The following is a 184,713-nucleotide window of genomic DNA, read 5'->3' as shown; positions in this document are numbered from 1 at the left end:
CTTGGCTATCCGTTAAGTTTTCTAACTCGGTTATCAGCTTTGTAAATTGTGCTGGGATCATGAGTAAACCCTCGTTAACTGTATCTACATACAGTATAGCAACAATTTACGGGAACATAGCCTTTCTTTTTATCATTTTACTGACACGTTAAGTGACTTGATTAGTCTGATTTAACTAACAACAATTGTTGTTGGCGACCATTCAAATACCAGACGCCGGTTTTATCGAAAAACGCATCTTCTTCTAACATAATGCGAATTTCTTTACCCCAAGCCTCAATATATTGGGCATTATTAAGCTCTATCGAATAAGCGGTATTTAAATGCAATGGGTAGTCACCGCTACCTTCAACCCCTTGTTGGGCATCCCACATCCCTAATGTTGTACCAGCGGCATGACCGTGATAGCCAAGCGGATGGGTATAAATCGTTGGCTTTAGCCCTTGTGCTATAGCAATTTCGCGACTGGATTTTAATACCTGATTACCTGTACGCCCTGCGCGAAACTCCCCCGTAAATACATCTTGCAACTGATTGCCTTTCGCTAAAGCTGCCACTAAATAATCAGGTGCGGTAGTTTCACCTTTTTTCAACACATAAGCATGTTGTTGGGTATCAGTGTTAAGCCTTAAGTAAGTCAAGCCAAAATCGACATGGAGTAAGTCGCCCGGCTGAATAACTTGGTTGCCATAGCCATTAGTGAAGCTGTCTTCATGATCAAATTTAACTTTGTCACTACGTTGTATCGACACTGAAGGATGAAACCAAGTTGCTAATTTTTGCTCAAGCACTTGTTCTCGTAACCACCAAATAACATCTTCGGTCGTAGTAACACCTGGGGTGATAACTTCAGATGAAAATGCCCGCGCAATTAACTTATGTGCCTTTGCTACTAATGGTTGATAAATATCAATTTCTTCTGGGATTCGTTGTTCAAGCCAGCTAACTGCTGCTGATTCTGCAGGGACTAATCTATCCTGATATTTCTTAGGTAGATAACTGAGTAATTCGTTTTTATCGGTAACCACTAAACCATCTGCATGTGCCCAATGCTCAGATTGATTGATGCCAATAGTGTTTGGCTGATAGCGCTCAATTAAGTCAACAAGTGCTTGCCATTGATCCGCTTGTTTGGACTTATCCCACGCTTTAGTAAATAAATTCCCCACTTTATACGGGGCAATCGCAAAGGTTTGCAACCCTTCTACGGGGTCATTAACAATCACTAATATCGTGCGGCGTCTGGCAGAGAGCCAAGTACTTGGCAATAAGGTTTTAAGTACCGGATCTTCGTTATACTCACGCGAAATAATCATCCACATATCAAGATTGGCAGTTCGCATAATCTCAGGCATTAAAGTGCTGATGCGCTTTTCAGTAATTCGGTCAATAACTTGTGCTCGTTCTTTTAATGGCAGTGGTTGCCAACTTTCCGCTACCGCCTGTTGAACGCATGCCAATATAATTAATAGGCTAACGAGTTGCTTCATTAGTTATAGCCACCAAATGATCCAGCAGGACCTGGGAAGACCACAGGTGATTCAAAGCCATCTTTCGCGACACTGCTCACACCAAAGAAATAGTTATCAATAACAATATTCTTTAATTCAAATTCACTAACATCACCAACGTACTGGCTGTGTGTCCAAGTTGCGTCCGTCGTTAAACGCCAATGCACGCGGTAGCCAGCAAGATTTTCTGCCATTTTTCCAGTCGGCTTTTGCCACTTTAATTTAGTAGATGGTTGCACAGCCCCTGAGATACTGACATTAGCTGGAGGTGCTGGAGCCCAAGCCATAGATGCCATAGTTACCGCGTTTAGCGAGGTCAATTTAGCATTAAAGTCAAAATCAACACCTGATAACACATCACCATAAGCGCGCCCATTTTCGGTTCTGATATCTTGATGTTGGCGATCATAATGTTCATTGGTTTCCATAATACGAACGGCAGGAAAGCCAACTTCATTAAACGGACGATGATGACCACCACGGCCAAATCGATCTAAACGATAAATCATCATCACATCTAAGTTTGGAATATAATCATCGGCAATTTTATCGATATAACGAGCGAGATTGCGCGATGGCGAGTCTACTTCACCACCGGTAAAACGTCTTAGCTTCGCTTCTTCTGGCGTTTCAACATATCTAACACCTTCTGAAAAAACGCGAGCGGTGGTGTTATTAATTACGCCATTGATGCCGGCAATATTACCAATCATGTCATTATTGATCACCGCTTCAACGCGCCAATTTTCTTTTTTGGCGATTCCCGCCATAATTTTACCGCCAAACAGTCCCTGCTCTTCGCCAGATAACGCGGCGTACACTAAGGTGCCATCGAATTTATATTGAGAAAGTACTCGTGCCGCTTCAATTACGCCAGCAACGCCAGAGGCATTATCATTTGCGCCCGGAGAGTCACTGGTAAAATCAAGTGGATCCGATACACGCGAGTCAATATCGCCACTCATGACAATATAACGGTTAGGATCAGTTTTGCCTCGTTGAATTGCGACGACATTGACAATTTCGGTTGGCTCGGGAATTCGCTTTTCACCGGAAAACGTTTGGCGCTGATAAACCACCTCTAAACAACCACCACAGGCTTGAGAGATTTTTTCAAACTCCGCCTTAATCCATCGACGAGCGGCCCCTATGCCTCGGGTGTCTGACTTAGTATCAGATAAACTATGGCGAGTACCAAAATTAACTAAGCTAGTGACATCCGACTTTAAACGCTTTGCACTCACTTGCTGTTGAATATCTCGTAAAATTGGCTGTTCACTGGGCGGAACTGCAGCAGAATAAGATGGAAAAGAAACGGCAGTTAGTGCGAGTAATGTGGGTAAGGGTAATCTTTTTGCGAGAAGTTTTACCTTAGTTGATTTCATTTGAGCGCCTTAAATTATGATTATTTTTATCTCGTTACTTATTGATATTGCTCTATACTGTTGAGCTCGTCATCTGCGCTTTTAAGTTATCCATGCCTATAATTAGCGTGACAATAATTAACTATTTCTCATTTCGTTCAACAATACTCTAAGCAATACTCTTAACAATATTTGGAGCAATATTCACTAAATAAACGAGTGTAACTTAGCTAAAGCTACCTAGCTCTAGCGCTTAGTAAAATATATTTAAGACCAATTTACGAGATTACAGGATAAAGCACAAAGCATATAACTTAATGCTATATAAAATCGAATTTTAATAGTATTTTTAACGTTTACTAGTGATATGATGCCAACATCTGATACTAATTTTTCACCTTTAATTAAGTGTAATTAAATGCCTAAAAATTTTAACCTTAATAAACAAGCTTTTGTTGCTGGCGAAGTCGCCCTAGTTGGTGCAGGTCCTGGTGATCCAGATTTACTGACTCTGCAAGCATACCGCTTTATTTGTCAGGCAGAAGTGGCTATTTACGATCGCTTAGTCAGTGAAGAAATTATGGCTTTGCTACCAACTACCTGTGAAAAAATTTATGTCGGCAAAAAGCAAGCAGATCATAAGGTGCCGCAAGAAAGGATCAATGAAATCATCGTTGAACAAGCAAAGCTTGGTAAAAAAGTAGTACGATTAAAAGGTGGCGATCCTTTTGTTTTCGGTCGTGGCGGTGAAGAAGCACAATTTGCACTAGCTCATGGGGTTGCTTGTCATATTGTCCCAGGGATGACTGCGGCCTCTTCGTGTGCAGCCTATGTCGGCATTCCCTTAACCCATCGCAATGTTGCTCGTGCCTGCACATTAATCACCGGCCATGTTCAGCAAGATGGTAGCTTAGATTTACCTTGGTCAGCACTGCAAGATCAGCAACAAACCATTGTTTTCTACATGGGGGTAAAAACCTTAGCCATTATTGTCGAGCAACTAAACAATGCGGGACGTGCTATGTCGACGCCGGTAGCGCTTATTCAACGCGGGACAACGCAAAAACAAAAACTGGTCAAAGGTCAGCTAAGCAATATTGTTGAATTAGTGGATCAACATAATATCAAGCCACCGACGCTTATCATTATTGGTGACGTTGTTAACACCTTTGAACAAAGCCAGCTAAAAAACCTCGGCTACCTAACACCTTAAACCAATTCAGAAGTACAAAAATATACTAATAAAAAACCAAGCTAAATTGGCTTGGTTTTTATCGACATCGAAAATGATTATTTACGTCTAGTTAGACTTCACCGCAGGTCGTTTACCACGATTGGCATGTGTTCTGGCGCGGCCTTTACTTGGCACGTTACCACTACGATCAGTATGTTTAGATCGACTTACCTGATGACGAGGATTTTTGCTTTTTGGCTTATGGCCTCGTGCATTATCCGCAGAGCGCTGACCATCGTGATGTTCTTTGTCTTGGCTACTATTCGCATTAGGCTTTTTCGGTTTTTTAGGTTTCTTCGGTTTTAATGCTCTGATCGCACGCGATGGCTCTAACGGCTGATTAGGGGCAAATCCTTCAACTTCTTTACGTGGAATATGTTGCTGAATAATATATTCAATATCTACTAATTGTTTGTACTCATCTGCACATACTAGCGATATTGCTTGGCCGTCAATACCTGCACGGCCAGTTCGGCCAATACGGTGTACATAATCTTCTTGGACATTCGGTAGTTCAAAATTGACCACTTGTGGCAATTGGCTAATATCAATACCACGCGCGGCAATATCGGTTGCCACAAGTACTTGAATAGTTTTATCTTTAAATTGTGCTAAGGCTTTAGTGCGAGCAGATTGGCTCTTATTGCCATGGATCGCAGCCGCTTTATGGCCTTCTGCTTCCAAATAACGAGTTAAACGATTAGCGCCATGCTTAGTTCGGGTAAACACTAAAACTTGTTGCCAATTATTATCGACAATCAATTTATTAAGTAATGCCGATTTTTTCTTTTTATCACACGCCACTAGCCAATGTTCAATAGTCGCCGCTGTGGTATTTTCCGGCGTCACCGACACTTCAATTGGCTTATGAACTAAGTCTTTTGCCAGTTCTCGAATATCTGGAGAAAACGTTGCTGAGAACAATAAGTTCTGACGCTTTTTAGGAAGTAGCGCCAAAATCTTTTTAATATCGCGAATAAAGCCCATATCAAGCATGCGATCAGCTTCATCAAGTACCAACATTTCCAACTCATGAAACTTTATGGCGTTATGCTGATGTAAATCTAATAGCCTGCCAGGTGTCGCTACTAAAACATCAACACCTTGACGTAAACGCATCATTTGTGGGTTTATTTTTACGCCACCAAAAACAACATCACTGGTGATAGATAGATATTGGCTATAGGTTTCAACACTTTTAGCCACCTGAGCGGCAAGTTCGCGAGTTGGGGTCAACACTAAGGTTTTAACGCAATTACTTGAAGCTTTAGCGCCTTTTTCATCCAGCAATTGTAAAATTGGTAAAGTAAAGCCAGCAGTTTTACCTGTACCAGTTTGCGCCGCTGCCATCACATCTTTACCAGAAAGTACAGCTGGTATCGCCTGCTCCTGAATTGGCGATGGCGAACTATATCCTTGTTCTTTAATAGATTTTAACAAAGCATCTGAAAGCCCAAGCTGTGAAAATGACATGAATAGCCTTATAAGTGATTGGCGCAAAAATATACGCAGAAATGAAAAAACGCGCTAGTCTACCATAAAGATAGTCGAGCGCGCTTATGTTAGAGTAATTTAACTGATTATTTTATTAGGCTGTCTGCGTGTTACTAGGGTCTGTTGAACTTTCATTTTAGTCTCTGCTATAGCCCTTCGGGTTGTTCTGAAAAAGTGTCACTCTTTGTTGCTTAATATGCATTTGGAACAACCAAACTTTATATTAAGCGCCGCGATTGACCGCTTTTTCAAAAACAACAGCGTTATAAACTGAAAGATCAACAGCCCCTAATCAACCAAAAAATAATCGCCACAACCAACTTTTATTTAAATCGGCTTCACAGCTTTTTAATTGGCTAGAATATTGACGCGCCCGATTGTCCACTTTTCGCGCCACCTTAACTAACCAAGCTTTTTTCTTATAGGTTTTGCGTTTAAATCCGCCCCAACCTTCGTGGTAATTAAGGTATTGATTATAGGCATCCCACTTAGAGATTTTATTAATTTTTTGGGTTTTAAAGATAAACCACCCCATAAAATCAATCGCATCTTCAAAGTCATCACGATCGGCCCATGAATTTCCTGTTTCTTTAATATAATCGTCCCAAGTCACTGTTTTTGCCTGTGAATAGCCATAAGCACTACTGACTCGTCCCCACGGGATAAAACCGAGTAAATAGTCTTTAGGGGGCAAGGCATCAGCTCTAAAAGAACTTTCTTGATACATCATACTCATTGGTACATGAATAGGCACGCCCCAGCGATCACGCGCATCTTTAGCGGCAAAGTACCAATCGCGATGCTCTCGGAATATTTCACAAAGATTTTCTGGGTTTTTAGGAGGTGGGGTAGCACAGCCAGCTAACAAAAAAACCGAGACTATACTGATAACAAAATACTTGATTGACGACATGAAACACTAGGAAAACAACAATTGTGGAAGCTATGATGCCAGAGCCGTTATTAAAAAAAAATTAAAATGCTAAATATTTCTGAACTTTTCTTTAACTTAGCACTCTTACTGTGCAGAGACTTTTGTTATACCCCCTATTGTTGTAACCCTTAGTTATATGTATGTAGTTGTATATATTTACTGATACTTTTTTTGTTATACCTTCCCTACGCGCTTTTTATAAGCGCGTTTTTTTTGCGCATTATTTAACTTGAATCTGACAACATTGACCAATAAAGCCAGTTAAAAATTGACGCACAACGAATTAGGCGCGTTAGGCAGGTCAAACAGTACTTATAAAGAATTAGCCAGCGATAAATATTCCATTTTTGCCAACAAAATTTTTTAATTAAAAAATAATTTGAACTAATTGCAGAACACTAAGTCCTACTTAGTGAGTGATATACTCCCTTAGTGTTTTATGTTTATTCTTGTATAGCGCGTTTAGCCAATAAACGCGCTTTTTTTTATCTTATTTTTTCTAATCTTTTCTGCTAGTTAACCTGATATTAAAATTTAATTTAAATTTTTTTGATTGTTTAGGAACCTTTCACCAAATACTCGGTCTTATTAATTGAGAGGCTTATTTTCCCTTAGTGTTTCATGAAGACTTTACGCGTTCACAGATGAACGCGTTTTTTTTGGCCAAAATTTTTTAATTAAATTACCAAAAAAATTATCAAGTTAATTTAAATGTGATGCTTTGATGAAATTTATTTGATTATTTTTTGAACTAACAAGATTTAATTGGGTCATATAAATTGAGAGCAAAACCTCCCTGGACTGCTTTCTTGTTTTAGTAGCGCGTTGCCCTAACGCGCTTTTTTTTGTCTTAAATTACCCTTCCTTGAGCTTCTAAAAACAGTTACTTTTTACTAAAGTAATCCGCCAAAAAGCTGTCAAAATCTAGTGTATCGGCTGCTTCTATTGCCGCTTGTTCTTGATGTGACTTAAGTACTGCTTCATCTAATTGCACTTGGCTAAAGGTTAAATAACCGTTGTTTAATTGCTGATGACGATATTGCTCAGCGAGTTCTAACGCTAATTGAGAAAAACGAACTTTTTGATTAACCACTAAATCGACAATTTTAGCTGATGGCGTTAAGCGGCTATCAAGAATTTTTGCCCGTTCATTTTCTGTGGCGATTTGATAACAATTACTGCCATAACTTTTATCAAGTAAATCAGCGACTTGATCAAACTCTGCAAACAGCTCTTGTCCCCATTCAGGAATTGATTTGCATTGGTTGTCATCATTTAATTTAAGTTCAGGATCTCGACCATTAAGTACGACTTTATCCATATTGTGTTCATAGCGTTTTTGTAATTCAGCGGTCATCGCAGGGCTTGGCGCTAAAGCACAATAAGTTAAAAACACATCTAAGAAATGCACTTGTTCAAGACTAATACCGGTTTCAGTAAATGGATTTACATCAAGCGCTCTAACTTCAATATATTCTACCCCTCGGCTATTGAGTGCCTCAGATGGCTTTTCACCTGACTTGGCAACGCGCTTAGGTCGAATCGGTGCATAAAGTTCATTTTCAATCTGCAAGACATTGCTATTAAGCTGCCTATATTTACCATCAACCTTAACACCAATTTTTTCAAACTCTGCAGAAGGCAATGAAATCGCATTCTTTACACCTTTAACATAGCTTTCCAAGTCGTTATAACAAATATTAAGCGTAGATTGAGCGCTATTGGTATAGCCCAAGTCACTCATACGTAAAGAGGTAGCATATTCAAGATACAAATACCCACTTTCAGAACGTTTAAACGGTAATTTTTGCGGCTTATTTTGTAAAAATGAACCACAAATTACCGGAGAACTACCGTATAAATACGGGATCATCCAGCATAGACGCTTGTAGTTTCTAATTAAGGCAAAGTAACGTTCAGAAATAAAGGTTTGTAGTGGCCGTTGATCACCATCAATTTTTTGTATGGTTCGCCAAAAATCTTCAGAAAATGAAAAATTAAAGTGAATACCAGCAATCACTTGCATCATGCTGCCATAACGGTTTTTCAGGCCCTGACGATATGTGGTTTTCATTTGGCCAATATTTGAACTGCCATATTGCGCAAGTGGAATTAAATCATCATTTTCTACAAAACACGGCATACTTAGTGGCCAAAGTAATTCACCGTCAATATGTTCATAGGTATAACGTTGAATATCTTTAAGCTGATCGATAGTTTTTTCTGCGTTGTCACTGACCGGAGTAATAAACTCGAGTAACGTTTCTGAGTAATCGGTAGTGATATATGGATGAGTTAACGCTGAACCTAACGCGTGACGATGTGACTGCTGTGATAATCGCCCCTCTTTCACCACACGCAATGCTTCACGCTCAACACCACGTTTAATACCAGAGACAACAGCAAGATTTTCAGGCGCCGATAGCGCTGTTAAATAATCGGAAAGAGAAGTGGTCAATTTGACTCCGCCGCATAGCGTTTTTTTTATATGAATAGTTACCTATGTAAGGGTAATTGATGATTTTTCAATACGCTAGCCTTTTCTCATGGTAAATTGAGTCAAAATGTTAGTGGAGATTTCAACGCTAGGGTGCCAAAATAGCGCGACTTAACCGCTGACCAAACAACTAATACCAATTGAATTAAATTGGTAAAAATAAAAAAGAATAAGATATGCAAGATAGTCCTTTAAGTTTACTTCCTCCCATTGTTGCCATCATCGTCGCCATTTGGCGAAAAAATGCATTAATCGCCCTTTTATGCGGCATAGTGCTATGCCATTTAATGATTGCACAATGGCAAGTGTTTAGCGGAATTTCCGGTACGGCTATCGAACTGGTTAACGTTTTCTCATCAACAGGCAATCTTTATATTATTTCCTTTAGTTTGCTCATTGGTGCCATGGTCAAACTATTAAGCGACTCTGGTGCGGTAAATGGCTTTATTCTGCACTTGGCCAAGTTAAATTTAGTAAAAAACCAGCGCCAAGCCAGCATGTTACCAACAATAATCGGCACCAGTATTTTTACCGATACTAACCTAAGTATGTTTACTGCCGGCATGGCAAGCCAACAGCTGTTTGATAAACATCAATTAAGCAGAGCAAGACTCGCCTATTTAATTGATTCGACATGTGCACCGGTAAGTATCTTATTTTTGATCAACGGTTGGGGCGCTTATGTTTTAGGGCTATTAGATGGCTTTAACTTTGATGACCCTGTCGGTATTTTAATTGGCACAATCGGCTATAACTTTTATGCCATTATTGCCGTTGCTATGGCTTATTACACCGCATATTCCGGTAAAGTTTATGGGCCTATGGCCCATGCGGGGAGTTACGAACAAGGCGAAGTAAGTTCAGAACCAGTTAAAGCTGCCCCTGCACGTATTATGTGGTTTCCATTAATTGCATTACTGGCTATTACTTTAGGTTTGCTATTTATTACTGGTGACGGTGATATGCGCCGAGGCTCGGGATCATTTTCAGTGTTTTGGGCGATCGTTAGCGCTTGTGTGATCGTTATCGCCATGATCAGTTTCTACCGATTAATGTCTATACAGCAAATCACAAAAACCTTTATCAATGGCTTAATTTATATGGCTCCTGCGGTATTGATACTAGTGTTGTCATTTGCTTTTGGTGGTGCAATAAAAGCCCTAGGTACAGGAGCTTATGTTAGTGAATTAATGAATATTCAAGTGCCGCTTTATTTTATCGCACCTATTATATTTATCGTTGCGGCCGCAATGGCCTTTGCTACCGGCACGTCATGGGGCACATTTGCGATACTTGTGCCAATTGCAGTACCGATTGCTATGGAAACCGGCTTGCCAATGTCATTTTTAGTGGCAGCAGTATTAGGCGGCGGGATATTTGGTGATCATGCTTCACCTATTTCAGATACCACAGTGGTTGCTTCCATCGCCAGTGGTTGTGATCATTATGAACACGTGAAAACCCAGCTACCATATGCCCTATTTGGCGCTGTCGCTACAGTGCTGATTTACTTTGCCATTGGCTTAACCTTTTAAGTTATATGTTTGAGCTAATCGATCAACAAGCCGACTTTATTGTCATAAATAAGTCGGCCAATTCGAGCTTTCATGATGAAGGCGACACCGGCAATGGCCTATTTTCGACCGTTAAAACCCAATTAAATCTTGCCGAACTATTCCCTGTGCATCGCCTTGATAAAATGACCTCAGGCCTATTAATTTTAGCGACAAATAAACCAGCAGCGGCTCACTTTCAAACCCTATTTAGCCAACACCAAGTGGAAAAATATTACTTGGCCATTAGCGATCAAAAGCCTAAGAAAAAACAAGGATTGATTAAAGGAGACATGGCCAAAAGTCGTCGCGGTATGTGGAAGTTATTAAGAACACAAGATAACCCTGCTATTACCCAATTTTTTTCCCATAGTTTAGGTAATGGTTTAAGAGGCTTTATTCTAAAACCCCACAGTGGAAAAACACACCAAATCAGAGTTGCACTTGCCAGTATTGGTGCGCCAATTCTAGGTGATCCTTTATATTCGAAAAGTGCCAGCGATCGCGGTTATTTACACGCCTTTTCGTTACGTTTCACCCTTAATAATACACCTTATCATTACTCGCTTATCCCTGAATACGGTAGCGCATTTCAATTGCCAACTTGCCAGCAATGGTTAGCAACACTAACACAACCTTGGCTCCTACCTTGGCCAAGCATTTAATACGCTAACACCATAGTGACAATCTGTTAACAATTTAGCTTCAAGATATAATGAGCGCTGTTATACTAGCCAACAAAAGTAGTACTTAAAAAGATTATCAACTTTATGCACAATTTTTTTTTGGTCATTACCACTGTGCTGATTATTTCGCTCTCAATCGCACCACAAGCCTTCGCTAGTGACTTAGACGACCTATATCAACAAATTACCAATTATCGTGCTCAAGGAAAAATGGACATTGCTGAAACCCTTGCTAGCAAGCTGTTAACAGAGGCAACGGCAAAAAACCAAGCGAAAAGCATTGCCGACGCTTATTTTCAAATGGCAAGAAACGCCATGGAGCGTAACCAATATGACAATGCCCAAATTCAGCTAAATAAAGCAATTTCTGGCTATCAACAACTAAACTTGCAGCGCTCTTTAGGTCACGCATTGCGCCAACTTGGTCTGACTTACCGTTATCAATCTCAATATGACAAAGCCTTAGAGTTTTTGTATCAGTCCATGCAAATTTTTGAACAAATTGGCGACAAAAAAGGCATTAGCGGTGTGTACAATAGTATTGGTGTTGTACTAGAAAGAATGGGGCAATATACCGAAGCAATTCAAGCTCATCAGCATTCTTTAGATATCAAATATGAACTTGGTGATAACTCTGGCATCGCCAGTGGTTTATATAACCTTGGCGACATCAGGCGCCAAATGGGTGATTACGATACCGCATTAAAGTATTTCTATGATGCCTTAGCCCTAGATGAAACATCCGGTAACCTCAAAGATATTGCCTATAGCAACCACAAAATTGGCTATGTATTAAATACGTTAAAGCGTCATGATGAAGCACGCATTTATTTAAACAAAACACTAAGTTTATTTAAAGAAATTAAAACGCCACGAGATACCGACTGGGCACGAACATCACTGGCGAAATTGGCGTTAGATACAGGTGCATTATCTGAAGCTGAAACCATCATTTTAGGGGTAATCGAGCGAGCAATTGCTAATCAATACCAAAGCCTTTTAGCCGATGCTTACCTTATTGCTAGCAACGTATATATCCAAAAACAAAACTATAATAAAGCACTTACGTATATTTCCGCAGGCTCAGAGCGCACAAAACTCAATAATGAAGTAGCAAAAGAAGCCGACTTTGAAGCATTAAGAGTTAAAGTCTACATGGCGCTAAATTTACCTGAGCAAGCTATTTCAGCGTTGCAAAAACAAAAGTCGATTGAGGACTCGCTATTTAATAAAAAACGCATTGACGCTATTGCCAATGCTCAAGCAAAAACTGAATTTGTTCGCCGCGCCACTAAAATAGAACTCTTAGAAAAAGAAAAGTCTCTACAACAAGCGCTGCTTAAGCAAGAAAAGCTGAATATAACTATCATTTTATTAACTGTCGTCGGCTGTTTAACGGTTGTTTTTTTAATTTATGGCAGACGCCTTCAACGCAAAACTAACAGCATGTTAGGCCAGTTAGTTAAACAACGTACGGCAGAGTTAGAGCAAAAAAATAATGAACTGCAGCAGGCATATGCTGAAATAGAGGCAATAAGCCTAACGGATAGACTGACAGGCTTAAATAATCGACGTTTCTTAGAAAATCATATTTATATTGATTTAGAGCAATGTCGACGCATCTATCAAAACTGGCAGCAAGGTAATACCCCTAAGCCTGAACAATCTGACATCGTAGTATTTATCTTAGATATTGATGATTTCAAGATGATTAATGACACCTTTGGACACAATGCTGGTGACAATATACTTAGCCAGTTTGCTCAACGTATGGCCAAGGTATTCCGTCATTCTGATTATTTGATCCGCTGGGGCGGAGAAGAGTTTGTCGCGATTGCCCGAGGCATTAACCGTGAAGATGGGCCTTTACTGGCCGAGCGCATGGTTGAAGCGATTAATAATCAGGAGTTTCAGCTAAGCCAAGATCTAAACCAAGAACTAAGCCAAGAATTAGGCCAACAGCAAACCCATAAAGTCACATGTTCTATTGGCTTTAGTTGTTACCCTCCGATACCTGCCATCGATATAGAATGCAGTTGTAAAACGCTCATAGCGCTTGCAGATGCCTGTTTGTATCAAGTTAAATCATCAGGTAAAAATAGCTGGTTAGGCATAATTGAAGCGAATGTTGACGCTGTTTTTAATGACAATATTAGCCACGAAGAATTTAAGCAGTTAGTTAAAAATAAGGAAGTGACTTTAACTTCGCCAAATGTTGCCAATTAACTCATTAGTGTTTTTGAGCTGTAGCTACTACTTTTGGAAATAGCCAAGCGAAAGTAGTGTTTAGGTCGCTAACCATTCATATAAAAAAGCCAGTCATCTGACTGGCTTTTTCTATAAATATTGACGCAAATTTATAACAAAGAATGGATAAATACTGCCGCGATGGCGACAGGGCAAACAAACTTAGTATACCAAGGCCATATCTTCCAAAATACGCCTGACTCAACAGCTTCATTACCTTGTTTTATTTCTGCAAGTAGCTCGCTACGGTGCCAAATCCAACCAGCGAAAACACAACAAAGCATAGCAATAATTGGTTGACCATATTCTGTAGCAATAGTTGCCACTAAGTCCAACATAACCCCTAAGTTAGAAATAATACCGAAGCTAATAGCCAGTATCACTAAACCAATAATTGTAGTTGCTTTTTTACGTGGTACCTCATGACGTTCAACTGCATAGGATACTGGCCCTTCCAACATCGAAATTGATGAAGTTAGCGCAGCAATGGACATCAGAATAAAGAAGGCTAAACCAACAAATAAACCTAATGCCCCCATGCCATCGAACAAACTAGGTAACACTTGGAAAACCAGAGTCGGCCCCGCTAATAAACTGCCGTCTTGCGCAAAAATTTGTACGCCTTGCGCTTGAGCTACATACATAGCAGGAATAATTAATAAGCCAGCCAAGAAGGCAATACTTACGTCAATCAATGTTACTTGGGCGCCAATAGTAACCATATTTTCTTTCTTGGCGATATAAGAGCCATAGATCACCATGACCGATGTCCCCAAAGACAATGAGAAAAACGCTTGTCCCAGCGCACTAATGAGTAGGTCGGGCTCTAACACTCGACTAATATCTGGGTTTAAATAAGCCTCTAAGCCTTCTGATGCACCATCTAACGTCATAACGTATATGATTAGCAAAACTAACAAACCAATCATCATTGGCATTAATCGTTTTGACCATTTTTCTATGCCGTCTTCAACACCTCGTCTGATAATAAAGACCGTTAAAAACATAAATAAACTGGTAAAAACAAGGTTGCGAGTTAACGTGCCACCAACGACCCACTCGGCTACTGCGGGTAATTGAGCAATTTGTGCCAATGACTCGATAGCATAAGACATCATCCAGCCAGCTAGTATGCCGTAAAAGCTTAAAATCAATGCGGCACAGATAATACCGCCAAAGCCGACGATGAATGCAAAATGCTTTTGCCAGCGCTGTCTCGACATTTTCTGCAGGCTGGTTACAGCATTAGCTTGCCCGTAACGACCAATTAATATTTCTGCCATAAATGCTGGATATGCTAAACAAAATGCCAACACTAAATACACTAAGACAAAGGCGGCACCGCCATTACTTGCGGTTTGCGTAGGGAAACCCCAGACATTACCTAAACCAACTGCAGACCCTGCAGCGGCCATAATAAACCCTAATCGCGAACTAAATTCGCCCCGAGAAACACCCATGAAAATTCTACTTTATTATTTTATAAGCGCCATAATTTACTTAATGTCGACAGCTAAAGACAAGCGCTTTGTCTACATTATCGATAAAAACAGCGCTAGTTTATGATGTGTGCAGTGTAAACTATTAATTACTCTAACAATTACACTTGTTATAACATTGCAATAAAAAACGAGCCTTAAGCTCGCTTTTGTAGAGCGTTTTAAACTTTGCTGTGTGATTTTGCAGTAGTCAATTGAGTTAGTATACAAGGCTGAGCGTATGTAGTGTGGTTATTCCACTTAAATAAGCGAAAACGTAGTAGATAAACTCAATTGACTCTGTCTATCGATTCGTTTTAATGACTTTTACTCGTTGTTACACCGCATTTATTTGGCATAACCAAACTTCACTTAGTGTGCCTAGATTAAAAGCCACCAAATTCGAACATAATTTATACCACAAAGCTCAACACGTTCTAATCTCTAAAGTTATTAAACTGAAATGGCTGGTCTAGCTCAGCGTCTTTCACTAGCTTCATTACACCTTGTAAATCATCACGCTTTTTACCTGTAACGCGCACTTGCTCACCTTGAATAGCGGCCTGCACTTTCGCTTTGCTGTCTTTAATTAGCTTAACCACTTTTTTGGCAACATCTTTTTCAATGCCTTCTTGAAACGTTACACGTTGCGTACATACTTTTCCTGAAAACTCAGGATTAGAAATTTGCATTGAACGAGGATCGATTTGTCGTTTAACTAGCTGATTACGCAAAATATCAATCATCTGTTTTACTTGAAAGTCACCTTCTGCTTTTACAATCACTGCAGGAGACTTCCACTCGAAACTTGCTTCAACACCGCGAAAATCAAAACGCGTACTTAACTCTCTTGTTGAGTTTTCCGTGGCATTGCGCACTTCTTCTAAATTTATTTCGGAAACAATATCAAACGATGGCATAACATTCTCTTTTCAATAAATATTCATCAAATAATGCTGGCTATATTACCAATAAAAACGTGTTAAATCTAAGACGCTTGTTAGTTTTTTATTTTAAGCTTCATGTTAGTATTTAGTGGTAATTATTAAATTTAGGCAGCAATTTGAAAAACCTTCACCACATACTTTTTTTTCTGATTATTTTATTGGCAACTGTCACCTTTAGTTTTTCATCAGAGCTCAGAGAAACCATTTCAAGTAATACCCATATTGATAGCTTTGGTCATTTTATCGGTTTTTTCTTATTGAGCTGGATCTTAAGCAGTTTACTAAAGCTACCATCTTTTCCATTAGCCTGTGCTTTAATTGCCTATGCAGCCTTAAGTGAAGTAGGTCAACACTACCTTGGCTTTCGTAATGGCGAGCTTAGAGATTTTGTTGCCGATTTAGTCGGCATATTCACCTTTATGTTGTTAAAGTGGTTATGGCTAGTTTACGGAAAACCAGCTAGTAATTAATGATAAGCTGATAATTTATAATGAGTAGTGCAACTGAAAATTTAAAGGTAGTGATTGTTGGCTTAGGTGCTATTGGTAGTTTGTGGTATTACTACCTGCATCGCAGTAACCACATAAGTGTGAGTTACCTGCCACGAGATATTTTGTCAAAAAAATATGATTCAACTCAGCAAACACCTATCCAAAATTTTAGCCAATTTAATGGTTTTAGTGAGCAAATTCACATAAACCAGGCTAGTAAGCAAATGCTGCTTAATGCAGATCTCGTAATAGTTTGTGTAAAATCTCAATACTGTGCTGATAGAGTTAATCAATTGGCGCCGCTTCTGAATGATAAAACAGAAATTATCTTGTGTCACAATGGTATGGGGGTATATCAGGCCATTAATAAGCAGTTAAAAAGTCGACTGCAATTTTATACGTTATTAACCACCCATGGTTGTTTTAAACCAACGCCGTTTCATACCATTCATACGGGATTAGGCCAATGTGATTTAGGTAGAGTAAACCACTTACCAAATAAGGCAGAAAGTCGCTATTCACTTACATGCGCCCCCGCTTGGCTAGCGTCATTAAACCAAGCTTTGCCTCCCATCAATTGGCAACAGAATATTAAAGAAAAGCAGTGGCAAAAACTTGCGGTAAATTGCGTGATTAACCCTTTAACCGCTATTTACGACATTAAAAATGGTGAAATACAATCGCCAGCTTATTCTGAAGTAATTCATCAAATCGCTAGCGAGGTCGCTCAAGCAGCCCATACGGAAGGTGTAGAGATGGCAGCACAAGCCATTATTACTAATGCACTTAACGTTGCCAAAGCAACACAATTGAATACTTCGTCAATGTTAGCCGATGTTTTGGCTAAACGCCCAACAGAAATCTCATCCATTAATGGCTTTATTTGCCAACTTGCACAAAAAAATGGCTTTAACGCGCCAGCCAATGAACAGATGGTTACCTCAATTAACGCTATTGAGCGTAAGAGCCTAGAGAGTAGCATCGCTGAAAGTTAAGGCAGGTAAAAGTTAAGGCCCGCGCGAACTAGCTCTATACAATTCCAAAATTGGTAAGCATAAGCAAAGCCCTTTTATAAAAAACCAGTACCAAAAGAGCCAACAAAAAAGCCAGCAAATTGCTGGCTTTGATTTAAGCGTTATTGACCATAACTAGGTACGATAACTAGGAAAGTTAACTAAGGACGATAAACATGAACATTGTTAAAGCCATTGTCATGTAAATACAAGGCTTGTAACTTACTCATTACCCCTCTATCGCAATACAATAAATACTGCTTTGATTTATCTAAATCGCCAAACTGAGTGCCTAATTTAAAGAATGGAATATGGATCACTTCAACACCGTCTAACTCTAGCGGTTTTTCATCTTCCTCTTCAGGACTACGAATATCGACAATAACGGTGTTTGCATCAATGGCCGATAATTCTTGTACCGCGTGTACTTCTTGTTCTGTCTCTTGACCAATATCACGTATATCAAATACACGGGCATTTTCAACCACACGCTCTAATATCGAAAAGTCAAAATTTTGCTCTTCCGCTTCAATTTTTGAAAGCACTGCTTTTACCGTTGGCTTCTTCGAAATCACACCACAGTACTCAGGAATAGTTTTAGCAAAATCTTCGGTACCAATTTCACGCGCAATATCAATAATATCTTGCTTATCGTAAGCGGCTAACGGGCGTAAAATTAAAGTTTCGGTAACGCGATCAATTACATTCAAATTAGTCAGTGTCTGGCTAGAAACTTGCCCTAACGCCTCACCGGTCACTAGCGCTTGAATACCGAGTTTTTCTGCAACTTTGGCACCTGCACGCATCATCATACGCTTTAAGATCACGCCCATTTGACCATTTTCGATGTTTTCTAGGATTTCAGCGACAACTGGATCAAAATCAATCGCAATAAACTTAACGCGATGAGAGGCACCATACTTATTCCATAAATAATGGCTAACTTGTTTGACGCCCACTTCATGAGCTGTGCCACCTAAATTAAAGAAGCAATAATGCGTACGAGCACCTTTTTTAATCATTTGGTAGCTAGAAACACCAGAGTCAAAGCCACCAGACATTAACGACAGCACATCTTCTTGAGTGGCGATTGGGAAGCCACCTAAGCCTTTGTGCAGTTCTGTAACAATAAACAGCTTTTCTTTGTTAATTTCTAAACGGATGGTGACATCTGGTTTTTTCAGTTTCACTTTAGCAGAGTCAACGGCTTGATTTAGACCGCCACCAACATATTGCTCTACTTGCAGGGAACTAAAGTCGTGTTCGCCCACACGCTTTACCCGCACACAAAACGTTTTATCAACAATAGTGTCGGCATGAACCGCTAGTGTTTTTTCATAAATATTGTGCAGATCAGTAAAATCGGTTTGCTGAACTTCAATAAATGTCGCTATACCTGGAATACATTTTAGGGTGTCGATTAACGCCAGACGGTTTTGTTCGGTATTATTTTTCGTGTTAACCTCAATGCTGTCCCAGTTAACCTGCGTTGTAACCATTTCATCAACACGTCGAAGTACATTCTTAATATTCGACTCTAATATTTTGGTAAAACGCTTTCTTACAGGGCGACTTTTGATCGCAATTTCAGCCTGTAACTTGACGATAAATTTCATTAAAACTGCCTAACTAGCGGTGATGGGTAAATAAATGGCGCGCATTATACCTGAATTAAAGCTGTTCATAAAATATAAAATCCCAATAAAAAAGAGCGACTAAACGCCGCTCTTTTTTAATGGAATAAACCCTAGGGTCTGTTGAACGTTGTTTGTTTTTTCTGCAACAGGCTATTTTGATAATAGCAAAGCAGCATGAGTGAAGTTTGGTTATTCCAAATGAGCGAATGCTAATGCCGCTAGTATTAAAAATAGTCATTGCCCGAAGGGCTGAGGCAAAAATGACGTTACTCTTCGTTAAAAGCTCATCGTTGAGCTCACTAAACTTCAGAGTTTTTGCCTTGATTACCGTCATTTTATCACTCAGCATAAATTTCAAACAAAGATCAACAGACCCTACATTTAATTGCCAGAAGGTTCACTTAACGAAATTGGATCTGTGACCTTAGATTTACCCTGGTTAATCGAAATTTCAACACGTCGATTACGGCGTCGATTAAGTGCATTAGTATTGGGCACCAATGGTCTAGTATCGGCATGCCCGACAACTAACAACCTTGTTGGGTCAAAATTAGGCACTTTTACTAACTCATGGGCAATGGCTACTGCACGTTGACTCGATAAATCCCAGTTTGAACGAAACAGCTCAGAATGTATCGCTTGGTTATCAGTATTTCCTGACACCATAATTTCACCAGGAACCGTGTTAAGTAATTCGCCTATTTCACGAATTATTGGTTTAAATTTAGGTTGTAAAAATGCCGAACCTGATGGGAACGAGCCATTTTCACGAATTCTGATGGTAATTTGCTGACCCAACGCTTCAAGTTCAATGGCACCATCTTGAATTTGTTGCTCCATTTGCTCAGCAATTTTCTTCACTAGTTCATTAACTTGCTCTTGCTGAGCTTGCTCTAGTTGCTCTTGTGCCTGCTCTATTTGCTGCTGCGACATTTGGGTGTCAGTACTTTGTGACTGACCACCGCGCTCGGTACCTCGCTGCTCTTGGCGACCACCAGCCGAGGTTTCATCACCCGCTTGGAATTCCAGCATTTGCTGAGTCATTTCCATGGTTTGCTGCTGAATGACTTCAATCGGCGTTGGCTCAGGTTTACCAGGTCGAAACTCTTGAGCAATAATGCTGGTACCTTTTGGTATATCTTTAACTTCAATTTTATTTTGTACACCAAAAGCAAATTTCATCGAGCCAGCTATTTGTTTGAATTTAAGCACATCCATTTCTGAAAACGATAACAGCAATACAAAGAAACACATTAATAGCGACATCAGATCAGCAAATGTCCCCATCCATGACGGTAAACCTGGTGGTGGACATTTACACTCTGGAGGAGGATTCGCCATTGCTAACTCCTTTTACTCTTCAGTGGTATTAACAGTGCGCTTACCTTCGGCAAGGTAATTCTTCAATAAACCTTCAATCACTCGTGGATTTTGGCCGTCTTGAATACCCAGTACCGCATCGAGAATAAGTTCTTGATTAAGTTTTTCTTCTGCTAAACGTAACTTCAATTTATTGGCAATTGGAATGGCTATTACGTTGGCTAGAAAAGCACCATATAGCGTAGTTAATAGCGCAACCGCCATTGCAGGGCCAATCGCCTTAGGATCGTCCATATTTGATAACATCGCCACTAAACCGATTAAGGTACCGATCATGCCCATCGCTGGAGCGACTTCAGCAAGCGCGCCAAGCATACCAATTCCGGTTTCATGACGCTCAGTCGTTAACGCAATATCTTTTTGCAAAGTGCCACGCACCACATCGGCATCGTGACCGTCAACCAGCATATCAACCCCCTTTTGCATAAAGGCATTTGATATTTCTGCTTCTTCCAGTGCTAAAAAACCACCTTTACGCGCAGCGTCTGCCATTTCAACTGACTTTTCAATTAACTCTTCAGGCTTTTCTATTTTGAACATAAAAGCCTTGCCGATGATTTTTCCAATAGAGAAAAATTGGCCAAGGTTATAGTTTGACAGGACCACGAAAATTGAACCACAAAATACAATCAAAATAGACTGAGTATCGACAAACATTGAGATATCGCCACCTAGCACCATTGCCATTACGACGAAGCCTACAGCTCCCAATATCCCAAGTAGCGTAGCTAAATCCACAAACTGCCTCCTAAATTAGTGTCTTTAACGACTAAAACATCTTTGATAATACATTATCAATTTATTATTCGCGAATAGTAATAAAGATATTATCGCCCGTCACGTCAATAACTTAACTAAATTTCCGCATTTTCTGTTGATTGAGATTAATTGACCTTAGCTGGCTGCTCATGTACCTTTGCGCCTAATTAGCAAAACACCTAAAGATTGTTTATTCCCATGGCCAAAAAGAAAGTTGAAAATTTAAGTTTTGAAGAGGCTATTGCCGAACTAGATACCATCGTCCAACAACTTGAACAAGGTGAACTAAGTTTAGAAAGTTCGATGGAAATTTTTGAGCGTGGGCTTAAGTTAAGCCAGTTAAGCCAGCAAAAGCTGCAAAGTGCTGAGCAAAAAATTAAAATGTTAGTTCAACAAAATGGCCAACAGACCTTAGCTGACTTTGATCTAGAAGAGTAAGACTGCTGTGAGTTCATTAGCAAATTTAGCCGAATTACAAACCCGTGTTAATCAATTATTAAGTGCAAAACTCGATAGTCTAGAAGTTAACGATCAAAAGCTACTTGATGCCATGCGTTATGGCTTATTAATTGGTGGCAAACGTATGCGTCCATATCTCGCTTACCTTACGGGTGAAACCCTTGGTGCTAACATTGCCGACATAGACCCAATTGCCTGTGCACTTGAATGTATTCACGCGTATTCACTATTACACGATGATTTGCCTGCAATGGACGACGACGACTTACGTCGCGGCCAGCCAACTTGTCACAAAGCATTTGATGAAGCGACCGCAATCTTAGCTGGCGATAGCTTACAAACCTTAGCTTTTGATTTTCTGGCAAACAGCCCGCTCAGTGCAGCTATTGATGTTAAGCGCATACAACTGATCCAACAATTAGTCACTGCGTCGGGCTACGCTGGCATGTGTGGTGGACAGGCGCTAGATCTAAGCGCAACCGGAAAAACAGTAGATATTAACCAACTTGAACAATTACACCGACTAAAAACTGGCGCCTTGTTACAAGCATCTGTATTAATGGCGGCTGAATGCGCGGTTAATGTCACTGTCGAAGAAAAACGAGCGCTGGCAGATTATGCCAAATTAATTGGCCTTGCGTATCAAGTACAGGACGACATTATCGACATAACGTCTTCAGAAGAAGAATTAGGTAAACCTAAAGGTTCCGATCTTCAAGCCAACAAAAGTACCTACCCTGCTTTGCTTGGCTTAGATGGTGCAAAACAAAAAGCCGAAGACTTATATCAAGAATCACTTCAAGCTTTAGCCCGTTTGCCCTACAATACGCAGAATTTAGCTGATTTTGCGACTTTTATAGTCCACCGTACGCACTAATAATATTATGACGATAAACCTTGCTGACTACCCGTTACTATCAAAAATTGATACGCCTGATGACTTACGCCTACTTAAAAAAGAGCAATTACCTCAAGTCAGTGATGAATTAAGAGCTTACTTACTCAATTCGGTTAGTAAAAGTAGTGGTCACTTCGCTTCAGGTCTTGGCACTATTGAATTAACGGTTGCTTTGCATTACGTATATAACACCCCTGTTGATCATTTAATTTGGGATGTTGGTCACCAAGCTTATCCACATAAAATACTAACCGGCCGTCGCGATCAACTGCACACCATTAGACAAAAAGACGGGTTACACCCGTTCCCATGGCGTGAAGAAAGTGAATACGACGTGTTAAGCGTTGGCCATTCAAGTACTTCTATTTCTGCTGCGCTAGGGTTAGCCGTTGCCGCTGAAAAAAATGGCACAGGTGAAAAAGTTGTCGCCGTAATTGGCGATGGTGCCATGACTGCTGGCATGGCATTTGAAGCTTTAAACCACGCTGGCGATATTCATAAAGATATGCTCGTTATCTTAAATGATAACGAAATGTCGATATCGGAAAATGTTGGCGCACTAAATAATCACTTAGCAAAACTACTATCAGGTAGTTTCTACACTGGGTTTAGAGAAGGTAGTAAACGCTTACTTAATAATTTACCACCAATCAAAGAACTGGCTAGCCGCGCCGAAGAGCACCTTAAAGGCATGGTAGTACCGAGCACATTTTTTGAAGAGCTCGGCTTTAACTATATTGGACCAATTGACGGTCATGACGTTAACGGCTTGGTGGACACTATTCGCAATATGCGCAACCTTAAAGGCCCACAAATACTGCATATTGCCACCAAAAAAGGCAAAGGTTATGAAGCTGCCGAGCAAGATCCAATTAAATATCATGCCGTGCCAAAATTTAACCCAGCAGACACGTCACTGCCGAAAAGTCAGCCAAGCGCACCTAGCTATTCGCAAATTTTTGGCGACTGGCTATGCAAAATGGCAGAAAAAGACAGCAAACTGATGGCGATAACGCCTGCAATGCGCGAAGGCTCGGGCATGGTAGAGTTTAGCCAACGCTTTCCTGAGCAATACTTTGATGTTGCTATTGCTGAGCAACACGCTGTTACATATGCCGCAGGCTTAGCGATTGGCGGACAAAATGCCGTAGTCGCAATTTATTCAAGTTTCTTACAGCGCGGCTATGATCAACTGATCCACGATGTTGCTATTCAAAACTTACCGGTTTTATTTGCCATCGATCGCGCAGGCATTGTTGGTGCTGATGGACCTACTCACCAAGGCGCGTTTGATTTAAGCTTTATGCGCTGCATTCCAAACATGGTAATTATGACACCATCTGATGAGCGTGAGTGCCAGCTTATGTTAACCACAGGTCACTTGCATCAAGGGCCTGCAGCTGTGCGCTACCCAAGAGGCAATGGCATAGGTGTAGCGTTACCTGAATTGCACGAAACCATAGAAATAGGCAAAGGATTAGTGAAACGCCAAGGTGAAAAAATAGCGATATTAAATTTTGGCACTATGTTGGGTGAGTCAGAAAAAGCTGCAGCAGCGTTAAACGCCAGCCTGGTCGATATGCGTTTTGTTAAACCGCTGGATGAAACCTTAATTCAAGAGATGGCTGAAAGTCACGAATTGATTGTAACGATTGAAGACAACGCCATTGCAGGCGGTGCCGGTTCTGCTGTAAATGAGTTTATTCTTAGTCAAGGGCTAGCAGTAAAAGTACTCAATATTGGTTTACCTGACAGCTTTATTAAACACGGTACTCAACAAGAAATTCATCACGAACTAGGGTTAGATTACGAAGGTATTATTGGCAAAATTAATCAATTTATTGCCTTATAGTTTTTCTTTTTCCTACTAAAACTTGTCATCAGCCACTAAAAATCCTATTTGCCAATAGGGCTTTTAGTGGCTGGTTAATTATTAACGCTAAACCTTTTATTGAACGACTCTCCCCTTTGTTTTTTTGTGTGCTTTACTCCGGCATATTTATTCAGGAATGTAAGAGCGCTGTAATATTTCCTGTAACCGTCCATCTTGTCGAAACCGATTAAGGAGCTCATTAAATTTTTCAATAAATTGAGCATGTTGTTTATAGCAAACAATTGAGTCGCCTACTTTAAGCGGTGTGAACTCTTTAGAAAACGGGTACGGTTGCTCAACACTCAGTTCATCGTAAGCAAATAAAATATCGGGGTAAAAACCGAAAATATGATCAACCCTTTTTGATTGCAGCAACTTAATATTTTCTACTTCACTGCTAACTTCAAGTACCGAGCCAGCTTTATCAAGAATAGCAAGTAGCGGTTCACTAAGTGGAATGCCGCGAACATAACTGACTTTATCGGTATTATCGATATCATCGACAGAATGAGCGACTTGCTCATCAGTTAATGCGACAACTTTAACTAATGCCTGATTAAAATCATTGCTGTCAACAAGGTCTTGTTCGGTAATTGATAACGCAGAAAACTGATTTAATTCACTTGCATTAAATGACTCCATGCCAGGTGAATAACAGGCTACCTTTTTATGCATAAACTTCAATTTAGCGCGCTTCATCGGTAACGTGACAATGCGGTAATCGTTATCGAGCCCTGCCTAAACCAGTACTTGCTCAATTAATTGGTAATAAACACCTTTAGTTTTTCCATCACCTTTGAGAAATAATCCGCTAAGTTCTGCTGCGGCTATAGTGAACTTCTGCGGAGCTTGAGCTTTGGCTTGAGCTTGAGCTTGAGCTTGAGCTTGAGTAGCGCACATTAAAACTAACGCCAATAACACAATAAACGCTAATACATGCCAAAGTGCCGACAACACCGAGCTAACATAAGTTGTGGCAGTTTGACGAAATGATACAGAACCGTTAGCGAGCATAAAAATAAACAAGATATTGAAATTATTGAACTACTGTACAAATACTAACTGATATTTTGGTTCTAGCAATAATTACATGTAAAAACAAACCATGCACACAAATTGACAACAAGGTATGAACAAACATTTAACATGAGCGTTAAATAACAATTAGGTTGTCGTTATTTTAAAATACAACCGACAATGCGAAGGTTATTAATTAACTAGCGAGATATTGCTGGATACATTTGCTAGATACATTGCTAGGTATATAACTAGATAGGCAGTAAGTTCGAAAAATCACCTCAAATATACTTAAAGTTACCTTGGCTAGGCATAAGTAGCTGTATTGCCCATATAGTTAACAGCCGAAATATGCCAAGCTAAGGATAATCAAATTTTAATGTAGCGTATCAACTAAGCCACTTTAAATGCATCAATTGCTCGCTCTAACTGCTTAGCCAATTGCGCAACTTCATTACTATAATTTAACGTAACACTGGATTTTTCGCTGCTGTGCTGACTCATTTCAGACACCAGCGCAATACTTTGGTTTATGTCACCACTAAGCTGATTTTGCTGATTCGCCGCAGAGGATATATCTCCGCTCATTAAGTGCATTTTTTCAATTGCTTGGCTGATGGTTTCCAGCGTTTCTAATAACAACTCAGTATCAGTTTGACATCGTCTAGCGCCACTCTTCCCTTGCTCTATTTCAGTAACAACCGCACCGGTTTGAGACTGTAATGACTGGATCATGGTATTTATTTCTGCCGTTGATTCTTGAGTGCGGCTTGCTAGCATTCTCACTTCATCTGCAACCACAGAAAAACCTCGGCCAGCCTCCCCTGCTCGCGCAGCTTCTATTGCCGCATTAAGCGCTAATAAATTGGTTTGATCAGCAATACTTTGAATGGTTTCCAATATGCTGCTGATATTAGTGGCTTCTTGATTAAGTGTTGTAATACGATCTGCTGTTTCATCTAACAAATGACTTAAATCACTAATTTGACTGGCAGTGCTGTTGGCACGCTGCTCCAACTCGCTACTACGTGCTAATGCCTCAGTCATTTGTTGCTCGGCATCAGTTGATTTAGCCAAGACATCATCAGCATTTTGATTCAGCGCCTGAGTAATGTCGGTAACATTTGCAACGGTTTGTTGCTGAGAATCTAACGAGATTGCGACCGATTGCAGTTCTTCTTCTGAGCGTGACGCCGCGTGATTAAGCGCCGTTGAATTCTGACCAATTTCATTAATTAAGGTTTTTAGGCTAGCGACCACCGCATTGATATTACTGGATAGTTGTCCATATTCATCATTACTGTTATCAACCAAGGTTTTGGTTAAATCCCCTTTAGCAATAGAATCAAGCACTTGGTTTATGCGCGCCAGCGGCCTTAACATAGTTCTAATGGTAATAAACGCGATAAACACGCTGACAATAATTATCACAACTAAAATCACTGACGTGAGTATTTTACCGTTATCGACATTATTAAATACGTCTCGTTGAAGCTCGGTAAGGTTTTTATCAACCTGTTTAGCTAAACTATCAATACTGGCAATAACTTGATTAATTTGCGTTTCTGACTGGTTAAGGGCATTAAGCAATTGCTGTTTATTTTCCAACTGAGTCACTTTTACCGAAAAGACGCTGCCGTCACCATTTATAAGCTGTTTCGCTTGGTTATATTCACTAACAAATTGCTCTATGACGCCATCAGTATCATAATCTTCACCCAAGCGTACAAGGTAGTTTAATAGGTTTTCGACATTTGATGTTCCTTGTTCAATCAATAATTGATTGTCACCAACTTCGGCCAAGTCAGCAATAACCAGAACGCCCTTTATCGCTTCGGTTAAACTAAGTAAGTAGCCTTCTGTTTGCGCAGCAGTACCGGCAATCAGATCAACTTTTTGTTGATTATCAGGATCTTCGATATAACTTAAATCAATCAGCAATGCGCCAGCTTCATCTAAATGATTATTAAGCGCTGTATTAACCTCTTTGAGCTTAATATTGTTTTCAAGCAATTTACGTTTAAACACATACATTTGTTCAACTGTTGCCTTAAACGCGCTATGTTCTTGTTCAAACTGTTTTAATTGTTTGCTAGTAGCAGCATCAAGTTCAAGTTGCATCAAACCTTGCTTATATTGAGTAATGAGCTCCCCTTGCTCAGCAAAAGCTTGTTGTTGTGCTGCTAGCTGCTCTTCACTTGTGGCACCATCAATTTGTGAAGCCTGTTTAGCTTGCTTTAACAACGCAATATGAATAGCATTGCTTTGTTTCTGGATTGGAACTGCTACTTCATCAACCTGTGCTGTGGCTCGCTCTATATCAACTAAAATACCAATAGAGCTTACGCTAGCAAAAATTAGCAATAACAGAATGACAGCAAAACCAAGCACAATTTTATGTGCAATTTTTACATTCATGTGAACACCTACTTCTTTTTTTATCTGGCTTATTTTTATTATGGACGTGAACTAAAGGTTGCACGTTTATATTTTTTACTTATCAGACCAGCTTATTAAATCAGTGTTTCGCCTCAATTCAAACATAAATTTAACAATCAATTAAACTTTGTCTCGTTCAGTAACATTTCAATTGTTGTTAAAAATACAAGGCGAAAAAAAACCACCTAACGGTGGTTTTTTTCGATTGGTTTAGTGAACGCTGCGCTATGCGTTATTCAGCAATATATTCAACAACTTCCAAACCAAAACCAGATAATGAATGGTACTTAGTTTGCGAGCTTAATAAGCGCATTTTTCCCACACCTAAATTCGCTAAAATTTGTGAACCAACGCCAACGTTTCTAGAGCCAATATGACGTTTAACTTCTTTAACCGTTTCACCTGCATCTAGCTTGGCATATTTCTCTACTTGCCCAATCAAGCTATCAGGTGATTCATGCTTGCCAAGCAACACCAGCACACCGCCTTCATCTGCAATGCGCTCTAGCGCTTTACCAATTGGCCATTTGTTAATGCTATCACGTTGGCTAAACAACAAGTCTCTAAAGGTATTTTCTAAGTGAACGCGCACTAAGGTTGGTGTTTCTGGTGAGATATCACCTTTGGTTAAGGCAAAATGCGCTTGGCCGTCAATGGTGTCTTTAAATACGGTTAAGTCAAATTCGCCAAATGCCGTTGGTAATTTACACTGTGAAATGCGCTCAATAGTAGTTTCATTGGCGTTACGGTATTCAATTAAATCGGCAATGGTGCCCATTTTCACGCCATGCTTTTCAGCAATAACTTCTAAATCAGGGCGACGGGCCATAGTGCCGTCTTCATTTAAAATTTCAACAATAACCGCCGCAGGCTCTAAACCTGCTAAACGCGCTAAATCAACGCCAGCTTCCGTATGTCCTGCGCGATTTAATACGCCCCCGTCTTTAGCGATTAATGGAAAAATATGACCAGGCTGGACAATTGAATTAGCATCAGCGGTTTTACTGACAGCCGCTAAAATGGTTGTTGCGCGATCCGCAGCAGAAATACCGGTAGTCACGCCCTCTGCAGCTTCAATAGACACAGTAAAGTTAGTGGTAAATTGCGCATCATTTTTGTCCACCATTAATGGCAACTTTAATAATTCACAACGCTGGCGAGACATAGGTAAACAAATTAATCCACGACCATGCGTTGCCATAAAGTTAATCGCCTCTGGCGTGACTAACTCGGCCGCCATAATGAAGTCGCCTTCATTTTCACGATCTTCATCATCCATCAAGATAACCATCTTACCTTGCTTGATGTCTTCAATTATTTCCTGTGGCGTATTTAATTGCATAACTGCCTCTTTGATTATTTGATAAAGCCGCTGCGCGCCAGCAACGATTGGGTAACTCCTGAATTTGAGTCACTTACTTGATTTTTATTTAAAAGTCGCTCGATGTAACGCGCCATTACATCTACTTCAATATTTACTTTAGTACCAACAACATAGCTGCTGATAATGGTTTGCTCAGTCGTATGAGGCACTATGGTTAAACGAAAACTGGTTTCGTTTAAACTGTTCACCGTTAAGCTCACGCCGTCTATGGTGATTGAGCCTTTCTCGGCGATATATGGCGCGATATCTTTAGCCATCGACAGCCAGTAATCAGTACTATTTCCCGAAGGCACAATGGAAGTTATCTCAGCAACAGCGTCAACATGGCCGGAAACAATATGACCACCAAAACGAGTGGTAGGCAGCATGGCTTTTTCTAAATTAACCCTCTGACCTATTTTATAATTAGCAAAGCCGGTGCGTTTTAAGGTTTCAAGCGAAACATCGGCACTAAAACTCGTGCTGTCAAAACTGATAACCGTTAAACAAATTCCATTGGTGGCAATTGAGTCGCCTAGTTTAACATCTGACATATCCAACTGGCCGACAGCTACCTGAATTCTGGCACCATCGCTACTAAGTTGAATATTTTTAATTACGCCGATGGCTTCGATAATTCCGGTAAACATTATTTAATCTCGTTAAAAGTGGCGACAATTTTTAAATCACTGCCAACCATAGTCACATCTGTGATATTTAATGATTTAGCATCAACTAATTGATGCACTGAAGGTAAACACACTAAGCCTTGGTTACCACTGCCCATTAATTTGGGGGCTTGGAACAAAATCAACTCGTCAACTAAGTTGGCATCAATAAATGCGCCGGCAAGGTTTACCCCTGATTCAATAAACAAATCGTTTAAGCCAAGGCTGCCCAAATATGAAATCACCTGAGCAAGTGCTATTTTACCATCATGCTTCTCAATGGCGACTCGAGAGACAAAATGCGGCCATTGGTGCTCAGTTTCAATAGTATCGCTAATAATTATAACCGGACTTTCATGGCTAAATAACGCCAAATCTGGTGTTAAGCGGTTTTGACCATCAATAATTACTCGCACAGGTTGTCTTACCTGCTGTTGAGGGTAGCGCTGGGCTAACTCGCCCAATTCCTGTTGGCGCACGGTTAATTTAGCATTATCAATAATAACCGTATTCGCCCCTGAAATTACTGCACAGCTTTGCGCCCGCAAACGTTGCACCTCCTGGCGCGCTAATGGTGAAGTGATCCATTTACTTTCGCCACTTGCCATCGCTGTTTGCCCATCTAAGCTTGATGCTAGCTTACAACGAACATACGGGCGCTTGCGCTCCATTAATGAAATAAAACCAAGATTAAGCGCTCTGGCATCATCAGCCAATAAGCCATATGCGGTGATAATACCCGCCTCGTTTAGCATGGCTAAGCCGCTACCTGCTACTTGCGGGTTCGGATCAACCATAGCGGCAATCACTTTAGCCACTTTCGCATCAATTAAGCCTTTTGCGCATGGTGGTGTACGGCCATAGTGACTGCATGGCTCAAGTGTGACGTATGCAGTGGCACCTTCGGCTTTATTACCCGCTTGTTTGAGGGCGTGTACTTCAGCATGCGGCTCACCTGCTTTTTGATGAAAGCCTTCACCAACAACCTCGCCATCTTTAACAATAACGCAGCCAACTCTGGGGTTTGGTGAAGTCGTGTAATGACCAAATTTGGCTAAAGCAATAGCTTTGGTCATAAATTGATGATCAGCCAATGAAAATTTAGCGTTAGCTATCATCGGCTATTTCTCTTCCGCTGTTTTTTCATCACCAAGACGAGCAATTTCTTCACCAAACTCTTTAATATCTTCAAATGAACGATAAACTGATGCAAAGCGAACATAGGCAACTTTATCAAGCTCTTTAAGCTGCTCCATAATAATATTGCCCATAAATTCACTCGACACTTCACGCTCACCGGTCGCTCGAAGTTGAGATTTGATTTTATTAATTGCCAATTCAATCTCTTCAACACTAACTGGGCGCTTTTCTAATGCCCGCTGCAAACCGCTGCGCATTTTATCTTCATTAAATGGTTCGCGTGAGCCGTCGCGCTTGATAATGCGTGGCATCACGAGTTCTGCAGTTTCAAAGGTGGTGAATCGCTCATGACAGTCCGTACATTCACGACGACGTCTAATTTGGTGACCATCAGCCACTAAACGCGAGTCAATGACTTTGGTGTCGGTTGCACTGCAAAAAGGACAATACATTAAACTGCTCGAATTGAAGAAAATTTGCCGAGCATTTTAATCTAAAACAACTATTTATGCTAAAGCCAATTACTATCAACTTAAGACTATTGATAAAAAGTCGTAAAAATTTACCTACAGCACAAATTTTTGATGTGTTTTAAACGAAAAAAGACGCCGAAGCGCCTTTTTGTTTTGCTTTGTTTTAAGTCAAAGCCAATTAGCCATGAACAATACGATTATCAATTAGGTTTTGCACCACAGCAGGATCTGCCAGTGTTGAAGTATCACCAAGGTTTTCCAACTCGTTTTCAGCAATTTTACGCAGTATTCGACGCATAATTTTTCCAGAGCGGGTTTTAGGTAACCCAGGGGCGTATTGAATATAATCAGGCTTAGCAAAGCGCCCTAACTCTTTAGCAACAAATTCTTGTAATTCGCCAATAAGCTCATCAGAGACATGGGCTTTTGACATTAAGGTCACATAACAATAGATACCTTGCCCTTTAATTTCATGAGGGTAACCAACCACAGCCGCTTCAGCAACCGCTGGATGAAGCACTAACGCACTTTCAATTTCTGCTGTACCTAAACGGTGACCAGAAACATTAAGCACATCATCAACACGACCGGTAATTTGATAAAAACCATCAGCATCACGTTTGGCACCATCACCGGTAAAGTAATTGCCCGGATACTGGCTAAAATAGGTATCATAAAAACGTTGATGGTCACCATATACCGTACGCATTTGCCCTGGCCAAGACCCCGTCATGACCAATAAGCCTGAACATTCGCCTTGTAATTCATTGCCGTCTTTATCGAAAATTGCTGGTTGCACACCAAAAAATGGTTTGCCAGCTACCCCAGGTTTCATATCGACTGCACCAGGCAGTGACGTTAATAAAATGCCGCCGGTTTCCGTTTGCCACCAGGTATCAACAATTGAGCAGCGGCTATCGCCAACTACTTCATAATACCAATGCCACGCTTCAGGATTAATCGGCTCTCCTACCGAGCCTAACAAACGAATACTCGAACGATCATGCTTATTAACTAGCTCGTCACCTAAACTCATTAATGCGCGAATTGCCGTTGGCGCTGTATAAAACACATTCACTTGGTGCTTGTCACAGACCTGCCAGCAACGCCCTGCATCAGGATAAGTTGGCACGCCTTCAAATACTAATGTCGTCGCACCATTAGCTAATGGGCCATAGAAGATATAAGAATGACCGGTTATCCAGCCAGCATCAGCGGTACACCAGTACACTTCGCCTTCTTGATAATCGAACACGTATTTGTGGGTCATGGCGGCATATAAAAGATAGCCACCACAGGTATGTAACACACCTTTAGGTTTACCTGTTGAGCCTGAGGTATAAAGTATAAATAATGGATCTTCAGCATCCATCACTTCTGGTTCGTAGCTCGCTGGATACTGGGCAATGACTTGATTGTAATTCACGTCAATCGCTTCATTCCAGCCAACACTTTCGCCGGTACGCTCAACCATAATCACCGAATGAACGTTCGGACAATCCGCAACGGCTGCATCAACATTCGCTTTTAATGGAATTTTTTTGCCGCCTCGTACACCTTCATCGGCAGTGATAATGACTTGGCAGTCCGCATCAAGCACTCGCGCTTTAATTGACTCGGTAGAAAAACCACCAAAGACCACAGAATGAACGGCACCAATACGGGCACACGCAAGCATGGCATAACCAACTTCTGGGATCATTGGCATATAAATACAAACGCGATCACCTTTTTTCACGCCACGAGCTTTAAGTAAATGAGCAAAACGACTGACATGATCATGTAATTCTTGATAGGTAACATTTAAATCGTCAGTTGGTTCATCACCTTCAAAAATAATCGCGGTTTGATTCGCGCGTGTCGCTAAATGACGATCAATACAGTTATAGCTAACATTAAGCTTAGCGCCTTTAAACCAGCTAATTTCCGCCTTGTTAAAGTCGACTTCCGACACCGAATTCCACGGCTGATACCAGTCGATGAATTTTTCCGCCTGTTCAGACCAAAATTGCTCTGGCTGTTCAACGGATTGTTGATACAACTGCTGATAGTTTTCAGCATCAATATGTGTCACTGACTTTGCTTGTGCCGACACCGGATAACGACTTTGTAATTCCTTCATATCCCCACTCTTTCTTTTTAATTAGTTTTTAATTGGTTCTTTTAATTAGGGCGTGTTGATCTTTGCTGTTTAATTTTTATTCGAGACAAAAGCGTTTTAATCGCGGCGTGAGGTGTGACGCCTAGTCATCTACGCAAACCACCTCACAACCTTTCCCTTTAATAAAAAGAGTAAAACGCTTTTAACCGAACCTCTCAGGCAGCGTTTGTTGTCATTTCTACTGTGTTAGCACTTTATCACGGGGAATAATCACACATCAAAAGTGCTGGTTATGTATAAATTTCCAACAAACTGCTGCAAAAACAAACTTAAAAGATCAATACGCCCTAATATTATTTTTAACTGATTCATCAGTTTTTATTGCTAGCTTAATTGCGCTTTTGATTACAACTTTTATTACGGCAGAAAAATAAACAAGATATAGCCCATAGCATTAGGCAAGCAATTTAAAATAACCAGTAGTTCATTATGATACTGATTAGTGTAAACAAATTTTCAATCACTCACTACACACCAAAATGACAGCGCTGTCAACCAATCAAAGAAATGCTAAAAAAAATGATTTTGAGCTAGCTTTTGACGATATAGCGCAATTTACTGATATATAAAGCTCGGCGATTAATTAAGAACTCGTTAATTTAATTAATGATTTTTTGTAAAAATTTAACTTTATGTTCTACCTTTTGTATTAACAGTCACTAGAGTAAAGCATATGAACTTTCTGTATCGTTTATCTATTTCTCAAAAGATTTATCTAATTCCAATCATTGGCACAATAAGTTTCATCATCTACCTTATCCTTTCTATGGTTAGCGCCAACACTAATGTTGAACGGCTATCCAGTGCAAAAGATATTCAGTTTCCTGTGGTGCAACTCTCCAAAACCGCATCGGTCAATATTGTCCGAGTATCGGAACTGCTCAACAGTGCTGTTACTAGAGGTATCGATCTGGTTTTTTAAGGAGAATTTCACATGAATATTATTAAATCAATGCTGTTATTCTCTAGCGTCATTATGTTTAGCGCTCAGGCAGTAACGGTTATGGTCCACCCATCTAATGCTGATGCACTAGATGCTAAAGATATAAAAAAAATATATTTAGGAAAATCAAAAAAATTCCCTGGCGGTGGTGATGCAACCCCGATTGAATTAAAAGAAGGGCAAGCAAAATCGGATTTCTTAGATGCTGTGGTTGGTAAATCGGAAAGTCAGTTTAAGGCCTATTGGTCAAAACTGGTATTTACCGGTAAAGGTCAAGCACCAAAAAGTTTTGATTCTGACGCCGATATTATTAAAGAAGTCAGTGGCGATCCAACACTGATAGGTTAACTAAAGATAGCCTTATAAAAATGACGATTTGGTTAACTGATGCTGCTGATTTTGCCGAATTCAACAAAGCTTATGCGGCATATTTAGGTGACCACCGTCCAGTGCGCTCAACTGTGCGTTGCGACTTAGTTATCCCAGGTGCGAAAATTGAAATTGAAGCGCTAGCAGGCTTCTAAGCAGCCTTGTTAAATTTATTGTGGTAACAACGCTATTTGAAAGCGATTCAAATCGAGTTCACTCAATAATTTAAACCAGACAACAAGCCCGAGCATTGCTCGGGCTTTTTAAAAGCGAACAAAGGGAAAGTTTAGATTGACGAACGCCCCCTCTTACTTAGCTAAGAGCTCCAGTTATCACTTCTAATTTTACTGTAAGTGGCTTACTGCACAGAAGATAACTAGTTATTTGCCACTAGACATTTCATGACCAGATAATTAATTATTGTTTAATTAGCCCTAGCTAATACAATTGATGACTCGTTTAGCTCATTTATGTTTAAATTCTGCTTTTAACTTTTTCTTGGCATTTTACCCCTGCCAATAAACTGCATTTAAATTGAACGGAGCCTTTAGTTAAATTATTACAATAACGAATAACTCAATTTACATACTCAACACACTTGCCCAACCAATTAATCACAAATACAGGTCTTATATATCTTATGATTTTTAAGAAAAGTTTGCGTTGTAAACAATTTCCAAACGTTATTGCTATTGCACCGATATTTACCTTCACGATAGCTATTTTCACCACTCAGGCGCAAGCTCATACGAATGATATAGAAACTATTACTATTTCAAATACCCGCTCGGCACAGCCATTGACAGGCGTTAGCAGATCGATCGCGTTAATGACTACTGACCAGATTGAGGCCACGCAAGTTGACCATATTCAACAGTTGCTTAATCAAGAGGCGGGTGTCTTTATTAATCGCAATTCAGGTCAAGAGATGTTATTGGCTATTCGCTCACCCGTACTTTCTGGCGCTGGTGCTTGTGGCAGCTTTTTGACCATGGAAAACGGCATTCCTTTACGTCCTACTGGTTTTTGTAACGTCAATGAGCTTTTTGAAAGCCATTTTGAATTGGCAGAGCGTATCGAGATAATCAAAGGGCCCTCCTCTATGTTTTACGGAAGTAATGGCATACATGGTGTAGTCAACATTATTCAACCAGCTTCAATATCTAGAGAGCCATTCATTAAGAGCACATTTGGGGAGTGGGATTATCAACAACTGAGTTTTTTAGCAAATAATGAAAATCTAGCCGTTTCCTCCTCACTTACCAATAGCGGTGGCTATAGAAATGACTCGGGTTTTACCCAGCAAAAATTATCGATATTTCATTTGGCAGCTTTTCAAGAGTTTGATGTAGAAACTTCACTGACCGCCACTAACCTCAATCAAGAAACCGCTGGTTATTTAGTCGGGAAAAACAGCTATAAAGATGATGAGGTCAGGCGCACAAACCCAAATCCTGAAGCATATAGAGATGCCAACTCGATTAGGTTGTCTCAACGATATAGCCTGATAAATGGCTGGCACATTTCACCGTTCGCTCGGTATTCAGAGATGGAATTTCTTCAACATTTTGTACCAGGTAAACCGATTGAGAAAAATCGTCACCATAGCTTAGGCATCCAAACTCAAAAACAATATCAGATAACTGAACATGCAAACCTAAATATCGGGCTAGATCTTGAATATTCAGATATGTCGCTTTTAGAAGAGCAATTTTCACCCACTCAAGGTTCAGCATTTTTAAAGGCAACTATTCCACAAGGTAAACATTACGATTATAAAGTTGAAACGATGACGTTGGCTGCATTTGCAGGTATTGAGTATCAGCTATCTACAACCTGGCAGCTGGATACTGGTCTTAGGTTAGAGCAAATTAATTTTGATTATACCAATAAGATGGGCGCAGGACGTTTGGATGAAAAAGGCGAACCATGTGGCTTTGGTGGCTGCCGTTTTAACCGACCAGAAAGCAGCAAAGATAGTTATACAATTGCTTCACCTAAATTAGGCTTTATTTATCAAAAAGATAACTATCAAGGGTTTATTAATCTAAGCCATGGCTTTAGAGCGCCACAATCTACTGAGCTTTATCGCTTGCAACGAGAGCAAAGTATCTCTGATTTAGAGCCGGAAACGATTATTGCATTAGATGGTGGTTGGCGAGTAAGCACAAAAAACACTCAGGTTAATTTGCAAGCTTATTGGTATGAGAAATCAGATGTGATCTTGCGTGACAATAACTTTTTTTATACCAGCGATGGCAAAACCAAACATCAAGGCATTGAATTTGGTGTTGAAACCGAGCTGAAAAATGCTTTCGAAATATCAGCTAACTTCAGTTACAGCAGACATACTTACAGCAATAACCCAAATTTAAGTCAGGAAAATATAACCGGCAATGAAATTGCCAATGCCCCTCGCTGGTTGGTCAATGTTTTTGCACGCTATCAATTATCCAATTGGTATGCTGAATTACATGGGCAATATGTTGATGAGTATTTCTTAAACCCTGAAAACACTGCGAGTTATGCTGGTCACATCCTGTTGCATGCAAGAGCAATGGTTGAAATAACACAAAAATTAAAACTCAATCTTAATGTAGAAAACCTAACCGATAGGTATTACGCGGAGCGTGCAAATTACACTAGCTTTACGCAAGAACGATATTTTCCGGGTTTACCAAGAAATATAAAAGCTTCAATCACATATACGTTTTAAAGCGATACGGCTAAATGAGTAACCTCTGGTTAAGTAAGTACTGGATTAGGTTACGGATAGGTTACGCAATAACAAAAAGCCCGAGCATTGCTCGGGCTTTTTCTGGGGTATAAAAGTAAAACTTTTTACAAGTGTAAAAATTACTTCTTCGCCAATTTCTCTTTGATACGTGCAGAACGGCCAGAGCGCTCGCGTAAGTAGTAAAGTTTAGATTGACGAACATCACCGCGGCGTTTAACTGCAATAGAGTCTACTAATGGGCTGTGTGTCTGGAATACCACACCAATTACAATAATACATATAAAATTCAATACCTTAAATAACAAACCTGAATTTTATCACGTCAGAAAAACAAGAATAACTGGAAATTTAAGAACAATAAAATCAAATAGTTATTTGCTCAATATTAAAGATAATACACTGTATAAGGGTACGCAAAAATGGGGAAGGTAGTTAACTATAAACGGCATTTTAAAACCAAATGATTATTTAATTTTTAAATTTACTCATTTGTTATTTAAATCGGCCTAGACTCAGATGACCGTGATTTTCATGATTAAATTTAATGAAATTCACTCAAGAAAGTTTCCATATTATTTCCATTGAAAGTTTTAAAGGTCATATTGTTCCTGAGTAGATGCTTTATCAAAAGTATCTATACAATATGAACGATCAGTAAGAACCGCCACAGCTCCAAAATTTGTTTTATATGGGGGTTTAACATTTTGTTGGTACCTTGAGACTATACTTGTTACAGCAAAATCTTTCTGATCGCATAACCTTTGCGCCGTTTAACGATTCTACAAGTCTAGCCTAATCTTTTGAGCTGTCATCAATTGCTGTTGGCAAAGTATTTCAGGCATTGTTCTCAGAAAGGCGCGCTTTTACCTCATAAATTATTAGTTCGTCTTTGTTAGATGACTTTTTATTCTTATGCATAAACCTAAAACATCTGTGCCCATGGAAGACCCATTGCCGATAATCTTTCGGTCGTACCAGGTCCTTGGAAAATAGTAATCGTGAAGAAATGTCAAATTATCGGTGACCAATATAATTAAATGAGTGTAGATCCCAGTGCGTCAATAAGCTTCTGATTTTCATGTTTATAAAACTCACTAATATTTGCAGCTATTGACTTTATTAAGCGCTGTTGAGACTCAATTGTTGCCCACGCTATGTGCCCAGTAACTTTTAAGTTTGGAATATTAACTGATAACAATGGGTGATCATGTGCTGGAGGCTCTAGTTCTAATACATCTAACACTGCTAATGCAATTTCATTATTTAGTAATGCCGCTTTTAAATCTTCTGAATTAACAATAGCACCTCGTGCAGTATTAATAAGTATGGCTTCAGGCTTCATTAACTTTAATGCGTAGTTGTTTATCAAATTTTCTGTTTCCTCGACCAAAGGACAATGAATACTTACAATATCAGCTTCTTGTAATAAGTACTCAAATGTCACTCTATTTTCTCGAACCTCTATAACTCCTTTTCTCTCAGCAACTAAAACATTCATGCCAAATGCTATTGCAACACGTTCTACTGCATTTGCTAGCACTCCATAGCCAATCAAACCTAAGGTTTTATTCTTTAACTCTACAATTGGCTCTCCATGTAAACAAAAAACATCCGCTTGTTGCCATAAACCATTTTTGGTAGCTTCATTGTGACTTTCAATTGAGTGAAAATGATTTAGAATTTGTGAAAATACATACTGGGCTATACTATATTCAGCATAGCCAGATACGTTTTTTACAACAATCCCCATCTTTTCCGCAGCGATAATATTAATATTATCCATTCCTGTTGCAGCGACACAAATTAGTTTCAAATTAGGTAGTTTAGATAAAGTACATTCATCGAGAGCCACTTTATTCGTGATAACAATTTGCGCCCCAAGTAACCGTTCTATTACTTGGTCATATGAAGTGGTTGGATAGCATGTAAATTCATCAACTAAATCACTAATAGCGCATAAAGAAATATCTTCGCTGATGGTTTTAGCATCTAAAAAAACAGCTTTCATTGATAGTCTACCTCTAAGTTGCTTTCGACTTAACAAACGCTAATATTTCACTGCTAGAGCAAGTCCATATACCAGCTTTTGAAGAAATATATTCAAGCGCTTGCTCAAGTATACCAATACGATGCGGTTGACCAAGCAACCAGGGGTGAATATTTAATGCTAAAATTCGCCCGCCTTCACGCTCGGCTTCTGCCAGTAGATAATCACAGGCATCACAAATTTGTTCAAGGTAAGAGCTTTCACTGTGCAAGTTAGATTGTAAAATAAATTGATCATCAAGTTCAGTTGATATCGGCATATTCCACAATTGGCCGTGCTGCGTATTAAATTGATATGGCATATCGTCATTGACCCAATCACAACAGTACTCAATGCCGTGTTGTTTTAACAAACTTGGGGTTAATTCACTTTGATTTTTTGCAGGACTTAGCCAGCCAGTTATAGCTTGTCCAGTAAACTCTCGTAAGCTGTTCAGTGATTTGGCAATTAATGCTTGTTCTTGATTAGCGAGCGCCTGCTGCGCGTCACCATAATGCAGTGTGTCCATATCCCAGCCATGGCAGATAATTTCGTTATTTCTTTCCGCTAGAAAACTCACTAGTTGCGGCGCTTGTTCAACAAGGCGGCTGTTAATTGCAAAAGTCGGTGTAATGCCAAAGTTATCAAGGGCAGCTAAAATGCGGAAAATGCCAACGCGATTACCATAATCACGCAAACTAAAATGGCGTAAATCAGGATACGGCATGGTCATGCCCCCCGGTACTTTATAAGGCACACCTTTTTGATCAAGTGGGAAATATTGCACTGAGACATTTAACCACAACGCCAATTTCTTATTATCTGGCCATGTTACCGTTTTACGCTGTTGTAGCATTGACCAATCATACCATTGATGATCCATGCCGTATGAGCGTTCAGCATAAGATAAATAATCTTGAGGTAATTGTTTGTCAGACATTATTTAACTCCGTGTTCGGCAACTTGCTTGATATGTTTAATAGACGCTTGATAGCAATGTTCAAGGTAGTACTCGGCAATCTCGCGGCCTGTGGCAACCCATACATCAGGGTGAGAGGTGATGTAATCGAGCGCGGTTTCAAATGCTTTAATGCGATGCGGACAACTGACTTGATAATTGTGGGTTGGAATACACATTACTGTGCCGGAGTTTGCCCCTTCTTGATAGAGCCTATCAAAGTTACGCTGGATAATTTCACCGTAACGACGTGGTTCAATTTTATTCACCACATAGGCAATGGTATCGTTCATTTCTAACGAGTATGGAATGGACACAAAGCGTTTGCCACTGCGAGTATGAATTGGCGTTGGCTGGTCGTCATGAAATAAATCACAAGTATAAATACCGGCATTTTCTTCACCAAAAAGCTCAGTGCCCACTTCGGCAAATAAATCAATGGTATGATCAGAATGTGACAGCGCCGGCGCTAAATAGCCTGCGCATTTTTGGCCGGTATGCTGATAAATTGTCTCCATTGAGTCTTTAATCATATCGCGCTCTTGTTGTTCACTCATGCCGTAGGTATAACGCGTGTTATAAATGCCATGACTGAAAAACTCCCAATCTCGCTCTTTACACATGGTGATGATTTCTGGGTGGTGCTGACAAAGTGCAGTAGATAAAGACACAGAGCCTCGAATACCATATTTATCAAGCAACTCCATTTGGCGAATATGCCCGACCCTATTACCATAATCACGAATACCATAACCTTGAATTGCTGGGTACGGCTGTGGCCACGCTGCGCGATGTGGGTTTTTCGGAGGGTTAAGCTCATAAAATTCAATATTAGGCGCCAGCCAAAACGCGACTTTTGCACCATTTGGCCAGTTAATTTTGGGTCGGTTTAAATAAGGCCAATAATCGTAATATCCTGGGTTTGCTTTCATCATGATCACCTAATATTAAATGCTATCTAACCAAGCAGTAACCGTCTCAATATCTTCTACGTCCGCGTACTTTAACGATAAGTCAGTTAAATTAGCGTAATGATAGCTTTCATGTTTATCGGCAACACATTGCTCTGGCACTATGGTGCGATAACCTCTTGATAGCGAATCAACGGCGGTTGCTCGAATACAGCCAGAAGTTGACCCCCCAGTTAAAATAACAGTGTCAACTTGGTGCCAAACCAGCAATGACTGCAATTGCGTTTCAAAGAAAGCTGACGGCATTTTTTTAAGATAAATAACGTCTTTTTCGCGATCAATTTCCAATCGATCATCAAACTCACTGCGACGTGAATTAAATTTAATATTTTGCAATGAGTCTTCAGTATCCGTTCTAGTTCCCCAAATACCGGCGTCTTCGCCCGATGCCATATAAGCAACATGAGTCCAAACAACTGGCCAACCTTTAGCGCGAAATCGTTTAGCAAGTTCATTGATATAATGCATTTGGTTTGGGTCGGTTTGATAAGCCGTTTTAAACTCATCAACACAGGTATACGCTTTTTGCGGATCAATATTAACCAGCACCGCTTTGTTACCAAAACCAAACTTTTTCCGTGCCGGGTTATTCTTGACATCAAAGTATATTTCTTTCGCTGTTTTTGTTGTTGTTTCCATATTATTACCTCAGCAGCCGTGACAAATTGAACTTGTCTATCATATTAAAGTATTCACAAATGAGTATTTAACTAAATTATATGAAATGTACCATTGATATAACATTATGTTCAATATAAGATACCACAAACTTTATTATTAATTTAACGCAAGGTTATACCTATGAGTATGTTAAGCAATTGGGATGACATTTTATTATTAAATGATCAATTGTCTGAAGACGAAATAATGATCAGGGATACTGCTCACGCATTCTGTCAAGAAGAACTCCTTCCAGGTATTTTAACAGCAACCAGAGAAGAGCACTTTAATCCTAACATTATGCGCCAATTTGGTGAAATAGGTTTACTAGGTGCGACAATTAAGGGGTATGGCTGTTCTGGGGTTAACTATGTTTCCTATGGCTTAGTGGCTCGCGAAGTGGAACGTGTTGACTCAGGCTATCGCAGCGCTATGAGCGTACAGTCATCCTTGGTCATGCACCCTATTTATACTTGGGGTAGCGAAGCTCAAAAAGAAAAATATTTACCTAAACTCGCAACCGGTGAATGGATTGGCTGTTTTGGTTTAACTGAACCTGATGCAGGCTCTGATCCTGCTGGTATGAAAACCCGCGCCAAAAAAGTTGACGGTGGTTACCGCTTAACTGGCTCAAAAATGTGGATCACCAACTCCCCTATTGCCGATGTATTTGTCGTTTGGGCAAAGAATGAAGCCGAAAATAATCAAATATGTGGCTTTGTTTTAGAAAAAGGCATGCAAGGCTTATCTGCGCCAAAAATTGAAGGCAAGATGTCATTAAAGGCATCGATTACTGGCGAAATAGTGATGGATAATGTCTTTGTGCCAGAAGAAAACATGTTTCCAGAGGTTCGTGGTTTAAAAGGCCCATTTAGCTGTTTAAATATGGCGCGTTATGGTATTTCTTGGGGCGCATTAGGTGCCGCTGAAGACTGCTGGCATCGTGCACGTCAATATGGTTTAGATCGTCATCAGTTTGGCAAACCTCTCGCTCAAACCCAACTTTTCCAAACCAAACTTGCCAATATGCAAACTGAAATTACCTTAGGTTTGCAAGCATCACTACGTGTTGGGCGATTAATCGATACAGGCGATTGGGATCCAACCATGATTTCGCTGGTTAAACGTAATAATTGTGGTAAGTCACTAGAAATTGCCCGTATCGCACGTGATATGCATGGTGGTAATGGTATTGCCGATGAATTCCACGTTATTCGCCACATGATTAATTTAGAAACCGTCAATACCTATGAGGGCACTTACGACATTCACGGTTTAATTTTAGGTCGTGCCCAAACTGGCCTACAGGCATTTTTCTAAACAGGTTTTAAGGAATTATTATGTCAAAGCAACAACCGAGTAAATTTCAACAAGCCATCACTGGTGAGTGGCATGGCTTACCCTCAGTTTTTGATGTCGATGGTGGTCATACCGGCTTTAATAAAGTTAATCGTGCCAGTGTCTTTGAAGGCGATAAAGTCACTTATTGGATGGAAACCAACTTCCAAAATTCAGGTCCACTGCGTAACCGCTTTGATACCGCCGGCGCTCGCTTTGAATTCGGGGTAATCGACTCAGATCAAAACCGTGTGTATTGTGGTCCAGACTTTATGGGGTCGGGTCGTCCTTATGGTTTATTAGTTGATTCTAATTATTACTCTCCCGGCTGGAATACCGATTTACGCACCGTTAACTTAATCATTCCGGAACGAGGTATTCAGGTTTATTCTTCTCAGCTATTTGAAGCTGACACCTTAGTCGCAGTTTTTAATGGTCTTTATGTGGTTACACAAGATCACGAAAACAATAAAGATGAGCAAAAGTTGGTTGCCGACTTCCTTGAGAAAGAACAAGAAGCCGCAAAAAAACCATTTATTTTACCGGTTAAAGAATCTGGACAATGGCGTGGCACCTTCGAAGTACATAATGGCGACCAAGAACGTCTTGGCACAACGGATATTGTTATTGATTATCGACCGCTGACACTGCGTAGTGCCGAAATCACCGTTGCCATGACAGGTGCCATAGAGCGCACGTTTAGCTATCAACGTTCACGTGTTGAAAATGTTCACCAGTATGAGGGCCCAGATGTATTTGGTAATGGTCGCGCTTATGGCCGCTATTTATGGAGCACGCAACACTTTTACGGTGAAGCATTTAAATTAAAAAGCCGCGATACCATCATTGATGACCAACATAGTATTTGCTCCGTTTGGCAGTTTTACCTAGGTAATAAAGAGGTATATACCACCTTTGGCTTACTTGAGTGGACACCACAAGAAACCGTATTGGGTGCTCAATACGTTAAATAACTCCCAGTCCAATTTGGCAAAGGATTGCCTATTGCTTAATCAATGGTATAGAAAAGGTGTTTTATGACTAACCCTGATATTTGCCCAAAAGAATTTAGACATGCCTTGGGAAAATTCCCAACAGGTGTCACCATTATTACCACCAAGAATCAAGATAATGAATATATAGGGATCACAGCCAGTAGCTTTAATAGCGTCTCGCTTAATCCGCCTTTGATTTTATGGAGTATTGATAAGAATGCGCGGTCATTACCGTCATTTCCTGACAATGGTCATTACGCTATTCATGTACTAAAAGACGACCAACAAGCGTTATCGAATAAATTTGCCCGCCAAGGGGAAGACAAATTTGCCGGTATCAATATTACTGAAGGTTTAGGTAATGTACCGTTACTGGATGAATATTGCGTCCGTTTTCAATGTCGATGTGAGCATCAATATGACGGTGGCGATCACATAATTATGGTTGGTCGCGTCCTCGATTTTGATACCAACGATAGCGACAACCCACTGATATTTCATTCAGGAAGTTACGCCAAAATTTTACATAATTAACATGTCGCGGCTATGTATTATTGATGCACTAAGCCTAAGCTTTATTGGACATTTCGAGATACACAATGACTGAATACTTACTGTTAAAACTTATCCATATCGTATTTTTTGTCTATTGGTTAGGCGGAGATTTAGGTACCTTTTACGCATCTCGATTTGTCGCTAAACCAGGCCTTTCAAAAGAGCAACGCTCTACCGCACTCACCATTATGATGGGCGTAGATCAAGGACCACGCATTTGCATGGCATTAATTTTAGCGCCTGGTATTCAAATGGCTTATAACAACGGATTGTTCACCATGCCTGCATGGGCGATGATCGCCATTTGGCTTGTTTGTTTCGCTTGGCTTGCCATGGTGCTTGCCATTCATTTCGGCCACGGTAAAGCATTCGTTAAACCGTTAACGACCTTTGATTTTAATTTTCGTCTTGGTGTTATCGCAATCGCTTCGTATGTCGCCATTGAATCCTTAGTTGGTGATGGTTTGATCAAAGCTGATTATCTGGCATGGAAATTAGCAATATTTGCCGCACTAGTCGCTTGTGGCTTAGGAATTCGCGTCATGTTAAAACCGTTTGTGCCTGCCTTTATGCTAATGATAAAAGACGGTCCAAATGAACAAGTTGATCAAACCTTAAATGCATCACTGCGCCGGGTGCGACCATTTGTCTATTTAATTTGGCTTGGGCTCATCATTAACGCAGCATTAGGTATCCATCTTATTAATCCATAGGAAAAAAAATGAAATTATTAAGCTCAAATTTTTCTCCATTTTCGACCCGAGTTCGTATTCAGATTAACAAGAAAGATTTGCCAATTGATATTTGCCCGCCAACACCAGCGCTTAGAACGCCCGAGTTTATAGCAAAATATCCACTGGGCAAAATTCCGGTATTGGAATTTGCAGATGGCAGCCATATCGCTGAGTCGTGGGCGATTATGGAATATTTAGAAGCGCAATATCCACAAACGCCATTGCGTCCAGATTCTGCGCTTGAAATAGCTCAAATGAATATGTTGTGTCGCTATGCAGATTTACATTTGGGGCCTGCTCTATTCCCATTATTTGTCGCGCTACTCACCGGAAGTACCGCAGAGCATGAAAATGAAATTAATGATATTAAAGCTGTATTAGCAAAAGGCGAGCGAATGATAGCTGAGTGCTCAAATATTAATGAGCGCTCGCTAACTATTGGTGATATTGCGTTGGCTTGTAGTTTATTTTTTGCCATCGAAACCCCCAAATTATTTGGCTGCGATAACATCTTGGCAGACTTTAAGTTGTTAACCGCTTGGTGGCAATGGGTAAATCAAGACCCAGCAGTAGCCAATGGTGTTAAAGAAATGGCACAAGCATTAGCACAATATTTAGCGGCGAATAAATAGCGGAGCAACAATGAAAACGTTTAAAGGGTCAATTATTTACACGTCGAGAAAACCTGAGCGAATGGGCCAAGAGCGTGGTCGTGAATTTTTTTCGTTAACTCAGCAAAACGATGGTATCAGCGTATTGCAAGCACACTGTGAAATTGATGACGCCCCGAATGTTATTCGTGATGTTGTCATAGCAATGGACACTAAAACCTCAAGCCCCCACGATTGTTCATTAAGGTTATCGGTAGGTGATAAGTTTGAAGGTAGTGGTTGGATGCGTTTTACTGACAGTTTTGTCGAATGCGAAAGCTATAACCAAAGAGATGGTCGCATCAGCCAAAAAATTGATGTTGAAGCGCCAGTAAAATGGCTACAATCGCACCCTATTTTTGGCGATGCCTTATTAATGAAGCTTTATGATTTAAGCCAAGGTCCAGGTAAAACCTTTTTCCCTAACCTATTCTTGACATCACCTGATCATCGTGGCGCGACAGGACCACTACTTTTTAAAACTGGTTTTGGTATTCGTTTTGTTGGCGAAGAAGAAATTACTGTTACCGCAGGGACATTTAACGCACGTCATTTCCAAGTGGTCGACACCGCTGGTAATCTCCCTGAAGAGCACCCTCCGTATAATTTATGGTGCACTGCTGATGATGATTATATCTTCTTAAAAGCAGGGGTAGACGGCTATATGCAGACACATTATGAACTCAGTGAATTAACGATAATTGACGGCCAAGTTTCGTCATCTTAATAATTTGGAGCATTTATGACCAAAGCAAACACTCTACCGTCATGGCATGCCCTGACTAAACATGCAGTATTCGCTGATGCCGAACATGATGAAGCAGCGCGGCTAAACTTCTTGACCCATTTGAATGTCCATCTTGCAAGCCAGGTTGCGCCAAGTGTTAAGCAATCTTATGAAAAAAATGTACTGCCTAAGTATCAGCAACAGCATGGTAAAGCGCCTGAAAATCGCCACCAAATTCGCGCCGAAATGGTTAATGATCATTATTTCCAAGTGTGGAGTGCACTAAGACGAAACACCATGGAAATGCGCCATCAAGCAGGTCGAAGTCAAGTATTGCGACAAATAGAAACGATTTGTCAAAAAGTGGAACAGTTAAATGAAGGCGCCGATACACTCGTTTTAAACGACAGTGTTGAACTGCCAAATTATGTTAACTCAGTCGATATTCACTGCCAGCCTGGATGCTATTACACCGAATACTTCAAGAATGATGTCACGGTCGCCGCTAGCTATGATTTAGGTATTTTTGTCACCACCGCGGGTTTGCTTGGCGCGTTAAGCGATGGCGGTGGTCAAGCAGTTGCACAATGGCTAAGTCAAAGCCAGCCTGATTTCAAACCTAAACGTATTTTAGATATCGGCTGTACTATCGGCCATAATGCAGTGCCGTTAGCCCAAGCATTTCCTGAAGCAGAAGTCATTGCTGTCGATGTTGCACGCCCTAGCCTTCGCTACGCACATGCACGTGCAAAAGCGCTTGGCGTTGATAACATCACTTTTATCCAGGCAAATGCTGAAGACCTATCAGAGTTTGACGATGAAAGTTTTGATTTGATCACTACAGCCATGTTCTGGCACGAAACATCAACTAGAGCAATGCCGGTATTAATGAAAAATATTGAGCGATTATTAAAACCCGGAGGTTTAACGTTACATCTTGAGCAACCGCAATACGACTACATGCCAGTTTATGAGCAATTTATCCGAGATTGGGATACCTATTACAACAATGAACCTTTTTGGGGTGCTTCCCATGAAGTTGATCTAAACGCATTGCTCGCCAATGCCGGTTTCAAAAATAAGATGTTTGAAACAGGTGTCCGCGCCAAAGTCGACGAAGCCATTTTTGGTAAGCGTGAAAGTGGTGACGATGGCGAAGATTATGGTCGAGCGCCAGTATGGAACGCCTTTGGGGTATGGAAATAAATAAGGTGTGGAAATAACGATAGGGTGAATAATTATGGAAACCAGTGAAAAAATTAAACTAGCCAATAAAAAAGCCAAAGGCCAACGACCTTACTTTTTAGCTGAAAAGCAAACTGAACAAGTGCTTTCAATTGCAATGTCACTTGCCATGGAATTGAACGTTGCTAACGAGCGCATAGCTACTCTTGAAAAAATTCTTGAAGCTAAAGGCATATTAACGCGAGCTGAGGTTGATGGTTTTATTCCTGATGGGATAGAAACTCAATACCGTAGTGAGAAAACCCAGCATTACCTTGCCAGAGTGTTAAGAATTCTTCAGCAAGATCAAGAAGAAATTAACGCAGATGAACCCAGTATTAGCGAAGTAGAACAATACTTGCGAAGTGGTGCCTAAACTTCCTTTAATAAAGCCATAACCCTAACTAGGTTATGGCGCTTCTAGCTGTTTATTACATATAGCTACTTCAGCGACACCTAAATAAATTCAGGCTATAGAGTAAAAATTGCAAGTCATGTTGATACAACACGTTAACCGTTCATCGCCTGTACTCGCTCAATAACAATAATATTTGTCATATTAGAATTTTCAATAAAAAATATTTTTGTTATTTATTTTCAACAACATAAATACAAGTTGTATTAATATTATAACAATATAATGTTTTAATGTTGCAACATTATAGCAAAGGTTGTAGATTAAATTGTAAGCAAGTAACAAAGCTCATTAATAAAACAACAAAGTTTATAACAATAAAAAGCAACCACTCTGAACGAGAAAACGAGGTAGCCATGCACAAACGAGATAAACTCTCCATCGCCATTACAACAGCACTGTTTACGCAGCTTGGCGCAGCCAACATCGCTTATGCGGAACAAGAAACCGTTGATAATAGTATCGCAGGGATCGAACGAATTGAGGTTCGTACCCGCAAAGTCACTGAAACTATCGAAACCATTCCACTGGCAATTTCAGCTATTTCAAATAAAGAGATTGATGAAAAAGGTATTCAGTCATCAGACGATGTAGCCAAATATATCAACGGTGTTGCTTTTGATATTGGTGCAGCCCCAAACTCAACGCTACCGAGTATCCGTGGTTTAACAACAGACCGTGGTCGCCCAAACGTTGCTATTTTAGTTGACGGTATCGATGTGTCATCAGAAACCATGACCCTACCTGGTGGTGGTATGACAGCTAATATGAAACTACTTGATTTACAACAAGTTGAAGTTGTTAAAGGGCCACAAAGTGTAAACTATGGTCGTAGTGCTTTCTCTGGCGCAATCAACTATGTAACCAAGCGCCCAAGTTTTCATAATACCACTAAGCTCGACGTAAACGTCGCACAAGATGGTATTTATGATCTTGCTGCTAGCTTTGAAGGAGCGATTACAGAAGAGTTCGCAGCCAGAATAAAATTAATTGATTCTGCCAGTGACGGCCATTACACCAATCCAAATACTGGCGGTAACCTTGGCGGTAGCGACACCAAAGGTGTAGCACTTTCTGCCTTGTATTTACCAAATGACAGCCTTACCTTTTATTTCCGTGGTGAATATTCAGATCAGCATTTAGATCCAAGACCTGTGGTTTCAATCAGCACCATGAACCCTGAGTCGTACATGAACCCTAATAACCCATTCGATCCAATGAATAATTTGTTCTTAACTGGTTCATTAAATAAAGAGTACGGTGCAACTATGTTGCCGTATGAATTTGATAGTAATGGCAATGGTGTTGACTGTGCGATGGCCGAAGCATTGCCTTACTGGAATACCCATCCAGGTGCGATGTTTACGCCAGGATTACCGCCTCAGCCGAACTGTCGTCCAATAATTAAAGGCGAAGTCAGTGCTGATAGTGCCATGCTTGATCTATCCCCAGATCCTCGAACTGGCAAAGATTTCTCTGGTACCGACATTGAAAATACTCGTGCAGCGTTAGAAATAGAATGGGAAGGCGAGTATGTTTCGTTTGTCTCTAATACGTCTTTCACCAAAAGTGAGTCTTATGTTCAAGAAGATTTTGACGTGACAAACTTTGGCGTAACGTCAATTCCAGCCATGCCACCGTGGGCACCTGCTATTTCTCAGCAAGGCTTCCATTTAGATGTTGACACCTCTTACGATGTCGAACAAATCAATCAGGAATTCCGTTTCACCGGTTACGGTGATGGCTTTAACTGGGTGCTTTCTGGCCTTTATTGGCAAGAAGAGATGACCACGCTATTTGGCGCACAAACCTGGTTACGTGACGGGGCAAATGCGCAAACCTTAGTTGACTCTGTATACTCATTTGTTCCATGTGGCCCAGGTTGTGCAATTTCAAACCTGAAAACAGCGCCATTTAGCTACGCTGATAATCGTTATACGCCAATTACACGTAAAACTGAGCATTGGTCAGTAGCGGGTCTATTTAACTATGAATTAACTGACCAGTTAAACCTAACATTTGAAGGTCGTTATTTAGATGAAACTATCGACTATACCGGTAATGCTGATGATAGAGCTTTCGACGCTATTTACTATAGTTTTACGTTCCCAGGTATGCCGCCTTTTGAAATGCATCAGCATGACGCTAACGAATTTGCTTTAGGTGACAATTACTTAACCAAAAATAGTGTCAGTGATAGTTCATTCTTACCGCGCTTTAGCTTAGATTATAAAGTTAATGAAACTGTATTTACGTATATGTCGGCCTCGAAAGGCTTTAAACCTGGCGGTATCACAACAACCGATGCTAACGGTGATGTATCATCAGGTGAATACAGACCGGAAACACTGTGGGCTTATGAGATTGGTGCAAAAGCATTTTCATCAGAAAACAATGTATTAGTTAATACTAGCATTTTCTATTGGGATTATACTGACCAACAAGTCCCTTTTACCTTTGTTAATGAATTCGGCATGGCTAACGTCTCTGTAATTAACGCGGGTGAAACCGAGGTTAAAGGTTTTGAACTTGAATCAATTTGGCAAATAACACCGAAATTACGATTATCATTTGCCTATTTATATTCTGACGCCAGTTATACCGACTTCAATGTGGCTAAGGCAATTGAGCAATCAGATATTAATGCCAATATTTCTGATGTAGACCGTGCGATTGCCGGCAATGCAGAAGCTGATTTCTCAGGTAGTCGATTACCGCTATCACCACTGCATTCTGGTACCGTAAATGCGCGTTATACCACTGAATTATATGGCATGAATACGTTCGTAGAATTATTCGGCCAATATAAGTCAGAACGTAATGTTGACCGTGGCGAACATGCTCAGTTACCAGCATACAGCGAATGGGATTTAAGTGCTGGTTTCCAAGGTGACAACTGGAGTGTAACTGCATACGTTAATAACTTATTTGACGATGACACTATTAAGCACGCTGTTGGTAACGTTGACTATGGTTTTATGCCTGATTACCAATCAGTGCCATATGCCGTTCATGCAACTCTACCAACACCAAGAATTGCGGGTGTTCGACTAAGTTACACTTTTAATTAAACTTTAGGGCGTATCCTAATCAAAAAAGGAGTGCAACGCGCTCCTTTTAATTATCGCCAAAAGCAATTTTTTACGTTAATTTAACAGTGACTCTCATGCTGTATATAGGAGATATTTATGAGTGAGCAGGCGTTAAGCCAACCTCAAGCGAATACCAGTATTCGTGCCAATACGGTGTTATTAGCAATTTTAGTCTATGTGTTTATAACCTTGCAAAAACCTATCAGTCATATGGTAGTTGTTAGCTTGATTTATATGTTTCCACCTGAATTTACATGGAAGTATTTAATCAGTTTTATTTACGGCGCTATTGGAGTAGTCATAGTCTACAAAGGCCTGAAGATGGACGAAGTTAAAGGTTCAATTATGGGCTTTCTCGGCGCCATGTTGATTTGGGATGGCTGGTTTGAATTAGGACTAGACTTTTTTGAACATAATAACCATATACCTATGGTTAAAGATGCGGCAGGCACTCCGGTGTTATTAGGCTCCCATAATATTCTAGAAATTTCAGGGTTATTTTTAATACCGATTTTAGTGTTAACCATGTTCCAAAAAGATATGCGCTGTCGCATGTTATTATGGATCAGAAAAACGCTTGGCCTACGTGAAGGTTTAGGCAAGCCTACCGCAGGCATTAAACCACAAACAGCGCGCATTGCCGCAAGTGAGTATATTTTTGTTAACTGGTTTATGTATGTGGTGATGATCACAATTTTAGATCCACGTGTTGCTGGAACTTGGCACCCTGCTACTTATGCATTGTCGGCGGCAATTTTTGTTTGGTCTGTGTACCTTTTTTATAAACATACCAAACAAAACGAAGTCGGTCTGATGATTCGTTACGCTATTGGCGCAGCTGGTGTTGCTTGGTATAACTGGGAAATTACCACCTATTGGGGTTGGTATACTGAATTTTGGATCCGTCCAGATCAAAACCCAATTCGCTGTTTATTAGTGATTATTGCCTTTATTGCACTAGCACGTTTTCTTTGGAAAACACCGGTTAATCCAGATACCGGAAAATCAGCTAAACTATAAGCATTTAAACTAGAATCAACCACTTTCAACCATAAAAAGCCGGATATTACTCTGGCTTTTTTATTTTCTATTGAAAACAAAAGTACAAATGTTATATCATTATAACAATTAAGTTTATTTAGAACATATAACCATGTCATTAACCGCTGAACTTACTCGATTGCTTAGTAATAAGCGCTTTTGTGCTGATGATTATCAGCGCGCTTATTTACATGTCATTGACTGGCTCGGTTGTGCTGCTGCCGGCGCTAATACCGACGCTGGTAAAGCATTTCAAGCAAGCCTAGTGTTAAGTCAGAGTGGTAATTGTAATGCGATATTTTTAGGCCACTTCGACTGGTTAAGCGCAGCCTTATATAACGGTGCTCTCGGCAATATTTTGGAAATGGACGATATTCATCGCAGTTCCATATTACACCCTGGCCCTGTGATTATTCCCTCAGCATTAGCCATTGCACAGCAGCAAGGCGTTAGCTTTCACCGGTTTTTAGAAGCGATTATTCTCGGTTATGAAATAGCCATTAGAGTAGGCCAAGCTATCGGACGTAGCCATTATCGCCATTTTCATAACACTGCAACTTGCGCCGCCTTTGGTGCAACCTATGCCTGCTGTTATTTATTTGATTGTGATGACAAGCAAATTGTATCTGCACTAGGAAACTTAGGCAGCCGCACCAGTGGCTTGTGGCAAATGCGCCATGAAAACGTAATGACCAAACAATGGCATAACGCCAGTGCTAGCCAAATGTCAGCGCAAGTTGCATGGCTTGCTAAATGTGGTGTTAGTGGTGTTAATCAAATATTAGAAGGTGAATCTGGTGTATTTAATGTGCTATCAACCGATGCAGATACAAGCTATTTAGTTGCAACGCAGCCTAACTGGTTAATTTATGATACTAGCTTTAAGCCTTGGCCAGCATGCCGACATGCCCACCCTGCCATTGATGCATTTTTACGTTGCCAGCATAAGTTGCCCAGAGGTGCTGAAATCACTCAAGTTTCGATAGCAACTTATCAAGATGCGTTAACTTTTTGTGATAAAACAACCCCGACAACTACCATAGAAGCCAAATTCAGTATTCAGCATGCTATCGCAGCCATTATCGTTTGGGGAGAACCTGAATTAGCCCATTATCAATCATCGGTACTTGATGCTTCCGAGGTAATTCAAGCGCGGGCTAAAGTTCAGCTTAACGTTTCATCCCAACATGAAGATAATTACCCCGGACATTTTGGCGCTAGTTGCCAAATTAGTTATCAATTGGGGCAGCAAAGCGGACAAGTTAATGAGTCAATCAAAGATACCTTAGGCGATCCTGAGGTGCCTATGTCTGCTGAACATATCAAAGCTAAAGCTAGATATTTATTAACGCAAAGTAATATTCCTGAACATACGGTATCAGCTATTAATCAATTTTCATTTGATGAAAACACCAAGATTAACGCGTTTAGCCAATTAATTTCCCCTGTTGGAGCCAAACGATGAGCAGTTTAATCGCACAAATGATCAACTATATCAGCGAAACTCGCTATCAACACTTACCCGATAGCGCTATTGCAAGTGCGAAAACCTTTATTTATGACACTATAGGTGTTGGTCTAAGTGGCTCTCGAGTCGATAAAGTCTACCTGTTGAAAAAGGCACTAATCGCCAGTGGCGATTTTAATAATTTAGCTAATACGTCAAGTGCTAAAGCAAGCATTTGGCTAACCGGTGAGCAAGTATCGGTGGCAACTGCCGCTATGGTTAACGGCTATCAAATTCATAACCAAGAATGGGATTGTGTCCACGAAGGCGCGGTTGTACACCCTATGGCCACGATTTTATCAGCGCTGACTGCTTATGCAGAAGATAAAAACCTCAGCGGCGAACAATTAATTCTTGGTGTTGTTGTGGCGGTTGATATTGCCACCTTAATTGGTGAGAGTGTGAGTAATCCACTTGCCTTTTTTAGGCCATCAATTTGTGGCTGTATTGGCGCTACCGCCGGAATTTGCGCCATGATGTCGGCCAACCGTTCAGAGATAGCGAATGCTCTAGGCATTGCTTACAGTCAGATCAGTGGCACCATGCAAGCCCATGTTGAAGGCTCACCAATGCTCGCCATGCAAATTGCAGTTAACTCAAGAGCAGCTATTACGGCGGCCAATTTAGCGTTTGCAGGCTTTGATGGTCCTAAAGATATTCTTGAGGGACAGTTCGGCTATTTCAATTTATTTGAAACCGACTACTGTCGTGACGTTATTCCTAGCAAACTTGGTAAGGAATACCAAATCACAAAAGTCAGTCATAAACCCTTCCCTACAGGGCGCGCAGGCCATGGTGTTGTCGATGCTTTGGCTTGTTTGCAAGCAGAATATGGCTTTAGTGTTGATGATATTAAGGCGATCAAGATTTCTGCAACACCGCTGATTAATCGTTTAGTTGCAAGACCAGTCAAAAGTGATATGGATGCCAGTTACGCCAAGCTTTGTAATGGCTATATTGCCGCCACATACCTTTTAACCCATAACGTATTAGTGGAGGATTTCGACGAATCAGCCCTGCGCTGCCCTGAGCGCTTAGCGTTAGCCTCAAAAATCACCACAGAGCTAAATGACTGCCAAGATCCAAATGCCCTTGCGCCGTTAACCGTTTTTATAACTTTAAGTACAGGGCAGCACTTACAGCAACACTTGCCGGCGGTGCTAGGTCATCCAGAAAGGCCAATGACCACAAAGCAGCAAGATGAAAAATTTATCGCCGCCTGTAAAAGCGCCCTACGCCCATTGCCTGAACCTCAAATTCAACAATTACAACGTCAGCTCAAATCACTAGAGCAATTACCAACCATTGCTGAGCTAGTAACACTAATGCTGAATAAAGCCAGTTAATAGGAATTTCCATGAGCAGTTACCCTACTTACTTTGAATGCTTTGATACCAAAGATGTACTGAACGACTATCCACTTGGCGACGCGCTATTTGCCCGTTATCAAAACATGACCAAAGCAGAGCTTAGTGCATTACAAAATCAGCGCTTTATGAAATTGATGGACAGAGCGTGGCAAATCCCGTTTTACCAAAGAATTTGGAGCAACGCAGGGGTTAAACCAACAGATATTCAATCGCTGGAGGATATTGAAAAACTACCGCTAATTTCAAAAGCGGACATTATGGAGAGTGTGGAAAAATACCCACCGCTTGGCGATTTCCACGGTTTAGACAATATTCCAAAAGCGCAGCGACCTCCGATTGTATTTCATACCACCTCTGGCACGACTGGCACACCACAGCCGTTAATTTTTGGCCCTAAAGGTAGAGAAATTCAAGGCTTATTAGTTGCCCGCGGATACCGAATGATGGGGTTAAAACCGGCATCAACGATTCAGTCTTGCTATGGACATGGCATGATCAACGGCGGCCATTACATTAGAGAAGCAGTCACCCACTATACTAACGCCACGTTTTTATCAGCTGGAACAGGTGTTGAAACCCGCTCAGTTGCCCAAGTGAATTTAATGAAAACCTTTGGCGTTAACGTACTTGTAGGTTTTGTAGACTATATAAAACGCTTAGCTGATGTTGCCAAAGATGAAGGCTTAAAGCCTGGCGAAGATATTCAAATCGATATGATCATTGGTCATCTTGGCATGGAGTCGCGAGAAGCGATAGCAGAGGCATGGGGCAATGACCAACACAAACCCGAATTGTTTGACTGGTACGGTGTTGGCGATACCGGCGCGATTGCAGCTGAAGGGCCAGATCATGACGGTATGCACGTTTGGGAAGATGCTCATTATTTAGAAATCCTTGACCCTGACACCAACAGCCCCGTATCAACGGGGGAGAAAGGCAATATGGTGGTTACTTGCCTTTATAAAGATGATGTTTATCCGATTATTCGCTTTAATACCTATGATTTAACTGAAGAAGTCTTAGGTGAGAATAAGCTTGGCCTACCGTTTAAACGCATACGTGGCTTTATGGGCCGTTCTGATAACATGGTCAAATTACGCGGTATAAATATTTATCCGCAAGGTATCGGCCCAATGCTGGACGAATGTGAAGAGTTCTTAGGTGAATTTATCTGTAAAGCGGTACGTGATGATAGCGGACGCGACGATATGGTTGTAATGGTAGAAGTGTCAACACCTGCTGCACAGCGCAATGGTTTGGTGGATAAATATAAAACACTACTCAAGCGTAAGATAGGCATTGAAGTACAGGTTGAATTCGTTGGTGAAGGCGAGCTAACTAAGCTCACCCAAGTCGATATTCGCCAAAAACCGATTCGCTTAATTGACGAGAGATTTTAACTTTATATGCTCACCAGTAACGACTGTTGAGTAAACACGGCTTTGCACTCAATGAATATAGATATTGACCTATTACAGTTAGATTTGACCGCTCAAATAGCGCTCGTGAAAAATCACGAGATAAGCTATATAGAGCTTTGTCAGCAGCAGCAACAATTAATTGCGCTAATGCAACCTAAACTCAACTGTTTTATTCAATCTTACGACCAGTATGCTGAGCCTAACTTAGTGACTTCACCGCTGGCAGGGTTGCCTATTGCCGTAAAAGACAATATCGACGTTGTTGGCTTCAATACCACTGCCGGACTAGGTCATTTAAAACAAAATTCTGCCACATCGGATGCTTTTATAGTTAAGCAACTTAAAGCATCTGGCGCTACCATTAATGGCAAACTCAATATGCACGAAGGCGCACTTGGTGCCACCAATCATAATCCGCATTTTGGTGATTGCCATAACCCGCATCAGCTAGGATTTACCCCTGGTGGCTCTAGCGGTGGCTCTGGCGCGGCTGTAGCCGCTTGCCTTACCCCAGTGGCGTTAGGTACTGATACCATGGGTTCAGTGCGTATCCCTGCGGCATATAACGGCATTTTTGGTTTCAAAGCAAGTCCCGGCGCCATCAGTAATCAAGGCAGTATTACTTGCAGCCGATTGATGGATCATATTGGTCCGCTTGCCCGCTCTGCCCGTGATTTAAAGTTATTATTTCCATTGATCGCTGCATTTAACCGCCTAGATGCAAGTAGCCATCAATATCAATATAGTGTACCTAAGCCAAGTTATCGTCTATTAGTGCCAAGCAACTTGGCCGAGCTTGGCGTTGAGGCGTCAATCATCAAGAGCTTTGAACAAAATATTGCTGCATTTACCGAGTTAGGCCATCAAATAGAATATACCGACGCTTTTGTCGACTACGACTTTGCCGCCTGTCGCCGCGCTGGATTACTGTTATGTGAAGCCGATATGTTAGTTGAACATCAACACGCATGGCTTAATCATCGCGAGCAATTTTCAGACTACTTAACTGCAATGTTTAATTTTATTGAAACCAAAAGTGCCAGCGATATTATGAAAGCTGAGCGCTTACTTGATCAAGCCAAATTAAAAGCAAGGCAAATTTTTGCAAGTACCAATGCTGATATGCTGTTGTTACCGACAACAGCACAACGTGCTTTTTCATTAACAGACAAGGTGCCAGCCAACCAAGCCGATTTAACCAGTTTTGCTAACCAGGCTGGTTTGGCTGCTATCAGCATACCTATGGTCGAAAAAATTGAAGACGCCCCATTGCCCGCGGGCATGCAAATTATGGCTAAAGCAGGTGATGATATCGCACTATTACAGCTTGCTTGTGACTGGCAACAGGCAAGTCAATATCAATTTCAACTGCCCAAGACAGTAAAACAGGTAGTATAATGGAGTCCTTATGGCAGGTCCTTTATCAGGCATTAAAGTATTAGATTTAAGCCGTATTCTTGCTGGCCCTTGGGCATCACAAGTGCTGGCCGATTACGGCGCTGAAGTATGGAAAATTGAACGGCCAGAAGTGGGAGATGACACCCGCCATTGGGGGCCTCCATTTCTCAGTGACCAAAATGGTAATAAGTCAGATATATCGGCTTATTTTCTGTGTGCAAATCGTGGCAAAAAATCACTCGCCATTGATATTACAAGCCTTGAAGGTCAAGCGCAGATCCATGAATTAGTTAAACATGCTGATATTGTTTTAGAAAATTTTAAAGTCGGTGGTTTAGCAAAATATCAGCTGGATTACGCCAGTTTGTCAGCGATTAAACCCGATATCATTTATTGCTCAATTACAGGTTTTGGACAAACCGGCCCCAAAGCAAAACAAGCAGGTTACGATGCAATGATCCAAGCCAGTGGCGGTTTAATGAGCATTACCGGAGAGCCCGGTGGCACACCGCAAAAAGTCGGGGTGGCCGTATGCGATTTAATGACTGGCATGTACGCAGTTTCTGGCATTTTAGCAGCGCTTTTTCACCGTAGCCAATCGGGAGAAGGTCAGCATATTGATTTAGCGCTATTTGATACTCAAGTGGCTTGGCTGGCCAATCAGGCCAGTAATTATTTGGTCAGTGGTCAAGTGCCAACTCGCTTAGGTACTGCCCACCCTAATATAGTGCCCTACCAAGCAATACCAGTAAAAGATGGGTTTATTATGTTAGCGGTGGGTAACGATAGCCAGTTTCAGAAATGTTGTCAGGTGTTAGGTTGTCCAGAGCTCGCCAGCCAAAGCGAATATGCCACCAATGCCAGTCGAGTAAAGCACCGCGAACAATTAATTGAACTACTGATCAGTTATTTTGCTAAACAAGGAATTGATTATTGGCTTGAACATTTAGCTGAGCAACATGTGCCTTGTGGCCCAATAAATACTATGGATCGCGTCTTTAACGATGAACAGTTAACACATCGACAAATGCAATTTGAACTTGAACACCCAACACTTGGCAAAGTTGCTCAAGTCGCTAACCCAGTGAAATTTTCAAAAACTTCGCTTGAGTATAAAGTAGCTCCGCCATCTATCGGTTCAGATACGCAGAGCGTATTGGCTAATTACGGGCTTAACAAGACAAAGTCGTAAGGTTTAATTGACAGTCATCAATAGTTTTTTAATAAATCATTTACTCCACTTTAGAGTAATAACTTTAAATATTAGGTAAAATTGCAATGTTTTTTGTAACCAACTCAATATTTATAGGTTTTGTTAAAAATGAAGATAAATGCTTTTATAGCTGCAGTTTTATTAATCACGCCATTAACCATTGCGCAAGCAAAGACCAACAGCGATTTATATAACGATATATGTCAATGGGTAGAAAATGATGATCATTTAAAAATAAATCGCACTTTAAAATCTCAAGGTAAAACCATCAACAGTGTTTACCCTTATATGAGTTGTGAACAACAAAACATTCTTGAGTTTGCAAAAGAGAAAAATTCAGAAAATACAGTCGATTATATTGAACGTAAACTTTACCCTAAGTATTTAAAATAAAAAAAGAGCCATCGGCTCTTTTTTTATTTGGTTCTTACCAAATAAAGTGATCCAATCCATTTTACGCCCCGTATTACTTTTCAAACCAATTATGAGGCGATCAAGATGAAAACATTCACTCTATCAATTTTAACTTTATTTACATTAACTCTTAGCAATAATGCACTTGCAAGTGCACAGATTGATGACAGAATTTGTAATTATATTAAAGCCGACCAACCGCTTAAAATTAATCGAACCATTAAGAGCAAGCGAATCAGCGCAGAAAGCTTATACAAATTTACCCAATGCGCAGATATGAGCATAGTTGAATATGCTAAACAACAAAATGCGGATAAAACGTTAGCATATTTAAACAAAAAGCTAACCGATAAAACCATTAGCAAATATCTATAATTCCACTAGAACATCATTTTAGTTAGAAAAAGAGAGCAACAAGCTCTCTTTTTTTTATTTAAAAACATATAGATACAATTCAAAAACAAAATCTTTGTACTAATATTATAACATTATGATAAAGTAATCATTACTAGGAGCTAACCTAAGAAAAACGATCAACAACAATCAAGTAAGGCATCACCATGACAACAATAATCGTACTATTTGATCTTAAAGAAAATGTCTCTATTTCTGATTATGAACACTGGGCAAAAACCACGGATTTACCAACCGCTGGTAACTTACCCTCAGTTGATCAATTTGAAATATTAAAAAGCCAAGGCTTGCTAATGAGCGATGATAAGCCGCCATATCAATATATTGAAATATTAAAAATCAATGATATGGAGCAATTTGGTACTGATGTTAGCACCGAAACCATGCAAAAAGTGGCAAGCGAGTTCCAAGTGTTTGCCGACACCCCATTATTTATCCTAACTGAAAATCTATAGGTGTGATCATGGCAAATTACCCCGAATTAGCAGATAAAGTTGCCGTTATTACAGGTGCAGGTCGTCGTCAAGGGCTAGGTGAAGCCATGGCAAAACGATTGGCAAGTGAAGGCGTCAAAGTAGTGATCACCGATGTAGGTAAAGCCAGCGGTGAACATTTGCCTGCTGACGCTGTTGGCCAAGTTGATGAAATGCAACAAATTGTTGATGAAATTAACAGCGCTGGCGGAAATGCTGTAGCCTTTTGCTGTAATGTCCTAAACCCTGACGAAGTCCAAGCGGCCGCAGAATTTGCTGTTAAACATTATGGCAGCCTTGATATCTGGATTAATAATGCCGGTATTGGTTACTTAATGAAGCCCATTTTGGAGATGGACGTTAGCGAGTGGGATACCGTGTTAAATGTTAATCTACGTGGCACATTCTTAGGTACAAAATTCGCGGCTGAGCAAATGGTAAAACAAGGCAAAGGTGGTCGTATTATAAACATCGGCTCACAAGCATCAAAATCTGCTTTTGCTCACGCTAGTGCCTACACGACGTCTAAGCATGGTATGACTGGCTTAACTCGCGTTGCCGCACAAGAATTAGGCGAACACGGCATCAATGTTAATCAAATTTGCCCAAATCATGTCACTACTGGCTTAGGCGCTTGGCAAAATAGCCATTTTTCCGAAGTAACTGGCAAAGGTCATGATAAGTACATGCAAGATATGCGTGCCCGTATTCCTCTTGGTCGTCCAGGGTTACAAGAAGATGTTGCTAAAGCCTGCGCATTTTTATGCTCTGAGCAAGCCGCCTATATCACTGGCGAAGCAATGAATGTTTCCGGCGGTGAAGAATACCACTAATTAATTACTTGTCTGCGATTAACTTTTATTATGTCGAAAAATGTTCCAACAAATTACAAATGGCCAAATAACGCCCGCATCGCATTATCCATTGTCATCAATGTTGAAGAAGGTGCTGAGTATAATATTTTGGCCGGTGACAGAGGCCCAGAGCCTGTTGATGAACTTCAAGTTCATGTTGCCAAACCCATTCGCAATTATGGTAACGAGTCAAATTACCAATACGGTATCAATGAAGGTGCCGACCGTGTGATTAAGTTACTTGACCAATATTGCTCAAAAGCAACTTGGACGGTATGCGCGCAAGCATTAGAAAAAGCACCGTTTATTGCCGATGCGATAAAACGCCGCCTAGACGAAGCCTGCTCTCATGGCTATCGCTGGGTTCATCAATTTAAAATGAACGAAGATGATGAGCGTGCGTTTATTCGCAAAGCCGCTGACAGCATTGAACAAACCACAGGGCAGCGCCCTACCGGTTGGCTTTCTCGTTATTTGCTCACCGACAACACCCGTCGCTTGTTACAAGAAGAAGGCTTTTTCTATCATATGGATGATTACAGTGCTGACGCGCCATTTTGGGGGCAAGTTGAAGGCTCTGAACAGCCAATGGTTATCGTCCCTTATGCTGTTGATACCAACGATATGAAAATGTGGGTAGCGCCCTCTTATACTCCCCAGATGTGGCTAGATTATGCAAAACGCACCTTTGATACCTTATATCAAGAAGGTGGTACTCAGCCTCGTATGATGTCGCTGGGCTTACATCTAAGAATTATTGGCCGTGCTGGTCGTATTTGGGCGCTAGAAGAATTCTTTAACTATGTGAATAGCAAACCCGATGTATGGTATGCCAGCCGCCAAGAAATCGCTGAGCATTTTGCCGCCAACGTAAAAGCTTAGGATAAACCAATGGCAAATTTATTAAGATCCCTGTTATTTGTACCCGGTTCAAAACCTGAACGCTTTGCTAAAGCTGACGCTGCTGGCAGCGATTTGATCTGTATTGATTTAGAAGATGCGGTACTGCCTGCAGATAAAGACATTGCTCGCACGGCCGCTATTGACTATATCGAACAACACAATGCCAGCATTTGTGTCAGATTAAATCCTTTAGATAAGCCACTTGGTCAGCAAGATTTAGCCGCGTTATCGAAAACGCCACCAAAGTATTTAATGCTAGCGAAAGCTGAACAACCAGCGCACATTGCACAGATTCATCAAGCCTGTCCAAAAACAAACATTATTGCGTTAATAGAATCCATTACAGGTTTGGAAAACGCCTACGAAATCGCTTCACAGCCAAACGTTGCTGCGCTGATGTTTGGCGGCGCGGATATGTCAGCGGAATTAGGCTGCGAATTTAGCTACGAGCCCTTGCTGTTTTGTCGCAGTCAATTAGTGATTGCCGCCGCGAAAGCAAAAGTTGCTTTGCTCGATGTACCTTATATCGACATTAACAATCAACAAGGCTTAATTGCAGAAACCGAAAAAATAAAAGCATTAGGCTTTAGTGGTAAAGCGGCAATCCACCCTTGCCAAATTGCCGATATTCATCAGGCCTTTATGCCTGAACAAGCGCAAATTCAATATGCCCAACAAGTGTTAGCAGCTGTTGACAGCCCTGACGCTGGTGTTGTTGTCGTCAATGGTCGTATGGTCGACCGCCCTATTATTCTTGCTTGTCAACGCATTATCGCTTTAGCACAAGCAAATCAGTCATAACGTTAAGTGAGATGTAATTATGGTAAAAAGTGTAAAAAACGTTGGTGAAAACCGTTATAGAGAAACCTTTGGTCGTTATTTCGAAGAATTTGGTGTTGGTGAAATTTATGAGCATCGTCCTGGCAAAACCATCACTGAATACGATAACCACTTATTTACGCTCATGACCATGAATACGCATCCAATGCATTTTGATGATGAATTTGCTAAAAAAAGTGAATTTGGTAAATGCATTGTCTGCTCACCATTAACCGTTGCATTAATGGTTGGCATGAGTGTGACCGATTGCAGCCAAAAAGCGATTGCTAACTTGGGCTGGGATGATATTCGCATGACCAAACCTTTATTTGTTGGCGACACCTTATATGCCGAGTCTGAAGTATTAGATAAGCGTGAGTCAAAATCACGCCCAACCCAAGGCATCGTTACTATCGCAACACGTGGCTTTAACCAAGATGGCGATTTAGTCTGTCAGTTTGTTCGCAAAATGCTGATCCCTAAAATTGGTCACGCGGTAGAAGATTTAGAAGATTAGTAGGAAATTATCATGTCAGACGTTAATTCAGCAGCAATGTATTCAAAAGAAGATGAAATTGCCATCTTAGATATGATCAATAAATGGGTCGAAAACGAAGTTAAGCCAATCGCCAAAGAATACGATCAAGCGGATAAATATCCGCACGATTTAGTCGAGCAAATGAAAGATCTCGGCTTATTTGGCGCTACCATAGGTCAAGACTATGGCGGCATGGGCTTACCCGCATCAATTTACGCTAAAATCGTGATCAAAGTTGCCTCAGCGTGGATGGCTCCGGGTGGTATTTTTAATTCACACTTAATTCAAGCATCAGCAATTGAGCGTTGTGGCACAGAAGCCCAAAAACAACAATTTTTGCCACGAATGGCAACTGGCGAACTGCGTGGCGGTATTGCCTTAACGGAGCCAAATGCCGGTTCAGATTTACAAGCAATCACCACGACCGCCGTGCGTGATGGCGATGATTATATTATCAATGGCGCCAAAACGTGGATCACCAACTCGCTTAACGGCAACTCTCTCGCAGTACTGGTAAAAACCGACACCAATATTGAACCGCGCCACAAAGGCACCAGCATGTTCATTGTTGAAACCAAAGATGCTGATGGTCAGCCGCTACCGGGTATAGAAATTATCAAAATGAAAAAGCTGGGGTATCGCGCCATCGATACCTGTGAAGTTGTTTTTACTAATTTTCGCGTACCCGCCGCTAACTTAATTGGCGGTGAAGAAGGTAAAGGCTTTATACAAGCTGTCGGCGGTTTAGAGCTTGGCCGAATCAACGTAGCCGCCCGTGGTGCCGGTATTGCCCTTGGTGCTATGGAGCTTGCCGTGCGCTACGCACAGGAGCGACAAACCTTTGGTAAAGCAATCTGTAACCATCAAGCAATTCAATTAAAGCTCGGTGAAATGGCAGCAAAAGTCGAAGCCTCTCGCCTGTTAATTGAACAAGCGGCCGAAAAATATGACGCTGGCGAGCGCTGTGATATGGAAGCCGGCATGGCGAAATATTTTGCGTCAGAAACCGGCGTATTTTGTGCCAACGAAGCAATGCGTATTTTTGGTGGTTATAGCTATAGTGTTGAATACGACATTGAGCGTTTCTATCGCGATGCCATGTTAATGTGTATCGGCGAAGGCACCAATGAAATGCAACGCATTATCATTTCTAAGCAACTAGTTGAGAAATATAAAATTTAACTAGGTTATCAATATTAAACTTGCTGGTTAAAAACGTAAATAAAGGCGATAACCTCGCCTTTTTTCACATCTTAATTAAAGAGGTAGTAGCATGTCAGATTTACCGCTAAAAGGGGTACGAATAATTGCCATTGAACAATATGGCGCAGGCCCTTATGGTTCAATGTATTTAGCCAATTTGGGCGCTGAGGTAATTAAAATTGAAAGCCCGGCACTTGGCGGTGATATTGCTCGTCAAACCGGCCCATTCTTTCTCGGTAAAGATGACAGCTACTTTTTTCAAACCTTTAATTTAAATAAAAAAAGTTTAAGTTTAGATATTAAAACTGCCAGCGGTAGAGATATTTTCAATGAGCTTATTAAAACAGCGGATGCCGTCTGTAATAACTTACGCGGCGATCAGCCTGAAAAATTAAACATCACCTACCCGCAATTAAAAGCGATTAACCCTAAAATAGTATGTGCGCATTTATCCGCTTATGGCCGAGACAATGACCGCACTACGTGGCCTGGATATGATTATTTAATGCAAGCAGAAGCGGGGTTTATGTCATTAACCGGTGAGCCAGAGCAAGCGCCTGCCCGCTTTGGTTTATCTATGGTTGATTTTATGACTGGCGCAGTGACTGCGTTAGGGCTAACCGCGGCACTATTTAATGCCTATCGCACAGGCAAAGGCTGCGACGTCGATGTGTCATTATTTGATGTTGCCTTGCATCAGCTTACTTACCCTGCTACTTGGTATCTAAATGAGCAGCATGAAACCAAACGAGTTGCCCGTAGTGCGCACCCTTCAACCGTACCTTGCCAGCTTTATAAAAGCCAAGACGGCTGGATTTTCCTGATGGTGATGACCGAAAAGTTCTGGCAAGTGTTTTTAGATATTCTCGATGACGATATTTTGCGTCAATCACGCTTTGACAACGTCGCTAAACGCCGTGAGTTGCGTGATGAATTAACGGTTGAAATTGATCGGGTGATTAGCAAAAAAACAACGGCAGATTGGCAAGCACTCTTTCAAGGAAAAATTCCATCGGCGCCGGTTTATGATCTGCCACAGGCATTAAACAACCCTTATATTCGTGATATCGGTATGGTGCAAACACTTCAACACCCACAAAATCAAGCGATGGAAATCTTAGCAAGCCCAATAAAAGTAAACGGCGAACGCGGTCAAGCCAATGTTGCTAGCAGTATTGGCGCTGATACTGAGTCACTGTTAACCGACTTAGGTTACAATACTGACCAAATTCAGCAATTTAAACAACATGGTGCAATATAGCGAGGAAAGCAATGAAACTAGCAGGAATTCGTGTACTGGATTTATCAATGTTTTTACCTGGACCGCATTTTTCCATGATGATGGCCGATCATGGCGCAGAAGTTATTGCGCTTGAGCCCCCCGGTGGTGAGCCTGTTCGACAAGTTGGCTTATCACAAGAAGGTTCAGCCCATAGCGTCTGGTTTCGCAATGTGTTTCGCGGTAAAAAAAGCATAAATCTTAATTTAAAATCTGAGGATGGCAAAGCCGCGTTTTTCAAATTAATTAAAACCGTCGATGTAATCATTGAAGCCTTTCGTCCTGGCGTTGTTGACCGATTAGGTATTGGCTATGACGCGGTAAAAGCAGCCAATCCTGCTATTATTTACTGCTCTATCTCAGCTTATGGTCAAACCGGTGATAAACGTTTAGCACCAGCACATGATTTAAGTATTCAAGCAGATTCGGGTACCGTTTCAATTAATGAAGGCCAAGATGGCAAACCAGCGATGCCTGCCATGCCCGTCGCTGATATGGCCGGTTCATTGATGGCATTCTCGGGTATTTTAATGGCGATAATTCGTCGCCAACAAACCGGCCTTGGCGATTATTTAGATATTTCGATGCAAGACTCCCTTGTCGCTTGGCTGCCCAATGTTATGGGGCCGCCACTGGCAGAAAATCGCTCACCTGTAGTAAAAGAAGAGCGCTCTTGGGGCGGCGCCGCCATGTACGGTATCTACCAAACCTTAGATGGAAAATCGCTTACTTTAGGTGGCAGTGAAATTAAATTTGCCATCAATTTAATTACTGCCTTATGTGACGACGAAAATCAGCGTAATGAACTTATTAAACTATGCCAACAGCCGCCAGGAAATAATCAAAACCCGGTTAAGGCATTTTTTACCGATACCTTTGCCAGTAAAACATTAGCTCATTGGACAACTTTTTTAGCCGACGTTGATGTTTGTTGGGCACCGGTTAGGGAACTAAATGAAGCGATCCGCGAACCGCATTTAAAACAACGCGATATGCTGTTAACTGATAACCAAGGTTTTAATCACCTTGGCGTACCAATCAAGTACCAGCAAGAACCAGCACAACCCAATTTCCAGTTGCCTGACTTTAGCGAGCACACCGAAGAAATACTAAGCGAGCTTGGCTACAGTCAACAAGAAATTGCTAAAATGAAAGCTGATAAGGCGTTTTTAACTTAACGCCTAGCTCACGTTGAAAGTTGGGAAAATAATTTGAACACAGGCTTTATATTGCGACCGCTAAAAGTCATCGCACTAGCCATTATGGCAATTATCGTGAGCTATTGCTCATGGGTGTTAATTGTCTATCGCGATATTGACGTTGAAATATTAGCGAAAAAATATGGTGGCGAGAGCCTGCAAACCGTTCAAATAGATGGGGTAAATTTACATTATAAAGTTGAAGGTCAGGGCCCTGCGCTGGTACTAGTCCACTCCCATTTTTACACCATGCGGCAATGGCAAACTTGGGTCGAGCAATTAAAAGATGAATTTACTTTAATACGCTACGACTTAACCAGCCATGGCTTAACTGGCCCAGATCCTAGCAATGATTATTCAAGGGCACGTGGCGCGTTTTTGTTAAATAGCTTACTGGCACACTTAAACATCGACAAAGCACATATCGCAGGCAGCTCAACGGGCGGTGGTATCGCCTATACTTTCGCGGCAACATACCCAGACAAAACCGATAAACTGGTGCTGATTAACACACCAGGTATGCCTAAAGTCACCAACAAATACATGGAAAAAGAGCTACCGACTTGGGGCGGCTATCTACTGTACTTATTACCAGAATCACTTTTCGATGGCTTTTTAAAAGCTGCAGTGGTTGATAACACCTTGATCACAAAAGACTTAGTGACTGAATTTCACGAAATGTATCGCCGCAAAGGCAATCGCATGGCCGAATTTAATCGAATACTTCAATGGGACAAGTCAGATATTTCACCGCTTTTAGCTCGTATAACGGCTCCAACACTGTTGATGTGGGGTGAAAACAATCCCCAATTACCTGTTGAGCATGTTGAACAATTTAAAGAAAAACTCAGCCAAGCCAAAGCCGTTGAAGACATTATCTATCCTAATATCGGCCATGTCATCCCACTCGAAATACCGATGCAATCTGCACTGGATACCGCAACCTTTTTACGCAAGGAGCACTAATGACCAAAAATAACCGATTTATCATGATGATTGTATTACTGCTTTGTGCTTGCAGTGAGCCGATTGAATTACCTACCGCGTCCCCATTGACCATTAGCCAACAAGCTAGAGACAGCATTTCCAACATTCAAACCGGTAAATTAAAAGTAATTATTGATAGAGATATTCACCTAACCAACAATGAATTAGACAGGCCGCTTGAACTGACGATTTTTTATCCAGAACCAGCAGATCAGTATCCCGTTATTTTGTTCTCACACGGTAATTTTTCCAGTAAAGACAAATACGACAATGTAATAACCCATTGGGTGAGCCATGGTTATGTCGTTATCGCGCCAAACCATCAAGATTGCTGCTCTATGGTCTCTGGTATTTTCAATAGTCTTTGGTATGGTAATTACGGGCTGGTGGAACAACGTATTCTCGATATGCAATTTTTGCTCAAAAACCTTGAGCAACTTGAATCAATTACCCCAAAACTTAGCGATAGAATGAACACCAATAACCTTGCCTTAGCTGGACATTCTTTTGGCGGTTTTACCGCCCAACAATTTGGTGGTGCCGGTGTATTTAACCCTGAAGATAACCGCTATCATTATGTTCAGGATGATAGAATATCTGCCATTGTTGCCCTTTCTCCGCCAGGTCCTATGTTTGATGTGATCACAAAAGACAGTTGGCACCAGCTTAATACACCAATGTTGCTAACGACTGGCACATGGGATTTCGACGGTCGCTTTTTTCCAACCTGGCAAGTACATAAAATGTCTTTCGATACCGCAAAACCAGATAATAAATTTGCTCTGGTAGTTCAAGGTGCCGATCACTATTTAGGCAATCTAATTTGCCGACCAGAGCGCGAACAAGCGCCGCAATACGATGCGCTAGCCATTGTTAATGCAACTACAACGAGCTTTTTGAATAAGTTTCTTAAAGGGATGCAAAGTGAAGATATAGCGCAACAATTTAACGATATTGATGATATTACTTTAGGCTTTGCACAAATTTTTAGTCGTTAATCGCTATAGTTAAAAGCCTTGTTCACTATAAAGTAAAAACCATCACCTTTTCTCAAAGTGATGGTTTTTAATTAATATAATGTCGCTTATTAAGCTAAGCGAGCACGGGCGGACATTTTGCTTCAAGTTCTGCTTTTGCACTGACTTGATCGCCAGTTAACGCAAAGCCCAATACTTGTTCACCTTGGCGATAAACCGCTCTAACACCTGTTGGAGCATCAACTTCAACCTGCCACTGTCCGCTAACAAGGCTCCCATCGCTATTTCTAGCTGGCGGATTAACCGTTACAGGGAATAAGGTGGTTTTAACGATAACAGGCATCACTCCGTAACTCACTTCGGTTGGATTGCCAGCTAACGTTTTTGCTAACGCTTTGATTTGCGCCATCATAGGAAGAATATAAAACAACACATGATCGGCTACTTGCGCACAATCACCAATGGCATAAACATCAGCTGCATTCGTTGCTAAGTATCTGTCGGTAACAATACCGCGTCCAGTAGCAATGCCATTTGCCTGTGCCAAACCAATATTAGGCCTAACACCAATAGCGGATAAGACAATATCAGCTTCAATGGTGGTGCCATTATTCAGCGTGGCACTAACACCACCACTGCGATTATTAACTGATTCAACAACCGTACCGAAATGAAATTTAACACCGGCGTTGGCTAGCGCTGCTTCAACAGATTTGCCGGCTGGCTCTGGCATCAAGGTAGATAACACCGTAGGCATAGGGTCAACCACCGATACCTGATGACCTGCTTGTACTAGATCATTGGCATATTCACTGCCTATTAAGCCAGCGCCAATAATAAGAATATGCTTTTTATGTTTAGCAAGGGTGCGGAATTTATTGTAATCTAGTAAATCATTTACTGAATAAACATGGTGTAAACCATCACCGGTCAATGGTGCTTGAATACAGCTTGCCCCTGTTGCAAAAACCAATTTGCTATAAGGCTGGTAGCAACCATCTGCCAAGGTAATGGTTTTAGCTGCTGTATCAACTGATTTTACTGGCGTATAAATGTGAATTTGCACATTAAACTGTTCAGCCATTTGTTCAGCGCTTTGCCCTGCTAAGTCTTGCGCTGATTTTTTCTTTGCAAAACCTGTTGATAATAATGGCTTAGAATAGAAAGTACCGTCGTCATTGGTATAAAGATGAATTGGCGTTGAGTGATCTGTTTTGCGAATTTCTTTAACCAAGTTATAACCAGCTAAACCTGTACCAATAATTACAATAGGAGCAAGAGTTTCATCAATTTCACCTGCGATAGCGATATCTTGCTCTGGCGAAATCGGAGGTTGCTCGGCTGTTTTTTCCGCTTCAGCGTTTACCTTAACGCGCTTAACTTCAAGCATGTCAAAGTCAGCTTTTCCAACACCACATTCAGGACAAAGCCAATCATTAGGTACATCTTGCCATTTTGTGCCAGGGGCAATGCCATCTTCTGGCCAACCTTTAGATTCATCATAAACCCATGCACAAACCTGACATTCCCAAATACTGTACTCAATAAAGCTTTCATCCTCAGCGGCTGCGCTGGAAACTACTTGGTCAACCGATTCAGCTTCTGATTCACTGATCGCCACCATATCAAAGTCTTCTTTACCAACGCCGCATTCTGGGCATAGCCAGTCACTTGGAATATCTTCCCAACGGGTGCCAGGGGCAATTCCTTCCTCTGGGCAACCTTTTACTTCGTCATAAATCCATGCACAGACCTGACATTCCCATACTTTAAACTTTTGCATTTTTCAGCTTCCTCATAATTCTTAATTGAGTGCCACTTAAACTTATTGTAATTTGATAGCAGTGCTCAATATTGCCTTTAACAGGCATTCTACGCAATGGTAAATATTAGCTTAAAATTTATCTATTTGTTATATTGATATGACAATACATCTATTGTAGTATCGAGGTCAATGCTAGTGCAGAGTAAACGACAAAAATTTCTCGTTATATTGAGTTTATATGATGGTGATCTAGATCAATATCGCTTTCGTAACATCATTTAAACTTAATAATATAACAATAAAACAAAGGAAGATATTCCATGTTAATGAATTTATGGTATGTGGCCGAATGGTCCGAGAACGTTAAAGATAAACCAGTAAAAACTAAATTACTAAGTCAAGATTTAGTACTGTTTAGAGACTTGGAAGGCAAAGTCAAATGTTTGGCCAATACCTGTTTACATAGAGGTGGTTCACTAGCAGGTGGTTGGGTTAATGAAAAGCGCGACTGTGTAGTTTGCCCCTACCATGGCTGGGAATATAACGGCAAAGGTAAGTGTAAGAAAATCCCTTCCGAAGGTGATAGCTTTGAAGTGCCGAAACGTTTTAAGGTAGACGCCTACCCAGTGGAAGAAAAGTACGGTATGATTTGGGTGTTTATGGGCGATTTACCTGAAGATCAGCGCTACCCTATTCCGCCATTACCTGAATTCGATAACCCTGATTGGCGTGGCCTAAAAACTGAATTTACATGGAATGCCGAAGCTTCTCGCGTTGTTGAAAATGGCATTGATATCGCCCATGCTTCGTTTGTTCATCCGGTTTTTGGTTACCCTTCAACGGCAGAAGATAACTATATTGATCAAGTTGAAAAGCATGAATGGTGGGCAAAATCAACCAATGTCATGTATCCACCTCAACTAAAAGGCGGCTTTTTAGGTTGGCGACGCTTACTAAGAAAAGACAAACAAGAAACCCGCGTTCACCCAGAATGGCACCTGCCAGGGATGATAGTACGTATTCAAATCGATATTCGCGACGGATGGCACATTGTAATGTTTGATGCCAATACACCCGTTGATGAACATACTACTCGCACCTTTGCATGGCAATTTAGAAGCTTTATGAAGTCATCATTGTTTGATAAAGGCTCGATGCGCCGTTTAAAAACAATTTTGTTAGAAGATGCTGAAATTGTTGAAGACTCACAACCTTATTACTTACCTGAAACGCTTGCCAATGAAGTATCAGTAAAATCAGATAAATTTATGAGTACTTTCCGTATGGCACGCCGAAAACTAATTGAAGAAAAAGGTTGGCAAATTGACACCATTGCCCGCGATCAATACAAAGGTAAAAAAGTGCTTACAATACCTTCGCCAACCCGCAGAGAAGCAGAGCAAGCAGGTGATGGTTGGGTATTTGATGCGATGCCTACAACACCGCCAGTGAAAGAAAAAGCAATCAAGAAAAACGAGTTTGAAAAGCAAGTAGAAGTGTTGACCACTGAATCGGCTAACTCGCAAGAAGTGATTGTTGAATAACAATTTATTCGTTGTTTAGAACAAGAAGCCCGCTAACTAAAGCGGGCTTTTTTGAACATGAACTTATTTTAACCTCAGCTTTATATAAAAAGTACTACTACTCTACTAAACTCAAACATTTACAAATTTTAATTATTTCTAGCATGGTATTTTTTCTTAATACAAGGCACTGTTCCTTGAAATAAAGGTATGCGTCAATAGCTTGCCTATTGCAAATAAATTTAACGCAGTAGTCAGGAAAAGTAACTGCTAGAAATGCATTTTTTATGTGAAGCTGAGGTTATTTCACTAAGTGTTGCCAAATGTTTGCTTGAAAAGGCTGTTCATGCACATCACCTTGTAAGCCTCTAGAATCAAGTTCGTGGCGTTTGTCACAACTTGGCGATAATCGAACACCACGTGCTGTTAGGGTACGGGTTGCTATGCCATCACGATATAATACCGTGTGACGAGTTCTGTGCCCTGGTGCGGTGACAATAATAAAATCTGGCTCCATATACACGCTAGTTGCTTCATTTAGCTCTGCACCTGTAAAGGTTAAAATACCCGGACCACCTGACATACCAACATTTTTATAACTCCCCGGTCCCATTGGATCAAACACTAATACACCATCAATTAACTTACCGGTAAAGGTTTTGGCGCCAGCAGGCCGTCCACGAAAATGCACATTAGTTATGGCAAAATTTTCACCATCGAAATCAATGTAAACAATATTGTCAAATGGCGACATCCCAGGAGTACCGCTGCCGGCTACCGTATCATCAGCAAGTGGGCTGCCGTCAAGTTCAAATAATTCAACACTATCATGCCAAGTACCTCTTAGCTGCATCAAAGTGTGCCCAACGCTGCCAACAGCAAATTGCTTATTCATATATGACTTCTCTTTTGTATTGGATTTAGCTATATTGATATAAAGTTATAACAATAAACAAATTATCGGTATCTCGCAATGAAAACCATTATTATCACAGGAAGTACACGCGGCATAGGCTTTGGATTGGCGGAAAATTTTTTAAAACAAGGTTGTAAAGTGGTGATCTCAAGTAGAAAGCAAATTGATGTTGATGCTTGTGTTACTCGATTAGGCCAGCAATATGGTGAAAATAATGTTACTGGCCAAAGTTGTGATATCACCAATATCAGCCAGTTAGAGCAGCTATGGCAAAAAGGCGTAGATCATTTTGGTCAGGTAGATACCTGGATTAACAACGCCGGCATGAGTATTAAACGTTTGCCGTTAGAGCAACAAAGTGCCGATGACTTAGCCAACATCGTTAATACCAACTTAACCGGAGTATTACTTGCTAATAAAGTTGCACTCAAGCAGATGAAAAAACAAAACTTTGGGCAAATTTGGAACATGGAAGGCTTCGGCAGTAATGGTGCTGTCCAAGCAGGTATGGCAGCGTATGGCGCAACTAAACGCGGGGTTAATTACATCATTAAATCACTGCAAAAAGAAGTTAAAGGCACGCCAGTGCAAGTAAATACCTTAAGCCCTGGTATTGTAGTTACCGACCTTCTCATTGGCGATTACGACACTAGTTCAGCACAATGGCAAAAAGCCAAAAAGATCTTTAACATTCTTGGAGATACCGTAGAAACAGTCACACCTTGGCTGGTTAGCGGCATCCTCAATTCAACCAAATCAGGTGATAAAGTTATTTGGCTCACCGGTAGAAAAGCGTTTTACCGCTTTCTCACGGCTGCCTTTAATAAACGCGATCTATTTAAACAACTCGAGCATTAAAAGCCCGCTAAAAATTCAATGATGATTGACAATAGTTGCGCTTGCTGTTGCTGATAGCCAATACAAGCGCTTTCTTTACTTAATGCTGGATCGTATGCACCAAACTGGTAATGATCGCCACAGTGAATTTCAACAAACTCAGCACGAGGCGGTAGCATAGCTTTAGTATTGGCAATTTTATCTGGCGTTGATTGTTGATCAGCGCTACCTGACACAGAGAGCACTTTAAGTGTTAACGCAGAAATGTCACTGGCAGGATATGACGCTAATAACATTAAACCCGCTAATTTATCGTTATTATCCTTAGCATATTCAACAGCCGCTACTCCGCCTAATGAATGACCAGCTATAACCCAATGTTGAATATCAGGGTATTCCGCCATCACAGCATTTGCTTTGTTGATACCTAAAAAAGCGGTATTTAATGGCATTGGCACTGAGACGGCAATATAGCCCTGACCAGCAATACTTTTTAATAATGGTGCAAATACCTGTGCAGGCGTTTTACCACCAGGATAAAAAATGACCCCAACCTTGGCTTTCCTATTTTTGGGAGCAAAACTTAACCAGTTGTTTTGCTCGACCTTAACCAAGTCATCAGAGTTGAGCGATTGCTCTATTTTCAATTGACTGTATGGAAAAGGAATCGACATCCAAACAGCTACGCCAGCGATTGCAGTAATGCTTAATACCACGATAGCAATTAAGATCTTTTTAATCATTTAGGCACCTTTTAGCCAATAAAAAGGCTGTATCAACGGCCTATCCTTATATTTACTATGCTTATTCATGTGAATAAGCTTTGCCACCGCGCTCTTCACCAGCCAGTATTCTCACTAACCGATCTGCAAACGGCTTGCCGAATAAACGATCGGCAATTGGGTTAGCTGGATCTAAATACACGATATTCTTACGCTGTAAATAATCGCGATGACGTCGCTGTTGGCGCAGCACCGGATCGGTGTCTTTTTTAGCATCTTTAACCAATTGAACCCAATGTTTTACTAGCGCCATAATGCGCTGTTCAGCGTTGTTTTGGAAAAATGATAATGGACCAACGCCAGCAATCGCACATGGGCTTAAGCTGGCACGAATAAACGGCATTGCAGCATGAAATGGTTTCACCCCCTGCTGGAATAAGTCACTTAAATGTCCTACCGCTAGATCATTAACTGGCGCATAGTACTTTTCAACATAATCAGGATGAAGCACTAATTCACAACGCGGCATAATATCGCAGTAATAAAACGCTTCAGGCAAGGTACCAAATGCCATCCCTAAATGTGGTACATCGGTGTTATCTTTCATCCAGAAAGTTAAATGAATATTAGTAAAAGTGTTTTCTGGTTTACCAATATTTGAATGGATCACCCAATCGACTGGGTGATCATCACCTTTACCTGTAAAGTTTCGCATGCGTCCAGTGGGCTCACCAGCTAAGTTATTAAACTCATGAATATCCGCGCAACCTAAGTCTTCTTCAAAATCGAGCTCAGATTGAACATAATCCCAAATTTTGTCACGCAGTCCCATTACGGCATTAAATGTTTCGGTGGTATCTGTACTCAAACCACTGTCAATGTGTCGAGCAAATTCTGATGTTACATTTTCATTAGACATATTAGTTTTCCTCTACTAAGTCTGAATTAAGTGCATTGCTCCCACTAGTTTTGCGTCCTTTCAACAATAAGCTCCATATGCACACGATTAAATTTAAAACTCCAAATAAAACAAATGGCGTTGATGGTGAAATATTGGCAAATAAATAGCCTCCACCTGCTGTTGCCACTAAAATACCAACCGCGCCAGCAACGCCGAAGAAGCCGATAACAGCGCCACGGCGTTGTTTAGGTGCTTGCTCGCCAACTAACGCCTGGCTAGAAACAAAAGCGCTAATTTCAGCAATCCCCATGACACACAACAGCGGTAATAACCAAGCAACAGTTGGATCAGTGACAAAATAAATACTGCAATAAACCATAGCCGCTAAACCCGAGGCCATAGCAACGGCAGTAATGCGAGAAACTTTGTCGCTGATATAGCCCATCAAAGCAGAGCCAATTAGCGCGCCGACAACCACCATTAAAATCGCAGGTACCGCCAACTGAGCCATGGCATCACTTGCAGATAAGCCCAGTTCTCTAGTGCCATGTTGTACTAACCACAACCCCATAAAAGCACCTGTTACCGCTAAGTCACCTCGAGAAATAAAAGCCGCACCATACGACAATGCCACTGCCGGCTTTTTGCCTTCAGCGGCACCTTTTTTTAACATTGCCCCAAATGGCTCTTTAAATTCTTCAGCGACTTTGCCAGTCACTTTAGCTAAGCCGACGAAAGCAACGACAGCGGCAACCACGCCCATAGCGCCAGCCACTGCAAAAGTCGCTTGTTGTGCAGCTTCCGGGCTCATACCTGAGCCGACAAACTGTTTTGGCAAGGTTGCTAGAATAGGCGGAATAAAAGCCCCGAACGTGGCGACAATACCTTGCAAACCGTTAGCTTTGCCACGGGTTTTATCTTGCGTGTAATCGGCAATCACCGTAACCATCATGCCAACCATAGCGGCTGAACCAAACGCGACAATGACCCGGTAAAACACTAACTGTTCAATGGAAGTTGCCGTGCCATACAAAGCAAAACCAATGGCGGTTAACGCTAGGCCAAAGCTATAGACATAACGGCGACCAACCCGATCGGCGAGCACGCCATACATAGCTAAAACAAAAATAAAGATAATTTCCTGTAATGCGCCAAGCATACCAGTCAGGGTTGCTTGTTCAGCGTAGGGAATACCCATCACCTGTAACAACCCCGGTTGCAAAATTGACATGGCACCGGCATAGCCAGATGAAATTAACACCGCAAATAAATAGGCCCCCAAATTGCGACGTTTAACTCCTGAAACTAGCGCAATGCCAAGCATTCGACTTTCCATGGCATCACCTAATATTGCTTATTTGCGTCAATTTGTTGCTTACCCATACGCAGCTCTACCAAGCGTTCAATTTCATCTTCACCAAAAACACTCGCGGCAAGTTTATTCATTGGATCGCGGCGGTAACCCATCTCTCGAATAATATGGTCGGTACGCTGTAATTCGGCTCGCTCTGACTCCGGTACAGGCTGAGCCTGATCTAGCCAACCTAACCAGCGGTCAACCATTTCATGCAGGTATTTTTCATACGTGTCGAGGTTTTCATCGTTTAGCTCTCCCATCAAACTGATGGTGGCTGGGTTGTTCATCGCACGCATATAACTACCGTGGCTTACCGACCAGTGAAATTTATCGTTGCTGCGAAACTTCATATACCAATCGTTAACCTCGTCACCGTAATATTTATCAAGATAATCGACATCGGTTAACAGGTTTTTACGCGGCACGTAATCACAATAACAAAACAAGTTAGGAACAGTGCCAATAACAATAACAAGGTGAGGCACATCGGTTTCTTGCCCTAAAAACGCGGTAGTATTCATATCTAAAATACTGGCTTTGCGATTACCTATCCATGAATTAACCAGCCACTCTACCCCTTCCCCTGTCCATGCTTTATAAGAGCCTTCAAACTCACCATTAGGCGAGGTGTAATATTCACGATCAAAAGTTGATGGATGCTGACTAAGGTGTGGAAAGCGCTGGGTGATTTTATCTTTAAGCGTGGTTAATATTTGCCAACTGCGCTCCCAATAGCGACTAACATCGACATTAGGATTTTCTGCTAAAAATTCATCTAGCGTCTTAGTATCTTTACTTTTAAGCTCTATCATAACTTCCCCAATCATTGATATTTTATTGTTACTATTGCTCAGCTTATAAACCGAATTGACTGAATTTATCTTTTGGCTCAATAATTAACGCTTTAAGCATTCGAGCGGTCATTTTCATTGGTGTAAGCCAGCGAATTTTTTTACCTGTTTGATTAAAAGCTAAAATTTCTTTCACTAAATACGGGCTAACTTCTTCTACCGTATTACACAAGGCATTTGCCATTTTCCGACGTTTTTCAAAATTCGCTTTATCAACTTGAGACTCCCTTACCACGCCTTCGGTAATGATCATTCCAGGGCGAATTTTACCCACCAGAATATGATCCTCTTTTAATTCTTTACTTAAAGCATTTGTAAAGTAATCCAAGCCGCGTTTGGTGGCGCCATATATGCCCATACCAGCAAAATATTCACCATCACTGCCTCCACCAAGCATATTAAAAATTTTTCCACCACCTTGTGCTTTCATGCCTGTTGCCGCAACTTTACAACCATTGATGGTCCCGATCATATTGGTGGTTACCATCTTAATAATTTCTTGATCAGGGGTTTCAAGAATAGGCCAAACAGTGCGAGCTAATCCGGCATTATTTAGCCAAATGTCGACATGACCTAACTCTGAAACTGCATAATCCCATAAAGCTTGTACTTGTGATTTATCGGTGGTGTCACAAGCCTTACCTAGAATGGTACGATGAATATCTGCTGCGAGAATTGGCTCAATATCCTGTTGTTTCCTACCTGAAATAACGACCTTATGGCCTTGCTTAGCAAACTCTAATGCCAAGCCTTTACCAATACCTTTAGTACTGCCAGTAATGACTATGTTTGCCATGCTCCTACTCCTTTAACCATTGTTGGTTTGGATCACTGTGGCTAACGCAATAGCCAGTTTGATAAATTTTATCAGCCGATATTTTGCGATTAGGTGCTTGAATTTGATTTAAAAACGTTAAGTGCGGCCAGCCATTAGCATCACAAATCGCATCAAATACTTGCTGATTTGAAGCAGGTAAATTGTCGTTATCGCAAACGTTGTAAACACCAGTGAGATCTTGCTCAATGCCATGAACAACCGCCTTAATTACATCTTCAAAGTGGATGGCGTAAAGTGGCGCATCTGCGCCAAAAATAGCGTTACCGCCAAAATAATCTATCGCCATTTTTACCCGATCAGGGAATGATAAATCACCTGGCGCGCCATACATATCAGGAAAACGCAGCACTAAGCCTTGGGCATTGTTTAACACCGCTTGTTCTGCTTTTTGATAATATTTCGACGAAGGCTCATCATGATTTGATGTCGGCGTGTCTTCACTGATAGCTGACTCACCTGCACCACCATCACCATAAACGGAAAAAGAAGACAAAAATATTACCCGTGAACACGCTTTGGCTGCACTTTTGCAACTTTCTTCTAACACGTTTTGATAATGGTGTTCACGCTCTTCCTTGGTACGCGTTTTTTTCACATTAGGCGCAACAGTTGCAATAATAATGTCACAATCTCTGCTTGCATCAGCCAGCTTTTCTGTTTCATCACCGGTTAATACAAATACCTGTTCAACACACTCAGCTAAGCTTGCAACTTTTTCAGGAGTAGTCGTTGAACCAACAACACTGTGACCTTGTTTAACAAGTTGCTTTGCTAGTGCTTTACCAACATGGCCTAAACCTAGAATAAATATTTTCATTTGTTGACGATTAATTTATGTGTAAGAATGAGTTTATTGTCCTAATGTATTAACATTATATCATTGAGTCAAACTAAAGATTGATTTATGTCACAAAGTGAACGAGTAAATATTAAAAATACCTTGTCTGAACAAATCATTGGCCTTGCGCATATCGGCCATATTGTCAGTGATCTAAAAACTGCTATCTCAAGGTTTAAGAAGGTATATGGCGTTAGCAATGATGATGTGTTGATTGTGCCGCCGTTTTCTGCACAGGATGAAGAAATTCTAACGCGGTTCGCTTTTGTCACCGTTGGCAATATTGAATTTGAACTAATAGAGCCATTAAAACCACCTTTTATCGAACTATTACAAAACAGTCCCAGTGCTGGCGGGGGGTTAAATCATATTGCTTGGCAGGTGGATGATATACAACATTGTTTAACCTTATTATCAGAACAAGGCATTAAACCGGGCCATGTCACACCTGATGGCATCGTAAATTTAGGCAAGAAACATATTGTTTATTTATGTCCACAAACAACCGGTGGTTTACTTATCGAACTTATTGAAGTGATTGGTGAAGATGATAACCGCTAATACAGCCTTACTAGAGCTTCAGCAACATTTTCAAAAACATAGCCTGTTGCAAAATGATATGACCGTAAGTGATCAAGGTTGTTATTTATATCAATTAAATAATGAATTCACTGATATTATTGAACCTTGGCAAATTGCTAAAAATCCGCAAAACCACTTGCGTATTTGTTCTGCGCGCTTTGTTCCAAGTCAAAATATTAAGCTACTGGTCAACTATCTTAAAACGGCAACTGAAGTCACCGTTATGATCGAATGGCACAACCCTGATAATGCCGAGCAATACTTCGGTTACTATCAACTAACAAATGAGCACTTGCTATGGCAAGTTGATTCAAAACAATTCATCACATGTGTTGATAAGTTACATCAGATCACACTACCGAAAGCGCTATTATTTTTTCCATTAATGCGTATTTTTTCCGGTGAAGTTATTAAGCATTTATCAACGCACGGTTCATATGAAGTGCTTATTCCTGACATTCGCAATCTGACCGATTCTAGTGATTTTCTCGCTCCATATCTGAGTACTCGTGCAGCAAATATAGTTCAACAAAATGTATCAATAACCAATTTTGAACAACAACAAGTTGCCGATGAGTATCAATATACCAGTGATATTTACCATGAAGAAAACAATGCAAGATTTTGGCTGGATAAACAGCACAGATTAATAAAATATTGCTGGCAACAAACACCAGAACACTGCTGGACAGTACTTCTAAAAACACTATAAGAACCATAGCCTTATGTTAAATATATTTTTTATTATTCTTATTGATATGATCGGTTTCGGTATTATGATCCCGATCTTTGCATACTATGTATTACAGTTGGGGGGTGGACCAGAAATAGCCACCTTATTGATGGCAATTTATTTAATCGCCATGTTTTTTTCGGCTCCCATTCTTGGCCGATTAAGTGATAAATACGGCCGCAAGCCAATACTGATGCTTAGTATGCTTGGCGCGACTATTGGCTACATTATTTTAGCCTTTGCAAGCAATTTATGGTTGTTAGCGTTATCGCGGTTATTAAGTGGGGCGATGGCAGGCAATATTGCCGCTGCGCAAGCATATATCAGTGATATAACCAACGAGCAAAATCGCGCTAAAGGTATGGGTATGATAGGTGCTGCTTTTGGTATTGGCTTTTTAGTAGGGCCTGCGATCGGCACGTTAATGGCCGGTGATGACTTTAATACTGCCAATTTCTTTTATCCAGCAATCACCTCTGCCGCACTATCTTTTATTTCATTTTTAGCCATTTTGCTTTGTTTAAAGGAAAGTTTGTCTGAGCAGTTAAAGGCGGAAAAACAGCAACAAGTCCAGCTCAGCCAATTCCAAGCAATTAAGAGTGTATTAACGAGAAAAGTGATTTTATTACTGATTATTTGCGCCATGTTATATAACTTTGCTGCTGGCTTATTTGAGTCAATTTTTCCCCTGTGGACAAAAGATCTCGGCTTAATTTCAGGGCCACAAGGCTTAGTAGTATTTCTCTTAGTGGCCGGGCTTACGTTAGCAGCGGTTCAAGGCGGCTTAGTCGGACCATTAGCCAGAAAATTTGGCGAACAAAAATTACTAGCTTCTAGTGCAATTGGCTATGCCATTTCAATGGCCTTGCTGGTGTTGTTTGCAAACCTGAATTGGTATTGGGGAGTGTTAACGGCAATGTCATTACAAGCTGCGACAACGGGTTTAATGATTACATCAAGCCAAAGCTTAATTTCTATGCGGGCAAAACCACATGAAAAAGGCACAGTAATGGGCACATTTTCATCGCTAGGAACGTTAAGCCGAGGGATTGCCACTTTATTAACCGGTAGTATCTATGTTGGCTTAGGGATTCACAGTTCACTAATCCTAGCGGCACTAGCAACGCTAGCACTTTTTTCACTGACCTTAGTTATCAACAAGTATTGGCAAGCTAAATAACAGAATTAACAACAAAATTAACCATTAAAAGAAAAACATAGAGGTAATTATGATCGAGAGCGTTCAATCTTTTGCAATTCGTTATATAAAATATTCACTGATATTTTTAATGCTCGGTGTTGTTTTAGGTTTATATATGGCCAAAACGCTGGATTACACCCATAGAGTCAGCCATGCTCACTTATTAATGCTAGGTTTTATAATTCAAATGGCTTATGGCATTTTAATTAAATTATGGTTATTAAACGCCGAACCTATAACAATCAAACGACAATTTTGGTGTCATCAAGCAGGTACAGTATTAACGGTTTTAGGCTTTGTATTAATTTTTGGACAATACTTACACCCAGCTATTTCAGGGATCATCACTGGCATTGGCGCATTTCTTGTAATTATTGCCGCTTATTTGATGTTAAGACAAATCAACAAAGCGGCATTATTTATTCGCTAATAACACATGCCTTAACTCAAGGTCTGTCGTGTAAAAGTTATAACCACCAAAATATAGCTACCAAGGATAAGGCGACTTTTCTCGATAAAAGCCGCCACTAGGACCATCTTCCGGCAAGGTAGCTAACCATACAGGCGTTATCGCACCTTGCTCTGGTGTTAATGGTGCATCTTCTCCTCCTAATTCAGTTTTCACCCAACCGGGTGCCGCGGCATTTATCTTAATGTTAGGGTAGTCAGCTAACTCAATAGCCAAAATTCGCGTTATCGCATTTAATGCCGTTTTTGAGGTTCGATACGCTAAGGTCATTCCCATCTGCATTTCAGTTAACGAGCCAAGTTCACTCGACATATTTACTATTCGGCCATAACCTTGTTGTTTCATCAGTGGTAGACAGGCTTGGATTAAACTCAGGCAAGCATAGACATTGGTATTCATTGTTGCTTTAAACACATCTAAGCTTAAGTCTTGTGCACTTACCCATTTATCCAGCGCCACTCCGGCATTATTGACTAATACATCTAAGCGAGCATGTTTTTCTTGGATAGCTGCAACCACTTTAGTGATTTCCTGTTCACTATTAACATCAAGCACCATACATTCAGCACTCAACCCCTGATGATTAAGTTCATCAACAACTTGTTGCCCATCGGCGAGCACTCGAGCCGTTACAATTACATGCATTCCTTGCTGGGCCAATTGAGTAGTTATCGCTTTACCTAACCCTCTATTACCTCCTGTCACTAATGCAATTTTTTTTACCATAATTCTCCCCTGTTATCCCCAACTTGCGATCTAGATCAATTTACTTAATAAATCATTTGTATTAATGTTATATCATTAATATTTAATTTAACAAAATGATGAAAAAAATAATGCGGAGAAGTTATGTCAGTTGATTATTACGGTTATCGAAAAAAGTTTGCAGTATTAGTTCCTTCAACCAACACAGCGGTTGAACTTGAATACAATAAAATGCGTCCAGAAGGGGTTGTGCTTGCAACCCGCGGCTGTGTTATTCCGCCGTTTAAAGTAACAAATGAAGAAGAGTTTGTTGGCATGGTAAAAGCCATTGGAGACGCCACCGAACAAGGTTTACGTGACTGTTTTACCTGCCGCCCCGATCATGTCATTTTTGGCTATTCAGCGGAAACTTTCTGGGATGGTAAAGGCCGCTCTGATAGAGAGTTCGAAAAATACAACAATATTGCTAAAACCGAAGCGGGCTGTGAAGTAACCTTTGGTGCACAAGCCATTATGGATGCACTGAAATGCTATCCAGGCGTTAAACGCATTGGTGTGGTTTCTCCCTACATGCCAGTCGGTGATGATCAAGTGGTAAAATTTATGTCAGATATCGGTTATGAAGTAGTACGTATCAAAGGCCATAGCTCACCAGGGCCGGTTGAAATTGCCCACGAAAGTTTTGGTAAAACGCGACAGCTAGTTAAAGAAGTTGATGGTGATGATGTTGACTTAATTCTACAAGCTGGTACCAACCTTTATTTTGTTGAACTTGCCGCTCAATTAGAAAAAGAGCTTGGTAAACCGGTACTGGCCATTAACGCCATTACTTTCTGGCATGCGCTGCGCACTAATGGCATTAACGATCGAATCCATGGTTTTGGTTCGCTGCTAGAAGAACACATAGCTATTCCAGAGTAAGTCAATATGGAGCATAGAGAGCAACTGCAACAGGCATTAAAGTCCACTGGCGTTATTAAAGCGCCAGGGGTTTTCAGCGGCTTATCACTAAAGCTTGTCGAACAGGCTGGCTTTAGTGTTGGTTTTGTTTCTGGCGCCGGGATTGCGTTTTCAAATTACGGCATTGCTGATTTAGGGTTAGTGGCCATGCAAGAAGTCGCCAATCAAGTCAGCATAATGCGTGAAGTTTCACAACTGCCGTTAATCGTTGATATTGATACAGGCTTTGGCAATGCCATTAATACCCAACGTACCGTTAAGGTGTTTGAACGTGCTGGCGCCAGCGCAATGCAAATGGAAGATCAACTAATGCCTAAGCGCTGCGGCCATATGAAGGGTAAGCAAGTGATCAGTGCCAGTGAAATGGTCGGCAAAATTCACGCCTTTGTTGATGCCCGCCAGTATCAAAACACCTTACTTATTGCGCGTACCGATGCCCTAGGCGTTAATGGCTTTGATGATGCAATGGAACGTGCTCGTTTATATATTGACGCTGGCGCAGATTTGTTATTTATTGAAGCGCCAACCACGCTCGAGCAAATGCAAATTATCGGACGCGAGTTTGGTAATAAAATCCCCTTGGTGCACAATTTGGTTGAAGGTGGTAACAGCCCAATCAATAATGCTGATGAAATGGCTCAATTAAACTATAAATTAGCCCTTTTTCCAGTTGCCCTGCTTCATGGTTTTGTGCCGAAAGCGCAAGATATTCTTAACCATATTCAGCAGCACGGTGACACCAGTAGTTACACTGCCCCATTAATTGATTTAAATGAAATGAATCAACTTCTAGGAGCCGAAGATATGCTTAAGCAAGCGATAAAGTATGGCAACCCATCTTAATGAGAATGTCGATATGATATCGCTTAGCTACTTTTTCCTATTCATTATTATTTGCCACTTAGGCTTAATGGTGAAAACCTTTCAGTTACCCACAACAAGATGGCAAGTTTGGTGGTTAATAGCATTAATATTCGGCGTGCTCTATGATAATACCATGTTGTTGCTTTCATCTATATTTGGCGCCAGTGAAAATTTGGCTTTAGCCAATTCAATGCGCTGGTTATTGCACTCCATCATATTACCTTGGCTGGTGATCTTTGCATTTGCCACCGTACAGCAAGTCAATGATAAATTAAGCAACAAATTTTACTTAACCAGTTGTTTCGTTATCTCGATTTTAGCTGTGGGTTATGGTTTCTACGCTGAATTTATTCTATTGGAACTTGAACCTAAGGTATTTAGCGATGCAAATGGCCTATTTCAATCGTTTGAGCGCTTTGCAAGCGTTAACTCAGCACCACCTTGGGCAACTATATTGATTAATTTTTTGGTGATTTTATTAGCCGTTTATCTTTGGGTTAAAACAAAATGGCCATGGCTTTTCATCGGTTCCATCAGTATTTTTGTGGTCAATGGTGCTTTTGCATCAAGCTCGTACGGTTTTTTACTGGGCAATATTATGGAAGTCATTTTTATTTTAACCTTAATTGCTACCGAAAAGTTTAGTCAGCGGCAGTTTCAGCATTGACATGAACACGGGTTAATTGATGCACAGGCCAACTAATAAACGCTAAACCAATTAAAATACCAAATGCCCACGCAAGTGAAAAACCAACACTGGTAACAAACCAGCCAGCAAGCAGTGGGCCAATTACCCTACCCCAAGCGCCCATTGCACTTGCACTACCCATTAACCGCCCACGATATTCAATCGGCGTGCGCTGTGATAGTTGAGAATTTGTAATAGGTCCACACATACTAGAGCCGGTAATTGTTAAGAAAAAGCTTAACACCATTAGGCTCTCGATCGCTGCAAAAGTTGCTAGAGCAAAACCAATAATGATTAAACTAATGCCAAGCGTAAGTACTTGTAGCTCGCCGATTTTCTTCGCCAGTACGCCGACAAATTTACCTTGTAATGCCGCCATTGCTAACCCTTGAATAGCAAAGACAATGCCGATTTCTTTTGGCCCCCACGCTAATTGACTGCCCATCCACAATGGGAAGAGATAGGTCACTGTTGAAACAACCATAGAATGAAATAAGAACTCAATAATTAGCCAACGATTATTCGTGTTCTTTAACACCGTTAACGTTTTAATTTTACCTACTTCTTTGCGCCAAGCCTTATGTGCATTTCTAGCGTTTCTATCATGGGATTCTGGCAAAAATATCACACCAAATATCATCGCTGCCAAAGACAGACCAGCGGCGACAATAGCAGGTAGAAAAAAGCTATTTTCTCCATCGGCTAATAGCGCACCTAGCGCAGGACCGGCAACCATACCAATACCAAATGAAGCACCAATTAAGCCCATACTCTTAGCGCGCTCATTGGGGTTTGATAAATCAGCTACCATTGCTGACGCTACGCCATAAATTCCGGCGGCTGAGCCGGCTATGATTCTGGCAATATAAACATCAAGCAAAGAATCAGATAATGCCAACAACACATATGAAATCGCGGTGATGATAAGGCAAATTAAAATCACCGGCTTACGCCCAATTTTGTCACTTAATTTACCCCAAGCAGATCCCATCAAACCCGCACAAATCGAATAAACGGCGATAATCATGGCAATATCAAAATAGCTGGCGCCTAGCTTAGGCGCCATAAAAGGTAAGATCGGGATAACAATACCAAAACCGATCAAATCGATTAGTACAGTAAAGAACAGGATTGGCACTAAGTGTCCTTACAATTGATTGAAATAATACGGATGCTGACGCTTAAACTGTTGTTCAAAGTCTTTGATAGCGTCAGATTTTGCCAATGTCATCGCGATAGTATCTAAACCGTTTAACAGTTTATAACGTCTTTTTTCATCAAGACTAAATGACAATACGGCTTGTTCAGGCAGTAACAATTGGCAATGTTCCAAATCCACCATTAGTGAAAGCGGTTGATTAACACTAAGCTGCTGCTCAAGGGCATTAAATAGCTGTTCGATATCCGCAGCTGGTAAGGTTATCGCTAATATGCCGTTATTAAAACAGTTGTTATAAAAGATATCAGCAAAACTGGTGGCAATGATGACCTTAAAGCCCATGTCGCGAATACCCCAAACCGCATGTTCACGGCTCGAGCCACAACCGAAATTCTCTCTACTTAACAAAATGCTCGCGCTGTCAAATAATGGCTGATTCAACTCAAATTCAGGATTTAGCTTGCGTGTTGTTATCGGTGTATTAACATCACCTTTATCTAAATAACGCCAATCATCAAACGCCCAATCACCATAACCGCTTTTAAAAATGCATTTTAAATATTGCTTTGGCATAATTGCATCAGTGTCGACATTGTCTCGATCTAAACTGGCAACAATACCTGTGTGCTTAACAAATGGCTGCATCTTCAACCCCCAAGGTTGTCACATCAACAAAATGACCGGCAATTGCCGCAGCAGCTGCCATTTCTGGTGAGACTAAATGGGTACGACCTCCTTGCCCTTGTCGCCCTTCAAAATTGCGATTTGAAGTCGAGGCACAACGTTCACCACTGGCTAATACGTCAGGATTCATGGCATTACACATAGAACAACCTGCGTAACGCCATTCAAAACCTGCATCGGTAATAATTTTCGCTAAGCCTTCCTGCTCAGCTTGCGCTTTAATTAGACCCGAACCTGGCACTACCATCGCCCGTTTAATATTCGGAGCTAGCTTTTTGCCTTTAACTAGGTTGGCAACTTGTCGAATATCTTCAATCCGGCCATTGGTGCAAGAACCGATAAACACTTGATCGATTATTAATTCTGATAACTTTTGGCCCGACGATAAGCCCATATACGCCAACGCTTTTTGCCAATCTGTCCGCTCAGTTTCACTACGGGCTTGGCTTAATAACGGCACGGTTTGGTCAATCGCAACCACTTGATCAGGTTTAGTACCCCAGGTCACTTGTGGCTTAATGTCACTGGCATCTAACACTAACTCTTTATCAAAATGGGCACATGTATCCGAAGTTAGCGTGCGCCAAAAACTGATTGCCTGTTGCCATTGCTGACCTTTTGGCGCATAGGGTTTGTCTTTTAAGTAATCTTCAGTAATTTGATCATAGGCGATTAAACCACTACGAGCGCCAGCTTCAATGGTCATATTGCACACCGTCATTCGCCCTTCCATGGATAACTGTTCGATGGCTTCACCCGCGTATTCAATGGCATAACCAGTACCGCCGGCACTACCAAGCTGGCCAATAACATATAAGATTAAATCTTTTGCGGTAGTACCAAACGGCAAACGACCATTAATTGTTACTCTTAAATTCTTCGATTTTGCCTGCTCTAAACACTGAGTAGCTAAGACATGTTCAACTTCTGAGGTGCCAATACCTTGTGCCAAACAAGCAAATGCTCCATGGGTTGACGTATGCGAATCGCCGCAAACCACGGTCATGCCAGGTAGAATAGCACCTTGCTCTGGCCCTACAATATGAACAATACCTTGACGCTGATCATTAATATCAAACTGTTTAATATCATGTTGCTGGCAATTATCATTTAATGTTTTTACTTGCAGCAAGGCTATATCATCAGTAAACCCAGCTAAACCCTGCGCTCTATCAGTTGTCGGGACTTGATGATCGGGTGTTGCCAAAATACTTTGCTTTCGCCACAGCTGGCGATTGGCAAGCTTTAAGCCTTCAAAGGCTTGCGCAGAAGTCACTTCATGCACTAAGTGACGATCGATATAAAGCAAGGTCGGACTAATAGGATCCGCATCAGCTTCAACCTGATGCAGCGCCCAGAGTTTGTCGTATAAGGTTTGTGCGTTCATAGAAAGTCGTTTTTAGAAAGCTGTTTTTAAAATGTATCGTCGTTAGAAAAACTAACTTAACGGTTTGCCCTGTGCAATTTGTAAGCTGCGCCAGTTATGAGCACGACCGCCGGTTGGTTGTGAAGTCATTTCGCCAGCTAGCTGGCCTACTTGGATAAGCTTTTCAAGGTCAATACCGGTTTGATAACCCATTTGATGTAACATCATCACCACATCTTCGGTCGCAACATTACCAGTGGCACCCGGGGCAAACGGGCAGCCACCTAAGCCACCAATAGAGGCATCGAACCGCCTTACGCCAACATTTAGGGCACTGGCGATATTAGCTAAACCCATAGCGCGGGTATCATGAAAGTGACAAGCGATTCGTGCACTTGGATAATGATCGATAAGTGGCTTCATCAATTGAGCAACACTCGCTGGGTTAGCTGCGCCAATAGTGTCAGCTATCACTAACTCGTCACTACCTTGAGCATATAATTTATCGGCTAACTCAAACACCACATTCGGATCGGTTGGCCCTTCAAATGGACATTGCCAAGCAACAGCGATACAGGTAAGTACATCGATATTGTCGGCTTTTGCTAAGGTAATAATTTCCTGTGCTTGCGCTAAGCTGTCATTCACCGACATACGGACATTTTTTTGGTTCATGGTTTCAGTAGCGCAAACCACCAACAACACCGATTTTGCCCCTGCCGCTTTAGCTAGCTGATAACCTTTAAGGTTAGGCACTAGCGCTTGACTATAAACTGGCGCATTAACAAGCTCACTAACAATTTGATCAGTACCTGCCATGGCTGGCACCGCTTTGGGTGAGACAAAGCTGCCTACCTCTATCGCTGGTAAGCCTGCATCGATTAAGCCATGGATCAAGGTTAACCTTTGCTCTGGCGTTAAAATGGTTGCCTGATTTTGCAATCCATCTCGCGGGCCTACATCGTTGATCCGCACGTAATTGTCAGTCATCACTTGCTACGCCACCACATTTTCATTTTTCAGTGCAGTAATATCATCACTACTTAGTTTCAACAGCTCACTCAACACTTCATCGGTATGCTGCCCAATGTGAGGCGCAGGCGAAAATGTTTCTTCATTGGTACGCGAAAGTTTAATTGGATTACCCGGCGCTTTGGTTTTCTTGCCGTCAGGGTGTAGTAAGTCAATCACCATATTGCGATGAAGAATTTGCGGATCGTTTAAGGCATCACTGAATTTATTAACTGGCGCACTAGGAATTCTTGCCGCTTCTAATTTTTCCATCCAATAGTCATTGGTATTAGTTAAGAATAATTCAGCAAGTTTACCGTCAATTAGCGCTTTGTCGGCATAACGCCCCGGTTGACCGTCATATTTATCGTTGTCAAATTCTGGAATATTGACCACAGTTTTTAAGTTTTGCCAAAAGTTATCGGTGATCACCGCTAAAATAATATGGCCATCTTGTGTCGGATAGCTGTTATAAGGCACATGGACAAAATGTGAATTACCAATTGGATAAGGGTTTTCACCCGATAGAAAATGCATGGTCGCCATATAGTTCAACATAGAAACCTGACAATCTAGCATTGAAATATCCACATGCTGGCCTTTACCACTTTTGTTACGCTCAACAACAGCAGCAAGAATACCCATCACCGCAAACATGCCGCCACCTAAATCGCCAATAGGAATACCGGCGCGAATAGGATCTTCAATATTGTGACCCGTAATTGACATGCCACCACCAAATGCTTGCGCAACTTGGTCAAACGCAGGGCGTTTAGAACCTGGGCCTTCAGAGCCAAAACCGGTAACTGTACAAGTAATTATTGCCTCGTTGTATTTGGTTAAGGTTTGATAATCAATACCTAAGCGCTCCGGCACACCTGGGCCAAAGTTGGAAATAACGACATCAGCTTCTTTAACTAATTGATAAAAAAGTTGCTTACCTTTTTCCGTTTTTAAATCCATTGCCACCGAACGTTTATTACGGTTTAGGGTAATAAAGTAAGCGCCAAAACCATCAAGAGAATTTTTTGGATCAGTAGCGAGTAATTTACGTGTACCTTCACCAGCAAGAGGTTCTACTTTGATAGTGTCGGCACCAAGGTCAGATAAAATCATGGCGCCATAAGGCCCAGATAGCATATGTGTTAAATCTATGATTTTTAAACCTTGTAATGGCTTACTCATGTTTCACCTTTATCAATACAACAAAATATTGAGATAATGATATAACTATATAACATTTAAGTAAAGCTAAAAATTAACCACTATCTGTGTCGAGAAAAGCGATAAGCTAAGGCCGCAAAAATCAAGGCAACACCATATAAAATCAGTGGAATACGGATAAGTTCAGAAAGCCCTAACCAATTTGGCTGGTAATAAGCAATGGCAATCAGTAAGAACAAGGTAGTTAACACAGTAATCGTGCGCTTTTTCAAACCTAAACCGTAAGCATAAGTAAGAAAAAACATTGCCAGAAAACCAAATGCAAACATGCTCACAGATTCGTTGTGTATTGAATAATAAGCAATGACCACGGCATGGATGACCACAAACATCTCTAAGAAGGCCTTCCAAAAAATGTTTTGGTGAAAACGGGTAAAGAACAAACTGCCCTGAACTAAGAAAAATAGAATATAAACAGTGCCCAGCATATGCCCTAGCGTTGTTTCAATGGGATGAAACCAAAAGGTGTAAATCATCGCCCAAGAAAAATAATAACCGTGATAACGAACAAAGACATCGCGACTATAGCTAAGCCATTCAAATCGCTTACCTAAAATAAAGCCACGTCGATTGTGCTCTAAGACAAGGGTGAAAGCGAGTACCAGCACCACAGAAATCATCGCGGCAAAATTAGAGGTATCTTGGGCCAAGCCATCGTAAAACACTTTAGTTTGCACAATATGAGCAAGTACAAAAAATAAATTAACCGCTAACGCAATAACGTTTTCTTTATGTAGACCCAGCTTACCTGTAGGTTGATAACTGAGCTTTTTCTTTTGGCTTAGATAAATCAAATACCACAGGCTGCACTGGTGACCAATATACAGCGACCAAGCTGAAAAGCGCGTCCAAAAATTTGGCTCAGGTAATTGCCAGTAATACCAAGTGACGCCTTTATCTTCGAGAAAATTAATGTGCTCACTATAAGGGCCAAGCAGCCAAATCAGCACCATTAACAATAAACACACGAGAATTGCATAACTGAGTTTAAACACTTTTGCCTCCCGCTGTTTATCAATCGCTGACGGTTAAAATTCTTCTAATAATCGCCCGTAACCAGTGATCTGGTCATTTATGCCACAGGCTCTCAATGCATGCCATATAGTGGCGACATTAATTGGAATTAACGGTTTTTGCAGAATATGCTCATAAACTGGAAAAATATCTAAGGTCGATAAGTTGGTACCACATTGCACAATAGCATCAACCGACTCATGATCAACTTCTTCAATTGCCGCAATCACCTCTTTTATCTCGGTTTCAGCAATCGCGGTGGCCGACGGACGATTTAAACCTTTAACTTTATGTACTTCAAAGCCAATGTCTTCAAAAAAGCGGATAACATTATCATCACCCACTTGTGGATACGGCGTGATCACCGAAATGCGCTTCGCGCCAAATTTATTTAACGCCAGTTTGGTTGCACCAGCGCCCGTGGTTAAACCAACATTGGGATCAAATTCAGCAATTTGCGCTTTGATGTCGTTTTCAAATTCAATATTGCCTTCAAGACCACCCCAAAAGGTTTCTGCCGACATGCCAAGCATTATGTGCTTAACTTTTGCGCTCATCACATTGCGAATAGAGCTAGGAATTTCACCTCGCATAATCTCTAAAAAGCGTTCAAAAACTTGGTTTTCATTATCACCGGTTTTTTCAACTTCATCAGCCCAATTTCTAAGTTCAATGTAAAAACGAGAAGGATGCCAAGTGACACCATCTAGGCCAAACTTTTGCAAATCATATTCAACACCAGTATTGGTTGAAGGAATAATAACGCCAATTTGTGCGCGGCGGGCAATTTGATAATTATTCATAGAATCGTCCAAAATAAACATATTGTCATAACATTATATCATTATTGATTCAGGGGCAATATTAAAATAGTGCAATAACCATTGGACTTTATTTACCGATCAATTTCCAAACACCTGAGCCTGTCATCAACGCTCGATCACTGTTGTAAAGTTCACCAGTTGCAAAGATCAATGATTTAGTCACTTTTGTGATATTAGCTACGCCAAACACAATATCTCCCGGTTTGGCTGCGGCTAAAAAGTTACTATTTAACTGAACAGTCGCGAAAGGATTTTGATGGGAGATTTCATCGCCAATAGCCCGATAACAAACATAATCAAGAAAAGCCAATAGTACTCCGCCATGCACAACGCCTTCCGGGTTTAAATGCTCTGCTCGTATCGGTAAGGCGCGAATAAACTGACCACGATCCTGATCGAACCGTTGAAAAAATGGCCCTAAATATTGACTAAAACCGGCTTGTTGCTCGGCAATTTCAAAATTTTCTAGCATATTAAAACTTAGGCGGTCGTTTTTCAGTAAATGCCGCTACACCTTCGACAAAGTCAGCTCCCTCAAATGCGTTATCAAATAACGCTTTTAACTCTGCTTCACTCCCTCGTGTTAAGCCACCGAGAAAATTAACACTGCGTTTCAACCCTGACAGCGATATCGGGCTTAATGTTGCTAAGTGTTGCGCAAGTTGCTCCGTTTCAACGGCCAAATTGTTGAATGTGGTTAGTGAATCAACCATGCCCCATTGTAATGCTGTTGCAGCGTCAAGAGTTTTAGCTGTCAGCAACAATTGTTTTGCTTTGGCAAGGCCAACCAAGTTGACCACTCTACGGCAATCTTCCAAGCTATAAAGCAAACCCAGTTTCGCAGGTGTGATGGCAAATTTAGCGTAGTCAGTAGCAATACGAAAATCACATGCTAGCGCAATACCAACGCCGCCGCCCATGCACACCCCATTAATGGCAGCAATGACTGGAATATTAAGCCGCTCAATTTGTTGCTGGGCTGTTAAAATATTGGCATTATTCTGCTGATGAAAGGTCTTATCATTAATATGCTCTTGTAACTCCTGTATATCTGCCCCCGCGCAAAACGCTTTATCACCGTCGCCAGTTATCACTAATACCCTAGCATTACTGGCTTCGATATCGGCTAAACACAGACAAAAGTCACGCCACATTTGGCTAGTAAAAGCATTAAACTTAGCAACCCTTTCAATGGTTAAATAAGCGACGTTTTGTTCAATTTCTACGTTAAAATGTTGCACAATGATTGAAATTCAGTTTCATTTGTTATATTTGTTCTAATAACATAACATTTGAAATCTATAAAATAAAACCAATAAATATCAGCGCTAGATGACAACATGTTAAATGCAGGTTAACATTAGCGAGAAAATTTTGAGCCAAGAGATATATCAATATGACATTTGAAGAGCTATTTGCGGATCCTCGCCTAAAACATGCTTTAAAAAGTGATGTACCTACGCCTTTGTATCATCAGGTGTATCTATTTTTAAAAGAAAAAATTCATTTAGGTGAAATACCATTTGGCGAAAAAATGCCTACTGAACATAATCTATCTGAAGCGTTTGGCGTTTCTCGTATTACCGCCAAACGTGCGATGGATGAATTGGCCGAAGAAGGCTACATTTCACGCCGTCGTGGTAAAGGCTCTCACGTCACCTACAAACATCGTGCAGAACAGGTTGCGGCACCGATTAGTGGTTTATTGGAAAATCTGACCACCTTAGGCCGTAATACTCAGGTAAAGTCGCTACTATTTGGCGCCAGTGTACCGCCATTAGATATTCAGCAACGCTTTGGTATTGATGGCAATACAAAGTTAATTCAATCTCAGCGTATTCGTTTAGCCGATGGTGTTCCGTTTGGTTATTACGGTAGCTGGACCCGAGATATCGGCAATGCATACAGCGAACAGGCAATGCAAGAAATGCCCAGAATTGAAATTTTCAAAAAAGCCGGTATTGAGCTTGATCGTATTGAGCAATCAGTTACCGCAACCTTGTCAAATGTAGAAACCGCTCTACATTTAGATATTCCAACAGGCAAACCGCTACTGGTACTTGATCGCTCTATTTACGATAAAGACGGTAATTTATTCGATCACGTTTATGCGCTATATCGACCGGATCAATACCAGTTTGAAATGGAATTTTCGGTGAAATAACTCAAACTTATTCACGTAAAACAAAAGCGCTGTTACAACCAATTGTAATGGCGTTTTTTTATCACTGAGGAAAATTATGAAAAAATCAATAATGTTTATCTCTCTCCTGCTGACATCACCATGTTTATTGGCGGAGCCAGTTAATTTATCCATTACAAATATCAACTCTAGCAACGGCCAGATAGTTGTTAGAGTGTATGATAATAAAGCAAACTGGATGTCTGATAAGGCTGATGAAATCACCTTAGAGCAAGCTTTTGGTTTAGATGCTGTTGAAAATAATCGCATTGACGTTTCACTTGAACTACCACAAGGCAATTACAGCCTATATCTTTTTCACGATCTTGATAATAACAATGAAATGGCCGCGAATTGGCTTGGCATCCCTAAAGAGCCTGTTGGCACCTCAAATAATGCAAAAGGTTTTATGGGGCCACCTAGTTTTGACGATGCTAACTTCACTGTGACCAGTGAACAAAACAATTTAGCGATAAAACTTGCCGATTTATAAGGTCACACAAACTATTTGTTATATTGATATAGACATATATCATTTATAGCGTTAATCTAAGCGTAATTATTATAATATTATTGCCTTAGGTAATCTTTGAGATGACATTATCACAAACACTTGCTCAAAAAATTATTGCCCGCGCGGCCGGTAAAAGCCATGTTCAGCCCGGTGAAATAGTAACTTGCCAAGTTGACAAAGTGTTAATGCATGACTCTAGCGGACCAAGGCGTGTAAAAGCACGCCTTGAAAAATTAGGTGCCAAAGTTTGGGCACCTGAAAAGGTTGTGTTAGTTAGCGATCATTTTGTGCCAGCGACAGATCCAGAAAGTGCCGAAATTCTTGCCCTAACCCGTCAATGGGCAAGCGATAATCACATTGGCCACTTCTATGATATGCAAGGCATATGTCATGTCATGTTGCCTGAAAAAGGTCACTTAATTCCTGGGATGTTTCTCGTTGGTGGTGATTCCCATTCACCTACAGGCGGCGCTTTTGGCACCTTTATGGTCGGGATAGGTGCAACCGAAATGACCGGCGTGTTAGCCACTGGAGAAATTTGGATAAAAACGCCTGAAACCATTAGAGTAAATTGGGACGGCGAGCTTCCAAAAGGCTGCAGCGCAAAAGATATTATGCTGTTTTTATGCGCAAAACTCGGTATGAACAACAATTACAAAGTGATTGAATTTGGTGGTTCAACCATTAAAAACATGACCATGTATGAACGCATGGTGTTGTGTAATATGTCGGCAGAATTAGGCGGAAAAACAGGGATTATTGAAGCTGACGACACTACAGTCGATTGGATAGAGTCAACTGGGAAAGATGTACCAAAAAACTGCTTAGACTGGAAAAGTGATAGTAATTGCGACTATGCACAGGTCTATCATTTTGACGCGAGCGAGTTAACTCCACAAGTAGCCGCGCCTCATAGCCCTGAAAATACATTCCCAATTGAAAGCTATCTCAGCAACAACCCTATTAAAATACATCAGGCTTATATCGGTGCCTGTACTGGTGCCAAACTGTCAGATCTAAAAATGGCCGCCAAAGTGCTTAAAGGTCATCACGTTGCACAAGGAACGCGCCTGCTTATTGCGCCTGCCTCACAAGAAACCACCACGCAAGCCGCCGCAGATGGCACCTTAGCCACATTAACGGCTGCTGGTGCAATTATACTGCCAACGGGATGTGGCGCATGTGCGGGGATGGGAGCAGGGGCAATTGCCAATGGTGAAAATTGTATTTCTTCTACATCCAGAAACTTTAAAGGCAGAATGGGCTCACCAGAGTCAAATGTCTATCTAGCATCCCCATACACTGTTGCAGCTTCGGCTATCGCTGGCGTTATTGCAGATCCAAGAGATTATTTATAAAGGCACAATATGAGTGAAATTAAAGGTAAAGTGTGGCTCTTTGGCGATAATATTGATACTGACGTCCTTGCCCCTGGTGCCTACATGAAAGCACCACTGGCAGAATTGGCCAGCCATTGTCTAGAAGCAATCGAGCCCAAGTTTGCTCAGCAAGTCAACGCTGGCGATATCATTGTTGCAGGCAATGCTTTTGGCATTGGCTCATCTCGCGAACAGGCGGCTCAAGCATTGGTTGAATTAGGAGTAGCTGCCATCATAGCGAAATCATTTGCACGAATTTTCTATCGCAATGCCCTTAATCTCGGATTACCGGTGCTTGAGTGTGCTGAGCTTGATAACATTGATAAAGATGATGTGGTTAGCATAGATGCAAGTAAAGGCATCATAATTAACCATAGTAAAGATCAGCAATATCACTGTGAGCCAATCCCTGCACAACTAATGACGATAGTAGATGCTGGTGGCTTAATGCCCTACCTAGAGAAAAAATTTAAACAATAAACAAATAGGTGAACTATGTCGCACGCCGCAAAACTCCGTCAACTCATTAATGCACCCGAAATTTTAGTTGCTCCTGGCGGCTATGATGCACTCTCAGCATCACTGATTGAAAAAGCCGGCTTTAATACCATGTATTTATCTGGCGCAAGCATAGCCTATACTCGCTTTGGTCGCCCTGACATCGGCTTAGTCTCAATGAACGAAGTCGCTGAAACAATGGCGGTGATCCGTGAACGCGTTGAACTTCCTGTCATTATTGACGCAGATACCGGCTTTGGTAACGCACTGAATGTTATTCGCACGGTTAAATTATTTGAACGTATGGGCGCTTCAGGCATTCAACTTGAAGATCAACAAATGCCAAAACGTTGTGGTCACCTAAAAGGTAAAAGCTTAGTTAGCCAAGGTGAAATGGTGGGGAAAATACAAGCAGCTGTCGATAGCCGCAATGATGAAAATACCATGATTATTGCTCGCACTGATGCTATTGCTGTCGAAGGGTTCGAATCAGCACTCGAACGTGCCAATGCCTATATGGAGGCAGGTGCCGATATGTTATTTATCGAAGCACCAGAAAATATCAGCCAAATGGAAAAAATTAATCAAACTTTTGCAAATAAAATTCCGTTATTAGCAAATATGGTTGAAGGCGGCTCAACACCTATCAAACAAGCCGATGATCTTGAAAAAATGGGCTACTCGCTGGCGATTTTTCCAGGGGCCTTAGTTAGAGCCTACACCTTTATGGCGCAAGAATTTTTATCATCCCTTAAGAACAACGGTAACACTGAGCAGTATCGTCAACGAATGCTCGATTTAACCAGCTTAAATCAGTTATTAGGCACCGACGATATATTGGCGAATGGGCAAAAATATCAATAAGTTATGACTAAACAATTAGGCCCCATCACTCAAGCCACTTTAGTTAGTAATGATATCGAACAAGCTATTGAGGCATATCAAACGGCATTAAAATTTACCTTAATAAGCCGCACACAATTATCAAGTGAACAAGCGCAAGCTTATCAGGCTAATAACTTGATCAATGCCAATGTTGCACTATTGGCTGCTGCGAACGGTAATGCATGGTTAAGAATAATTGAAGATAAAAGCGCTGCTACGCCAACGCCATTAACACATTTAGGCTGGTTAGCGTTGGAAGTTAATGTTGCCGATGTTGATGCCGTATATCAATGCCTGTGCCAACATAACGCTTTTACCATTATCAGCCCGCCAGCGTATTTGGAGTTAAGCGATAAAATTAAAGCTTGTCAGGTTGCTGGCCCTTGTGGTGAAGTGCTTTATATTACAGAAATTCAAGGGCAAGTACCGCCCTTTGAGTTGCCAGAAACGTCCGCTTTTACTGGTGATTTATTTATTCCAGTGTTAGCGACAACAAGCAGAGAAAAAAGCTTACAGTTCTATGAAAACTTAAATCAGCATAGCGGATTAAGCTTTGATACCAAGATCACTGCGCTGAATAAAACCTGGGGCTTTGATATCAACCATCAATATCCAGTCGCTACCCTACAATTAAATGGTAATGCGCTGTTTGAAATTGATGAAGTTAGCAAAGCGACACCAAAAGTTGTTGGTGATGGTTTCCTTCCTGCTGGTATCGCGATGATCAGTTGCTTTGTTCAATCACTTGAACAACTCGCCGTTGCACCAAATGATATTTTCAGTATCGCGCAAGCCCGTCATTGCGTTTTGTATGGAGAGGCTGGCGAACTAATTGAATTAATCGAGCAACAAAACTCCTAGCGCTAACCCTTTAAAGATAAACCCTTATTATTTGGCTTTTCAGCCTAAAAAAATTTTCAAACTAATGCAAAAAAAGCTAGTGCAGTACTTTCTGCCCTAGCCTTTTAACTGATTTTAAATTTTATTTAAGCTTGTTCTGCATGAGGATGAACTTTATTTTTCACCACCAATGCCCAAATAAAGACAATCAAGCCACAAAAGCCAACAAAGATAAACGGGCCTGCATTCATCCAGTGATCAAATAAATAACCACCGATAATACTCGACACTAAGATGCCAATGGCACCACATAAATTAAAAATACCAATAACAGCTCCGCGATTTTTTTCGGCAGTTTGTTGAGAAATCAGTACACCAGAGGTAATAATCGCGCCAATTTCACTTAAGCCAACCACAATCACCACAGCTATCATCAGGCCGCCGAATGGATCTGTAACAAAATAAGTACCACCATAACCAACAAAGGTTAATAATAGCGCAATCGATAACGCCGTTACCCGATTTACCTTATCAGTGAGTAAACCAAACAATGGCGCGGTCATTAATGCAACACCTTGGGCAATACCAACATAAATACCCGCCTTTTTCAATGCATCGGCTGCTGACATCCCCACAGCTTCTGATGTGCCGTAGTTAGATAACCATAACGTCATAAATGCACCGACAATACTTAAATTTGCTCGAGAAACAAAAGCTGCACCATAGGCTAAGGCAATACCGGGATCTTTCGCCGCTTTAACTCCATCTACCATTAACGCAGCTAAGCTTTGTTGTTGTCCTTCTTTCTTGAGAGCTCTCGATTGCAAACCTTTGAATGAAATAGCAGCGACAAAAAGCGAAAACCCAACAGCAATATAGTAAGTCACAACGCCTGACTCGACCACCGACCAACCATTGGCTTGAAAAATTGCTGGCAATCGCAATAACAAGAACAGCGCCACCATAGCACCAATACCATTACAAACACCTTGTAAACCAGCAGCTTTGCCTCTGCTTCGATTAACCGCATAATCTGCAAGTAACGTCACAATCATACAAGTTGCTGCCGCAATACCAACGCCATAAATCATTCTGTAAATGACGAGTTCATTAACACTGCTGGCACTTGGGTATAAAAACAATGCAATACTGATTAAGATAAAACCAATCACCATGACCGTGCGGCGACCAATGTTGTCAGAAATAGCGCCCCAAACACCAACACTGGCAATAATGGCCATTTCTCCCCAGAAGTTTAATTTACCACTCACTACGCCATGTTCGGATTTCGGAATATTCATCAATTCAGTGAATAAAAATGGCTGAAAGGCATTTATAAATGTGCCAAGTAAAATACAAGCAACACAGGTCAGATAAAAAACTGACATATTCCAACGGGTTACCCCTTGATTAATATCAATAAATAAATATTTATTGGCCGCTACTTCTGTCGTCATTATTGTTTTCCTAACTAGGTGAATTACTGCTGTTGTAATTGTTATACGTTTATATCTTTAGAACAGTTCAACTGTCTATTCGCTTTTTTATAAATTAGCCAAGCCCCTAACAATAAAGCACCTTGGGTAAAGGTATTGGTAATTTCTGCTATCCACTGGCCCGCTTCACTGCTATTACTTAACCTTCCCAGGTAAGACATCATAAATGTCCCTAATAAATTTAAAATAAATAAGCCCATCGCCATGGTGTTGTTATTCAGCCAAGCATATCGAGCGCAATGCCAAATAAACACAATATTAGCTAAGGTGACTTGCAATAAAAGCAAGAAAAACCAATACTTCTTCGTTGGAAATTCCAATGATAAATACGTGGCTGTCAGACTAAATAACGCAATGATGGAGATAGGGAGAAGCCAGATAGATGCAGGTCTTATTGGTTGGCTATTTATAGGACTAGAGAGTTGATGTAAATTTCTGCGGGCTAACCAAAACGCATGAGTCAGTAACGTAAAGCCGGGTGCCATAAAAATAAATAAACTGTTATTTAATAAAATAATATCAATATCGAACGCAGCAACAAGAAATTTCCAAGTCACTTTGGCACTTCCGCCTAATATAATTAGTACAACACCGGCAAGCGCCAGCCTAGATAACGGCTCAGCTAACGTACTAATTAGCTTAAAAATTAAAATTAATGCTAACGATGACAAAATCACAGGGACAAAATCAAATAGCGCTAGTGCTAAAGAATATTGATAACTTGCTTCCATTATCCAACCTTAACTTGACCAACTTTAACAGAGTTTGAATTCAACCATTTAATCATTTGTATTAATGTTATAACATTTTATTGTCGATGTATTGACTAAATGAACTAATGTTATTACTTTATAACAAATGATTTATAGAATAACACGCTTTTGTTATCAATAGTTGGAATATTAAGATTATGATCAGAGTTGCCGCAGCCCAGTTTGCCGTTACCAATAACGTAGAGGCTAATCTAGCCACTTGCTTGAGAATGATCGAAAAAGCAAGCGAGTGCCAACCTGACCTTATCGTATTACCAGAATTTGTAAACCACAACTCTTGGTACGACGATCAAGAACATTGCTATCAAGTGTCTGTTGATTTAAACGGCGCCTTTCTTAGTGCCATTTCAGCCGCAGTGAAAAAAGCAAATGTCTTTTTAAGCATTAACTGTACTGTTCGTCGCGATGGTAATCGAGTAACCGGAACTAGCTTAATGTTTTCGCCAACAGGAGAATTAATTGGCGAAAATAATAAGCAAGTGTTAGTTGGCCATGAAAATGATTTTCTTGATATTGCCACCGAGCAAGGCCCTATTTTAACCACTGAAATTGGTCGCCTTGCCATGTATTCATGTATGGACGGTGTTATCAATGAAACGCCAAGATGTTTATCACTGCGCGGCGCGCAAGTACTTTGTAATAACCTCAACTCTTTCGCCCTTGATGAAGGTGAATTACATATTCCGGTGCGTGCCGCTGAAAATAAAGTATTTATTGTTGCTGCTAACAAAGTAGGGCCATTGATCCCAGAAGAAATTTTAACGCCAATATCTGAAGCCATTAGCATTCCAGAACAATTCTTACATGGTGCTGGTGATAGCCAAATTGTTGCGCCTGATGGCACCGTACTAGCACTTGCCGGTAAAGGTGAAGAAGTGATTTGGGCGGATATAAATGTCAGCAAGGCCGACAATAAAACCCGCCCAGACGGTACTGATATATTTAGAAGCCGTCGCCCAGAGCTATATCAGAGTTTAGGTCAAGACCCACAAACGCAAGTATTGCCAGCTTTTAACGGCAAGCTCGACATTAAAAGCGCGGCAATTAGTGCAACTTCGCTTGAGCAAGCTTTAGCTGAAATAAAAGCCCATAATGACACCCCACTAATTTGTTTGCCTGAACTATTCTGGCTTAATGATACTAGCGAAGCAGAACAAGCAATCAGCTCAAGCGAAACTATTGTTAATGCACTAGCTAACGCTTGTCAAAATGGTCAATTGATTGCCACCAGTATTGTTAAAACGGTTAACGGAAAAACGGCACATGTTGGCGTACTTATTGACAGCAGCGGCATTGTATTTGAACAAGGACAAGTGCATTTTAGTCAGCGCCATCACTGGTCTGCATTGACTGATAGCTTTAGTTGTTATCAAAGTCCTTATGGCGCAATAGCGATAAGCTTAGAAGACGATGCTATTTACCCTGAAAGTTATCGCTTGATTGCCATGCAAGGCGCAGAGGTTGTGTTTGCCCCGCTGCGCCAACAAGAGCAGTGGCAGTCAGTTACCGGCTTATGGGAAAGAGCGTCAGAAAACCGCGTTAATATTATCGCGGCGGACATCAACAGTGCCAATAACATTATCTGCCCACTACAAAAAGAATTTACCATTATGACACCTTGGCAAGAGCGAAAATTTGACGGCTTACTGAGCGCTAGTGAGCGCATACAAGGCCAAACAGTTCAAATGACGACCACGGCTATCGTGCAGCCACAAGCAGCAAATAATAAAGTATGTTCACATCGAACTCACCTTATTAACAACCGCCCTTGGCAATTACTTCAAGCCATGCTGTAAATCAAATTTAAAGAGTAACTTATGACAATTTCACATCCACAAAATTTATCAGACACTAACTTAAATGCCATTGTTAAACATTTTGGCATGAATGAAATACTTGGCGAAGATGGCGGCCCCTTTATCACATTAATTAGCCAACTACCTATGGTGCAAGGCAAAGTTGGCCATGTCCGTGTATTTGAAGGCGGGCCACTAGATAAGCTAGTGACCTGTTCAATAGTTGTCCCGCAAATGATGTTAGATTCCCATATGATTTACGGCTTTATGCCAAAAGACTCAGCTGTCCCACACTTTACCTTAGATTCAGTGAGCGCTGGTGAGCACTTTGCGTTCCACTTAGATTTAACACCACGCACCGATCTTGGTGCAGACATTGAGTATATGAATGAAGTATTTGAACCGCTAACCGAACTTTACAATGCCGCTGAAGCGATTGAAGGCCTAGCTCCAGCACAAATATCGCCGCGCCAGCGCGCAATTATGTCACCGTGGATGCTAGTACACCGCGCCACCGAGGCCGGATTTTTAGCACTATTTGAACACGCAGAAAATTACCGTAATTACTGGTTTGAGCTAATTAATAAAGGCGTTGAAAACGCACCTAGCGCTGAGCAATTAGTTAATCGCGATCAAGCTAATCGCGCCGCAATTTTTAATCCAGAGATAGACCCTGTTTGGGGACGTGTCGACGGCTTAATTGGTGCCGATACCGGTGAAAAAATCAGAGCCCTGCTACGCGGCGAATAACGTAAGCGGCAAATAATTTAAACGGCGTATAACTAAAAACAACACTTGAGCCAAACTCGAAGTAATGGAGTAGAACCTATGAAATTAACTGGCGAACATTTTGTCGAAAACATGACGGCCGCTGAAAAACAACGTGCACAGAAGGTAGAAGATGTACTAGCAACTATCAAAGCAGCAGCTAAGGATGTTGATCGCAATGGTGAATTTCACCTGCCACACGTGAAAACATTAAGCGATGCCGGTTTATTGGGCTTAATTATTCCAGAGCAATATGGTGGTTTAGGCGGCGGTTTACGCGACCTTGCCGCAGCGACCTTTGCTATTGGATCGGTCTGCCCGTCAACCGCATTGTGTTACTTCTTCCATTGCTCGTCAGCATCTCGAGGCTTATTAGCCCTAGAAGCTATTGAAGCAGGGTTATTTGAAGGTGAAGAAGCGCAAAAAGTTAAAACATTTGCTGAAAAAGTGCTCACTACCATGGGGCAAGATGGTAAATGGCTCGCTAACTTTGCATCAGAGGCGGTGAAATCAGAAAAAGCCGCAATCAATATCAGCACCAAAGCCAGCAACGTTGACGGTGGCTATATCATCAACGGCGTTAAAAGCTTTGGCTGCGCCACCGGTGTTGCCGATCAGTACTTAGTCACTGCCAGCATTGAAGGCTATGATGATGCCAGTGGTCTAGCGACGTTTTTTATTGACCGTGATGCTAAAGGCGTTAGTGAGCGACAAAAATGGGATGCTATCGGAATGCGTGGTAGTGCTACTCATGGCTTAATTTTAGAAGATGTTTTTGTCAGCGAAGAAAATGCATTAGCCATTCCGGGCGCATTTGTTCGCTCAATGCAAATGAGTCGCGGTAGCTTTGTTGGCAACCAACTAGCCAGCATTGCAGTATACCTTGGCCAAGCCTGGGCAATTTATAACACCACATTGACCACACTCACCCAAGCAAAATTTGGTGATTCAGACAAATCTATTGCCAGTTCACCTATGCACCAACAGCTAATAGGTGAAATGATGGCTGACTTAGAAACTGCCGTTTTATGGCTACGTCGCCAGGTAGAATTAGAAACTGCCGTGCCAGAGATTTTACCTAAACAAGAAGTGGTTAAACGCTGGCGCTTATGTAAAGGCCAAGTCGCGGAATACGGATTTAAAGTGGCCACTAACGCCTTAAAATGTACCGGTACGACCGGCACAGCTTTTTCCAACCCAAGTGCCCATGGCTTGCGAGAAATGGCGATGGCATTGGTACAGGCATTTCCAGCCGAGCGAGGCCGCTTAATGGCGGCTCAGATGGAAGTTGAAGGTGCTGAGCAAAATCAATTTGGCGTGAATAAATAAGTTAACAATAGGTTGAAAATGCAGTTACCTGAATTTAAAAATTTTATCGATGGTGTGTGGCAAACGCCAGCTGTCGCCTTAAATCAGCCGTTACATAATGCCAACACGGCTGAGGTGATTGGCGAGCAGTTAAGTAGCGACGAAGCTCAAGTTAACAATGCGATAAACTCTGCCTATAAAGCCTTTCATCGAGGAAGTTGGTCAGAATTGCCGTATAACGAACGCGCTGATCACCTTGAAAAAATCGCGGAAAAATTAGTAGAAAAAGCTGAAAACATCGCTCAGGTAGATGCCCTGCAAACAGGCGTGACACTCAGCTTAACTGAAAAGTTCAGCACGGTATGTAGCTTGGCTTTTAAAGCTGCAGCAAGCCACTTACGCTCGCTATGGCCGGAAGAACATTTACACGGAGAGCATGGCAATGAAATTATTGTAGAGCGCTTGCCACTGGGTGTTGCCGCCATTATCGCCCCTTGGAATGCGCCATCAGGCATTGCCTGTCATAAGCTTGCTAGCGCGCTTGCTGCAGGTTGTACTGTGGTATTTAAACCGTCTGAATGGGCAAGTGGTTCCGCGCAATATATTGCACAGGCAATTGTCGAGGCAGGCTTACCAGACGGGGTTTTTCAATTTGTTCATGGCGGTGGCCATGTCGGCAGTTTATTAACCAGTGCCGATCAAGTTGCCGCAGTATCCTTTACCGGTGGAGCAGTTGGCGGTCAAGCGGTTGGCCAAAGTTGTGGCGCCAATATCAAACCTGCACAATTGGAGCTTGGTGGTAATAACGCCCTAGTGGTGTTAGAAAGTGCCAACCTTGATGCTACCGCCGATAGTATAATAACCGGTTTAACGACCATGAACGCTCAGTGGTGTCGCGCTATTGGTCGTTTGGTGGTTGACGAAAAAATTCTGCCCGAGTTACTTGATAAAGTCCGTGAACGTTTTGCAAAAATTACCTTAGGTTCATCATTAACACCAGATAGCCAAATGGGGCCGCTGGTTCATCAAGGCCATCTTGCTCATATTCAAACTAGAGTCGCTGAATATCAAAGTTTAGGCGGAGAACTCATCCAACATACTAAGCTACCTGAACTTGCTGGTTGGTTCTATCCTCCAACATTAATCACCGGCTTATCACCCGAACAAACCTTAGAAGAAGTATTTGGCCCAGTGGCGACCGTACACAGCTTTAACAGTGAGCAACAAGCAGTAGCAATAGCTAATGGCACAGCTTATGGCTTAGCTGCGTATGTTTTTGGTGATGAAGAATCAGCTTGGCCGATAGCACGTAAATTAACCGCGGGGGTCGTTAAAATTAATGATGTTTCACTATTTGCCCTGAGACCAGATTTACCGCGAGCTGCTTGGGGCAAATCTGGTCTTGGCGATGAAGGCTTAAAAGAAACTTTTGAATTTTTCCGTGGTACCCGAGTAGTCGGTGTCGCTTAACCAGTCAAGAGAATGCTAATGAAAACAACCGAGCTTTTTATTAACGGGCAAGATATATCACCATCGACTCAGCAATATTTTGATGTTTTAAGCCCTGCAGATGAACAACTTTATGCCAAAGCTGCCCAAGCCAATGCCGCCGATGTAGGGCTGGCAATTGCCTCAGCAAAAGCAGGCTATCAAACTTGGTCTGCGTTAGCGCCAAATGCCAGAGAAGCGGCGTTACTAAAAGCAGCTGATATCGTTGAACGCGAAGGTGAGCTGCGCCTGTTAGATATTCTTATTGATGAAAGCGGTTCAACCATTACCAAAGCGATCTTTGAAATAAAGTACACGGTAGATTTATTGCGCACTGCTGCCGGTGAATCGCGTCGTTTGTATGGTCAAACCTTTCCCAATGACAGACCTGATCGCTTATCTATGGTTTTTCGTCATCCTCTTGGGGTTGTAGCGGTAGTTTCACCTTACAATGCACCGTTATCATTGCTCACAAAAATGGCGGCATTTCCACTTGCCGCTGGCAATAGCGTGGTGATTAAACCGTCTGAGCAAACACCTGTCATTGCTATCGAGTTTGCCAAAATATTGGTTGAAGCTGGCATCCCTGCTGCTGCGGTCAATGTAGTTACTGGCTTTGGCGTAGAATGTGGCGCACCGCTCGTGGAGCATGAGGATGTTGATTGCATTGCCCTTACTGGCTCAACACAAACCGGCATTCATATTGGCGCGGTTGCCATGAAACGCATGGTTAAAGCACAACTTGAGTTAGGTGGCAAAAGCGCGGCCATTGTTTGCAAAGATGTAGACCCACAAAAAGCCGCCGCAATAGTTGCCCAAGGGATTTTTACCCATGGTGGACAAATTTGTATGGCTAATAGCCGGGTGATTGTTGATGAAGCCATTTATGATGAATTTATCGCGGCGTTAAAAACCATTGCAGAAAACCTAGCGATAGGGCCACTTCGAGATGCTAATACCGTTTATGGGCCACTCATTAACCGACAAGCGGTTGATAAAATTAGCCGGCATATTGACCATGCCATCAGTGAAGGTGCTCAGCTGCTAACGGGTGGTAAACCGATCCCCTACCCTGACGGCACCGCAAGTTTAGTTTTCCAACCAACGGTATTATTAAATACTCCAAGTAGCGCCAGTGCTTGGTGTGATGAGTCATTCGGGCCATTAACCAATGTGGTTAAATCTCAAGATTTATCACAAGCCATCGCTATCGCTAACGATTCACAGTTTGGTTTATCGTCATGTGTGTTAACCAAAAACATAAATTGGGCGATGCAAGCGGCGAAAGAAATTAACGCAGGTTCGGTACACATTGGTATGCACTCATTCCAATCAAACGCCCTCGCCCCTATTGGTGGCAGCAAGTTGTCAGGTATTGGCCGCAGCGGTGGCGCTTACTCAACCGAAGAGTTTACTGACGTAAAATGGGTCAGTATTGAAGTTAACGAAAGCTTGTAACATGAACGCGAAGATCAGCAAACATTATCAACAAACAGCTTATGGCCAAATTCATTATTTAGCCGCTGGTAATGTTGAAAATCCGTCCTTAGTGCTACTGCATCAAACGCCAAGCACGGGCGAAATGTTTCGTTCGATGATGTCGTTACTAGCAGACGACTTTTATTGTATTGCCCCTGATTTTATTGGTTTTGGCCAAAGTGATCTGATTTCAGAAAAAGTAGAGCACAGCATTAACCTGTACGCAGATTCTGTGTTACAGACTTTAACCGCCCTCGGGATTGAACAAGCTAGGGTATTTGGTCATCACAGTGGCGCTGCGGTAGCGGTAGAACTTACGGCGTTAGCGCCACAATTAGTTAATAAGCTAATTTTATCAGGGCCAACGCTGTTACCAGAGCCATTAAAACAGTCATTACCTGCAAGTGTTGTTGATAACAGCCTTGATGAGCAAGGCGAGTTTCTACAGCGTTATTGGCAAAAAATTCGCGCAAAAGACCCAAATATTGAACTGACACTAACACTGCGTGAAACCATAACGGCATTAGCACTCGGCGATAACTACCGTAAAGCATATCAAGCGGTGGCTGAACACGACTTTGCCAAACGCTTAACAACCATTCATTGCCCAACATTGGTCTTTGCCGGCAATCGCGATGTGTTACAGCCTTTTGTTGATGATACCCTTGCTTTATTAGCTGATGGCTATAAAGCAGAAATTGGCGATAGTTCAACCTATGTTTGTGAAACCCACGCTGGTGAAGTAGCACAGTTAATTAAAGAATTTTGAGGTTGATATGGATTTAGCACGCAAATCAATTGGTTTAGGCAAACGACCCGCGTTAATTCTAGTTGATATGATCAACGGCTTTACCAGCAGTGAATGTCCATTAGGTACTGACTGCCCAGAGGTAGTTGCTGCCAATCAATCATTGTTAGCAGTATTTAGAGAGCATAGTCTGCCCGTTTTTTTCACCACTGTCGTTTATACATCGTCATCACAAGCAAAAGTATTTCGCGCCAAAATTGATGCGTTAAATCTGCTGACACCAGATTCTTATTGGGTCAAGGTTGATCAAAGATTAGCCCCTGAAGACGGGGAAGTAATTATAGAAAAACGCTGGGCCAGTGCTTTTTTTGCCACAGATCTCGCTCAGCAGTTGCTAGCGGTTAACGCTGACTCGTTAGTTATCACCGGCCTAACGACTAGCGGTTGCGTTAGGGCGACAGTCGTCGATGGCCTACAGCATGATTACCCTGTTGTGGTTGCCAAAGAAGCCGTTGGTGACCGAAATTTAGCAGCTCACGCCGCAAACTTACATGATATGCACGCCAAATATGCTGATGTTATGGCGTGTAACAATATTATCGAACATATTCAGAATAATCATAAACAATAGGAAAAGCTCTTATGTCGCAGTCTTGTGCTCCCGTTATTATTGCAGGCTCAGGCCCTGCTGGTTCATTACTTGCGCTTTATTTGGCGCAACATGATATTGCCGTTGTCCTGTTAGAAAAAGAAGCAAAACTGCCAATAGATTTACGTGCTTCAACCTTTCACCCACCATCAATAGAAATGCTCGATGAGCTTGGTGTCGCTCAAGCGATGATCGATAAAGGCTTGATTGTTGATAAATACCAGTATCGCGATAGAAAAACCGGTGAAGTGGCAGAATTTGATATGTCGGTGATCGCCGATGAAACCAAGTTCCCATTCCGTCTACAACTTGAGCAATATGAAATGACCTATATTGTTGCTGACAAACTCAAACAATATCCATGTGTTCAACACTTGTTCGAACACGAGTTAGTCGCTTTTTCGCAAACGGATGACGGCGTTACTGCCACTGTTAAGACACCACAAGGTGAGAAAACCATTGCCGGTAGTTTTATTGTTGGCTGCGAAGGCGCGTCAAGTGTGGTTAGAAAAGGCGCAGGCATTGAATTTGGTGGTTTTACATACGATGAAAAGTTTCTTGTTGCCAGTACCGACTTCCCGTTTGAGCAAGTGTTCGACAATTTTTCTTATGTGAACTATGTCTCAGATCCTGATGAATGGTGTGTTATTTTGCGCACAGACAAAAAATGGCGCGTACTGTGGCCAACCGCTGAAAATGCCAGCGAAGCACAATTACAAACCTATTTAAGTGATGAATATATTCAAGAGCGACTTCAGCACTTGCATTCGAAAGACGGCGATTATCAAATTGATCACCGTACTTTATATAACGTTCATCAACGTGTTGCCGAAAGCTATTTTAATGGTCGAGCGGTATTAGCCGGTGATTCATGTCATTTAAATAACCCGCTCGGTGGTATGGGCATGAATGGTGGTTTGCATGATGCTTATAACTTAGCGGAAAAATTAACTGACATTATCAAAAATGGCAAAGATCATATTCCATTGTTTGAGCTGTATAATCGCCAACGCAAAGATCTTGCAGTGAAATTTGTTCAAGAGCACACCATTGCCAATAAAAAGTTAATGGAATCAACCGATACCGATATCCAAGCTCAGCGACAAGCCATGTTTATGGCTACAGCCGCAGATCCAGTAAAGGCAAAAGCGTTTGTTATGGAGCGCGCCATGCTTAATTGTGTAAGAGAATCATACTTGGTTGTGTAGCTCGAACATGTGTATCTGGTTCGATAAACCTGAAATAGATCATGGCTCTGAACTTCGAGTTTATGGAGAAATTTACGTACACCGAGAAAAAGTAAAAAAGCACGAAGCATCAAGAGTTGTAATTCCTATTACCGATGAAATTAAAAAAATCATAGAAGATTCAAAATTAGACAAGATCGATTCACCATACATAGTTCATAGAAAAAAGATTAGGAAAACACAAAAGCTCGCCAAAGGAATCACACACGAAACTCAAGTAAGAAAAGCAGATATTTCTGAAGGCTTCTCAAAATTGAGGGATATGCTTGAGCTTTATAACGAATTAGAAAAAGAACAAAGGCCTACATTCCATGAAATTAGATCTTTATCTATTTTTAATTATTCACAAAATGGTGTAGATCCTCAAAAACGTGCTGCTCACTCTGACCCTAAAACTACAGACAAATACAAAAAAGGCCACATAAAGTGGATAAAAGTTGAGGCTGCACAGCTAAATGAATAGATACTGTATTAGGTTACCGATAGGTTACGGATAGGTTACGCCAAACAAAAAGCCCGAGCATTGCTCGGGCTTTTTCTGGGGTATAAAAGTAAAACTTTTTTACAAGTGTAAAAATTACTTTTTCGCCAACTTCTCTTTGATACGTGCGCTGCGACCTGAACGCTCGCGTAAGTAGTAAAGTTTAGATTGACGAACATCACCGCGGCGTTTAACTGCAATAGAGTCTACTAATGGGCTATGTGTCTGGAATACACGCTCAACACCTACACCGTTTGAAATTTTACGAACAGTGAAAGCTGAGTGTAAACCGCGGTTTTTAATAGCGATAACAACACCTTCAAACGCTTGAAGACGCTCTTTATCACCTTCTTTTACTTTAACTTGTACAACTACTGTGTCACCTTGCGCGAACGCAGGAACGTCAGTCTTCATTTGCTCTTGTTCAAGAGCCTTAATAATATTACTCATAATTACCTCTTCCTAGGATTCACGGTCAGCAGCTTTTTGCTTAATTTTTTCAAGCATCTCAGCTTGCTCTGCCGTCAGAGCTAGGTCAGTTAAAAGTTCTGGTCGCCTGAGCCATGTTCTCTCAAGTGACTGAAATTGACGCCATTGTCTTATATGTTCGTGATTACCACTCAATAACACCCTAGGCACTGCTTTTTCCTCAGCGGAATCAGCATCTAGTACCTCAGGGCGGGTGTAATGAGGACAATCTAGTAAACCCTCTGCAAACGAGTCTTGCTCGGCAGATTGTTCATGTCCAAGTACACCAGGAACAAAGCGTGCTATGGCATCTATCATATTCATTGCTGGCAATTCGCCACCGGTTAATATGTAGTCACCAACCGACCATTCTTCGTCAATATCTGACTCAATGATCCGCTCGTCTATTCCTTCATAACGGCCTGCTACGAATATTAGGCAGTTATCTTGAGCAAGTTCACTCACACCAACTTGGTTCAACTTCCGGCCTTGCGGTGATAAATAAATCACCTTAGCGTTTCTGCCATCTGCCGCTGCTTGCGCTTTTGCTGCATGAATAGCATCTCGTAAGGGTTGCACCATCATTAACATGCCCGGTCCGCCGCCATAAGGTCGGTCGTCAACGGTACGATGTTTATCATGGGTAAAGTCTCTTGGATTCCACTTATGAAATTCAATTAACCCCTGACGAATCGCTCGGCCTGTCACCCCGTATTCTGTAATTGCATCAAACATTTCAGGAAAAAGGCTAATAACACCTATCCACATTTTGCTGCTCATCACAGATTAAAAACCTGGGTCCCAGTCAACACAAATTTGTTTATTTTCATTGCTTACCGAAACAATTACTTGGTCAAAAATATACGGAATTAACCGTTCTTTCTTACCAAAACCATCATTTCGATTCGCTTTTACAACCAACACGTCGTTAGCGCCAGTTTCCATAATATCGGTTACTTCCCCAAGGCTATAGCCTTTGTCAGTAACAACAGTCATTCCAATAAGGTCTCGCCAGTAAAACTCACCTTCCGGCAATTCTGGCAATAACGTTTCATCAACTAATATTTCAGAACTTACCAAGCGCTGTGCTTGGTCACGATCATCAATATGAGCTAACTTGGCAATTAACCCGTTATTATGTTTGCGCCAATCAACAATTTCTGCAGATTGTTCTTTATCACCTAATTTTAACGACCAAGGTGAATAGTCAAAAATCGCTTCAGGCTCTTCAGTAAAAGAATGAATTTTTACCCAACCTTTGATGCCGTAAACAGCGCCTACTTTACCTAGGAGGATTTTTTCGCTCATTGTTTCACCTACGTCCTAAAACTACTAACTTAATTAAGCAGCCGCTTGCGCGTCTTTAACTAACTTAGCCACACGATCAGATAAACCAGCACCTTGTGCAACCCAATGGTTAACACGGTCTAAGTCTAAGCGTAACTTTTCCGCTTGACCTTGTGCTGAAGGGTTGAAGAAACCTAATTTCTCGATGAAACGACCGTCACGAGAATTACGGCTATCTGCAACAACAACCTGATAGAATGGACGCTTTTTCGCGCCGCCACGAGCTAAACGAATGGTAACCATACCGTCCTCTATATATTTAATGTTAAACAAAATTTCCAGACACTTTCCGTACAGTGCTTTTGACACACAGACAGAAAAGCTCGCGTATTCTACGCTTTTTCACTGATATTGCAAGTGATATCTAAGTTTGCGAGACTAACTTTTAAACAAGGCAGTAATTGATATTTTTATATTCGCTTTCTTTTTTTAGTTTGATGATCAGGTCAATATGAGGGATGAATTCTTCAATTTCTCTAATTTGATTACGTAGCGCTTGCCACTGACGTAACTCAAGTTTGCCAGAGTTTAAAATAGCCTGTTTAATTTCACTGATTAATGAGTCTGCTTTAGCTTGCTCAATAAAGTCATTTATATGTAGTAAGCTGTCTAATTCAGCCTGACTTATTATTTGCTTTTCAACCATAGTTCACTCCCAATAAATAAAGAGTATGAAATAGTGGTTGCAACTATAGTGATGTCGCTTTAATTAAGTATTGCGCTAAAACAAAAAAACGTAATTTCGTTGCCAAAATTACGTTTTATTACAGTTTTCATCTAGTTATCTACAAAGTACGCTACATACAAAGTACTAACGGCCAAAGCCGCCCATGCCACCTGGTGGCATCATACCTTTCATACCACGCATCATTTTCTGAAGACCGCCTTTACCTGACATTTTCTTCATCATTTTCTGCATTTGGGTAAATTGCTTTAATAGCTTATTGACGTCTTGAATTTGGGTACCCGAACCAGCGGCAATTCTACGTTTACGTGAACCTTTGATAATTTCTGGGCGCTGACGCTCTGCTGGCGTCATTGAATTAATAATCGCTTCCATTCGAACGGTAATTTTATCGTCCATCTGACCTTTGATTTGCTCAGACATATTGCCCATGCCCGGCAACTTGTCCATTAACCCCATCATGCCGCCCATGCTTTTCATTTGTACTAGTTGCTCACGAAAATCTTCTAAGTCAAAGCCTTTACCCGCTTTTACTTTTTTCGCTAATTTTTCGGCTTTGGCTTTATCTACTTTTTGCTCAACTTCTTCAATTAAGGAAAGCACATCACCCATGCCTAAGATACGCGATGCAATGCGATCAGGGTGGAATGGTTCTAAGGCATCAGTTTTTTCACCGACACCAATAAACTTGATCGGCTTACCGGTAATATGACGAATAGAAAGCGCAGCACCGCCTCGGGCATCACCATCAGTTTTGGTCAATACCACACCTGTTAAAGGCAGAGCATCATTAAATGCTTTGGCTGTGTTTGCAGCATCTTGACCTGTCATCGCATCAACGGTAAATAACGTTTCAACCGGGTTAATTGCCGCATGTAGCGCTTGAATTTCCCCCATCATATCTTCGTCGACATGTAAGCGACCCGCAGTATCAACAATCACCACATCAAAGAAATGCTTCTTAGCGTGATCAATAGCAGCATTGGCAATATCAATTGGCTTTTGCGAAATATCACTTGGGAAAAATTCAACGTTAACTTCCGCCGCTAGCGTTTCAAGTTGTTTAATTGCCGCAGGACGATAAACGTCAGCACTAACAACTAAGACCTTTTTCTTTTCACGATCTTTTAAGAACTTAGAAAGCTTGGCAACAGAGGTAGTTTTACCCGCACCTTGTAAACCGGCCATTAATACTACGGCTGGCGGTGTTGCTTTTAAATCAAGCGCCTCATTAACTTCACCCATTGCCGCTTCAAGTTCGGTGCGCACAATTTTAACGAATACTTGCCCTGGGCTTAAACTTTTCGAGACTTCCTGACCCACTGCACGCTCTTTGACTTTGGCAATAAATTCACGAATAACAGGCAAGGCAACATCAGCTTCAAGTAAAGCCATTCTGACTTCGCGTAAAGTATCTTTGATATTGTCTTCGGTTAAGCGCCCACGGCCACTGATATTTTTAAGCGTTTTAGTTAAACGATCGGAAAGATTCTCAAACATGAAAGTCTCTAACTTGGGTTAAGAAATAATACTGCCCGTCATTATACGCGTTCATCGGTTAAATAAAATGCTCAAATAATAGATCCAAGCAAAAACCAGTTCGATAACGCATTAAATAACAGGTATGATTAGCGTGTTGTTGCTTGCAGATATTGGGGTTGATGTGGAAACCACAAGTTTATTATTCAATAATTTTATTCAACTGACCTTAGAAGCCAGCCCTTGGCTATTACTTGGCCTGTTAATAGCGGGCTTAATGAAAGCTTGGTTGCCCAAGCAGTTATTAGCCAAGCATTTAGGTAGTGGCAATCAGGCCATTGTAAAAGCTGCACTTATCGGCGCACCACTACCTTTGTGTTCATGTGGAGTAATTCCGGTGGCAACCGAATTAAGACGTAGTGGCGCCTCATCTCCTGCCACCGCTTCATTTTTAGTGGCTACACCTGAAACTGGCGTCGACTCTATTAGTGTTTCTTATGCCATGTTGGGCCCTATTATGGCAGTGTACCGCCCTATCGCAGCGATTACCTCGGCAATTGTTACTGGTTTATTAGTTAAAACTATTCCTGCAGAAAAACTTAAATCCATTGACGATACTGCAACAAAAAATACAGAAGCCAAAAACACCGTTTCAGAAAATAAGCAGTCTTCTTGTTGTGCAAGCAAAGCAGCAGATCCAACGATTTCTTCAAAGGCTACTATTGCTTCTGAAACCGCACCAGAACAAGAGCCGGTAAAAACCAGTTGCTGCGCCAGTAAATCAAGTGTTGAAACCAAACAAACGTCGTTTATTGAAAAGTCTCGCCAAGGAATTCAGTACGCATTAACCCAATTAATTGACGATCTCATTAAGTGGTTACTCGTTGGCTTAATTTTCGCGACCTTAGTTAAAACCTTTATTCCAACGGAGTTCTTAACTAGCTATGGCAGTGGTATTGGCGCGATGTTAGTAATGATTTTAATTTCTGTGCCTATGTATATTTGCGCCACCGCATCAACGCCTATTGCCGCAGGTTTTATTTTAGCTGGCCTGTCGCCAGGTACAGCCTTAGTGTTTATGATGTCAGGACCTGCCACCAATATTTCGACCTTAGGCGTGATTAAAAATGAAATGGGAACGGCAGTATTAATCAGATATTTAATCGGCATAAATAGCTGCGCCATTTTCTTTGGCTTGTTGTTGGATGCCTTGCTTACTCATTACGGGATCAGTATTGCCAATCAAATGGCACATAGTCACGAGCTATTACCGGTTTGGCTAAGTGCATTGGCTGCAATTACTTTAACTGTTGCCAGCATCAAACCCATTCGCCAGAAAATATTCAATTAATAGTTTGCAAACATGGCGTTAACAAATATATCTGATAAACTGAGCCTGATTTTCAACACGCATGCGTAAACTCAGCACTATAGGATAAATAGTGGATTTAATTACTATTAGTACGTTAATTGCCGCCATTTTTTATGGTATAGCGACAACAGCGATTTTATCAAAACTGTTTGATGTCAAAGGACCAAACCAAGTTATCGTAATGTTATGTGCCTGTGTTGCCATACTAGCCCATAGCTTGGCAACGGCGTCTCATTTATATACCAATGAATTTATTAATTTTAATTTACCGAATGTCGTTACATTAGTGAGCTTGCTGATCGCCATGATCATCACCACTTTTGCGGTTAAATATAAGCTCAATTTATTACAACCAACCGTCTATGGCTTTGCTGGTATTTGGTTATTGATTACTTTACTTGTACCTGAAGCAGCATTACGACCGCTTGCTATTACCAACCTCGCTATTTTAAGCCACATTACCTTATCGTTATTGGCGTACTGCGTATTGATTATTGGTCTGTTATACAGCTTTCAAGTGTCATATATCAATATGAAATTAAAGTCTAAAAACTTGATAGCAGTTAGCCACTTACCACCATTAATGCTGGTTGAGCGTCAATTATTTACTGTATTAGCTGTCGGTACATTTGCCCTAGCAGCAACAGAGATTACTGGCTTTATCTTTTTAGAGAACTTGTTTACCAAAGCTAATGCCCACAAAACGGTATTATCATTATTCGCCTTATCTATTTATGTCACTATACTTTGGGGACATTACAAGCAAGGTTGGCGCGGACATAAAGTGCAAGTATTAACCATAATTGCCACAATATTGCTGACTTTGTCATATTTTGGCAGTCGATTTGTGAAAGAATTTCTCTTACATTAAGTTTTAAGGTATAACGTAAGTCTAAGATTAGCTTTTAGATTTACATTTAAAGGTTTAGTTAAAAGGACCCCTTTTTGGACAGCATTTCAACCAGTGTGCTATTTATCATATTAGGCATACTTCTACTTATTTCAGCTTATTTTTCCGGCTCAGAAACAGGCATGATGTCAATTAACCGTTACCGGTTAAAACATCTTGAAAAACAAAAGCATCGTGGTGCTAAGCGAGTCAGTAAATTACTCAGCCGCCCTGATCGTTTAATTGGCCTGATTTTAATTGGTAACAACTTAGTTAATATTGCCGCATCAGCCATTGCTACGATTATTGGTATTCGTTTATATGGTGATGTAGGCGTGGTCTACGCAACGTTTGCTCTTACCTTAGTGGTGTTAATTTTTGCCGAAGTAACGCCAAAAACCTTAGCCGCGTTATATCCTGAAAAGGTTGCCTTCCCAAGCTCAATTTTACTAAGCATTCTGCTTTATGCTCTGTACCCACTAGTGGTGATGGTGAACTGGATCACAAATGGCTTTTTAAAAATGTTGCGCATTAGTTCCGAGCAGCGCGAGCAACATAGCCTAAGTACTGAAGAATTGCGTACTGTGGTTAATGAATCCAGTGCTTTACTGGCAGAGCGCGATCAAAACATGTTGGTAGGCATTTTAGATTTAGAAAATGTCACGGTTGAAGACATTATGATCCCGCGCAATGAACTAGTCGGTATTGATATCAATAATGACTGGAAGAAAATTCAACGACAGCTTACACAATCTACTCACACACGAGTATTGTTGTATCGTGACAATATTGATGACGTAGTAGGCTACATTCATGTGCGCGATGCTTTGCGTTTACTGTCTAAAAACCAATTTACCAAAGCCACGCTTTTAAGAGCGGTTCGCGAATTATATTTTATTCCGGAAGGAACACCACTTAACGTGCAATTACTGAAATTCCAGCACGCTAAAGAGCGCTTAGGTTTAGTAGTTGATGAATACGGTGATATTCAAGGTTTAGTCACACTGGAAGACATCTTAGAAGAGATTGTCGGCGACTTTACCACAACAATGGCACCAGCCACTTCTGAAGAGGTTCATCCGCAGCCAGATGGCTCTTATTTAATTGACGGTAGCGCCTCAATTCGAGACATAAATAAAGAGATGTCGTGGGATTTACCCACAGATGGCCCTAAGACCTTGAATGGCTTGATTATCGAATATTTAGAAGATATCCCACAGTCAAGCTTAAGCGTAAGGATCGCCGGTTATCCCGTCGAGATCGTCGACGTTAGCGATAATATGATCAAAACCGTTCGTATTATGCCTGAACACTTTGTATCCCACAGCCCTAATGAATAAAGGGCTGTAGCCTTCTCCTTTAGTAAAAATTACCTTTTACCTGACTAATTGCACCTGCCGCTTTTATTTAACGATCCAAATTTTTCTTTCTTGATTCTTTGTTAAACAAACTACTGATCATAAGTACATAGATTTAAATGTAACAATTGAAGCGCCTTTGCTATGGCAATTTGATCACAAAGTTATCCACAGAAAATCGCACTTGTTAACTTTCCACATTTTCTGTGGATAACATAATCGACCCCATTAAAATATTGACCTCTGTTTTTGCAATGATTTTTTCATAAAAAAATCACATTTTTTTTTGGTTAATTTATCGCTATTTATTGATGAAAACACCGACACTGGTTTACCAGTTTTATCTGTAACAGTAAGATTCTCTTGATTAAATAGCGGTAACTGGTCTTTACCCCTCAGCCACAGCATAAAAATTGGAATATGTCACAAAAGGTATAGGTTAAAAAATATCATTTATAGCAGCTAAATGACTTTAATTTGCAAACAAAAAAAAGCCCCGCCAAAGTGGCGAGGCTAGAAAGCTCTTTAGTTGGGGGGAGAGCTAGAAACTATTACGCTTTGTTCTTACGAACGAAACGAGAGATGATTTCACCATTACAGTAAATATCGTTAATGTTGCCGCGCAGGCCTTTAACAGATGATAAACCGTTAACCACAGCTTCTTTACAAATCTGCGATGCAGGTGCGTTGTCAGCTGCAACAAATTTAACAATTGTCGGCTTCACAGATGCTTCAACAGCGGTCTCAGTTAAGAACTTAGCTGCGAACTGGCTAATAGGCTGGTTATTGCAAACAGTATGGCGCTTAACAGTATTAAAATTTAAACCTAATTCATTTGCCGCAGTTTTAGCAGCATCAATTCCGCCTTGTGCAGCGGCAATACAAATTTGTGTTTCTGCTGACTGGTCAAGTGCACGAAACTTTACGTTGTTAACGTTAGCATTCGCGGTAAAAGACACAGCAATAGTTAGTGCAGCAGCAAATAAAGTTTTCATGGTTCACCTCAGTAAATAAGCAAAAATAAGTAATCTCTAATTGCTGGCTAGTATATAGAGTCTAAACTCTAATGTAAATATATTTAGTAATAAAATTACATTTATGGTCATTTTACGCTACAAAACCCTTATTGTTGCGTAATAAAATTACACAAGATGCACATATTGATAATATTTATAATAGATACAACAACTTAAATTTGTTATTAAATAACACGACGACTAACATTGGTTTAATATACTTATGAAAATCTTGGGTAAAAGTAATAAAGCCGAACTAATGAATACGTTTGCACCCGTCAAATGTCAGCTGAATTTAAGGATGTTTCTGCTTCAAAAACAAAAAAGCCGCGAATAGCGGCTTTTTTGATTATTGCACTTTTAATTAAGACTTAATTCATTGCTAATTGCTGTTGATAGTCTTGCTCTTTCTTCACATAAGCCGCCCATTGTTTAGCTGCTTTTGCTACTTTTGAATAAGCTTGCGCGCTTTCAAAAGCCACTAGTGATTGTTCAAAGTCTTGAAGGTTGAAATACGCCATACCTATTGCTAAGTACATGTTGCCAAAGCTATCAATACCGCCTCTGCTTAACGCTTTCTTCGCTGATGCAATAGACTGTTGCCACTTTTCAGTATTTAAGTAAGCTTGAGCTAATTGCTCATCAAACTTACCGTTTTCAGCGATTTCAGCGATTTCAGCGCCTTTGAACAATACAGGGATCGCTTTAGCATCTTCTTTTGCCATGACATAAGCTTGCGCCATTAACTGAATGCGTTTTTCATCAGCAACAACATTGCCTTTGGCAATGGTATCATCTAATAACTTGGCCGCTTTATAAGGCAACTGATTAAATAAATACAACTGCGCTAGCATCACAATATCACTTTCTTTAGTAACATAGCCCGCTTGCCAAGCAGTTTCCATCGCCCCTAGCTGCTTCTTCTCTTGACCAATTTCGCCGTACATACCAGCAAGTTGGATCCAGTATTCAGGCTTTTGGTAAAGCTTAACTAGCTGCTCCATCACTTTCGTGACGTTTTCAGGTTGCTTTAATTCATAGTACGCGGCGCGTTGCAGTATCAACCAGTTTTCTTTTGGCTGTTGATTTTCAGTTTTAGCTAAATCAATCGCAGCATTAACATGATCAACCGTTAGTTGATATTGCTTATCCTGGTAATAAATTTGGGCAAACAATAAATGCTGGTTGGCCTGCAATGGCTTATCATTGTTTACCTGCCACTGTTTCAAAAAGCCTAAGGCTTTTTGGTAGTCTTGCTGCTGCATGGCCAGCTGAGCCAATGAAAATACAGTTGATAAATATAAGCTATCTGGGATCGCTTCTTGAGCGATAACATTTTCAAAACTAGCAATGGCATTTTCAATATCATCATTACCGTAATGCATAAAGCCATAGAAGTTCCATAACATGGCTTGTTCATAGCTATTTAGCTGATCTATACGCTGTTTAACGTCATTTAATACGTCAAAGCCCGCTTGCTTGTCACCACCATCTGCCAGTTGCTGTGCTCTGGCCAACTGCGTGTAAACACGATTACGCATAGCAGGTACTTGTACAGATGTGCGTTTAGCTGGTTGCTTAGCCAGTTCTTGGGCATACGCTTGATTGCCAAACAGCTCATCGCTTAGCATGGCAGGCGCACCATAAAGTACGCCTGCTGCCAGTATCGACATGATAAATTTTGATTTAGTCATTACTCGCTCCTAGCCATCAATTTGGAAAGTTATTTTGTTTTGAACGCCAGCAACTTCTGTTGCCACACCGTCCACCACTCGCGGCTTATATTTAAATTTCAATGCTGCATCAATTGCAGCACGATCAAAAATATCCGCAGGCTCAGCTTCAACAACCACAGGGTTGATGACCGCGCCATTTTTATTCACGGTAAATTCAACGATCACGTAACCTTCAATACCACGAGATTGTGCGCGGCGCGGATAAATTGGCGCAACTTTAACAATCGGTAAGTAATCGCCATCACCGCTGTCTAAACTTAAGCCACCAGCAAGGCCTGTATCGGCAGCAATATCAGCGCTAAAAGAGGTACTTACGGCATCAGCATTCGGGTTAGCCTGCTGCATTTGCGGTTGCTGCATTTGCGGCGGTGGCGTTTGCGGCTTAGGTGGCTTTTGCGGCTTGCGCTCTTTCTTTTGCACGGTTTCGTCTTTTTTCAATCGAATGAAATCTAAGACATTACCGCGTGGCGGTTCGGTTAACGCATTCTTACCACCAGTGATTAACATTTGCATGCTCCACAGCAATACAAACGTCACACTTACGGCAAGCACTAGCGCTAATGCATAACGTTTGGCTGAATCAGTCATGCTTATGCCTCTTGCGCTGCAATCGAAACATCAAATACGCCAGCAGCACGTGCTGAGTCCATCACTTTGATTAGCACGTCAGTGGTGGCTTTTTTATCAGCCTGAATCACTACAGTCCCCTGCGGATTTTCAGCTTTTAAGCGTTCGATGTTTGCTTGTACAGCACGCACATCGACACGACGTTTGTTGATCCAAATCTCGCCCTTGTCGCTGATCGCTACTAAAATATTAGCGCGCTCTTTTTTCACGGCAGTTGCCGCTTCTGGGCGATTTACTTCAATACCGGCTTCTTTAACAAATGACGCGGTAACGATGAAGAAAATAAGTAAAATAAATACAACATCCAGCATTGGCGTCATGTTTATTTCTTCCGCTTCTTCTTGCTCTTGTAAAACTTTTGCTAATTGAGAACGCATCTTGCTCTCCTTTTAAAAACTTAAATCATGTCTATGGCTTAAACTTGTTGGAATTCAATAACCAACACTTAATCCATTAATAGTGAATCTTCTAGCTGCTCAGTGCGGCGTTTGGTTTTACGCTGTAACCAAGTAACAACAAATACCCCAGATAACGAGCCGACCATACCAGCCATGGTTGGAATAGTGGCGCGCGATACACCCGATGCCATTGAACGAGCATTACCGCTGCCAGAAATTGCCATTACATCGAATACTTCAATCATCCCGGTTACTGTGCCTAACAGTCCAAGTAACGGACAAAGCACTACTAAACTTTGGATAAGGGCAACATTTTGATTGAGCATTTCAGTTAATCGAGACACTTGCGCGATACGAATATGTTCAGCGTTCCACGACTTTTTATCCGTTCTTTGCTGCCATTGGCTGATCACTTGTTGTTTGATCTTGTTGTAGCTTCTTAAGAAAAAGTACACACGTTCAAAAATCAGTAACCACATTAGGCAGATAACACCGGCGATCACAGTCAATACTTGACCACCGGTATCAAGGAATGCGCTGATACTATTCATCATTTCGATGAATACAACCATGATTACGCTCCTTGTTCTGCGCGCTCTGCAACAATGCCCGCGCTTTGTTGTTGCAATACATTGATAATGCCGCGGCTACGCGTTGCTAGCATGGTTGAGATAAACACCATAGGAATGGCCACTACTAAGCCTAAAACTGTTGTTACCAGCGCTTGTGAAATACCACCTGCCATTAATTTAGGGTCACCAGTACCGAATAGCGTAATTGCTTGGAAGGTGTTGATCATACCGGTAACTGTACCTAATAGACCGATAAGCGGCGCTACCACTGAGATAATCTTAATAATGGTTAGGCGTGACGTTAATTGCGGCACTTCTTTTAAAATGCGCTCAGAAAGTTTGAGTTCAAGCGTTTCTAAATCCGCATTTTTTGCTTCGTCTTTCACCATTAACACACGGCCTAATGGGTTATCGTTGGTAGGCGTTGCATTTTTCAATTGGCGATTAACCTTGTTACCCACTAAATAAAGTGCAACAAAACGTTCAATCGCAATTAATAAACCAATTAAACCAATGGCTAAAATTACATAACCAACTGGACCACCTTGGTCAACTCGCTCTTGGGTGCTTGGCGCTTGTACTAATAAGCTTAAAATTGAACCACCGGTTGGATCTAAAGCAAATGCCACTTGACCATTTTGGGTATTGGTCATGGTTTCAGCAGTACCTAAGTAACGACCTGACGGCTGGCGAATTAACTCAGCGACACTACCGGTTTCACTGATAAATTCTAGATATTTGCCGTTAGCCACTAAGTTAAAGTTACCAACACGAGTCACGGTTGCATTTTGCTTAGAGCCGTCTGCTAAAACCACTTCACGATCGAACTTAGCGATTTTCGCGCTTTCGGTCATTTCACGTTGTAATTCAAACCAGATTTTTTCAATTTCTTCAATTGACGCTAATTTAGAGCTGGAACCCATTGATTGAGCAAACTCATCTAAGAACGCTTCACGACCTGGAATTTGTGCTGAAATTACTGAATTTTGAAACTTACTTTTGGTATCGCCAGCCACTTGCTGCAACACACCAAATAACTCTTTTAATTCACCTAAACGCTTATTTAGCGCGTCTTGTTTATTAGCGATGTCTACTTCGTTGTCTTGAAAATTAGCTTCAAGTTTCGTGCTTAAGTTAATTTCATTATCACGGGCATTAATCGCTTGCGCTAATAATGCATCTTGCTCAGATTTACGTGCGATAAAGTCTGCTTCACGCGCTTGGTTTTGCTTAGATTGCGCTACTTTACCTTGAGCTAATTGCTGAAGTAATTGGTCTAAATCAGCGGCTTGCTGAGCAAATACTGCCGTAGAAGTTAAAGTAATGGCAGCGAATAAACTTGATAAATGTTTTTTGATAATAGTCACGTTAAACCGCTCCAAAATTATTCTGATACGTTTACTGGCACAACAACTAAGTCTGGTGCTAGTTGTTTGCGAGCAATGCGAAGGGCTTTGTTGATATCTGTGCGGTAACTTGCATCTAAGTCTTCCCAAGATTTAGTTTCGCTATTCCATGAACCTAAACGCGAACCGTCACGTGTTTGATAGATAAACGCCACACGACCAATACGTAAAAAATCAACGTCCATTTCAACACCATTTAGCGTTAACATATCGCTGTAAGCTTCAATGGTGCGACCGTAGTCAACTTCTACTTGATAGGCTTCCATTACACGACGGAATTTTTCAGAAGTAGCAATATCAGCGCGTTCCATCATGGCTTTTAATTGTGCTACACGTGTAGAACGTTCTTCTGGAAGAAATGGCACATCAAGCGCAACAAACGCCGATAAGGTATCAATCATGCGCGCCATTAATGGTGAAATTTGACGTTCAATAATGCTCACTTGCTCCATTGAGTTACCCAGTTGCACAAGTTCAGCCAACTGGTTATCAATCTGCTTTTGCATTTGGCCGTTATAAACCGTTAAACCGTCAATTTCCTTGTTAACTGCTTTGAACTGTTGAAGCTTTGATTGGATTTGATCAGCAATTTTATCAATTTTTTGTTGTGATTTACTGGCCGATTGGTTGATCTCTTGGCCTGCTTGAACGACTTTATCTAACTGTGCTGCATCTTGAGCGAATGCATTTGCAGCCAGCCCCGTCATGCCTAAACTTACTACACCAACGAACAGGCTAGCCTGCGCGAGTTTTGACAATTTCATAAATTAACCTTTAGTCAATAAATTAACGGTACTGGCTTTGCTATATATAAAATTAAAAGCAAAAGCAGTAGCACCGTAATAAAAAGATGGGGCAAATTTTAGGGCTTTAATGTGACAAATATGTTTCGCTAATATTTCAAGTTTATTAAATTACAAAAAAGTGACGTTTTTCTTACCGTTCTCAAATAAATGTCACAAATAGTTCGCAGATTAATCGCTAACTATTAGCCGTATTTTGCAATAGGTTTATTGGTAATAACTTGCTACAAAATAGTCTTGGTTTTGCTGATAAATTGCATAGCATTGTGGTGATTATTATCTATGATCAACATGACAACTTTATGAACTAATACCTGTGAACCAATACCTGTGAACAAAAAGACAAGGACTCCACTATGATCATCCACAGTTTTCCAACCTTTAATTTAACCAAAGTATTACTCACTGCCGAAGAAGCCGGTCAGCCTTATCAATTAAATTTATTGGATTTAACTCAAGGTGAGCACAAAAGCCCTGAGCATTTATTACGTCACCCGCTAGGTAAGGTGCCAACGGTTGAAATTGACGGACAGCATTTTTTCGAAAGCAATACCATTTGTCGACTAATTGCTGAGCAAAATAACAATGTCTTATATGGCGACAGCCCTACCGAACGTGCGGCGATTAATCAATGGGTTGATTTTGCTGCACTGCATATCGGTCGCTGGTTAACCGTGGTATTTTTTGAAACGCAAATTAAAGCATTATTTTCTGGTGGTGCCCCTGATCAAGCAGCGCTGGATGAAGCCAATAGCTTTTTAGCACAGCAATTACCGGTATTAGAAAATCAGTTGGCTAAAGGTGAGTTTATTGTTGGCGATAAACCCACTATTGCTGACACTATCACCTATGCCTATTTTGAAACAGTGGACTACACTGGAGTTGATTTATCGGCTTACCCTAATATTCAACGCTGGCTTGAACAGATTAAAAGCCGCCCGTCATTTAAAAATGCCATGGCAAAAGTCCCCAGCGGTGAAATGTTTCCTATGTTGAAAAAAGCTAATAGCTAAACTAGACAAGCCTTAACAAATTCAAAAAATAGTACATCAAAAATTAGTAAATCAAGAATTAACTAATCAATAAATAATAAATCAAAACTAAAACGCACAAAAAAGGCGACCTAAGTCGCCTTTTCATTTAGTCTCTAATTAATCAATATTCGCTTTGATTAATCAAAATCCCATTTAAATGAAACTTTAAAGCCAATACCGCGAGTTTCACTGCGCAGTAAAGTATCGTCAAACTCCAGCTCTTTCTTTTCATCTAACATATTTTGCACTTTAAACTTCAGCGTTGTCGCAAACGTTGGGTAGTAAGTGTAAACAAAGTCCAATGAATGGAAAGGCTGCTCGTAGGCATCGTCTTTCTCATCAATACCAGGAATGATGATACGGTCACCAAACACGTTATAAGCTAAGGTCGCACTATGATTACCATTAGGGTGATCATAACCTAAGTTTAAGTTCACTACGTATTTTGAATGTCCCGTCATGCGACGTGTTGCATTAGTGATAGCCGCAGAAACACCAGTTTGTTCCACGACTTTTTGGGTATCAATATTAATTTCTGAGTCAGATAAGGTTACGTTACCTGATAAGAAAAAGTCGTTACCCATGCCACCAAGAAACGCGAAATCTTTTAAGAATTCCACTTCAACACCGCAGACTTCACCGTCTTCCGCGTTAGCGATACGAATAAGCGGTGGACCATCTTGTGCTGGCGATTGTACCGATTCAATCGGATCAATCATATCCTTGTAGAATAAACCTACCGATAAGTTTTCACCTGTGCCTAAATACCATTCCCAACGTAAATCGTAGTTTTTAATTTGGGTACTGCGTACCGACGGCGTACCACCAATCGGGAATTCAGTTAATGGGTCGATATAAGTGGCTGGTGCAACTTCGCGGATATCAGGGCGAATAGCAGTTTCACCATATGACGCACGAAATTGCATAGTTTCATCAACAATATAGGTAAGTGCTAATGCACCATAGTAGTCGTCTTCTTTAAACGCTAATTCCGCTAAATCATCTTCGGTAGGGTTTGCTGGAATATCAAACTGACCTGTTGCTGGGTCTAATGGTGCAACCACTTGTCTGAAATCTTCCCAACGTACACCACCACTGATGCGCCAGGTGTTATTAAAGAAAGCATCTGCTTCAAAATAATAGGCATCAATTTTCTGTGCGGATAAATAATCATCACCTGCCACTGAAGTATCACGAATAACTTGCTCACTACCTGATAATGGATGATTTAACACGACATCATTATTTAAAATATCATTTAATTGATGACCGGTTAAATCTAAGTTATCAAATGCTAATGTATTTACATCAATACGTCGCGCAAACGCATCACGCGTTTTTTCGATGTAATCAGCACCTGCTTTTAACTCAAGTTCAGTGCTGTCAAACGTTAGTGGTAACGAGAGATTAATGCCCGCATTTTCAACATTATCGTGTAACTTTTGGAAAGTGTAACGTGATGCAGTTGTGGCTTTACGCAATGAACTGTCATTTTCAATATCGAAAATACCGTCTTCATTGCTATCAGCTAAGATAAAACGTGTTGAGATATTACCCGGCGCGTAACGCTCAGAACGGGCATCAGAATACTTCCAATCAACCCCTAAGAAATTAAGTTGTGGGAAGGTATGACTACCACGTACTTGGTTAACGATTAATTGACGCTCTTCATAAGTCACATCAACGTCACGTACACGCAAACCATCACTTAATAACACGTTATTGGTGTTACCCAATTTATCTTTTATTTCGTCACGGGTGTCGTGCAATATGGTTGAGCTAAAATCAATTTTATGATCGCGTAAGTATTCTACACCAAAGTTAAACATACCTGACCAACGTACTGAATGCTCAGTTGATTGGACATCATCAAAACCGCGCACTAGTTTGTAGCTGTCATCAGCTTGCAGCGCAAAATCTTGGCCTTCAAACTCGTCCGATACTTGCCATTCGTTGTCATACGACATTGCCGTTAAAAAGCCGTAACGAAAATCGTCAGCTTCAAAGCGGTTACCTAAACTCATGGCAAGACCCACATCTGGATCAACCGATTCAGACTTTGGATCGTAATCTTTGTATAAATCGGCAGCTATCGCGCGATTATTCGCTTGGCTTAAATCGCTAAGCGCATCATAGTTGTTCCATAGTGTACGTAATGCTTTTGGCGCCTCACGGGTACCATCATCAATACCGTACCAATCATCATCGCCACCGTTATAGCTTAAGCCATCACTGGTGTTATCAGAGTTGCCACCAAGCTTGCCAGTCATATTAAAAACAAATTGGCTAGGAATTGATTTTAATCGAATATCGACATTACCACCGCCAAAATGCGCTGGCATTGATGGTGAATACGATTTTTGTACCGACAACGATTCAATAATAGTCGAAGGGAATAAATCCAGTGGAATAACGGTACGCGTTGGATCTGGCGATGGTACCGCCGCACCATTTAATTGCGTACTTGAGTAACGTTCACCTAAACCGCGAACGTAAATAAACTTACCATCTACCAGCGTTAAACCCGTTACACGGCGAAGCGCTGCTGCTGCATTACTATCTCCTGTTCTAGCAATTTGCTCAGCACCTAAAATATCGGCAACAAACGCTTGGTTTTTACGCTCTTCAATCACAGCACTTGCTGTACCTTTTAAGCGACTAACTTTTACCACAACTTCTTCAATGGCGTCGTCGGTTGCTTGTGAAGAGTTAGTTTCTTGGGCAATCGCTTGAACACCAGTTAAGCCCGTTAATACGGCAATTGCTAAACTTGATAATCCAAAACGCTTTTTGTTCGTGTTCATTTCAAACCTCTTTGGAATGGCTAGTTCAAGTAGAACTATTTGTAGAACTAGATTTGCCTGATATGAACACTTGATGTCTATCAGGCTTAGGTATTTCAAATTGAAGCTAGTTAGTTCGTGGGCAATGAAGAAGCACGGAGTTTACAAGTGTAAATGAGTACTTCTGAGTTCGCCCACGGGCTAACTAGCAATAAGTTGTAAGACCTACTCTAAGCCTACTGTCCAACCCTGCGTCCAATCGTTATCTTCGCTTACCGCACCAATATGGTCAGCATTATCGAAGAATGGGTGGTTACCGAAGCTATATGGCGTTGTCGAATCAATGGTGTAAATACCGTTAACAACATCAGCTATACCCGCTGCAGTTGAATTATTCGTGTTAATGTTTAACACCCAATCCATTAGGTCAAATGAACCTGTTGAGCTATCTTGGCTCTTGAAGTTTTCGCCACAAGCAAACACTGAGTTAGTAATGGCTGTATCACCAGCAATTGCTTGGTCAACTGTTACACCCGCTTCAAGTTCTAAACATTCGCCAGCGGCGTTTGTTACGACAAAGTTATGTAACTGAGCACGCGTACCTTCACGTAAGTAAACACCTTCAGAGTCAGCATCAACTGATTTGAAGCTATTACCAATAATGGTCATGTTGGCAATTGTTGGGTTTGATTGTGGGTCTTTTGACGGATTTGAACCATCGTTGTCCGCTTCAATCGCACGGTTAGCTTGACCACCGTTTGGATCTTGCACCACTAACACATATTGCATGTTGCCGCGGAAGCCGTTATCCCAATCTACAGAGTCATCTTGGTTAGACGTTAATACGACATATTTTGCGTTAACTGCACCACCGAAGAACTCAACACCATCATCAGCATTTTCATGCACTTGGATGTATTCAACCGTAGTACCTGAACCAACACCACCGAAAGTGATACCGTTTAATTCATTATCTGGGGCAATTTCGTAACCAGCGTGCTTAACAACAACGTAACGAAGTGTACCTGAGCTATCTTCCCAATCAGTGCCGCCAAATACTGCACCTTCTTCTACACCTTCAACTTGAAGTGCACAGTCACTGCCGTCAGAAGGACATTTGTTTGATGGTGCATTACCTAGTAATACCATACCGCCCCATTGGCCAGCGCCAGTGACTTCACCGTTAATATCTTGGCTAGAAGTGAAGGTAATTGGCTTAGATGCTGAGCCTAATGCTTCAATTTTTGAGTCACGGCTAACCACTAAGTAATCACCACCAGAGCGACCAAAAATTGTGGTACCCGCTTCAATTGTTAATGTTGCAGAGTTTGCTTTGTCGTTACCCACAAATACTGGGCCGTCAAGCGCATATAAGTTACCAGAAGTTAAAGTTAGATCAGCAGTAATCGTACCTGAGATTTCACACGTTGTTTTGCCATTTACCGGAGCGATTGCTGATGTACCTGTCGGGCAACCTTCAGCTTCAGCAGGCGCAGTAATTACACCGCCACCAAAACCAAATGCCCAACCGTCACGCCAGTCAGACTTGCCATCAAATGCACCTTGGTAATCTGTAGTATCAAACCAAGTGTCTACTGCTGCTACGTCTTGACCCGCACCAAGTAATGGTGATTGCGCGCTTGGCACACCCTTTTCGTCAATTAAAATTGATGTGCTGATCATGTTAGTTGGTTCTGCACTAAACCATGCAGCTAAATCAAAATCGCCAGCATTTTTGAAGTTTTCACCGTTAGTACAAGCCATAGTTGTATTTTGGAACACAATCATGCCTGATTCAGCGTTAGTTACTGTTTGACCTGCTTCAAACTCTAAACACTCACCCATTTCTTCTGGGCCAGTCACCACTGTGTTGTAAATGCTTGTTGAGGTACCTTCGCGTAAGTAGATACCTTCAGAGTCTTGATCTGCGGTATCGAAGTTGTTACCAATAATTGTCATGTTGGCAATTGTTGGGTTAGACATTGGATCTTTATCTGGAGTTGAACCGTCGTTATCCGCTTCAATTGCACGGTTTGCTTCACCAGCATTTGCTGCATGTTGTACGAAAACGTGTTGCAGGCGACCGCGGAAACCGTTATCCCAGTCTATGCTGTCGTCTTGGTTACCAGTTAACACTAAGTGCTTGATATCAACAGCACCACCAAAGAACTCAACACCATCATCAGCGTTAGCGTGAACTTGAATATAATCAACAGTAGTGCCCGCACCTACGCCGCCGAAAGTAATACCGTTTAATTCGTTATCTGGTGCAATTTCATAACCTGCATATTTAACAACTACGTACTTAAGTACACCTGAGTTATCGTCCCAATCCGTACCGCCAAATACCGCACCTTCTGCAACACCTTCTACTTGAAGCGCACAGTCTGAGCCGTCTGATGGACATTTGTTTGATGATGCATTACCAAGAATGACAATCCCCCCCCATTGACCAGCAGATGTTTCTTCACCTTTTACATCTTGCAATGAAGTGAAAATAATTGGTGCGTTTTTAGAGCCCTCAGCCATAATTTTGGCATCGCGATGAACAACTAAGTAATCGCTACCAGATTGACCAAATAATACCGCACCTTCGTCAACAGTTAAGGTTGAGCCAGCCGTAACTTCTACGCCGCCACTTAACGCATAAAATACTGGTTTAGTACCATCGCTACTTTCAAGCGTTGTGTCTTCCGTGATCTCACCACTAATAACTTGAACTTGCACATCAAAACCAACCGCTGCACTTACTTCAGCAGATAGTGAAGAAGAAGGAATACCTGGTAGCTCTACACCTGGGGTTGGATCAACCGGTGCTGGGTTATTGATAATGGTATCACCAACTGAATTATCAACATTTGATGACAACTTAATGTCACCGCCACAGCCTGCTAATACCAAGGCAGCTGAAACTGCACTTATTTTAAATAAATTTGTTAATTGCATCTTATTACCTGCTCCGCAGTGTTTCATGTATGAATAAAATTGCGGTCATGCTACGGAGGAAAAATGACAGAAATGTTTTAGAAATATGTACTTTTTATTGAAGAAAGATGACAAGCAGATTACAGACCCTACGCAAAGATAGTGTTGATAAGGGTTAAGGCGAAATCTCCCACCAAGAATGGAAACAGTTTAAGTTGCTAATTTAGGCAGCTATTTAGACAAAACGATGTAAACTTTAAGACAGTTTAATGACAATATAATTTAAACCACACCGCCACCGCACTTTAAAAAATAAGCTGAAATAACCTAAAACTAAGTTTATTTACCGTTTGTATCGATGAATATCCGTTGCGTTAGCTATAAAAGCTCCTTAATATCAACAACTAAATTTTATTAACAAAATCATTACCAAGGATAAAGGCTTAACCATGAAAAAAGTAATCCTCACTGCACTTGTATCTTGCATCGCATTCTCTACTCCAAGCTTTGCTAATCACCCTATGTGTGGCAAAACCGAGTTAGCTGATGTTATGGACAATATGAAAGATCAAATGAAGCTAATTAAAGGCGCGGTTAAATCTGGTGATATCGCAGCAGTAACAGCTGCAGCAACCGATCTTTTAGCTCAGGTTGAAAAATCAGATCAATACATTCCATTATCAATTAGTGATAAAAAAGAACTTAACGCTGAACAACAAGCGCAATTTAACGATTATCAACAAGGTATTAGTTCGTTAAAAGATGCAGTTACTGAGTTGGTTGCAGCACAAGATCTAGCTTCTGCTAAAATGGCACTGGGTAAAATTGGCAAAGCCAGTAAAAAAGGTCACAAAGCATTTAAAATGGATTGTGACGACTAACATAAACTAAGATAATTTAATCATCTATTGCTATGAAAAATCATCGTATCTGGGATTTATTCACGCGCATTTATCATTTTAGCCAGCTAATTTTGCTGGCTATTTTATGGTATAGCGGTGAACAAGGAGACTTCGACTTACACTTTCTGTGTGGCTACCTAATGTTGAGCTTATTTATTGCCAGAATTATTTGGGGCTTAGTTGGCAGCGACACATCAAAGTTTAGCCATTTCCTAAAATCACCAATAACTGCTTGGCAATGGTTAAAAAGGCCACACCAGCCACACACTGGCCATAATCCACTAGCTGGCTATATGGTTTTAGCGCTAATAATAACGCTAGGACTGCAACTATTTTCCGGATTATTTGCCACAGACGATGTGCTAGCAGAAGGCCCGTTAATCTATTGGTTAAGCGAAAACTTTGCCGAAACCATGGATAGCTTACACCATACAAACTTTAATGTTTTATTGGGGTTGATTGCACTGCATATTATTGCGGCAGTAGTACATAGCTTAAAGGCCGATAACGTCATTAAGGCGATATTTATCACGGGTAAATCAACTGAAGCACCTGAGCATAAATTAAAATTTAAATCTAGCCTTCTCCCTTTAGCTATCTGGGGAGCGGTATTTTTAAGTTTAAATTATTTTTGGCTAAGTTAATTGATTCAACAAATGTTGATAGAAGACGTAGAAGTTATTACAAATCAAGTAATTCCTGCTAAGTGGCTTTACCAATAAAAGCACTTGCCTCAAAAAATAAAGCCAGCAATTGCTGCTAAAAGAATTTACCCATAAAAAAAACGCCAGCAATTGCTGGCGTTTTTTTTACTTCTGCTCTCACGTCGCTTAAAGGCATAGCCCTCAATTACTTGCGATTTCTCAAGCTTATTATTCTTGAAAAATAGCCTCTATAGATAAGTTTTGTTGACTCAAAATATCGCGCAGTCGTTTCAACGCTTCAACTTGAATTTGACGTACACGCTCTCGAGTTAAGCCTATTTCCATACCAACATCTTCTAAAGTTGCCGCTTCATAGCCCATAAGCCCAAATCGGCGCGCTAACACTTCGCGCTGCTTGCTATTTAATTCACCAAGCCACTCTACAATATTGTTATTTAAGTCACTGGTTTGCAGGTCGCTCTCTGGTCCTGAGCCTTTTTCATCCGGAATTACGTCTAATAATGCCTTATCTGACTCACCACCAAATGGCGTATCTACAGAAGTAATTCGCTCATTCAGCCTTAGCATTTTGCTAACATCTGCAACCGGTTTATCAAGTGCTGCAGCTATTTCTTCTGCGGTGGGCTCATGATCAAGTTTCTGCACTAAATCTCTTGCTGCACGCAAGTAGATATTTAATTCTTTAACGACATGAATAGGTAAACGAATAGTACGCGTCTGGTTCATAATCGCTCGTTCAATCGTTTGACGAATCCACCAAGTTGCGTAAGTAGAGAATCGGAAGCCACGTTCAGGATCGAACTTTTCTACAGCTCTGATCAATCCTAAATTGCCCTCTTCAATTAAGTCTAATAATGGTAGTCCGCGATTGTTATATCGCCGTGCAATCTTAACCACTAATCTTAAATTACTTTCAATCATGCGTTTTCGTGCTTTTTCATCGCCTTTTAATGACAATCGCGAAAAATACACTTCTTCTTCTGCTGAAAGTAATGGAGAAAAACCAATTTCACTTAAATACAACTGTGTTGCATCTAGGCTTGCGGTAAACTCTTCCTGAGTTTTTACTGACGATTCCATTGCATTATCTTCAACGCCAACTGCGCCGATTTCTTTATCTAAGCCCATAACACTTCTCCCATCAACTAGCGTGTGCTAAGTTTTACAGATTGACTACTTATTCACATTAACTCCATTATTATTCTTATTGTATTTATTGTTTAGGTAAGTACTTCAGAGGATTCACCGACTTTCCACGAAAGCGAACTTCAAAATGAAGCATGACTCTTTTCGCGTCAGTGTCTCCCATCTTAGCTATCACATCACCAGCTTTAACCGACTGCTGCTCTTGAACCAAAATATGGTCATTATGTGCATAAGCGCTAAGGTAATCATCATTGTGTTTTACAATAACTAATTTTCCATAACCTCTTAATGCACTTCCGGCATAAACTACTTTGCCATCTGCAGCCGCTTTAACGCTATCTCCGCGTCGACCAGCGATATCAATCCCTTTGTTTCCTTGGGGTGCCGTAGAAAAAGATGCGATTACTTTTCCCTTGGCTGGCCATAACCACTTCGCTATTTTTTGCGAGAAGCTATCGCCAGTGCCAGTGGGCTTTTTGCTTGTTTTATGCCCACTTACAACTCCACCATACTCCTGCTTTTTACTCGATGCAATAGCTTTTTTATGACGATTTGTAGAGGTTGTACCAGAGTTATTATTCGATTTTTTAGTAGAAGTCTTGCTACTACTCGCTTTGGTCAACTTTTTATTAATGATCAATTTTTGACCAGGAAAAATTCGATAAGGAGGTGTTAAATTATTGTTAGCAGCTAAGGTGCGAATATCACTGCTTGATCGCCAAGCGATCGAATATAAGGTTTCACCTTTTTTCACCACATAAGTATCTGAATGGATGCTCGCTATAGTGCGGCTGTCGACCGAAACCGTGGCATTTGACTCAACAACGGGGGCAGGAGTATGTCTGCCACTACAGCCAATGAGTAATAAACTTGATATGAAAATAACGATTAATTGACGATAAAACATCCTGGTTAAGCTGTATTCTCCAAAAAATTAAACTGCATATTTATTCGTGAATTAGATTTAGGCTTGATAGATGAGATAAGCAAGCACAATCAATATTACCATTGCCCAACCAATAACATCTATCCACTGACGTAATTTATCTTGCATCGACTGACCGCCCCATTGCATTAATCCTGCGACTAAATAAAACCGCAAACCACGACCGACAAATGAAGCAATTAAAAACGGGATAAACAACATCTGTAAGAAACCGGCGCTAATGGTGAACACTTTATAAGGAATTGGTGTAAAGCCTGCTAAAAAGACGACCCAAATGCCCCACTGTTCAAACCAACTAATGGCATGATCAAGTTTATCTTGATAGCCCACTTCCGTAATAATTGGTTGCACCCAAGCATCAAACATAAAATAGCCAAGCAAATAGCCAACGACACCACCAACAACAGAAGCAATTGTTGTTATTGCCGCGTAACGCCATGCTTTATCGGGCTTAGCCAATACCATTGGTGCTAACAAAACATCAGGCGGAATAGGGTAAAACACTGACTCAGCAAAGGTTAAAAAAGCTAATACTCGCGGCGCAAACTTATGCTCTGCCCACTTCAATGTCCAGTCGTAAATTTTGGTAAAAATTTTCACAGTAATTCACCTGGAACCAAAGGCACAAAGCGTACCGCTTCAATTTGACGCTCGTGAAAGTCATCACCTTCTCGAGTTATTAACTTCAAAACTTGCGCTTCTTGGCCAACAGGAATCACCATTCTGCCACCATCAGCTAGTTGTTCCAGCAGGGCTTGCGGCACTGAACTTGGTGCAGCTGTTACTATTATCGCTTCAAAAGGCCCTTTACTTTTCCAGCCTTGCCAGCCGTCACCATGTTTCATTGAAACATTATGTAAGTCCATCGCTCGTAAACGTCTACTCGCTTGAAATTGCAAAGACTTAATGCGCTCGACCGAGAATACCTGAGGGACTAGTTGCGCCAAAATTGAAGTTTGATAGCCAGACCCCGTACCTATTTCTAAAATTGATGCAGGAACACCGCTTGCCAAAATCAATTCTGACATCTTCGCGACAATATAGGGCTGAGAAATTGTCTGCCCTTGACCTATAGGCAGTGCGGTATTGTCATATGCTTTATGCGCTAATATTTCTGGCACAAAAATATGTCTCGGCGATTGGGATATCGCCGTCAATACACGCTTATCAGTGATCCCTTCATTTACCAGCTTTTGAGCGAGAATTTCACCACTACGGCTTGATTTTCCGCCAATACGACTTCCTACTTTGACATTCATATCGTTACATCACTCATCCATTCTGTCATTTGCTGCATACTGTTATAGGCCGTCATATCGACGGTTAACGGCGTTACCGACACATAATTATTGGCTATTGCATTAAAGTCGGTACCCTCACCTGAGTCCAACTCTTTACCCAATGAACCGTACCAAAAAATATCTCGCCCCCAAGGGTCCGTCACTCGCTTCATGGTTTCCGCTTTGTGACGATGACCTAAACGGGTGACTTTAATACCTTGAATTTCATCAAGTGGCACATCAGGAACGTTAACATTTAGAATTTGATCAGCAGGTAACGGATGTTGTTTCAGGCGCTGAATAATCTTAGCCGTGATTACCGCAGCAGTTTGATAATAGTTTTCTTCTTTACCAACCAATGACACCGCAACCGCTGGTAAGCCCATATGACGCCCTTCTGTTGCTGCTGCCACGGTTCCTGAATACAAGGTATCATCACCTAAATTGGCCCCATGATTGATGCCTGCTACCACTAAATCAGGTAATGGGCTCATTAATTGGCTGATGGCTAAATGTACCGAGTCAGTTGGCGTACCATTTACCGAAATAAAACCGTTTTCCAGCACTTGTGCTCGTAAAGGGTTCAATAGTGTCAGAGAATTACTAGCGCCACTGCAGTTTCGATCGGGGGCAACCAAAGTCACATCAGCAAACTTGCTTAACTCTTGATAAAGCACTTTGATACCAGGCGCATGCACACCATCATCGTTACTTAATAAAATTCTCATCATGATGTTTTGTCTACTTCTCTTAGTTTTCTGGTCTAAACTGCTCTGATACATCGGTATAATCAATTAGCTCACGCAAAATTGCCGTAGCGTAACTACCCGCAGATAATATAAACGATAACTTAACACTGCTGTCATCAAGTTTTTCAGCCCTACCATTTACCAAATTTAATCGTATTCGGCGGCGCTCTTGTTTTAAGCCAAAGTTTGCTAAACCATCACATAGTTCAGGGCTTTCCTGCGCTACCGATGTTTCTAATGCATTGGCTTCAAGCTGAGTCATTAACTCCCCTGCCCCCCACATCGGCGCAGTAATATCTATTTGTCTGGCGCTTAATCGCTCGCTAATGTCGGTATTGGGTTCATTTTCCCTAAACACAGAATTTGTTTCAGCCAGCATAAAAACATCACCACAAAGTGCAGTGGCAAAGTATTGTTGCTTTATACGACAAGCAATCATTTGATTGAAAATATAAGAACGAGCGGCCGATAAATATAAGCCGCGTTTCTTCTTGTCTTTAATCTTTTGACCGTTAAACATGGCCAAGGCCCGCACTAAATTGTTGCCATTAAAGCCAAAACGCTGCTCACCAAAATAATTCGGCACGCCAGTTTGTGCTGTTTTTTCAAAGCCTTCAATCAAGGCGTCGACATTACTGACCTTGCGTAAGGTCAACTCAAATCGATTACCTAACAACGCGCCAGTTTTAAGTTTTTTGTTGTGGCGACTAACTTGCAGTACCTTAACACCATCAATGGCTAAATCCGACAGGTCATATTCTTGCTTACCGGGTAAATGTACACCAAACCACTGCTGAGTAACCGCATGACGATCTTTAAGCCCAGCATAACTGACTAGTGAGTCTTTGACTTTAAAGTATTTGGCTAAACTTCTGGCAACCTGAACGGTATTTTGTCCAGTCTTTTCTAGGTGAATCAATAAATGCTCACCTTCACCTGTTGGCGCAAACGGCAAAATTTCAAAGACCTTAAAGTCTTGATGAAAAGTTCTTAAGTCACCGGTAATTTCTGGTTTACCGTTTAAATAAGGTAAAGACTGGTATGGCTTAAATTTACTCACATCACACCTTTAACAACAGCACAACTGCATGAACGGCGATGCCTTGTTTTTCACCAACAAAACCTAATTTTTCAGTAGTCGTTGCTTTGACATTGACTTGGTCAAATTCGGCATTTAAGTCTTGGGCGAGTATTGATCGCATTTCAACAAGGTGAGGTGCCATTTTCGGCGCTTGAGCCACTATGGTTATATCGGCATTGCCAAGTTGATAACCTTTACCCTGCATTAAGCCAACGACATGTCTTAGCAAAATGCGTGAATCGATATTTTCAAAATCGCTATCAGTATCAGGAAAGTGGTTACCAATATCTGCTAAACACAGCGCCCCTAAAATGGCGTCACATAATGCATGAATAGCAACATCACCATCAGAATGTGCGATAAAGCCCTGCTCATAAGGAATTTTAACGCCAGCCAAGACAATTGGGCCTTCACCGCCAAATTTATGAACATCAAAACCGTGGCCTATTCTCATGAGATTTCCTGTTGTTTAGATAAGATAAATTCAGCCAATGCTAAGTCTTCCGGCTGAGTAATTTTAATATTGTCGCTACTGGACTCGACTAACATGCTAGGTAAGCCGATAGCTTCAATTGCTGACGATTCATCGGTGATATTAACCCCATGTTTAAGGCCGGACTCTATCGCCTGAGCTAATTCGCCAGCGCGGTACATTTGTGGTGTTAAGGCATGCCAAAGCTGTTCACGAGCGACCGTCTGCTGAACATGGTTATCTTGTGTCACCTTATTTACAAAGCCACGTTTCATGGTGTCTTTAACTTTTGCCGCTAATAAACCACCAATGTTATTGGTTTGGCATTGGGTTATTAATCGTTCTATATCTGCAACTAATACACAAGGGCGCGCCGCATCATGCACTAACACCCAAGAATTCGGCTGACATAATGCCAAGCCAGCATAAACTGAATCAACACGTTCTTTACCGCCAAAAACGGTTACTACTTGCGGATGATTTGCCAATGATGTTTGAGCGTAATATTCATCTTCATGGCTAATCGCCACAACGACACGTTCAATATAATCACTTGCCAACAGCTTATTGACTGTGTGTTCAAGCACGGTTTGCCCCAGCAATGACAAATATTGCTTTGGACAAGCACTTTGCATACGTTTGCCTACTCCTGCGGCGGGGACTATGGCAGTTACAGCTGTTAATGGTGATTGCATACTAGGAAATGGCACCTTGATGTTCTTGGCTTAAGCGTAAGATATGATGATTTATCAATTTCTATCATCTCGCTTTTTGTCGGCTGGTACGATGCGAAAAAACGTTTCATTTGGTTTGATCATGCCCAACTCATTTCTGGCACGTTCTTCGATGGCCTCAACCCCTGATTTTAAATCATCAGTATCTGCGTAAAGCAATTTATTGCGCTGGCGATTATTATTGTTATCGGCTTGTTGGCGAGCGACTTCTTCTTTTAATTCCAGATAATCAGGAATGCTGTTTTTGCCAAACCACAAGCGGTGCTGCAAAACAACAATAAAGATCAGCAGAATTGCGGTAATAATTCGCATGAATTGCTAATGCCCAGCCAATATAAATGAGAAGATAATTGTTAGCTATTATAAGAGGCGTGAAACAAGTGTAAACACTTTAACTGGCTATAATGGTACTACTCGCCGATAATTCCATCGAAACTTATGAAATATCAAATTATTTACTTAGTTTGATTGAGATTAGCCAGCTTCTGTCATTATCTTCAATGGCTTTTTTAAATTACGCCAATTAATGGAGCAAGACAGTAATAACTCTCGCAGACTTGGAATAACAGGTCGACATGGCGCATTATTTCGCCAACAATGGCCGGCGCAGCCAGCCATCATGACTTTCTTGGTAGGTTTTAATAGCTGAATATCCGCTTGGGCTAAGCTTTCCTGATTAAACCAGCCATAAATATTAGTGCGAAAGCGCTGTTTTGCTTCATCGACTCGATCAATACAGTCTAAAACAATTTGCTCATTCACTTTCACTGGTACGACTAAACCTCGCGCCAAAGCATTCGTTTGGTACCACTGCCCAACTTCTGGTAATGATTGCCCTTGCAAAGGCATAGTGCGACTTTGTTTAGTCGACCAAGAAGCATTTTGGCTGTCTAGCGTCATCGGAGTTTCAGCATTCACCATGGCATGAGCAGTTTTTTGCACGTAATAACTTAGGCTTTGTAACCGACCCTGAATAGAGCGCACATCATTTGTTTTCAGCCCAGCAAGCAAGTGTAATTCTCGCTCGTAAAGCGCATTACATAGTTCAGCAAATTGATTTGATTGCTGAGGATTTTGCCACAGGGAAGCTTGCTCGGTCATTTAATGTGCTTTAGTTAGAATTTTTAACCACTTACTGCCTATACCAATTGAAATAAATTTTTAACCTATTCAGAGTTTCGTCAGAGAAGTTAGAATAAAGCAAATTGATGCCGGTGTAGTCATTCTCCATCAAGGCAATTTGTAAAGTTATCACTTTTCTGACGAGCTCCCGTAGGGCGAGTTTAAACGGCTTATATGCTGCGTTATTGACTTTGATAAGGGAATAACCATTACCGGCAATCAAAGCCTTGCCTATAAGCCGTTTAATTCTCGCTGAATAATCAAATATTTAATTCAATTGGTATTACAGATTAAGCATAATTGATTAGATAAATAATTGCATCCATAACAAACAGTTAAGAAATTTATTTCAGCACCAAGTTATTACCAATAGTTACCGCTAATAATCGAGCAGTAAAAATCCACCTGCATAGCAGGTGGCTTTGACACGGCTCCCTAGAAGGGAGCTTTAATTTCTATCGACTTCAAGCAACAATTGCCGCTCTTCATCTTCTTTCGCCACTTTATCTTGGTATTTTACATACCTTTTAATTATGGCTTCATTAGCTCCTACCGAGTCAACGAAGTAACCCCTTTGCCCAAAGTGACTACCCCACAGCTTCTTCTTTCTCAAATAGGGAAATTTATTAAACAGTCTTATGGCTATTCGATCCTTTATAAAACCCACTAATTCTGAAACACTTAAACTCGGTGGTGTCCTCACAAGTAAGTGAACATGATCTATTTGAACATTCAATTCTACAACATGACACTTTTTCATATTGCAAAAAACGTAAATGCTCCTATAAACCTATTTTCCTACTTTACCTGTTAAGGTTTTGTACCTGTACTTTGGCGTCCAAACGATGTGATACTGACATCGATAGAACACGTGTGAAGCTTGTTCATATCGGCTCATGTTATTTACTCCTTCATTTGCTGGTTACAAACGAAGTCAGTATTTAACATGAGCACTTTACGGACAAAGCCCCGACTTAACGATCACCACCTCCATAGGAGGTGGTTTTAAGTTAACAAAAAAAAGCCGACTCTATGTCGACTTTTAAAAAATATCGTGAATTTTGAAGCTAGTTAGTACTAGAACAAAAAACCGCACCAAGTGTGTAATACAAAGTTGGCAAATGCCAATGAGTACGTCTGATGAAGTTATAGTGCTAACTAGCAATAAAAGTTCCGATTATTGACCTTTAATTTCCGAACGGCCATTAAACACTGCTTTGTCGCCTAAGAACTCTTCAATGCGCAATAACTGGTTATATTTAGCTACGCGATCTGAACGACAAAGTGAACCGGTTTTAATTTGGCCAGCAGCAGTACCAACCGCTAGATCAGCGATTGTAGCGTCTTCAGTTTCACCACTACGGTGTGAGATAACCGCGGTAAAGCCCGCATCTTTAGCCATTTTAATTGCCGCTAACGTTTCAGTTAATGAGCCAATTTGGTTGAACTTGATTAAGATAGAGTTACCAATACCTTGCTCAATACCACGGGTTAATATTTTAGTGTTAGTAACAAATAAGTCATCACCAACTAATTGAACTTTGTCACCAATCATATCGGTTAATACTTTCCAGCCATCCCAATCTGACTCATCTAAACCGTCTTCAATCGAAACAATTGGGTATTTCGCTGATAACTCAGCTAAATATTCAGCAAAGCCTTTTGAGTCGAATTGCTTGCCTTCACCGCTTAAGTCGTAAACACCATCTTTATAAAACTCAGATGATGCACAATCTAATGCTAAGGTTACGTCTTTATTCATTTCGTAACCAGCGTTGGCAACAGCTGTTTCAATCACTTTTAATGCGTCTTCATTTGATGCTAAATTTGGCGCAAAACCACCTTCATCACCAACAGCAGTATTCAAACCTTTGGCAGACAATTCTTTTTTCAATTGATGGAAAATTTCAGCGCCCATACGTAACGCTTCTTTAAAGCTAGGAGCGCCAACGGGTTGCACCATAAACTCTTGAATATCAACATTGTTATCAGCGTGCTCACCACCGTTTAAGATGTTCATCATCGGTAATGGTAATGAATATTGACCCGGTGTGCCGTTTAAGTCAGCAATGTGTTCAAATAATTGTACTTTCTTTTCCATTGCCGCCGCTTTAGCGTTTGCTAAAGACACTGCTAAAATCGCGTTAGCGCCAAATTTTTCTTTGTTTTCAGTACCATCTAAATCGATCATGATTCGATCAATTTCAGCTTGGTTTAACGAATCTTTACCGATAAGTGCATGAGCGATCGCATCGTTTACCGCAGCAACCGCTTTTAATACGCCTTTACCTAAGTAGCGAGACTTGTCACCGTCACGTAATTCTAACGCTTCACGCGAACCAGTTGAGGCACCAGAAGGCGCACAAGCACGGCCCCATGCACCTGAAGCTAAGTAAACATCAGCTTCTACAGTAGGGTTACCACGTGAGTCCATTACTTCACGTGCAATGATTTTAGCAATGTTTGACATTTTTATTCCTCTTAGGCTTGTTCAAAAGCCCGTTCACACATTTAATTTTTATAAACAAAATTTTCAAACAAAAAACCGTAGCTAGGCTACGGTTTTCATTAATTGATTAGTCTTGTTGTTTGTGAAAGTTATACGCGGCCGCGACAAAACTTTCAAACAATGGGTGGCCATCGCGTGGAGTAGAATTAAACTCTGGATGGAACTGACCAGCAACAAACCAAGGGTGATCTTGATTTTCAATCACCTCAACTAACTTTTTATCCGCAGACAAACCTGAGAACACTAAACCTGCTTTGCTTAATTGATCTCGGTAGTTATTATTTACCTCATAACGGTGACGGTGTCTTTCATAAATGGTTTCACTGCCATATACGTCACAGACTTTGGTACCTTTCACAAGGTGACACAATTGTGAGCCTAAACGCATAGTGCCGCCAAGATCAGAATTTTCACAGCGCATTTCAACTTGGCCAGCTTCGTCTAACCATTCATTAATTAGCCCCACCACTGGATATGGTGTCTCTGGGTTAAACTCGGTCGAGTGAGCGCCTTCAAGGCCGGCAACATTGCGCGCAAATTCAATTAACGCCACTTGCATACCTAAACAAATACCTAAATACGGTACTTTGTTTTCTCGAGCATATTGCGCCGCTAAAATTTTACCTTCAACACCGCGTTCACCAAAGCCACCCGGTACTAAGATCGCATCAAGCTCTTCGAGTAATTCAACACCTTTGACTTCAATTGCTTGTGAATCAATATACTTGATGTTAATGGTTACTTGGTTTTTCAAACCAGCATGTTTTAATGCTTCATTAACAGACTTATAAGCGTCAGTTAATTCAATATATTTGCCAACCATACCAATGGTTAGCTCATCTTTTGGATTTGCTTCTTGGTATAGTACTTTTTCCCATTCTGATAAATCTGCTTCAGGTACATCTAAACCAAAACGCTTACAAATGATTTCATCGGTGCCTTGAGATTTAAGTAATGCTGGAATTTTGTAAATGCTATCAACATCGCGCATTGAAACAACGGCTTTTTCTTCAACATTACAGAATAACGCGATTTTCGCGCGCTCATTAGCTGGGATCGCGTTTTCACTACGACATACTAAAATATCTGGGAAAATACCAATAGAGCGTAATTCTTTAACTGAGTGTTGAGTTGGCTTAGTTTTAATTTCGCCCGATGGCGCTAAGTAAGGAACTAACGTTAAATGCATAAACATCGCGCGATCGCGACCAAGTTCAACACCTAACTGACGAATAGCTTCTAAGAATGGTTGTGATTCAATATCACCTACCGTGCCACCAATTTCCACCATGGCAATATCATAACCTTCAGCACCTTCAATTACGCGACGTTTGATGTCATTAGTAATATGAGGAATCACCTGAATGGTTGCGCCTAAGAATTCCCCTTTACGCTCACGCGCAAGAATATCTTGGTAGATTCGACCAGTAGTAAAGTTATTACGCTTAGTCATTTTGGTACGAATAAAGCGCTCATAGTGACCTAAGTCTAGATCGGTTTCGGCACCATCTTCGGTAACGAATACTTCACCATGCTGAATAGGGCTCATCGTGCCTGGGTCAACATTAATATAAGGATCAAGTTTAAGCATAGTGACTTTCAAACCACGTGCTTCTAGAATAGCGGCTAACGACGCAGCTGCAATCCCTTTACCTAACGACGAAACAACGCCGCCCGTCACAAAAATATATCTTGTTGTCATGTTAAACCCAGAAATAAGGAAGTTTGGAAATTGGCCAAACTTGAACAATTTGATCAAAAATTCAAGTATAGCAGGACGGGGCAGCATTATACCCAAGCACTTGAATAACAACAAGCAAACATCGGATAAAAACCAGTAAAACTTTTGATATTTTCTCTTTCGACAAAGCCCTCAATCATCGTATGATAAAACAAAGCAACTAATATATTGGCAAGTGATTGATAATGAAGCTGGAAAACGTACTAGCAAAAATTGATGCTCTAAACAGTAATGATCCCAACAAGGAAAACTTCAATGGAGAACTCGTTGCCAAAGAACTGATTTACGGTCAACGTATGAGCGCCTGTTTAGCTGCACACTGGCCTGAGGCGAATGAATTCCTACAAATAGCGGTAAGAGCTCAACACATACAACGTTGGACTATTGCTAGAAGTGAATATCCAGCAGGCAAAGCAGGCTACCTAAAATGGCGTAAAGCACTTGGACAATTTCACGCTGATACTGCCAAGCATATTATGTTAAGCCACGGGTATAGCGAACAATATGCTGAGCGCACCGCTGCAATTATTCGTAAAGAACAGCTGAAAACCAACGCAAACAGTCAAACGCTTGAAGACGTAGCATGCCTAGTTTTTCTACAACACTACTTCGAACCATTTGCCGCAAAACATAGTGATGAAAAAGTCATCAGCATTTTACAAAAAACTTGGCGAAAAATGTCGGAAAAAGCCCATGATATCGCATTAAATATGACTTTACCTGCGCATTTAGCTAAACTAGTTAATCAGGCACTAAGCTGAGGTTAACTGGGCATTAATCGGGCGTTAACCCAATAAACTCAACCAAAATTAGATTTATCTCAAAAAAATGGCTATTAAGCCATTTTTTTTAAAGCCTTAGCGGGCTTGCTTTGTTATCATTTTGTAACTTTGCTGTGAGTGATAAACGGATGAAAAATAGGTGATAAACTACTTTGAACCTTGGCGTTAAAAGTAACCTTATCAAAAGTAAAAAACAGTTAATTAGCAAACCTTACCGCACCTTTAACATCATTTATTAAAATATTAATTAGAAATATTAGTTACTTAAAAGTAGTTGGAAGCATTAATGAGCATGGAAATAAGTAGCCAAGAAGTAAACAATTTAAAACGTTCAAATTCGGAGTTAAAACGGGCTATAAAGCATTTTATCGAAATATCTCCTAGCAACGGCACTTTGGCAAACCAACTTTTTAATATCAAAAAAGCATTAAAGTCTAATGATGCTATGTTTACGTTTTCATCTTTAGTTGAGCAATACGCTAAGATGAAAAATAGCTATGACAATGCTGATTACCAACAAGAAAAAGCGGCATTAACAAAGTTTAAGTCATCCATTAAAAAGTCAATATCACGCGACTTATCTAGCCATCAATTAGAAAGATTTAATGAGATTACCTCAACGCTAGAACTTGAAGAACCGAGCTATAACGTTTTGGTAGCAGCAGGTAAAGCGCTAGATTTTATCGCCAACGATTTAAGTAATATTCGCGCATCGTCAAATGTTGTGGTTTCAGCCGAAGAAAATGACTCTCAAGAAACTGGCGTAGTTGCAGCTGATATTCAATTAGCCAGCAGAAAGCTAATTAAAGACATCATTATCGTGTCAAAACAACTGATTAAGTCCTACCCGAATGACAAAATCATTGGCACTATTTTGCAAGAAGCAAGCACAGTTACCGAGGGCAAAGGTACTTTCTTTACCTCAATAAACCTACTTGAGCGCACAACCACTTACCTTACGTTGCTTATTCAGCAAGAGCGCTGCGCGGCAGAAGAAATGCTAAATGATATTCATACCAGTTTATTAGGCGCATTTAGTCAAACCACAGTAATTCAACAATTGGCGCAATCGCTTAAAGGTAGCAGTGACGATGCTACCACTAATATGCTTAGCAAATTAAGTGATATGGAAACAAAGGCGCATACCATCAACTCGATTGATGGCATGAAAAAGCACATTAAAGATAGTGTCAGCTTGCTTTCAGATATTGTGAATAATTACGCACAGCAGCAAAATAAAATTCATAGCGCCAATCAAGCCAAAATAAAAGATTTGAATTTACAAATACAAAACACAAGCAGTTTCGTTGATAAGCTTGAAAAGAAACTTAATGTTGCCGAGGAAGTTAGTTTAGTCGATGAATTAACGACAGTAGGCAACCGTAAAGGCTATGTTTTAAGAATAAATAAAGAACGCCAAGACTGGCAAACAACGAAACAGCCGCTAAGTTTAATTGTCGTTGATGTAGATCATTTTAAAGCGATTAACGACACTTACGGCCACAGCATAGGTGATCAAGTACTTAAATGTTTAGGGCAAACCCTTAAAAAGCATATGCGTTCAACCGATTATGTTGCACGCTATGGTGGTGAAGAGTTTGTCATCATTTTACCGGCAACCAATATCAATGAATCGATTAAGATAGCTCAAAAGCTTAGAGAAGTTATTAATAAGCTGAAGTTTGAACTTCGCAGGAAAAACAAAGTATTAAAAGTAACCTGCTCTTTTGGTATCGCAGCTTTTACTGAACAAACCAGCAATAGTACAGAAGTGTTTAATGATGCTGACCGAGCGCTTTATCAAGCAAAAGAAAATGGTCGTGATGCTATTGTTTTCGTTAAAGACGGCGAGTTACTTAGTGTTCAACAGGAAGTTGCCGTACTTGAACATTAAGTGTAAATTTCTCAATTATTAAAAAGGCGGGCTTAAGCTCGCCTTTTTTGTTTGCTAATAGCTATTGATTATTTTCTATTTTGCGCTGGTGATGATCTGATATTGGCAAGCGTAAAATAAAAATAAATGGCACGACCATCAATAAAATTAGCCCCAGCCGCCAAGTATTAGATTCTAATATATAGCATGACCACGCTGCTGCTATGACCATGGTCATTAACGCCAGATATTTGCTCTTTTTAGCAATTGAACGATGTTGTTGCCAATCCTTTATCAGTGGCCCAAATACCGGATTAGCGAGTAACTTGCCATGTAAATACGGTGATGACTTAGCAAAACATCCGGCTGCTACTAACAGAAATGGCGTGGTTGGCAGCACTGGTAATGCGGCACCGACAATGGCTAATCCAACAAAAAACAACCCAATTATTTTATAAAGCATAAAGTTATTGTGTATTAAGTTTGGCGAATGAGTTTATCGCGTCTTTACGGCTTTAGCTTGCTGCCAAAATTGTTCCAGCTCAGTTAAATCATAAGACTCAAAATCTATACCTGAATCGGCCACTTGGCTTTCAACATGTTGAAAACGCCTAGTAAACTTTTCATTGGCCGCTCGCAGAACTGCTTCAGGATCTTGCTTGGCATGGCGACAAACATTAACCACTGCAAACATTAAATCCCCCAACTCTTCGGCCAGTTTTTCAGGATCGCTATAAAGCTCAGCCTTTACTTCGGCAACTTCCTCTTCCACTTTATCAAAACATTGACCAATATTATCCCAATCAAAACCGACATGAGCACAACGTTTTTGAATTTTATTGGCTCTCGATAATGCCGGAAGCGCTTTGGGAATATCCGCTAAAATACTTAAATTGCTATCGGCGCTTTTTTGCTGGCGCTCTTTCGCTTTTTCATTTTCCCAGTTGGCTTTAATTTCAGCATCCGTGGTTAAAGATTTATCAGCAAAGACATGCGGATGACGACGAATTAATTTTTCACAAATTGCCGCTACCACATCATCAAAATTAAAATGTTGTTGCTCTTGCCCTAACTGGCTATAAAACACCACCTGAAACAGCAAATCCCCCAACTCTTTTTCTAGCTCTGGAAAATCTTGTTGATAAATTGCTTCGGCAACTTCATAAGCTTCCTCTATAGTGTGAGGCACTATCGAAGCAAAATCCTGTTTAATATCCCAAGGACAGCCAGTTTTAGGGTCGCGTAGCTGTGCCATAATCCAGCGTAATTTTTCCATCGAAGGTTTAGCGTTTAACATAACAGCTTCCTAATGTGATAAACGTTTAACGTCAATAACATCATCTAGTTGGCGTAATTTAGTCAGGATACGTGTCAACATATCACTGTTGGCAATTTCCAAGGTAAAGCTCATACGCATGGTTTGCTTAAACTTATCGCTGTGGCTAGCCATGCCAACAATAGACACGCGCTCGTTAGAAATGATGGTTGAAATATCGCGTAATAAGCCATTGCGATCACTGGCGGTAACCTGAATAGTTGCTTGATAACTTTTCTTCTGATCTTCGCCCCATTGCACATCTATTTCGCGCTCTGGCTGTTGCTCAAGTGACAAGGCTAATTGTTCACAATCAGCTCTGTGTACCGAAATACCACGACCATGGGTGATAAAACCTAAAATTTCATCGCCAGGTACAGGTTGGCAACATTTCGCCATATGCGTCATTAAGTTACCAACACCAAGTACAGTTACACCATCATTTGCTTGCGTTTTATGTTGGCTCGCTTGTTTGTTAACTATCGACTGCGGATCAATATCTGCCGGCGCTTGCTCTTTTTCCAAGCGTTGCGTAATAAAATTAACCACTTGCTGTAAACGCGCATTACCAGAGCCAATTGCCGCATATAAATCATCAAGGGAAGCAACATTAAATTTTTGTGCTGCTGCATCAACATCTATTGACTCAAGTTGAGCTTTAGTTAACTCGGCATCTAATAAGGCTTTGCCTTGCTCGATATGCTTATCGCGATCGAGTACTTTAAAGAAATGTTGAACTTTTGCGCGGGCTCTAGCCGAATGAATATAGCCAAGTGATGGATTCAACCAATCTCGACTAGGGTTGGGCTTTTTACTGGTTAAAATTTCAACCTGATCGCCCGTTTGTAACTCATAAGTAAATGGCACAATACGGCCAAATACTTTGGCGCCAATACAACAGTGGCCAACATTTGAATGGATGTAATAAGCAAAATCTAACGGAGTTGCGCCAGCCGGTAAATCAATCACATCACCATTAGGGGTAAATGCGTAGATTCGATCTTCAAATACTTGGCTGCGCAGCTCTTCTATGACTTCACCACTTTCAGAAACATCTTCCTGCCAACGCAGAATTTTTCTTAACCATTCGATTTTTTCATCAAAACCAGAGGTTTTACCTGATGCACTGCCCTCCTTATAACGCCAGTGCGCAGCAACCCCTAATTCAGCATCTTGATGCATTTGTTCAGTACGAATCTGAATTTCAACCGATTTACCTTCTGGGCCAAGTACTACCGTATGAATTGATTGATAGCCATTGGCTTTAGGTGTTGCGACATAGTCATCAAATTCATTAGGCAAATGCTTCCAATTAGTATGCACTACACCAAGCGCTGCATAACAATCTTGTAGTTGCTCAGCAATAATACGAACCGCGCGAACATCAAATAACTGATCAAAATCTAACGATTTTTTCTGCATTTTTTTCCAAATGCTATAGATATGTTTGGGCCGACCATAAACCGTGGCTTTAACCTGCATTTGTTCTAATTGTTGCTGCAAAGTCGCTACAAAATTCACCATATATTGCTCGCGGTCAAGGCGCTTTTCGTCGAGCAATTTGGCAATTTTCATGTAGGTATTAGGATGTAGATAACGAAAAGCAATATCTTCCAATTCCCACTTTAATTGACCAATACCTAAGCGGTTAGCAAGCGGCGCGTAAATATTTTCCGTTTCTTTAGCGGCAATCACCCTAACTTCTTCGTCAGCATTTTTCACCTGGCGTAAATAACAGAGGCGCTCAGCAAGCTTAATCACTACCGCACGCACATCTTCAACCATCGCCAATAACATTTTACGAATATTATCCACTTGGTTAGCAGCAACTTTATTGGTTTGTTTTTGCTGTAAGGTTTTGATCGCTTTCATTTGATCAACACCTTTACACAACATATAAATTTTTGCGCCAAATGACTCTTTTATATCAGCCAACGCAAGTGACTTATTTTCAATTAATGGCACTAAAACCGCAGCGCATAATGAGTCTTTATCTAGGTTTAATTCAGCAAGAATTTCCACCATTTCTAGTGATTTGGTTAACGTTGTCGGTTCATCATCGAATTTTTGTTGTACCTGCTGCCACAACCCTTGTAGCGCATCAGCTTTCGCTTTTGTTAACTCAAGCGATGTTAGCCAATGCTCAAAGTTGGTGGTCGACATTTGATGAGATTTACGTACCGAAACCATGAAAAAACCTTAGTTGAAATGGAGATAATTAGTCGTCACTTTCGAGTTCAAACAATACCATAGTTTCTACGTGTTTTGTTTGATTAAACATATCGATTAAACCAATTTTTTTAATTTGATAGCCACCGTTTAATAAGACTTTAGTATCTTTCGCTAAGCTGGTGGGATCACAGCTAACATATAGAATCTGCCTTGCCTTAAATTTTAATAATTGCTGACAAGCTTCATATGCCCCTGCACGTGCCGGATCTAATAACACTTTGGTAAATTCTTGCTTACTCCAAACTTGCTCTAGCCAGTCACTATTTAAATCAAATTGATAAAAGCTAGCATTCGTTATTTGATTTGTTGCAGCATTGGCCTCTGCCCTTGCCACCATGTCATTGACCCCTTCTACCCCAACAACTTGCTTAACCTGCCTTGCTATGGGCAGGGAAAAATTTCCCAAACCGCAGAATAAATCCAGTACTACATCGTCCGCGCTTAAGTTAAGCCAATGAAGTGCTTGATTGACCATTTGCTGATTAACCTTGGCATTAACTTGAATAAAATCACTGGGTGAGAAGTTAATAGTAAAGTCATCCAGCAAATAAGCTAATGGTGCAGTATTCTTGGGTTTTTCCGGTTCAGGCTTTGCCAGTTCTGATTCTTCCGTTGCTGGTTCTTTCAAGTTTAGAGCCATTAATTGCTGACCATAATCAAAGTACACTTGCCATTGATATTGGTTTGCTGCAACTTGCCAGATTTGTTTAGCTTGAGCCGACAAGTTGATTAACTGCCGAATGACTAAGGTGATATTTTCGGTAACAATGACTTCGATATGACCAATACTTTTCGGCGCAGCTAATTGAATCAGCACAGTATTTAGCTGTTGAAATATTTCATTAAATTCTTCGGCTAATACTGGGCAGTGCTTAATTGGAATTAAGGTATTTGACTCTTTTTGTCTAAAGCCAATAATGGCTTCACCTAATTTATTGTACTGCACACCGATGCGCGCTTTACGTCGATAATGCCATGGCTTGCTGACAATTTCAGGCTGCCAAGGCAGGTTTTCAACGCCCTGACGAGCCATCAACTCAGTCACTTTCTGCTGCTTAAAGCCAAGTTGCCCTTGTTGAGAAAAGTGCTGTAAGTCGCAGCCACCACATTGGTAATAATGTCCACATTCAGGAGAAACTCTCTCTGGCGAGATCTGAGCAACTTTTAATGCTTTGGCTTTGATAAATTTGGCATTGCTTTCTAGGACTTTCGCACTAACATTTTCACCTATTAATGTATGAGGGATAAACACTGACTTTTTTTCAAAGCGTCCAACACCAACGCCATTAATATCAAGCCGTTCAATAGTAACGTTGATGGTTTTACCAACCATCTTACTTGTTTGCAGTTTAGCAATATTTGCTGCTTTAAATATTTTTGCCATAGAAAGCGAAATCTTCCCAGAATCGGTAGTATAAATTTAGTGGATGTTGTGACATGATAACGTCATCAGCGGTTGATTTTACACTAAAGTTCCAGGCAATAATGCACAAAATAAGTCTAAAAGACTGGGTCGTATTACTTACTATTATTCCAACCACCGTCATAGGTATCGGTATTGGTGGCTATTTTTCTTATAGTCGCTATATCGAATTAGATGATTATTTAGCATTACGAGCCCAAAGTATTTTGGAGCCCATAGCCATTGTTGGGGTTGAACCAATTTTAACGAAAAAGCGCGAAACCTTAAGGCGTTTGATCGGTGCAGCTCATAGAAACCATTCCGATATCATTAAAAACATTACAATATTTACCGCAGACAATCAGATTTTTGTTACCAGTGCCTATCATGGTGATACCGGTTTGATGCGCCTTAGCCCAGGCCAAGCAATACCATCAAAAACTTTAGTTGAAAAACTGCCGGAATATTTAATTTTTAGAGCACCTATTTTTAACGACAATGGTCAGCCAACACCAAATAATGTTTATGAAAATGCCCTAGGGTATATCGCCGTTCAAATTGACCGCAATAAAATAAAGTTTCAACAACAAAGCCAAATTTTAATTGCCTTTTCTATTGTTTTATTTGGTTCACTTATCAGCGCAATATTTGCTTTCAGGTTAATTAAAAATGTAACCCGGCCAGTAAGTTCCATGGTGCAAGCGGTAGATCGCATTCGAGAAGGAAAGTTAGAAAGCCGTGTTAGTGGTCAACTCATTGGCGAATTAAACTTTTTGAAAAATGGTATCAATGCCATGGCACAAAGTTTAGGGGATTATCACGATGAAATGCAGCGTTCAATTGACCAAGCCACAGTAGATTTACGTGAAAGCTTAGAGCAGTTTGAAATTCAAAACGTTGAGTTGGATATCGCAAAGCGCAAAGCGCAAGAAGCAAACAAGGTTAAGTCTGAATTTTTAGCCAATATGAGTCATGAGTTACGCACGCCACTAAATGGCGTAATCGGCTTTACAAGACAAGTATTAAAAACCCCACTAGGCGATACACAGCGTGATTACCTGCAAACCATTGAACGCTCGGCCAATAATTTATTGGCGATCATTAACGACATTCTCGACTTTTCAAAACTTGATGCCGGCAAAATGGTTATTGAAAGCATACCGTTTGCCTTAAGAGAGTCTTTAGAAGAAACATTAACCTTGCTAGCGCCTAGCGCTCATAAGAAAAATATCGAATTATCGTTGCGGATTGCACCGCAAATTGAAGATTCACTCATTGGCGATGCAATGCGAATTAAGCAAGTGCTAATCAACCTAGCCAATAATGCGATTAAATTTACCGAAAAAGGCTCGGTATGTATTGATGTCGATATTGAGTCTATCACCAATAATCGAGCACTATATAAAGTCACCGTCAGTGATACCGGTATTGGTATGACGCTAGATCAACAAAAAACTATTTTTGAAGCCTTTGGGTCAGGCAGATAAAAGTGTTACCCGACTATATGGTGGAACGGGTCTTGGCCTAGTTATTTCTCAGCGCTTAGCCCGAGAAATGGGCGGCGATATCGGTTTTGTTAGTGAAGAGCGTAAAGGGTCAACGTTTTGGTTCTCATTTGAATGTGAAATTAACCCAGTATCACTTGGTCAGCCAATTCCAATAGAAGGCTTAACTCATAAGTCAATTTTATACTTTGAACCCCATACCCATGGCCGCATCGCTACTAGCGAAATCTTATCTAGCTGGAATATGACGGTTATGCCGGTTAGTAATATCAACGAACTTAGCGACGTCCTTGCCCAAGAACAAAACTATGATTACGCACTGATTAGTCATGATGTGACACCAACGGCATTAGCTGAACTTAAAGCCCTAATAAAGTCAGTAAAAGAGCGTTGTCCTTCGATCCATTTAGCAATTAACAGTAACTCTCCCAGCCTACATGAAGCATTAGTTCGAAGTGGCGCTACAAGCTGTTTAAGTAAGCCTTTAACTCCTTCTCGAATTGCCAAAGCGTTGCTACCCGCAGAGCAGCTACCAGCAAATGAGCTGTTATCCATCAGTAATAAAAAAATTCCAATTAAGGTGCTGGCTGTTGATGATAATGATGCCAATCTAAAGTTAATTAGTGCCTTGTTAGCCGAGCAAGTTCAAGAAGTAAATACCGCCACTAATGGTGAAGAAGCGGTAGAGTTATGTAAAACAGAGAAATTTGCCCTGATTTTCATGGACATTCAAATGCCAGTAATGGACGGCATTAGTGCCCTTAAAATGATTAAGTCTAATACCTTTAATGATCAAACACCGATTATTGCCGTTACCGCACACGCCTTAAGTGGCGAAAAAGAAAAGCTTTTAGTTGAAGGCTTTAGTTCATATATGACTAAACCTATTGATGAGTCCATGCTTAAACATACCATTTACGAGTATTGCGATCTTGAACTCCTCAGTACACCTACATTAGCTCAACAGTTAGAGGCGGTTGGTGAAAGCGTAAACATTAAAACAGAGGTTATTGACTGGCCGTTGGCGATGACTCGCACAGGCAATAAACTTCACCTAGCCAAGGATATGTTAAACGGCTTGGTTAGTAGTTTACCTGAGACAAAATCATTAATTGAAGAAGCTATTACTTGTCAGGACACCGACCAAGTAAAAACCTTGATTCATAAACTTAACGGTGCGTGCTGTTATACCGGCGTACCAGCCCTTGCGAAAATTACTATGCAAATTGAAAGTATGTTAAAGCAAGAAAGTGCATTGGACGATCTAGAACCCGAGTTCTTTGAGTTTTTCGAACATATTGATCGAGTATTAAAGGAAGCCCCGGGAATTCTTAAAGAAGTGGAAGAGTTAAGCTAGCAAAAAAACGCTAGCTACGGCTTAGTTATGGTGTAAGTACGCTTTATGAATTGGTACCGGTTATTCACGAATTTTTATATTGGGTGACGTATTAATTTCGCCATCTTCGGTAATCACAGCAACTCCGCCATTACAGGTTAGCACCGCTAAGCTTTTACCGTTGTCATTACGAATAAAGCGCAATTCATAACCAAACTTACCAAGGCTACTTGCTGAAAATTTCTGCGCTAACGACAAACGTGACCACCAAACTGAGTTTTCGGGTGGTTCACTTCTTCGTTCAACTAACGGTTTTTCTAGAGGATTCATAATCCAACCTCATAACAGGCAAAAGCCTTACTTCTAGAACAATTTGCATTGTCACGTCTTACTGTCGCAACTTTATGTACACCAGATGTACGCAATGCACGCCAGCTACAGCTTTACTAACTAAAGTATAGTTGAGTATATATTAAACACTAATTTATTTAGATAGTACCACAAATGCAAGCGCATAATGTTTTTCATCTGAAATCGAAATGTGCCAATTTGTTGCCCCTAAACCTTGTGCCTTCTCCAGTGCAATTGCATCTAGTTGCAATACTGGAGCACCAGAGGTAAGTGTTTCTATTTCAAAATGTTGGAATGAAACACCAGCGGCAATGCCAGTGCCTAAAGCTTTGGCCGCTGCCTCTTTAGCCGCCCAGCGTTTGGCTAAAAAGCTATCTGGTTGTGGGTGATGCAGATATCGTTCCAGTTCATTAGATGTTAAAATTCGCTTAGCTAAACGTTGCTTGGCGTTGTCTGCCATAGCTGCAATACGAGAAACTTCAACAATATCAGTACCAATACCAACCACTGACACTACAAACGAGCCTCTATCATTAACTGTTTCATATCTCGTACTGCTTTATCTAAACCATCAATCGCCGCGCGAGCAATAATGGCATGACCAATATTAAGCTCGATAACCTCTTCAATTGCCGCAATCGGTTTTACATTATGATAGTGCAATCCATGACCAGCATTGACTTTCAAACCAATACTTGCCGCATATTTTATCCCTTCTTCTAAACGCGCTAATTCTGCCAATTGCGTTTGCTCTGTTTCGGCATCAGCATAACAACCGGTATGGATTTCAATAAATGGCGCTTTAGCCGCTTTTGCTGCGTCAATTTGTGCTTTGTCTGCATCAATAAACAAGCTAACTAAGATACCTTGCTCTGCCAATTTTGCCACTGCTGACGAAACTTTAGCGAGCTGGCCGGCGACATCTAATCCGCCTTCAGTCGTAAGCTCTTCGCGCTTTTCTGGTACTAAGCAAACAAACGTAGGTTTAACCTGACAAGCAATATCGATCATTTCATCTGTTACGGCCATTTCAAGGTTCATTCGAGTTTGCAGTGTTTCTTTCATCACAAAAACATCGCGATCCTGGATATGACGACGATCTTCACGTAAATGAATAGTAATACCATCAGCACCAGCGTGTTCTGCTACGCTAGCTGCATGTACTGGATCTGGGTAAGTCGTACCACGTGCTTGGCGTAAAGTGGCGATATGATCAACATTTACCCCTAACAAAATCTCTTTCATATAATTACACTCTTTTTTCAAATAGTTTGCGGCTGTTTAACGGTTGGTGCCCTAACAGCTGATTAATAATATACCGCATTAAACGCTTTGCCGTGGATAATGCAGATGCATGCTGTAGTTGATTTTCCGCAAACGCTAATAAATCTGACTTCAAATAACTTTCACTACGGCCTGCTGACTGCTCAAAGCCATGTTCCATATTAAAGCTGACATAACTCCCTTGGCACGATTCTAATTGCTCAAAATTCAAGCCTATTCCTAACTCCGTCAGCAACGCCAATTCAAATTCCCTAAGCAAGGGCTCCACATGAACTTCGGTTACTAAGCGCTTAATTAATTGCTGGTAGAGCTGAAATAATGACTCGCAAGGAATAAGTTCAGGTAATAGACGCACCAATAACTCATTAATATAAAACCCACAATATAAGTTGTTGGCAACTAATGCCAAGGATTTACCCTGAGCTTCTATCGTTTGTAAGGTTTTAAGTTGGTGCTGACCTTTTATTTGAATGGTTAGCGGTAGAAAAGGTTGTAGTAGCGGTTTTTTATTGGACTTCAATGATTTACCAACATAAACAACCGCCGCTACTTTGCCGTCAATCGGGGTAAAGAATTCAACTAACTGTTTGTGATCTTGATAAGGACGACTATGCAGTAAAAATGCAGGTTGTGGTTCGGTAATCACGTTTCCGTACCTAAATCAGGATCAGGCTGAGCAAATGCTTAACCTGAGTAATCATCACCATAGCCTAAGCTACGTAATGCTCTTTCATCATCAGCCCAACCGGCTTTAACTTTGACCCAAGTTTCCAGAAACACTTGTTGGCCAAATAATGCCTGCATATCACGGCGTGCTTCCTGGCCAATTGTTTTAAGCTTCTCGCCTTTGTTACCAATAACCATACGTTTTTGACTGCTACGTTCAACCAGTACCAGTGCGTTAATATGTAATATGCCCTTTTCATCTTGTTTAAATTGTTCTATTTCAACCGTAGTTGAATAAGGCAATTCATCACCAGTAAAACGCATTAACTTTTCGCGGATAATTTCAGACGCCATAAATCGGCTTGATCTATCGGTAATATAATCTTCTGGGAACCAAAAATCGCTTTCAGGTAATGCTGCTAGACATAACGCCTTAATTTTATCGACGTTATCACCTTTAGTCGCCGAAATTGGAATAATTTCCTGAAAAGTATGCATTGCCCCTAATTTTTCCAAATGTGGCAATAACTCTTCTTTTGACTGAACGTTATCAACTTTATTGATCGCCAATACGCACGGCACGCCACTTTGTTTGATTTTGGTTAATACCATTTCATCATCAGCTGTCCAGTGAGTACCTTCCACTAAAAAGACAATTAATTCCACTTCTGATATTGAGCTACTGGCGGCGCGATTCATTAAGCGGTTGATCGCTTTTTTCTCATCGCTATGCAAACCAGGAGTATCAACTAAAACAGCCTGACAGTTATCTTCAGTCAAAATACCTAAAATACGGTGTCGCGTAGTTTGTGGCTTACGTGAAGTAATACTAATTTTTTGACCTAGTAAAGCATTTAACAGCGTTGACTTACCAACATTAGGTCGGCCAACTAAGGCCACTAAGCCACAATGCGGATTATTTTTGCTCATCTGAAATTATCTCCAATACCCGCTCTGCCGCAGCTTGTTCAGCTTTACGTCGACTAGTCCCTTTAGTAACGATTTCATCTGTGGTGATATCAGTCGTGCACTTAATGGTAAATTCTTGATTATGTGACTGACCTTTTATGTCTATCACTTCATAATTAGGCAAGGCTATTTTTCTAGCCTGTAAATACTCTTGTAATCGAGTTTTAGGATCTTTTTGCGCAATACCCGGTTTCATTTGGGCTAGACGCGGTTTAAACCATTTTAAAATGAGCTCTTTGCATACAGACATATCGGCATCTAAATAGATGGCACCAATAATCGCCTCAACAGCATCTTCTAAAATGGAATCACGACGATGTCCGCCACTTTTCTTTTCACCTGGACCAAGAATAAGGTGCTCACCTAATTTAAAGTCCCGCGCCATTTCAGCTAGGGTTACCCCACGCACTAAACTTGAGCGCATTCGGGTAAGATCGCCCTCGCTTTCTTTAGGGAATTGCCCATAAAGCTGTTCGGCAATGACAAAGCCTAGAATTGAATCACCCAAAAACTCTAGACGCTCATTATGCATACCCTTGGCACTGCGGTGGGTTAACGCTTGTAGTAATAATTGCGAATTCTTAAACTGATAGCCTAAGCGCTGACTCAATCGCGCTAAGGCTTCAGGCGTATTTCTGATCACTACTCAATACCACCAATGCGCGAGAATCTTACTGAAGTTGGCACCCAGCTTGGCATCCACTCAGGCATCCAGCTGTTTTCATCACGCTCAAAGCCAAAACTCATCCAAATAGCTACGGCTTCACCCACTAGGTTTTCTTCTGGCACAAAGCCCCAGAATCGACCATCAAGGCTATTATCACGATTGTCACCCATCACAAAATAATGACCTTGAGGGACAACAAACTCATCACGCTGCGTACCCGGCTGATTAAAATAATGGTTAGTACGTGGCAAGATATTGTCATTCACCAGAATTTGATGGGTTTTGTTTGGCATTTTTGAGGTATATCGACTTAGCTCAAAATCACCATCTAGGTATTCACCTTTCGCTTCAAACTCTTGAATAACTTGTTCAAATTCAGGACATACGTCGTCAGTTGGCTGACAAGCAGGCTTAATGTAAAGCGACTTATTACGATAAATCACCCGATCGCCTGGTAAACCGATAACGCGTTTAATATAGTCAATGGTCGGTTCCACAGGGTATTTAAACACCACCACATCACCACGCTCGGGCAAGCCAATATCAACAAACTTATTGCGCGCTACAGGATCTTTTAAACCGTAGTTGAATTTATTCACCAGAATAAAGTCACCATCAAGCAAAGTCGGCATCATTGAGCCTGATGGAATTTGAAATGGTTCATATAAAAATGAACGTAAGATCAGTACAAACGCAATAACTGGAAACACTTGAACGGCTGTATCAACAACCGCAGAAGGCTCTGTAATTTCAGCTTTGGCTTTATCCGTTAAACTTTCACCACTTTCCGCTATTGCATCAGCTAACTTTAAACGGCGTTGCGGGGCTAAATAAAATTTATCTGCTACCCAAACAATACCGGTTAAAACCGTAATAATAACCAGAAATAAAGAAAAATAAACCGCCATGTAAATCCTAATTTTTTAATGCTAACTTTCTAATGTTAGCTTTCTAATGTTAGTTTTCTAACTTAAGTACAGCTAAGAACGCTTCTTGAGGCACTTCAACATTACCTACTTGCTTCATGCGTTTCTTACCTTCTTTTTGCTTCTGCAATAATTTCTTCTTACGAGATACATCACCACCATAACACTTGGCTGTTACGTTTTTACGTAATTGTTTAACCGTAGTACGGGCGATAATGTTATTACCGATTGCTGCTTGAATGGCTATATCAAACATTTGACGGTGAATAAGCTCACGCAATTTCTCCACTAACATACGACCTCGGGAAACTGAGTTCGAGCGATGAGTGATCATGGCCAAGGCATCAACTCTGTCACCATTGATCATCACATCCGCTCTTACCATATCAGAAGCTTGGAAACGAACAAAATGGTAATCTAACGACGCATAACCGCGACTGGTTGATTTTAGTTTATCGAAGAAGTCCATTACCACTTCTGCCATTGGCAATTCGTAAGTAACAGCAACTTGCTTACCGTGATAAATAATATCTTTTTGAATACCACGTTTTTCGATACACAAGGTAATCACATTCCCTAAGTGTTCTTGTGGTACTAAAATATTCGCCTGAACAATTGGTTCACGAATTTCTGAAATTTCATTAATTGGTGGTAAGTCACTAGGGTTATCAATCGACAAAACGTTACCTTTTGTCGTTAATACTTCGTAGTTTACTGTTGGCGCTGTGGTAATAAGATCTAGATCATATTCACGCGCTAAGCGCTCTTGAATAATTTCCATGTGCAACATACCAAGGAAACCAACACGGAAACCAAAGCCTAGTGCTGAAGAGTTTTCTGGCTCAAAAAATAACGACGCATCATTTAAGCTGAGCTTATTTAATGCATCCCTAAAGCTTTCATAATCATCAGAGCTAATTGGGAAAATACCCGCATAAACTTGCGGCTGTGCTTTCTTAAAGCCAGCTAGCGGTTTTTCAGCTTCTTTTTTCGCAATGGTAATAGTATCACCTACTGGTGCACCGTGAATTTCTTTAATACCAGCAATAATGAAACCTACTTCACCAGTTCTTAAAATATTGGTTTCTTTCTGCTTCGGCGTAAAAATACCTACTTTATCAATAAGGTGAGTTTGGCCAGTCGACATAACCACCATCTTATCGCCTTTATTCACTTCACCGTTCATTACGCGAACAAGTGACACTACGCCTTGATAGTTATCAAACCATGAGTCAATAATCAGGGCTTGTAAGTTGGCATCAGGATCGCCTTTTGGCGGTGGAATATTTTCAACGATACATTCAAGTACATCTTCAATACCTAAACCGGTTTTCGCTGAACACGCCACAGCACCTGTTGCATCAATACCAATAATATCTTCAATTTCTTCACAAACGCGCTCAGGATCGGCTTGTGGTAAGTCAATTTTATTTAAAATAGGTAAAACTTCTAAGTCCATTTCAATGGCGGTATAACAGTTTGCTACCGTTTGCGCTTCCACACCTTGGCCAGCATCTACCACTAATAGTGCACCTTCACACGATGCTAATGAACGAGACACTTCATATGAAAAGTCAACATGACCAGGAGTATCAATGAAGTTTAACTGGTAAATTTCGCCATCTTTGGCTTTATAGTCCAAGGTAACGCTTTGCGCTTTAATGGTAATACCACGCTCACGCTCTAAATCCATGGAGTCCAAAACTTGCGCTTCCATTTCACGATCAGATAAGCCGCCACAATGTTGAATCAAACGATCAGATAACGTTGATTTACCATGGTCAATGTGGGCAATAATGGAAAAATTTCGGATATGTTTCATAAACTGGATTGTTAAAAGTTGAGTCAAATTTTGGAATGGCGAGATTTTAGCTAATTTAGGCGCGCTCGGCTATATTTACTTGTTAAATATCCGTACTTACGCTTAGTTTTATCAACACTTCAAAACAACTAGTACAAATCGACTAGTACAAATCTGGCAATACTAAATATCTCTAGAGAAATGTTAAGCTAAGCTTGGGACGGTAAGTTAATCAATTAAATGACTATCAATAAGAAGATGTTTAATTGTCGGCAATAGCATTTGTTGGCGAGGGCTAGTATTAACTTGATGTCGAGACATTAGAAAACCAATTACCCCGCCAGATAATGCCATGATCATTGCTGGCCATTCATGAGAGAAAAACTGTGTAGACGTTAGGTATTGACCTAAACTGGCTCCTAGCATCAAGCCAATTATCGGCCATAAATAAACTCGCCATGCCACCGACAACAACTGCTGTTCAGGAATGCTTATGATGACGTTATCACCAATATTAAACGTTTCTGATGTTTCAATCTCAAGAGTCAATTTAGGCTGTGGAAATGCTTTTGCTACCTGACCGCTGCCACAGTTATCCACCTGCTGGCATTGACTGCAGCTCGATTTCACTCGGCTTTGCACAATCACGCTGCCTTGGTTTATCGCGATAACTTGAGCTTGTTCATCCATAGTAAACCTAACGCCTATCTAACGCCTGACACTGAGAAACTAACAGAGTCGGCAATAGCTTTTGCGGTATTCGACGGTATTTTTCCAACCACACTGATTTCAAAGCCATTAACCACTTGATTGAGCACAACAGTAGCACCGTCCATCACAAACTCAACTGGTCGTTGCTTTTCATTGCTGCCATTAACATACACAGAAATATCGACTAAACCGTCATTAAATAACATCGACTCAACTGGCTGTTTGGTATGGACAATACGATGACGAATGGCCTGTACTCGTTCAAAACCAGCTGGCAACCAATTCACCTGCCAAGAAAAGTCTTGCAGATCCATATTGGGCACATGCACAACTTGCGGTAACTCTGCATCAGACAGCTGCTTTAAACTTTCAGATGGTTGCTCGGTAATATCTAAGTGAGTAAATTGAATTTGCTCTAATAACTGGCCGGTTCTGGTAATTAGCGCTAGCTTTAATGGCAAGCCAGATTCCATGTCTAACCAAAGCCAATGACCAAAGCGGTGACCATCACGAGATACAATTCGAATTAATTGCGCCGACTTACCTAAAATTCGACTACGCCCAACCGAAATAAACTCATAATTATCTAATAATGAAGTCACATCTTGACTAAAAATTGCAGGGATTGGACCACTAATTTGATTAGCATTTACTGAATATGGCGGTAATTCAGGCTCAATATAACTAACGATATTGCCTTTGCGCAGCACGTCACGTCTTGGCCCGTTAAGTAGAGACAATATTTCTAATGAGACATTATCCTGGTCAATACCATGAAACCAGTGATAAGGCTCTGCCTGATTATTTTTTACAACAACAAAAGAAGTATTAAAATTTAGGGTATTTAAGGACTGGGATAAACGCTTGAGCCAAGACTCCGCTTGCTCACTTTCCACTGCTACTGCTGAAAAGCTGGCACTTAACAGCAATAGCAAACTACTAATTAATTTCATTTAAACTTGTCTTCAGCCTTTTCGGTTGTTGCATCATTCTCGTTGGTTGGCACTTGGGAATCAACATCTGTTTTAGCAACCGAACTTAATTTAACCTGCTGATTATGATCAGCTAACAACGCTTGAAAACGACGTTGTTGCTCAATGTATGCTTGTTGTTGTGCGGCTCGGCTTGGCGTTTGATAATTTAAGCTTACCGGATCGGCAACACCTGCAAACGGTACGGTTTGAACTATCTGTTGACTTGGAATAACGCTATCGTTATCGGCAACATTTGAGGTTTGCACGCCTAAAATCATTAAGCCAGCAGCAGAAGCTGCAATTGCTACCTGTCCAAACGGCTTAGCAAATTGTACCACTTTACCTTTGACTGAATTCAATAAGTTGCTACGTTTTGGTGCCAGTACCGTCGGTTCATCAGCAATGGCTTGGGCAATTTGCTCAGATAGGTCTAACTGAATAGCTTGTGGCACATCATCACGTAACACATCACCAATTAAGTGATAATTCTCCCAGCGCTGAGCTAAGTCTTGTTCATTAACAACACTTTCAAGTTTTTCGACGTCTTGGGGATTGTTGTCCATCAAGCCAGAGACGGTTTCAAACTTATTTTCAATCATAAAAATACCTTTCTTTTTAGCGCTGAATTAATGGGTTAATTTTCTTATCAATGGCATCACGTGCTCTAAAAATTCTTGAGCGAACCGTACCAACAGGACAGTCCATAATCGTGGCAATTTCTTCGTAGCTTAACCCTTCAATTTCCCTGAAATTAATTGCTAAACGTAATTCTTCGGGTAATTGTTCCATTGTTTCAAAAACAATTCGTTTAATTTCATCTGTTAGTAGCATACGTTCTGGAGAAGCATTTTCTCTCAGTGCATCACCACCTTCATAAAACTCTGCATCTTCAACTTCTACATCACTACTTGGGGGCTTTCTTCCGCTGGCAACCATATGATTTTTCGCACAGTTTACCGCAATTCGGTAAAGCCAAGTATAAAACGCACTTTCACCTCTAAAGTTAGGTAGTGCGCGATACGCTTTGATAAATGCTTCTTGTACAATGTCAGGCACATCAGCTTGGTTTTTAACGTAACGTCCCACCAAGCTGGAAACTTTATGTTGGTATTTTTTTACCAACAAGTCAAAAGCTCCTTTGTCTCCTCGTTGTACTCTCTCGACCAATTCCTGGTCGATTACCTGTTCGCTCATGTGAGCCATATCTCCTAAAAAACTACTTCTACAAACATTTGGCTCAAAACAAACGCAACTGTTATGACTTTAAAGATCAAATAAAGTTCGAAAAAATATGAAAAAAAATGTCAATTAATGGAATAACACACAGTTATGACTATTCCCAACAGATTTAACACGTTAAAATTCAGACTTCTTTAGATTAACTGAATCTTGCTATTTTTACACGTATTTAGGCGTTAACTGGCAAAGAATATCAATATAACTGAGTACATTAGGAACCCTCATGAGCAAACAACACAATTGTGACGTTTTAATTGTTGGCAGCGGCGCAGCAGGTTTAACCTTGGCGTTGCATCTGGCAAAACACGCCGATGTCATTGTGCTCAGCAAAGGACCAATTAATGAAGGCTCAACCTTTTATGCCCAAGGCGGTATTGCCGCTGTATTTGATGAAAACGACAGCATAGCCTCTCATGTCGAAGACACCTTAATTGCCGGTGCAGGGCTTTGTGAACAAGGTGTTGTGCAGTTTACCGCTGAAAATGCCAAAGCCTGCCTAGAATGGTTAATTGAGCAAGGGGTTAACTTTGACCAAGAAGCAGACAACAATGGCGAAGCTAAATATCATTTAACCCGTGAAGGTGGCCATAGTCATCGCCGTATATTGCACGCAGCGGATGCAACCGGTCAGGCCGTACAAGAAACCTTAGTTTCAAAAATTAAGCAGCATAATCGTATTCGTATATTTGAACGCTACAACGCCATTGATTTAATCAATCAAACGAATGAAGCTGGAGCGAATGAATGTATCGGTGCTTATATCTGGAACCGCAACAGTGAAAAAGTAGAAGCGATTCACGCCAGAAAGACCATTTTAGCCACCGGTGGCGCCAGTAAAGTTTATCAATATACTTCAAATCCTGATGTTGCCAGTGGTGACGGTATTGCCATGGCATGGCGTGCCGGCTGTCGAGTCGCAAATATGGAGTTTAATCAATTCCACCCAACTTGCCTGTTTCATCCAAATGCGGGCACCTTCTTGATCACTGAAGCACTGCGTGGTGAAGGCGCCATACTTCGTCGACCAAATGGCAGCCGCTTTATGCCCGAGTTTGATGAGCGAGCTGAACTTGCACCGCGCGATATTGTAGCTCGCGCTATCGATTTTGAAATGAAGCGTTTAGGCGCCGACTGCATGTACCTAGATATCAGTCATAAGCCTGCTGATTTTATCAAACAACATTTTCCAACAATCTATCAAAAAACCTTATCGCTTGGCATCGACATGACCCAAGAACCAATTCCTGTGGTACCTGCAGCCCATTATACCTGTGGCGGGGTTATGATAGATAAACGCGGCAGGACGGATGTTGAAAACCTCTATGCCATTGGCGAAGTTGCTTACACAGGTCTGCACGGCGCAAACCGCATGGCCAGTAATTCATTACTGGAATGTTTAGTGTTCGCAAGAGCAGCAGCACAAGATATTACTGAAACCTTAACCACCAATAAAAAGTACATCAAGTTACCTACTTGGGATGAAAGCCGAGTTACAGACTCAGACGAAGAAGTGGTTATTCAGCATAACTGGCATGAGCTTAGATTATTTATGTGGGACTACGTCGGTATTGTCCGTACCACTAAACGCTTAGAGCGAGCATTGCACCGCGTAGAATTACTACAACGTGAAATTGATGATTATTACCGCCATTTCCGCGTCAGTAATAACTTGCTTGAGTTACGTAATTTAGTTCAAGTAGCAGAGCTAATAATAAAATGTGCAATGCAGCGTAAAGAAAGCCGCGGCTTACATTACACGCTTGACTACCCTGAAACCCTTGAGCAATCTTCAAGTACCATTTTATCGCCTATGCAGCTTTAGCTAAAGGTAAGCTTAGTTAGTAAGTAGCTTGCGCTAACAAGCCCCTTTAACTAACAGGCTTAACGATGAAATCGCCTGCCTGTTAAGTTGGGTAATCGGGATAAATAAATATTGTTTTGCTGATGGAGAGTGAGTTGACCCTGAATGTTCAGTAGGTACTAAGGTCAACCAAAAACCAAGGAAACTTTGTCTACTTTGTGTGGTTAAACAATACGTTTGATTGGAGAAGCTTACTGTTTGTTCTGGCAAAGCTACTGTTAATTGCAGTTCACCTGCCATAAACAGCCAGTGGCGAAAGTAGTAAACGACAATAGCGCTTAACGCTACAAGTACCAAAATTGATTGCCAAAGTTCGCTGGCAGTTTCAACCACACTTACCAATGAATAAAACGCCACTATTAATAAACAAATTCCAAAGAATGCTCGGTTTATATTCAGTGGCGTATAACGAATATCACACTTTGACGCGGTTAAGAATGATTTGAACAATTTCGTTGAGTGCTTTGTCTTCACACGTTTCATGCCCCATAAACCAAGCAAATAGTTCAGGATCATCACATGTCAGTAACCGTTCAAACTCTATTTGTTGTTGTTCAGTTAAGTGTTCGTATGCCTCATCAACAAAAGGCATAAATAAAACATCTAATTCCAACATACCACGGCGACAAGCCCATTTTAAGCGCGCCTTATTTTTAGCTAATGACATATATTTTCCTAATGACTAAATCTAGGCATATTCTAACAATTTCACAAACAAATGCGCACTATTGACTTGATATTTTTAAAATTGCCTATACTTCTAAGGCATAACTAAACCGTACTAAATAAAGCCAAAAACACCATGACTACTGCGTTACCAGATATCTCTGAGCTTCCTGATGAGTTTACCCTTCGTTTAACAAGTTTTAGTGCAATTAGCCTTATCGGTGAGGAACAACAAAAGTACCTGCAAGGCCAAGTGACTTGTGATGTAAATGCGCAAACTGAGCACAACTTACAGCACGGCGCCCATTGTGATGCCAAAGGCAAAGTGTTATCGGTCTTTCGATTAATCCAACGACAAAATGCCTTATTATTACTTCAGCCAGCGGCAACCATTGGTCAATCATTAGCAGAACTTAAGAAGTTCGGCGTATTTGCCAAAGTAGAAATTAACCAAGCCAGTGATTTAACCTTTGCTTGTATTGTTGGAAAACAAAGTGCTCAGCAGCTAAAAAACGTTATTGGCGCATTACCTGATGAGCTCACTCCAGTTGTTCATAACGATACACTTTCAATCGCATACTTAGCCGGTGATATCTGCCGCTATTTAGTTATTGGCGACGTTACTAGCGTCGACAATTGTTTGGCAAAAATCACAGCGCCAAACCTTAATCCACTAATTTGGCAATTATTGGAAATCACCGAAGGCTTTCCGACACTTAGCGAGTCAGCCGTACAGCAATATGTACCACAAATGCTTAATCTAGATAAAATTCATGGCATTAGCTTTACCAAAGGCTGCTACTTAGGCCAAGAAACTGTCGCCCGCATGCAGTATCTAGGCAAAAACAAAAAGATGATGGCACTATTAATTGGTCAAAGCGATGTTGAATTACCTGAAGATTTAGCGCTTGAAAAGCAGCTAGGTGAAAATTGGCGCAGTGCTGGTGATGTGTTAAGTTATTATCAAGCAAGCAATGGCAAAGCTTACCTTCAAGCCGTTATCGCAAACGATTTAACGTCTGAAGATAATATACGAGTAAAAGGGTTAGAAAACGCATCACTTCGTATATCTCCGCTGCCATACATTAATCAACAAACTAATTAACATTCAAACTGATCTTCAAAATAACTACTAGGATTAATATGAAAATTTCAAATAACGTCGTGGTAAAACTTCACTATGCTGTATCTGACAGTGAAGGCACACTCATTGACAGCTCTTATGATCACCAGCCTTTAGCAATTATTCAAGGCACTGGCTATCTTATTCCTGGATTAGAAAAAGCATTAGAAGGCCGTGCGAAAGGTGATAGTTTTGAAGTCAACGTCGAAGCTGCAGAAGCCTATGGCGAACGTCACGACGGTTTTGTCCAATCAGTACCAAAAGCTATGTTTGAAGGCATAGAAGAACTTCATGTTGGCTCACAATTACGTGCGACCACTGACGAAGGTGAACAAACAGTTATTGTTATAGATGTTACCGACGATGAAATTACCGTTGATGGTAACCACCCATTAGCCGGCTTAGACTTACATTTTGAAGTAGAAATTTTAGATGTGCGAGCGGCTACCGAAGATGAATTAGCCCACGGCCATGTGCATGGCGAAGGTGGCTGTGGTCACGATCACTAATATTTTACTAGCTGAGTAAGGTTACGATAAAGCGCCGAATTGGCGCTTTTGACTTTTATAGACAATAAACGCTGGAAACCGACTAGTTAAGCGCTTATTTAACATTCACACTTAGTCCTTCAAGGAAGATAAATTGACCATTAACGCCCTTATATTAACTTTCTGTGTTGGCATGTTAACGCTAGTGAACATCAATGTGCAGGCAACCGAAAACGAATGCCACGCCAATTGCACTTTTGTTGTTAAAGCGGCCAGTACCAACCAGTACACTATTATTAATCAAGATCGCGCTAAGCGGCGATATACCCCCTATTCTACATTCAAAGTTGCCAATACCTTAATGCGATTGATAGTGGGGCGATTCAATCTCTTGAGCAACCACTGAGCTTCGATATTAACCAATATCCAGTACAAACTTGGTGGCCTGCAATTTGGTACCAAACCCCATTAACTATTCGACCAGCTTTTCAACATTCAGCAGTGCCAATATACCAACAACTCGCCGCGACAATTGGCAATCAAACTATGGCAAGTTACCTGACAAGTTTTAATTACGGCAATCAGGATATTAGCTCGGGAATTGATAATTTCTGGCTAAATGGCAGTTTAAGCATTTCAGCCGTCGAGCAAGTGAACTTTTTACAACGTTTATTTGAGCAGCAACTAGCGATTAAAGGACAAACACTAATGCTGTTTAAACAAGTAATGCTGGTTGAGTCTACCGACGAATATCAATTATTTGCCAAAACTGGCGGCGGACCACTTTCCAAAGATTCAGCCATTGGGTGGTATGTTGGCATGGTAAAAACTGCTGATAATAGTTATTACTTTGCATTAAATCTTGAGATGCCAACATTCAAGCAACTTCAGGCCAAGCGTATAGACATTGCCAAAGCCCAATTGAAAAAACTTGGCATTTTATAGCGAGGATCTGTTGTTCTTTGTTTGTATTTTCTGCAATACGCTATTTTTGATAATAGCAAAGCAGCGTGAGTGAAGTTTGGTTATTCCAAATGAGCGAATGCTAATGCCGCTAGTATTAAAAAATAGCGATTGCCCGAAGGACTGAGGCTAAAATGACGATACTCCTCGTTAAAAACTCATCGTTGAGTTCACTAAACTTCAGAGTTTTTGCCTTGATTACCGACATTTTATCACTCAGCACAAATTTTAAACAAAGTTCAACAGCCCCTAAGTATAACAACACATCGAAATGTGCTGCTATAAACAAATCGCTTTGGCAGCTTTTGTTATCACGCTACAAACGATCGATTTGTTGCTTTAATTGCTCGGCAGGATCCGTCACTATTTTTTCCAACACTTCAATTCTAGCTTTAAGCGCTAAAATTTCCTGATCTCTGGCTTCATAGCCATAACAACTAATTTCAGAATTTGACAGAGTCTGCCCCATTCCCCAATTGTGCCAATTCCCAGCACTGTCACTTAACCCTAAGGTAAATTTTTTATCTAAAAAAGCTAAAAATGCAATAGCAGAAACTATGGTAAATATTGTCATTGCAGTAGTTAGTAGTTCCATGATTAATCCCTCAATTTGTTTAGTTCACTGTTTAGCTCAGCTTTAAGCCAGCTTGAACTTAATGTTTATTCAATTGATTAGTCACAGAACTATTAAATTTATTACCAAATTTTTTAATTTATTTTCAGCTAAATTAAACGGCTAACTTAAACCACCCACTTAAATCACTGGCTTAATTAACTTCCAGCAACTCAAAACTTGCACCTTGTTCACCAAAAACATACAGGTTACAAGATTGCCAAGTGTCTGGAATTGTCCATTGCGATTGTTCGCTAAAAGTATATAAATGACGGGAGTTCTGACAACGCACATCCAAACGAGATAAGTTACCGTTAACATGGCTAAAACCAAAACTTGACCGTAATAGCCGATGTTGCCAAAAGCCACGTTCAGTTATTTTGCCATTGGTTACTAGTTGTTGATCGCTTTCAATAAATCGAATTAAAGACAGTTCTTGTTTGTGATAAACGGCATGATGTTCACTATTAACTGATAATAACTGTAGATACTTTGCTGCTTGCAGCGCTTTATTAATATCGCTTTCGCCAAGGTACAACATCAGCATAGCATGTAGTAAACCGTTCAGCTTTTTCTCTAATGGCATATCTCTTTGAATCGCAGGTATACGCTTACCTGCACTTTGCAGAGTTTCATTAGCTTTTTGCGTAGCTCGTTCAATTTTAACGCCTTCTTCAGTACTTAACTTGCCAAGTAATTTCAAATAGCGGCTGGCACCACTAAAACGAAAGGCATTCTCTAGACTCTCAAGTTGCAACTTACTATCACCAATAAATTGATAATATTCCGCTAACGTTGCATATAAAAAGTAACTTTCTGATTGACTATAAATTTCATAGTTACGCAGCACTTCTGCTTTATCTTTAGCCAAAGTTTGATCTTTTTGCGCAATCGCCTGCGTTAACTCTTGATAAACTTGATAAAATCGTCGCGTAACCCCTTTGCTTTTACGGTGCATTTTAAAGTCTAGCTGCACCGAATTCTCACACTGTTGAATAGGCTGACCATTGTCTAATGCCGGCTGATATTGCCATTGTTTAACCGCCTTAACCGCTTCCTTTTCAAAGCCTTTACGCCCAGAAGAGTCCTCTACAATAATATTACTGGTAGCGCCATCTGGCTCAACAATAAAGCTCAGTTGCACCCAACCATCATAGCCACGTCGAGCTTCTGTTGTAGGATATTTTGGGGGAACGCGCTCTGTCGGAATCGCGCCAACTATCGTGGAAATATGCTTAGATAATTCGGAGGTTTGATTGGTAACGGCGGCGACTGAACACGCAGAGTATATCAACGGGCACAAAAAGCTAGCAGCTAACAATGCATATCGCATGTGCAATTCCTTTGCAAAAAGTGAAACTTAACTTCACTAATTTAACATGCTATTTAGTTGATTTACATTTATTTTAATTGAAAAAAAAAGCACCCTAAGGTGCTTTTTCAATCAAGATTATTAAGCGCTTATTCTGCGATTGGACGCATATGCGGGAACAAAATAACATCTTTAATCGTTGGTGAATCGGTAAATAACATGACTAAACGATCAATACCAATACCTTCACCTGCAGTTGGCGGTAAACCAAACTCTAAAGCAGTAATGTAATCTTCATCGAAGTGCATAGCTTCATCATCACCAGCATCTTTTTCTTCCACTTGTTTACGGAAGCGCTCTGCTTGGTCTTCAGCGTCATTAAGCTCAGAGAAACCATTAGCTAATTCGCGACCACCAACAAAGAACTCAAAACGATCGGTAATAAATGGATTTTCATCATTACGACGTGCTAGTGGTGATACTTCCCACGGATACTCAGTGATAAACGTAGGTTGATCTAATTGATGCTCAGCTAATTCTTCAAAGATTTCGCAGATGTATTTACCTGGGCCCCATACTTTTGCGGCATCACCTTCTTTAACATGGGCTTTTTTCGCTAATGCTTTAATGGCATCAAAGTTATTTTCCGGATCGCGAAGTGCCGCTTCATCATCACTCGTCACCATGCCTTCAGGTGCATATTTTAAAATCGCATCCACCATAGATAAACGAGTAAACGGCTGACCAAAGTCATAGAATTTTTCTTCTACCACTTCACCGTCGGCGTTTTTCACGGTGTTGCGGATCATTGATGTACCCATTACATCTTCCGCAAGCGTGCGCAACATATCTTCGGTAAGATTCATTAAGTCATGGTAATCAGCGTACGCTTGGTAGAATTCAATCATAGTGAACTCTGGGTTATGACGTGTTGATAACCCTTCGTTACGGAAGTTACGGTTAATTTCAAACACTTTTTCAAAACCACCTACTACTAAACGCTTAAGGTAAAGCTCTGGCGCAATACGCATAAACATTTGCACGTCAAGGGCATTGTGATGCGTGACGAACGGCTTAGCTGTTGCGCCACCGGGAATGGTTTGCAACATTGGCGTTTCAACTTCCATAAAGTCACGTTCAGTTAAGAACTTGCGAATACCATCAACAATTTTTGAACGCACTTTAAAGGTGTTACGGGTATCTTCATTGATAATTAAATCAACATAACGTTGACGATACTTAGTTTCAGTATCTTGTAACCCGTGGAATTTTTCCGGCAATGGACGTAATGACTTAGTTAATAATTGGTACTCGTCCATATTAACGTACAAATCACCTTTGCCAGATTTGTGCAAGGTACCTGTAACACCAACAATATCACCAATATCTAAAACACCGCCCCAACGTGCTTTAATATCTTTTTGGACATTTTTATCAGCATAGGCCTGAATACGACCGCTCATATCTTGTAATACTAAGAACGGGCCACGCTTAGCCATTACACGACCAGCAATGCTGTATGGTTCAGTTTCAGCTTCAAGTGTTTCTTTATCTTTCTCGCCATGTGCAGCTTGTAAATCAGCTGCATAGTGTTTTCGATCAAACTTATTAGGATGGCCGTTAGCCGGACAGTTTTCTCGAATTTGCGCTAATTTGCCGCGACGTTCGGCAATCAATTTGTTTTCGTCTTGATTCACTTGATCTGTCATTTGATTTCTCAATGTTTACCTTACATAACCCTGAAAAATTCAGAGTAGCTAAAATTTAATCACGCTAATAATAACTACTAGCAATATTGAATTAACGCTAAGTTATCAGCATCAATTCAAGGAGAATACGCGCAGCATAGCAGCCTATGTGAGCATATTCGACGCAGAAGTTATGTTTGATAACAACGCGTTAAACAATATTTAATTACAAGCCTGATTTTAGTGAGGCTTCGATGAATTTATCCAAGTCACCATCTAAAACTGCTTGGGTATTACGATTTTCCACACCGGTACGTAAATCTTTAATTCGGCTGTCATCTAGCACGTATGAACGAATTTGACTGCCCCAACCAATATCAGATTTACCATCTTCCAATGCTTGTTTATTTTCATTTTGTTTCTGCATTTCCAGCTCAAAAAGTTTCGCTTTCAATAGCTTCATGGCCGTTGCTTTATTCTTGTGCTGGGAACGATCATTTTGACACTGTACTACCGCGCCTGTTGGAATATGGGTAATACGAATCGCTGAGTCGGTGGTGTTAACGTGTTGTCCTCCAGCACCCGATGAGCGATAGGTATCAATACGTAAATCCGCCGGATTAATGTCAATTTCAATATTATCGTCAATTTCTGGATAAACAAATGCTGAAGCAAATGAGGTATGACGGCGACCACTGGAATCAAACGGTGATTTACGTACTAAGCGATGAACGCCGGTTTCTGTGCGTAACCAGCCATAAGCATATTCACCGCTATAGCGAATGGTGCAGCCTTTAATACCAGCAACATCACCATCGGTGACTTCTAGTACTTCGGTTTTAAAGCCGTGCGCTTCACCCCAGCGTAAATACATGCGCATCAGCATTTCTGCCCAATCTTGCGCTTCAGTACCACCAGAGCCTGACTGAATATCTAAGTAACAGTCATTGCTATCTTGCTCGCCGGAAAACATCCGACGAAATTCTAATTTTTCTAATAATTCAACCAAGTCATTGGCTTCTGTTTCAGCTTCATTGAAGGTATCTTCATCTTCCGCCTCAATTGCCAACTCAACTAAGCCTTCAATGTCTTCACAGCCAGATTCTAATGTTTGAATGGTTTCTACTACAGCTTCTAATGCGGAACGTTCTCTGCCAAGCGCTTGCGCGCGCTCAGGCTCATTCCAAATTTCTGGTAACTCTAATTCTCGGCTAACTTCAATTAATCGATCTGCTTTGACATCGTAGTCAAAGGTACCCCCGAAGCGCGGTAGCACGTGTTTTAATGTCTTTAATTTTGTTTAAAACCGGATTAACTTCAAACATTGATCTTACAAACTCTTCTATTAAACGAGAAAATTGAGATAGCCTACAGAAAGTGCGGCATTGTAACTTAATTACTAGGCTAAATAAACGGCGAAAATCAGCTATTTCATCAATCGTTAATGGTTATTATTTAGCGCCGATAGATGTTCAACCATCAGTTGAATATTTTGCTTACCTCTAAATTCATTAATATCTAATTTATAAGCTAAATGTACTTGTTTTGCTGTCGCATTTGGCCATTGTTTGATGTCGACATTAAAGGCAATGGCATCAAAGGCTACACCATTTTTTTGCACCACTAGCTTTAAATGTTTTTCACCAACAATCCGCTGTTGCAAAAGCTCAAACCTATCGTCGAATAATGGCTCTGGAAATTGCTGCCCCCAAGGGCCACTTTCTTGCAGCAGTTGCGCAAATTCAATAGTCATCAAAGCGCTATCAAGTTCACCATCCGATAATATAACGCCAGTTAATTGCTCTTTTGACAGCCACTTTTGTGCATAGCCCTGAAACAGTTCATTAAAGGTGTTGAAATTCGACGCCTTAATGGTTAACCCTGCCGCCATCGCATGACCACCAAACTTTAAAATAATATCTGGGTGTTGGCTGTCGATATGTTCGAGTAAATCACGAATATGCAAACCAGGAATAGAGCGCGCTGAGCCTTTTATTTCCAGTTCACTGTCAGGCACTTTGCCATCAGTTTCGCCAGCAGCAAAAACAATACTTGGGCGATGAAATTTTTCTTTTAATCGACCAGCAACAATACCGATCACTCCTTGATGCCAGTCTTGTTGATACAAAGCGATGGCATACGGTAAGTTGTCTTGTTGAAACTTTAGTGAAGTTAGTACTCGCTCTGCTTCAAATTGCATTCCTTGTTCAATTTCACGACGGGCCTTATTAAGTTCATCAAGCTCTGCTGCCATAGTTCTAGCGGTCATTAAATCATTGGCTAGCAAACAATTAATGCCATACGACATATCATCTAAGCGCCCTGCTGCATTTATTCGAGGCCCAAGCGCAAAACCAAAATCACTGGCAACAAGCTTTTGTTGATTACGCTTAGCAATTTCAATTAGCGCCTGAATGCCGGGACGAGTATGCCCTGCACGAATACGCTTTAACCCTTGTGAAACTAAAATACGATTATTAGCATCTAATGGCACAACATCAGCCACTGTGCCTAATGCCACTAGGTCAAGTAATTGGCCAAAATTTGGTTCTGGTATATGACGTGCGGTAAACCAACCTTGATCGCGTAATAGTTTGCGCATCGCCAACATAAAATAAAACGCAACCCCAACCCCAGCCAACGCTTTAGAAGGAAACTGACAATCATGCTGATTAGGATTAATAATGGCATCAGCTGGCGGTAATTTTTCGCCCGGTAAATGGTGATCGGTTACAATCACTTTTATTCCTAAAGCTTTGGCATGTTCAATCCCCGGAAAACAGCTAATGCCGTTATCAACGGTAATAATTAATTGTGTGCCCATACTGGCGGCAATATCAACAATTTCTGGGGTTAAGCCATAACCATATTCAAAGCGGTTCGGCACAATAAAATTATGATTGCTTGAACCTAACAAGGTAAGGGCTTCCATCATTAACGCAGTGCTAGTCGCGCCATCAGCGTCAAAATCGCCAACTATGGTAATGGTAAAGCCTTGTTTAATGGCATCAAATAACACTTCACAACCCTTATCTAAGCCGTAAAGTTGATTAACAGCATCCATTTGCTTAAGGGTTAACGCCAACTCATCTTCATGAGAAACCCCTCTTGCCGCTAAAATTTGTTTCACAACTGGGTGCAAATGTTGCGGTAAGTGATCATCCGCCACTGGCTCGCGTCTAAGAATTTGTTTTTGCATGTTATTTTTAATTGTGTTGTTTTAGCATCGTGTTTATAACGACACCAACTTATAGCTAGAGCAACTAAATGGCATCACTTAATTTTGCTGCCATAAAAAGTAGTCACATTAAGCTGACAATAAAAAGCCGCACTTAACTGCGGCTTTTTGAATTAAGCTTAACGTAAAAAATGAACGTTAGTTATAGCGTTTGTAAAATTTTAAGTAACTGTTCAGGATCACGATAACCTGAGAACATAAAGCCGTTGGCTAATATTACCGCTGGCGTACCGGTTACCCCTACTTGACGACCAAAGTCAAAATTTTCAGCGACTGGCTTATCACAAATTCGGCGCGGAATACTTGAACCTGATTTACCTCGATCCATGGCGTCATTTGGATTTTCACTACACCAAATAGAGCGTAAATCTTCAAAACCTTTACTAAAAGTACCCGGTGCTTGGTAAACTCCCGCACGAGGATAAGCTAAATAGCGCACGGTAATACCAAGGTCATTATACTCTTCCATATGACTGTGCATTTTACGGCAATAACCACAGGTAATATCGGTAAATACCGTTACGACATATTTCTCGTCTTTAGCAGGGTATACAATCATATCGTCTTCAAATTTTTTCATACCTTGAAGGCGCACATCAGCCAATGACTCTTCAGTTAAATTAGCGACGTTTTCACCTAATTGGTACAACTTACCTTGAATAAAGTATTTGCCGTCATAACTGCTATAAAACAAACCTTCTTCGGTTACTAACTCAGCTAGTCCAGGCATATTAGATTGCTTAGCCGAAAATACTTTTAATCCTAACGTGTTTTCAATCAAGCTTTTTAATTGTTTGGCATTAAAACCAGCCGAAGCAGGCTTTGCTATTGATGCAGGAACTTGAGTGCTGGTCTCAGCAAACGTAAAAGATGAACAAACAACAGCGGCAAGACACAAGGCCACAGAAAACAGTTTTTGCATGAAATAATTCCAGTTTAAAATTTAAAGGACAAAATAGTAGACCTGTTCGTGGCGAGTAAAATTACAGTTTTCATTGGAAAAATGCAAACCAATTACCGTTTATACTGGCGAATAATGCAACATTTCTGCTAAACTCGCGCCGGCTTTTCCCAGATGATGTTATTGGAGTACTTAAGATAAATGAAAATTGGCTTATTTTATGGCTCAACGACCTGTTATACCGAAATTGCCGCCGAGAAAATTCAGGCAACTATTCAGGCTACTGGTAACAATACCGGTTGTAACCTAGTTGAGCTCAATAATATTAAAGATGTATCACTGTCTTTAATCGCCGATTACGATTTACTAATATTAGGTATTTCTACCTGGGACTACGGCGAACTTCAGGAAGATTGGGAGTCGCATTGGCAAGAACTAGCTGGCATCGATTTTTCCAATAAAATTGTCGCGCTGTTTGGTATGGGTGATCAAATTGGTTACACCGAATGGTTTCAAGACGCGCTTGGCATGTTGCATGAAGTGGTTGAAGCGCAAGGCGGTCATGTCATTGGCTATTGGCCGAATCAAGGTTACGAATTTGAAGCGTCAAAAGCACTGACTGCCGATAAAAGTCAATTTGTTGGTTTAGCGCTTGATGAAGACAATCAATACAACCAATCTGACGAGCGCATCAGCCAATGGTGCCAACAAATACTAGCGGAAATTGACGAAATATTCGCTTAACGCATTACTTTAACAAGTAACTATAAAATTCTTATTAAATAGCCTTAGTTTATTATCTTTATATACGAGCTTAAGCCACTAACTTAATACATTGTTATTACATGGTTTTGTAATCAACTTTAGGCATTTAATCACTTTAACACTATAATCAGCACATCTTTTGTGCGCGAGTAACGAAAATACCCATGTTTGAGCAGTTTGATTTAGACCAAGAACTACTGGGCGGCATTCAAAAAGCCGGCTATAAAAAACCTACTTCTATCCAGCAATTAGTGATACCAGAAGCGATGGACGGTAAGGATATTCTTGCCTCGGCGCCAACTGGCACAGGAAAAACCGCCGCGTTTTTATTACCAGCAGCTCAACATTTATTAGACTACCCTCGCACTAAACCTGGCTTTCCACGAGTGTTAGTACTCACACCAACGCGCGAACTAGCGCTGCAAATTAGCGAGCAGTCCGCATTATTAACCTCGCATACCAATATTAAAACTGGCGTGATCACAGGTGGGGTCAATTACGGTAGCCACAAAGAAATTTTAACCGAAACCACCGATATTTTAATCGCGACACCTGGCCGTTTACTGGAATATATCGACAACGAACAATTTGATGCGCGCGATATTGAATTACTGATTTTAGATGAAGCCGATCGCATGTTAGATATGGGATTTTCTGAAAATATTAACCGCATTATTGGTGAAGCGCGCTGGCGTAAACAAACCATGTTGTTCTCTGCAACACTAGAAGGCGCTAGCGTTATCAGGTTCGCCAAAGAAGTGTTAAACGAGCCGGTTTATTTAGAGTCAAACCCATCACGTAAAGAAAAAGCAAAAATTCATCAGTGGCTACATTTAGCTGATGATAAACAACATAAGTTTCAATTGCTTGCCAACATATTAAAGCAAGAAGATGTTAAACGTACCGTAGTGTTTGCTAATAAACGTGAAACCGTACAGTTTTTGTCAGGCAAATTATTTGCTGAAGAAGTTCCATGTGCTTGGCTTGAAGGTAAAATGCCACAAGACAAGCGTAATAGCGCGGTTGATAGACTACGCAAAGGTGATGTTAATGTCTTAGTGGCTACTGATGTTGCTGCGCGTGGTATTGATATTGACGATATTACCCACGTTATAAATTTTGATATGCCACGTAAAGCCGATATTTACCTACATCGCATTGGCCGTACAGGCCGCGCGGGTAATAAAGGTACAGCAATATCGTTAGTTGAAGCTCACGATATGGCAGTGATTGGTAAAATTGAACGTTATTTAAATGAACGTTTACCACGTCGTGTTATTGAAGAATTAAAACCTAAATTTAAAGAAGCGCGTGTACCGCTGAAAAAGGCGAAAGTGAAAAAAACTAATGCGCAGAAAAAAGCAAAAGCGAAGAAAATTGCCAAAAGAACAGCAAAGAAAAAAGCCGATTAAGTGTTCTAATTTTTAAGACAAATAGTAAAGCCTGCTAGCCAGTTGATGGTTAGCAGGCTTTTTTATTGGGTTAATCATTTCGAGTTAAATTCAAGGCTCTGCATAACTTCCGTCATTCAGCATTTGATGCGGTGGCCGCAGCACGAAAGAGGGAAAAAATCGCTTGTTTCCCACTTTCAAGATTTCCGTCATTCCGCACCTGATGCGGAATCTACTTTATTTGAATCAAGCTGAAAACTAATGGAGATTCCTGCTTTCGCAGGAATGACGATGAAAATAGACAGTAACAATACAACGAGCTAAATTAATAAACTTCAACGAAGCATAAAGTCTGCTTAGCAAAACATTACTTCATATCTAGCTAAATAACATAGTCAAAATTATTAGAAATTAAAATATCCTAAAGCTTGGTAGAAAAGCGACCTATTGATCTGTAGTAAGTTGTAAGCGACGTATGAAATGACGCTGACTAACAGAGTAAAGGAAAATCTATTATGGAAAATAACCAGTCAAGTATGGCTAAGTTAAGCTTTTTTATTTCATTTTTAGTTGCATATTTGGGATCAAAAGGCATATTTTATTATTTCGCATTTGAGTACTCTTTATTTTATGACGCATTTAATATCCAAAAGCTGTTCATTGACCTAGGTGTTTTTGCCGGGTTATTTTTCCTAAGTGAATTTCTACTTAACCCTTTGATACCAAATAAAAATAAACCTGTGTAACAAATTAAAAACAAGCGATTAAAACGAATACCTGTTGGCGTTCACACTTGTTATACTTATTTGCAATCTACAGGTTACTTACTTTGCAATGAAATGATTAGTTAAGTCGCGGCAACATACTAACTCGTCTTAAATACTTCCACTTGCCCTTGTAATTTCGCTGCCAACTCCGCCAAATCTGCACTGGCAATTGCACTATTATTTGCATTACTTGCTACTACCGAAATACTGTCACTAAATTCATTAATATTTTGGCTAATTTCATTAGCTACAGTCGTTTGTTCCTCTGTTGCCACCGACACTTGCGTATTCATATCAGCTATTTCAACGACTGCTAACACAATATCATTTAATACTTTTGACGATTCTTCAGCATGTTCAACACTTTCACTGGATTTTTCTCGGGCACCGCCCATAGAATCGACCGCAATTTTCGCTGACTGTTGCAGCTTAGTAATCATCTCATTAATTTTGGTGGTGGAATCTTGCGTATTGTGGGCAAGTTGACGTACTTCATCAGCAACCACGGCAAAACCACGACCAGACTCTCCAGCACGCGCGGCTTCAATGGCGGCATTTAACGCAAGTAAATTCGTTTGCTCAGCAATACCTTGGATCATTAATACCACCTGATTAATTTCATTAGTTTGCTGATTAAGATCGTTAATCAAGTCGGTGTTACTATTGACCACATCGGCTAACTGGTTAATGCCAGTGATATTTTCCTGAATTTTTTGCTGACCTAATTCAGCACGATCATTAGCTTCGTTGGCTTTATCAGATGAACGCGTCGCATTGTTAGCCACTTCTTGAATGGCTGCGCTCATTTCTGTTACTGGCGTTGCTATCATCGTCGTTTGCTGCTCTTGTTCGGTGGCAGTATTAGCCACCTCGCTACTGATAACGTTCATTTCTTCCGCCGAAGCAGACAGCGTCGCCGTTACATCAGAGACATCTTTAACCAAGTTACTGAGCCTATCGACCATTTGATTAAAGCCTGATGCTGTTTGACCAATTTCATCATTGCTTCTTACCTCTGCCCTTAGTGTTAAGTTTGCCGTTTCCGCAATATTAACTATGGTGTTACGTAGGTTTTGTAGTGCGCCATGAATGGACTGATATACTAGCCAAGCAATTGCCACCATCGCCAGAATAACGATAGTCAACACCGTGACCAATGATGTTTCTGTAGTTTCGTATTGGGCGATTGATTGTTTTTTAAACTTGTCCGCCTCATCAAGTTGTAAATCAATTAATTCGGCAAGTGTTGTACCTAAAGGATCAAAAGTGGAGTAAAGTTCTTGGTTAAATGAGGTGCTGTCGATTGCTAAAAATTTGTTGTCGGCAATCAGTTGTTCATATTTTGTGATCAAAGCCAACACAGGCTTCATTTTGTTATTACTACTATTAACAAGCTGCTGCTCTTTCGGTGTTAATTGAGTTTGTAAATAGCGCTGCCACTGATTATCCGCTACTTGTTTAGCTTCTTTTATTGACGATAAAACTTCAGACTGTGTCACTAAGCCAGCACGGTATTTATGAAAATAATCAACAATATTTACCGCATAATTATCAGAAACCACTTTGATTTGTTTTAGCGGTACCACACGATCATCGTACAAGCTATTTATCCCCCCTACTAACCCTTTCATTATTGAAATGGAAATTAGTGTAGCGATCAAAAATACCACTAGCGGTGTCGTCGCCAGTATAATAAGTTTCATCTTAACGTTAAGCTTGCCGATCATTACCTATTCGCCTTTTACTGTTTGTTACAATTTACTACTCTTCAGTATTGCAAATGTTGTTTAATCCGCAAGTTGCAGCAAACACATAAGTTGTTAAAATTTCGTAAAAAAAGCCCGCTAGTGCGGTAATGCCGTTCACTTAAGGTGAGCGGCATTTCTTTTTATAGGGTACCGAGCGGGTCGTTTCTTCACACATCGAGGAAATATTCTTTGCCGCCGGGGCTCTAAGATAAGGCTTTCAGCCATACC

Annotated in this window: 176 protein-coding genes and 1 pseudogene; 80 read left to right on the top strand and 97 right to left on the bottom strand. The window is 40.9% G+C overall.

Annotation, left to right across the window (positions count from 1 at the left end; genetic code table 11):
• Positions 1-161 precede the first annotated feature (161 nt).
• Both ACOB82_RS06340 and ACOB82_RS06335 read right to left on the bottom strand, forming a co-directional pair.
• Entirely contained in the window at positions 162-1,490 is a 1,329-nt protein-coding gene (locus tag ACOB82_RS06340) for a M24 family metallopeptidase (protein ID WP_448212102.1), read from the bottom strand.
• Complete coding sequence (locus ACOB82_RS06335; RefSeq protein ID WP_448212101.1) at positions 1,490-2,896, bottom strand: M28 family peptidase; 1,407 nt, start codon at positions 2,894-2,896, stop codon at positions 1,490-1,492. Before ACOB82_RS06335 ends, ACOB82_RS06340 begins: the two co-directional genes overlap by 1 nt.
• A gap of 397 nt (positions 2,897-3,293) precedes the next feature.
• Between ACOB82_RS06335 and cobA the strand changes: the two genes are divergently transcribed.
• Complete coding sequence (gene cobA, locus ACOB82_RS06330; protein WP_448212100.1) at positions 3,294-4,088, top strand: uroporphyrinogen-III C-methyltransferase; 795 nt, start codon at positions 3,294-3,296, stop codon at positions 4,086-4,088.
• 87 nt (positions 4,089-4,175) lie between these two features.
• Here cobA and ACOB82_RS06325 read toward each other — a convergent pair whose 3' ends face one another.
• From ACOB82_RS06325 to gshA, 3 genes are all read right to left on the bottom strand, one after another.
• A complete protein-coding gene (locus tag ACOB82_RS06325; RefSeq protein WP_448212099.1) occupies positions 4,176-5,582 on the bottom strand; it encodes a DEAD/DEAH box helicase in 1,407 nt (468 codons plus the stop codon).
• 313 nt (positions 5,583-5,895) lie between these two features.
• Positions 5,896-6,516, bottom strand: coding sequence for a transglycosylase SLT domain-containing protein (locus ACOB82_RS06320; RefSeq protein WP_448212098.1), 621 nt, complete (start codon positions 6,514-6,516; stop codon positions 5,896-5,898).
• A 904-nt stretch (positions 6,517-7,420) separates the two neighbouring features.
• Positions 7,421-8,995, bottom strand: coding sequence for a glutamate--cysteine ligase (gene gshA, locus ACOB82_RS06315; RefSeq protein WP_448212097.1), 1,575 nt, complete (start codon positions 8,993-8,995; stop codon positions 7,421-7,423).
• Positions 8,996-9,210: 215 nt separating this feature from the next.
• Between gshA and ACOB82_RS06310 the strand changes: the two genes are divergently transcribed.
• The 3 genes from ACOB82_RS06310 to ACOB82_RS06300 all read left to right on the top strand — a co-directional run bounded on the left by ACOB82_RS06310 (position 9,211) and on the right by ACOB82_RS06300 (position 13,499).
• On the top strand, positions 9,211-10,569 hold the full coding sequence (locus ACOB82_RS06310; protein ID WP_448212096.1) for a Na+/H+ antiporter NhaC family protein: 1,359 nt from the start codon (positions 9,211-9,213) through the stop codon (positions 10,567-10,569).
• Positions 10,570-10,574: 5 nt separating this feature from the next.
• Positions 10,575-11,252 (top strand): TIGR01621 family pseudouridine synthase, encoded by a 678-nt coding sequence (locus ACOB82_RS06305; RefSeq protein ID WP_448212095.1) that lies wholly within the window; start codon positions 10,575-10,577, stop codon positions 11,250-11,252.
• A gap of 105 nt (positions 11,253-11,357) precedes the next feature.
• Positions 11,358-13,499 carry a tetratricopeptide repeat-containing diguanylate cyclase gene (locus ACOB82_RS06300; protein WP_448212094.1) on the top strand — a complete coding sequence of 714 codons (2,142 nt, stop codon included), beginning with the start codon at positions 11,358-11,360 and terminating at the stop codon, positions 13,497-13,499.
• Positions 13,500-13,630: 131 nt separating this feature from the next.
• Here the strand turns inward: ACOB82_RS06300 and ACOB82_RS06295 are convergent, their stop codons facing one another.
• Positions 13,631-14,980: a sodium-dependent transporter gene (locus tag ACOB82_RS06295; RefSeq protein ID WP_448212093.1), complete on the bottom strand. Its 1,350-nt coding sequence runs from the start codon at positions 14,978-14,980 to the stop codon at positions 13,631-13,633.
• A 455-nt stretch (positions 14,981-15,435) separates the two neighbouring features.
• Positions 15,436-15,918 carry a YajQ family cyclic di-GMP-binding protein gene (locus ACOB82_RS06290; protein ID WP_448212092.1) on the bottom strand — a complete coding sequence of 161 codons (483 nt, stop codon included), beginning with the start codon at positions 15,916-15,918 and terminating at the stop codon, positions 15,436-15,438.
• A gap of 143 nt (positions 15,919-16,061) precedes the next feature.
• Here ACOB82_RS06290 and ACOB82_RS06285 point away from each other — a divergent pair, with 143 nt between their 5' ends.
• Positions 16,062-16,415, top strand: a complete 354-nt coding sequence (locus ACOB82_RS06285; RefSeq protein WP_448212091.1) for a VanZ family protein — start codon at positions 16,062-16,064, stop codon at positions 16,413-16,415.
• A gap of 20 nt (positions 16,416-16,435) precedes the next feature.
• Positions 16,436-17,431: a ketopantoate reductase family protein gene (locus tag ACOB82_RS06280; RefSeq protein WP_448212090.1), complete on the top strand. Its 996-nt coding sequence runs from the start codon at positions 16,436-16,438 to the stop codon at positions 17,429-17,431.
• Positions 17,432-17,610: 179 nt separating this feature from the next.
• On the opposite strand, the gene thiI is transcribed toward ACOB82_RS06280, so the two are convergent.
• The 4 genes from thiI to pomA are packed head-to-tail and all read right to left on the bottom strand — an operon-like array spanning position 17,611 to position 21,204.
• A complete protein-coding gene (gene thiI, locus ACOB82_RS06275) occupies positions 17,611-19,065 on the bottom strand; it encodes a tRNA uracil 4-sulfurtransferase ThiI (RefSeq protein ID WP_448212089.1) in 1,455 nt (484 codons plus the stop codon).
• A gap of 55 nt (positions 19,066-19,120) precedes the next feature.
• A complete protein-coding gene (locus tag ACOB82_RS06270; RefSeq protein WP_448212088.1) occupies positions 19,121-19,420 on the bottom strand; it encodes a hypothetical protein in 300 nt (99 codons plus the stop codon).
• A gap of 47 nt (positions 19,421-19,467) precedes the next feature.
• On the bottom strand, positions 19,468-20,427 hold the full coding sequence (locus ACOB82_RS06265; RefSeq protein ID WP_448212087.1) for a flagellar motor protein MotB: 960 nt from the start codon (positions 20,425-20,427) through the stop codon (positions 19,468-19,470).
• Between the two features lie 12 nt (positions 20,428-20,439).
• Positions 20,440-21,204 (bottom strand): flagellar motor protein PomA, encoded by a 765-nt coding sequence (gene pomA, locus ACOB82_RS06260; protein ID WP_448212086.1) that lies wholly within the window; start codon positions 21,202-21,204, stop codon positions 20,440-20,442.
• 219 nt (positions 21,205-21,423) lie between these two features.
• On the opposite strand from pomA, the gene ACOB82_RS06255 reads away from it, so the two are divergent.
• From ACOB82_RS06255 to dxs, 3 genes are read left to right on the top strand one after another with little or no spacing between them, the layout of a single operon-like run.
• Positions 21,424-21,663 (top strand): exodeoxyribonuclease VII small subunit, encoded by a 240-nt coding sequence (locus ACOB82_RS06255; RefSeq protein ID WP_448212085.1) that lies wholly within the window; start codon positions 21,424-21,426, stop codon positions 21,661-21,663.
• A 7-nt stretch (positions 21,664-21,670) separates the two neighbouring features.
• Complete coding sequence (gene ispA / locus ACOB82_RS06250) at positions 21,671-22,561, top strand: (2E,6E)-farnesyl diphosphate synthase (RefSeq protein ID WP_448212084.1); 891 nt, start codon at positions 21,671-21,673, stop codon at positions 22,559-22,561.
• Between the two features lie 7 nt (positions 22,562-22,568).
• A complete protein-coding gene (dxs, locus tag ACOB82_RS06245) occupies positions 22,569-24,434 on the top strand; it encodes a 1-deoxy-D-xylulose-5-phosphate synthase (protein ID WP_448212083.1) in 1,866 nt (621 codons plus the stop codon).
• 147 nt (positions 24,435-24,581) lie between these two features.
• Here dxs and ACOB82_RS06240 read toward each other — a convergent pair whose 3' ends face one another.
• The 8 genes from ACOB82_RS06240 to acs form a co-directional block, all read right to left on the bottom strand.
• On the bottom strand, positions 24,582-25,130 hold the full coding sequence (locus ACOB82_RS06240) for a hypothetical protein (protein ID WP_448212082.1): 549 nt from the start codon (positions 25,128-25,130) through the stop codon (positions 24,582-24,584).
• Positions 25,131-25,193: 63 nt separating this feature from the next.
• Positions 25,194-25,469, bottom strand: a complete 276-nt coding sequence (locus tag ACOB82_RS06235; RefSeq protein ID WP_448212081.1) for a hypothetical protein — start codon at positions 25,467-25,469, stop codon at positions 25,194-25,196.
• A 396-nt stretch (positions 25,470-25,865) separates the two neighbouring features.
• Positions 25,866-27,890 carry a methyl-accepting chemotaxis protein gene (locus ACOB82_RS06230; protein WP_448212080.1) on the bottom strand — a complete coding sequence of 675 codons (2,025 nt, stop codon included), beginning with the start codon at positions 27,888-27,890 and terminating at the stop codon, positions 25,866-25,868.
• 253 nt (positions 27,891-28,143) lie between these two features.
• The gene (ribBA, locus tag ACOB82_RS06225) at positions 28,144-29,253 is read right to left on the bottom strand and encodes a bifunctional 3,4-dihydroxy-2-butanone-4-phosphate synthase/GTP cyclohydrolase II (RefSeq protein WP_448212079.1); all 1,110 of its coding nucleotides are present in this window, start codon (positions 29,251-29,253) and stop codon (positions 28,144-28,146) included.
• A gap of 14 nt (positions 29,254-29,267) precedes the next feature.
• Positions 29,268-29,924, bottom strand: coding sequence for a riboflavin synthase (locus tag ACOB82_RS06220; protein WP_448212078.1), 657 nt, complete (start codon positions 29,922-29,924; stop codon positions 29,268-29,270).
• On the bottom strand, positions 29,924-31,060 hold the full coding sequence (ribD, locus tag ACOB82_RS06215; RefSeq protein ID WP_448212077.1) for a bifunctional diaminohydroxyphosphoribosylaminopyrimidine deaminase/5-amino-6-(5-phosphoribosylamino)uracil reductase RibD: 1,137 nt from the start codon (positions 31,058-31,060) through the stop codon (positions 29,924-29,926). The genes ACOB82_RS06220 and ribD overlap by 1 nt, the downstream gene beginning before the upstream one ends.
• A gap of 3 nt (positions 31,061-31,063) precedes the next feature.
• Positions 31,064-31,534 carry a transcriptional regulator NrdR gene (gene nrdR, locus ACOB82_RS06210; RefSeq protein WP_448212076.1) on the bottom strand — a complete coding sequence of 157 codons (471 nt, stop codon included), beginning with the start codon at positions 31,532-31,534 and terminating at the stop codon, positions 31,064-31,066.
• Positions 31,535-31,733: 199 nt separating this feature from the next.
• Complete coding sequence (gene acs, locus ACOB82_RS06205) at positions 31,734-33,677, bottom strand: acetate--CoA ligase (protein WP_448212075.1); 1,944 nt, start codon at positions 33,675-33,677, stop codon at positions 31,734-31,736.
• A 973-nt stretch (positions 33,678-34,650) separates the two neighbouring features.
• Between acs and ACOB82_RS06200 the strand changes: the two genes are divergently transcribed.
• The 3 genes from ACOB82_RS06200 to ACOB82_RS06190 all read left to right on the top strand — a co-directional run bounded on the left by ACOB82_RS06200 (position 34,651) and on the right by ACOB82_RS06190 (position 37,744).
• Positions 34,651-35,007 carry a phosphate ABC transporter substrate-binding protein gene (locus ACOB82_RS06200; protein ID WP_448212074.1) on the top strand — a complete coding sequence of 119 codons (357 nt, stop codon included), beginning with the start codon at positions 34,651-34,653 and terminating at the stop codon, positions 35,005-35,007.
• A 20-nt stretch (positions 35,008-35,027) separates the two neighbouring features.
• The gene (locus ACOB82_RS06195; RefSeq protein ID WP_448212073.1) at positions 35,028-35,183 is read left to right on the top strand and encodes a RidA family protein; all 156 of its coding nucleotides are present in this window, start codon (positions 35,028-35,030) and stop codon (positions 35,181-35,183) included.
• Positions 35,184-35,686: 503 nt separating this feature from the next.
• Complete coding sequence (locus ACOB82_RS06190) at positions 35,687-37,744, top strand: TonB-dependent receptor (RefSeq protein ID WP_448212072.1); 2,058 nt, start codon at positions 35,687-35,689, stop codon at positions 37,742-37,744.
• Between the two features lie 140 nt (positions 37,745-37,884).
• Here ACOB82_RS06190 and ACOB82_RS06185 read toward each other — a convergent pair whose 3' ends face one another.
• The 5 genes from ACOB82_RS06185 to ACOB82_RS06165 all read right to left on the bottom strand — a co-directional run bounded on the left by ACOB82_RS06185 (position 37,885) and on the right by ACOB82_RS06165 (position 42,359).
• Positions 37,885-38,070, bottom strand: coding sequence for a 50S ribosomal protein L19 (locus tag ACOB82_RS06185; RefSeq protein ID WP_448212071.1), 186 nt, complete (start codon positions 38,068-38,070; stop codon positions 37,885-37,887).
• Between the two features lie 728 nt (positions 38,071-38,798).
• Complete coding sequence (locus ACOB82_RS06180; RefSeq protein ID WP_448212070.1) at positions 38,799-39,773, bottom strand: D-2-hydroxyacid dehydrogenase; 975 nt, start codon at positions 39,771-39,773, stop codon at positions 38,799-38,801.
• Positions 39,774-39,786: 13 nt separating this feature from the next.
• Entirely contained in the window at positions 39,787-40,731 is a 945-nt protein-coding gene (locus ACOB82_RS06175) for a polysaccharide deacetylase family protein (RefSeq protein ID WP_448212069.1), read from the bottom strand.
• The gene (locus tag ACOB82_RS06170; RefSeq protein WP_448212068.1) at positions 40,731-41,681 is read right to left on the bottom strand and encodes a polysaccharide deacetylase family protein; all 951 of its coding nucleotides are present in this window, start codon (positions 41,679-41,681) and stop codon (positions 40,731-40,733) included. Before ACOB82_RS06170 ends, ACOB82_RS06175 begins: the two co-directional genes overlap by 1 nt.
• Before the next feature lie 15 nt (positions 41,682-41,696).
• Positions 41,697-42,359 (bottom strand): isochorismatase family protein, encoded by a 663-nt coding sequence (locus ACOB82_RS06165; RefSeq protein ID WP_448212067.1) that lies wholly within the window; start codon positions 42,357-42,359, stop codon positions 41,697-41,699.
• Positions 42,360-42,527: 168 nt separating this feature from the next.
• Between ACOB82_RS06165 and ACOB82_RS06160 the strand changes: the two genes are divergently transcribed.
• The 27 genes from ACOB82_RS06160 (at position 42,528) to ACOB82_RS06030 (ending at position 70,141) form a co-directional block, all read left to right on the top strand.
• Entirely contained in the window at positions 42,528-43,700 is a 1,173-nt protein-coding gene (locus ACOB82_RS06160) for an acyl-CoA dehydrogenase (RefSeq protein ID WP_448212107.1), read from the top strand.
• Positions 43,701-43,720: 20 nt separating this feature from the next.
• Entirely contained in the window at positions 43,721-44,692 is a 972-nt protein-coding gene (locus tag ACOB82_RS06155) for a hypothetical protein (protein ID WP_448212066.1), read from the top strand.
• 63 nt (positions 44,693-44,755) lie between these two features.
• Positions 44,756-45,247, top strand: coding sequence for a flavin reductase family protein (locus ACOB82_RS06150; RefSeq protein ID WP_448212065.1), 492 nt, complete (start codon positions 44,756-44,758; stop codon positions 45,245-45,247).
• A gap of 65 nt (positions 45,248-45,312) precedes the next feature.
• Entirely contained in the window at positions 45,313-45,981 is a 669-nt protein-coding gene (locus ACOB82_RS06145) for a hypothetical protein (protein ID WP_448212064.1), read from the top strand.
• Positions 45,982-45,989: 8 nt separating this feature from the next.
• Positions 45,990-46,634 carry a glutathione S-transferase family protein gene (locus tag ACOB82_RS06140; protein WP_448212063.1) on the top strand — a complete coding sequence of 215 codons (645 nt, stop codon included), beginning with the start codon at positions 45,990-45,992 and terminating at the stop codon, positions 46,632-46,634.
• Positions 46,635-46,644: 10 nt separating this feature from the next.
• Positions 46,645-47,379: a hypothetical protein gene (locus ACOB82_RS06135; RefSeq protein ID WP_448212062.1), complete on the top strand. Its 735-nt coding sequence runs from the start codon at positions 46,645-46,647 to the stop codon at positions 47,377-47,379.
• A gap of 15 nt (positions 47,380-47,394) precedes the next feature.
• The gene (locus ACOB82_RS06130) at positions 47,395-48,585 is read left to right on the top strand and encodes a class I SAM-dependent methyltransferase (protein ID WP_448212061.1); all 1,191 of its coding nucleotides are present in this window, start codon (positions 47,395-47,397) and stop codon (positions 48,583-48,585) included.
• 34 nt (positions 48,586-48,619) lie between these two features.
• Complete coding sequence (locus ACOB82_RS06125; protein ID WP_448212060.1) at positions 48,620-48,979, top strand: hypothetical protein; 360 nt, start codon at positions 48,620-48,622, stop codon at positions 48,977-48,979.
• A gap of 395 nt (positions 48,980-49,374) precedes the next feature.
• A complete protein-coding gene (locus ACOB82_RS06120; protein ID WP_448212059.1) occupies positions 49,375-52,089 on the top strand; it encodes a TonB-dependent receptor in 2,715 nt (904 codons plus the stop codon).
• Between the two features lie 117 nt (positions 52,090-52,206).
• The gene (locus tag ACOB82_RS06115) at positions 52,207-53,130 is read left to right on the top strand and encodes a hypothetical protein (protein ID WP_448212058.1); all 924 of its coding nucleotides are present in this window, start codon (positions 52,207-52,209) and stop codon (positions 53,128-53,130) included.
• A gap of 133 nt (positions 53,131-53,263) precedes the next feature.
• Positions 53,264-54,616 carry an MmgE/PrpD family protein gene (locus tag ACOB82_RS06110; protein ID WP_448212057.1) on the top strand — a complete coding sequence of 451 codons (1,353 nt, stop codon included), beginning with the start codon at positions 53,264-53,266 and terminating at the stop codon, positions 54,614-54,616.
• Positions 54,613-56,004 (top strand): MmgE/PrpD family protein, encoded by a 1,392-nt coding sequence (locus ACOB82_RS06105; protein ID WP_448212056.1) that lies wholly within the window; start codon positions 54,613-54,615, stop codon positions 56,002-56,004. Before ACOB82_RS06110 ends, ACOB82_RS06105 begins: the two co-directional genes overlap by 4 nt.
• Before the next feature lie 11 nt (positions 56,005-56,015).
• Positions 56,016-57,428: a phenylacetate--CoA ligase family protein gene (locus ACOB82_RS06100; RefSeq protein ID WP_448212055.1), complete on the top strand. Its 1,413-nt coding sequence runs from the start codon at positions 56,016-56,018 to the stop codon at positions 57,426-57,428.
• A 51-nt stretch (positions 57,429-57,479) separates the two neighbouring features.
• Positions 57,480-58,847: an amidase gene (locus tag ACOB82_RS06095; protein WP_448212054.1), complete on the top strand. Its 1,368-nt coding sequence runs from the start codon at positions 57,480-57,482 to the stop codon at positions 58,845-58,847.
• A gap of 10 nt (positions 58,848-58,857) precedes the next feature.
• Positions 58,858-60,039 carry a CaiB/BaiF CoA transferase family protein gene (locus ACOB82_RS06090; protein ID WP_448212053.1) on the top strand — a complete coding sequence of 394 codons (1,182 nt, stop codon included), beginning with the start codon at positions 58,858-58,860 and terminating at the stop codon, positions 60,037-60,039.
• Positions 60,040-60,168: 129 nt separating this feature from the next.
• A complete protein-coding gene (locus ACOB82_RS06085) occupies positions 60,169-60,453 on the top strand; it encodes a DUF3718 domain-containing protein (RefSeq protein WP_448212052.1) in 285 nt (94 codons plus the stop codon).
• Between the two features lie 105 nt (positions 60,454-60,558).
• Entirely contained in the window at positions 60,559-60,849 is a 291-nt protein-coding gene (locus tag ACOB82_RS06080) for a DUF3718 domain-containing protein (RefSeq protein ID WP_448212051.1), read from the top strand.
• A 185-nt stretch (positions 60,850-61,034) separates the two neighbouring features.
• Positions 61,035-61,343, top strand: coding sequence for an REDY-like protein HapK (locus ACOB82_RS06075; protein ID WP_448212050.1), 309 nt, complete (start codon positions 61,035-61,037; stop codon positions 61,341-61,343).
• Positions 61,344-61,351: 8 nt separating this feature from the next.
• Positions 61,352-62,194 (top strand): SDR family NAD(P)-dependent oxidoreductase, encoded by an 843-nt coding sequence (locus ACOB82_RS06070; RefSeq protein ID WP_448212049.1) that lies wholly within the window; start codon positions 61,352-61,354, stop codon positions 62,192-62,194.
• 30 nt (positions 62,195-62,224) lie between these two features.
• Positions 62,225-63,097 (top strand): polysaccharide deacetylase family protein, encoded by an 873-nt coding sequence (locus tag ACOB82_RS06065; RefSeq protein ID WP_448212048.1) that lies wholly within the window; start codon positions 62,225-62,227, stop codon positions 63,095-63,097.
• A 9-nt stretch (positions 63,098-63,106) separates the two neighbouring features.
• The gene (locus ACOB82_RS06060) at positions 63,107-63,919 is read left to right on the top strand and encodes an HpcH/HpaI aldolase/citrate lyase family protein (RefSeq protein ID WP_448212047.1); all 813 of its coding nucleotides are present in this window, start codon (positions 63,107-63,109) and stop codon (positions 63,917-63,919) included.
• Positions 63,920-63,938: 19 nt separating this feature from the next.
• Positions 63,939-64,454 carry a MaoC family dehydratase gene (locus ACOB82_RS06055; protein WP_448212046.1) on the top strand — a complete coding sequence of 172 codons (516 nt, stop codon included), beginning with the start codon at positions 63,939-63,941 and terminating at the stop codon, positions 64,452-64,454.
• A 12-nt stretch (positions 64,455-64,466) separates the two neighbouring features.
• Complete coding sequence (locus tag ACOB82_RS06050) at positions 64,467-65,657, top strand: acyl-CoA dehydrogenase family protein (protein WP_448212045.1); 1,191 nt, start codon at positions 64,467-64,469, stop codon at positions 65,655-65,657.
• Positions 65,658-65,748: 91 nt separating this feature from the next.
• Positions 65,749-66,939, top strand: a complete 1,191-nt coding sequence (locus ACOB82_RS06045) for a CaiB/BaiF CoA transferase family protein (protein WP_448212044.1) — start codon at positions 65,749-65,751, stop codon at positions 66,937-66,939.
• 11 nt (positions 66,940-66,950) lie between these two features.
• Positions 66,951-68,135 (top strand): CaiB/BaiF CoA transferase family protein, encoded by a 1,185-nt coding sequence (locus ACOB82_RS06040; RefSeq protein WP_448212043.1) that lies wholly within the window; start codon positions 66,951-66,953, stop codon positions 68,133-68,135.
• A gap of 33 nt (positions 68,136-68,168) precedes the next feature.
• Positions 68,169-69,122 (top strand): alpha/beta fold hydrolase, encoded by a 954-nt coding sequence (locus ACOB82_RS06035; RefSeq protein ID WP_448212042.1) that lies wholly within the window; start codon positions 68,169-68,171, stop codon positions 69,120-69,122.
• Complete coding sequence (locus ACOB82_RS06030) at positions 69,122-70,141, top strand: alpha/beta hydrolase family protein (RefSeq protein ID WP_448212041.1); 1,020 nt, start codon at positions 69,122-69,124, stop codon at positions 70,139-70,141. Before ACOB82_RS06035 ends, ACOB82_RS06030 begins: the two co-directional genes overlap by 1 nt.
• Positions 70,142-70,235: 94 nt before the next feature.
• Here the strand turns inward: ACOB82_RS06030 and ACOB82_RS06025 are convergent, their stop codons facing one another.
• Positions 70,236-71,903: an FAD-dependent oxidoreductase gene (locus ACOB82_RS06025; RefSeq protein ID WP_448212040.1), complete on the bottom strand. Its 1,668-nt coding sequence runs from the start codon at positions 71,901-71,903 to the stop codon at positions 70,236-70,238.
• 302 nt (positions 71,904-72,205) lie between these two features.
• On the opposite strand from ACOB82_RS06025, the gene ACOB82_RS06020 reads away from it, so the two are divergent.
• On the top strand, positions 72,206-73,429 hold the full coding sequence (locus ACOB82_RS06020; protein WP_448212039.1) for an aromatic ring-hydroxylating dioxygenase subunit alpha: 1,224 nt from the start codon (positions 72,206-72,208) through the stop codon (positions 73,427-73,429).
• Positions 73,430-73,709: 280 nt separating this feature from the next.
• Here the strand turns inward: ACOB82_RS06020 and ACOB82_RS06015 are convergent, their stop codons facing one another.
• The gene (locus ACOB82_RS06015; RefSeq protein ID WP_448212038.1) at positions 73,710-74,303 is read right to left on the bottom strand and encodes a hypothetical protein; all 594 of its coding nucleotides are present in this window, start codon (positions 74,301-74,303) and stop codon (positions 73,710-73,712) included.
• Between the two features lie 78 nt (positions 74,304-74,381).
• Here ACOB82_RS06015 and ACOB82_RS06010 point away from each other — a divergent pair, with 78 nt between their 5' ends.
• Complete coding sequence (locus ACOB82_RS06010) at positions 74,382-75,182, top strand: SDR family NAD(P)-dependent oxidoreductase (RefSeq protein ID WP_448212037.1); 801 nt, start codon at positions 74,382-74,384, stop codon at positions 75,180-75,182.
• Here ACOB82_RS06010 and ACOB82_RS06005 read toward each other — a convergent pair.
• From ACOB82_RS06005 to ACOB82_RS05980, 6 genes are all read right to left on the bottom strand, one after another.
• Positions 75,179-75,904, bottom strand: a complete 726-nt coding sequence (locus tag ACOB82_RS06005) for an alpha/beta hydrolase (RefSeq protein WP_448212036.1) — start codon at positions 75,902-75,904, stop codon at positions 75,179-75,181. The genes ACOB82_RS06010 and ACOB82_RS06005 overlap by 4 nt on opposite strands.
• A 61-nt stretch (positions 75,905-75,965) precedes the next feature.
• The gene (locus ACOB82_RS06000; protein WP_448212035.1) at positions 75,966-76,802 is read right to left on the bottom strand and encodes a hypothetical protein; all 837 of its coding nucleotides are present in this window, start codon (positions 76,800-76,802) and stop codon (positions 75,966-75,968) included.
• A 1-nt stretch (position 76,803) separates the two neighbouring features.
• Entirely contained in the window at positions 76,804-78,120 is a 1,317-nt protein-coding gene (locus tag ACOB82_RS05995; protein WP_448212034.1) for an MFS transporter, read from the bottom strand.
• Between the two features lie 8 nt (positions 78,121-78,128).
• A complete protein-coding gene (locus ACOB82_RS05990) occupies positions 78,129-78,953 on the bottom strand; it encodes a hypothetical protein (RefSeq protein ID WP_448212033.1) in 825 nt (274 codons plus the stop codon).
• Positions 78,954-78,996: 43 nt separating this feature from the next.
• Complete coding sequence (locus ACOB82_RS05985) at positions 78,997-79,788, bottom strand: SDR family oxidoreductase (RefSeq protein WP_448212032.1); 792 nt, start codon at positions 79,786-79,788, stop codon at positions 78,997-78,999.
• A gap of 4 nt (positions 79,789-79,792) precedes the next feature.
• Complete coding sequence (locus tag ACOB82_RS05980) at positions 79,793-80,647, bottom strand: NAD-dependent epimerase/dehydratase family protein (protein ID WP_448212031.1); 855 nt, start codon at positions 80,645-80,647, stop codon at positions 79,793-79,795.
• Positions 80,648-80,734: 87 nt separating this feature from the next.
• Between ACOB82_RS05980 and ACOB82_RS05975 the strand changes: the two genes are divergently transcribed.
• Genes ACOB82_RS05975 through ACOB82_RS05960 form a run of 4 tightly spaced genes read left to right on the top strand, consistent with a single transcriptional unit; the run spans position 80,735 to position 83,614 of the window.
• Entirely contained in the window at positions 80,735-81,229 is a 495-nt protein-coding gene (locus ACOB82_RS05975) for a VOC family protein (protein ID WP_448212030.1), read from the top strand.
• A 58-nt stretch (positions 81,230-81,287) separates the two neighbouring features.
• On the top strand, positions 81,288-81,962 hold the full coding sequence (locus tag ACOB82_RS05970) for a hypothetical protein (protein WP_448212029.1): 675 nt from the start codon (positions 81,288-81,290) through the stop codon (positions 81,960-81,962).
• Between the two features lie 13 nt (positions 81,963-81,975).
• Positions 81,976-83,163, top strand: a complete 1,188-nt coding sequence (locus ACOB82_RS05965) for an MFS transporter (RefSeq protein ID WP_448212028.1) — start codon at positions 81,976-81,978, stop codon at positions 83,161-83,163.
• Between the two features lie 49 nt (positions 83,164-83,212).
• Entirely contained in the window at positions 83,213-83,614 is a 402-nt protein-coding gene (locus ACOB82_RS05960) for a hypothetical protein (protein WP_448212027.1), read from the top strand.
• A 57-nt stretch (positions 83,615-83,671) separates the two neighbouring features.
• On the opposite strand, the gene ACOB82_RS05955 is transcribed toward ACOB82_RS05960, so the two are convergent.
• Positions 83,672-84,379 (bottom strand): SDR family oxidoreductase, encoded by a 708-nt coding sequence (locus ACOB82_RS05955; protein ID WP_448212026.1) that lies wholly within the window; start codon positions 84,377-84,379, stop codon positions 83,672-83,674.
• 123 nt (positions 84,380-84,502) lie between these two features.
• Between ACOB82_RS05955 and ACOB82_RS05950 the strand changes: the two genes are divergently transcribed.
• From ACOB82_RS05950 to ACOB82_RS05940, 3 genes are read left to right on the top strand one after another with little or no spacing between them, the layout of a single operon-like run.
• On the top strand, positions 84,503-85,279 hold the full coding sequence (locus ACOB82_RS05950) for a maleate cis-trans isomerase family protein (RefSeq protein ID WP_448212025.1): 777 nt from the start codon (positions 84,503-84,505) through the stop codon (positions 85,277-85,279).
• Positions 85,280-85,285: 6 nt separating this feature from the next.
• Positions 85,286-86,161, top strand: a complete 876-nt coding sequence (locus tag ACOB82_RS05945; RefSeq protein ID WP_448212024.1) for an isocitrate lyase/PEP mutase family protein — start codon at positions 85,286-85,288, stop codon at positions 86,159-86,161.
• Positions 86,145-86,849, top strand: a complete 705-nt coding sequence (locus ACOB82_RS05940) for a hypothetical protein (protein ID WP_448212023.1) — start codon at positions 86,145-86,147, stop codon at positions 86,847-86,849. The genes ACOB82_RS05945 and ACOB82_RS05940 overlap by 17 nt, the downstream gene beginning before the upstream one ends.
• On the opposite strand, the gene ACOB82_RS05935 is transcribed toward ACOB82_RS05940, so the two are convergent.
• From ACOB82_RS05935 to ACOB82_RS05895, 9 genes are all read right to left on the bottom strand, one after another.
• A complete protein-coding gene (locus tag ACOB82_RS05935; RefSeq protein WP_448212022.1) occupies positions 86,824-88,008 on the bottom strand; it encodes an MFS transporter in 1,185 nt (394 codons plus the stop codon). The genes ACOB82_RS05940 and ACOB82_RS05935 overlap by 26 nt on opposite strands.
• 9 nt (positions 88,009-88,017) lie before the next feature.
• Complete coding sequence (leuD, locus tag ACOB82_RS05930) at positions 88,018-88,674, bottom strand: 3-isopropylmalate dehydratase small subunit (RefSeq protein WP_448212021.1); 657 nt, start codon at positions 88,672-88,674, stop codon at positions 88,018-88,020.
• Positions 88,658-90,100, bottom strand: a complete 1,443-nt coding sequence (leuC, locus tag ACOB82_RS05925; RefSeq protein WP_448212020.1) for a 3-isopropylmalate dehydratase large subunit — start codon at positions 90,098-90,100, stop codon at positions 88,658-88,660. Before leuC ends, leuD begins: the two co-directional genes overlap by 17 nt.
• A gap of 51 nt (positions 90,101-90,151) precedes the next feature.
• A complete protein-coding gene (locus ACOB82_RS05920; RefSeq protein ID WP_448212019.1) occupies positions 90,152-91,069 on the bottom strand; it encodes a hydroxymethylglutaryl-CoA lyase in 918 nt (305 codons plus the stop codon).
• Positions 91,070-91,075: 6 nt separating this feature from the next.
• Positions 91,076-92,275 (bottom strand): CaiB/BaiF CoA transferase family protein, encoded by a 1,200-nt coding sequence (locus ACOB82_RS05915; protein WP_448212018.1) that lies wholly within the window; start codon positions 92,273-92,275, stop codon positions 91,076-91,078.
• An 80-nt stretch (positions 92,276-92,355) separates the two neighbouring features.
• Positions 92,356-93,309, bottom strand: coding sequence for a hypothetical protein (locus ACOB82_RS05910; RefSeq protein ID WP_448212017.1), 954 nt, complete (start codon positions 93,307-93,309; stop codon positions 92,356-92,358).
• A 33-nt stretch (positions 93,310-93,342) separates the two neighbouring features.
• Positions 93,343-94,131, bottom strand: a complete 789-nt coding sequence (locus ACOB82_RS05905; RefSeq protein WP_448212016.1) for a maleate cis-trans isomerase family protein — start codon at positions 94,129-94,131, stop codon at positions 93,343-93,345.
• Between the two features lie 88 nt (positions 94,132-94,219).
• Positions 94,220-94,624 (bottom strand): PaaI family thioesterase, encoded by a 405-nt coding sequence (locus ACOB82_RS05900; protein WP_448212015.1) that lies wholly within the window; start codon positions 94,622-94,624, stop codon positions 94,220-94,222.
• A 1-nt stretch (position 94,625) separates the two neighbouring features.
• Complete coding sequence (locus tag ACOB82_RS05895) at positions 94,626-95,393, bottom strand: enoyl-CoA hydratase/isomerase family protein (RefSeq protein ID WP_448212014.1); 768 nt, start codon at positions 95,391-95,393, stop codon at positions 94,626-94,628.
• 155 nt (positions 95,394-95,548) lie between these two features.
• Between ACOB82_RS05895 and ACOB82_RS05890 the strand changes: the two genes are divergently transcribed.
• The 6 genes from ACOB82_RS05890 to ACOB82_RS05865 all read left to right on the top strand — a co-directional run bounded on the left by ACOB82_RS05890 (position 95,549) and on the right by ACOB82_RS05865 (position 100,471).
• Positions 95,549-96,316 carry a GntR family transcriptional regulator gene (locus ACOB82_RS05890; RefSeq protein WP_448212013.1) on the top strand — a complete coding sequence of 256 codons (768 nt, stop codon included), beginning with the start codon at positions 95,549-95,551 and terminating at the stop codon, positions 96,314-96,316.
• A gap of 76 nt (positions 96,317-96,392) precedes the next feature.
• The gene (locus ACOB82_RS05885; RefSeq protein WP_448212012.1) at positions 96,393-96,827 is read left to right on the top strand and encodes a DUF2141 domain-containing protein; all 435 of its coding nucleotides are present in this window, start codon (positions 96,393-96,395) and stop codon (positions 96,825-96,827) included.
• A 101-nt stretch (positions 96,828-96,928) separates the two neighbouring features.
• The gene (locus tag ACOB82_RS05880) at positions 96,929-98,206 is read left to right on the top strand and encodes a 3-isopropylmalate dehydratase large subunit (RefSeq protein ID WP_448212011.1); all 1,278 of its coding nucleotides are present in this window, start codon (positions 96,929-96,931) and stop codon (positions 98,204-98,206) included.
• 9 nt (positions 98,207-98,215) lie between these two features.
• Positions 98,216-98,707, top strand: coding sequence for a LeuD/DmdB family oxidoreductase small subunit (locus ACOB82_RS05875; protein WP_448212010.1), 492 nt, complete (start codon positions 98,216-98,218; stop codon positions 98,705-98,707).
• Between the two features lie 15 nt (positions 98,708-98,722).
• On the top strand, positions 98,723-99,589 hold the full coding sequence (locus ACOB82_RS05870) for an isocitrate lyase/PEP mutase family protein (RefSeq protein WP_448212009.1): 867 nt from the start codon (positions 98,723-98,725) through the stop codon (positions 99,587-99,589).
• Positions 99,590-99,592: 3 nt separating this feature from the next.
• A complete protein-coding gene (locus ACOB82_RS05865; protein WP_448212008.1) occupies positions 99,593-100,471 on the top strand; it encodes a hypothetical protein in 879 nt (292 codons plus the stop codon).
• A 125-nt stretch (positions 100,472-100,596) separates the two neighbouring features.
• Here the strand turns inward: ACOB82_RS05865 and ACOB82_RS05860 are convergent, their stop codons facing one another.
• Positions 100,597-101,907 (bottom strand): MFS transporter, encoded by a 1,311-nt coding sequence (locus tag ACOB82_RS05860; protein ID WP_448212007.1) that lies wholly within the window; start codon positions 101,905-101,907, stop codon positions 100,597-100,599.
• A 41-nt stretch (positions 101,908-101,948) separates the two neighbouring features.
• Entirely contained in the window at positions 101,949-102,677 is a 729-nt protein-coding gene (locus ACOB82_RS05855) for a hypothetical protein (protein WP_448212006.1), read from the bottom strand.
• A 179-nt stretch (positions 102,678-102,856) separates the two neighbouring features.
• On the opposite strand from ACOB82_RS05855, the gene ACOB82_RS05850 reads away from it, so the two are divergent.
• From ACOB82_RS05850 to ACOB82_RS05810, 9 genes are all read left to right on the top strand, one after another.
• On the top strand, positions 102,857-104,515 hold the full coding sequence (locus ACOB82_RS05850) for a nitrilase-related carbon-nitrogen hydrolase (RefSeq protein ID WP_448212005.1): 1,659 nt from the start codon (positions 102,857-102,859) through the stop codon (positions 104,513-104,515).
• A 21-nt stretch (positions 104,516-104,536) separates the two neighbouring features.
• Positions 104,537-105,265, top strand: a complete 729-nt coding sequence (locus tag ACOB82_RS05845; protein WP_448212004.1) for a hypothetical protein — start codon at positions 104,537-104,539, stop codon at positions 105,263-105,265.
• Between the two features lie 78 nt (positions 105,266-105,343).
• Positions 105,344-106,612, top strand: coding sequence for an acyl-CoA dehydrogenase family protein (locus ACOB82_RS05840; protein ID WP_448212003.1), 1,269 nt, complete (start codon positions 105,344-105,346; stop codon positions 106,610-106,612).
• Between the two features lie 18 nt (positions 106,613-106,630).
• Entirely contained in the window at positions 106,631-108,061 is a 1,431-nt protein-coding gene (locus ACOB82_RS05835; protein ID WP_448212002.1) for an aldehyde dehydrogenase family protein, read from the top strand.
• An 18-nt stretch (positions 108,062-108,079) separates the two neighbouring features.
• Positions 108,080-109,537, top strand: a complete 1,458-nt coding sequence (locus tag ACOB82_RS05830) for an aldehyde dehydrogenase family protein (RefSeq protein ID WP_448212001.1) — start codon at positions 108,080-108,082, stop codon at positions 109,535-109,537.
• Between the two features lies 1 nt (position 109,538).
• A complete protein-coding gene (locus ACOB82_RS05825; RefSeq protein WP_448212000.1) occupies positions 109,539-110,327 on the top strand; it encodes an alpha/beta fold hydrolase in 789 nt (262 codons plus the stop codon).
• Between the two features lie 7 nt (positions 110,328-110,334).
• On the top strand, positions 110,335-110,937 hold the full coding sequence (locus ACOB82_RS05820; protein WP_448211999.1) for an isochorismatase family protein: 603 nt from the start codon (positions 110,335-110,337) through the stop codon (positions 110,935-110,937).
• 11 nt (positions 110,938-110,948) lie between these two features.
• Positions 110,949-112,163, top strand: coding sequence for an FAD-dependent oxidoreductase (locus tag ACOB82_RS05815; protein WP_448211998.1), 1,215 nt, complete (start codon positions 110,949-110,951; stop codon positions 112,161-112,163).
• Positions 112,164-112,170: 7 nt separating this feature from the next.
• The gene (locus ACOB82_RS05810; RefSeq protein WP_448211997.1) at positions 112,171-112,665 is read left to right on the top strand and encodes a hypothetical protein; all 495 of its coding nucleotides are present in this window, start codon (positions 112,171-112,173) and stop codon (positions 112,663-112,665) included.
• A 114-nt stretch (positions 112,666-112,779) separates the two neighbouring features.
• On the opposite strand, the gene rplS is transcribed toward ACOB82_RS05810, so the two are convergent.
• The 6 genes from rplS to ffh all read right to left on the bottom strand — a co-directional run bounded on the left by rplS (position 112,780) and on the right by ffh (position 116,683).
• Positions 112,780-113,133 (bottom strand): 50S ribosomal protein L19, encoded by a 354-nt coding sequence (rplS, locus tag ACOB82_RS05805; protein ID WP_116007002.1) that lies wholly within the window; start codon positions 113,131-113,133, stop codon positions 112,780-112,782.
• 12 nt (positions 113,134-113,145) lie between these two features.
• A complete protein-coding gene (trmD, locus tag ACOB82_RS05800) occupies positions 113,146-113,919 on the bottom strand; it encodes a tRNA (guanosine(37)-N1)-methyltransferase TrmD (RefSeq protein ID WP_448212106.1) in 774 nt (257 codons plus the stop codon).
• Between the two features lie 18 nt (positions 113,920-113,937).
• Complete coding sequence (gene rimM, locus ACOB82_RS05795; RefSeq protein ID WP_448211996.1) at positions 113,938-114,459, bottom strand: ribosome maturation factor RimM; 522 nt, start codon at positions 114,457-114,459, stop codon at positions 113,938-113,940.
• Positions 114,460-114,492: 33 nt separating this feature from the next.
• Positions 114,493-114,741 (bottom strand): 30S ribosomal protein S16, encoded by a 249-nt coding sequence (gene rpsP / locus ACOB82_RS05790; protein ID WP_448211995.1) that lies wholly within the window; start codon positions 114,739-114,741, stop codon positions 114,493-114,495.
• A gap of 142 nt (positions 114,742-114,883) precedes the next feature.
• Positions 114,884-115,144: a hypothetical protein gene (locus tag ACOB82_RS05785; RefSeq protein ID WP_448211994.1), complete on the bottom strand. Its 261-nt coding sequence runs from the start codon at positions 115,142-115,144 to the stop codon at positions 114,884-114,886.
• A gap of 165 nt (positions 115,145-115,309) precedes the next feature.
• The gene (ffh, locus tag ACOB82_RS05780; RefSeq protein ID WP_448211993.1) at positions 115,310-116,683 is read right to left on the bottom strand and encodes a signal recognition particle protein; all 1,374 of its coding nucleotides are present in this window, start codon (positions 116,681-116,683) and stop codon (positions 115,310-115,312) included.
• 124 nt (positions 116,684-116,807) lie between these two features.
• Here ffh and ACOB82_RS05775 point away from each other — a divergent pair, with 124 nt between their 5' ends.
• From ACOB82_RS05775 to ACOB82_RS05765, 3 genes are all read left to right on the top strand, one after another.
• Positions 116,808-118,013, top strand: coding sequence for an SO_0444 family Cu/Zn efflux transporter (locus ACOB82_RS05775; protein ID WP_448211992.1), 1,206 nt, complete (start codon positions 116,808-116,810; stop codon positions 118,011-118,013).
• A gap of 91 nt (positions 118,014-118,104) precedes the next feature.
• A complete protein-coding gene (locus tag ACOB82_RS05770; protein ID WP_448211991.1) occupies positions 118,105-118,905 on the top strand; it encodes a cytochrome C assembly family protein in 801 nt (266 codons plus the stop codon).
• Between the two features lie 74 nt (positions 118,906-118,979).
• Positions 118,980-120,263, top strand: coding sequence for an HlyC/CorC family transporter (locus ACOB82_RS05765; RefSeq protein WP_448211990.1), 1,284 nt, complete (start codon positions 118,980-118,982; stop codon positions 120,261-120,263).
• A 569-nt stretch (positions 120,264-120,832) separates the two neighbouring features.
• Here ACOB82_RS05765 and ACOB82_RS05760 read toward each other — a convergent pair.
• The 7 genes from ACOB82_RS05760 to ACOB82_RS05730 form a co-directional block, all read right to left on the bottom strand.
• Entirely contained in the window at positions 120,833-121,276 is a 444-nt protein-coding gene (locus ACOB82_RS05760; protein WP_448211989.1) for a hypothetical protein, read from the bottom strand.
• 392 nt (positions 121,277-121,668) lie between these two features.
• Positions 121,669-122,991, bottom strand: a complete 1,323-nt coding sequence (locus tag ACOB82_RS05755; RefSeq protein ID WP_448211988.1) for a tetratricopeptide repeat protein — start codon at positions 122,989-122,991, stop codon at positions 121,669-121,671.
• A 9-nt stretch (positions 122,992-123,000) separates the two neighbouring features.
• Positions 123,001-123,621 (bottom strand): energy transducer TonB, encoded by a 621-nt coding sequence (locus ACOB82_RS05750; RefSeq protein WP_448211987.1) that lies wholly within the window; start codon positions 123,619-123,621, stop codon positions 123,001-123,003.
• 2 nt (positions 123,622-123,623) lie between these two features.
• Positions 123,624-124,037, bottom strand: a complete 414-nt coding sequence (locus ACOB82_RS05745; RefSeq protein WP_386030015.1) for an ExbD/TolR family protein — start codon at positions 124,035-124,037, stop codon at positions 123,624-123,626.
• 68 nt (positions 124,038-124,105) lie between these two features.
• On the bottom strand, positions 124,106-124,630 hold the full coding sequence (locus ACOB82_RS05740; protein WP_448211986.1) for a MotA/TolQ/ExbB proton channel family protein: 525 nt from the start codon (positions 124,628-124,630) through the stop codon (positions 124,106-124,108).
• A gap of 2 nt (positions 124,631-124,632) precedes the next feature.
• Positions 124,633-125,997, bottom strand: a complete 1,365-nt coding sequence (locus ACOB82_RS05735; RefSeq protein ID WP_448211985.1) for a MotA/TolQ/ExbB proton channel family protein — start codon at positions 125,995-125,997, stop codon at positions 124,633-124,635.
• 17 nt (positions 125,998-126,014) lie between these two features.
• Positions 126,015-126,800, bottom strand: coding sequence for a DUF3450 domain-containing protein (locus ACOB82_RS05730; RefSeq protein ID WP_448211984.1), 786 nt, complete (start codon positions 126,798-126,800; stop codon positions 126,015-126,017).
• 395 nt (positions 126,801-127,195) lie between these two features.
• Here ACOB82_RS05730 and ACOB82_RS05725 point away from each other — a divergent pair, with 395 nt between their 5' ends.
• Positions 127,196-127,852 (top strand): glutathione S-transferase family protein, encoded by a 657-nt coding sequence (locus tag ACOB82_RS05725; RefSeq protein WP_448211983.1) that lies wholly within the window; start codon positions 127,196-127,198, stop codon positions 127,850-127,852.
• 158 nt (positions 127,853-128,010) lie between these two features.
• Here ACOB82_RS05725 and ACOB82_RS05720 read toward each other — a convergent pair whose 3' ends face one another.
• Together ACOB82_RS05720 and ACOB82_RS05715 are read right to left on the bottom strand one after the other, a co-directional pair.
• On the bottom strand, positions 128,011-130,677 hold the full coding sequence (locus ACOB82_RS05720; RefSeq protein ID WP_448211982.1) for a TonB-dependent receptor domain-containing protein: 2,667 nt from the start codon (positions 130,675-130,677) through the stop codon (positions 128,011-128,013).
• Positions 130,678-130,881: 204 nt separating this feature from the next.
• Entirely contained in the window at positions 130,882-133,602 is a 2,721-nt protein-coding gene (locus ACOB82_RS05715) for a hypothetical protein (RefSeq protein WP_448211981.1), read from the bottom strand.
• A gap of 428 nt (positions 133,603-134,030) precedes the next feature.
• On the opposite strand from ACOB82_RS05715, the gene ACOB82_RS05710 reads away from it, so the two are divergent.
• Both ACOB82_RS05710 and ACOB82_RS05705 read left to right on the top strand, forming a co-directional pair.
• Positions 134,031-134,462 carry a cytochrome b562 gene (locus ACOB82_RS05710; RefSeq protein ID WP_448211980.1) on the top strand — a complete coding sequence of 144 codons (432 nt, stop codon included), beginning with the start codon at positions 134,031-134,033 and terminating at the stop codon, positions 134,460-134,462.
• Positions 134,463-134,494: 32 nt separating this feature from the next.
• Positions 134,495-135,127, top strand: coding sequence for a cytochrome b/b6 domain-containing protein (locus ACOB82_RS05705; RefSeq protein ID WP_448211979.1), 633 nt, complete (start codon positions 134,495-134,497; stop codon positions 135,125-135,127).
• A gap of 228 nt (positions 135,128-135,355) precedes the next feature.
• Here ACOB82_RS05705 and rpoS read toward each other — a convergent pair whose 3' ends face one another.
• From rpoS to ACOB82_RS05640, 13 genes and pseudogenes are all read right to left on the bottom strand, one after another.
• Positions 135,356-136,228 (bottom strand): RNA polymerase sigma factor RpoS, encoded by an 873-nt coding sequence (gene rpoS, locus ACOB82_RS05700; RefSeq protein ID WP_448212105.1) that lies wholly within the window; start codon positions 136,226-136,228, stop codon positions 135,356-135,358.
• A gap of 133 nt (positions 136,229-136,361) precedes the next feature.
• Positions 136,362-137,201, bottom strand: coding sequence for a peptidoglycan DD-metalloendopeptidase family protein (locus tag ACOB82_RS05695; RefSeq protein ID WP_448211978.1), 840 nt, complete (start codon positions 137,199-137,201; stop codon positions 136,362-136,364).
• 57 nt (positions 137,202-137,258) lie between these two features.
• Positions 137,259-137,840 (bottom strand): YqaA family protein, encoded by a 582-nt coding sequence (locus tag ACOB82_RS05690; protein WP_448211977.1) that lies wholly within the window; start codon positions 137,838-137,840, stop codon positions 137,259-137,261.
• Positions 137,837-138,499, bottom strand: coding sequence for a protein-L-isoaspartate(D-aspartate) O-methyltransferase (locus ACOB82_RS05685; protein WP_448211976.1), 663 nt, complete (start codon positions 138,497-138,499; stop codon positions 137,837-137,839). The genes ACOB82_RS05690 and ACOB82_RS05685 overlap by 4 nt, the downstream gene beginning before the upstream one ends.
• The gene (surE, locus tag ACOB82_RS05680) at positions 138,496-139,248 is read right to left on the bottom strand and encodes a 5'/3'-nucleotidase SurE (RefSeq protein WP_448212104.1); all 753 of its coding nucleotides are present in this window, start codon (positions 139,246-139,248) and stop codon (positions 138,496-138,498) included. Before surE ends, ACOB82_RS05685 begins: the two co-directional genes overlap by 4 nt.
• A 22-nt stretch (positions 139,249-139,270) precedes the next feature.
• A complete protein-coding gene (truD, locus tag ACOB82_RS05675; RefSeq protein WP_448211975.1) occupies positions 139,271-140,329 on the bottom strand; it encodes a tRNA pseudouridine(13) synthase TruD in 1,059 nt (352 codons plus the stop codon).
• A gap of 1 nt (position 140,330) precedes the next feature.
• Complete coding sequence (gene ispF / locus ACOB82_RS05670; protein WP_448211974.1) at positions 140,331-140,804, bottom strand: 2-C-methyl-D-erythritol 2,4-cyclodiphosphate synthase; 474 nt, start codon at positions 140,802-140,804, stop codon at positions 140,331-140,333.
• Entirely contained in the window at positions 140,801-141,517 is a 717-nt protein-coding gene (gene ispD, locus ACOB82_RS05665) for a 2-C-methyl-D-erythritol 4-phosphate cytidylyltransferase (protein ID WP_448211973.1), read from the bottom strand. Before ispD ends, ispF begins: the two co-directional genes overlap by 4 nt.
• A 54-nt stretch (positions 141,518-141,571) precedes the next feature.
• The gene (gene ftsB / locus ACOB82_RS05660) at positions 141,572-141,868 is read right to left on the bottom strand and encodes a cell division protein FtsB (RefSeq protein WP_448211972.1); all 297 of its coding nucleotides are present in this window, start codon (positions 141,866-141,868) and stop codon (positions 141,572-141,574) included.
• A 162-nt stretch (positions 141,869-142,030) separates the two neighbouring features.
• A complete protein-coding gene (locus tag ACOB82_RS05655; protein ID WP_448211971.1) occupies positions 142,031-142,657 on the bottom strand; it encodes a hypothetical protein in 627 nt (208 codons plus the stop codon).
• Positions 142,658-143,126: 469 nt separating this feature from the next.
• Positions 143,127-143,576 (bottom strand): annotated as a pseudogene (gene tnpA, locus ACOB82_RS05650) (IS200/IS605 family transposase).
• 279 nt (positions 143,577-143,855) lie between these two features.
• On the bottom strand, positions 143,856-145,148 hold the full coding sequence (gene eno / locus ACOB82_RS05645) for a phosphopyruvate hydratase (protein ID WP_448211970.1): 1,293 nt from the start codon (positions 145,146-145,148) through the stop codon (positions 143,856-143,858).
• A gap of 106 nt (positions 145,149-145,254) precedes the next feature.
• Entirely contained in the window at positions 145,255-146,889 is a 1,635-nt protein-coding gene (locus ACOB82_RS05640) for a CTP synthase (RefSeq protein ID WP_448211969.1), read from the bottom strand.
• A 224-nt stretch (positions 146,890-147,113) separates the two neighbouring features.
• On the opposite strand from ACOB82_RS05640, the gene ACOB82_RS05635 reads away from it, so the two are divergent.
• Together ACOB82_RS05635 and ACOB82_RS05630 are read left to right on the top strand one after the other, a co-directional pair.
• On the top strand, positions 147,114-147,689 hold the full coding sequence (locus ACOB82_RS05635) for a DUF4202 domain-containing protein (protein WP_448211968.1): 576 nt from the start codon (positions 147,114-147,116) through the stop codon (positions 147,687-147,689).
• Between the two features lie 307 nt (positions 147,690-147,996).
• Positions 147,997-149,604 carry a GGDEF domain-containing protein gene (locus ACOB82_RS05630; RefSeq protein ID WP_448211967.1) on the top strand — a complete coding sequence of 536 codons (1,608 nt, stop codon included), beginning with the start codon at positions 147,997-147,999 and terminating at the stop codon, positions 149,602-149,604.
• Positions 149,605-149,665: 61 nt separating this feature from the next.
• Here the strand turns inward: ACOB82_RS05630 and ACOB82_RS05625 are convergent, their stop codons facing one another.
• Genes ACOB82_RS05625 through rlmD form a run of 4 tightly spaced genes read right to left on the bottom strand, consistent with a single transcriptional unit; the run spans position 149,666 to position 154,514 of the window.
• The gene (locus tag ACOB82_RS05625; RefSeq protein WP_448211966.1) at positions 149,666-150,046 is read right to left on the bottom strand and encodes a YbaN family protein; all 381 of its coding nucleotides are present in this window, start codon (positions 150,044-150,046) and stop codon (positions 149,666-149,668) included.
• 33 nt (positions 150,047-150,079) lie between these two features.
• Positions 150,080-150,880: a nucleoside triphosphate pyrophosphohydrolase gene (gene mazG, locus ACOB82_RS05620; RefSeq protein ID WP_448211965.1), complete on the bottom strand. Its 801-nt coding sequence runs from the start codon at positions 150,878-150,880 to the stop codon at positions 150,080-150,082.
• Between the two features lie 9 nt (positions 150,881-150,889).
• Positions 150,890-153,088, bottom strand: a complete 2,199-nt coding sequence (gene relA / locus ACOB82_RS05615) for a GTP diphosphokinase (RefSeq protein ID WP_448211964.1) — start codon at positions 153,086-153,088, stop codon at positions 150,890-150,892.
• A gap of 28 nt (positions 153,089-153,116) precedes the next feature.
• A complete protein-coding gene (rlmD, locus tag ACOB82_RS05610) occupies positions 153,117-154,514 on the bottom strand; it encodes a 23S rRNA (uracil(1939)-C(5))-methyltransferase RlmD (protein ID WP_448211963.1) in 1,398 nt (465 codons plus the stop codon).
• Positions 154,515-154,567: 53 nt separating this feature from the next.
• Here rlmD and ACOB82_RS05605 point away from each other — a divergent pair, with 53 nt between their 5' ends.
• Both ACOB82_RS05605 and ACOB82_RS05600 read left to right on the top strand, forming a co-directional pair.
• Positions 154,568-156,019, top strand: coding sequence for a histidine kinase dimerization/phospho-acceptor domain-containing protein (locus ACOB82_RS05605; RefSeq protein WP_448211962.1), 1,452 nt, complete (start codon positions 154,568-154,570; stop codon positions 156,017-156,019).
• Positions 155,994-157,394 (top strand): response regulator, encoded by a 1,401-nt coding sequence (locus ACOB82_RS05600; protein WP_448211961.1) that lies wholly within the window; start codon positions 155,994-155,996, stop codon positions 157,392-157,394. Before ACOB82_RS05605 ends, ACOB82_RS05600 begins: the two co-directional genes overlap by 26 nt.
• A gap of 60 nt (positions 157,395-157,454) precedes the next feature.
• On the opposite strand, the gene ACOB82_RS05595 is transcribed toward ACOB82_RS05600, so the two are convergent.
• From ACOB82_RS05595 to rpoE, 12 genes are all read right to left on the bottom strand, one after another.
• Positions 157,455-157,703 carry a hypothetical protein gene (locus ACOB82_RS05595; protein WP_448211960.1) on the bottom strand — a complete coding sequence of 83 codons (249 nt, stop codon included), beginning with the start codon at positions 157,701-157,703 and terminating at the stop codon, positions 157,455-157,457.
• Between the two features lie 154 nt (positions 157,704-157,857).
• Entirely contained in the window at positions 157,858-158,238 is a 381-nt protein-coding gene (gene acpS, locus ACOB82_RS05590; protein WP_448211959.1) for a holo-ACP synthase, read from the bottom strand.
• A complete protein-coding gene (gene pdxJ, locus ACOB82_RS05585) occupies positions 158,238-158,969 on the bottom strand; it encodes a pyridoxine 5'-phosphate synthase (protein WP_448211958.1) in 732 nt (243 codons plus the stop codon). Before pdxJ ends, acpS begins: the two co-directional genes overlap by 1 nt.
• A 4-nt stretch (positions 158,970-158,973) precedes the next feature.
• The gene (gene recO / locus ACOB82_RS05580) at positions 158,974-159,654 is read right to left on the bottom strand and encodes a DNA repair protein RecO (protein ID WP_448211957.1); all 681 of its coding nucleotides are present in this window, start codon (positions 159,652-159,654) and stop codon (positions 158,974-158,976) included.
• 38 nt (positions 159,655-159,692) lie between these two features.
• Positions 159,693-160,604 carry a GTPase Era gene (gene era / locus ACOB82_RS05575; RefSeq protein WP_448211956.1) on the bottom strand — a complete coding sequence of 304 codons (912 nt, stop codon included), beginning with the start codon at positions 160,602-160,604 and terminating at the stop codon, positions 159,693-159,695.
• Positions 160,591-161,286 carry a ribonuclease III gene (gene rnc / locus ACOB82_RS05570; protein ID WP_448211955.1) on the bottom strand — a complete coding sequence of 232 codons (696 nt, stop codon included), beginning with the start codon at positions 161,284-161,286 and terminating at the stop codon, positions 160,591-160,593. The genes era and rnc overlap by 14 nt, the downstream gene beginning before the upstream one ends.
• Positions 161,286-162,218: a signal peptidase I gene (gene lepB, locus ACOB82_RS05565; protein WP_448211954.1), complete on the bottom strand. Its 933-nt coding sequence runs from the start codon at positions 162,216-162,218 to the stop codon at positions 161,286-161,288. The genes rnc and lepB overlap by 1 nt, the downstream gene beginning before the upstream one ends.
• A gap of 49 nt (positions 162,219-162,267) precedes the next feature.
• On the bottom strand, positions 162,268-164,058 hold the full coding sequence (lepA, locus tag ACOB82_RS05560) for a translation elongation factor 4 (RefSeq protein ID WP_448211953.1): 1,791 nt from the start codon (positions 164,056-164,058) through the stop codon (positions 162,268-162,270).
• Between the two features lie 207 nt (positions 164,059-164,265).
• Complete coding sequence (locus tag ACOB82_RS05555) at positions 164,266-164,727, bottom strand: SoxR reducing system RseC family protein (protein WP_448211952.1); 462 nt, start codon at positions 164,725-164,727, stop codon at positions 164,266-164,268.
• Between the two features lie 14 nt (positions 164,728-164,741).
• Positions 164,742-165,701, bottom strand: a complete 960-nt coding sequence (locus tag ACOB82_RS05550; RefSeq protein WP_448211951.1) for a MucB/RseB C-terminal domain-containing protein — start codon at positions 165,699-165,701, stop codon at positions 164,742-164,744.
• Complete coding sequence (locus ACOB82_RS05545; RefSeq protein WP_448211950.1) at positions 165,698-166,321, bottom strand: sigma-E factor negative regulatory protein; 624 nt, start codon at positions 166,319-166,321, stop codon at positions 165,698-165,700. Before ACOB82_RS05545 ends, ACOB82_RS05550 begins: the two co-directional genes overlap by 4 nt.
• 16 nt (positions 166,322-166,337) lie before the next feature.
• Positions 166,338-166,916 (bottom strand): RNA polymerase sigma factor RpoE, encoded by a 579-nt coding sequence (gene rpoE, locus ACOB82_RS05540; RefSeq protein ID WP_448211949.1) that lies wholly within the window; start codon positions 166,914-166,916, stop codon positions 166,338-166,340.
• A gap of 268 nt (positions 166,917-167,184) precedes the next feature.
• Here rpoE and nadB point away from each other — a divergent pair, with 268 nt between their 5' ends.
• Positions 167,185-168,783 (top strand): L-aspartate oxidase, encoded by a 1,599-nt coding sequence (gene nadB / locus ACOB82_RS05535; RefSeq protein ID WP_448211948.1) that lies wholly within the window; start codon positions 167,185-167,187, stop codon positions 168,781-168,783.
• Between the two features lie 33 nt (positions 168,784-168,816).
• Here the strand turns inward: nadB and ACOB82_RS05530 are convergent, their stop codons facing one another.
• Positions 168,817-169,272, bottom strand: coding sequence for a hypothetical protein (locus ACOB82_RS05530; protein WP_448211947.1), 456 nt, complete (start codon positions 169,270-169,272; stop codon positions 168,817-168,819).
• Positions 169,238-169,489: an FAD assembly factor SdhE gene (locus tag ACOB82_RS05525; protein ID WP_448211946.1), complete on the bottom strand. Its 252-nt coding sequence runs from the start codon at positions 169,487-169,489 to the stop codon at positions 169,238-169,240. Before ACOB82_RS05525 ends, ACOB82_RS05530 begins: the two co-directional genes overlap by 35 nt.
• Before the next feature lie 135 nt (positions 169,490-169,624).
• On the opposite strand from ACOB82_RS05525, the gene ygfZ reads away from it, so the two are divergent.
• From ygfZ to ACOB82_RS05510, 3 genes are all read left to right on the top strand, one after another.
• Positions 169,625-170,593 (top strand): tRNA-modifying protein YgfZ, encoded by a 969-nt coding sequence (gene ygfZ / locus ACOB82_RS05520; protein WP_448211945.1) that lies wholly within the window; start codon positions 169,625-169,627, stop codon positions 170,591-170,593.
• Positions 170,594-170,631: 38 nt separating this feature from the next.
• A complete protein-coding gene (locus ACOB82_RS05515) occupies positions 170,632-171,120 on the top strand; it encodes an FKBP-type peptidyl-prolyl cis-trans isomerase (protein ID WP_448211944.1) in 489 nt (162 codons plus the stop codon).
• 300 nt (positions 171,121-171,420) lie between these two features.
• Positions 171,421-172,044, top strand: coding sequence for a penicillin-binding transpeptidase domain-containing protein (locus ACOB82_RS05510; protein WP_448212103.1), 624 nt, complete (start codon positions 171,421-171,423; stop codon positions 172,042-172,044).
• A gap of 334 nt (positions 172,045-172,378) precedes the next feature.
• On the opposite strand, the gene ACOB82_RS05505 is transcribed toward ACOB82_RS05510, so the two are convergent.
• The 6 genes from ACOB82_RS05505 to ACOB82_RS05480 all read right to left on the bottom strand — a co-directional run bounded on the left by ACOB82_RS05505 (position 172,379) and on the right by ACOB82_RS05480 (position 179,835).
• A complete protein-coding gene (locus ACOB82_RS05505; RefSeq protein WP_448211943.1) occupies positions 172,379-172,657 on the bottom strand; it encodes a hypothetical protein in 279 nt (92 codons plus the stop codon).
• A gap of 172 nt (positions 172,658-172,829) precedes the next feature.
• Positions 172,830-174,008, bottom strand: coding sequence for an energy transducer TonB (locus ACOB82_RS05500; protein ID WP_448211942.1), 1,179 nt, complete (start codon positions 174,006-174,008; stop codon positions 172,830-172,832).
• 128 nt (positions 174,009-174,136) lie between these two features.
• Positions 174,137-175,696 (bottom strand): lysine--tRNA ligase, encoded by a 1,560-nt coding sequence (lysS, locus tag ACOB82_RS05495; RefSeq protein WP_448211941.1) that lies wholly within the window; start codon positions 175,694-175,696, stop codon positions 174,137-174,139.
• Between the two features lie 205 nt (positions 175,697-175,901).
• Positions 175,902-177,000 (bottom strand): peptide chain release factor 2 gene (prfB, locus tag ACOB82_RS05490; protein ID WP_448211940.1). Its coding sequence is split into 2 segments (ribosomal slippage): positions 175,902-176,924 and positions 176,926-177,000, totalling 1,098 coding nucleotides; the frame shifts between segments, so codons are not numbered across the junction.
• A gap of 116 nt (positions 177,001-177,116) precedes the next feature.
• Positions 177,117-178,874 carry a single-stranded-DNA-specific exonuclease RecJ gene (gene recJ / locus ACOB82_RS05485; protein ID WP_448211939.1) on the bottom strand — a complete coding sequence of 586 codons (1,758 nt, stop codon included), beginning with the start codon at positions 178,872-178,874 and terminating at the stop codon, positions 177,117-177,119.
• A 181-nt stretch (positions 178,875-179,055) separates the two neighbouring features.
• Entirely contained in the window at positions 179,056-179,835 is a 780-nt protein-coding gene (locus ACOB82_RS05480; RefSeq protein ID WP_448211938.1) for a thioredoxin fold domain-containing protein, read from the bottom strand.
• A 180-nt stretch (positions 179,836-180,015) separates the two neighbouring features.
• Between ACOB82_RS05480 and fldB the strand changes: the two genes are divergently transcribed.
• The 3 genes from fldB to ACOB82_RS05465 all read left to right on the top strand — a co-directional run bounded on the left by fldB (position 180,016) and on the right by ACOB82_RS05465 (position 182,716).
• Positions 180,016-180,558 (top strand): flavodoxin FldB, encoded by a 543-nt coding sequence (fldB, locus tag ACOB82_RS05475; protein ID WP_448211937.1) that lies wholly within the window; start codon positions 180,016-180,018, stop codon positions 180,556-180,558.
• A gap of 185 nt (positions 180,559-180,743) precedes the next feature.
• Positions 180,744-181,991: an ATP-dependent RNA helicase SrmB gene (srmB, locus tag ACOB82_RS05470; RefSeq protein WP_448211936.1), complete on the top strand. Its 1,248-nt coding sequence runs from the start codon at positions 180,744-180,746 to the stop codon at positions 181,989-181,991.
• A gap of 494 nt (positions 181,992-182,485) precedes the next feature.
• Entirely contained in the window at positions 182,486-182,716 is a 231-nt protein-coding gene (locus ACOB82_RS05465; protein ID WP_448211935.1) for a hypothetical protein, read from the top strand.
• Positions 182,717-182,835: 119 nt separating this feature from the next.
• Here ACOB82_RS05465 and ACOB82_RS05460 read toward each other — a convergent pair whose 3' ends face one another.
• Positions 182,836-184,464, bottom strand: a complete 1,629-nt coding sequence (locus ACOB82_RS05460; RefSeq protein ID WP_448211934.1) for a methyl-accepting chemotaxis protein — start codon at positions 184,462-184,464, stop codon at positions 182,836-182,838.
• Positions 184,465-184,713: the final 249 nt, after the last annotated feature.

The sequence above is a fragment of the Colwellia sp. MEBiC06753 genome (assembly GCF_053470325.1).
The sequence above is the reverse complement of the archived record's forward strand: the minus strand, read 5'-3'. Positions and strand labels throughout refer to the sequence as shown.

Coding starts and splice junctions, on each gene's coding strand:
- ACOB82_RS06295 (WP_448212093.1), bottom strand. CDS start 14,980: ATGGGTGTTTCTCGGGGCGAATTTAGTTCGCGATTAGGGTTTATTATG.
- eno (WP_448211970.1), bottom strand. CDS start 145,148: ATGTCAAACATTGCTAAAATCATTGCACGTGAAGTAATGGACTCACGT.
- srmB (WP_448211936.1), top strand. CDS start 180,744: ATGTTTGAGCAGTTTGATTTAGACCAAGAACTACTGGGCGGCATTCAA.
- ACOB82_RS06135 (WP_448212062.1), top strand. CDS start 46,645: ATGAAAACGTTTAAAGGGTCAATTATTTACACGTCGAGAAAACCTGAG.
- ACOB82_RS06280 (WP_448212090.1), top strand. CDS start 16,436: ATGAGTAGTGCAACTGAAAATTTAAAGGTAGTGATTGTTGGCTTAGGT.
- cobA (WP_448212100.1), top strand. CDS start 3,294: ATGCCTAAAAATTTTAACCTTAATAAACAAGCTTTTGTTGCTGGCGAA.
- ACOB82_RS06030 (WP_448212041.1), top strand. CDS start 69,122: ATGACCAAAAATAACCGATTTATCATGATGATTGTATTACTGCTTTGT.
- ACOB82_RS06080 (WP_448212051.1), top strand. CDS start 60,559: ATGAAAACATTCACTCTATCAATTTTAACTTTATTTACATTAACTCTT.
- ACOB82_RS05705 (WP_448211979.1), top strand. CDS start 134,495: ATGAAAAATCATCGTATCTGGGATTTATTCACGCGCATTTATCATTTT.
- ACOB82_RS06130 (WP_448212061.1), top strand. CDS start 47,395: ATGACCAAAGCAAACACTCTACCGTCATGGCATGCCCTGACTAAACAT.
- ACOB82_RS06070 (WP_448212049.1), top strand. CDS start 61,352: ATGGCAAATTACCCCGAATTAGCAGATAAAGTTGCCGTTATTACAGGT.
- ACOB82_RS06265 (WP_448212087.1), bottom strand. CDS start 20,427: ATGGCGAATCCTCCTCCAGAGTGTAAATGTCCACCACCAGGTTTACCG.
- leuC (WP_448212020.1), bottom strand. CDS start 90,100: ATGAACGCACAAACCTTATACGACAAACTCTGGGCGCTGCATCAGGTT.
- ACOB82_RS05550 (WP_448211951.1), bottom strand. CDS start 165,701: ATGAAATTAATTAGTAGTTTGCTATTGCTGTTAAGTGCCAGCTTTTCA.
- ACOB82_RS05830 (WP_448212001.1), top strand. CDS start 108,080: ATGAAAACAACCGAGCTTTTTATTAACGGGCAAGATATATCACCATCG.
- ACOB82_RS05920 (WP_448212019.1), bottom strand. CDS start 91,069: ATGACTGACAATTACGTGCGGATCAACGATGTAGGCCCGCGAGATGGA.
- ACOB82_RS05545 (WP_448211950.1), bottom strand. CDS start 166,321: ATGATTGAAAATAAGTTTGAAACCGTCTCTGGCTTGATGGACAACAAT.
- ACOB82_RS05465 (WP_448211935.1), top strand. CDS start 182,486: ATGGAAAATAACCAGTCAAGTATGGCTAAGTTAAGCTTTTTTATTTCA.
- ACOB82_RS05480 (WP_448211938.1), bottom strand. CDS start 179,835: ATGCAAAAACTGTTTTCTGTGGCCTTGTGTCTTGCCGCTGTTGTTTGT.
- ACOB82_RS05630 (WP_448211967.1), top strand. CDS start 147,997: ATGAGCATGGAAATAAGTAGCCAAGAAGTAAACAATTTAAAACGTTCA.
- ACOB82_RS05980 (WP_448212031.1), bottom strand. CDS start 80,647: ATGAAAATATTTATTCTAGGTTTAGGCCATGTTGGTAAAGCACTAGCA.
- ACOB82_RS06100 (WP_448212055.1), top strand. CDS start 56,016: ATGAGCAGTTACCCTACTTACTTTGAATGCTTTGATACCAAAGATGTA.
- ACOB82_RS05635 (WP_448211968.1), top strand. CDS start 147,114: ATGAAGCTGGAAAACGTACTAGCAAAAATTGATGCTCTAAACAGTAAT.
- ACOB82_RS05815 (WP_448211998.1), top strand. CDS start 110,949: ATGTCGCAGTCTTGTGCTCCCGTTATTATTGCAGGCTCAGGCCCTGCT.
- ACOB82_RS05890 (WP_448212013.1), top strand. CDS start 95,549: ATGACATTTGAAGAGCTATTTGCGGATCCTCGCCTAAAACATGCTTTA.
- rpsP (WP_448211995.1), bottom strand. CDS start 114,741: ATGGTTACCATTCGTTTAGCTCGTGGCGGCGCGAAAAAGCGTCCATTC.
- ACOB82_RS06305 (WP_448212095.1), top strand. CDS start 10,575: ATGTTTGAGCTAATCGATCAACAAGCCGACTTTATTGTCATAAATAAG.
- trmD (WP_448212106.1), bottom strand. CDS start 113,919: ATGTGGATAGGTGTTATTAGCCTTTTTCCTGAAATGTTTGATGCAATT.
- era (WP_448211956.1), bottom strand. CDS start 160,604: ATGAGCAAAAATAATCCGCATTGTGGCTTAGTGGCCTTAGTTGGCCGA.
- pdxJ (WP_448211958.1), bottom strand. CDS start 158,969: ATGAAAGAGATTTTGTTAGGGGTAAATGTTGATCATATCGCCACTTTA.
- ACOB82_RS06230 (WP_448212080.1), bottom strand. CDS start 27,890: ATGAATGTAAAAATTGCACATAAAATTGTGCTTGGTTTTGCTGTCATT.
- ACOB82_RS06120 (WP_448212059.1), top strand. CDS start 49,375: ATGCACAAACGAGATAAACTCTCCATCGCCATTACAACAGCACTGTTT.
- ACOB82_RS05710 (WP_448211980.1), top strand. CDS start 134,031: ATGAAAAAAGTAATCCTCACTGCACTTGTATCTTGCATCGCATTCTCT.
- ACOB82_RS05835 (WP_448212002.1), top strand. CDS start 106,631: ATGCAGTTACCTGAATTTAAAAATTTTATCGATGGTGTGTGGCAAACG.
- ACOB82_RS05990 (WP_448212033.1), bottom strand. CDS start 78,953: ATGATAGAGCTTAAAAGTAAAGATACTAAGACGCTAGATGAATTTTTA.
- ACOB82_RS05655 (WP_448211971.1), bottom strand. CDS start 142,657: ATGACCGAGCAAGCTTCCCTGTGGCAAAATCCTCAGCAATCAAATCAA.
- ACOB82_RS05965 (WP_448212028.1), top strand. CDS start 81,976: ATGTTAAATATATTTTTTATTATTCTTATTGATATGATCGGTTTCGGT.
- ACOB82_RS05950 (WP_448212025.1), top strand. CDS start 84,503: ATGTCAGTTGATTATTACGGTTATCGAAAAAAGTTTGCAGTATTAGTT.
- ACOB82_RS06090 (WP_448212053.1), top strand. CDS start 58,858: ATGGCAGGTCCTTTATCAGGCATTAAAGTATTAGATTTAAGCCGTATT.
- ACOB82_RS06075 (WP_448212050.1), top strand. CDS start 61,035: ATGACAACAATAATCGTACTATTTGATCTTAAAGAAAATGTCTCTATT.
- nadB (WP_448211948.1), top strand. CDS start 167,185: ATGAGCAAACAACACAATTGTGACGTTTTAATTGTTGGCAGCGGCGCA.
- ACOB82_RS06180 (WP_448212070.1), bottom strand. CDS start 39,773: ATGAAAGCTGTTTTTTTAGATGCTAAAACCATCAGCGAAGATATTTCT.
- ACOB82_RS06005 (WP_448212036.1), bottom strand. CDS start 75,904: ATGATTAAAAAGATCTTAATTGCTATCGTGGTATTAAGCATTACTGCA.
- ACOB82_RS05695 (WP_448211978.1), bottom strand. CDS start 137,201: ATGTTTTATCGTCAATTAATCGTTATTTTCATATCAAGTTTATTACTC.
- lysS (WP_448211941.1), bottom strand. CDS start 175,696: ATGACAGATCAAGTGAATCAAGACGAAAACAAATTGATTGCCGAACGT.
- ACOB82_RS05720 (WP_448211982.1), bottom strand. CDS start 130,677: ATGAACACGAACAAAAAGCGTTTTGGATTATCAAGTTTAGCAATTGCC.
- recJ (WP_448211939.1), bottom strand. CDS start 178,874: ATGCAAAAACAAATTCTTAGACGCGAGCCAGTGGCGGATGATCACTTA.
- leuD (WP_448212021.1), bottom strand. CDS start 88,674: ATGCAGCCATTTGTTAAGCACACAGGTATTGTTGCCAGTTTAGATCGA.
- ACOB82_RS05855 (WP_448212006.1), bottom strand. CDS start 102,677: ATGGAAGCAAGTTATCAATATTCTTTAGCACTAGCGCTATTTGATTTT.
- ACOB82_RS06340 (WP_448212102.1), bottom strand. CDS start 1,490: ATGAAGCAACTCGTTAGCCTATTAATTATATTGGCATGCGTTCAACAG.
- ACOB82_RS05500 (WP_448211942.1), bottom strand. CDS start 174,008: ATGCGATATGCATTGTTAGCTGCTAGCTTTTTGTGCCCGTTGATATAC.
- ACOB82_RS05685 (WP_448211976.1), bottom strand. CDS start 138,499: ATGAATGTCAAAGTAGGAAGTCGTATTGGCGGAAAATCAAGCCGTAGT.
- ACOB82_RS06010 (WP_448212037.1), top strand. CDS start 74,382: ATGAAAACCATTATTATCACAGGAAGTACACGCGGCATAGGCTTTGGA.
- ACOB82_RS05460 (WP_448211934.1), bottom strand. CDS start 184,464: ATGATCGGCAAGCTTAACGTTAAGATGAAACTTATTATACTGGCGACG.
- ACOB82_RS06300 (WP_448212094.1), top strand. CDS start 11,358: ATGCACAATTTTTTTTTGGTCATTACCACTGTGCTGATTATTTCGCTC.
- ACOB82_RS06290 (WP_448212092.1), bottom strand. CDS start 15,918: ATGCCATCGTTTGATATTGTTTCCGAAATAAATTTAGAAGAAGTGCGC.
- dxs (WP_448212083.1), top strand. CDS start 22,569: ATGACGATAAACCTTGCTGACTACCCGTTACTATCAAAAATTGATACG.
- ACOB82_RS06310 (WP_448212096.1), top strand. CDS start 9,211: ATGCAAGATAGTCCTTTAAGTTTACTTCCTCCCATTGTTGCCATCATC.
- ACOB82_RS05955 (WP_448212026.1), bottom strand. CDS start 84,379: ATGGTAAAAAAAATTGCATTAGTGACAGGAGGTAATAGAGGGTTAGGT.
- ACOB82_RS05940 (WP_448212023.1), top strand. CDS start 86,145: ATGGCAACCCATCTTAATGAGAATGTCGATATGATATCGCTTAGCTAC.
- ACOB82_RS05885 (WP_448212012.1), top strand. CDS start 96,393: ATGAAAAAATCAATAATGTTTATCTCTCTCCTGCTGACATCACCATGT.
- lepA (WP_448211953.1), bottom strand. CDS start 164,058: ATGAAACATATCCGAAATTTTTCCATTATTGCCCACATTGACCATGGT.
- ACOB82_RS06110 (WP_448212057.1), top strand. CDS start 53,264: ATGTCATTAACCGCTGAACTTACTCGATTGCTTAGTAATAAGCGCTTT.
- ACOB82_RS06085 (WP_448212052.1), top strand. CDS start 60,169: ATGAAGATAAATGCTTTTATAGCTGCAGTTTTATTAATCACGCCATTA.
- ACOB82_RS06040 (WP_448212043.1), top strand. CDS start 66,951: ATGAAACTAGCAGGAATTCGTGTACTGGATTTATCAATGTTTTTACCT.
- ACOB82_RS05875 (WP_448212010.1), top strand. CDS start 98,216: ATGAGTGAAATTAAAGGTAAAGTGTGGCTCTTTGGCGATAATATTGAT.
- ACOB82_RS05515 (WP_448211944.1), top strand. CDS start 170,632: ATGAAAATTTCAAATAACGTCGTGGTAAAACTTCACTATGCTGTATCT.
- ispD (WP_448211973.1), bottom strand. CDS start 141,517: ATGCAATCACCATTAACAGCTGTAACTGCCATAGTCCCCGCCGCAGGA.
- rlmD (WP_448211963.1), bottom strand. CDS start 154,514: ATGGCAAAAATATTTAAAGCAGCAAATATTGCTAAACTGCAAACAAGT.
- ACOB82_RS05820 (WP_448211999.1), top strand. CDS start 110,335: ATGGATTTAGCACGCAAATCAATTGGTTTAGGCAAACGACCCGCGTTA.
- ACOB82_RS05900 (WP_448212015.1), bottom strand. CDS start 94,624: ATGCTAGAAAATTTTGAAATTGCCGAGCAACAAGCCGGTTTTAGTCAA.
- ACOB82_RS06240 (WP_448212082.1), bottom strand. CDS start 25,130: ATGCATAAAAAGGTAGCCTGTTATTCACCTGGCATGGAGTCATTTAAT.
- ACOB82_RS05525 (WP_448211946.1), bottom strand. CDS start 169,489: ATGTCATTAGCTAAAAATAAGGCGCGCTTAAAATGGGCTTGTCGCCGT.
- nrdR (WP_448212076.1), bottom strand. CDS start 31,534: ATGTATTGTCCTTTTTGCAGTGCAACCGACACCAAAGTCATTGACTCG.
- thiI (WP_448212089.1), bottom strand. CDS start 19,065: ATGAAATTTATCGTCAAGTTACAGGCTGAAATTGCGATCAAAAGTCGC.
- ACOB82_RS05605 (WP_448211962.1), top strand. CDS start 154,568: ATGATAACGTCATCAGCGGTTGATTTTACACTAAAGTTCCAGGCAATA.
- ACOB82_RS05865 (WP_448212008.1), top strand. CDS start 99,593: ATGACTAAACAATTAGGCCCCATCACTCAAGCCACTTTAGTTAGTAAT.
- ispF (WP_448211974.1), bottom strand. CDS start 140,804: ATGAGAATAGGCCACGGTTTTGATGTTCATAAATTTGGCGGTGAAGGC.
- ACOB82_RS06065 (WP_448212048.1), top strand. CDS start 62,225: ATGTCGAAAAATGTTCCAACAAATTACAAATGGCCAAATAACGCCCGC.
- ACOB82_RS06105 (WP_448212056.1), top strand. CDS start 54,613: ATGAGCAGTTTAATCGCACAAATGATCAACTATATCAGCGAAACTCGC.
- ACOB82_RS05730 (WP_448211984.1), bottom strand. CDS start 126,800: ATGAAATTGTCAAAACTCGCGCAGGCTAGCCTGTTCGTTGGTGTAGTA.
- ffh (WP_448211993.1), bottom strand. CDS start 116,683: ATGTTTGAGAATCTTTCCGATCGTTTAACTAAAACGCTTAAAAATATC.
- ACOB82_RS05640 (WP_448211969.1), bottom strand. CDS start 146,889: ATGACAACAAGATATATTTTTGTGACGGGCGGCGTTGTTTCGTCGTTA.
- ACOB82_RS06095 (WP_448212054.1), top strand. CDS start 57,480: ATGAATATAGATATTGACCTATTACAGTTAGATTTGACCGCTCAAATA.
- ACOB82_RS05995 (WP_448212034.1), bottom strand. CDS start 78,120: ATGGAAAGTCGAATGCTTGGCATTGCGCTAGTTTCAGGAGTTAAACGT.
- ACOB82_RS05845 (WP_448212004.1), top strand. CDS start 104,537: ATGACAATTTCACATCCACAAAATTTATCAGACACTAACTTAAATGCC.
- ACOB82_RS05745 (WP_386030015.1), bottom strand. CDS start 124,037: ATGCGTTCTCAATTAGCAAAAGTTTTACAAGAGCAAGAAGAAGCGGAA.
- ribBA (WP_448212079.1), bottom strand. CDS start 29,253: ATGCAATTAAATACGCCACAGGAAATAATTGAAGACATCAAGCAAGGT.
- ACOB82_RS06140 (WP_448212063.1), top strand. CDS start 45,990: ATGAAATTATTAAGCTCAAATTTTTCTCCATTTTCGACCCGAGTTCGT.
- ACOB82_RS05810 (WP_448211997.1), top strand. CDS start 112,171: ATGTGTATCTGGTTCGATAAACCTGAAATAGATCATGGCTCTGAACTT.
- ACOB82_RS06020 (WP_448212039.1), top strand. CDS start 72,206: ATGTTAATGAATTTATGGTATGTGGCCGAATGGTCCGAGAACGTTAAA.
- ACOB82_RS05715 (WP_448211981.1), bottom strand. CDS start 133,602: ATGCAATTAACAAATTTATTTAAAATAAGTGCAGTTTCAGCTGCCTTG.
- ACOB82_RS06115 (WP_448212058.1), top strand. CDS start 52,207: ATGAGTGAGCAGGCGTTAAGCCAACCTCAAGCGAATACCAGTATTCGT.
- ribD (WP_448212077.1), bottom strand. CDS start 31,060: ATGATAGCTAACGCTAAATTTTCATTGGCTGATCATCAATTTATGACC.
- ACOB82_RS05760 (WP_448211989.1), bottom strand. CDS start 121,276: ATGAAAACTTTATTTGCTGCTGCACTAACTATTGCTGTGTCTTTTACC.
- ACOB82_RS05625 (WP_448211966.1), bottom strand. CDS start 150,046: ATGCTTTATAAAATAATTGGGTTGTTTTTTGTTGGATTAGCCATTGTC.
- ACOB82_RS06255 (WP_448212085.1), top strand. CDS start 21,424: ATGGCCAAAAAGAAAGTTGAAAATTTAAGTTTTGAAGAGGCTATTGCC.
- ACOB82_RS05785 (WP_448211994.1), bottom strand. CDS start 115,144: ATGGTTGAAAAGCAAATAATAAGTCAGGCTGAATTAGACAGCTTACTA.
- ACOB82_RS06000 (WP_448212035.1), bottom strand. CDS start 76,802: ATGTCTAATGAAAATGTAACATCAGAATTTGCTCGACACATTGACAGT.
- ACOB82_RS06200 (WP_448212074.1), top strand. CDS start 34,651: ATGAATATTATTAAATCAATGCTGTTATTCTCTAGCGTCATTATGTTT.
- ACOB82_RS06270 (WP_448212088.1), bottom strand. CDS start 19,420: ATGACGGTAATCAAGGCAAAAACTCTGAAGTTTAGTGAGCTCAACGAT.
- ACOB82_RS05755 (WP_448211988.1), bottom strand. CDS start 122,991: ATGACTAAATCAAAATTTATCATGTCGATACTGGCAGCAGGCGTACTT.
- ACOB82_RS05970 (WP_448212029.1), top strand. CDS start 81,288: ATGACCGTAAGTGATCAAGGTTGTTATTTATATCAATTAAATAATGAA.
- ACOB82_RS05870 (WP_448212009.1), top strand. CDS start 98,723: ATGTCGCACGCCGCAAAACTCCGTCAACTCATTAATGCACCCGAAATT.
- ACOB82_RS06175 (WP_448212069.1), bottom strand. CDS start 40,731: ATGTCTGACAAACAATTACCTCAAGATTATTTATCTTATGCTGAACGC.
- mazG (WP_448211965.1), bottom strand. CDS start 150,880: ATGTTAAACGCTAAACCTTCGATGGAAAAATTACGCTGGATTATGGCA.
- ACOB82_RS06025 (WP_448212040.1), bottom strand. CDS start 71,903: ATGCAAAAGTTTAAAGTATGGGAATGTCAGGTCTGTGCATGGATTTAT.
- ACOB82_RS05975 (WP_448212030.1), top strand. CDS start 80,735: ATGTCACAAAGTGAACGAGTAAATATTAAAAATACCTTGTCTGAACAA.
- ACOB82_RS05960 (WP_448212027.1), top strand. CDS start 83,213: ATGATCGAGAGCGTTCAATCTTTTGCAATTCGTTATATAAAATATTCA.
- ACOB82_RS06125 (WP_448212060.1), top strand. CDS start 48,620: ATGGAAACCAGTGAAAAAATTAAACTAGCCAATAAAAAAGCCAAAGGC.
- ACOB82_RS06195 (WP_448212073.1), top strand. CDS start 35,028: ATGACGATTTGGTTAACTGATGCTGCTGATTTTGCCGAATTCAACAAA.
- ACOB82_RS05725 (WP_448211983.1), top strand. CDS start 127,196: ATGATCATCCACAGTTTTCCAACCTTTAATTTAACCAAAGTATTACTC.
- ACOB82_RS06325 (WP_448212099.1), bottom strand. CDS start 5,582: ATGTCATTTTCACAGCTTGGGCTTTCAGATGCTTTGTTAAAATCTATT.
- ygfZ (WP_448211945.1), top strand. CDS start 169,625: ATGACTACTGCGTTACCAGATATCTCTGAGCTTCCTGATGAGTTTACC.
- ftsB (WP_448211972.1), bottom strand. CDS start 141,868: ATGCGAATTATTACCGCAATTCTGCTGATCTTTATTGTTGTTTTGCAG.
- acs (WP_448212075.1), bottom strand. CDS start 33,677: ATGAAGGAATTACAAAGTCGTTATCCGGTGTCGGCACAAGCAAAGTCA.
- ACOB82_RS06015 (WP_448212038.1), bottom strand. CDS start 74,303: ATGAATAAGCAATTTGCTGTTGGCAGCGTTGGGCACACTTTGATGCAG.
- ACOB82_RS05740 (WP_448211986.1), bottom strand. CDS start 124,630: ATGGTTGTATTCATCGAAATGATGAATAGTATCAGCGCATTCCTTGAT.
- lepB (WP_448211954.1), bottom strand. CDS start 162,218: ATGGCGGTTTATTTTTCTTTATTTCTGGTTATTATTACGGTTTTAACC.
- ACOB82_RS06060 (WP_448212047.1), top strand. CDS start 63,107: ATGGCAAATTTATTAAGATCCCTGTTATTTGTACCCGGTTCAAAACCT.
- ACOB82_RS06050 (WP_448212045.1), top strand. CDS start 64,467: ATGTCAGACGTTAATTCAGCAGCAATGTATTCAAAAGAAGATGAAATT.
- ACOB82_RS06155 (WP_448212066.1), top strand. CDS start 43,721: ATGTCAAAGCAACAACCGAGTAAATTTCAACAAGCCATCACTGGTGAG.
- relA (WP_448211964.1), bottom strand. CDS start 153,088: ATGGTTTCGGTACGTAAATCTCATCAAATGTCGACCACCAACTTTGAG.
- ACOB82_RS05905 (WP_448212016.1), bottom strand. CDS start 94,131: ATGAATAATTATCAAATTGCCCGCCGCGCACAAATTGGCGTTATTATT.
- ACOB82_RS05825 (WP_448212000.1), top strand. CDS start 109,539: ATGAACGCGAAGATCAGCAAACATTATCAACAAACAGCTTATGGCCAA.
- ACOB82_RS06055 (WP_448212046.1), top strand. CDS start 63,939: ATGGTAAAAAGTGTAAAAAACGTTGGTGAAAACCGTTATAGAGAAACC.
- ACOB82_RS05850 (WP_448212005.1), top strand. CDS start 102,857: ATGATCAGAGTTGCCGCAGCCCAGTTTGCCGTTACCAATAACGTAGAG.
- ACOB82_RS06160 (WP_448212107.1), top strand. CDS start 42,528: ATGTTAAGCAATTGGGATGACATTTTATTATTAAATGATCAATTGTCT.
- ACOB82_RS05860 (WP_448212007.1), bottom strand. CDS start 101,907: ATGACGACAGAAGTAGCGGCCAATAAATATTTATTTATTGATATTAAT.
- ACOB82_RS06045 (WP_448212044.1), top strand. CDS start 65,749: ATGTCAGATTTACCGCTAAAAGGGGTACGAATAATTGCCATTGAACAA.
- rpoE (WP_448211949.1), bottom strand. CDS start 166,916: ATGAGCGAACAGGTAATCGACCAGGAATTGGTCGAGAGAGTACAACGA.
- rpoS (WP_448212105.1), bottom strand. CDS start 136,228: ATGGAATCGTCAGTAAAAACTCAGGAAGAGTTTACCGCAAGCCTAGAT.
- ACOB82_RS06335 (WP_448212101.1), bottom strand. CDS start 2,896: ATGAAATCAACTAAGGTAAAACTTCTCGCAAAAAGATTACCCTTACCC.
- ACOB82_RS06320 (WP_448212098.1), bottom strand. CDS start 6,516: ATGTCGTCAATCAAGTATTTTGTTATCAGTATAGTCTCGGTTTTTTTG.
- rimM (WP_448211996.1), bottom strand. CDS start 114,459: ATGAGCGAAAAAATCCTCCTAGGTAAAGTAGGCGCTGTTTACGGCATC.
- surE (WP_448212104.1), bottom strand. CDS start 139,248: ATGAGAATTTTATTAAGTAACGATGATGGTGTGCATGCGCCTGGTATC.
- rplS (WP_116007002.1), bottom strand. CDS start 113,133: ATGAGTAATATTATTAAGGCTCTTGAACAAGAGCAAATGAAGACTGAC.
- fldB (WP_448211937.1), top strand. CDS start 180,016: ATGAAAATTGGCTTATTTTATGGCTCAACGACCTGTTATACCGAAATT.
- ACOB82_RS06145 (WP_448212064.1), top strand. CDS start 45,313: ATGACTGAATACTTACTGTTAAAACTTATCCATATCGTATTTTTTGTC.
- ACOB82_RS06220 (WP_448212078.1), bottom strand. CDS start 29,924: ATGTTTACCGGAATTATCGAAGCCATCGGCGTAATTAAAAATATTCAA.
- ACOB82_RS06235 (WP_448212081.1), bottom strand. CDS start 25,469: ATGCTCGCTAACGGTTCTGTATCATTTCGTCAAACTGCCACAACTTAT.
- ACOB82_RS05945 (WP_448212024.1), top strand. CDS start 85,286: ATGGAGCATAGAGAGCAACTGCAACAGGCATTAAAGTCCACTGGCGTT.
- ACOB82_RS06165 (WP_448212067.1), bottom strand. CDS start 42,359: ATGGAAACAACAACAAAAACAGCGAAAGAAATATACTTTGATGTCAAG.
- ACOB82_RS05985 (WP_448212032.1), bottom strand. CDS start 79,788: ATGGCAAACATAGTCATTACTGGCAGTACTAAAGGTATTGGTAAAGGC.
- ACOB82_RS05915 (WP_448212018.1), bottom strand. CDS start 92,275: ATGAGTAAGCCATTACAAGGTTTAAAAATCATAGATTTAACACATATG.
- ACOB82_RS05595 (WP_448211960.1), bottom strand. CDS start 157,703: ATGAATCCTCTAGAAAAACCGTTAGTTGAACGAAGAAGTGAACCACCC.
- ACOB82_RS05750 (WP_448211987.1), bottom strand. CDS start 123,621: ATGACTGATTCAGCCAAACGTTATGCATTAGCGCTAGTGCTTGCCGTA.
- ACOB82_RS06150 (WP_448212065.1), top strand. CDS start 44,756: ATGACTAACCCTGATATTTGCCCAAAAGAATTTAGACATGCCTTGGGA.
- ACOB82_RS06170 (WP_448212068.1), bottom strand. CDS start 41,681: ATGAAAGCAAACCCAGGATATTACGATTATTGGCCTTATTTAAACCGA.
- ACOB82_RS05555 (WP_448211952.1), bottom strand. CDS start 164,727: ATGGATGAACAAGCTCAAGTTATCGCGATAAACCAAGGCAGCGTGATT.
- ACOB82_RS05775 (WP_448211992.1), top strand. CDS start 116,808: ATGATTAGCGTGTTGTTGCTTGCAGATATTGGGGTTGATGTGGAAACC.
- ACOB82_RS05505 (WP_448211943.1), bottom strand. CDS start 172,657: ATGGAACTACTAACTACTGCAATGACAATATTTACCATAGTTTCTGCT.
- ACOB82_RS05880 (WP_448212011.1), top strand. CDS start 96,929: ATGACATTATCACAAACACTTGCTCAAAAAATTATTGCCCGCGCGGCC.
- ACOB82_RS05840 (WP_448212003.1), top strand. CDS start 105,344: ATGAAATTAACTGGCGAACATTTTGTCGAAAACATGACGGCCGCTGAA.